Here is a 225,298-nt window from a genome sequence, read left to right on the forward strand (position 1 = left end):
GACGATCGCGCTGTACTTCACGGTGCGCGCCTGGGTGCTGCTGTCGGAGTTGGACAGGAAGCTGGCGAACAGGTTGGTGATGGTTCCGATCAGCCCCGGGATGATCACCTTGAAGCCGGCCACCGAACCCAGGACGATGCCGATCGCGGCCCAGCGCCGCTGCGGCTTCCAGCGGGGCACCATCACCAGGATCACGATGAAGACGCCGATGATGGACGTCCTGGACACGGTCAGCGGAAGGGCGCCCGCCATGATCGCCACCGGGGCCCAGCGGCGCAGTGCGCCGGCGTGCCGGCGCACCGGATCGAACGCCTGGTGGACGGCGAACGGAACCAGGATGGCCAGCATCCCCCCGAACTCCAGTGGATGGGCCGTGGTGGAGCGGGGCCGGGTGAACGAGCCGCGGTCCATGGCGCTGATCCCGGCGGTGCTCGACTGCAGGCCGGGGATGTGGATGGAGTCGGCGATGTTGGTCGCGGCGAAGAAGTCGTAGTAGCCGATCAGGGCGACCACCGTGCCCAGCACGACGAGCCGGCGCATCAGGGTCTCCAGCCGGCTGCGCTCCTGGATGCCGGCCGAGGCCAGCACCACCAGCGCCACCCACACCCCGAGCCCGATGAGCCCCCGGTCGGCCCCGAGGACCTCCTCGTGCGAGCTGTCGCGTGTCGCGTCCGCGAGGTACGACAGCAGCACCGCCGCGGCGAGCACGCACATCACCACGCGCGGCAGCCTGGTGCCCGGCGCCGGAAGGATGCGGCCGCCGAGCCAGGTGGCGAGGTACCAGAGCAGTCCGAGCAGGGCGAAGACGTTGGCCGGGGTGCCGACACCGCCCAGCGCGGGCAGGGTGAGGTTCGACGGGACGACGAAGGCCAGCACCAGATAGCCGGTGAGGATCGTCGTGGCGTCCAGCCTCCGCACCAGCAGGCCCCTGGGCGCCCGCTCGGAGGGCCGGGCGCGACGGCGCCGGGGAACGTATCCGGCCCGGGCACGTCCCCGGCGGCGGACCACCGCGACGCCCTCGGCCAGGATGGACAGCAGGAACGCGCCGACGAACCCGACGATGACGACCGCCGCGATGTCCTGGTACCGGCTCTTCGACTGCGAGACCGGTGTCTGCGGCAGAACGACCGGGGCGGTCTGCACCAGGTAGGTCGCCGGCACCTTGGAGGCGGCCTGCAGGACCTTGAGCTGCTCCCCGGCGAAGTTGGTGAGGGTGGCGGTCTCCCGGAGCACGTTCGCCCGGTCGGTTCCTGTGACGCTCAGGGTGAGCAGCGGGCTGTCGGCGTCCGGCGCGAAGCCGGCCGTGTACCGGTCCGTGACGCCGCGGGAGCGCAGTTCCTTCGCCGAGTCGCCGGACTGGAGGGTCCTGATCAGCACGTCGGCCGTGACGACCAGCGAACCGCCCGCGTTCGACAGGGGGTTGCCGAAGGTCGGCGCCAGCTCGGCGACCGCCCTGGAGTCGAGCAGCGTGACGGAACTCTGCGACTCGTAGGACACCGGGACGGTCCGGTACAGATACCCGCCCGCGAGCAGACTGAGCAGGGTGAGGGGCACCATGAAGTACCAGCGCCTGCGCATGATCGCCCAGATGTCGCCAAGGCTCATGAGAACTCCCCCCGGCCCGGTGCTCCGGGACCGGACGTCCGGGCTCGGGCCCAGCATATGTCGCGTGATCCGGTGGCGACGCGCCCCGGCGCCTGCGAGGATCGGTGCCGACGGAAGGAAACCCTGTGTCGCCTCGTGAGGTCGCCGAAGCGCTGCTCCGCCGCTGGTACGTTCTGTTTCTCGCGCTCCTGCTGACGGCCGCCGGAGCCTACCGGGTGCTGCACCCCGCTCCGCAGTACCTGAGTTCGGCGGTGGTCGTCCTCAAGCCGCCCGTGACGGGAAACCAGCCGAACCAGCTGACGAACCTTCAACCGCCGCTCGCCACGCTCTCGTACGGGGTCATCCAGCAACTCCAGTCGCCGGCCGGGCGCAAGGAGCTGGACGCCGCCGGCGTGCACGGCACGTACCAGCTGATCCCGCGCAACAGCGGCACCAGTGCGACGCCGCGCTATCTGATCCCCTCGGTTCAGGTGCAGGCGCAGCGCGGCGGCGCCGTCGAGGCCGACACGGCGGTCCAACGGGTCATCGACGTCTACACCAGGCATGTGACGGCGCTGCAGGAGGCCCAGGGGATCGCGCCCGGGGCGCGGATCAGCGCATCGGTCCTGGTCGCCCCGAGCGCCGCCCCGGTGCAGGGCACCCGGACCCGCGCACTGGCCGGTACAGCACTGCTGGGCGCGACCGCCGGGATCCTGGGCGCCCTGTGGTTCGACCAGTGCGCGCTGCGCCGCAGGACCAGGAAGAAGACCTCCGTGGACCCGCGCCACCGGGCCGACGGGATTCCGGTGGCGGGCTGAGTTCCTGCGGGACATCAGATACCGCGGCGCTTCCACGACTCCCACCACAGCCACTCCCGCCCGCGCTCGGCCACGGCCGACCACACCAGCGGCTGCAGATACGGCATCGCCTTCGGGCCGATCCGTCTGCGCAGGCGCAGCGCGCGGTACTCGGGCAGCGCCGCGTATCCCGGCAGGCACTCCTCGGCGAACGCCACGCATGCGTCGACCGGTACGACGCCTGTACGGCCCCGGTCGTAGGCCCGGTAGGCCCGGCGCAGGGCGTAGCGCGCAAGTCGGGTGTGGACCTGGTCGGCGAGGCGGTCGGCGTGCGGGAGCCGGTCGGCGCATTTGGCGAGCACCGAGTCGAAGGCCACGAGACGCTGGCGCAGGTCGTCGAGCTGGCCTCCGAAGTCGGTTGTGGACATGTTCTTGCCATGGACGCGGTAGAAGGCCTGGTCGGCGCCGCGTATGTAGCCGACGTCGGCGTGTGCGGCGAGCCGCATCCACATCTCGATGTCGCCGGCGTGCGGAAGCTTCGGGTCGTAGCCCCCGACCGCGCGCTGGAGGCTGGTGCGGACGACGACTTCGGGTGAGGTGATGCAGCCGGTGCCCTCGCGGAAGCGCCGCTCCAGCCACCACTGCCCGGGGTAGACGACCGATCCGGTGCTCTGCGTACGGGCCTTCGGCAGCGGGCCGCCGTGCTGGAAACGCAGGGGGCGGCCGTAGGCGAACCCCGCCTCGGGGTGGGCGTCCAGCAGCGCGGCGGCCCGGACCAGCGCCCCCGGGACCAGCCGGTCGTCGGCGGAGAGGAGGGCGACGTAGTCGCCGTCGGCCCATTCCAGGAGGCCCTCGTTGTAGGTGGCGATGTGACCCTTGTTGGTTTCGTGGACGCGGACCTCGATACGCGGGTCGGCGGCGGCCAGCTTGTGCGCGATGTCCGCCGAGTCGTCGGGCGAGGCGTCGTCGATGATGAGCACCCGGACGTCGACGCCGTTCTGCTCGTCCAGGACACTGCTGACGCAGTCGGCGAGGAAGTGGCCATACTTGTAGCAGGGGATGACAACACTGACGGTGCTCATCGGTGGGCAAGCCAATCCCCGGTGGTGGTCTCCGCCTTGGGCGGAGACCACCACCGGTGCGTTCGGGTCGGTCAGTTCTTCTTCTTGCGGACGGTCTTGCTGGTCAGGGTCCAGCTGTGGGACTTCACCGGGTGGCGGTGCTTGTCCCGGGCCGTGACCGTGACCGTGAACCGGGTGCCGTCCGGCAACGGGGCGGACAGGTGGACGGACACCTTGTGGGTGGCCCGGTCGTAGGAGGTGACGGCCGTGACGTGGAGCTTCCTGGCGGCGCCCGCCCGGGGCCCCGGCAGGACGGTCACGGTGGCCTTGACGGACGACGGTGCGGCCCGGTCCGGCAGGGCCATGACGAGGGCGCTCGTCACGTCGGCGGTGTGCGTCACCGAGGACCCGGTCACCTCCGAGGCGGTGGCCGTCGACAGGGACGCGCTCGGGTTGTCGGCGGTGAAGACGGGGCCCACCCAGTAGTTCGCGGATCCGTAGGAGCCGTTGGGGAAGGCCGGGTCGGTGCCGTACTTGTAGAGCCCGTTGTGGTGGGCGGTGGTGTCGGCCGTGGCGGTCAGCGGATAGGACTGGTGGGCTGCCGTGAAGTAGCCGCCGTCCACCGCGTAGTTGCCGTTCGGCGCGTGGTAGGAGACGACGTAGGCGGTTCCGGCGGTGACGGCCACCGGAGCGGCGAAGGTCAGCGTCTGCCAGCCGGAGGCCGTCTCGTTCGTGAAGGTGCCGCTGGCGAGCAGTGTGCCGCCGTCGGACCACAGGCTGCCGGTGTGGGTGCCCGTGTTGCCGGTGCCCTTGTAGAAGGTGACGCCGGTGACCCAGCCGTCCGCCGAGGAGGTGAACCGGGTGCCCAGCTCGACGGAGTTGGGGTCGCCGGTCATGTCGGTGGTGGCGGGTACCGTGCCGGGGTTCCACAGCGTGCAGGGGCAGGTCACCGCGGGCGGGCTGGAACTGGTGGTGAAGGACCACGTCACCGGGTCCGCCATGGCGTTGCCCCACAGGTCGGAGGCCTGTACGGAGGCGGTGTACGTGGTGTTCAGCGCCAGCTCCGTCGACGGGGTGAAGGTCGCCTTGTTGGACGCGGGGAGCGTCGTGGCCCCCGGCACGGTGCTGCCGTCCGGACCCTTCAGGGTGAACGTCAGGGTGTCGGCGTCGACGGCCGAGCTGAAGGTGGCCGACACCGGTGCCGTGATCGACACGCCCGTCGCCCCGGACGTCGGGGAGGTCGAGCTGACGGTGGGCGGGGTGGTGCTGGCCGTCGAGGTGTCCAGCACCACGTCGACCCAGTAGTTGCTGCCCGAGGACTGCGAGGACGGGAAGGCGCTGGTCGAGCCGTAGTGGTAGACGCCGTTGCCGCCGTCGGTGCCGGACTTCAGTCCGGTGAGCGGGGCGAGGCCCGCGTCGCCGTCGTTGAAGTAGCCGCCGTCGTAGGAGTATCCGCCGTTGGGGGCGAAGTAGGAGGCGACGTAGGTGGTGTTGGCCTTGACGGGCACCGGGCTGGCGAAGTTCAGCTGCTGCCAGCCGGAGGCCGTCTCGCCCGTGAAGGTGCCGGTGGCCAGGCGGGTACCGGAGGCGGTCCACAGGCTGCCGATGTGCGTCCCGGTGTTGACGGGGGACTTGTAGAAGCGGACGCCGGTGATCGAACCGGTCACCGTGGTACGGAACTTGACGCCGAGCTCCACCGAGCCGCCGTCGCCGCCGTTGACGGTGCCGGGAACGGCCGAGGCCGGCCAGATGGTGCACGGGCAGCTCTGGGGGCCGACGGTCAGCGGGACGGTGGTGACGGCGCCGATGTTGACGCTGTCGTCGACCGCGCGGACCTTGATCGATGCCGATCCCGGGGTCGTCGGAGTCCAACTGTAGCTCCAGGACGCGAGGCCGCCGGCGGCCTTCCAGGTGGTTCCGCCGTCCGTGGAGACCTCCACACGGGCCACCACGCCGCCGCCGGAGTCGGTGGCGGTGCCCTTGATGGTGACCGGCTTCAGCGCCGGGACGGTCACCCCCGAGGCCGGGCTCGTCACCGTGACGGCCGGGCCCGTGGTGTCGGTGGAGGCGGAGGCGGCGACGAGGTTGCTCTGCCGGGTCGCCGGCTGGATGCCCATGTCGGCGAGGATGCTCACCGTCGCCTGCTGCATACGGGAGTCCTCGGTGACCACCGTGTCGGCGGGGTCGCTCGTCGGGACGTTGGTCAGCCCCCACGACCACTGCACGGTCCCGGACCCGAACACCAGGGCTCCGGAGTCCTGGTCGCGGAACTCGACGAGATTGTGGGTCGCCGTGCCGTTGCCGTAGATGTTGCCCCAGTCCATACGGAGCTTGCCGTCGTTGATGTCCACCGTGGTGGAGGACACGTCGATCGCCCCGGCGGGTCTGGTGCTGTTGTCGAGGTCGCTGTCCCACTCGTAGCCGAGGGTGCCGGTCGGGAACGTGGCGGTCTGGCCGGCGGTGAGGTTGGCGATGGAGGTGTTGCGCCAGATCCGGTTCTTGCCGTACGAGCCGGGGACGGTGATGGCGTCGCCGCGGTAGCCGTTCACCTGGAACATCGAGCCGGTGAGGATGTTCGGCGGCTGGTAGGTCTGGCCGTACTGGGTGCTGGTCGGATCCATCCAGGTGCCGGTCCAGACGCCGCTGGGGTCGGCTACGCCGTTGTTCTGCGCCATCTTGGTCATCTTGTAGCAGACCAGGGTCCGGTCCGCCGTGTTCGTACCGTCGATGCTCGGGGCGAGCCGCGTCTTCCAGAAGACCTCGTTGCCGCTGAAGAAGCCCTCGCGGACGCCGGCCTTCCGGGCCGCCAGGACGTTGGAGTACTGGCTCTGCGTCCAGTACTCGTCATGGCCGGAGGACAGGTACACCTTGTGCTTCTTCAGCAGGGTGGCGCCGGCCGCCGAGGACACGTCCACGCCGGACAGATAGCTGACGTCGTAGCCGTTGCGCTCCAGCCAGGACAGCATCATGTACTCGGAGCCGTAGATGCCGTTGTCGCCGCCGATGTCCAGGGGCCGGTTGTAGCTGACCTCGTAGGCGCGGCCGTCCGGCGCGGGCCCCGCGCCGCCGTACAGGTCCTGGCCGCCGTAGTCGTTGTAGGCCTGCCAGGTCTGGTCGCTGGTCTGCACGACCATGTCGGAGGTGCTGGAGTCGTTGCGGACGACGAACGGGTACGGCATCAGGCCGTCGCCGTCCGTCTGGGTCAGGTTCGCGATGTACAGGCCGGACACCGCGGTGCTGGGCACGGTCCAGGTCGCGGTGACGGGCCAGTTGCCGCAGTCGACCAGCCCGGTGCTGCTCTTGGTGGTGCAACTGGCTGGCTTGGTGGTGTAGTTGGCCGGATAGGTCACCGCCGCCTGGGTCGCGGTGGACATCTCGCGCGCGCCGTCGCCGCCGTACCAGCCCAGCCGGTAGATCTCGATGTGGTACGAGATCGGCGACTGGACCTTGAACTGGACGGTGTCGCCGGCCTGGACGCTCTCCTTGGTGGTGAAGCCCTTGATGTCGCCGTAGGCGTTGGGGGCGAACCAGTCGGACATCGGGCTGCCCGGCTTGGAGTTCTCGCAGACGATCGGGTTCGAGCCCGTTCCGCACGGGTCGGAGGCCGCCTGGGCGGTCACGGCCTGCGGGAGCACCGCCCAAATCAATGCTGCTACGACGGCGAGGCGGGCGCCCCGGATCCGTCTGCTCCATCTGTTCATGTGTACCTCTCAGCGGTGCTGTGCAGGGCCGACCGGTGGGGCCGGGTGGAGCGTGGGGCTGATGACCGGTCAGCCGCGCAGGGCGTGGGCGAGCGTGTCCACGACGCGCTGCTGCTGGTCGGGGGTGATCTGCGGGTAGAGCGGAAGCGAGAGGATCCGGTCCGCCGCCTTCTCGGCGTGGGGGAAGTCGCCCGGTGCGTGACCGAGATGGCGGTAGGCCGGTGTGAGGTGGACCGGGGCCGGATAGTGCACTCCCGCGCCGATGCCCTCGGCGTTCAGCTTGCCGACGATGTCATCGCGGTCCGCCCCGGTGACCTGGACGACGTAGAGGTGCCATACGTGGACGTTGCCGGCCGCGGTCGTGGGGAGCACGATCCGGCCGGCGGCCGTGAGGTCGGCGAGCAGCGTGTCGTAGCGGGCCGCGGCCGCGCGCCGGGCGGCGTTGCCGTCCGCCAGCCGTGCCAGCTTCGCCCGCAGGACGACGGCCTGGAGTCCGTCCAGACGGCTGTTGAACCCGGGCACGTCGTGGCGGTACTTGGCGACGCCGCCGTGGTTGGCGAGCGCGCGCACCAGGCCGGCCAGTTCCTCGTCGTCGGTCAGCACCGCGCCCGCGTCGCCGTACGCACCCAGGTTCTTGCCCGGGTAGAAGCTGGTCGCCGCGATCCCGCCGCTGCCCGGCGTCCGGCCGTCGCGGGTGGCGCCCTGGCACTGCGCGGCGTCCTCGACGGCCTTTACCCGGTCGGGCAGTTGGCGGGTCAGCGCCGGCACGTCGGCCATCTGCCCGTAGAGGTGCACGGGTACGACCGCGCGGGTGGCCGGGCCGACCGCCTCCAGCGCGGCCTGGGGGTCGAGCAGGTAGGTGTCGGGCCGGCAGTCCGCGAGGACCGGTCGCGCGCCGGTCCTGGCCACCGCGCCGGCGGTGGCGATGAAGGTGTTGGCGGGTATCACGACCTCGTCGCCGGGCCCGATCCCCCAGGCGCGCAGGGCGAGTTCGACGGCATCGGTGCCGTTGGCGACGCCCACGCAGTGCGCGACACCGCCGAAGTCCGCGTATGCGCGCTCGAACCGGCGGACCTCGTCGCCTCCGATGAACGCGGTGCCGGCCAGGATCCGTTCGAATCCGGCCCGTACCTCGTCGGCGACTTCCTCGTGGGCCGCCTTGAGGTCCACCAGCGGAATCTGGTTCATCTGACGGGTCCCCCCATGGTTGTCGTCGCAAGTTCGTCAAGCGCCGGGGCATCCGCCTCGCGCAGCCGCCGGGCCGGGGTGCCCGCCCAGACCTCGCCCGGCGGCACATCGCCGAGCACAGTGCTGCCCATCCCGATCAGCGACCAGGCGCCGACCGTCGTGCCCTCCCGGACCAGGGCCCCGGAACCCACATAACTGCCCCTGGCCAGCCGGGCTCCCCCGCCCAGGCGGACTCCGGAGGCAAGCGTGACGTGGTCCTCGACCACGTCGTCATGGGTGAGGACGACCTGCGGCATCACCGCGACGTGCGCGCCCACCCGCACGGCGGCGGTCAGGACACAGTGCGCGAGCAGGACCGAGCCGGGGCCGACCTGCGAGGTCGCCGACACCACCGCCGTCGGGTGGATCACCGTGGCGTAGCGGTCCGCGGGCAGGTCGAGCCTGCGCACCAGGCGGGCGCGGGCGGCGTAGTCCCGGGGGTTGCCCACGCAGATCACCACCCGGGCGCCGGGCAGGTCGTGGACCAGTTCGCAGCCGCCGAGGACGGGCACGCCGTCCACCTTCGTGCCGTGCAGGGCGGCGTCGTCGTCGAGGTGCCCGAGCAGCTCGGCCTGGCCCGCGTCCCGCACGGCCTGCGCGGTCTCGCGGGCGAAGCCGCCGGCGCCGACGATCAGCAGGCCGGTCATGGCGCGGCCTGTTCGCGCAGTACCGCCACCACCCGGTCCTGCTGGGCCTCGGTCATGGTGTGGAACAGCGGCAGGATCAGCGAGTCGCGGGTGATCCGCTCGGTGACCGGCAGCGGCGCACGGGGATGGTCGGCGTAGGCGGGTTCGAGGTGCGCGGCCATGATCCCGCGCCGGGCGGAGACGCCGGCCTGGGCGAGCGCGGCGAGCAGGTCGTCCCGGCCGACGGGGAAGTCCCTCTCCAACAGCACCCAGTAGGACTGGAAGTTGCTCTGCCCGTGCGCGGGGTCGCGTACGGGGGTGAGGCCGGGGACGTCGTGCAGCAGCGCCGCGTAGCGGGCCGCCAGCTCGCGGCGGCGGGCGGTCATCGCGTCGAGCTTGCCGAGCTGGACCAGCCCGACGGCGGCCTGGACGTCCGTCATCCGGTAGTTGAAGCCGACCTCGAGGTAGCTCTCCAGGACGGGCTTGTCGCTCGCGTGGCGCTGCGCCGCCGAGGCGTTCATCCCATGCTCGCGCAGCCGGCGCAGGCGTGCCGCCCACTCGGCGTCGTCGGTGGTGATCATGCCGCCCTCGCCCGTGGTGACGAGCTTGCGGGGGTGGAAGGACCAGGCGGCGAGCAGCGCGCCGTGCCCGACGGGCTTGCCGCCGACGGTCGAGCCGATGGCGCAGGCCGCGTCCTCGACCAGCGGCAGGTCCCAGGCGGCGCACGCCGCGCGCAGGGCGTGCACGTCGGCCGGCACGCCGCCCTGGTGGACGACGAGGACGGCCTTGGTGCGCGGGGTGCGGACCGCGTCCACGGTGGCCGTGGTCAGGTTGCCGGTCGCCGGGTCGACGTCGGCGAAGACCGGCTCGGCGCCGACGTACCGTACGGCGTTGGCGGTGGCGATGAACGACAGCGAGGGCACCACGACCTCGTCGCCGGGTCCCATCCCGAGCGCGACCAGCGACAGGTGCAGGGCGGTGGTGCAGGAGCTGACGGCGATGCCGTGCTCGGCGCCCACCCGCTCCGCGAAGGCCCGCTCGAAGGCGGCGACCCGGGGGCCCTGGGCGACCCACCCGGACAGCACCGCGTCGGAGGCGGCCCGCGCCTCGTCCTCGCCGAGCCAGGGGATCATCACCGGGATGCGGTCGGTGCTCACTTGGCCGCCTCCCGCTCCGCACGCCACCACTCCACCAGGTCCCGCAGCCCCGTGCGGAGGTCGATGTGTGCCGTGAACCCGAGCCGCTCGGCGGCCCGCGAGGTGTCGGCAAGCCGCCGTACCACCGAGTTCACGCTGCGGGCGGGCCCGTGCACCGGCTCCAGGCCCTGCGCCCCCATCGCCTCCAGCAGGCCCTCGGCGAGCGCCTTCAGCGAGGTCTCCGTGCCGCTGGCGATGTTGAACACCTCGTCGGTGAGATCCGACTCGGCGGCCAGGACGTTGGCCCGGGCGATGTCGCGGACGTCGACGAAGTCCATGGTCTGTGTGCCGTCGCCGAGGATCAGCGGCGGCTCGCCCGCCTCGATGCGCTCCATCCAGCGGATGAGCACCTCGGTGTAGAGGCCGTGGATGTCCATCCGGGGGCCGTAGACGTTGAAGTAGCGCAGCGCCACGTAGTCCAGGCCGTACATGGCGTGGAAGCTGCGCAGCATGCCCTCGTTGAAGGCCTTGGCGGCGCCGTAGAAGGTGTCGTTGTTGTACGGGTGGTGGCGCTCGGTCGTCGGGAAGGTCTCGGCCATGCCGTAGACGGACGCCGAGGAGGAGGCGATCACCTTGGCGACCCCGGCCTCGGCGGCCGCCTCCAGGACGTTGAAGGTGCCGTCGACCAGGACCTCGTTGGCGAGCCGGGGCTCCTCCGCGCACTGGGTGATGCGGATCGCCGCGAGGTGGAACACCAGGTCGGCGCCCTCGGTGACCTTCCGTACGGTGGCGGCGTCCCGGACGTCGCCCTCGACGATCTCCACGACGCCGCTGGGCAGGGCCTGGGCGAGGTTGGCCCGCCGTCCGCGCACGAAGTTGTCCAACACCACGATCTCGCGGGCGCCGCCCTCGGCCAGGAGGTCGACGAGGTGGGAGCCGATGGTGCCCGCTCCCCCGGTGACCAGGATCTTCTTGCCTCGTACGCTGCTCAACTACCGTGCCCTCTCAGTGAAGTGGATCCGCTGAACCGATGCGCTCAACGTCCGGCGCGCAGGCCGACGACCGCGCCCCGGAATTCGAGACTCCGGGACGCCGCCTCGAGAATGTCGAGCACGCGCAGGCCCGCCCGGCCGTCGGTGAGCGGCGCCCGGCGCGTCCTGATCGCGTCGGCGAACTCGTCGACCATGCTGCGCAGCGCTTCCTTCTCACCGATCGCGGGCGCGACCATGTCTCCGGAGCGGTACGAGACCAGCATGTCCCGGCGCTCGTCCGCGCCGATCTCCTGCGGGGAGGCCAGGTCCACGCCCCGGTCGTAAACGGCCACCCTTTGCAGGGGGTTGAGGTCGTCCCAGATCAGGGTGCGTTTGGCGCCGCCCACCATGGTGGTGCGCACCTTGGTCGGGGACAGCCAGTTGACGTGCACGTGGGCGATGGCCCCGGTGTTGAGCGTGAGCGTCAGATAGGCCACGCAGGCCTGTCCCGCGCCGATCGGGTCGGCCCCGTGGGCGGCGACGGCGACCGGCTCGACGTTGTCGGGAAGGATGAAGTCCAGGATCGACAGGTCGTGCGGGGCCAGGTCCCACAGGACGTCGATGTCCTTCTGGACGAGCCCGAGGTTGATCCGCACCGAGTCCAGGAAGTGGATCTCGCCGAGTTCGCCGGAGCGGACCAGCTCCCGGATGCGGCCCGCGGCGGGCGTGTAGCAGTAGGTGTGGTCGCACATCAGGGTGAGACCGCGTTCCTCCGCCTCGGTCACCAGGCGCATCCCGTCGGCGTAGGTGGCCGCGAGCGGCTTCTCCACCAGGACGTGCTTGCCGGCGCGCAGGGCGGTCAGGGCGATGTCGAGGTGGGTTCCGGCGGGCGTGGCCACGGCGACGGCGTCCACGGACGGATCGGCGAGGACGGCCGCGTAGTCCGCCGTGGCCTCGACCGTCGAGTAGCCGCCGAGGACCCGTCGGGCCCGGTCCACGTCGAGGTCGCACAGCCAGCGCAGCCGGAACCGGTCGCTGGCCTGGAAGTTGCGGACGAGGTTGGGGCCCCAGTAGCCGGCCCCGACGACCGCGACACCCAACGGCTGCGTGGTCTGCGTCACTTGGTTCCTCTCCCCTTGGTCCATCGTGAGGCGGCCCATCAGTAGGCCCCCGTTCCCCGCACCACCGCGGACCCGGTGCGCACCAGGATCGACACGTCCAGGCCCATCGACCAGTTGTCCACGTATCCGAGATCGAGCCGGACCGCCTCCTCCCACGGCAGGTCGGAGCGGCCGCTGACCTGCCACAGTCCGGTGAGGCCCGGCTTGACGAGCAACCGGCGCTTGATGTCCGGCGTGTACTCCTCCACCTCTTCGGGCAGCGGCGGGCGGGGGCCGACGAGCGACATGTGACCCTTGACGACGTTGAGCAGCTGCGGCAGTTCGTCGAGCGAGCTGCGGCGCAGGAAGGAGCCGACCCGGGTGATCCGGGGGTCTTCCTTCACCTTGAACAGAAGGCCGTCGCTGTTCTGGTTCAGGTGCTCCAGTTCCGCCCGGAGGGCCTCCGAGTCCGCCCGCATCGTGCGGAACTTGAGCATGGTGAAGTGGTCGCCGTACCGGCCCACCCGCTGCTGCCTGAACAGCGCCGGCCCGGAACTGTCCAGCCGGACGATCAGGGCGATCAGCAGCATGGGCAGCGCGAGGAACAGCAGGAGCGCCGCAGCGAGCGTCCGGTCCAGCAGTTCCTTGGGCAGCCGGGACGTCCGGGAGAGGTTCGGCGCCTGGATGCGCAGCAGCGGGACCCCGTTGGTGGGCCGTACCGCCAGCCGGGAGGCCGAGACGTCGGCCAGCACGGGGGCCAGCAGGAATTCGACGCCCTGTGCGGCCGCCGTCCAGGCCATGCGGCGCAGCACGGCCGCGTCCAACTCGGGCGCCGGGAGCATCACCACGGTGGTGATGCCCAGGGCCCGGATGACGTCGTTCATGTCGCCGACGCCGCCGAGGACGGGGAGCCCCAGTTTGCGGATCTCCACGGCGTTCCGCGGATCGCTCAGACACACGCCGGCGACCTGCAGCTCCTGTACGCCGCCGCGCCGCAGCACGGCGACCAGCTCCGCGATGCCGGGTGACGGCCCGACCAGCAGGGTCGTGCTCCGGTCCCGGTCCCGTGCCCACAGCCGGTGCAGCCGGCGGCGCAGCGTGTACCGGACCGGCAGGGCGATCGCGACGGCCGGCACCGCGGACATGATCATGTCATGAAGCAGGCGCTCATCGTGCGTGAACAGCCCGTACGCGAGGGCCGCCAGCGCCGGCAGGGCGACGGCACCGCGCAGCACCCGCAGATACTCCTCGGTCCCCAGGCCGAGGGCGCTGCGGTCGTAGGAGCGGTGGGCCAGCATCACCACGATCCACGCCGGGGGCAGCGCCAGGGCCACCGCCCAGCGGCCGTACGCCCCGTGGATGACCAGGGCAGCGGCGACGGCTGCGAGGCCGTCCGCGACCAGCAGAGTTAACCGGTACTTCCGTTCCCAACGTCTTCGGCGACCTTCTGGACGTCTGTGTTCCACATCCAGGTGCTCATGCGTGACCTCAATGGTCATGCGCCCCCCACCACATGCGCGGCTCCCCCTGACCACACGCAACCGCACACGTGATCGCAAGTGCGCAGCCAGGGCTGAATCAGCACCGCATGTGTCTCCTCAGCACTGCGGCACTGGAAAACAAGGAAGCCTTCAGCGGTTCCCCAACCGCCTCATGCCCCCCAGCATGTTGGTTACTGCCTGTGTCGTATCCGGTTCATCACGCCGTGCAATGACATGCCGTCAATTGCAAGGCACCCTCCCAAACCGGTCCGGCGGTCATCAATCTAGACCACTGGACGCAGTCACGGGAACAGTTGGACGAAACACGCAGCGCAATGGCGACTTCGCCGCCATACTGCCCGGGTGACGAGCATCGTGATCCCGGCCCACAACGAGGCACGCGTCATCGGCCGGCTCCTCGATTCGCTGCTGGCCGACTCCCCCGAGGACGAGACCGACATCGTGGTCGTGTGCAACGGCTGTACCGACGACACCGCACGGATCGCCGCCGCTCGCGGCCCGCGCGTCCGGGTGGTCGAGACCCCCGTCCCTTCCAAGCACGCGGCCCTTCGCGCGGGTGACGACCACGCGCGCGGCTTCCCCCGGCTCTACGTGGATGCCGACGTCGTGATCACGGGCGCCGACGTACGGGCGCTGACCGAGCCCCTGACCGACGACGCCTCGGACATCCTCGCCACCGCCCCGGAACGGCAGATCCCGCTGGCCGCCTGCGCATGGCCGGTGCGTGCCTACTACCAGGTGTGGCAGCGGCTCCCCGCCGTACACGAGGGGCTGTTCGGCCGAGGCGTCATCGCGGTCTCCAAGGCCGGGCAGGCCCGGATCGCCGCTCTGCCCCCGCTCATGGCGGACGACCTGGCCGCGTCCCTGGCGTTCGCCCCTGAGGAGCGGCTCGTGGTCCGCGCAGCCAGTGTCGTCATCCAACCGCCGCGCACCTGGGGTGACTTGATCAAACGACGGGTCCGGGCCGCGGTGTCCACCGCCCAGGTCGAACAGCATCGGGGACCGGAACAGGCCTCGGCGCGCACGAGCAAGGCGGACCTCAAGGACCTGCTCCGCCGGGAGCCGAGGCTCTTCGCGGGTGTCGTGGTCTTCGTCGGCGCTGCGGTCGCCGCCCGGCGGAAGGCCCGAAAAGCCATCAGGGCACAGGACTTCGGCACCTGGCTACGGGACGAGAGCAGCCGGCAGAACTGATCGCACCGCACCTGGAGCCTTGTCTTGTATCTCACCGACCGCTCCGCGCCCGTCAAGGCGGGCACCGACCGGGACCGAAGACGCGGGCCGGGGGCCAAGGTCGCCCCGGTCGTGCTCGTGCTGGGCACGGTCAGCCTGATCACGGACGTCTCCTCGGAGATGGTCACGGCCGTCCTGCCGCTCTACCTCGTCACCACGCTCGGCTTCAGCCCGCTGGGGTTCGGCACCCTCGACGGCGTGTACAACGGCGTCAGCGCACTGGTCCAGCTCACCGGCGGCCACCTCGCCGACCGGGTGCGGGACCACAAGCTGCTGGCCGGTCTCGGCTACGGCCTGTCCGCGCTGTGCAAGCCGCTGCTCCTGCTCGCCGGCAGCCTCGGCACACTCGGCACGGTTCTGGCCCTGGAACGGACCGGCAAGGGCCTGCGCACCGCCCCGCGCGACGCGATGATCTCCCTGGCCACACCGGCCGGGAACCAGGGCCGGGCCTTCGGCGTACACCGGGCGATGGACACCACCGGCGCGATGCTCGGTCCCCTGACAGCCTTCCTCATCCTCCGCGCTGCGGCCGACGGTTACGACGCCGTGTTCGGCGTGAGCGCGTGCGTCGCCGTGCTCGGCGTGGTCGTGCTGGTGCTGTTCGTACCCGGCAGGCGGCAGGGTGCGGACGGAGGGCACGGCGCGCCGACGGACGCAACGGGTGCCCGGGACGCAGCGGGTGCGCGCGATGAAGCCGGTGGGACCGTGGAGGCCGGCGGCACGGCGGATGTGAGGGGCGGCAGACCGCCCGTCCGTGTGCGCGAGGCTCTGGCGCTGCTGCGCCTGCCGCGGCTGCGGGCGCTGGCCGGCTGTGCCGCCCTCCTCGGCCTGACCACCGTCAGCGACGCCTTCGTGTATCTGCTCCTGCAGCGGCGTGCGGGTGTCGGCGAGGAGTGGTTCACGCTGCTGCCGCTGGGCACGGCCGTCGTGTTCCTGCTGCTGGCCGTGCCCGTCGGGGCGCTGGCCGACCGGGTCGGGCGGCGCACCGTGTTCCTCTCCGGGCACACGGGTCTGCTCACCGCGTACGGCCTCCTGCTGTGGGCCCCGGACACACCGCTGCTCGTCCCCGCCGTACTCGCCCTGCACGGCACCTTCTACGCGGCCACCGACGGGGTGCTCCCGGCCGCTCTCGCCGGTCTCGTGCCCGAGCATCTGCGCGCCAGCGGCCTGGCCATCGTCGGCACCAGCCAGGCGCTGGCCCGGTTCTGCTGCTCACTGGCCTTCGGCGCCGCCTGGACGGCGTGGGGAGACGGCCCGGCGCTGGCCGGCTCGGCGGTCGGCCTCCTGTGCTGCGCGGCCGTCGCGGGCGTGGTGCTGCGGCCGACCGGCGAAACCCGATCACCATCACAGCCACAAGGATCCGGATGACAACGCTGCACCGCCGTCTGCTGATACTCGTCGCGGCGGTCCTGCTCCTGGCGGGCCTGGGCACCGGCGTGGTCCTGCACGCCGCCGCCCGCGCGGACCGGGCGAACCGGCCGCAGTCGGGCGATCCCGCCGTCCGGGCAGGCAAGTTGACACTCGACCAGAACGGCCGCCTGGCCTTTGTCAACGCGGCCCCCGGACCGCACCGCACCGCGGTCGCCTCGGTACCGTCCACGGACCCGAAGGACGGGCGGACCGCGTCGGCCCTGAAATGCGCGCGCTTCTACGCGGCCGCCGGCACGGGCATCTGCCTCCAGTCCAACCCCGGTGTCCTCAAGCAGAGCAACCGCGCGCTGCTGCTGGACGCCGACCTGCGCACCCGGCGCACCTTCGCGCTCGCGGGCACTCCGAGCCGGGCCCGGGTCTCACCCAGCGGGCGCTTCGCCGCCTGGACCGTCTTCGTCTCCGGCGAGTCCTATTCGTCCGCCTTCTTCTCCACCCGGACCTCGATCCTGGACACCCGGACCATGCGGCTGACTCCCAGCCTGGAGACGTTCTCCGTCGTCAAGGACGGCAGGCTCTACCATGCCTCGGACATCAACTTCTGGGGCGTCACCTTCGCCTCCGACGACGACACCTTCTACGCCACCCTCAACACCGCCGACAAGACCTACCTGGTCCGGGGTTCCATCGCCCGGCGCACGGTCACGACCCTGGTCGAGAACGTGGAGTGCCCGTCACTCTCCCCCGACGGGAAGCGCGTCGCCTTCAAGAAGCGGGTGTTGTCCCGCACCAACCTCTGGCACGAGTACGTCCTCGACCTGCGCACCCTGCACGAGACCGCGCTGGCCGAACGCCACAGTGTGGACGACCAGGCGACCTGGCTCGACAACCGCACCGTCGCCTACGCGCTCCCCACCGAGGGCAGGGTCGGCAGCAGCGACCTGTGGAGCGTGCCCGCGGACGGCTCCGGAACCCCCCGCCTGCTGATCGCGGGTGCTTCCTCCCCGGCACCGCTGTAGGGCCGCGATCACCGGGTTTCTCCGAGGATGCCCCGGTCTTCGGGCCAGGGAGGAATCGGGCTCCTGCGGAGCAGGGCAGGGATAGCAGGATGGCCGGCAGGGCGGTCCGGCGTCCACCCCGCTACGGCGGTGTTGTCGCCCACCGTGATCAAGAACTCTCAACTGTCGGTCCTCTCGGGTAGGTTCGGATGCATGACGACGGAGGCATCCGCGAAGGACACCGGGCATGCCCGGTACACCTTCCGTGTGCGCGTGTCGGCTGCCGCGCGGCGCGCGCTTGAAGCGGAGTGGGATCGCTGCCGCTGGATCTGGAACGAATGCGTGGCCAAGTCCCAGCAGGTCCACGCGCAGGGCCGGGCGACCGGCGAGGAGCTGACGTGTGGTCCGGCTCAGCTCGACAAGATGCTGACCGAGGCCCGCAGGGTGTCGCCATGGCTGGCTGAGGGCGCGAGCGTGCCGCAGCAGCAGGTGATTCGGGACTTCGCCAGGTCCCGTGCCAAGGCGCTGAAGGACATCAAGGACCGGTTGCCGCAGCAGCGCCGGGCTGGGATGCCCAGGTGGAAGAGGAAGCGTGAGGCGCGGCCCAGCCTGAACTACACGAAGCGCGGTTTCCGCCTCAGGGACGGCCGCCTGCACCTTGCCGGCGGGATCGTGCTGAGGGTGGTGTGGTCACGGGAGCTGCCGGCCGATCCGTCGAGTGTGCGGGTGTACCAGGACAGCCTCGGCCACTGGTATGCGTCCTTCGTCGTCCCTGCTCAGGTTGAGCCGCTCTGTGAGACCGGCCGCGTCCTGGGAGTGGACTGGGGTGTGAAGGAGACCGCCACCACCACCGACGACGCCTACGATCTGCCGCATGCCGAGCACGGCAGGCGGGCCGCGCAGCGGCTGGCGAGGTACCAGCGGATGATGGCCCGGCGCCGGCGTCCCAAGGGACGGCCCGCATCCGCGGGCTACCGCAAGGCGCAGGCACAGGCGGCGAAGCTGCACAAGAAGATCGCGAGGCAGCGGGAGGACACCGCCCGCAAGTGGGCCAAGTCCGTGATGCGCGGCCACGACGGGGTTGCGGTGGAGGACTTCAGGCCGAAGTTCCTGGCGAAGACGACCATGGCCCGCAAGGCGGCCGATGCCGCCATCGCCGCGACGAAGCGTGCCCTGGTCGAGATGGGCCGCAAGCACGGGCGGGACGTCCGTCTCGTGCACCCGGCGCACACCACGATGGACTGCGCGCAGTGCGGAGCGAGAACCAAGCACGCACTTCCTCTGTCGATGAGAACGTATGCCTGCACCGCGTGTGGAGCCGTGTCCCCCAGGGACAAGAACTCCGCCCGCGTGATGCTGGTCCGGGCAGGTTGGAACCCGGACGGTGCCGAGGGCGTAAGACCACCCGAGCCGCCGGCTCCGGTGGCGGCCTGAGCCGTAAATCCCCGCTCAACCCTGGAGGGTGAGGAGTCCCCTCCCTTCAGGGAGGGGAGCCTTCAATGGAAGTAGACGAGAATGCGTCCGGCGTTGCCCGTGTCGACCTCGCGCCGGACGTACAGCTTCCTGATGTGCTTCTGGTCCAGGAAGGCGAGCACGCGATCCCTGAGCCGCCCGGAGCCCTTGCCCGGAATGATCTCCGCAACGGGCTCGCCCGAGTGGTTCGCCCTGAAGAGGAACTGACGCAGCGTCAGTTCGATGTCGCGGTTGTTGCGGAAGATCGGGTGGAGATCGAGCGACAGCATACGGAACCTCCCAGTGATGCGGCACGGCTGCCCGGGCACCGATCCATCATCGCCTCGCTCCCACCCGCCCGCTCCGGCCGTACGGCAATGCCGCTATGTGGAAATACAATGCCACCAGGCGAAAAAGTGGGTAGGCTGGGATTGAGTATGCGGCGCCATGTGACGCTGAAGGCGCTCGGCCGGGGTCAGGGGTTCGTCCTCCGCGTGCTGCGCGGTCTCGCCCAGGTCATGTTCCTGGACAGCGCCTGGGCAGGCGCCGTCTTCGCCCTCGCCCTGTTCACCGCGGACTGGCGGTACGGCGCGTACGCACTGGGCGGTGCCGCCCTCGGAACCGGTGCGGCACACCTGCTGGGTGCTCCGCGTGACCGGGTGCGCGTGGGACTGGAGGGCTTCAACTCCTGCCTGATCGCCCTCTGCTGCGCCGTGTTCCTCGCGGCGCGGGCAGGCCGGCCGCGGTGCTGCTCGCCGCCTCCGCCTGCCTCGTGGTCACCGTCGTCACGGCGGCCATGACCCGGCTGCTACAGGTCTGGGATCTGCCGGCCCTGACCATGCCCTACTGCCTGCTGGCGGGCGCGGTCACCCTGGCCGCGCCCGCCTTCCGGCGGATCCGGCCGCACGGCCGGAGCATCGCCGTGCCACCCGGCGCCGGCTCCGGACCCACGGTCCTGCGATGGAACGACGTGGGGGAAGCGTTCTTCCACAACGTGTCCCAGGTCCTCTTCATCGAGCAGTGGTACGCGGGGGCCCTGGTGCTGGCCGCTCTCTTCCTGGCGAGCCGCGTCGCCGGGTGGCTGGCCTGCGCCGGCAGCGCGACGGGCATCCTGACGGCCTGGGCGCTCGGCACGCCGGCCGCACGGATCGCCGACGGCACGATGGGCTACAACGCCGTTCTCGTCGCGCTCGCCCTCTGCGGGGTGTTCCTGGCCGCCACTCCGACGACACTGCTGTACGCCCTGCTCGGCACCGCGACCGCGACCGCCCTCACCCCGGCCGTCGCCGCTCTCCTCGCCCCCTCCGGCGGCCATCCCTTGACGTGGCCGTTCGTGCTGACGACGCTCGGCTTCCTGGCGGCCGCCCGCTCCTTGCCGCACATCACCGGCCCCACCGCCCTCCGCACCGCGAACCGGCCGGCCGAGCCCCTCCAGGGCGACCAGGCCACTGACGCACCGGATCCCGGGATCAGGGCCCACCGGCCTGCCCCGGCCGGGTGGCCCACGCCGGCACCTGCCTCACCGGCTGTGCTGCGTCCGGGGTCTCCTAACGCCACTCCCCCTTGGTGAGCGGTTCCACCGGGTGCTTCTCACGCGACATGTGAAGGCGGCGGAAGATGTCGGCCCACTCGGGGTTCTCGGCCTCCGTGTCGAGTCGGACGTCCAGCTCCTCCTCGACGCCGTGGGCGGCGCCGATCAGTATGAACTCGGTGCCCTCCTGGTCGAGCAGCTGGGGCTCGGCGCCGGTGAAACGCCGCCCCTCGAACCGCTCCTGCTCGCGGCCGGGCAGGTCGGCCCGCTGCCGCGCGGGCAGACCGGCCCCGGCAGGCGCGCCCGCCCGGGGATTCTTCACCGCGAGGATGTAGCTCGCCTCGGGCTCGATGGTGAGCTCCTTCTGGACGGCGCCCGGCTGCGCGGGCATTTCGAGCTCGTACGTCAGGTGCGTGTGACTGCCGTGCCGGACGATCGCGTAGCGGCCTTCTCCCGCCGGCCTCGCCGCGGGTTGTGTCCGCTTGCCCTGCGTCCGTGTCTCGTACGTCCGCCGCTGCAGGTCCTCCGCGACGGGTTCCGGCCGACTGGCCACCTCGTCGACGAAGCCCCAGAACCGCTCGTGTTCGTCGGGCCGGGGCAAGTGCTTGCGCCCGATGACGAGGCGGCGGCTGCGGTCGCTGCCGGAAGGCTGGAGGATCACGAAGAGGCGCTGGACGTCCTCGATGTCGTGAGCCTGCTCCTGTTCGACTCGGGGCCGGTACACGAAATAGATGTCGCCTCGTTCGAGGATGTCGCTCGCCATCGCCGCTCACCGCCCCGCACAGCCGATGACCAGCGAGTACCCCGTGTGCCACAGGCGATGGCTCGGCAGGGCAGGGTGCCGTCGTGTCTCCTCGGGGGTACCCGGGCCCCGTGAAGCTCGCGTTCCTCGATCCCCTCTTCGGCGCATCCGGCCCGTGGGCCAGCGTCTATCTCGACACCTCGCGGGACACCGACGATCCCGACAGAGCCATCGACCTGCGCTGGCGGCACCAGCGGGACGCCCTGCTGGCCCAGGGAGCGGACCATGCCACCGTCTCCGCTCTCGCAGTGGCCGTGGGCACGGATCAGGCGCTGCCCGGACGGCACGGCCAGGCGCTGTTCGCGGCGCAGGGGCACCTCGCTCTGGTGGAGGAGCTGCCCGAGCCGCCCGTACGGGACACGGCCCGGCTTGACGCCCTACCCGACGCGGCGCCGCTGGCCGTACAGCATGCGCCGGACATTCCGTACCTGGCCGTCGCCCTCACCTGCGGCAACGAGTGGACCCCGGACGAGAGCACCGGCGACCGTGTCGCGGGCGAGTACGTGCTGATCGTCTCCGAGGCCGGGCGGTGGCCCACCGGGAGGGTCAAGCCGGAGCACCGGCTGAGTCACCAGATTCCGATCCAAGGATGGCGGCGCGCAGCCCGTGAGGTCGCCCGGGAACTCGGCGACCTCGCGCAGCGGCACCGCGCCGAGTCGATCGTGCTGTGCCGGGCCCGGGACGACGCCTGGGCGTCGGGCATGCTCGTGAACCGCTGGCCTCGCGCTCTGCGGGACCGTCTGACGGTGGTGGACGACGACTGCGTCACCGGCCCGGAGGCCGCCGCCGGCCCGACCCTGCTGGAGGAGCACACGGCTCGGGTGCTGGAAGGGCGCCTCAACGCGGCAGACCAGAGGCACCTGGACACGTTCCTGGCGCAACGCGCCCGCCACCCCGGGCAATCGGAGGGCGTCGGCGCGGCCGTGCGCGCCCTGCAGCAGGGACAGGCCCGAGCCCTGCTGCTCGACCGCCGCGCCCGGCTCGCCGAGCGGCTGTGGCTGGGCACGGAGCCGCCGCAGATCGCGCTGTCCGCTTCGGACCTGGAGACCTTCGGAGTGTCCGCGGTCCAGGAGGAACCGGCCGTCGCGGCCTTGCTCTACGCCGCCGTCCGCACCGGAGCCGAACTGATCGTGCTGCCGCCGGACCGCGTCGAGATGACCGACGGAGTGGGTGTCCTCCTGCGCTATCGGACCGTGCCGGCCGACGGTCCCCGGTAGGACCCCGGCGAGGAAGCCGCCCGGCAGCGGCGAGCCCCGCCGGCGTGGCCGCCGCCGGACGGCGGTTGGTGCCATACGGCGCGGGTACCCGGGCGCGCATGGAGTGGCAGCAGAGCGTCCCAGGTGACCTCCGTAGGCGCGTTCTCGCGGGCCACGGTGCTGTTCCACCGTCCTGATCTCGGCCTGGCGCTGATCAACCTGCCACTGGGAGCACCACTGGGGAGCGAATCATGACGTCCACCGAATTCCTCGCCACCGTGCGGGAGCACGGAGAGTACGCCGACCTCGACGAGGCAACCCGCGTCACCGAAGCCGTTCTCTGTACGTTCGGCGACCGGCTGCAACCCACCGCGGCGGATCACCTGGCGGATCAACTGCCGCTGGAGATCGGCGAATTCGTCACCGGTGTGGGCAACACCGGACGTACCTGGGGCGTGCAGGAGTTCGTCCGACAGGTGGCCCGGGCCGCCGCCGAGGACGAGGCGACCGCCCGGAGGGACGCGGAAGTGGTCCTCACCGCCGTGGGCGACACCGTCTCGGGCGGTGAGTTGCACAAACTGCTGAGCCTGCTGCCGAGCGGATACGCCGCGCTGTTCGGCCATCCCGAACTGACCTGACGGGGGACAGGGAGCGCCTGCAGCGCCCGAAGCACTGCGTGGCAGCTGATCACACGCCCGCAGGCCAGGTCTGCTCCTCCCGGCTGTCTTCCGCCACCGGGTGCAGCGGTGTGAGCGCGTGTGTGCGGTCGAGGTAGCAGAAGGCGTCGTAGCGCTGGGCCAGCACGGTGGGGACGTAGTTGCCGATGCGGTCGTACTGCGGCCGGTACACCACGCCGATCGCGCGGTGACCGTGCTCTTGGTGGAACCACTCGCCCCGGCCCGAAGGGGGCGGGTGTTGGAGCTGCACATGCGGGAAGACGAACAGCGCCCGTTCGCCGGGCAGCGCCCGGTGCAGCAGATCCTCCAGGCTGCCGGTGCGCGCGGCCGGCACGCCCATGACCCTGGGGACGTCGCCCCACGCGTCGGCGGCGATCACGGTGCCGGAGTGCGAGCCGAACCCGACCAGCACCACGCCCCTGCCCATGTGCCGCTCGCGCACCAGCTGGCCGACGTTGACCTCGCCGACGTCGGCCATGTCCGTGGCGCGCGCGTCGCCGATGTGGGTGTTGTGCTCCCACACCACCGCCTTGGCATCGGGGCCGTAATGCTCCATCAGCCGGTCCAGGGTGTCGGCCATATGGCGGTCTCGGATGTTCCACGACTCGGGCCCGCTATCGAGCATGACCCGGTAATAGGCCTCGGCCCCGGCCAGCACCTCGGCGTTCTGCCTGGCCGCGAACTCCGCGAGCGAGCCGTCCAGGGCGGCCGCCTGCGCGGCCCGCCGCCGCAGCTCGGTGAGCAGGGACACCACCTGGGGTTCACAGCCCTCCGGCAGGTATCGAGTGGACAGCGCGTACGCCTGCGGGTCCTGCGCATACGGCTCGAAACAGCGGAACGTCTCCAGGGCGTGCTCCACCCGGCCGGGATCGTGCTCGCGCAGATGGGACAGCACCGCCTGCAGCGACTCCCACATGCTGTAGACGTCCAGTCCGAAAAAGCCCACGCGCCGCTCGGGCGGCCGGGCCTCGTTGTGCCGGCGCAGCCACCGGGTGAAGGCGACCACGTCGGTGTTGCCCCACATCCACGTCGGCCAGCGGCTGAAGCCCGCCAGCACCTCGCCGGGATCCTCGGGCGCGTCCGGCGCGGCGACCACGCAGCAGTGCACGGCCTGGCAGTCCGGCCAGTCGCCCTCCACCGCGACGAAGGAGAAGCCCTTCTCCTCGATCAGCCGGCGCGTCACCGCGTCGCGCCACTGGTAGTAGTCCGCGGTGCCGTGGGAGGCCTCGCCGAGCAGGACGTAGTGGGCGTCGCCGATGCGCTCCATCAGCGGGTCCAGCGACGCCGGGTCGGTCAGCGGCAGGGCGTGACTGCGGATGCGGTCCAGGTCGGTGTCGGGCACGGCGTTCTCCCCTTTTCCGCGGATCCCGCACCGGGTTCCCGTGGCGCCGTGCCCGAAACGGCGTGCGGGCGGCCCCGCCCCGGCACCAGGAGACGTCCGCGCGCCGGGAGCGCACGTGTCCTGAGGCTGCGGCCCGGGTACCCGCCCTCGAAAGCGCCTCTGGGAGCACAGAGGAGAAGCGACAGGAGTCGGAGGCCGAAACGATGCCCCCCCGGCACGATCCGCTGTGGCGGACCCCCGAGAACGCCGCCGTGCCGCCGCCCGGTCCGCACGCCCGCGCACCCGGGTCCCGGAGGCCGGCGACGAGCCGGATCTGCTCGGCCAGTACCTGACCCAGATCGCCGCGACCCCGCTGCTCTAAGCCGCAGAGGAGGTCCGGCTGGCCCAGGCCATCGAGGCCGGTGTGCACGCCGCCCGGGAGCTGGAGCGGGCCGAGACCGGCGAGGCCTCCCTCTCACCACCGCGGCGCCGTGAACTGGAGGCGGCCGTTCGGGAGGGCACGCGCGCCAAGGACCACATGATCCGGGCCAACTTGCGGCTCGTGGTGTCGATCGCCAAACGGCACGCGCACCGGGGCGCGCCCCTGCTCGACCTGATCCAGGAGGGCAACCTCGGACTGATGCGGGCGGTGGAGAAGTTCGACCACACCAAGGGCTTCAAGTTCTCCACGTACGCCACCTGGTGGATCCGGCAGGCGGTCGAACGTGGCCTGGCCCAGCACGCTCGTACCGTACGGCTGCCGATGCACGTCGTGGAGCAGCTGCAGAAGCTCGCGAAAGCCCACGAGCCGACGGACGACGAGGTCGCCCGGGAGAGCGGGTTCGACGAGGAACGGGTCGCCTGGCTGCGCCGGGTCGGGCGGCAGGCGCTGAGCCTGGACACACCGGTGGACGACACCGGCGAGACCGTGGTCGGCGACCTCATCCCCGCCACCGACGTCCTCCAGGCCCCGCAGGTCGCCGAGTACCGGGCGCTCGCCGAGGAGCTCAGGGACGCCCTGGGTGTGCTGGCTCCCCGCGAGGCCATGATCCTGAGCCTGCGCTACGGTCTGCACGACGGGCATCCGCGCACGCTGCAACAGGTGGCCGAGCAGGTGGGACTCACCCTGGAACGCGTCCGCCAGCTGGAGAAGCAGTCCCTCAGCCGGCTGCGAGCACCCGAGACGGGCGAGCGCCTGCTGGACTGGGCGAGCTGACGGCCCACCGCTCGGACTGCTCGCGCCCGAACGCTGTTCAGGCCCTGGCGTCAGGGCCGCTCGTCCCGCCGAGCGTCGTGGGCCGCGTCCGGCGCGGCCGGGAGCCCCGGTGCCGGCCGGCGTGTGCCGCCCCACCCACCATGATCGCCAGGCCCGCGCAGAAGATGAGCGCCAGCGCGAGTCCGGAGCTGAACACGGCGAGGCCACTCATCGTGGCGACGTCGTGATCGAGGACGGACACCGTGTAATCGGGCCCGCCGGACAGGTTGCCCGCGATCGCGAGGGCCGTGAAGGCGCCCGCGCCCGCGAGAAGGAGCAGCCCGATGAACCGCATCGCAGTCATCTCCTCGTCTCCTCGTTTCCTCGTTGCCTGGCACCGCTGTGCCGGTCGGGCGGGTACCCCGCACCTCCCCGGTCATCCCGTGCGGTTCGGTCGTATGCCCGTGCCTGCCCGGGGTACTCCGGTCGCATGGCCGGTATCGAACTCAGAAGCGCAGCCTTCAGCGATCACACCATGATCCCGCGCCACCACGCCCATGACGCGGACAACGTCTCTCCACCGCTCACCTGGTCCGGAGTACCGGACGACGCGGCGGAACTGGCCCTGGTGTGCGAGGACCCGGACGCACCGTCCGGAACCTTCGTGCACTGGCTCGTCACCGGCATCGACCCCCACGTGGGGGGCCTGGACGCCGGCGAGACACCACAGGGCAGCCAGGCACATCGCAACGGCTTCGGGGAGCGCGGCTGGGGTGGCCCGCAGCCCCCGGTCGGCGACGAGGCCCACCGCTACTTCTTCCGGCTCTACGCCCTCCCCGCCCCGGTCTCGCTCCCGGACCGGGCCACCGCCGACGACGTACACGCCGTTCTCGACCGGCAGCAGCTGGCCAGCGGCACCATCGTCGGGCTGTATCAGCGCTGACGACGGCGGCAGGCATGCCCGTCACCCCCGTCGACGCCTGGTCGTGCCCGCCGCCCCCGCCGTACGTCCGGACGCGCCTGCCCCGAGGCGATGTACCCGATACCGCTTGCCGGGGCGTGATGTTCCGTGACGCCTCCGGACCGGAGCAGCCCGCCCTTCCCCGAGGAGATCGACATCGCCTTCCACGACGGCGTGCTGGGCCGCATGCGCAGTCGTGCCGTCGGACGGCCGCGGCCGGACATGCCCGAGGTCGTCCTCGTGCAGGGCATGGGCGTGGCCGACTACCTGCTGCCCGGGCTGGCCACCCTCGGCCGGTGGACCCGCGCGCATCTGCTGGAGCTGCCGGGCTTCGCGGGCAGCGGGGATCCGCCGCACGAACTCGACGTGCCGGAGTTCGGCCGCTCGGTCACGGACTGGCTGCGGTCGCGGGGCCCCGCCCGTACCGTGCTCATGGGTCACTCGAGCGGGACCCAGGTCGCCGCACGCGCGGCGACGGCCGCACCGAACGTCGTCGCGCTGGTGCTGGCGAGCCCCACCGTCGACCCCTTCGCGCGCACCCTGCCACGGCTGCTGCTGCGCTGGCGGCTGGACTCGCGGTACGAGCCCTCCGGACTGTCCGAGTCGCACCGTCCGGAGTGGAAGCGGGCCGGACTGCGGCGCATGGTGCACATCGCGCGGGTCCATGCCGAGGACGACCTGGAAGACGCCGTCGCCCGGCTGCGGGTGCCCCTGCTCGTGATCCGCGGCCGGGACGACCGGATCAGCACCCCCGAGTGGGGCAGGCGGCTCACCACACTGGTGCCGGACGGCACTTATCTGGAAGTGCCGGGTGCGCACACCTTCCCCTGGCCATTCCCGGATGCCTGGTCCGAGCCGGTACGGGAGCTGGCCGCAAGGGTCCGGTGAGCCGGCCGGGGCCGCGCGGCAATCGCTGATCAGCCTGCGGACCCGCCGCCGACCGCCGGCACCGCGTCGTCGATCCGCTCGGCGAGGTCGAGGTCGAGCGGGGTCACGGCCTGCACGGGACCGTCCGGCGTCCGCATGCTGCGGGGGCGATGACCGAGGTCGTCGGCGGCGAGCTCGACCTGGGTCAGCAGCAGCTGAACGCGGTCGGCCGGCAGCGCGACCGTACGGGACAGTTCACCGGCGTCACCGGACCAGCCGGGACGCTGCCGCAGCGCCGCGGCGATCTCCTCCTCGCCGAGCGGGGCCGGTGCTTACGTGGCGCGGCTGGACCGTTCCGGAAGCGGATCCGGCTCCGCGAACAGCATCCCGAACTCGTCCGGCAGGGCGCCTTGCAGTTCCGCCTCCAGGGCCGTGTCCTCGGCCGTGAGCCGGCAGACCACTGTCCGCGCCAGGAACAGTGCCTGCTCCAAAGTGGCGTCCACGGGCCGGGCCACATCGGCCAGCAGTTCGTCGAGCCGCATCGCGGAGTCGTCCGCCGCCTCGCCGCCGTACGTCAGCGCCCCGCGTTCATGGGCCGGCACGGCCTGGCGCAGATGCTCACGGCACGGCGCGTCCAACCGACTGCTCAGCGCCGCGAGAACCAGGTGCACGGCCGCGTCGGCGGCCTCCGTGTCGTCGAGCCGGGCCCGCGACGCCACCTCTTCCACCAGTTGCCGATGGCTGATCATGCTGCCTCCCGCTGGTGAGGACGGGGTCATGCCCAAGGGATCTGGGGCGGCCTTGAGGGCCGCGTTTCCACGGGTGCCCGTGGGACCGACGCGTACACGGGATGACGGGACCGCCGTACGCGGCCCACGCCGAAGTCTCCGCGACGCGCGGCACATATCGCGGTGAATCAGCCATCACGCTGACGAGCAACCGCCAGGTCCGCAGTCCTCACCTTCCCCGGCGGTCGATGGCGCAGTGGTCGTCGTTGCGGATTCCGGGTAGGGATCGATCATGCAACGGATCACGGCGGAGGTCTGCGGCCGGCCGATGGTGGCCTGCCGGATCGCCGGACGCAGGCCGCCGGTGGTGTGTGTCCACGGTGCCGGGGTCTCCAGCCGGGAGTTCCAGCCGTTCATCGAGGTCCTCGGCCATCGCCACGACGCCTGGACCGTCGACCTCCCCGGATTCGGCGCCAGCGCCGGCCCCCGCCACCCGCTGGGGTTGCGGGCGCTGGCCGACGCGCTCGCGGAGTGGCTGGCCGCCGTCGGCCTCGGCCAAGTGGTGCTCCTCGGCGGATCCTTCGGCTGTCAGGTGGCCGTCGATGCCGCCGTCCGGCATCCGGACCGCATCGCCGGACTGGTCCTTGTGGGACCGACCCTCGACCCGGCCGCCCGCGGTTTCCTCCGACAGCTGCTGCGCTGGCTGCGCAACGCGCCCCACGAGCGCGTCTCGATGGCACCGCTCAACCTCGCCGATTACCGTGACGCGGGCGGGCGCCGCATCGCCGGCGCGTTCACCGAGTCGCTGCGCGACCGGATCGAGGACAAGCTGCCCCACGTCGTCGTGCCGACGCTGGTGGTGCGCGGGGCGCAGGACCGGATGGTCCCCCAGGAGTGGGCGGAGGAGGTGACCCGGCTGCTGCCCGCGGGACGGCTGGCCATGGTGGAGAGGTCCGGCCACATGGTCCCCTACCGGCAGCCGCACTCGCTGGCCGCGCTCGTCACCGATTTCCTGGCCCACGAATGCGCGGCGGCCGGCGCGGGCGACCGGCCGGGGTCGCAGGAGCAGAGGTCGGCGACATGAAGGCGTCCAAGGCGGTCGCCTCGTTCGACTCGGCCACCGGCATGCTGCGTGCCTTGTCGCGTTTCCTCGCGGGGCGGGACACGCCGGCCCTCGGCACGCTCCCCGCCGCCTTCGAGCTGCCGCTGTCCGGCGTGCTCGGCGCCCTGAACCGGCTGCCGATCGCGGCCCGGGAACGGGTGTACGCGGCGAGCGGCTGGGCGGAGGCCATCCCGCGGCACCGCGTCGGCGACGTCCGTTCGGAGGCACTCGCCGAGTGGGTCACCGGCCACTACCCCCGGCGCCGCTACCCAGTGATCTTCATCGGATCCGCCAACGGCGCCCTGGTGCACCTGGCCGCCGCCCTCGATGCGGCCTGGCTGCCGCAGACGCTGCTGCTGCCGGTCCGCCGCCGCGGCGTCGCTCCGGACGATCCACGCGGCGACCTCGCCGCCGTCCACGAATCCGGCCGGGCGCTGCTCGCGGCCAACCCCGACCTCGTACTGCACCACATGCACGATCCCAACCAGGACCGCCTCATGATCGCCGGCATGACGTACTTCCGGGTCAAATGGCGCCGGATCCCCCTCGCCTACCGCCGGTTCATCCGCGACCGTCTGTCCCCCGGCGGCCTGCTCGTCATCGCCGACTGCACGCTGCGCTGGCCCACCACCAGGATCGACGACCGGTACGTGTTCCAGTTCGGCGCTCTCGGCGACGCCACCCCCGAGGAATACCATCAGGGCGGGCCCCGCGTCGCCGACCTGCTCGCCCGCTACGGCGCCCCGGCGCGCCGCTGGGACCCGCCCGCCGCCGACGGCGAGAGCCCGGAAGCCGAATGGGGCCTGGATCCGGCGCTGCTCGATGACATCCGTGCCTACGCCGGACAGCACCGGCTCGATACACATCTGCTGCGCTTCGACACACCACAACGGCTCAGCCCCGCCGTGGCCGACCTCCACCGAGCCTGGTACGCCGAGCGCGGCCTGCCCACCGGACGACTCCTGGTCGAGTCGTTCCTCCTGCTCGAACCCTGGTGGACCCTGCGCACCGGATCGGTGCCGTACTGGACCGTCTTCGGCACGGAGGCGTCCCGCGCGGGCCTCGACTCCTACCTGGACGCCTCCGCCCCCTACGACGAGATCCGGATCCTGCTGTTCAACCACGGCACCGACTCCATCGGCCTGGCCCACGCGCAGGACTGGCAGCGTACGGCCGCCCGCGCCCGCAAGATCGGCCTCCTGACCGGCGTGGATGCCGCCGCATACCCACGCGACTTCGCCGGCTTCGTCCGCTCGCACCGGGAACTGACCAAAATCCGCACCCGCTACCCACTGCCTCTACCGCTCGCCGCTGCCGACGCGGTCACGGCACTCACCGCCCGGGACGACATCGTCTGGCGTCCGGTGCGATGAATCGCCCAGCACGGCCTCATCATGCACTGTCACAGTGGCCGGCCGTGGCAGACGTCGAGACTGAGTAGGCCGTTGATGTCGTCCTGGTCGTGCCCAGGCAGCGCGCCGCTCTCCTCAAGGGCTGGATCACGCGCCCGCGGCGTGTCGGGCGTGCGCGTGTGCGTGCACATCGATGCGTGCAGGCGAAGTCGAGTGTGAGGACTCCTCGGCGGATGGCACATGAGGCGTCGCGACGTCGTTCGCCGGACCCTCCGTACCCGCTGTCGCGCCCCCGCTGGCGACGGGTCCCTTCGCCACGGGGGACGCACGGTGGCCGAACAGGACGGCTGCCAGTCCCAGCACGCTCCACAGGGCAAGGACAGCGATGTGGCCCGCGCTGTCATTGCCGTCGAAGTAGGCCGTACCGCGCACGAGGCTCGCGCCGGCGCCCGGCGGCAGCCACTGGCCGATGTCGTCAACCGCCTTGGGCAGCAGCTCTGGTGCGGATGTGCTGCCGGAAAACGGGTTGCCGACGAAGACCATGAGCACCGCGCTCAGCCCAAGCCCCACCGAACCCACCAGCGCGACTGCCCCGGCAGTGGTGGCGCTGATGGCGAAAATGGTGAGTGCCAAGGAAGCCCAGGTCGCCAGATGGTCGTGCGGCAGTGCGCCGAGGAAGCCCTGGGCAACCACGTAGACCCCGAGGGCCGCCGCTGCGCTCATCACGATCAAGGCCATGAGACGGGACACGGGTCGCAGCCGCAGTGACATCGCGATGACCAAGGCGATCATGATGCTGCAGATCGTCAGCGGCAGAAGCGCCGAGCTGAAGACGACGCCGCGGGGGTCATCTGCCGAGGTCTGAACGACATCCACGGTCCCCACTCGGATCCGCGCCGGCTTTTCGGCGCCGGCTTTGCCTCGCTTGGAGCGAGCGGACGTGCCGTGGGCAGCTGAGGCAGCACGGGCCGCGGCCGCCTTGGACGCATGGGCGGCCATTTGCCGCCCCGCCTTGCCCAGCAACTGGGCGACGGTCGGGCTCGCGGCGGTGGACTCCAGCACGGTGAGACTGCCGGAGGTGACGACGAAGGCACCGTAAACGTCCCGCTCCCTGATACCGGAGCGCGCCGACGCCTCGTCGGGGTAGAGACGGAAGTCAAAGCCGCCCGGCTCGCTGTGAGCCAGGCCCTCGACCGCGCCCTGGCTTGCCGTACTCGTGCCCACGATCCCCACTGGCAGGTCGCGCGGCGCAATGCGCGCCGCAGGCCACGCATAGGCCATCACTGCCAGTGAGATCACCAGCGGCAATGCCACTGCCATGATGGCCACACGGCGCCATGACTGGTTTCCCGCCAACGGGGTCTTCACGGTCTTGCCTCCAAAAAAGAATGATCGTTCTCCAGGAATCCAGTCTGCTAGGCTCGCCGACAGCGAGTCAAGACGAACATTCGTTTTTCTTTGGAGAGGATGCCCTCATGCCCAAGGTGTCCCAGGAGTACATGGACGCTCGCCGTACCCAGATTCTGGATGCGGCCCGACGATGCTTCCTGCGCGACGGATTCCACTCGACGTCGATGCAGGATCTGTTCGCAGAGTCCGGACTCTCGGCGGGCGCGGTTTACCGGCACTTCGCGAGCAAAGACGAGATGATCCTGGCTATCGCCGAAGAGAACATGCGTGAGGTCGTGACGCTGGTTCACACCGTCGCCACAACTCGGCCGAGGAGTTCCGTAGGGGCGGTCATCGCTGACCTCCTCGATCTCGTGTCAGCTCGATCCGCGGAACACGATGTCGCGAGGCTGGCGGTGCTGGCCTGGTCCGAGGCCCTGCGAAACCCCACGCTGGCAGGGCAGTTCAGCACGCTGCTGACCCAGATGCGCTCCGACCTCGCAGAGGTTGTGCGCGAGCACCAGGAAAATGGCGCCCTGCCCGAGGAGGTGACTGCCGAGTCGATCGCCGGCGCGCTGGTCTGCTTCCTACCCGGCTACATCCTCCAGACGGCCATGCTCGACCCCACGCTCGTGGAGGGGGTCGGCGACGCGGTACGGGCTCTGTGGCCGGATCCGGCCGCGCGCTGACCGCCTATGTCGTCGGACGAGCAAAACCGACCACCCGGCGACACCGATCAGTCCTGGGTTGAGGGTCCGGTACAGAAGATCAGCGGCCGTGGCGGCCGCCATCGGCATTCCGCCGTGATGCAGAGTCAGGACCAGAGCCGCGTCGAGAGGGCCAAGTCCCGCGGGCAGCAGGGGCAGAGCCGATACGGCCGTCATCGCGGCGACGTAGGCGAGCAGCACCTTGTCCGAGGCCGGGGCCGAGCCCACCGCATGGCACACGGCGAGCACACACACGAGATCGCCGGCCCAGTTGATCAGGGCAGCACCAAGCCCCAGAACCCAGAAGCGAGCTGGAGGCCGCATGGCGGCCAACTCCCCCAGCAGGCCATCGGCCGAGGTCTGCCCGCCCTTGCCGCGCCGCAGTCCCTGCCACACACGAAGCAGGGCGCTCACCGGCCGGCGCAGCACATGGGTGCGCCGGACGAGCGCGAGCGCGGCGACGGTGACGGCACAAGCCGCTGAAAGTTGAATGGCCGCCCCTGCCAGCTGGGCACTGTCCCCGGCCAGAGTCCCGCCGATTCCAGCAAGCAGGACAAGTGCGACCGCGCACAGAACACCGGTGACAGCATGGGTGAAGCCGATCAAAGGCACACTGGCACCCCAGGTACGCATACGCCGTGTCCGGTAGGTGATCGATACCAGGCTGCCGCCGGGCAGAGTCGCGCTGAGAGCGTTCCCGGCGAACACGGCGGAAACCGCAGCGCGCAGTCCCACTCGCAGCCCGCCCGTACTCAGCGCCAGACGCTGCAGCCGGGCGAAGGCCGCCATCGACACCATCTCCGCGGCGACGGCCAGCAGGAACCAGGCGGGTTGAGCGTGGGACAGCTGGTGTGCCGCACGACGCGCGTACGGCGCGACAAACACCAGCTCGGTACACAACAACACCACGACGGCGCCCATGGTGAGTACGACGCGTGGTCGAGAGCGTGACCGGGACGTGCATCCGTCGTCCGCGTCCACCTGTTCCGCCCCGGCCTTCGCCCTCGAAGCCGCGATCCGGTCGTGTCCACGCTCGCCCGGCTCGGTCTGGTGCGCGCTGCTCATCGCTGCACCGTGCCTGAGCGCTGCGCTGAGGTCGTTGCCGTGTTCCTCATCAGCACCTGGGGGCAGCCCGAAAGAATAGATCATGGTGAGTCACCTGGAGGGAGTCTGTGTGGCGCACACAGGCTGCCGCCACCCCCTTCCCGGAATGATCGTTCTCTTTTTCACCGCCCATCCTGCAGGCTCCGATGGGTCCCAGTCAAGACGAACATTCGTTTTCTTTGCGCGACCGACGACACGGCATCGGGGGTTGTAAAAAATAATCGTTCGTTTTACTTTCAGGAGGCGGGCGTCAGGGGACAGCCGCCCGCAGCCCGCCTTACTGAGCAAGGGAGGCGGGCGGCCCCGTCCCCGCGAGAGGCCGTAGCGGACATCGCGGGGCGGGGCCCTTTCATGCCGGCGCGGTCCCACAGCGGTGGGACCGACGGGTTCAGGAGAGCCAGTCCGTGTAGTGGGTGGGGGCGATGCGGGCGTTGTCCCCGGCGGTGAGGACGTCACCATGGACGACGGCGTACATGCCGGCGCTGTCATTGGTGATGACGGAGCGCCCGTCGCCTTTGGCCGCGAGGGTCAGCCGGCCGATTTCGTCGAGCGGGTAGACGTCGGGTCCGGCGATGTCGAGGACGCCGTTGAGCGGGGTGCCGGCGGCCACTTCGGCGACGACACGGGAGACGTCCGCGGCGGCGATCGGCTGGAGCGGCGTACGCGGCAGACGGACGGTCTCACCGTCGGTGGTCCAGGACAGGATCGCCTCCACGAACTCCATGAACTGCGTGGCGCGGACGATGGAGTACGGAATCGGGCCGGCCTTGAGGATGTCCTCCTGAAGCATCTTGGCCCGGTAGTAGTCCAGTTCGGGCACCTGGTCCACGCCGACGACCGAGAGGATGACGAAGTGTCCGACGCCGCCTTTCGCGCTCGCGGCAAGAAGGTTGTCCATCGACGTCCGGAAGAAGGCAGGCGAGGTTTCGCCGAAGGTCGGGGAGTTCGTCAGGTTGATGACGACATCGACGCCCGCCACGGCTTCCTCGACACCCTGGCCGGTCACGAGGTCCACGCCTGTGGCCGGGGAGTGCGGCACGGCCTGGTGGCCGGCCTCGTCGAGGATCTCCACGACCCGTGACCCGATCAGCCCGGTTCCGCCGATGACCGCGAATTTCATGGTGTCGTCCATCTCCCGATGGTTATGTCCAATATGTAACTTTATGCACCAAACATGCCCTCGCAAGGCGCGGAACCAGGCGCCGCGATCCTGCGTGACCACGGCACCGCTGAAGGCGAGCGGACGGCGTGGGCTTTCCGGGCACGGCACCCGACTCCAATTTCCAATTGGTTAGAATTCGGTCATACAGGAAGGTGGGCGATCTTGGACGTCTATGAGGCGGTCAGGAGCCGACGGGCGGTGCGCGGATTCACCGACCGGCATGTCCCGAGGGAGGTGCTGGAGCGCGTACTGTCCGCCGCGGCTTGGGCGCCGTCCGGATCGAACCTCCAGCCGTGGCGCGTGTACGTCCTGACCGGTGGGCCGCTGGCCGAGCTGAAGAAACTCGCCGGCGAGCGCGTGGCCGCAGGCGACCCCTGGGACGAGCGGGAGTACGAGATGTACCCGCCCGCACTCAAGTCCCCCTACCGCGAGCGCCGGACCGCCTTCGCCGAGCAGCGCTACGGCGCGCTCGGCATTTCGCGCGAGGACGGGGAGGCGCGCCAGAGAGCCGCCGCCGCGAACTGGGACTGTTTCGGTGCGCCCGCCGCCCTGTTCTGCTACATCGACCGCGACATGGGCCCGCCCCAATGGGCCGACGTCGGCATGTATCTGCAGACCGTGATGCTGCTGCTCCGTGCCGAAGGGCTGCACAGTTGCACGCAAATGGCGTGGTCGGTGTATCGCAAGACCGTCGCCCAGGTCCTGTCGCCCCCGGATGGGCTCATCCTCTACTGCGGCATGGCGATCGGGGTTCGAGGACGGCACGGTGGGCTACGCCCGTACGGGCCGGGCACCGCTCGAGGAGACGGTCACCTTCGTCCAGGGCTAGCCGGTCAGTGGAGTGAGCCGGGAGCACATGCAGACACGCGCCGTTCGGTGCAGGCTGACAGTGGAAGTGGCACCCGTGCAGGCTCCGGCAGGAAGGGAGCGCGATGGAGATCAAAGGATCAGTCGCCCTGGTCACGGGAGCCAACCGCGGCATCGGCCACGCCTTCGCTCGCGCGCTGATCGACCGCGGAGCGGCCAAGGTCTACGCCGCCGTCCGCGATCCCGAGAGCGTGACCGACGAGGACCTCATCCCCTTGCGTCTGGACGTCACCAAGGCCGATGAGATCGCCGCCGCGGCAGCCGTCGCGAGGGATGTCACCATCGTGATCAACAACGCCGGTGTTGGCGGCTTCACCACCAGGCTCCTGACGGGCTCCCTCGACGGCGCCCGCCTGGCGATGGAGATCAACTACTTCGGAACCTGGGCGGTTTCCCGGGCCTTTGCCCCCATCCTGGCCCGCAACGGCGGCGGCGCACTGGTGAACATGCTGTCGACCGCCTCCTGGGCCTCACGGCCGGACTACCCCGGCTACGCGGCCTCCAAAGCGGCCCAGTGGTCGTTGACGGGCGCGCTGCGGGAGGGCCTGCGCGAACAGGGGACGCTCGTGGTCGGCGTCCACGCCGGTTTCGTGGAAACCGACCTCAGCTCCTTCACGGACGCACCCAAGATCAGCGCCGCCGACGTCGCGGAGCAGACCATGGAAGCCCTGGCCGGCGACCGGGTCGAGGTCCTCGCCGACGAGCGGAGCAGGCAGGTCAAGCACTCTCTGTCGCAACCACTCGACCGCTGAGGCCGGCGGATGATCGGCTGACAGAACACCGCGAGCAGTCGCCGACCCCATCTCAACCTGTGCGCCGAGGAGATCAGGCGCGCGCGTGAGCAACTGGTCGGCCTCCTCCAGGGATTCAGGCCCCTTTCCCCCTCAGCTCCCCGGGGCGGTCGCCGTGCGAGCGTCCGGGTCTCCGCCCATGCTGGAGGTGAGGGGGGTGTGACAACGGAGGAAGTGGTCACGATGCGGACCGTTGTCGACCTCACGCGGTGCCAGGGGTATGCACAGTGCGTGTTCCTCGCGCCGGAGGTGTTCGAGCTGCACGGCGAGGAAGGGCTGCTGTACGCCACGGCCGTGCCCGACGATCAGGTCGAGCGGGTGCGCCAGGCCGCGGCGGCGTGTCCGGTGCAGGCGATCCTCCTCGGAGAAGAGGTGAGGGCCGGTGCCCGGTGATCTGAAAGACGGCCGCATCGTGATCGTCGGCGCGTCGCTGGCCGGGCTGCGAGCCGCGGAGGCATTGCGCGACGAGGGCTTCACCGGCTCACTGACCGTGGTCGGGGACGAACCCCGTGCGCCCTACGACCGGCCGCCGCTGTCCAAGCAGGTGCTGCTCGGGCAGGCGACGGCGGACACCACCGAGTTGCCGATGCGCCGCGACCCGGACGCCGAATGGCGGCTGGGCGTACGCGCCACCGGTGTGGATCTGCTCGCGAAGCGGGTGCAGTTGGCCGACGGCGAGTCGCTGCCGTACGACCGGCTGCTGATCACCACCGGCACCCGGGCACGGCCCTGGCCCAACGTGGAGGAAGCCGCCCTGGACGGGGTGTTCACCCTGCGCACGAGCGAGGACGCCGCGGGGCTGAGCGAACGGCTGGCCGCCGGGCCGGAGCGGGTACTGGTGATCGGCGGCGGTTTCACGGGCTCGGAGATCGCCTCCGCCTGCCGGGAACTGGGACTTCAGGTCACGGTCGCCGAACGCGGCCCCGCGCCCCTGGTGGGTGCGCTCGGCGCCACCCTGTCGAAGCTCGCCGCCGTCATGCAGCGCAACCACGGCGTGGACCTGCGCACCGGGGTGACGGTCACCGCCCTCGACGGAAACGGCGCCTTCACCGGCGCGCAGCTCTCCGACGGCAGCCGCGTCGGCGCGGACGTGTGCGTCGTGGCGCTCGGTGCGATCCGAAACGTCGAGTGGCTGGCCGACTCCGGGCTGGCGGCGGGCCCGCGCGGCATCGCCTGCGACGCCGGGTGCCGGGCCTTCAACATGTACGGGATCGTCACCGACGACGTCTTCGTGGCCGGTGACGTCTCCCGCTTCCCCCACCCGCTCTTCGGCTACCAGATGCTCTCCCTGGAGCACTGGGGCAACGCGGTCGAGCAGGCCGAGGTGGCGGCCCACAACATGGTCAACCCGGGGCCGCTGCAGCGCCCGCACCTGTCCATCCCGGTCTTCTGGTCGACCCAGTTCGGACTCAACATCAAGTCGGTGGGCGTCCCCACCTACTTCGACCACATCGTCATCGCACAGGGCTCCCTGGAGGCGCGCCGGCTGGCCATGGTCTACGGCTACCAGGGACGGGTCACCGCCGCCGTCACCGTCGACATGGCCAAGTCGCTCGACTACTACCGGCAACTGATCGAGACGGCCGCTCCGTTCCCGCCTCCGCCTGGCGCCGCCGACCGGGCGATCGCGGCCGACATCACGATCCCCTCCGAGGTGCCGGACCCGTCGGTGCTGTCCCACGGCCCGACCGTCGCACTCACCGGTCACCTTCCCGACCGCCGGCTGACGGTGGTGTGACCCACGTCCCGTACAACGACGAGGAGCCGTCATGGACTCCGAGACCTTGCTGGCACGGATCACCGACTACGCCAGCCGCCCCGACCCCTACCCGCTGTACGCGGAGCTCCGCGAGGCCGGCCCGGTGGTGTGGCAGGCGGGCGGCAACTGTCTGGTCGGCGACTACCACCAGATCGCCGCTCTGCTGCACGACCCACGGATGAGTGCCGACCCCCGCACCCGCGGGGAAGTGACCCACAAGCCGCCGTTCCTGCGGCTCGACGACCCCGAACACCACCGGCTGCGCACCCTGGCCATGCGCCCGTTCGGCCCGCCGCACAGCCCCGCCCGGGTCGACGGCATGCGCGGTGAGATCGACCGGATCACCAGGGAGCTGATGACGTCCTTCGAGGCGGGCCGGCGGATCGACATCGTCGACGACTTCGCCTACCCGCTGCCCGTCACCGTGATCTGCCGCCTGCTCGGCGTGCCCCGCGAGGACGAGCCGCTCTTCAGTGCCTGGTCCAACGCCCTGGTCGCGGCCGCCGACGTCAGGCCCGACGAGGACACCACCGAGACCGACAAGGCCGGCGACCAGGCGCGGATGGAGATGGGCGGCTACCTGGTGAACCTCGCCGAACAGCGCCGCGGCAGGCCGAGCGACGACCTGCTCTCCGCCTTCGTCAACGAGCCCGACCCGGCCCTGCGGCTCACCCAGGACGAACTCGCGCAAACCGCCGTACTGCTCCTCATCGCCGGACACGAGACCACGGTCAACCTCATCGCCAACGGCGTGCTCACCCTGATGCGCCAGCCCGACCGGCTCGACCTCCTGCGCCGCGAACCAGACCTGATGCCACGCGCGGTGGAGGAACTGCTGCGCTACGAACCACCGGTCCACATGCGCGAACGCATCCCCACCGCCGACATCGACCTCGGCGGCACCACCATCCCCCGGGGCACGTCCGTCATCCTGGCCCTCGCCTCGGGCAACCGCGACCCCAAGCGGTTCCGCGACCCCGACCGGTTCGACCCCACCCGCCCCGACAACCAGCACTTCGGCTTCGGCAGCGGCATCCACCTCTGCTACGGCGCACCCCTCGCCCGCCTCGAGGCCCAGGCCGCACTCGGCGCGCTGCTCCCTCACCTCGGCACAGCACAACTCGTGGAGGACCCACCCCCCTACCGCCAGAACGCCATGCTCCGTGGACCCCGCCACCTGCCCATCCAGCTGTGAGGCCGCGCGGCCCGGCTAGCCGGGAACGGCCTTGGCCCAGCCCTGGTTGACCGTCTTCCTGGCCTTCTCCAGTTGCTCGTCCGTCGGGAACTGCGGCGTTCCCTCGACCGACGGCAGTCGTGCGGCGGCGGCCTTGTCGAGGGTGCCGTTCTGCTTCATGACGTCCATGAGCACCGGGCGGGCGTAACCGACCAACCGGAGGTTCTGGCCCTCTGGGCTGAAGAGGTACTCCTGCCACAGGCGGGCAGCCGCCGGGTGCGGGGCGTTCTTGTTGATCGCCAGCGCGAAGTACTGGGCGAAGCTGCCGTCGAAGGGGATCGCGACCTGCCAGTCGACGCCCTTGTGGCGGAGCTGGTCGGCGTAGTGGAGGTTGATGTAGTCCCAGTTGATGCTGATGGGGGTCCGGCCGTCCTCGACCGTCGCCTTGGTGGAGTTGAGGCGGTTGAAGTTGCCGGTCTTGTTGAGCTCGGCGAAGAAGTCGAGGCCCGACTGGATGTTGTCGAACGACCCGTTGTTCGACAGCGCGGCGGCGTAGACGCTGTCGAAGGCGGTGGCCGACCGGGTCGGGTTTCCTTCGAGTGCGACCATGCCCTTGTAAGCGGGCTTCAGCAGGTCGGAGAAGGTCTCGGGACAGGTCTTCACCCGGTTGGCGTCGCAGCCGATGGAGATGTAGCCCCCGTAGTTGTTGGACCAGCGGGCTTTCGTGTCCTTCTGGTTCACGGGGATCGAGTCGTATTCGGTGACCTTGTACGGAGCGAGCAGGTTCTGCTGGGCCGCGCTCCGCGCGAACGTGTCGCCCACGTCGATCACGTCGAGGGCTGTGGGCCTGCTCCCCCTCCTCTTGACGGCGTCGATCTCGTCCTCGCTGTGGCCGTGCGGATCGTCGACCGTGACCTTGATCCCGTACTTCTTCTCGAAGCCGTCGATCAGGCCGCCGTAGTTGGCCCAGTCACGGGGCAGCGCCATCGCTCTGAGGCTGCCCTCCCCTTTGGCTGCGGCGATCAGTGCACGCATGCCGCCCGCGTTCGCGGCGGAGGTGGCCAGCGACGGCTTCTGGGGTCCGGTGCTCGGTGGGTGCTCGCAGGCGCCCAGGGCCAGCGCCACGAGAGCGGAGCAGCCGAGGGCGACCGCTGCTCGGGCACGGGGTGTGGTCACCACTGCTCCTGGGGTAGGGGGATTCGGTTGTCGCCGAGGCCCGTCGCGCCTCCTGCTTCCCTTGGTCGCCTGCGTCCGTCAAGTGGTCATCGAGGCCAGAGTACCCGGCCGCGACGATGCTGAAATCCGGCGCTGCATGCCTGCGATCAGCGTCTTTCCCCGGCGGAACGCGGCTTGCGCACTCCTGTGGCCGCACTCCGTACTCACCCTGCCGTGTCATCTCACAGCGCCGTGTCGTCCCACTGGTCGAGCAGGATGTCGCCGAGTCCTTCCACCTCCGGCGCGGCGCCGTCGTGGAGGAACTGTTCGGCCCAGATGACCTTGCCGGTGGGCGTGTAGCGGGTGCCCCAGCGTTCGGCGAACTGGGCGACCAGGAAGAGGCCGCGGCCGCCTTCGTCGGTGGCTTTCGCCCGGCGCAGCCGGGGCGAGGTGCTGCTGCCGTCGGCCACCTCGAGGATCAGGGTGCCCGCGGCCGGGCCGCTGACCGGCTCCGTGCGGAGCAGCCGGACGACGATGGGCTCGGCGCCGTAGCGGACGGCGTTGGTGATCAGCTCGCTGAGGATGAGTTCGGCGGTGAAGACGACCTGTTCCAGGCCCCACTCGGTCAGCCGGCGGGCGCAGGCGGAGCGCACCGGGCCCACCGCCGCCGGGTCCTGGGGCACGTCCCACGCGGCGACCTGCGCCGGCCCGAGCCGGCAGGTGCGGGCGACCAGGAGTGCGATGTCGTCCCGGGGCCGGTCGGACAGCATGGCCTCCATCACCGCCGCGCACGTGGCCTCCGGCGTGCGCTGCGGCCCTGCCAGAGCCTCGCGCAGGGCCTCCAGACCGGCGTCCACGTCTCGGGTGCGGTCCTCGATCAGTCCGTCGGTGAAGAGCACCAGCCGGGAACCCTCGGGGACGGCCAGTTCGGCGGTCTCGACAGGCAGGCCGGCACCGAGCCCCAGGGGTGGGGACACGGGCAGCTGGGGGAAGTCGACGGTCCCGTCGGGCCGGACGACCGCCGGCCCCGGATGGCCTGCGGTGGCCAGGTCCAGCCGCCCGGAGGTGGGGTCGTAGACGGCGTACTGGCAGGTCGCCCCGGTGATCATCCCCTGCCCGTCCTCCGCGGTGGCGATCTCCTCGGCGTCGATCTGGGCCACCAGCTCGTCCAGCCGGATCAGCAGCTCCTCCACGGGCAGGTCCAGGCCGGCGAAGTTGCGCACGGCGGTGCGCAGCCGGCCCATGGTCGCCGCCGCGTGCAGGCCGTGGCCGACGACGTCGCCCACCACCAGCGCCACCCGGGCGCCGGACAGCGGAATGACGTCGAACCAGTCCCCGCCCACCCCGGCCTGGGCCGGCAGGTAGCGGTACGCCACGTCGAGTGCGGACTGTTCGGGCAGGCCGCGGGGCAGCAGGCTGTGCTGCAGGGTGACGGCCATGGCGTGTTCGCGGGTGTAGCGGCGGGCGTTGTCGATGCACAGCGCCGCCCGGGCGGCCAGTTCCTCGGCGAAGGACACGTCGTCGTCCTCGAACGGCTGGGATCCCTCGCCGCGCCAGTAGTCCACCACGCCCAGCACCACGCCGCGGGCTCGCAGCGGCACCACGAGCATCGAGTGGATGCCCTGTTCGATGATCCGCCGGGCGCGTTCGGGATCCTGGGCCAGCCAGGCTTCGGAGGCGCTCAGGTCTCCCGCCAGGACCGGCCGGCCCTCCGCCATCGCCAGGGAGACGGGGTGACCCGGGACGAAACGGATCAGCTCGCCGTCGGGGTGGAGGAGATGGGCCGAGTCCAGGCCGGCGACGGCGCTGCGCCGCAGATGGGTCGTCCGGGCGGTCCCACCGGAGGGCTCCTCGCCGCGCAGGACCGGGTCCAGCAGTTCGACGGTGACGATGTCGGCGAACCGGGGCACCGCCACCTCGGCCAGTTCCTCGGCGGTCCGCTTCACGTCGAGCGTGGTGCCGATCCGCAGCCCGGCGTCGTAGAGCGACTTCAGCCGTTCGCGCGCCACCTCCGCCCGGCCGGAGAGAGCCTGCAGCTCTGTGGTGTCCCGGAGCGTCACCACGCTGCCGACCGAGCCGTGAGGTGCGGTGAGCCGCTTGTTGACCGCGAGCAGCCGGTCGCCCGCCCGGTACACCTTGTCGGTGGCGGCGCGGTCGGAGGCCAGCAGTTCGGCGAGGTCCTCCTCCAGCCCCAGATCGCAGACGTGCCGCCGCTCCGCGTCCGCCGGCAGGTCCAGCAGCCGCCGTGCCTCGTCGTTGGCCAGCAGCAGCCGGCCGTCACCGCCGACGATCAGCACGCCTTCCCGTACGGCGTGCAGAACCGCGTCGTGGTGCTCGTACATCCGGGTCATCTCCACCGGCCCCAGGCCATGGGTCTGCCGCCGCAGCCGGCGGCTCACCAGGGCCGACCCGCCCGCGGCGACGGCGAGGGCGACGGCGGCGCCCCCGAAGAGGACCGGCAGCTGCCGGTTCACCATGTGCTGCACCTTCTGGACCGTGACGGGCACGGAGACGATGGCGATGACCTGCCCGTCCGGTCCCTTGACGGGGACCGCCGAGATGACGGAGAGCCCGAGGGACCCCTGGAAGGTGCTGGTGAACGGCTTGCCGTTCGCCGCCTTCGCGTACGGCCCGATGACGCGTTTCCCGATCTGGTGCGGGTCGCTGTGGGCGAGGGTGACGCCGTTCAGCCCGTACACGATGATCGCGTCGACGCCCGCGGCCTTGCCGGCCGCCTTGGCGTACGGCTGCAGCGCCGCCGACGGGTGCGCGCTCTGCAGCGCCGCCACGATGCCCGGGGAGTGGGCGAAGGTCTGCGCGGTGGAGAGCGTTCGGGTCTTGGCGTCCGCCATGTTGTCGCGTCGAGCCTGTACCACGAGGGCCAGCAAGGTGGCGGCGACGAGGAGCACCACGACCGCCAGTTGCAGAAGGAAGACCTGGCCGGCGAGGCTGCGCACGCTCAGCAGCGACCGCCACGCCTCTCCCCTCCGGCGGGGCAGATCCGGCCCATCAGTGCTCGTGGACGCATCACGCGCACCGCGCCCGGATCGACCCGAAACTTCACCCATACCCCCTTTCTATCGTTTTCGGGTGCCCAACACCGAGGTGACCGGGTCGAGCCGGTCCGCGCAGGGCCGCCGACAACGTGCCCGCACTGCCGGGCCGAAGGGTCCGCGGTGGATGCTGTGCACACGGTCAGGCCTCTGCGCGCGGTGGGGCCGTCGTGCCTCTCACTTCGAGGAACGGGGTGGCGAGGTCGACCTCGCGCGGTCGGTGCGGCTCGTCGATCCGGTCCAGCAGCCGCTGCGCGGCGCGCCGACCCACGTCATGGCTGGCGTTGTCCACGGTGGTCAGCCACAGATGGCGCAGCCGGGAGAGGTAGGTGTTGTCGTAGCCGACCACGGAGAGGTCCCGTGGGACCTGGAGACCGGTCTCCTCGGCGGCGGAGAGCGCGCCGACGCAGGTCATGTCGTTGACCGCGAAGACGGCGGTCGGGCGCGGCGCGCGGCTCAGGAGCCGGACGGCCGCCCGGTAGCCGCCCTCCTCGGTGAGGTCGCCCTGTTCCACGACGGCCGTGTCGGCGAGGCCGTGCTCGCGCATGGTGGCCTCGAAGCTGCGCCGGCGCAGGTCGCCGACCGCGCCCTGACCGGCGATGTGGGCGATGTGCCGGTGGCCGAGGCCGATGAGGTGCTCGGTGGCCAGGCGGGCTCCGTGCTCGTCGTCGTTGGCGACGATGTCCACGCCGGGCAGCACCGGTTCACGGGTGCCGGCGACGACCGTGGGGACCAGGCGGGCGGCCGTGCGCAGGGCCTGGGGGTCCTGGAGCGTGCCGACTGCGATCAGGCCGTCGACACGGAGTTCGGTGAAGGTCCGGGTGAGGTCCTCGCCGAGGCGCCGGTTGAGGTGGCCGTCGGCCAGCAGCACGTGCAGGCCGCTGTCGTACAGCCGTGCGTTGAGGCCGTCGAGCAGTTCCACGAACCAGGGGTTGCGCATGTCGTTGAGCAGCACCCCCACCGTGCGGGTGCGCCGCTCGCTCAGACTGCGCGCGGCGGCGTTGGGCCGGTAGCCGAGCGCTTCGACCGCGGCGAGGACGGCCTCGCGCTTCTCCGGCCGGACACCCTCCGAGCCCCGCAGCACGAGCGACACCAGGGACTTGGACACGCCGGCCCGTTCGGCGACGTCACGGATGGTCGGAGTGCTCATGACTGGACCGTTCCATGACGGCCCTGCCCGTGTAAAGGCCCTTGACACCCGAGAGACGCAGGCCGCATGGTGAGCGCCCAGGCTCTGGAACGGTCCAAAGGAGGGCGCTCATGGTGAATACGCTCGGCGTCGCCGTCGTGGGATTCGGCTGGATGGGACGGGTGCACACCCAGGCGTACACGCGTCTGCCGCACCACTTCCCGCAGCTGTCCGTACGGCCCGAACTGCTCGCCGTCGCGGACGAGGTACCGGGCCGAGCGGAGGAGGCGGCCGGGCTGTACGGCTTCGCCGCCGCGACCCACGACTGGCGGGAGGTGGCCGCCGATCCGCGCGTCCAGGCCGTCAGCATCACCGCCCCGAACTTCCTGCACCGCGAGATCGGCGTGGCGATGGCCGAGGCCGGCAAGCACATCTGGATCGAGAAGCCGGTCGGGCTCACCGCCGACGACGCCCGGGCGGTGGCCGACGCGGTCGCCAAGAACGGCGTGCAGGGCACCGTCGGCTTCAACTACCGCAACGCGCCCGCCGTCGAGGCCGCCCGCGATCTGATCGCCTCCGGTGAGATCGGCACGGTCACCCACGCCCGCATCCGCCTCTTCAGCGACTACGCCGCCCACCCCCAGGGCGCCCTGACCTGGCGCTACGAGCGGGCCCGCGGCGGCAGCGGGGTGCTCGGCGACCTCGCGTCGCACGGCGCCGACCTGGCCCGGTTCCTGCTCGGCGACATCGCCTCGCTCACCGCCGACACCGCGGTCTTCCTCCCCGAACGCGCCCGGCCGACCGGCGCCACCGCCGGACACACCCTCGCCACCGGCGGCGAGCCCGGGCCGGTCGAGAACGAGGACTACGTCAACTGCCTGCTGCGCTTCGCCTCCGGCGCCCGCGGCGTCCTGGAGGCCTGCCGCGTCTCGGTCGGCGAACAGAACAACTACGGCTTCGAAGTACACGGCACCAAGGGGGCCGTCTTCTGGGACTTCCGCCGTATGGGCGAACTCGCCGTCAGCCGTGGTACGACCTACCAGGACCAGCCGGTCAGCACGGTGTACGTCGGCCCCGGCCACGGCGAATACGCCGCGTTCCAGCCAGGGGCGGCCACCAGCATGGGCTACGACGACCTCAAGGTCATCGAGGCCTACCGGTTCCTGCGCTCCATCACCGACGGCACCGCGGTCGGCGCCACTCTCGGCGATGCCGTGGCAAGCGCGGTGGCGCTGGAGGCGATGGAGCGCTCGGCCACGCAGGGCACGTGGGTGAGTCTGGCGTGAGCACCGTGCGCATCGGGGTCATCGGCGCGGGCAACATGGGCGCCGACCACGTGAACACCCTGCACCGCTGGGTGTCCGGCGCCGAGGTCGTGAGCGTCGCCGACGTCGACGGGGAACGGGCCCGGAGACCTCCTCCTCACCCGGCCGGCGGCGGCACACCCCTGGCCTACACCGAACCCCGTACGGCCCACGACGCCCTGCACTTCGAGGCCGCCGAGGCCGCCCGCTGCATCACCACGGGCCAACTCCAGTCGCCCCTCCGGACGTTGGCCGACTCGATCACGACACTCCGCGTCATGGACGACATCCGCGCACTGTGCGGCATCACCTTCCCTCCCCAGTGACCCGGCAGGTCCGCGCCCTCCCCTGTGAGGGCGAGGCCCGGACCCTGGCCGCGCTCCAAACCCGCACGCGGACGGCGTACTACACAGCGGGCCGCCTGCCGGCGAAGGAACCGGCCGGCGTGGAACATCACCGCCTGCTGGGGGCGCGGTGTGGGCAGCGTGCTGCACGAGGCGCTCGTCGGGCGGCTGCACGCGGACGGGTTCACCGACTGAGTACGGGAGTGCTGGGAGGCCAACGCCCGGGCGCAGGCGTTCTACGCCCGGCACGGCCGGCGCCCGGACGGCGGTGGCGAGCCGGGAGCCGGGGCCGTGCGGGGCGCGGCTCCACCCGATCGGGCGGTAGGCGAGACGGTGGAGGCGCCGGTCTCGCCGTCTAGGATCCGTAGCCGTGGCAGAGGTCCCCGATGAGTTGATCAAGCTGGAACGTACCGCCGAGCAGGAGCGCGCGAAACTCGCGGGCCTCGCCGGTGGCGAGTACGAGGCTCAGCTCCGCCGCTGGCGGGAGGCGTCCGACGCCGTACAGGCGGCCATCGCCGCGCATGCCGCAGCCACCGGGGCCGGCCCGCACGAGGTTGAGCAGGCCGTGCAGAAGGCTGTGCGACGCAGCCAGGAGGACCCGGCCGTCGAGTAGCCGACCACGTCATTTCCGTTGCCCCGCCCTGTCGAGCAGACAACGCGGGCTGGTTCGGCGATGCTGGACAAGGGTGGCATCCTCCATGCGACAAGGAGCACGGCATGCCCACAGATACGGTCGGACGATTCCTGGCAGCCCTGGATCCCGATCACCGGGACGCAGTCGGCGCCAAACCGCGCCAGGAGCAGGAACAACTCGCCGCGGCCTGGGAACGGGAACTGGAATTCGACGACGAGCTCGACACGCTCGACGAGCTGTCCCCGCCCGCCGCGGAAGCCGAGGCCGCCCGCCGCGTCATGAACCGCGGCACCGGCTAGGAACGAGGATCGCAGGCGTGTGCCCCCAGATGCCATGATCTTGCCTCATGGGTGACCGTTCGCTGTCGTCTGCCTGGCTGGCCGCGTGGGTGTGCAGGGTCTCCGAAGCCCTGAGAGCGATGACAGACGGCTTCGAGCGCAGGCAGGGGTATCCGCCGGGCATCAATCACGTCCGGCCGGCCGACCATGACGATCAGGCCACGGCTCACACGCTGGCCCGAGTGGACCTCGCTCCTGCCGACCTCGTCACCTTGTACACCGGCATCGGCGATGTCACCTGGGCGGACGTCGGCAACGGCTACTTCATCGACCCGGCTCGTGATGTGCTTCTTCGGCTCGAGGAGTACGGGGCTGTCGATCTCGGCGGACACCAGAAGGCCCGCGGATTGGTCATCGGCTCGAACGGTGGCGGACTGTCCTATGTCGCCGGCCCCGGCGGGGCTGTCCACCGAACGCGGACAGCATCACTGGACGAACCGGAACTCGACAAGGTGGCCGACGACCTGCGGCAGTTTCTGGAGTTGCTGGAGAAATCCCTGATGCGTTTCATCGCCAGCGGCGAGCCGGGATACCTGTAGATGCGGTATCCCGGCCTTCACCGTGTCACAAGGGCCCGCCTGATGCCCTCGTACCCACTCGACCGGGCGGGGAAGTCCCGCCTCTCCTCCGGCGCGGTACGACCGATTCCGCCCCTATGCTCTGCTCGTGGATGCGGCAACCTGGCTCAACGTACTGGCCATTGCGATCTCGGTCTGCGCACGTCTGCGGCCGGCTGAACCAAGAGCATTCCCCTGACGGCGGCCTGCGCGCCCTGCCACCGGGACCCCGTGAATGCGCCTACAACATTGCCTACTTCTTCCAGACCTTCGCGAGCCTGTACGCACTCGGGATCATCGACGAGGGTACAGCGATCGTGATGGTCCGAAGCCGCACCACGAAGGTCTGGGAGGCCCTGCGCCCCTACGTCGAACGCGAGCGCCGGTATCCGGAGACCATCGCACCCGTTGATCCCTGGTGTTGGGCGGCTCGCGTGTGGCGTCACCCGGCGTCACACGCGTGCCGTGCGACGGTGAACCGCTGTGAGGTTCGGGTCCCTATGTCACCGAGGTGACAACGGCGGAGACGATGACGGTCGTGACGAGGCTGCCGATCATGACGAGGCCCACGCCGATGACGAAGAGTCCGCTGGAGTCGTCCGACCAGTCGTAATAGGCGGCGAGGGTCAGCCCGACCGTGGGGCCCAGCACAGCGGCGGCGAGGTGGCGCCGGGATGCCGCCCAGCACACCGGCACGAGCAGAGTGAGCACCAGCCCGATCACCTGCCACGCCTCGTACGGGCCGGTCGTCGAGCCGTCGGGGTGCACGTCACGGTGCTGGTCCCAGCCCAGCCACACAGCCCACGCCGCGAGCGACAGCCCGGCGAGCACGAGGATCGGCACCAGGTGGGCGAGGGGTCTCATCAGTCCTTCTCTCATGGCCCGAGCGTGCCGGGCCGCGCCTGTGCCGGGCAGAGCACATGTACTCAGGTTCCGATGAGTACATGAGGACGGCGCACGGCGGTGGACCGCGCCGACGGCTGATGCCAGGACGACGGCCCTTGTGGGACCATGCGCCGATGCGCGAGCTGACGGTGCTGGGTACGTGTGGCGCCTGGCCGGAGGCCGGGCGGGCGGCGAGCGGCTTCCTCCTGGAGGCCGACGGGTTCCGGTTGGTCCTGGACCTCGGTTACGCGACGCTGCCCCGGCTGCTGGAGCGGTGCGCGCCGAGCGAACTCGACGCCGTGGTGATCACCCATGAACACCCCGATCACTGCGCGGATCTGAGCGCGCTGTGCCGAGCGCTGCTCTTCGGCGGGGAGCGCGCCGGGCGGGTGCCGTTGTACTGCCCGCCGGGAGTGCTCGGGCGGGTGCAGGCGATGGAACCGACCGAGGCACTGCGCGACGTCTTCGACCCATACGAGTTGCCGGCCAGTCATGAGGTCGGTCCCTACCGGCTGGACGGGCGGGTCCTTCCGCATCATGTGCCCCACGCGGGCGTGCGGTTGACGGCGCCCGGACTGACGGTGGCCTACAGCGGCGACGCCGGTCCCGACCACGCGCTGGGCGAACTCGCGGCCGGGGCCGACCTGCTGATCGCCGGCGCGACACTGCAGGGCCCGGCGACCGACCCGTACCTGCTCAGCGCGGCCCAGGCCGGCCAGTGGGCCGCCCGCGCGGGAGCGCAGCGCCTGCTGCTCACCCACTTCTGGCCCGGCGACGATCGCCGGCGGTCGGTGGCGGAGGCGAGTGCCGCGTACGACGGCGAGATCCTGGCCGCAGAGGAGGGGACGGTCCTCAGCCTTTGACGGAGACCCTCGGCATCACTCCACCGGCACCTCGTCCGGCAGGCCCAGCGCGGCCGAGACCTGGCGCCAGATGGCGGTGAGGGCCTGCTGGCCCCCTGGGTCTTCGGCGAAGAGTCCCCACCGGCCGCCTGAACGCCCGCCGCTCGGCAGGAGCCGGTCGCCGAGTTCGTGATGGGCGAGGCGGTGACACGGCGGCGAGTCCATGCGCCTCGGATGGGGGGCGCGTAGCGGACGGGGTCGGTGCTGAGCTCCTCCCGGGCGCGGGGGCGAGTTCGTCCTCGGGGTTGCCGTCGAGCCGGCGGCGGATGTTGAACCACTGGGCGGCGCGGTAGCGGTCCCAGCTGTCCTGGTCCGCGAGCACCATCTCGACCACGTCGTAGCCGAGTGAGCCGAACCGCTCGATCAGTCCGGCCAGCGGGAGGAAGTCCTCGCGACTGCCGGCATGGCAGGCTTCGACGGCCTCCTGGCTCGGCGGGTCACGCCGCCAGAACGGCTCGCCGACCAGGATCGTCCCGCCCGTGCGGAGGCTGCTCTGCAGCAGGCGGACCGTGCCGGGGACACCGCCGCCGATCCAGGTGGCCCCGATGCAGGTCGCGATGTCGACGGCGTCCTCGGCGACGTGACCTGAGGCATCGCCGTGGACGAAGGTGATCAGGTCGGCGACACCCGGTTCCAGGGCCCGGGCGCGAGCGCGGGCGGTGAACACCGTGCTGATGTCCGCCCCGGTCCCGGTGATCCCGTGGGGTCATTCGTTCGCGGCTTGCGGAGGTTCGCCGCATCCACCCGGACCCTCGTCCAACGCACCCCACTCACTCGCACGGCCCGTCGCTCGCTCCTGCCCCGCCTCGCTGATCTGACGGCGCAGGTCAGGCGTAGAACCGGGACAGGCTCTGGAGAACGGCGGCGGGCTTGGTGCCACCCTCCACCTCGATCGTGCCGTCGATGGTGATCTGCACGCCGCCGGGCGCCTCTTCGACCGAGCTGAGGCGGGCGGCGAGCCGGATGCGGGAGCCGGCCTTCACCGGCGCGGGGAAACGCACCTTGTTCAGGCCGTAGTTGACCTTGGTGGTCACGCCCTGCACGTCCAGCAGTTCGGTGAAGAGGGGTATGAAGAGGGACAGGGTGAGGTAGCCGTGCGCGATCGGCGCGCCGAAGGGGCCCTGGGCCGCCCGCTGCGGGTCGGTGTGGATCCACTGGTGGTCGCCGGTGGCGTCGGCGAAGGTGTCGATGCGCTCCTGCGTGACCTCGATCCACTCGCTGGTGCCGAGGTCGCTGCCGGCGAGCTTCTTCAGTTCGTCCAGGCCGTTGACGGTGATGCTCATAAGTAGCCCTTCGTTTCAGGGTGTTGGGGTGTTTGGGGTGCCGTAGCGGTGGCGTACCCGGGACTTGAGGAGTTTTCCGGAGGCGGTGCGCGGGAGTTCGTCCGTGACCACCACCGACTTGGGGATCTTGTACTTGGCGAGCCGCCCGGTCAGTGAGGCCAGCACCTCGTCCGGGTCGAGGTCGGCTCCCGGGGCGGGGACGACGACCGCGCGGGGCACCTCGCCCCACTTGTCGTCGGGGACACCGATCACCGCGCACTCGGCGATACCGGGGTGGGCGAGGAGGAGGTCCTCGATCTCGGCGGGGTAGACGTTCTCCCCGCCGGAGATGATCATGTCCTTGATCCGGTCGACGATGTGCACGTAACCGTCCTCGTCGACCCGGGCCGCGTCCCCGCTGCGGAACCAGCCGTCGGCGAAGGCGGCCTCGGTCTCCTCCGGCAGTCCCCAGTAGCCGGCCATGACATGTGGTCCGCGCACCACGACCTCGCCGGTCTCGCCGACGTCGACCGGGGTGAGGTCGGGCCGTACGACCCGTACGTCGCTGAAGAAGTGCGGTACGCCCGCCGAGCCCGCCTTCTCGACCGCGTGCTCCGCGTCGAGGAAGAGCGTGCCGGGCGCGGCCTCGGTCATGCCGTAGCCCTGGAGGAAGGTGAGCCCGCGCTGCTGGTAGGCGGCGATGAGCGGGGTCGGCACCGGTGATCCGCCGCAGGTCAGGATACGGAGGGACGACAGGTCGGCGTCCGCCCAGCGGGGGTGCCGGGCGACCTGGTCGAACATCGCCGGCACCCCGAACATGAAGGTGATCCGGTGCCGTTCGATCAGGTCGAGGGTGGTCTCCGGGTCGAAGGCCTCGACCAGGACGCAGGTGCCGCCCTTGAGCAGCACCGGCAGGGTCAGCATGTTGAGGCCCGCGGTGTGGAACAGCGGTGCGGAGACCAGGGCGCGTTCGTCGGCGATCAGGTCGTGGTCGACCAGGACGTTGACGGCGTTCCAGATGAGGTTGCCGTGGGTGAGCATCGCGCCCTTGGGACGGCCGGTCGTCCCCGAGGTGTACATGATGATGCAGGTGTCGTCGGGCGTGACCGGTTCGTCGATCGGCTCGTCCGACGCGGCTGCCAGAGCCTTTTCGTACGCGTCGCCGATCTCGATGCGGGTTTGTTCGTCCGTCTCACCCGGGAGTCCCGCGACGAGTCCGGCGTGTGCGGGGCCGTGGACGAGCACCTTGGCGCCGGAGTCGGCGAGTTGGTAGGCGATCTCGGGGCCGGCGAGGCGGGTGTTGAGGGGGACGAAGACCGCGCCGAGGGTGCCGGCGGCGAACAAGGTCTCCAGGTAGGCCGGGTGGTTGGGGCCGAGGTGGGCGATGCGGTCGCCGCGCCTGACGCCCCGGTCGCGCAGGGCGTGGGCGAGGCGGGTGACCCGTGTGTACAGGGTGCGGTAGTCGGTCGGCCGCCCGTCGTGGATCAGGGCCGTGCGGTGCGGGGTCTTGCGGGCCCGGCGTGCGGGCCACGACCCCAGTCCCTCGTTGCGCATCTGACACCCCTTACGGTTTCGTCAGCCCGAGCAACCGGGCCGCGTTCTCCTTGAGGATCTTCGGCCTGACCTCGTCCTTGATGGACAGCTTCGCGAAGTCGGCCAGCCACCGGTCCGGGGTGAGCACCGGGAAGTCGGAGCCGAACAGCACCTTGTCCTGCAGCAGCGTGTTGGCGTACTGCACCAGTTGCGGCGGGAAGTACTTCGGCGACCAGCCGGAGAGGTCGATGTGCACCCCGGGCTTGTGGGTCGCCACCGCCAGGGCCTCGTCCTGCCAGGGGAACGACGGATGCGCCAGGATGATCTTCAGATGGGGGAAGTCGGCGGCCACGTCGTCCACGTGCAGCGGGTTGGAGTACTTCAGCCGGATGCCGCCCCCGCCGGGAACGCCGGCGCCGATGCCGGTCTGGCCGGTGTGGAAGAGCGCGATGGTGCCGGTCTCCTCGATCACCTCGTACAGGCCGTACGCCACGGAGCGGTCGTTGGGGAAGAAGCCCTGGATGCTGGGGTGGAACTTGAAGCCCCGTACCCCGTACTCCTCGACCAGCCGTCGGGCCTGCCGCACGCCCGCCTTCCCGCGGAAGGGGTCGATGGAGGCGAACGGGATCAGCACGTCGGGGTGGGCGGCCGCGGCTTCGGCGACCTCCTCGTTGGGGACGGGCTCGGTGCCGGTCGCGGACTCGGCGTCCACCGTGAAGACGACGGCGGCCATCCGCCGCTCACGGTAGTACGCGGCGATCTCCTCCAAGGTGGGCTTCCGTTTGCCCTCGACCTTGAAGTAGGCGGAGGAGGCGTCGTGCAGGTCGTCGTCCAGGGAGGAGTGGCCCTTGGAGGACACCTCCGCGTGGGTGTGGACGTCGATCGCGACCAGTTCGTCCGGCCTCGGTGCGGATGTCATCACGCCTCCGGGATCTTCGGGGCGGGGATGCCCACGGTCTGCGGCTCGGCGCCGACCGAGGTGGGCCAGGCGTCGGCCAGGGAGTCGGGGGTCCAGCCGCCGTCGGCGTAGGCGGTCCGGATCTCCTGCGGATGTGACCACAGTGCCACCTTGTCGCCGCCGATGCCGATGCACTGACCGGTGATGCCGCGGGCGGCCCCGGAGGCCAGGAAGGGGACGAGGGCCGCGCAGTCCTCGGGGGTGCCGAAGCCCTCCCCCTTGCGCAGGAACGCCGGCAGCGGTGCACCGTTCCTCATCGCCTCGACGTACGGGGCGAAGGCGGGGATGGTCTCTGTCATAGCGGTCGCCGCGACCGGCACGATCGCGTTGACGGTGATGTTCGCGCGGGCCAGTTCCATGGACCAGGTGCGGGCCATCGCGGCGATCCCGGCCTTGGCGGCGGCGTAGTTGGTCTGCCCGAAGTTGCCGCGTTGCCCGGCCGGGGAGCCGACGAGGACGAGCGTGCCGCCGTCGCCCTGCTCGCGCATGCGGACGGCGGCGGCGCGGGCGCAGGTGAAGGTTCCCCGGAGATGGGTGGTGATCACCGCGTCGAAGTCGTCGTCGGTCATCTTCCACAGCACCTTGTCGCGCAGGATGCCCGCGTTGGTGACCAGGATGTCGAGCCGGCCGAACTCCTCGACGGCACGGTTCACCAGCCGGTCGGCGGCCTCGGAGGTGCCGACCGGGACCACCTCGGCGACGGCGGTGCCGCCGGCCTCGGTGATGGACTTGACGGCCTGCTCGGCCACGGCTTCGTCGATGTCGTTGACGACCACGGACGCGCCGTGGGCGGCGAGGGCGTGCGCATAGGCGAGGCCGAGGCCCCGGCCGCTTCCGGTGACGACGGCGGCCTGGCCGGTCAGATCGATGGTGGGCACGAGCGATCCCTTCGCATGGGGTGGTCGTGGGGAGATCGAAGCTAAGAGCAATAATTGTTGTCGTCAATAGTTGTTGCCGACCTTCTGGTGCGTCATGCTGGACTCCGCAGACGAGAAGCCATCCCCGGCCGCCGAGACCGGCGCCCCGGGGACCGAGACCCGGGAGCCCGCCATCGCCCGCCAGCACATCGACAACCCCTCCCCCATCGACGCCGACGAGCCGTGGATGCGGGCACTGCACGCGGACACGGGCTATCTGCTGTATCGGCTGGGCCTGCGCTCGGGTCAGTTGTTCAACACGTCCCTGCAGGAGTCGGGGCTGCGGCTGCGCCACTACGCCGTGCTGCGCTTCCTCGCCACCACCGAGGGCTCGTTGCAGCGCGAACTCAGCGCCCGGCTCGGCTACGACCCGAGCGCGATCGTCGGCCTGGTGGACGACCTGGAGAAGCTGGGCTTCGCCGAGCGCCGCCCCGCCCCGGAGGACCGTCGCAGCCGCATCGTCGTCCTCACCGAGGACGGCCGGGCCTTCCTCCGCGACACGGACCAGGCAGGCCAACGCGTGACCGACGAACTGCTCACCCCGCTCGACCCCGCCGAACGGGAGACGCTGCACGCCCTCCTGCTGCGCGTCGCCGGCAACGGGTTCGCCTGACCCTTCGGCCGTCGCGTGTATGCGGGGACGAGGCCTCGTAAGGTATCCGCGTGACCGGTCCCGTCCCCCGCCCGCAGTCCCTCCTGCTCAGCTTCCTCGGTGACGAGGTGCTGGGCCGCGGGGTGTGCGTCTACACAGGGAGCGTCATCGAGGTGTTCCGGCGCGCGGGCGTCGGCGAGCAGGCCACCCGGTCCACCCTCACGCGCATGGTCGGCCGCGGTCTGCTCAGCCGCCGGCGTGAGGGCCGGCGGACCTATGTCGGGCTCACCGACCGCTCGGAGGCGATCCTCCGTGACGGCGAGCGGCGCATCTGGAAGACGGGCGCGGTCAACCGGGACTGGGACGGCACCTGGACCCTGCTCGGCTTCTCACTGCCGGAGTCATGGCAGCGCCAACGGCACGACCTGCGCTCCCAGTTGGCCTGGGCGGGCTTCGGTGCGCTGTTCAGCGGGCTGTGGATCGCGCCCGGCGAGGTCGACGTCTCCGGGATCGTCGCCGAGTTGGGCCTGGAAGCGCATGTGAAGGTCTTCCGGGCGCATGCGGACGCCGGGATGGACATCGCCGAGATGATCGACGACACCTGGAACCTGGGTGAACTTGCCGCTCACTACCGGGAGTTCGTGGCGTCCTGGCGGCCGTACGCGTCCGGTGGCGCGGACCTGGCCGCCGAGGACGCCCTCGCGCTGCGCCTCCGGCTGACCGCCGAGTGGCTCCAGGTGATCCGCGGCGCCCCCCGGTTGCCCGTACGCCATCTGCCGGCGGACTGGCCGGCGGCCGCGGCGGAGAGGACGTTCCGCGCGGTCCACTCCCTGCTGGAAGCGCCCGCCCGGGACGCGGCGCGCCGGCTGATCGAGACGATTCCGGCGGTCTAGCACCGTACGTACCCGCCACACCTCCGCGCGTTCCTCGCACGAAGCGATGTTGTGCATTCTCTTGACCGCCGCAAGAAACCAGCCCTACATTCCTCCACACCCTCGTTCAGTGCACTGAGCATCTGCCGATCTCCCAGGGTCTTCGCTCCGCAGCCGCCCACAAGGAGCCTCCTCCATGCCTGCCAGCACCCGCCCCCGAACTCCCCGTACCCGTCTGCGCATCGCCCTGGCCGCCCTGGCCACGCTGGCGTCCGCGGCCCTCACGGCCGTCCCCGCGCCGGCCGCCCAAACGGACACGCCGACCACCGGCCACCTCACCGGCACCCTCCCCGACGGCGCGACCTGGATCGCGGACGTCCCCGCCCACTGGAACGGCACCCTGCTGCTGTTCAGCCACGGTTTCGGCCCCACCGTCGCCAAGGACGCGCCCTCCGACGCCGTACGCACCGAATTGCTCGCCGAGGGCTATGCGATGGCCGGGTCGTCGTACGACCCCCATGGCTCGATGTGGGCCCTGAACAGCGCCGAACGCGACCAGTTCGCCACGCTCGACGCCGTCACCGGCAAGATCGGCACCCCGCGCCGCACCCTCGCCGTCGGCCAGTCCATGGGCGGGCTCGTCAACGCGCAGATCGCCCGCGACGGCGCCGGCCGCGTGGACGGCGCACTCGGGCTGTGCGGCCTGGTCGCGGGCGGCACCGACCTGGACAACTACCAGCTCGACGCCGAGTACACCATCGCCCGGCTGCTCCTGCCCGGGCAGGACGTCGACCTGGTCCGCTTCGGCTCCGCCGACGCGGCGGCCGCCACCGCCGAGAAGCTGACCGACGCCGTCACCGCCGCACAGACCACCCCGCAGGGCCGCGCCCGGATCGCACTGGCCGCGGCCTTCCTCAACCTGCCCGCCTGGGCGCCCGGACAGGACCAGCCGGCACCGACGGACTGGGCGGGCCAGGAGGAGCAGCAGTACACGTGGTTCGCCCAGGGCATCCTGTCGTTCGTCGAGGGCGGCCGGTACGCCGTCGAGCAGTCCGTCGGCGGCGACAACTCCTGGAACCTGGGCGTCGATTACGCCCGGCTGCTCGCCGGTTCCGTCCACGCACCGCAGGTCCGCGCCCTGTACCGGGCGGCCGGACTCGACCTGGGCGCCGACCTGACATCCCTGACCCGGGGCGCCGCGATCACCGCCGACCCCGCAGCGGTCCGTACCGCGCAGCACACCTCCTCCGCCGGGCAGGGCCTCGGCGTACCGCTGCTGGACGTGCACACGATCGCCGACAACCTGGTCCCGGTCGAACAGGAACGGCAGTTCGGCGACCGGGTGCGGACGGCCGGGGACGGTGCGCTGCTGCGGCAGGCCTACGTCGAGCGGCAGGGCCACTGCACGTTCACCACCGCCGAGACCGTGGCCGCCCTGCACGCGCTCGAACACCGCGTCTCGTCGGGCCGCTGGGACGACGCCGCGTCCCCGGCCGCGCTCCAGCGGTCCGCCACCGCGCTCGGTCTGGACGGGGCGGCGTACATCCCCTACCGCCCGGCACACCTCACCGTCGGCCGGGACCGCCCGGCGCACCCCACCCACCACTGAGATCGGGACCCGCTCATGTCCGACACATCCGCCGCTCCACGCACATCCCTCCCCCTCGGCACACTCGTCGCCGGCTGTCTCGCCGTCTGCCTCGCGCAGATCGGACTCGCCATACCGGCCACCCTCAACGGCCTGTTCCAGGAACACCTCCACCCCGTCGGCTCCCAACTCACCTGGATCTCCGACGCGTTCCTGCTGCCCGTGGCCGTGCTCGAACTCTCCTTCGGCGTCCTCGGCGACCTCTTCGGCCGCAAACAGCTCCTCGTCGGCGGCGCCGCGCTGCTGTGCGCGGGCGAGGTCGTCGCCGCGAGCGCCACGGGCATCCATCAGCTGTGGGTGGGGCAGGCGCTGGCCGGTCTCGGCGCCGCCGCGCTCTTCCCCACCTCACTCGCCATGATCGCGGCCGGCACACACACCGGCCCGCAGCGCGCCCGCGCCATCGCCGTATGGGCCTCCAGCCTGTCCGCGGGCGGCTTCCTCGCCCCCCTGCTCGGCGGGATCACCGGCACCTACGGCTCGTGGCGCTCGGCGTTCGTGGTGGTCGCCGTGCTGGCCGCGATGAGCGCTCTGGTGAGTCTGTGGCTGGCCACCAACTCCCGTTCCCCGGAGGGCCGTTCACTCGACGTCGGCGGCCAGATCACCATCGGTGTCGGTCTGTTCGCCCTGCTGTACGCCGTCATCCAAGGGCCGACGGACGGCTGGGGATCGACTCCCGTGGTCGTGGCATTCGTCATCGCCGCGGTGTTCGTCGGCCTGTTCGTGGTGGCCGAGAGCCGGGCCCGCTCCCCTCTCCTGCGCCTGGACCTGTTCCGCAACCGTTCCTTCGCCATCGCATCGGTCGTCGCCGTCGTGGGCATGTTCAGCTTCCTCGGCACGGCGTACGCGGCCAGCATCCGGCTCGGCCCCATCCAGCACCAGAGCCCGATGCGCACCGCCTTCGCGTTCCTGCTGCTCAACGGCATCACGCCGGTCCTCACCCCGCTGACCTCCCGGCTGCTGCACCGGCTGCCCGCCCGGGCACTGCTCACCACCGGGCTCGCGCTGATCGCCGCGGGCGACTTCCTGGCCGCCGGGCTCGACGTCGGCAACCGGAACCTGGCCTCGCTCATCCTGCCGCTCGGACTGGTCGGCATCGGCTTCGCCTTCACGGTGTCGTCCATCACCGCGACCGCCGTCAACACGGTGCCCCTGCCGCTGGCCGGCATGGCGAGCGCGGCGACCAACCTGCTGCGCGACTTCGGCTTCACCCTCGGCCCCGCCGTCATCGGCGCGGTCGCGCTGAGCCAGGCGGCGTCCCGGGTGACCTCCTCGCTGGCCACCTCGTCGTCCCTGAACGCCGAGTCGAAGACCGCGGCCCACGCGGTGCTGCAGGAGGGCGGCCCCCTCGCCCTCAACTCCGTCCCCGCCACCTCCCCACCGGGCGCCGCCCGCACCTACGCCCTGGACGCCCTCGGCCACGGCTACGGCATCGGATTCGTGGTGTGCGGCTCGGCCGCCCTCTTCTCGGCCCTGCTGGTGGTGACGGCACTGCGCGGGCGTACGGCGCAGGAGAGCGCGTCGCCGGCCGAGAACGGCACGGAACGGACCGCCCTGACCACGGGGTGACACCCACTCGGCGGGCCCCGGGGCTGCTCGGCGCCCCGAGGCCCGCCCATGGCATGAGGACCGTACTGCCGACCGCGCCGATTTGATCGATATGCACGCCCGGACGAAGAGGCGCAGCCCGAGGGCTCTACGATCCGGCGACGCAGTCTGGGACCGTGACGAGCGGACCGGCGCAGGGACGCCGCAAGTCTCCGAGCGGCGCAGCTGCTGCGGTACCGCGTGCGCAGAACCCGAAGGTGAGCGCGAGCAGGAACGGCTCCAGTGTGCGCGGGAGACCCCGCATGGGGCAGTGGGGAACAGGCCGCACGGGCCCGGGCTTGCCTCACAACTTGCCCACCCCGTGCAGGCCTTCGTCTGTAACGACCAGGGCGCCTGCCATGATCGTCACCATGGGGATACAAATTGCACCGGCCGGGGTGGCCGACTTCCACCAGGTCCTGACTGATCACCCCCGCTACTGGGGCGAACGCGACCTTCGGTCGCTGCATCTTCTGGCACTGGTGCAGGAGTTCGGTTCCACCTGCTTGGTTGCCCGAGCCGAGGACGGAATCCGCGGGTACGTCTTCGGGTTCGTCACCCCGGACGGCACCGGATACGTGCATCTGATCGCCACGCGGGACGACGCCCGTGGCATCGGTCTCGGGCGTCGTCTGTACGCGGCGTTCGCTGAAACAGCGGAACGTCATGGTGCACGGCAGCTGAAGGCGATCACGTCCATCGAGAACACCGGCTCGATCGCCTTCCACCGCAGCCTCGGCTTCGACACGAAGATCGTCGACGACTACAACGGCCCCGGCAGGGCCATGGCCGTCTTCCACCGAGATCTGCCACTCGACATCTCACGGCCCTGACCAACCAACCGTGACCTGTGCTGGTGTCCGACCCTCGGGCCCACGGCCGGCTCATGCGCCGTCAACCTTTTCCGCTGTGTCCGCGTCGCGGTTGCTGATCGCCCCAAGTCCCCCGTAGGCACCTATCGTTGGCTCATGCGCGCACACCCTATTGACCGACCGGCCGATCTCGACGTCGTACGTGAGTCCTACGACCGGGTTGCCGACAACTACGCCCACATGGTCGTGACGACGGGAGTCGGCGACATCCGTAAGCATCCATGGCTCAAGGCGTCTATCGACGCCTTCGCCGACACCGTGCGCGGGCTCGGGCCTGTCCTCGACGTCGGTTGCGGGCCCGGAACGGTGACCGCCTACCTCGCCGAACGCGGACTCGATGTATCCGGGGTTGATCTCTCTCCTCGCATGATCGAGAACGCGCGCCGACTTCATCCGGAGTGCCGCTTCGCTGTCGCGTCCGCCACCGAGCTCGACCTCGATGAAGCGTCTCTGGGCGGCGTGCTCGGGTGGTGGTCACTGTTCAACCTCCCCCGGGACGTCCTTCCCCAGGTCCTCGCTATGTTCGCGCGCGCGTTGAAGCCAGGCGGACACTTCATCACCGGAACCCACGTCGGCGACGAGGACGCGGTGCGCACCGAGGCCTACGGGGGCGTACCCGTCCGTTGGACGACACACAAATGGCGGCCGGAACAACTCGTCGACCTGATCGAGCAGGCCGGCCTGGACCCGGTCGCCGAACTGCGACTCCCCCCGGAGGAGTACAGCGGGCCCGGCCTGGTCGTCATGGCCAAGCGCCCCGACTGACGATCATTAGGAATCGAAGCGGCACAGGGTCCCGAGCTGAATCCCGTCGGTAGGTCCTGGCCGGACAACGGTCCCCTCCGCCGGGCGGCGGCCGGCACCATGTCGGCCGCCGCCTGCGGCGTCAGGGCGCGCTCGAGCCGCCCTTGCCCAGCCCTTGCCCCGGACGGCCCTCGCGCGTCGTCAACGCACCGCTCACCCCGCAGCGGCCGCGGGCCGGTCCGGCCACGGGGCACGATCGTCCTGTGCACGGGCGAGATCCACCTGCTGCCCGCGCCCTGCATCCGCACGCCGGACCCGGAGGACACGGCATGGCTCTCCGGCATCACCGACAGGTGAGGCCGCAACCAGGTGGGACAAGGCGTCGCCAGGGATTCAGGTCGCGTGGGAGCGGGTCACCGGCCCGCCGCCGTCGTCTGGCGCGCGGCCGGGGCCGCGCCCGGACCGCCGTCGAGGCCGAGCACGCCCAGGATCTCCTCGACGCTCTGCTTGGCGTCACCGAAGAGCATGCTGCTGTTCTCGCGGAAGAAGAGCGGGTTCTGCACGCCCGCGTATCCGGAGGCCATGGAGCGTTTGAAGACGATGACCTGCTCCGCCTCCCAGACGCGCAGGACCGGCATCCCGGCGATCGGACTGCTCGGGTCCTCGGTCGCGGCCGGGTTGACGGTGTCGTTGGCGCCGATGACCAGCACGACGGAGGTGTCGGCGAAGTCGTCGTTGATCTCGTCCATCTCCAGGACGATGTCGTACGGCACCTTCGCCTCGGCCAGCAGCACGTTCATGTGCCCGGGCAGGCGCCCGGCGACGGGGTGGACGCCGAAGCGGACCTCGACGCCCCGGTCGCGCAGCCGGCGCGTCAGCTCGGCGACGGGGTGCTGGGCCTGGGCGACGGCCATGCCGTAACCGGGCGTGATGATCACCGAGCGGGCCTGCGCGAGCATCTCGGCCGCCTCCGCGGCCCGCACCTCGCGGTGCTCGCCCTGCTCCTCGCCCCCGCCCGTGAGAGCTTCGATGCCGAAACCGCCCGCGATGACGGAGAGGAAGGACCGGTTCATCGCCTTGCACATGATGTAGGACAGGTAGGCGCCGGAGGAGCCCACGAGCGCGCCCGTGACGATGAGCAGGTTGTTGTCGAGCAGGAAGCCTGCCGCGGCCGCCGCCCAGCCCGAGTAGCTGTTCAGCATGGAGACGACGACGGGCATGTCGCCGCCGCCGATCGAGGCGACCAGATGCCAGCCGAGGGCCAGCGCCAGCGCGGTGACCGCGATCATCAGCGGCAGGTTCGGGCTGATGGTGAACCAGACGGTGAGCACGGCGAACGCGGCGAGCGCGCCGACGTTGAGCGCGTTCTTGCCCGGCAGCATCAGCGGTCGGGACTTGATGCGCGCCGAGAGCTTCAGGAACGCGACGATCGAACCGGTGAAGGTGACCGCTCCGATGAAGATGCCGATGAACACCTCGGCGTGGTGGATACCCAGCAGGTCGGCGCCGATCCGGGTCTGCGCCGTGCCGTGCACCTCCACCTCCAGGTAGCTGTTCCAGCCCACGAGCACCGCGGCGAGTCCGACGAAACTGTGCAGCACCGCGATGAGTTCGGGCATCTGCGTCATCTCGACCCGGCGGGCCCGCCACAGGCCCATGGCCGCGCCGAGCGCCATCGCGAGCACGATCAGCGCGACCGCGCCCGCGGTGATGCTCTGCGCCGCCACCACGATGGTGGCGACCAGGGCGAGGGCCATGCCTGCGATGCCGTAGACGACGCCGGCGCGGGCGGTGCGGTGCTGGGACAGGCCGGCCAGGCTGAGGATGAACAACAGGGCGGCGACCAGGTCGGCAGCGTGGGAGGCCGTCAGGGAGGTCATCTGGGCTCAGCCTTTCGAGAACATGGACAGCATGCGGCGGGTGACGGCGAAGCCTCCGAAGATGTTGACACTCGTCAGCAGGATCGCCACGAAGGACAGCGCGGTGACGATCCGGCTCTCGTGCCCGATCTGCAGCAGGGCGCCGATCACGACGATCCCGGAGATCGCGTTGGTCACCGACATCAGCGGTGTGTGCAGCGCGTGGTGCACCTTGCCGATGACGTAGTAGCCGATCACCACCGCCAGCGCGAACACCGTGAAGTTCTCCGCGAGTTGCGCGGGGGCGAAGGCCACCAGCAGAAACATGCCGAGCATGCCGAGCCCGATCAGGCCCATGCGCCGCGCAGGCGTCAGCCTCGGTTGCAGGGGCGCAGGTTCGGCGGGCGCAGCGGCGGGCTGCGCGGCGGGCGCGGCCGATACCGCCACGGGTGGAGGCGGCCAGGTGACCTCGCCGTCGCGCACCACCGTCACGGCGCGCTGTACGACGTCGTCGAAGTCGATCGTCAGCCGCCCGTCCTTGCCGGGGGTGAGCAGCTTCAGCAGGTTCACCAGGTTGGTGCCGAACAGCTGCGAGGCCTGGGCGGGCAAGCGGGAGGCCAGGTCGGTGTAGCCGACGATGGTCACCCCGTTGTCGGTGACCACCGCGCGCCCCGGCACGGTGCCCTCGACGTTTCCGCCCTGGGCGGCGGCCATGTCCACGATGACGCTGCCCGGCTTCATGACGGCCACGTCCTCGGCGGACAGCAGACGCGGCGCCGGCCGGCCCGGGATCAGCGCGGTGGTGATCACGATGTCCACGTCCGCCGCCTGCTCGTGGTAGAGCTCGGCGGCGGCACGGTCGTAGTCGGCTGAAGTCGCCTTCGCGTAGCCGTCGGTGCTCGCCTCCTGGACGACGTTCACCGCGAGGTACTCGCCGCCGAGCGACTTCACCTGGTCCGCGACCTCGGGCCGCGGGTCGGTGGCCCGCACGATCGCGCCGAGGCTGCAGGCCGCGCCGATCGCCGCCAGACCGGCCACGCCCGCGCCGGCGACCAGCACCTTCGCCGGCGGCACCTTGCCCGCCGCGGTGACCTGGCCGGTGAAGAACCGGCCGAAGACGTGCGCGGCCTCGATCACCGCCCGGTACCCGGCGATGTTCGCCATGGACGACAGCACGTCCATCGACTGCGCGCGGGAGATGCGCGGCACCGCGTCCAGCGCCAGAGCGGTCACCCCGGCACCGGCGAGCGTCCGAAGCAGCTCGGGTCTTTGTGCCGGCGTCAGCAGGGCGACCAGAGTGGCGCCCGGCCGGAGCCGGGTGATCTCCGCGTCGGAGGGGGAGTTCACCTTCAGGACGACATCCGCGTCCCAGGCCTCGCCGATCTCGGCGCCGCTGTCGAGATAGGCCTGGTCGTTGAAGCCGGACGCCGCGCCGGCCTCGGACTCCACCACGACCTCGTAACCGAGGCCGAGCAGCTGACGCACGGTCGCCGGCGTCGCCGCGACGCGTGTCTCACCGGAGACGGACTCGGCCACCACGCCGACGCGCCGAGGGGTGGGGTGGGCAGGTTCTTGTGCAGACATTTCTCGTGTTCTCTCCCGGAAGGAGGGGTTGACGGACCATCCGCGATCACAGGACGTCCCCAGGGCTCCTCCCGGAGGACGTCGGCCGTGGGAACCTACCCGTCGAAGCCGCCCCTGCCTACGGGGTATGCCCGTGGTGTGTTTCACTCGGCGGTCGCTGTTCCCCCGTACGCGTCCGAACACCGCGCCCTGAAACGGGACGGTGCCGCGGCCCGCCCCCTCCCGAGGGCAGGCCGCGGCACGGTGTGGGTCAGCCGGCGGTTCGGGGCTCCGTTCCGGGCCCGTGCCCTGTCCCCTGTTCGAAGCGCGCGTGGAACCGCCGGGTGTGGTCCACGTGGCGTTCCGGCCCGGTCAGGGCGACTCTCGCCGTCAGGCGGACATCGGCGCTGGATGCCGACAGACGCAGGTGCAGTTCACCCGGTTCGACCACCCGTCGTCCGTTACGGCCGGTGAAGGAGGCGAGGTCGGCCGGCACGGTCACCCGCAGGCGGCGCTCCTCGCCCGGGGCGAGCGGGACCCGGGTGTAACCGACGAGGCGCTGCACGGGCTGGACGACGGAGGCGACGGGGTCGTGCAGGTAGAGCTGGACGACCTCGGTGCCGTGCCGCTCCCCGGTGTTGCGGACGGTGAAGGCCAGGGAGAACTCTCCTGCGGTGTCCGCCTCCGCCTGATCGACCGACAGGTCGTCCCAGTGGAAGGACGTGTAGGACATGCCGTGCCCGAAGGCGAAGGCCGCCGTCGGGTCGATGCTGGAGACGTCGCTGACTTGGGCGAGCCGGGCGCCGAGGTAGGTGGCGGGCTGAGCGCCGGAGCCGCGCGGCACGCTGACGGGCAGGCGGCCGGAGGGGTTGGTGCGGCCGCTCAGCACGCCGGCGATCGCGGTGGTCCCTTCGGCGCCGGGGAAGAAGGACTGCACGATCGCGGCCGCCTCGTCCACCGCGCGGCCGAGGGCGTACGGCCGTCCGGCGAGCAGCACCGCGACGACCGGCCTGCCGGTGTCGAGCAGGGCGTCCAGCAGGTGCTGCTGGGCTCCCGGCAGGGTCAGCGACTCGCTGTCGCAGCCTTCGCCGCTGGTTCCGCGGCCGAACAGGCCCGCGCGATCCCCGAGGGCGGCGACGACGACGTCGGCCTCGCGCGCCACGCGGACGGCCTCGGCGATGCCGGTCACGTCGCCGTCGTCGACGCCGGTGCCGCGTACGACGGTCAGCTCGGCGTCGGGGAACTCGTGCCGGAGGGCGTCGTGCAGCGTGGGCAGGTCGATGCCGGCCGGCGTCTGCGGGTGGTGCACTCCGACGTGCTGGGGGAAGGAGTAGCAGCCCAGCACGGCCGTGGCCTCGGCCGCGTTGGGGCCGACCAGGGCGATGCGGCGCGGCCGGTCCAGGGGCAGGGTGCCGTCGTTGGTCAGCAGGACGACCGCTTCCTCGGCGACGGTGCGGGCCAGTTCCCGGTTGGCCGGCGAGTCCAGGTCGATCGTGCCGCGCAGCGTGTCCGGGTCGTCCGGGTCGGCTCCGTCGAGCGCGGCCGGGACCGGGTTCCAGTCGCCGTCGAGCAGGCCGAGCCGGGCCTTCTGGGTGAGCACCCTGCGCAGCGCGCGGTCGATGAGCGACTCGGGCACCCGGCCCGCCCTGACGGCCTCCGCGAGGGGCGTGCCGAACGTCTTCACGGTGGGGAGTTCCACGTCGACGCCCGCGCGCAGGGCCGCACCCGCGGCCTCGGCCCAGTCGGCGGCGAGGCCGTGCAGGGTCTTGAGGAAGGCGATGCCGAAGTAGTCGGCGACGACCGTGCCGTCGAAGCCCCAGGTGTCGCGCAGCAGGCCGGTGAGAAGGTCTTCGTCGGCGGCGGAGGGCATTCCGTCGGTGTCGGTGTAGGCGTGCATGACGGAGCCCGCTCCGCCCTCGCGCACCGCCATCTCGAAGGGCGGCAGGATGATGTCCGCCCGCTCGCGCGGGCCCATGCCGACGGGTGCGAGGTTGCGGCCGGCGCGGGAGGCGGAGTAGCCGGCGAAGTGCTTGAGGGTGGCGACGACGCCGGTGGACTGCAGGCCCTGGACGTAGGCGGTGCCGATGCTGCCGACCAGGTAGGGGTCCTCTCCGATGGTCTCCTCGACGCGCCCCCAGCGTGCGTCGCGGACCACGTCGAGGACGGGCGCGAGGCCCTGGTGGACGCCGACGGACCGCATGTCGCGGCCGATGGCGGCGGCCATCCGGCGGATCAGGCCGGGGTCGAAGGTGGCGCCCCAGGACAGGGGCACGGGGTAGGCGGTGGCGCCCCAGGTGGCGAAGCCGGCCAGGCACTCCTCGTGTGCCAGGGCGGGGATGCCGAAACGGTTCGCCGAGGCGATCCGCTTCTGGGTGCGCGACAGGGACAGGGCGCCGAGCGCGGGGTCGACGGGTGCGGTGCCGAAGGGGCGGGTGAGCTGTCCCAGACCGGCGGGCAGGAGGGCGTCGAGGTCGACGGCCTCCTCCATGTCGTGCTGGTGGGGGGCGACTTCGCCGCCCTCGGCGGAGGCGCCGACCCACACGCCGTACAGTTGGCCGATCTTCTCCTCCAGGGTCATCGCGTCGATCAGTGCGGACACACGGACGGCGATGTCCTGGGTGGGGTCGTTCCACAGGGGGGCTTCGGGGGTGGTCTCTACGGCCACGTTGGTGGTCACTTTCCTCCCACGCCCATCAGACCCTGGACGAGGGCCCTGCGGGCGAACAGGTAGACGAGCAGGACGGGCACCATGGACAGCATCACGGCGCCCAGCAGGCCGGGGATGTCGATGCCGTGTTCGGTCTGGAAGTTGTACAGACCCAGGGTGATCACCTTGGTCGAGTCGGACTGGGTCAGGACCAGCGGGAACAGGAAGCCGTTCCAGGCCTGGAGGGCGGAGAACACCACGATGGTGGACAGGCCGCCACGCGAGAGCGGGACGACGAGCTGGAAGAACATCCGCCGCGGGGTCGCCCCGTCCACCGTCATGGCCTCGAACAGCTCCGGTGAGATGTCGCGCATGGCGCCGCTGAGGATCAGGGCCGACATCGGCAGGCAGAACGCGGCGGTGGGCAGGATGATGCCCAGGAGGTTGTCGTACAGGCCCGCTTCGCTGATCAGATAGAACATCGGGACGATGACCGCCTGGGCGGGGATGGCCAGGCCCAGCAGGAACAGCCGGAAGATCTGCGAGGTGACCCGGCCGCGGCTGCGGACGATGGCGTAGGCCAGCGGCGGTACGAGCAGGAGGACCACGCCGACGACGCAGACGGTGACGATGATGGTGTTGAGGAAATACCGGCCGAAGCCCGAGTCGAAGGCCGAGGTGTAGTTGTGCAGGGTGAAGTCGTGGGGGAAGGACAGCGGTCCGTTCTTGGCGTAGTCCTGCCGGGTGCGCAGGGTCGCCGCGAGCATCACGTACAGCGGAAGACCCACCAGGACGAGCCAGACGATCGAGCCCGCTCCTGCCAGGTAGTTGGGGCGTCGCCTCATGAGACACCCTCCATGTCGCTGCGCATCTTGTCGTAGCCGGAGACGCGGACGACGATCAGCGAGATGATCGTGGCCGCGATGACCAGGCACAGCGCGATGGCCGAGCCCGCGCCGAAGTCGAAGCCCTGAAAGGCCTTTTGGTACATGTAGTAGGCGCTGATCGTGGTGTCGCTGCCGGGGCCGCCCTGGGTCAGGATGAGCACCGTCTCGAACGTGGTGAGCCCGCCGACGACCATGAGGATCATCGAGGTGATCATCGAGTTGCGCAGCTGGGGCAGGGTGATGTGGAAGAACTGGCGGTAGCGTCCCGCGCCGTCGATCTCGGCCGCCTGGTAGAGCACTTGCGGTATGGCGCGGGCCGCACCCTGATAGATCAGCGTGTGGAACGGCGTGAACTGCCAGGTGCTGACGAAGGCGAGCACGCCGATGGCGGTGGCCTGCTTGCCGAACAGGTTGCCGTCGCCGAACAGCCAGGTCATCCGTGCGGGGATGCCGAAGTTGGGGTCGAGCAGCGCCCGCCAGAGCACCGACACCGCGGTGGAGGAGAGCAGCAGCGGGACGAAGTAGATCGCCGACAGCACCGCGCGGTTGCGCTGGTGCCCGGCGGCCCACACGCCGAGCACGATGCTCAGCGGTGTCTGCAGGACCACGCCCAGGGTGGTGAGCAGGAGCGTGAGCCAGATGCTTTTGATCATCACCGGGTCGTCGAGGATGCGGTGCCAGTTGTCCAGGCCGACGAACTGGGGGGACCCCAGGCCGCTCCAGCTCATGAAGGACAGCACCGCCACCGCGACGAGCGGGACGAGGGCGAAGAGGGCGAAGAAGACGGTCGCGGGCAGCGCCCAGAGGAAGGTCGGGCGCGTGCCACGGGCGGCGCGGGTGTCTTCCGGCCGGCGCCGGGCCCCCTTGGGGGCCGCGGCGGCGGGCGGAGCACTGGTGGTCTGTGTGCTCATGAGGGGTTTCACTTGGCAGGGAGGGCCTGCATGGCCTTGATGAAGCCGTCGGCGTCGATCTGTCCGTTGAAGAACTGCTGGACGGCCTGGTGGATGGGCGTGTTGGCGGCCGGCGGGTAGGCCTGGTCCCAGGAGAGCTGGAAGGACTTGGCCTTGGCGACGAGGTCGTACTGGAAGCGCGAGTACGCCGGGCTGGCCGACTGGTCCAGGAACTGCGGGGTGTTGGTCGTCGTCGGCAGGTTGCCGATGGACATCTGGGCCTTGACGAACTCGTCGGAGTACATGAGCTTCAGGAACTTGGCGACGGCGTCAGGGTGCTTGGTCCGCTTCAGCACGGAGTAGAAGTTGTTGGTGTTGCCGACCACGTCGGAGGTGTCGCCCTTGCCGCCCGGGATGGTCGGGAACGTGCTGTAGCCCAGCCCCTTGGCGGCGAAGTCCTTCGCGTCCTGCTGCTGCTGTGCGTAGTACCAGGACCCCATCAGCTCGAAGCCGGCCTTGCCGGAGGCGACGAGCGCCGGCGAGGCGCCGTTGGTGTACTTCACCGAGTCGTAGTTCTTGCCGAAGGCTCCGGTGTCGACCAGCTGCTTGAGCATGCCGAGCGCCTTCTTGCTGTCCGGGCTGGCCCACGCCTCCTTGTCGCCGTCGAGGGCCTTCTGGAACAGCTCGGGCCCGGCGACCCGGTCGTAGACGTACTCGAACCACATCAGGGTCGGCCACTGGTCGCCGCCGCCGAGGGCGATCGGCGTGACGCCCTTGGCCTTCAGCTTCGTCACCGCGTCGAGGAGCTGGTCCCAGGTCTGGGGCGGCTGCACGCCCGCCTTGTCGAGCACGTTCTTGTTGTTGAACAGCAGGACCGGCTGGGTGCCGCGCATGGGAACGCCGTAGGCCTTGCCGTCGACGACCGCGCTGTTGAAGACGGCGGGCAGGAACTTGTCCTTCAGCCCGGGGTCCTTCTTGATGAAGTCGTCCAGCGGCATCAGCAGACCGGCCTTGACGAACGGCTGGATGCTGCCGCCGCCCCAGTTGAAGAAGATGTCGGGCGCCTTGGGAGTGCTGATGATCGTCTGCAGTTTCTGCTGGTAGTCGGCGCCCGGGATGGTGTCGAGTACGGCCTTGACGTCCGAGGTCTTGTTGAAGGTGTCGACGATCTGCTTCTCGACCTTGTTGCTGGCGTCCCCATAGACCAGCACGTGGATCTTGCCGTCGTTCGCGGAACCTCCCCCGCTGCCGTTCCCGCAGGCCGCGAGACTCGCCGCCAGAGCGAGCGTCGTGGCGCAGACGAGCACCCGGGACATCCGTGTACGCATGATCATCCACCTTCCGAAAGTTTCGGCGCCTTCGCCGAAAGTACTAGCGGCTGGACAGTAGGCCCAGCGGGAAGAATCGGTCAACGGTCGTGCATCCACGCGGCCAAACCGTTATCGCGTGCCATGGCCTATGCTGCGCCCATGCGTGAAGAAGACCAGGTGGCCCGCCGAGTCACGCTGGCGACCGTGGCCACAGAAGCCGGCGTCTCGCTTCCGACAGTTTCGAAGGTGCTCAACGGTCGTTCGGATGTCTCACCCACGACCCGAGCCAAGATCGAGCACCTCCTGGAGGTCCACGGCTACCGCCGGCGCACACAGGGCCCGACGCCGACCCCCCTCATCGAGATCGTCTTCCACGAGCTGGAGAGCGTCTGGGCCATGGAGCTGATCCGCGGCGTGGAAAACGTCGCCAAGCAGCACAACGCGACCCTCGCGCTCACGGAGAGCGGGACCCGGCAGGCTCCCGGACCCGAGTGGATAGAGGGGGTGTTGCGCCGCCGGCCCTTGGGCGTGCTCCTGGTCTTCTCCACCCTGCCCGAGGACGTGAAGAGGCAACTCGCCTCGCGGGCCATTCCGTTCGTCATCGTGGACCCGGCCGGTGATCCGGATCCCGATGTCCCGTCCGTCGGCTCGGCCAACTGGGCCGGCGGGCTGGCCGCCACGCGCCATCTCACCGACCAGGGCCACCGCCGGGTGGCCATCATCACCGGCCCCGAGGACCTGATGTGCTCGCTGGCGCGCCTGGACGGCTACCGCTCGGCGATGGCGATGGCCGGTCTCGAGGCGGACCCTCGGCTGATACGTTTCGGTGACTTCCACGTCCAGGGCGGCTTCGAGCACGCACTCGACCTGCTGCAGCACCAGGACCGGCCCACGGCGATCTTCGCCGGCAGCGACCTGCAGGCTCTCGGAGTCCTGGAGGCAGCGCGCGTTCTGGGCCTCAGCGTGCCCGGGCAGCTGTCGGTGGTGGGGTACGACGACGTGCCGCCGGCCCAGTGGTCGAGCCCTCCGCTGACCACGGTCCAGCAGCCCCTCCAGCGCATGGCCGAGGAAGCGGCCCGCATGCTGCTGCAGCCCACGGACGCCAAGAAGTCCGCCTCGCGCATCGAGCTGGCCACGCACCTCGTGGTCCGGCAGAGCACCGCGCCGCCCGCACAAGGGTGAACAGCATCCTTGGAAAGTTTCGTCGCTTTCCAGCGAATGCATTCGAGAGGGAAAGGGTGCCGGATACCACGCGATAGGGAGCCCGGGAAGAGTCGTAAACGGTCACAAGGCGGAGACTGAACCCCAAGTCGAAACTTTCGCGGATATCCCCTGGGACAGCGAATGCAATTTCGCTGGAGTTTCGGAAACAAGGGCGTTGACCGCTGTTCCGAGCCGGGCGCATACTCTCAGGCGCTCGAACGCCCGCAGCGGCGCCACTCCGCCCGATCCATCACGCTGCCGGGCCTGCCCATCGGCCTTCGCCAGGAGGAAGCATGGACATGGACCACGCGCTCGACCACCCGATGAGCCGCAGAGGCTTCATCGGCCGTGCCGGTGCACTGGCACTGGCCACATCCGCGTCCGGGCTGCTGCTGCCCGGCACCGCGCACGCCGCCACGACCATCACCACCAACCAGACCGGCACGAACAACGGTTACTACTACTCGTTCTGGACCGACGGTGGCGGGTCGGTCTCCATGACCCTCGGCTCCGGCGGCAACTACAGCACCTCGTGGACGAACTGCGGGAACTTCGTCGCCGGCAAGGGCTGGAGCAACGGCGGACGCAGGAGTGTGCGGTACTCGGGCAGCTTCAACCCGTCCGGCAACGGCTATCTGTCCCTGTACGGATGGACCTCGAACCCGCTCGTCGAGTACTACATCGTCGACACCTGGGGTACCTACCGGCCCACCGGGACCTACAAGGGCACGGTCAGCTCCGACGGCGGCACCTACGACGTCTACCAGACGACGCGGTACAACGCCCCTTCCGTGGAGGGCACCAAGACCTTCAACCAGTACTGGAGCGTCCGGCAGTCGAAGCGGACGGGCGGCACCATCACCACCGGCAACCACTTCGACGCGTGGGCCCGCTACGGCATGCCGCTGGGCAGCTTCAGCTACTACATGATCCTCGCCACCGAGGGATACCAGAGCAGCGGGAACTCCAACATCACGGTGAGCGGGTGACGTTCCTGTCCCGAGCGTCCATCCCGGTGCGCTTGGTCGCCGGCGGTCGAGGCCGAGTACGGCCTGATGGTGCAGGCCGACGCCCGGCTCGGCAACGGCCGGATCATCCTCATGCACGAGTGGCCCTCAGGCGGGTCGCTGGAACGACCGGTCTTCGCGGCTGAGCACCCTTACGGCCGGTCCGGCCCGGTCCTGTACGGGACCGGGCCACCGGCTCGGTCGCGGGGACCGACGACGTCGTCGTGCGCGCGAGCGCGCACCCAGCCGAACAGCACCACCGAGCACAGCGCGGCGACAGCGCACCAGGTCGACACGAACTCCAGTCGCCAGAGCACCCAGCACACCGTCGCGCCAACGGCGACGAGCATCCCCAGCACGAGCAGCCGCCGGTCACCGGACAACAGCAGCGAGCCGACCGTGGCCAGCAAGTAGCCCGCGACGAGCAGCGGTGCGGGGGAGACATGCAGGACGTATCCGACGGTGTGGCCGCGGATCTCGGCCGTCACCGGCTCGGTGGCGAGGCCGCGGGCGAGCACCGCGGCGGTCATCGCTCCTGCGGCGAGCGGGACGAGCAGCCGGAACCGGGCACACGGCGGGGCCACACAGATCACTGCCGCCGGAACCCACATCGCCAGCAGCGGCAGGGCGATGACGGCCCATGCGACGGTCGCGGGTCCGCCTCCCCCGCCCGAGTGCCACACCACGGACTCGACGATCTGATGGGCTCCCAGCAGCAACGGCAGTGCCGCGAGCGGGAGTTCCCGTCCGCTGCGCACGAGCGCCACACAAGCCACCCCCACCGCGGCGACACCGCTGCCTGCCACGAGGTCCGCCGTCGCACTCCAGCACATCACGCCGCCAAGGGGTCGCCGCCGAGCGGTCCGTCACGGGCCTCCGCTTCTGCCGCCGACCACGCTACGTCCTTTGTCGCGGGGCCCGATGGTGATTAGCTTGCCCCGGCCTTCGCGCCATCATCCGCCCGGCAGTCAGGAGGAGTCCGCACCATGAGCAGTGGCTACGCGTACGAGTACAAGGTCGTCACTTTCCGGGAGTCGCTGATCGGCGACGCGTTGGACAGCGACAAGCTGGAGAAGGTCCTGAACAAGCACGCCGAGGACGGCTGGGGCCTGAAGGCCATCACCTCCGCCGACGTCAAGGGCCGCATAGGGCCCGGAGCCGTGGAAGGACTGCTGCTGACCTTCGAGCGCCCGCGGCAGTAACGCGCGGAGCCGCCCCGGCACGGCGCGGGACGGGGCGGAGGCACGCGTCCGGCCTTGTCCGGGCAGGTCACCGGCACCCCGCCGGGGGCCTGCTGCGCCGGGGGACGGCTGCGTGATCGTCTGTGGCCTGTGCATATGCCACGGCGGTCCGTCCGAGGACACACCCGGGTCCATGTGAGACCGTGGTGTGAGCAACCTCCTCTGCGGATGCGGCCGACACGATGGATCTCAGAGATCTGGCCGACAAGCCCGGGGGCGACCCGTTCGGCATCACATCTGCCGCCGTCGCCCTCGTGGACGTACACGGCCTGATCCGCTACTGGAGCCGCAGGGCGGAAGACATCCTCGGGTATCCGGCGTCCAGCGTGCTGGGGCGGCCCGTGACCTCCCTCCTCACCAGCGACCGCTCACCGGCGTCCCTGGTCGCCGCGGCGCAGCAGGTCGGGAAGGGCTGGGAGGGGATGATCACCGCGCGTCACCGGGCGGGCCACCCGGTCGAACTGGCTCTGCGGGTGTGTGCGCTGCATGCGGAGCAGAGTTCCGCCTGGCTCGCCGTGGCCTGCGAGGCCATCGACTCGCGCCGATGGGAACTCGATCAGGCCGTGGTGCGCGGCCTGCTGGAGGAGTCGCCGATCGGCATCGCCGTCCTCGACAGTGAGCTGCGCTGCCAATGGGTGAACCAGGCACTGGCCGCCATGGAGGGCCTGCCGGCCGACCCCACGGCCTCGCGCGCGTCCGCGCCCGTCGGTTTGGAACAGGTGCCCTCGGCCGTGGACTGGCAGGCGCGCCAGGCGCTGACATCGGGCCGGGTCACACCGACGGTGGAGCACGTCGCGCCCCGGCACGGCCTGTCACGCCGGAACTCGTACGGACGGCTCAGGCTCCGCTCGTCGTTCCCGCTGCGGGACACCGACGGCAAGACGCTCGGGGTGTGTCACACCGCCGTCGACTTCACCGCCGAGGACCGCGCACGTGAACGGCTCGCCCTGGTCAACGAGGCGGCCCAGCGCATCGGCACCACCCTGGACCTCGACCGCACGGTGCGGGAACTGGCCGAGGTCCTCGTGCCGCAGCTCGCCGACTTCGTGGCGATCGACCTCTTCCAGGGCGTCCTCGCGGCCAGGGACCTCAACCCGGGGCCGGTCACCGGCGGCACGCTCCAGCGGGCGGTGCACCTGTCGATCCACGAGGAGGTGCCGGAGGCGATCATTCCCATCGGGGAGCCCGCCGGGTACCCGCCGCAGTCCCCGCAACGGCGTTGTCTGACCACGAGCCGGCCGATCCTCGATCCGGTGCTGGACCCGACGACGTGGTGGCTGGCCGACGACCCGCAGCGCCAGGCCAAGATCGTCAGTCTCGGCGTGCACACCCACCTGGTGGTGCCGCTCCGGGCGCGGGGCGTGACCATGGGAGTGGTCACGCTGCTGCGCTGGGAGAACCCCAGCCCGTTGGACGAGGACGACCTGCTGCTCGTGGAGGAGCTGGTGGCGCGGGCCGCGGTCTGCGTGGACAACGCCCGGCGGTTCGTCCGCGAGCACAATGCGGCCCTCGCCCTGCAGACCAGTCTGCTGCCCCCGGACCTGCCCGATCACTGCGCCGTCGAGGTCGCCTACCGCTATCTGCCGGCCGACGCCGAGGCCGGCGTGGGCGGCGACTGGTTCGACGTCATCCCGCTCTCCGGCGCCCGCATCGCCCTGGTGGTGGGGGACGTGGTGGGCCATGGCATCCACGCCGCGGCCAGCATGGGCCGGCTGCGTGCGGCGGTACAGACACTGGCCGACATGGATCTGCCCCCCGACGAGCTCCTCGCCCACGTCGACGATCTCGTGCTGCGCCTGGCCGACGAGGCGGAAGCGTCCGAGCACGGGCCGGTGGTGATCGGCGCGACCTGTGTCTACGCGGTCTACGACCCGATCTCACGGAAACTCAGCGTGGCGCGCGCCGGACACCCCACCCCTGCCATCGCCCACCTGAGTGAGCCGGTCGAACTGCCCGACATCCCCGCCGGCCCCCCGCTGGGACTGGGCGGTCTGCCCTTCGAGTCGGCCGAGATCGAGCTGGAGGAGGGCAGCGTCGTCGCCCTGTACACCGACGGCCTGATCGAGGCCTCGGACCGTGACGTCGACGTCGGCTTCGAGCGGCTGTGCTTCGCCCTGGCCCACCCCGACCGGCCGCTGGAGGAGATCTGCGACACGATGGTCCGCATTCTCCTTCCGGACCGTCCGCAGGACGACGTCGCCTTCCTCATCGCCCGCACGCGCGCCCTCGCCCCCGACCGGGTGGCGTCCTGGGAGGTGCCCGCCGATCCCCGGGCGGTGCACGAAACGCGCGACAACACCGCCCGCTGCCTGGCCGCGTGGGGCCTTGAGGACCTCGCCTTCACCACCGAACTGATCGTGAGCGAGCTGATCACCAACGCCATCACGCATGCCTATGGACCGATCAACCTGCGTCTGATCCACGAGAAGACCCTCATCTGCGAGGTGTCGGACGCCAGCAACACCTCCCCCCATCTGCGCCGTGCCCGCACCACCGACGAGGGAGGGCGGGGTCTCTTCCTCATCGCGCAGGTCACTCAGCGCTGGGGCACGCGGTACACCGCCACGGGCAAGACCATCTGGGCGGAGCAACAGTTGCCGAACGCCCCGTCCTGCTGAGAACGGTCCGTCCGCCTGAAGGACGCTCAGCCGGACTGAAGACGCCGTCCACTCCACCGCCGGACGACGCCCCGGGAGCGACCCGCAGGCCGGATCGGTTTCCCTCGCTACCGCGTCCGTCGTGCCTGGACGTAGGACAGCCATGGCCGCAGGTCGCCGCGGCCGGTCAACTCGAAGCCCGCATCCGTGACAAGGGCGTCCAGCAGATCGACCCGGTGGTGCGCCATGGCGTCGCCGACCCCGCCGTGCACCAGGTGCCGGCCGATCCTGCTCTTCGGCGGCCGGAACTCCGCGACCAGCAGCCGGCCGCCGGGCCGCAGCACGCGGTACATCTCGCGCAGGGCCGTGGGCCGCAGCTCCTCCGGCAGATGGTGCAGCATCAGACTCGTGACGACGGTGTCGAAGGAGGCGTCCGGAAAGCCGAGGGCCTCGGCGACACCCTCACGGTAGTCACAGGGGGCACTGTCCGGGCGCCGGTTCCTGCCGCGGGCGTAGTCGAGGACCGGCGGGGAGGGATCCACACCGGTCACCGCGCCGCCCGGGCCGATCCGGGCCGCCATGTGCCGGGTCAGGTAGCCGGTGCCGCATCCCACGTCCAGGACGCGGTCGCCCGGTACGGCGCCGCTCAGCTCCGCGAGGCGCGCGAAGACGCGGCCGCGGCGGCCGGCGAAGCAGAGGGCGCCGAAGACTTCGTACGCCCGCGGGGTTGCGATGGTCACGCCGGGCGTGTCGGCGTGCGGCTTGCCCTGCATGAGGTGTCCGAGAGGCATGGCCCTCCTCCACAACTTAGTCATGACTAAGCTCGGTCCCAACTTAGTTCCGACTAAGAAGAACGGCAAGGGGGCATACGATGATCGTGTGACCGAGCCCCGATCCCGCACGCGTACCCGTCTCAGCGCGACAGAGCGCCGTGCCTCGATCCTCGCCGCGGCCACCCAGGTCTTCTCCGAGGCCGGCTACCAGCGCGGCAAGGTCTCCGACATCGCCCGGCGGGTCGGTGTCACCGAGCCCGTCGTGTTCCAGAACTTCGGCTCCAAGTCCGCGCTGTACCGGGCGGTCCTCGACCATGCCACCGGCGCGGTCTCGGCACTCCTGCACCAGGCGGCCGACGCGGGCCGGCCCGTCCCCGAGGTGCTCGCGGCCTTCCTGGACCCCGCCCACATGGACCCCTTCCACCGGCCGGGCTCCCATGGCTTCCTCTTCGCCGACGCCACCGCCCTGGCCCACGACCCGGATCTCGGCGAAGCCCTCCGCCAGGTCCACCAGCACCTCGCCGACGCGCTCGCCGACCTGCTCCGCCGCGGCCAGGCCGCCGGCGACGTCCGCTCCGACATCGAGCCCCACACCGCCGCCTGGTGGCTCGTCTCGCTCCTGGCCGGCCGCTCCTTCCGCGCGGCCGTCGTCCCGGACCGCGACACGGTCGAGGCGGAACTGACCCGGCTGGCCCTGCAATCACTCCTGCCGCGACCGCACGAGGCCCCGGCCGAGTCCTGACGGCCTCGCGGGGAGAGACCCCGCACAGCAGGAGCCCGCGACCGCTCGTCGTGGTTCTCCTGGCTTACGGCTTGACGACACCCAGGCGTGTGGGGAACCGTGCCCAAGGCCGGTCTCCCACACGCCTGTTCAGGTGCCGCGCCGTCGCACCTGCGTATGCAGTCGCCGTCGTCGCGCTCGAGTGCCCGTACCATGAAGCGCCCCAGGGGTGGTGTCAATAGGTTTGTCAGGACGTTCCGACAAACACGGATCCGCCCCGTACGGCACCGAGGGCACGCAGGACCACCACAGCCATCCATAGACGCCGCCGACCCATGGCTTTCATCGCGCACCCAACTCCTGTGTGTTGCCTGTGTTTTCCAGGCCAATCGCCACCAACTCACAGCGATACAAAGGAGCCTGCTTTATTCATTGACAGCAAAAAAGAACCTCTCTAAGTTTCCGGCCATGCGCTCGGCCCCCTCCCCCCAAGCGGCCCCGGACATGACGCCGGCCGCTTCCCTCGTCTTCACCACGCTGCTCTCCCACGGTCCGCTCACTCGCGCCGAGGTGGGACGGCGGACCCAGCTCTCTCCGGCCGCCGTCACCAAGGCGGTCCGTCCGCTCATGGAGCTCGGCTATCTGGTCGAGGGCGTGGACGAAGGGGCGCGGCCCGCGGTCGGGCGTCCGGCCAACCTGGTGTGGGTGGACGGAGGGAGGGCGCTGTTCATCGGGATCAAGGTGACGGGCGACGAGGTCATCGCCGTACTGGCCGACCTGTGTTGCCGTATCCGGCTGTCCCGGCACGTCCGGCTCACGGGACGCGAGCCGGAGGCGGTGCTGCCCGTCATCACCGCGCTGGTACAGGAGTTGCTCACGGAGGCCGACGGATTCGGTGTGCAGGTGCGGGGCCTGGGCATCGCGATCTCGGGGGACGTGGACCGCGCGGACGGGGTGGTCCGCTACTCGCCCTTCCTGGAGTGGCGGGACGTTCCCCTGGCCGAGATCGCCGGGACAGCAACAGGGCTGCCGGTCACGGTCGACAACGACGTGCGGGCGCTCACGGTGGCCGAGCACTGGTTCGGGGCCGGGGTCGGTCTCTCGGACTTCGCCCTGGTGACCGTGGGCGCCGGCATCGGATGCGGCCTGGTGGTGCACGGGCAGGTGGTCTCGGGCGCGCACGGCGTGGCCGGCGAGATCGGGCATCTGTCGCTCGACCCGCTGGGGCCACTCTGCCACTGCGGCAACCGCGGCTGTGTCGAGGCGATCGCGGCGGATCCGGCGATACTCCGCGCGGTGCGCGCGGCCACGGGCAAGCAGGTGACCGATGCCGCCGAGGCGCTGGAGCTGGCCCACGGCGAAGACCCCGGTGTGAGAGAGGTCTACGCACGAGCCGGCGAAGCCATCGGCAAGGCCATCGGTTTCCTGGTGAACATCCTCGGTCCCCAGCGGGTGGTCATCTCCGGCGAGGGTCTGGCCGCCTACGACCTGGTCGCCGAGGGCATCCGGGACGCGTTCGCCGCCTCCGCCTTCGGCACCGCCGCACAGTGCGACCTGGTGACACGACCCCTGCCCTTCGAGGAGTGGGCACGCGGGGCCGCGGCCACCGCCATCCAGTCCTTCATGGGATCGGGCATGTGAGAGCGAGAAGGAGTAGCGATGACGCCGCAGAGCCGCAGCCCCCACGAACGTCCCCATCCCGGCAGGGGTTTTTCCTGACCGCCCTCCCCACGCCCCTGACGCGCTGCACCGTGCAGCGCAGGTTCATCAGCGGGCTCCCCATCGGCTCGGGCAGCCGCCGGACCGATGTCTCCCCGAACGGCCGGCCGACCTCCTCGGCCCGGCTCCGGACCTGTTGACAGGCCCCCCGTCCGACCAGCAGCACGCCCGTCCCCCACCGGGTGCCACCGCACACTCCCCCTCACCTCACCTCAGGAGGCGACCCATGCGGTCATTCCCGTACCGAGTCCTGCGCGGAGCCGTCACCGGCTTCCCGCGCCGCACCCTCAGAGCGACGCTGGTCCTGGCCGTCACGGCCGGACTCGCCACGGTGGTCCCGGCAGCCGCCACCTCGGCCGCGACCACCGGCGACGCCGCCTCCGGCCTCGCGGCCAAGCCCTACATGGGCTGGTCCAGTTGGAGCATGCAGTCCTCCCAGTACCCGGGCCTGAACCCGGACGGCAACTACAGCTACCTCACCGAGGCGAACGTCCTGAAGCAGACGGACGCCCTGGCCGCCACCCTGAAGAAGTACGGCTACGACCATGTCAACATCGACGCCGGCTGGTGGATGGACAAGAACTGGACGTCCGAGTTCGACCAGTACGGCCGGCAGACACCCGACCCGGTCCGGTTCCCCCACGGCATGAAGTCGGTCGCCGACCACATCCACTCCCAGGGTCTCAAGGCAGGCATCTATCTGCCCGTCGGCCTGGAGAAGGGTGCGTACGGCGACGGCAAGGTGCCGATATGGAACGCCCCGGGCTGCACCACGGCGGACATCGTCTACCCGGATCTGCGCACCACCAATGGCTGGGACAGCGCCTACAAGCTCAACTTCGGCAACCCGTGCGCGCAGAAGTACATCGACTCGCAGGCACAGATGCTCGCGGACTGGGGCTACGACTTCCTCAAACTGGATGGCGTGGGACCCGGCTCGTTCAAGTCCGGTGACAACTACGACAACGTCCCGGACGTGGCCGCCTGGCACCAGGCCATCGCCGACACCGGGCGCCCGATCCATCTGGAGCTGTCCTGGTCGCTCGACATCGGCCACGCCGCCGACTGGAAGAAGTACTCCAACGGCTGGCGCATCGACACCGATGTGGAGTGCTACTGCAACACCCTGGTCACCTGGGAGAACTCGGTCAACGACCGGTGGAACGACGCCCCCGCATGGAGCCACAAGGCGGGCCCGGGCGGCTGGAACGACCTCGACGCGATCGACGTCGGCAACGGCGCGATGGACGGTCTGACCAACGCCGAGCGGCAGAGCTACATGACCCTGTGGGCCATCAACAAGTCGCCGCTGTTCACCGGTGACGACCTCACCAAGCTGGACAGCTACGGCCTCTCCCTGCTGACCAACCAGGAAGTCATCGCCGTCGACCAGAACGACTCCCCCGTGGCGCGTCCCGTCACGCCGCTGGGCGACCAGCAGGTCTGGGCAACCAAGAACCCCAACGGCACCTACACCGTCGCCCTGTTCAACCTCGGCGGCTCGTCGGCCTCCGTCACCGCCGACTGGGCGTCCTTCGGTTTCACCGGCGCGGCCTCCGTGCGCGACCTGTGGAACCACGAGAACCTCGGCACGTACAAGAACAAGATCACCGCGACGCTGCCCGCGCACGGCTCACGGCTGTTCACCGTCAAGCCCGCCGGCACCCCGCTGGCGACCACCCGCTACGAGGCCGAGTCCGCGAACAACACCCTCACCGGCAACGCCTCCGTCGCCGGATGCGACTCCTGTTCCGGCGGCAAGAAGGTCGGCAACCTCTATCTCGACAGCAAGCTGCAGTTCAACGACATCACGGTGAAGAAGGACGGCATCTACACCGTCAACGTCGCCTACGTCAGCGGTGACCCCCGCTCGGTCACCGTCTACTCCAACAGCGGCCATGGCACCAGCCTGAGGTTCCCCTCCACAGGCGACTGGGGCACGGTCGACACCGTCAGCGTCCAGCTGGCGCTGAAGGCAGGCTCCAACACCATCACGTTCGACAGCGGCTGGGACTACTCCCCCGACATCGACAGGATCGACGTACCCAAGTCCGCCTGACACCTCGCGCCGGGCTCGGGGGCGACATACCCCCGGGCCCCGCCGGGCCGCCATCCGGTTCCGCAGCGCCCGGGCACGCCCACGCCCGACCGCCCGTATTTCCGCCCGCATTTCCGCCCGCATGCGCCGTTCCCCCGACCTGGAGTGCACAACGTGGACACCGAGCACACCGAATCGCGCGACAACCACCCGAGCCGCAGGGGCTTTCTCGCTCTCGCCGCCACCGCCGGCGCGGCCGCCGCCCTCGGCGGTCTGCCTGCCTTCACCGCCTCGGCGGCCCCCGCCCGCCCCACCTCCTCGCCCCTGCTGTCCGCGGCCGCCGCCGCGAAGAACCAGCTGTGGTGGCAGGCTCCCGGCTCCGCCAACTCCATGATCCAGCAGGGCCTGCCAGTGGGAAACGGGCGCCTCGGAGCGCTCGCGGGCAACGACCCCGCCGGCGAACTGCTGACGATCACCGACGCCACCCTATGGACCGGCGGCCTCAACGACACCCTGCAGAGCGACGGCCAATTCCCCTACGGCCGGGACGACTTCGGCTCCCTTACCCTGCTGGCCGAGCTCACCGTCGACCTCCCCGGGCACGACCTGGGATCGGTCGACAACTACCGCCGCTCCCTCGACCTGGCGCAGGGCCTCGTCAGTGCCTCCTACGACCTGTCCGGCGTCACCTACCAGCGGCAGATCTTCGCCAGCCGCCCCGACGACGTCATCGTCGTGTACTTCTCCCAGCAGGGCGGCGGCACCTACACCGGTACCGTGACCCTCGCGGGCACGCACGGCGAGACCACCACGGCCGACAGCGCCGGGCGCTACGCCTCGTTCGGCGCCTCCCTCGCCAACGGGCTGAAGTACGGCGCCGCCGTCACGGCCCGCAGCAGCAGCGGCACGATCGCCGTCGACGGAACGTCGATCTCCTTCCGCGGCTGCAAGGACCTCACCGTCGTGGTCAGCGGCGGCACCAACTACGCACCCGACGCGGCCACCGGGTTCCGCGACCCGTCCCTGGACCCGGAGCGCCTGGCGCGGACCAAGGTCCAGGGGGCGGCCGGCCACTCCGCGAGCACCCTGCTGCACACCCATGTCGCCGACTTCCGCCCGGTCTTCGAGCAGCTGGACATCAACCTCGGCACGTCATCGGCCGCGCAGCGCGGGCTTGACACCTGGCAGCGGGTGCAGGCCCGCTATCGGGACGACGTTCCGGACCCCGAACTCGAGGCCTCCTACCTGCAGTTCGGCCGCTACCTGATGATCTCGGGATCGCGGGGCACCCTGCCGATGGGCCTGCAGGGTCCGTGGCTGGACGGCAACGACCCGGACTGGATGGGCGACTACCACACCGACATCAACATCCAGATGAACTACTGGATGGCCGACCGCGCCGGCCTGTCGGGGTGCTTCGACGCCTTCGCGGACTACTGCCTCGCGCAGCTGCCCTCCTGGACGGAGGTCACGCAGCGACTGTTCAACAGCACGACCAACAGATACCGCAACTCCAGCGGCAAGCTCGCCGGTTGGACCGTGGCCATCTCCACCAACCCCTACGGCGGTGGCGGCTGGTGGTGGCATCCGGCCGGCAACGCATGGCTCTGCCAGAGCCTGTTCGAGCACTACGAGTACACCCAGGACCGCGCCTACCTGCAGAAGATCTACCCCCTGCTCAAGGGCGCCGTGGAGTTCTGGGAGGCCCGTCTCATCACCACGACCGTCACCGACGCCTCCGGAGCCTCGCGCGAGGTCCTCATCGCCGACAGCGACTGGTCGCCCGAACAGGGGCCGTTGGACGCCAAGGGCATCACCTACGCCCAGGAACTGGTGTGGAACCTCTTCGGGAACTACCACACCGCGACCCAGGTGCTGGCCAGGGACACCTCCTACAGCGCGACCGTCGACGGTCTGCGCGGACGCCTGTACCTGCCCGTGGTCAGCCCCAAGACCGGCTGGCTGGAGGAGTGGATGTCCCCCGACAACCTCGGCGAGACCACGCACCGGCACCTCTCCCCGCTCATCGGCCTCTTCCCCGGCGACCGGATCCGCCCGGACGACTCCACACCGAAGGACATCCTCGCCGGCGCGACGGCCCTCCTGACCGCCCGCGGCATGAACAGCTACGGCTGGTCCAACGCCTGGCGCAGCCTGTGCTGGTCCCGGCTGAAGAACGCGAAGAACGCCTACCAACTCGTCGTCAACAACCTGAAGCCGTCGGTGAACGGCAGCAACGGCACCGCGCCGAACCTCTTCGACATCATGGACGTGGGGCAAGGCCGCGGCATCTTCCAGATCGACGCCAACTTCGGCACCCCCTCCGCGATGATCGAGATGCTCGTCTACTCGCGACCGGGTCACGTCGAGTTGCTGCCCGCGCTGCCGGCCGCCTGGGCGGCGTCCGGCTCGGTGTCCGGCGTCGGAGTCCGCGGCGGCTTCGTGGCCGACCTCGCCTGGAAGAACGGCAAGGTCACACAGGTGACGCTGCGGAGCGTCGGCGGCCGTGACACGACCGTGTCCGCGGGCGGCACCGCGCGAAGGATCAGCCTCAAGCCCGGTGAGTCCGTCACGCTGGGCAACTTCGGCTGACGGTGCGGACCACGAGAAGAGTGGAGAGATCGACGATGTCCCCGGAAAAGACAAGCACGACGGCGGGTCGCCGACCGCGTCGCAGAACCCTGCTGGCCGTGTTCGGCGCCCTGACCGGCTTGACCCTGACGGCAGTTCCGCTGAGCACCGCGCATGTCGCAAGCGCCGCCACGCCCGTGGCGCAGAGCAAGGGCACACGGGTCAGCGCCTGGTCGCCCAGCATGACGACCGGCGGCCCGTCCTTCACCGACCAGACGATCCGGATGGTGGTGCACAGCAGCGTCTCGGGCTCGGGCGCCCGCATCACCCTGTCCAACCGCTACAGCACCACCCCGCTCGATGTCGGCGCCGTGGACGTGGCCGTCCAGGAGAGCGGCGGCGAGGCGACGCGCGGCACCACGCGGAACATCACCTTCGGCGGATCCCGCCACGTCACGATCCCCGCCGGTGAGGAGGCCGTCAGCGACGTCGTCCCGATCTCGGTCAGCGCCGGGGAGAACCTGCTCGTCAGCCTCTACGTGCCCGGCACGACGGGGATGTCGACCTGGCACTCCGACGCGTTCGACACCACCTACCTGGCCTCCGGCAACCACAGCGGTGACGACGGTGCCGCCGCGTTCGGCACCACCACGACGTCCTGGTACTACCTGGCAGGGCTGGACGTCGTGTCGGCGACCGCGCGGGGCACCGTCGTCGCCTTCGGCGACTCCATCACGGACGGCTACCACTCCTCGACCGGCACCTACAGCCGGTGGCCCGACTTCCTCGGGCGCCGGCTGGGCGCCGGACCGGGTCTGCAGAAGCTGAGCGTCGTCGATGCCGGCATAGGCGGCAACCGGGTCCTCACGGACGTCCCCAACCTGTGGCAGGGGGTCAGCGCCCTGAAGCGGTTCGGGCATGACGCCCTCGGCCAGCCCGGCGTCAAGGACGTGATCCTCTTCGAGGGCATCAACGACATCGGCAACAACGCCGGCCCCGACGGCCGTCCGCTGACCGCCGAGGACCTCGTCAACGGCTACCGCACCCTGATCGACGAGGCACATGCCGCCCACGTCAACGTCATCGGCGCGACACTCATGCCCGACGAGGGCAACGGGTACTACACGCCTGCCGCCGAGGCGATCCGCCAGAGCGTCAACCAGTGGATCCGCGCCAGCGGAGCCTTCGACGGCGTCATCGACTTCGACCGGACCATGCGTGACCCCGCGAACCCGGCCGCCCTCAACCCGGCCTACGACGCGGGCGACCACATCCATCCCAACGACGAGGGCATGAAGGCCATGGCCGACGCGATAGACCTGCGGCTCCTGCGCACCTGACGCCCACCGCCGGGTGCGCGGCCCAGGAGAGTCACCGACGCCGTGACACCCCCAGTTCGATGAGATGGCGCTTGGTCACCCGGCCGCCGTACCGCCGGTCGATCAGTGCCGAGATGCACTGCAACAGCCCGCTTCTGGCGGCTTCGGGAAGAGCCCGGTGGCCGGAGTAGGTCCGCAGCAGTCGGAGATAGTCCGCCGTGGTGTAGGTGAGGTCCTGCTCGTAGCGGCGGAAGACGGTGGAAGCGAACCGGCCGCTGCGGGCCACCTCCTCGGCATGGTCCGAGCCGTCGACGTCGGCGGCCGCGGGAAGCCGCAGCCCGGGCGGCGTCTCGGGGTCGAAGCGCTCGTAGCAGCGCTGGACCTCCGCGAAGAACTCCTCGGTCCCGCCCCGCACATGCTGGGTGCGCACCACGGCGAGCGCGCCACCCGGGCGGAGCGCGTCAGCCGCTTTGGCGACCCGCACCGCCGGGTCGATCCAGTGGAACGCCGTGGCCGAGACGACCGCGTCGAACGGCTCGTCAGGCAGCGGCCACGTCTCGAACTCCGCCGTCACCACCTCCACCCTCCCGGCCCCGGCCACGTTGCGGCGGGCGAGCGCGGCCATGCTCGGCCCCGCCTCGACGGCCGTGATCCGACAGCCCCGCCGCGCCAGCGGCACGGTCGCCTGGCCTGTTCCGCAGCCCACCTCCAGTACCCGGCTGCCGGGGCGTGCGCCCGCGAGTTCCGCCAGGTCGTCGTACAGCTCCGGCGGATATCCCGGCCTGGCCCGGTCGTACAGCTCCGCGTCTTCGTCGAACGTCCGGCTCAGGCGCACCCGCCGGGACTCTTCGGGCCTGTCGTCGCGTCGTGCGTGCGTGATGTCGTCGGCCACGCGGAGCAGAGTAGCGAGGAGGCTCACCGGCCGGCACGAACCGCGCGCGAGGAACGGACGGGGCGCGTCCTCCTAGCCACATGCACATGTATGGGCGAGGGCCGGTCAGGCGGGGATGGAGCCGGGCCCCTAGCGCACCACGCGGACCTCGCTGCCGTCGAGGGTCGCGAGCACCTCGGCGCAGATGGCCAGTGCCGTCTCGGCCGGGGTGCGGGCGCCCAGGTCGAGGCCGATGGGGCCGTGGATGCGCCCGAGGAGTCCCTCGTCGAGGCCGGCCTTGACGAGATCCGCGGCACGGCGGGCCTGGGTGTGGCGTGAGCCCAGGGCGCCGACGTAGGGGATGCCGGTGTTCAGCGCGGCGGAAAGGACCGGGACGTCGACGTCCGGTTCATGGCTGAGGACGATCAAGCAGGCGGCGGCCGGGCGCCGGGCGAGCAGCCGGGCGGCGTCCTCGGCGGCGGACTCGACCGTGGCGTCCCAGTCCAGCAGGTGGGCCTGCGCGGCGAGCAGCTCGGCGAGTTCCCCTCCTCCCACGATGACCAGATGGGGTACGGCGGGGAACGTCTCGATGAGAACGAGTCCGTCGTCCGTGGAGCGCATGTCCCGGCCGGCCCGGCGGCGGTCGAGCAGTTCCCGAGCGCGTTCGACGGCCTCGGACGGCCCCTCACCGCGCTCCGGCGCGGATGTCGCGACGGCGCTGGTGCCCCGGGTCCGCGCGGCGTCCAGCCGGGTGATCAGCGCGGCGTCGGCACCCTCCGCCAGCAGATCCCACCAGCGGACGGGAACCGTGTCGAGGGACTGCAGCAGCACTTCGGCCTGGCCGCCGCAGGTCAGGCCCGCCCGCTTCACCTCGTCGTCGTGGACGGAGACCTCGCGCACGCCCGCGGTGTGATCCGCGGGCAGGGCAGCGGCCTCCGCCGCCAGGTACGCGTCGAAGGCACCGCGGTACAGCGTGCCGTGACAGTGACCGGCCTCGTCGATCAGGAGGGCGTCGGCGGGGCGCCGGGGACCGAAGCCCCGCTCGGTGAGGGGACGGGCGAGGACGCCGGTACGTCCTTGAGCCGCCCACTGCCGTGCCGTCTCGGCCAGTTCACGCATGATCGCGGCCCTCCTCGTGGTGGGATCGGCACCGGGAGCCGTATGGACATCGCCGGCACCGTGACCGGAATTCTCGCATGATCACGCATCTCGGCGCCGCCCCGGAGCGCGTGCCTGAGCGGCCGTCAGCGGGTGCGGACGCCGGTGAGGACGCTGGTGAGCACCAGTGCGGCGGCGAAACCCTTCGGGCGTCACGGTGCGTCCCCGTCCCAGTCGAAGTGGCGGGGGTCGCCGGGGCGTGGGGCGTACATCGCCCGGCCGTCGGCACCGAACTGCCCCAACTCGGTGGGCAGGGCCGCGCCGGTGCCGATCTCGGCCTGCGTCCAGCCGGTTATGTCGAGCAGGAGCCCGTCCAGCGGCCCGCCGACCAGTTCGGCGTACCGGCGTCCCGGCCGCGGGCCCGGATGGTCGTGGTCCTGACCGTAGACCCGACCGCGCAGCAGTTGCTCATCGTTCCTGTCCATACGGCCAGCCTCGCAGCCACCACTGACATCGCCGTGGGCCGAACTCGGAGGGGGAACGGCCGCCTCGGTCGGAGGGACTGCCGCACGATGACGCACAGCTTCCTCTGACCGTGCGGCGATGATGTGGGGATGTTCTACGAAGATCTCAGCGAGTACGACTACCTGGACGACGACTCGTTCACCGACAGGGAGTCGGGCTTCTACGGGCTCTGGTACCGCCCGGCCTACACCCGGCTGAACATCGGCTGGCTGGAAGCGGGCACGCCGTACCCGACGGGAACCGTCTCCGCGGCGTTCGTGGAGAAGCTGAAAGCCGTTCAGAAGGTCCAGTGGATGAACGACTGCCTGGGCGTGCACGAGTGCGACCTGTGTCCTGCGGGAGAGGCCCCGGAGGGCAACGGGGAGATACGGATCCCGGGCGAGCCCGGCATCGCCTACGCCGCCCCGTTCCTCATCTCCCACTACGTCACCGCCCACGGCTACCGGCCGCCGCAGGTCTTCGTCGACGCCGTCCTCGCCGTCGACCTCGAAGCATGGGCCACCGCACGATGGCCCGACGTGCCCTTTCCGTGGGTCCCGGAGGACGCGGAACGCTTGGTGGAGTAGGGGGCAGCCGGTGGCGGGCACAATGCCGGCGTGGATACGCGTAACCTGATCATCGTCGCGCTGGACTGCGACACCCGGGCCACCGCCCAGCGCATCGTCGACCAGCTGGGCGACGAGTGCCGTTTCTACAAGGTCGGCCTGGAACTGCTCACCGTAGCCGGCCCCGACTTCGTCGAGCACCTTGTCGCGCAGGGCAAGGAGGTCTTCCTGGACCTCAAGCTCTTCGAGATCCCCAACTCGGTCGCCGGAGCGGTCCGTGCCGCGGGCTCGCTGGGCGTCTCCATGGTGACGGTGCACGGCATGGGCGGCCTGGGCATCATGGCTGCCGCTGTCGACGCCGCCCGCGCCTTCCCCGGACTGCGGATTCTCGCGCTGACCGTGGTCACCAGCATGACCGACGAGGACCTCACGGACATCGGGATCGCGGGCTCGACCGAGGAGCAGGTGCTCAGACTGGCCCGGCTGGCGGGGAAGGCCGGCTGTCACGGTCTGATCGCCTCGCCTCGGGACGTCGCGGCCCTGCGGAACGCGCTGGGGCCCCATCCCCTGATCGTCACTCCGGGAGTCACCCTGCCCGGTGACTCTCCGGCCGAGCACGCTCGTCCCGGAACGCCACGCGCCGCCGTCGCCGCCGGCGCCTCGCACCTCGTCGTGGGGCGGACGGTCACACGTGCCGCGGACCCGGCGGCCGCGTTCCGTCTCGTCCGCAGCAGCCTCGTGCAGTGAGCAACAAACCGGCGGGCACAGCAGTCTGCTGTGGGCCGAGGTTGTCGCGTCCCGGACGGCGGGTGGGGCAGCATCGTCGCATGCAGCCGGTCTTCGTTCTCGTGCACAGTCCGTCCGTGGGCCCCTCGACCTGGCACCCCGTGGCCGAACGCCTGAGGGCGGAGGGGTACCAGGTACGGGTGCCGTCTCTGCTGCACATCGGCGCCGGCGCCCCGCCCTTCTGGCCCCGTATCGCCGACGCGGTCCGCGACGACCTCCGGCAGGTCCCGGCCGACAGCCCCGTGACCTTGGTGGTCCACAGCAACGCAGGCTTGTTCCTGCCCACCATCCGTTGCGGACTCGACCATCCGGTCACCGCCTCGGTCTTCGTCGACGCCGCGCTGCCGGCGCGCACCGGGACCACTCCCGTCGCCTCGCCCGAGATGCTGGACTTCCTCCGCCCGATGGCCGTGAACGGCAGGCTGCCGCGCTGGACCGACTGGTGGGACGAAGCCGACGTCGCACCCATGTTCTCCGATCCGACGATGCGCCGGACGGTCGTCGACGAGCAGCCCACCCTGCCCCTGTCCTACTACGAGCAGCGCGTCCCGGTCCCCGACGGCTGGGACGACCACCCCTGCTCCTACGTGCTGTTCGGCCCTCCGTACGACGACCTGGCCGCCGAGGCGGGCGCACGCGGCTGGCGTGTGGAACACCTGCCCGGCGAGCACCTCCACCAGGTCGTCGATCCCGCCGGCACGACCCGCTGCCTCCTCGAGCTCGCCGGTACCGCCTGATCCACCGCCGACCGGACGGGCCACCGTGAACCAGCGATCCGGTGCGGGGCGTGCCAAGCTGGGAATCCGGTCGACGCTGGGAACGGTGAGTACGGATGAGCCCGAGCTCCGCGAACGGTCCGGATCCCGGACCGACCGGTGCCGGCAACGGGCCTGCGGTCTCCCGCCGGGAGTTCGACGCGCTGTTCGAGGCGGTCCGCACATGGGGCCGCTGGACCCCGGCCGACCGCGGTGCCTGGAACCGGGTGACCGCGGAGCATGTGCGGCGGGCCACGGCCGCGGTGCGGTCCGGGCGGGTCGTCCCGCTGGCGCTGCCCTGGAACACCCTGCCCGGCCCCGACAACCCCAGGCCCGCTCTGCACCACATGACCGATCTCGGTGACGTCCAGAGCCCGGAACCCTCCACGCACAAGGACTTCATCGCCGCCGACTACCACGGCAAGGCCGTCACCCATCTCGACGCCCTGTCCCATGTCGCCTACCGGGGCCGGCTCTACGACGGCCGGACGGCGAAGGAGTTCGTCGGCGCGTCTGGTGCGCGTTTCGGAGCGGTGTCGGCGCTCGGCCCCCTCGTCACGAGGGGAGTTCTCCTCGACCTCCCGGCCGTCCTGGGGATCCGCTGGCTGGAGCCGGGGCAGGCGGTGCACGCACAGGACGTCCTCGCCGCGGAGAAGGCGCTCGGTGTGAGGATCGGCGAGGGCGACGCGGTGCTGTTGCGCTCCGGGCACGTCCGCCGCCGCCGGGAGCTCGGTGCCTGGGACGCCGACTCGGCGAGCGCGGGCTTCCACGTGGACGCCGTACCGCTGCTGGCCGAGCGCGGCATCGCGCTGCTCGGCGGCGACGGCGACAGCGACGTACGGCCCTCACCCGTCGACGGCGTGCACTCGCCCGTCCATGCGCTGGTCGTCGCCGCGATGGGGGCGCCGCTGCTGGACAACCTGGATCTGGAGGCGCTGGCGGCCGCGACGGCGGCGGGCCGGCATGAGTTCCTGCTCGTCGTGGCACCGCTGAACGTCCCGGGCGGGACGGGTTCGCCCGTCAATCCTGTCGCCGTTCTATGACTACACGCACCTGATGTCCGTATTCTCATCTATGTCATATTGTTTTGGAAAAACGGACTCTTGCAGCCGCGAGTGAGGCGAAGCATGGTTCGGCTCGGTGGGAAAGCGATATCGACAGCGCGTGCCACAGACGGCACGGGGCCAGCCCGTTCCCGTGAGCATTTCCTGGCGGGTGAGCCGGTCGAGGCCTGCGTGCGCACCTCCATCTCGAACTCGTGGCAGCGCTGCCGGGCGCTGGGGCTGTCGCCCGACCAGTCCAGCCCGCCCTTCCGGGCCGACTTCGAGCGTGATCCCCGTATCGTCCGGGCGGCCGTGCCGGTGCTCGACCGGCTGGAGGCCTGGTTCGCCGGCAGCAAGATGAACATCTCCGTCGCCGATGCGAGCGGGACGGTCCTCCTGCGCCGCTTCGGAGAGGCGTCCCTCACCAGAAGCCTCCCCGCGTTCCAGCGCGAGCCCGGATTCGTGTTCGCCGAGCAGTACGCCGGCACCAACGGAATCGGTCTCGCCCTGGCGGAGCGGCAGCTCGTCCAGGTCTACGGCGCCGAGCACTTCGCCGAGCGGTCCCAGGGAAACGCCTGCCGCGCGCTTCCCGTCCGCGACCCGGTCAGCGGCCGCATCGAGGGCGTCCTGTGCCTCGGCTATCCACGCAGCGCCGAGGACCCGGCGCTCGCCACCGTGATACGCAAAGCGGCCCGCGCCATCGAGAGGCGGCTGCTGGCACAGAGTTCCGAACGTGAGCGCGCCCTGCTGCGGGCGTACCTGGGCACCAGGGCCGAAACCGCGGCCGGCCCGCACCACAGCGTCGGGGTCGGCGATCTGGCCCTCGGGCTGCACCCCCCTGACCGGGCGGTCCTCATGGAAAAGGCCGCCGAGCTGATCTCCTGCGCGCAGCTGGCCGCCGTCCGCGTTCCCCTGTCCGACGGCCGGTGCGTGACACTGGTGAGCCATCCGATGAGTGCCACCGGGGTGGAGGGCTTCGCCATCGAGGCCATCCTGCCCGGCCCCTCACCGCACGAGCCCCTCATCGCACCGCGGTCGGCGGAGGAGCCACTGCGCCTCGCCGCCGAAACCGCAGCCCCGGCCACCGCCTCTGCTGTCTCCGCCGTCTCCGCCGTCCCTCCGTCGAGGGCCGCTCCCCGCGCCGCGGCACCCCGCCTCGTGGCCGGCCGGGCCGACACGACCGGCAGAGGCGCGGCAGGGGGCGGGCCCGCCGGCACGGCGCGCGGTCACCCCGGCGCCACCCCCCAGGCGAGAGGGCTCGTGCTGGTGGGCGAGCCGCACGTGGGGCGGTACGCCCTCGCCGCGCGCCGCCGCCTGGAGTTGCTGACCGACGCGAGCACCCGCATAGGCACCACCCTGGACGTGCGCCGTACCGCCCAGGAACTCGCCGACACAGCGGTGCCGCGACTGGCCGACTACGTCACGATCGACCTGCCCGAGGCGGTACTGAGGGGTGAAGAGGCCGCCGACCCCCTCACCAACCTGTGCCGGACGGTGGTCCACGGCATCCGCGACGACTGTCCGTTCCACCCGGTCGGCAAAAGCGTCGACTACGGCCCGACCGCTCCGCAACTGCGCTGTCTGACCAGCGGCCAGGCGGTGCTGGAACCGGACCTGAAGACCGCCGCGGGCTCGCTCGCCCACGACCCCGAGCACACCAAGGAGCTGCTGGCCCACGTCCACTCCCTCATCGCGGTCCCCCTGGTCGCCCGCGGCGTCGTCCTGGGCGTGGCCGCCTTCTACCGCGGGCGGGATCCCGCACCGTTCGGTGACGACGACCGTTCCCTCGCCCATGACCTTGCCACCCGCGCCGCGCTGTCCATCGACAACGCCCGGCGTTACACGCGCGAGCGCACCATGGTGCTGGCCCTGCAGCGCAGCCTGCTCCCACAGGGTCAGCCCGACCAGGACGCCGTCGAGGTGGCGCACCGCTACCTGCCCGCGGAGTCCGACGTGGGCGGGGACTGGTACGACGTCATCCCCCTCTCCGGCACCCGTGTCGGCCTCCTGGTGGGCGACGTCGTCGGCCACGGCATGCTCTCCGCCGCCACCATGGGCCGGCTGCGCACCGCCGCACGCAGCTTCGCCGAACTCGACTTCCCCCCGGACGAAGTCCTCACCCACCTCGACAACCTGGTAGGACGCCTCGACCGGGAGAACCCCGCCGCAGGAGAACCGGGCATCATCGGCGCGACCTGCCTCTACGCCGTGTACGACCCGACCGCACAGCAGTGCACCATGGCCCGCGCCGGTCATCCTCCCCCGGCCCTGGTCCGCCCCGACGGCACGGTGTCCTTCCCCGACCTGCCCGCGGGGCCCCCGCTGGGCCTGGGTGGCCTGCCGTTCGAAGCCGTCGAGATCGACCTCCCCGAGGGCAGCGGGCTGGTGCTCTACACCGACGGACTCATCGAGGACCGCAACCGCGACGTCGACGTGGTCCTCGACCGGCTGCGCGGCGCCCTGGCCCATCCGGAACGCACGCCCGAGGAGATCTGCGAGGCGGTCCTCGACACGGTGGCGCCGGCTCACCCCCGCGACGACATCGCCCTGCTCGTCGCCCGTACCCGCGCCCTGGACACCCACAGCATCGCCACCTGGGACCTGCCCGCCGGCCCTTCCCTCGTCAGCGAGGTCCGCGCCTCGGCGCTCCGGCAGCTGGCCGACTGGGGACTCGAGGAGGCCTCCTTCGCCGCGGAGCTGGTCCTGAGCGAGCTGGTCACCAACGCCATCCGCCATGGCTCCGGGCCCATCCGCGTACGTCTGCTGCGCGACCGCACCCTGATCTGCGAGGTCTCCGACACCAGCAACACCGCTCCGCACCTGCGCCGGGCAGCCACCACCGACGAGGGCGGCCGCGGACTGTTCCTCGTGGCCCAGCTGGCACAGAGCTGGGGTACGCGCTACATCCGGCAGGGCAAGGTCATCTGGGCCGAGTGGGAACTCGACGGCGCCGGAGGCCACCGGCGTGACTGACCCGTTGGTGTCACACAAGGCGGCAAATCCGGAATACCCGGATGTGCTCGACTAGCATCACTGGCGAAAGTCGGGAAGCAATCGCCATGCCGACCCCCGGAGATGTCCGTGCACGACCCTCCCGACACCTCTGCGAACGCGGTCAGGGCCTTTGAGGCCGACCCGCTGGTCCGCATCCGCGGGCTGGCCAAGCGGTTCGGCGGGACCCTCGCACTGGACGGCGTGGATCTCGACGTCCGGACCGGCAGCGTGCTCGCCCTGCTCGGCCCCAACGGAGCCGGGAAGTCCACGCTCATCAGGGTGCTGGCGGGCGTCCACCACGCCGATGCGGGCCGGATCACGGTGGACGGGCATCCGCTCGGCACGCGCGCCGCCTCCCGCAGCATGTCCTTCATCCACCAGGACCTCGGGCTCGTGGAGTGGATGACGATCGCCGAGAACTTCGCCCTGACCATCGGATACGCGCGCCGCGGCGGACTGATCTCCTGGCAGCGGACCCGGCAGCAGTGCGCCGACGCCCTGGGAACCGTCGCCGGGCACCTCGATCCCGACATGCCGGTCGCCCGGCTCGGCCCCGCGGAACGCTCGCTGGTCGCCATCGGCCGCGCCCTGGCCGCCCGCGCGAAGCTCGTCGTCCTCGACGAGCCGACCGCCCGTCTTCCCGCCCCGGACTGCGCCCGGCTCTTCCGCGTCCTGCATGACCTGCGCGACCGGGGGCACGGCATCCTCTACGTCACCCATCGCCTGGACGAGGTGTACAAGGTCGCGGACGCCTTCGCCGTCCTACGCGACGGCCGGCTCGTCAGTCACGGCCGGCTCGCGGGCCACAGCCCCGCCCGGCTGATGCACGACATCGTCGGCGAGGAACCGACCCGCCATCGCCCCGCTGCCGGCCTCGCGGGCGGCCCCGCCGTGCTTATCCTCGACGGGGCGCGGACCGTCGGCACGGGAGCGGTCAGCCTGGAGCTGAGGGCCGGGGAGGTCCTGGGCCTGGTGGGCCTCTCGGGCGCCGGGCACGTGGACCTGGGCCGCGCTCTCGCGGGAGCCCGGCCGTTCCTCGGCGGGCGGGTGCTCCTCGGCGGCAGGCCCTACAGCCCTCGCACGGTCGCCGACGCCGTCGCTCGCGGCGTCGGCTTCGTGCCCGGAGACAGACAGCGGGAGGGCTGCGCCGCGGGGCTGACCGTACGCGAGAACCTCATGGCCAATCCCGGTGCGGGTGGTCCGCCCGCACCGCGCTGGATCGGTCCCCGCCGTGAACGCGCCCGGGCCGCGCAGCTGATCGCACGGTGCGCGGTGCAGCCCCGCGACACCGAGGCCCCCCTCGCCACCCTGTCCGGCGGAAACCAGCAGAAGGTCCTGATCGGCCGGTGGCTGCGGGCGGACCTGCGTCTGCTGATCCTGGAGGAGCCGACCGCGAGCGTGGACATCGGGGCCAAGGCCGCGGTCTACCGCCTGCTCGACGAGGCGCTGGCCGCCGGCCTCGCGGTCCTGCTCGTCTCGACCGACTTCGAGGAGGTGGCGGACGTGTGCCGCCGCGCCCTGGTGTTCGTCCGCGGGTCCGTGACGGCCGAGCTGAGCGGTGCGGGCCTCACGGTCGCGGGGCTGACCCGGGCGGCCTCGGCCCTGCCGGCCTCCGGCACCGCCACGGACTCATGACCTCCCCGCCCTCGCCCTTCCCACGCCGTTCCCGGCCGCGCCGACGGGGCCCGGCCTGGCACCTCGTGAGCGCCTACGGCCTCCTGGTCCTCACCGCCCTGCTCTTCCTGGTCTTCTCCCTCACGCTGCCGCGTACCTTTCCCACACAGGACACCGTCGACTCGATCCTGTCCAACCAGTCGATCCCGGCCGTCCTCGCGCTCGCCGCCATGGTCCCCATCGTGACCGGCTCGTTCGACCTCTCCCTCGGCTACGGCCTCGGCCTGGCACACGTCATGGTGCTGCAACTCGTCGTCAACGACGGATGGCCCTGGCCCTGGGCCTGCCTCGTGGTGCTCGCCGGAGGCGCGGTCGTGGGCGTCCTCAACGGTGTCGTCGTCGAGTTCGGCCGGATCGACTCCTTCATCGCCACCCTCGGAACCGGCAGCATGCTGTACGCCGTGACCGGCTGGGTCACGGGCGGCGGCCGGATCGTCCCGGGCCCGCACGGCCTGCCGGCCGCCTTCACGGGCATCTACGACTCCAAGGTCCTCGGCATCCCGCTGCCCGCCCTGTACGTGCTCGTCCTCGCCGTCGCCCTCTGGGTGGTGCTGGAGCGGCTGCCGCTGGGCCGGTACCTGTACGTCATCGGCTCCAATCCGCGCGCCGCCGATCTGGCCGGCGTCCCGACCCGCCGGTACACCGTCTACGCGTTCGCCGCGTCGGGGCTGATCGTCGGCTGCGCGGGTGTGCTGCTGGCGGCCCAGCAGGAGATCGGCAATCCCAGCGTCGGCCTCGACTATCTCCTGCCCGCCTTCGTCGGCGCCCTCCTCGGCTCGACCGCGATCAAACCGGGCCGTCCCAACGCCCTGGGCACGGTCGTCGCCGTCGCCGTGCTCGCCGTCGGCCTCACCGGCATCGGACAGATGGGCGCCGACTTCTGGACGATCCCGCTGTTCTACGGCGGCACCCTGCTGCTCGCCGTCGGGCTGGCCGGCTACTCCGCCCGCCGGCTGCGCACCGGGGCCGACGCGGCCCGCGACGCGGCGGCCGCCGCGCAGCCGCCGCCGTCGGCACCCGGAGGCGGAACCGCCGGCATCGCTCCATGAGCTGCTCCAGGGCCGGACTCCGGCCTCCGGCCGCGCCCTGACGCTCGTCCCTCCGGGAGGAGTTCCCGTGCACCGAAACCGCAAGGCCGCCCCCCGTGCCGTCACGGCCCGGTCCGTCGCGATCGCGCTGCTGGTCGCGGCAACCGCCTTGACCGGCTGCGAGCGCGGCTCGTCGAACGGCCCCACGGCGTCCACCAACGGCCCGGGCGGCTGCCCCGCGGCCCAGGCCGGGGCCCGGGCCGCCGTCGCACGAGCGGAGCGGACCGGCACCGCCTGGAACGGTCCGACCAGCGGCCCTGCGGCGGTGTCCGGCAAGACGATCGTCTACGTCGCCCAGACCATGACCAACCCCGGAGTCGCAGGCGTCGCGAACGGAGTGCGGGACGCCACGAGAGTCATCGGCTGGAACGTACGCGTGATCGACGGCGGCGGCAGCCCCGCCGGCATCCAGGCGGCCATGAGCGAGGCCGTGGCTCTCAGACCCTCGGGCATCGTCATCGGCGGCTTCGACCCCGGTTCGACCTCGCGGCAGGTCGCTCAGGCCAACGCGGCCGGCATCCCGCTCGTCGGCTGGCACGCGGTCGCTTCCCCCGGCCCCAGCAGGCGGCCCGAGCTCTTCACCAACGTCACCACCCGGGTCGAGGACGTGGCGCGCATCAGCGCACAGTGGATCATTTCGCTCTCCAACGGCCGGGCCGGGGTCGTGCTCATCACCGACGCCTCGATTCCCTTCGCGAGGCAGAAGTCCGAGCTGATCCGGAAGGAACTCGCCACCTGTGCCGGCGTGCGGCTGCTCGCGTACGAGAACATCCCGATCCCGGACGCGAGCAGCCGCACCCCGCGTGAGATCTCCACCCTGCTCTCCCGCTTCCAGAGCAGGTGGACGTACTCCGTCGCCATCAACGACCTGTACTTCGCCGACGCCGCCCCCGCCTTCCGCGCGGCCGGCAAGCAGGGGGCGGGTCCGCCTTTCAACATCGGTGCCGGCGACGGTGACCCGTCCGCCTTCCAGCGCATCAACACCAGGCGGTACCAGGCCGCCACCGTTCCCGAGCCGCTGTCGCAGCAGGGCTGGCAGATCGTCGACGAGTTCAACCGCGCCTTCTCCGCTCGTCCCGCCAGCGGCTACGTCGCCCCCGTCCACGTCTCGACTGCCGCCAACAGCGCCGGAGCCACGACCTGGGACCCACCTGGCTACCGGGAGGCGTACCGCAGGGTCTGGGGCGGATGAACGTCCCCCGGAGTCTTTCGGCACGCCGCCCCTCGGCCGCCGTGGGTCAGTTGGGATTGTCACCGTTGGTGAGGGTCTCCCACGCCACGAACAGGTTGTTGGTGCCGGCCGGGCGGTTCTGCTCGGTCAGCGCCTGGGTGTTGGTCATGGCGATGCCCAGGCGGTTGTGCAGGGCGTTGTAGCCGACCTCGGTGACGGGACCGAGCCCCCGCTTCACGGATCCGCCGCACAACCAGCTCGGGACCGCGGCGCCGAGCTCGTACTTGGACTGGAAGCCGAGCGCCTGCCGCAGCCGTTCGCCGACGTCGGTGCCGTAGAGGTCCTGCCCCTGGATCCGGCTGGTCTCGGCGACGTGCGAGATGGCGGAGATGCCGTATCCGGTGTGCACGAAGTCGCGGCAGGTCTCCTGGGTGAGGCCGGTGACGAAGGTGGACTGGCCCTGCCAGTACGCGACGATCTTGTCCCGGGTGTTCAGGTTCTGGCTCGGTACGGTCTTGGGCAGGTCCCCGTCGGAGGAGAGGTAGACGTAGGCGGCCGTGCGGGTGCGGAAGCGCGCCATGGCCGAGTCGTAGGAGGCCTTGTCCTCCAGGAAGACGGAGATGCCGACCGCGGCCTCCGTCATCGTCAGTTCCCAGTTCCCGTTGGAATTGGAGCCGTTGATGACTTTGGGCAGGTAGACGTTGCGGAGCAGGGTGGCGAACCGGCCGGCGTCGGCCCAGGTGCCGGTGTAGGTGTACTTGATGAGCTCGGCGGCCTTGGCCCATGAGGCTCCCGCCCAGGCGGTCTGCAGTGGCGCGTTGCTGTTGGTGTGGTCCGTGAGCGTGGCGGACCAGGCGTCCATGAGCTCGATCGCCTTTCTCGCGTACCGCTCGTCGCGGGTGACGTACCAGGCGAGCGCGTCGGTGTGCGCCGCGATGGCGTCCTCACGTTCGTCCGTGCAGCCGTAGTTGGGGTCGGAGTACGGGCCGCACTCGACGACGGCGCGGGGTTTGGGGGTTCGGCCGAGGCTTGCGTACGGACTCGCCATCATCTGGTCGTACGCCGCCTTCCAGGGCTGAGCGCCCGCCAGGACCTTGCCGCGCGCGAAGTCGAGTTGGGCACGCGAGACGGTGACACCCGGGTGGACGAAGTCGGCGGGAGCGGCCTGCGCCCGCTGGGCGCCGGGCCAGGAGAGAAGTCCGGTGGTCAGCAGGGCGGCTGCTGCGGTGAGCGCGAGCGCGGAGCGGCGTGGGGACTTGCGACGACGTGGAGCGGGTGTTCCCTGCATAGGACACGTCCTCATATGTGAATGAAATGCGCCCCCTTGAATGAAGCGCTGACCGATGACCATAGGTACGGACCAATAGGTCGTCAAGCGCCCGAGAAGCATGGGGAGTTGGTGACGGTGCGGGTGGCACCTCGGAATGCGGACGGACACACGCGAACCGGGATCACCCGGGGCGATGTGCAGATATCCGACTACGGTGTGTGTTCGTGCGAGCTGGTCCGGCCCTCCCCCGAAGCAGCCGCTCCGTGCCGCGGGCCGCGCGGGCGGCGCCCGTCAGCTGCGAACAGCAGCGGGGTGACAGGCATCAGGAGACCACGGCAGGACAGAGCACCCCCGCGCACGACGACGACGCCCACCGCTGCGCCGTGGACGAGCCGACCGCACAGCCGCCGCGCCACCCCGGTCCGACCGGACCGCCCCTCCCTGACGTCCTGTGGTCCGAGCCTCCCGGGCCCGCACCGGCCATCCCACCGTCGGCACATCGCCACTCCCCACCGTCCCCGCCGCCTTCTCCGCGGGACACGCGCAGGCTCTCCTGGGCGTGTGGCGGACCTGATCGGCACCGCGCCGTGCCCGGCACCACTCGAGCGCACGGCGACCGATCGACTCCGCCCCCTTTCCCACCCATCGGCCGGCTGCCGGACACGGCGCCGGTCGCAGGAGAAGCACGCCATGAACCACCCCACCCGTACCGCCCGGTCGACGCCTGAGACCCATGCGCCGGCCGAGGCCACCCTTCCTCCGCACACCCCGGCCGGCCTCGTCGGCGACACCCCCGTCCTGTGGATCGGCGCACCCTTCACCGCCGCCGGCCGCGGCTTCCGGGCCAAACTCGAGGGCCACAACCCGGGCGGCGAGGCCGGCTCCGGACCGGTGCCCGCATCGTCGAGTCGACCTCGGGCACCCTCGGCCTCGGCCTGGCCCTGGCCCTGGCCCTGGCCGGTGCGACGTACGGCCATCCGGTCACCCTCGTCACCGACCCCGGCATCGAGCCGTTGATGACCGGCCTGCTCTCCGCGTACGGGGCAGAGGTCGACGTCGTCACCACGCCCCATCCGCAAGGCGGCTGGCAGCAGGCCCGCCGACAGCGCGTCGAGGAGCTGCTCGCCGTCCATCCGGACGCCTGGTGCCCGGACCAGTACGACAACCCGGACAACGTCGCCGCCTACGCCGCGCTCGCCCACGAACTGGTCGCCCAGCTCGGCGGCCTCTTCCCCCGCCTGCGGATCGTCGGGGTCGACGCCACCGGGTCGACGATCTTCGGCCAGCCCGCCGGATCCCGCCTCATGCGCGGCCTGGGCTCCAGCATCCACCCCCGCAACGTCGCCTACGACCTCTTCGACGAGGTGCACTGGGTCGCCGCCCCCGAAGCCGTGTGGGCCGCCCGGCGCCTGGCCCGCCACCACTACGCCAGCGGTGGCTGGAGCGTCGGCGCCGTCGCCCTCGTCGCACGCCGGCTGTCCCGCACCCTGCCCCCGGAGAACCGGATCGTCGCCGTCTTCCCCGACGGGCCGCAACGCTACGCGGGCACGGTCTTCGACGACGCCTACTGCCGCCGCCACGGTCTCCTCGGAGCCCGGCCGGCCGACGACCCCGACGAGATCGCCGACCCCCGGGAGCGCACCGTCACCCGCTGGACCCGCTGGACCCGCATCACCGACCCCCTCGCCGGTCCCGGACGGCACGACCTCGTGGGAGCCACCCGATGAACCAGGTGTGGCGGCAGACCCGCTCCTTCCCGCCCGCGGCGCCTCGCCGCCTGGGCCGTCGGCCTCGTACTCGGCGTCCGCACCTTCTCCCAGCAGGGCATGTTCCTCACGGCGGCACTCTCGCCGACCGCCTCGGCTACAAGGCCCCGATCATGGCGGGCTGCCTGCTGCGCACCCTGGGCTTCGGGCTGCTCGGCTGGGTCGGCAATCTCCCGGCACTCCTCGCGGCCTCCGCCGCGACGGGCTTCGCCGGTGCCCTGTTCAACCCAGCCGTGCGCGCCTACCTCGCCGCCGAGGCGGGCGAACGGCGCGTGGACGCCTTCGCCGTCTTCAACGTCCACTACCAGGCGGGCATGCCGCTCGGCCCGTTGGCCGGACTCGCCCTGCTGGCCGCCGACTTCCGGCTCGTGTGCACGGTCGCCGCCGCCGTCTTCGCCGTCCTCACCCTCCTGCAATGGCGCGCGCTGCCCGCACGTCATCACCGGCACACCGGGGGCGGCCGGCAGGACGGGGTCCTCGCGCAGTGGCGCTGCGTCGTGGCCAACCGGCCGTTCCTCCTCTTCTCCGCCGCGATGATCGGCTCGTGCGTCCTGACCTTCCAGGCCTACCTCGCGCTGCCGCTCGCCGCGTCCGACGCCCTCGGCGCCAAGGGGACCGCGGTCACCAGCGGGCTGTTCGTCGTCTCTGCCGCGGTCGCCGTCGTGGGCCAACTGCGGCCCACCGGCTGGGCCCAGGCCCGCTGGCAGCCCGGTCAGGCGCTGGTGCGCGGACTGACGGCCATGGGGCTCGCGTTCGTGCCGCTCGCCCTCAGCCCGCGCGGATCCTCGGTGGCCGTCCTCGTGTCCCTGGTCGTGACCGTGGTGCTGCTGGCGGCCGGATCCGCGATCGTCTACCCCTTCGAGATCGACACGGTCGTCGCCCTGTCCGGCGACCGCCTGGTCGCCACGCACTACGGTCTCTACAACACCGTCTCCGGACTCGGCATCACCCTGGGCAACCTCGGGACCGGGGCCCTGTGGGACTTCGCGGAGCGCCACGACGCCACCTGGCTGACCTGGGCGGCTCTCACGGCGACCGGCACGGCCTGCGCCGCGGCGGTCGCGACGCTCGCCCGAACGGGGCGCCTCACCGCACCACAACGTCAGCCCGTCGCGGCGTGAGACTCCCCTTCGCAGCTGCACCGACCGGAGAGCGTGCCGTCCGTCCGGCGGCACGCTCTCCCGGTGACGATGGCCCCGTACCCGGTCCCATGGCGCCGCAGCGGCCGCGGGGCCGGGAGACAATGGCCGCATGACCGACAAGAAGGCGTCGACGCTGTCACGCAAGACCTACGAGGCCGAACTGCTGCGGCTGCAGATCGAGTTGGTGAAGCTGCAGGAGTGGGTGCGAGCCGAGGGTGCCCGGCTGGTCGTCGTATTCGAAGGGCGGGACGCGGCCAGCAAGGGCGGCACCATCCAGCGGGTCACCCAGTATCTCAACCCCCGTGTCGCCCGGATCGTGGCGCTGCCCAAGCCGACGGAACGCGAGCGCACCCAGTGGTACTTCCAGCGCTACGTCGAGCACCTGCCGGCCGCCGGCGAGATCGTCCTCTTCGACCGGTCCTGGTACAACCGGGCCGGCGTCGAGCACGTGATGGGCTTCTGCACCAGGGAGGAGTACCAGCTGTTCCTGCGCCAGTGCCCGATCTTCGAGCGGATGCTGGTCGAGGACGGGATCCTGCTGCGCAAGTACTGGTTCTCGGTGAGCGACGCGGTGCAGCAGGAGCGGTTCCAGCACCGGCTGGAGGATCCGCTGCGGCGCTGGAAGCTGTCCCCGATGGACCTGGAGTCGATCACCCGCTGGGAGGCGTACTCCCGGGCGAAGGACGAGATGATGGTGCACACCGACATCGCCGAGGCGCCCTGGTACGTCGTGGAGAGCGACGACAAGCGGCGCGCCCGGCTGAACATGATGGCCCACCTGCTGTCGTCCGTCCCGTACCACGAGGTGCCGCCACCGGTGCTGGAGCTGCCGGAGCGGCCGCCGTCCACCGGCTACGAACGGCCGCCACGTGATCTGCAGACGTACGTCCCCGACCACACCGCGCAGCTGTGACACCCCCACCGTGCGCGGAGGACTCCACCTGCGACCCCGGGCCGCTCAGCCCTCCCACGACCAGTCGGCCACCTCGGGCATGTCCATGCCGTGCTCGCGGATCCAGTCGTGGTGGCGCTGCCGGGCGTCCGCCATGCGCTGGCGCAGGGCGGCCGACCGTACCGCCAGTCCGGGGACACGGTCGATGACGTCCATGACCAGGCGGTAGCGGTCCAGGTCGTTGCGCACGACCATGTCGAAGGGTGTGGTCGTGGTGCCGATCTCCTTGTAGCCGCGCACGTGCAGGTTCTTGTGGCCGGTACGCCGGTAGGCGAGGCGGTGGATCAGCCACGGGTAGCCGTGGTACGCGAAGATGACCGGCCTGTCGGTGGTGAAGAGGCCGTCGTACTCGAAGTCGGTCATACCGTGCGGATGCTCCTCGCTCGGCAGCAGGCGGGCGATGTCGACGACGTTCACCACGCGCACCGCCAGCTCGGGCAGTTCGCGGCGCAGCAGTTGGGCCGCCGCCAGCACCTCCTGTGTGGGCACGTCGCCGGCGCAGCCCAGTACGACATCGGGCTCACGGGTGCCGTCCTCGGTGCCGGCCCAGTCCCAGATTCCGGCGCCGCGCGCGCAGTGGGCCGTCGCCTGTTCCATCGACAGCCAGTCGAAGCAGGGCTGCTTGCCGGCCACGATCACGTTGACGTAGTCGCGGCTGCGCAGCACGTGGTCGGCCATCGACAGCAGGGTGTTGGTGTCCGGCGGGAAGTAGACCCGTACCGCCTCGGGGCTCTTGTTGAGGATGTGGTCGACGAAACCGGGGTCCTGGTGCGAGAAGCCGTTGTGGTCCTGGCGCCACACGTGGGAGGTGAGCAGGTAGTTGAGGGAGGCGATGGGCACGCGCCAGGGCAGGCGGCGGGTGGTGCGCAGCCACTTGATGTGCTGGTTGACCATGGAGTCGACGATGTGCGCGAACGCCTCGTAGCAGGAGAACAGGCCGTGCCGGCCGGTGAGGAGGTAGCCCTCCAGCCAGCCCTGGCAGGTGTGTTCGGAGAGGATCTCCATGACCCGGCCGTGCCGGTCGAGGTGTTCGTCGACGGGCAGGGTGGCGGCCTGCCAGGCCTTGCCGCTGGCGCCGTAGACGGCCTGCAGCCGGTTGGAGGCCGTCTCGTCGGGGCCGACCAGGCGGAAGTCACGGCGGTCGGCGGTGGCGGCCATGACGTCCTGGAGCATGTCGCCGAGGACACGCGTCGGTTCGTGCAGGGTGGCCCCGGGCTTGTCGACCGCCACGGCGTACCTCTCCAGTGGCGGCAGGGGCAGCTCGCGCAGCAGGAGTCCGCCGTTGGCGTGCGGCGTGGCCCCGAGCCTCCGGGATCCCTCGGGGATGCAGGCGAGGACGTCCGGGCGCGGGGCGCCGCGCTCGTCGAACAGCTCCTCGGGCCGGTAGGACCGCAGCCACTGCTCCAGTTGGCGCAGGTGCTCGGGGTTGTCCCGGACGGTGGCGAGCGGCACCTGGTGGGAGCGCCAGGTGCCCTCGACCGGCAGGCCGTCGACCTCGGCCGGGCCGGTCCAGCCCTTCGGCGTGCGCAGCACGATCACCGGCCAGTGGGGCCGGTCGGTGGCCCCGTCCTCGCGGGCGGCCCGCTGCAGGGCGGTGATGCGGTCGACGGCGATGTCCATGGCCTCGGCCATCGCGCGGTGTACGGCGGCCGGGTCGTCGCCCGTGACATGGATCGGATCGTGGCCGTAGCCCCTGAGCAGGTCGTCGAGTTCCGCCTCGGGGAGCCGGGACAGCACGGTCGGGTTGGCGATCTTGTAGCCGTTGAGGTGCAGGATCGGCAGGACGGCGCCGTCGTCGACCGGGTCGAGGAACTTGTTGGAGTGCCAGGAGGCGGCCAGCGGTCCGGTCTCCGCCTCGCCGTCGCCGATCACACAGGCGACCAGCAGATCCGGATTGTCCAGGGCGGCGCCGTAGGCATGGGCGAGGGAGTATCCCAGCTCGCCTCCTTCGTGGATCGAGCCCGGGGTCTCCGGCGCGACATGGCTGGGCACCCCGCCGGGGAAGGAGAACTGCTTGAACAGCCGGGCCATGCCCGCGGCGTCCCGGGTGATGTCCGGATAGGTCTCGGTGTACGACCCCTCCAGCCAGGAGTTGGCCAGGACGGCCGGGCCCCCGTGGCCCGGTCCCCAGATGCACAGGGCGTTCAGGCCGCGGGCCTTGATGAGGCGGTTGAGGTGGGTGTGCACGAGGTTGAGGCCGGGTGAGGTGCCCCAGTGACCCAGCAGGCGCGGCTTGATGTGCTCCGGGCGCAGCGGTTCGGTCAGCAGGGGGTTGGCCATGAGGTAGATCTGGCCCACGGAGAGGTAGTTCGCGGCGCGCCAGTGGGCGTCCAGCGTGGCGAGCTCCTCGTCCGTGAGCCCGGCGGGCGCCTGCTGCGTGTCGACGGACATCGGGATTCCTTCCGGATCGGACGGCGGTCGGGGCGTGACGCATGCCCGGGCGGGCACGGCACCCACCCTGCGGCGGACCGCCGGGTACCCGACAGGGCCGTTCGGTCCACGGCCGCCGGCAAGGCGGCCCCTTGGGGCCGGCTCAGGACTGAGGTCCACCCCGTTCAGCGTCCGTCCACCGCGGGGCGCCGGCCCGGTGACGAGCTCCGACTGGAGGTGCAGGACCACTCTTGGGGTACGGCGTCCACACCGTGCACCGGTACCCGACCGCCTCGCATTCTCAGTGCAGCGGCCCTCGCAGGGGTGCGCGGGGCGCCCGGCGCGGAGTCGTCCAGGTGTTGAGTTCGATCAGCCGGACGACCCGGTAGCGGTGGGGCCTGAAGGGCTCGTAGAACTCCTCGATCTCGTCGTCAGCCAGCGGCCGGCCGAGCAGGGCCATGCCGGTCATGCGGCCGAGGTGGTAGTCGCCCAGCGGCAGCGCATCGGCGTCGCCGAGAGCGCGGTGACCGACCTGGGCGGCCGTCCAGGTGCCGATCCCGGGCAGCTTCGCCATCAACTCGTACGCCCGGGCCGGGTCACCGGCGGCCCGGTCGAGCCGTGCGGCGTGGCGGGCGGTCTGGCTGACGGTGCGGGAGCGCTGCAGGTCGACGCCGGCCCGGCGCCATTCCCAGCTCGGGAGGTTCCGCCAGACCTCGGGTGAAGGCGGAACCCGCATGCCCACGGGCGCCGGACCGGGCGCCGGCTCTCCATGGGCCCGGACCAGGCGGGTGAAGGACGCGGCGGCGTCCAGGCCGATCACACGCTGTTCGATGATTGCCGGGACGATCGCTTCGAAGAGTCGCCCGGTGCACGGCACACGCAGGCCCGGCGTATGCCGGGAGGCGGCACGGAGCACCGGATGCCCGGGCCGGAACAGGTCGGGCCGGTCACCCGCGCCCAGCTCGGTACGGATGCCGTCGACGAGTTCGGCGGCCCCGGCTCCCCAGGCGTCGATGTCGAGATCGTCCAGGCGCCGCTGCCGGATGCGGTATGCCACCGGTCCGGAGCCGGTCAGCGCCGTGCGCCACAGGGTGCCGTCCGCCTCGACGCGGTGCGTGGGGTCGTCGGGTCCGCGGCGCAGACTCTCCAGGGTGAGCCGCGCGTCCACGGCGAAGCCGGGCTGCCAGTGCAGGGAGCGGTCGGGGGCTGGTGCATGTCCTGCCTGCGTGCGTGAGCGGGAGCCGGTCACGAAGACCATCCTGACGCCGACGGCGCGTCCGCTCGAATCGGCGTGTGCCGACACGCAGACCGATCACTTCGAGGAGGGGGTCGTGGCAGGCGCCGCTGGCACCGTGCGGTCGGGGGTCTCCCGCATCTGGAGGAAGCGGCCGTGCCAGGTGTGATACCAGACCGTGCCGGTGGTCGCGTTGACGGAGAGCATGCCGACGACGTGGTGATCGCGCAGGGTGTGCAGGGTGTAGTAGCCGGGGAACCGGTCCGCTTCGGCGGCGTGCAGACCGGTGTGGTGCCGGCTCAGCCACTGGTCGGCGATCCGTACCGCCTGGCCGGGCCCGACCGCCGGTGCGCCGGTCCGGTGGGGTGCGGGCATCATGCCGTAGACCGTGTTCCACATCATGGCCGGGCCGTACTCCGGGTGCACTGTGCCGCTGTGGGGGTTGATGAGGACTTCGGTGGCAGGCCGCCCGGCGCGGTCGAGGAGTTCGGCGTAGTAGCCGTTGCTGAACCGCATGACCTCACCGACGCGCAGGCCCCACCGGTCGGCGAAGCGCCCGGCGGCACGGTCCGCGTCGGCCATGCCGCGGACGGGGCCCGAGCGGGAGACGGCGCCCGTCATCACCCCCGGGCCCGGACGCCAGGGCCCGGAACCGACGCCCATGACCCACAAGAGCGAGGCGATGAGCGCGGCCACCGCGGCGACCAGCACCGCCAGGAAGACCCCCCGGCGCGCAGACCCGGTCATCGGGGCCCTGGCTTGTGAGCGGCGAGGCGTTGGCGGGCCTCGGTGTAGGTGTCCGCGTCGATCTCGCCCTTGGCGAAGCGCCGGTCGAGGATCTCCTCCGGCGTTTCTCGCGGTTCCGGAGCGCGGTGGGCGCTGTCGCCATGCGTGGCGGGGTGGTGCGCGAAGCGGATCCCCGCCCACACGGCGAGAGCGATCAGCGCGATCCACAGCAACGGCATGAAGGCCATCCACGCCCAGCCGCCATCCCAGTACATCATCGCAGCTCACCTGCCCAGGAGTCCTGCTCGGGTCCTGCTCCCACTGTCCCCCGGCGGCGGAGAACGGCGGCAGGGGCCCTTCGGCCTCATCGCAGGACCTGTCGGGCACCTCCGCACCCCGGGCTCAAATACCCCCGGGGGTACTCGTGCTACCGTCGACATATACCCCGGGGGGTAATCGCACCAGAAGGGAGTCCCCGTGTTCTTCGTCGACACGATCGAGGTGGCCGGGCTCGGCAACCGCAGCTATCTGGCGGGCGGCGAGCGGACGGCCGTGGTGGTCGACCCGCCCCGCGACATCGACCAGGTGATCGCCGCCGCCGCGCGGCGCGGGGTGCGGATCTCCCACGTCGTCGAGACACACCTCCACAACGACTACGTCACCGGCGGACTGGAGCTGGCCCGGGTCACGGGCGCCGGCTATCTGGTCCCCGCCGCGGCCCGGGTCTCGTACGAGCGCGTCCCGGTGCGCGACGGCGACCGCCACGAGATCGACGCCGGCGCCGGACTGGTGCTGCGCGCGATCGCGACGCCCGGCCACACCCCGCACCACACCTCGTACGCACTGGAGGAGGACGGCACGGCCGTCGCCGTGTTCACCGGCGGCTCACTGCTGATCGGCACCGTCGGCCGGCCCGACCTGGTCGAACCACGGCTGACGGAAGACCTCGCCCGGGCCCAGCACTCCTCCGCGCACCGTCTGGCCACCGAACTGCCGGACGACGCCACCGTGCTGCCCACGCACGGCTTCGGCAGCTTCTGCTCGGCCGGCCAGGCGGAGGGCACGTCCACCACGATCGGCAAGGAGAAGGCATCCAACGCGGCCCTGACCCGGGATGTGGACGGTTTCGTCGCCGAATTGCTCGCCGGTCTGGACGCCGTTCCCGCGTACTACGCCCACATGGGCCCGGCCAACGCCGCTGGACCCGCACCCCTCGACCTGACCCCGCCCGCCCTCGCGGACGCCGGCGAGATCGCCGGCCGGCTCGCCGCCGGGGAGTGGGTGGTAGACCTGCGCAACCGGGTCGCCTTCGCCGCAGGGCATGTCGCCGGCTCGCTCAACTTCGAGGCCGAGGGACAGCTCGCCACCTACCTGGCCTGGCTGATCCCGTGGGGCAAGCCGGTGACCCTGCTCGCCGAGTCCGCCGACCAACTCGCCGCCGCCCAGCGCGAGCTGGCCCGGGTCGGCATCGACCGCCCGGCCGCCGCGGCCACCGGAGACCCGGCGCGCTGGACACGGGAGGGCGAAGCCCTCGCCACCTTCCCGCGGGCCACGTTCGCCGACCTCGCGGAGCACCCCGGGGACGGCATCGTCGTCCTGGACGTCCGCCGGGACGCGGAGCGGGCGTCGGGCCATGTGCGGGGATCGGTCCACATCCCCGTCCACGCCCTGCACCGGCGCCTCGACGAGGTGCCCGCCGGGCAGGTGTGGGTGCACTGCGCCGGCGGCATGCGCGCCGCCATCGCCGCCTCCCTGCTGGACGCCGCGGGCCGTGACGTCGTCGCGGTCGACGACCGCTTCGACTCGGCCGAGCGGGCCGGGCTCACCGTCCGCACCCCGTGACGGCGTCCGCCGCACCACACCGCAGCCGAGAAGACGAACAGGAGCGAGAACCACGATGAGCCTCTTCGGACGCGGCCGGGGCGGCCCGGCGCGGGTGACCGCGCGGGAAGCCGCCGCCCGCACGGACCATCGGCAGACGGCCCGGACCAGCGGGGCCTCCGCCCTGTTGCTCGACGTGCGCGAAGCCGACGAGTGGCAGGCCGGCCACGCCCCCGGCGCCGTACACCTGCCCCTCACGGCGCTGGCCGCCGGAGCAGGGCTCCCGGCCGAGGCGCCGAAGCGGCCGGTCATCGTGATCTGCCGTTCGGGTCGCCGGTCCCTGAAGGCCGTCGAACTGCTGCAGGCCAGGGGTGTCGAGGCCGTCGACGTCATCGGCGGCATGCAGGAGTGGGCCGCGGCGGGCCTGCCGGTCGTGGACGCGCGGGGCGGGAACGGGACCGTCGCGTGAGCGCTGTGATACTCGCCCTGGTCGCCGGGGCCGTCATCGGCGTGGCGCTCGGCGCCCTGGGCGGCGGCGGCAGTGTGCTGTCCGTGCCCGCCCTGATCTACCTGCTCGGTTTCACCCCGGTCGCGGCCACCACGGCCAGTCTGGTGATCGTCACCGTCACCTCCGCCACCGCCCTGTCGGCGCACGCCCGCGACGGTCACGTCCGCTGGCGTACGGGGCTGCTGTTCGCGGCGGCCGGGATCGGCCCGGCCATGCTGGGCGGCGCGCTCGCCGGACGCGTGCCGGCGGCCGTGCTGACCGTGGCCTTCGCCGTGGTCGCGGCCGTCGCCGCGGTGCGCATGCTCAGGCCCCGCTCCGCATCGGACCACACGGTCCCTGTGCGGCCGGGCCGGGCGGCGGCCTCCGGTGCCGGACTGGGCGCGGTCACCGGCGTGCTCGGCGTGGGAGGCGGCTTCCTCGCCGTCCCCGCCCTGGTCGACGTCCTCGGCATGCGGATGCGAGCGGCCGTCGGCACCAGCCTGCTCGTCATCACCGTCAACTCGCTTGCGGCGCTGGCGATGCGCGCCGGCACGGCCGAGGGTCTGGACTGGTCCGTCATCGGGCCGTTCGCCGGAGCGGCGATCCTTGGCGCCTGGGACGGCAAGCGCCTGTCGGCGAAGCTGTCCGGGCACACCCTGCAACGCCTCTTCGCCCTCGTCCTACTGGCGGTGGCGGGCTTCATGCTGGTCGACGCGGTGGTGGCATGACCGCGCGACCGCGATCGCCCACGCCGGCGAGATCGCCTACGCCAGCGAGAGGAACAGCTTCTCCAGTCGCGCGCGCATCGCCTCGGTGTCCTCGCCGTTCTTGCGGCCCGACTCGATGTCGGCCACGCACTGCTGCAGGCCGGTGGCGATGATCGCGAAGCCGGCCCGGTCGAGGGCCCGCGAGGCGGCGGCCAGCTGCGTGATGACGTCCTCGCAGTCCCGCCCCTCCTCGATCATCCGGATCACGCCGGAGATCTGGCCCTGCGCACGCCGCAGCCGGTTCAGCACCGCCCTCAGGGACGCGCCCTCAAGCTCCAGTTCCACGATCACTCCTCGAAAAATACCCCTAGGGGTACTGTACGTCCCGGTTCGGGACGGCGGCGACCATCAAGGATCACATCTGCCATGACCACGACCCCCCTCACCCTCGACACCGACCAGGCTCACGCCCGGCTGGCCGAACTCACCGTCATCGACGTGCGCACCCCCGGCGAGTACGCCACCGGCCACCTGCCCGGTGCCCTCAACATCCCCCTGGACCGGATCCGGCGCGCGCTGCCCGAGATACGGCATGCCGCCGGGCGCGGCGTCATCCTCATGGTGTGTGCCTCGGGCGCCCGCTCGGAGAGCGCGGGCCGGCTCCTGGCCGCGGAGGGCATCCCCACGGCCACCCTCACCGGCGGCACCAGCGCCTGGGCCGACGCCGGACTCGACCTGCACCGGCCGGCCGCCTGCGACACCCGGGCCGGCTGGAGCATGGAGCGGCAGGTTCGCTTCACCGCGGGCACGGTCGTACTCCTGGGCCTGCTCCTCGGCCTGCTGGTGCATCCGGCCTTCCAGCTCCTCTCGGCCGGCATCGCGGGCGGCCTCGTCTTCTCGGCACTCACCGACACCTGCGGCATGGCCGTGGTGCTGGGCAAGCTGCCCCACAACCGCCCCCGCACGGCGGACCTCGCCGCGACCCTCGCCGCACTGCGCCGCGGCTGAGCGCCGGCGCCCCGGCAGAGGAAGGACGGCTCCCTCGTCAGGAACCGCTGTTCCGCGGCCGGGCACCGGCGGGCTGCTCGGCCGCACCGACCCGCTGAAGGAGCAGGCGGGCCAGACCGCGTGCCTCGTCCGGGGTGAGCGCCGCCCAGACTCCCGGTACGCCGCCCTGGTCCGCCCCCACGTCCAGGGCTATCCGGCTGACGGGCCGGTCCGGGTGTCCGAGGAGCAGGGACCGTACCTCGATCCTGCGTCCGCACCTCGTCACCAGAAGGATCTCCTCGCTACCGCTCTCCTCGGTACCGCAGAGCCGGTCCTCCGCTGCCGTCGCCATCGGTGTCACACTCCTCCGCCGCTCGCATCCGTCCCCAGCGGTCGCCACACCTGCGGCCGTTCATACCCGGTGGGGTATGAGGAACAGCGCTTCGCGCGCGGGAGTTGTTCCCGCTCGGTCCTCGGGCGTACGGCCCGCGGCGCCCGGACATCGGACCGTCGCGATGCCCCCACTGGTCGCGCGCGTCGACGGATCGGACCCGTGTCCGCTCGCGGTCCACGCGCCGCAGCCCGGGGCCTCCGTGGCCGTTCTCAGCCGAACAGACTGCGCACCCTGATCGTCTCCACGTGCCGCCACGAGCCGCCGGGCAGCAGCAGCCAGTCGCCCTTCGTCGACGAGGCCCGGCGTACGACGGCGGGCCGTGCCGCCCTGCGCGTCGGCAGCCGGGACCCACAGCCCTGTGCTCCGGCCTGCGGCCGGGCGAACGTCATCTTGCTCATGGCTCCTCCCGCGGCATGAAGCGCGGTACGTCACTCGCGTTCGCCTGCATGAGCACCCCCAAACATCTTCGTCCTTTTCTCAGCGGATCGCCCTCGGACGCGTTGCCCTGGCGAGATCGCGGGACCGCGTGCAGCGTGGAAACGAACGTGGCCGTTCGAAGGGGTGGGCCGTAGGAAGGTGGGACACATGGACAGGGATGCCTCCGAGCCCCGGGTGGTCGTCGGTGTCGACGGATCGCCGTCGTCGTACGACGCCCTGCGCTGGGCCGTCCGGTACGCGGGCCTGATCGGCGCCGTCGTGGACGCGGTCGCGGTGTGGGAGCTGCCAGGGCTCTACGGCTGGTCGGCGCCCGCCGTGGACAAGGACTTCGACCAGGACGAGGCCCGGCAGCGCGTGGAGAAGGAACTGACCGACGTGCTCGGCGCGGACGCGGCCGACTCGGTCCGCACCCATGTGGTGCACGGCAACCCCGCCGACGTGCTGCTGCGGGCCGCCGAGGGAGCCGAGGCCCTGGTCGTCGGCGGCCGGGGCAGGGGCGGGTTCGCCGCCGCCCTGCTCGGCTCGGTCAGCCGCCACGTGTCGCAGCACGCGAGCTGCCCGGTCGTGATCGTGCATCCCCACAAGCAGTGACCCGACGCCCGGCATCCGCCGCCCGGCCCGTTCAGGGCGCGTGCGAGGGCGGTCCCGGTGGTTCCCGCAGCACGCTCCAGGCGACCGGACCGAGCAGGTCGGCCAGCCGCCGGAAGACGTCCAGCAGGAGGTCGTCGATCGTCACCACACCCACCAGACGGTGTCCGTCCAGCACCGGCAGGCGGCGCACGCCGCTGCGGCGGAAGGTGCGATAGGCCGTCTGGACGTCGTCCGCGGCGTCCACGGTGACCACCTCCGCCGACATCACCGCGTCGACCGCTGCGGTCGGGGGCAGCCCGGCGCCCAGCCCGCGCACCGCTATGTCGCGGTCGGTGACGATGCCGCGCAGCGTCCCGTCCTCGACGACGAGGACGGAGCCCACGCCGGACCCGGACATCCTCCGGGTCACCTCGGTCAGGGTTTCGTGCGGTGGGACGGCCACCGCGGGAGCGGTCATCACCTCGGACACCTTCACGCGGCTTCTCCCTCGGGGGTGGCGCGGCGTCGCAGCCCGGGCCCGTCGCGCGCGGTTCGGGTACGCGGACGTTCAGGACCGCGTCGGCGGAACGACGAGGATGGGGCAGCGGGCGTAGTGCAGCACTCCCTGGCTGACCGAGCCCAGCAGCATCCCCGTGAAGCCACCGTGCCCTCGCGTGCCCACCACCAGGCCCAGTGCGTGGGAGGAGGCGTCGGTGAGCGCCTGCACCGGATGCCCGACGACCAGCTCGTGCCGCAGATCCACGTCGGGATAGCGGGCATGGCGGCCGGCCACGGTCTCCGAGAGCAGCCGCCGGCACTCCTGCTGGGCCCCGAACTCGTCGAAGATCCTCAGCAGTCCGGGCTGCCAGACATACAGTGCCCGCACCTCGGCGCCGCGCAGCGAAGCCTCCTCGAACGCCAGGTCCACGGCTGCGGCCGAGTGCTCGCTGCCGTCGACGCCCACGACGTAGAAGGCGGGTTCCTGGGAGACGTACTCGGCCGCTTCCGGGACGACGACCACCGGGCAGTGCGACCGGGCCATCAGCGGCAGGGCGACCGAGGCGGAGCCGAAGGCCTCCTGGGCCCGGCTGAGGTGCTGCGAGCCCAGCACGACGGCCGTGGCGGTGCGGCTCTCCTCGCCCAGCACCCACGCGGGGTCGCCTTCGGCGAGTACGGCGTCCACCTCGACCTCGGGATGCCGCATCGCGATGAAGTCCACGGCTTCGGCGAGGACCTGCTTGCCGCTCCGGTGCAGCCCCTCGTTCCACTCCTCCCAGGACGGCGGGACGTCCGGCCCGCGTTCCCCCCTGGTCGGCACGCCCTCGGCGCGGACCGGCCGCAGCGGCACCCGCCGGCGGGCCGCCTCGTCGGCCGCCCAGGCCAGCGCCGTCCGCCGGGCGGGATCGGTCTCCACACCGACCACGATCGGCCGGCGCTCACTCGGCACGGACATGATCGCCTCCAGCCGGGAAGTACGGGGTGACTCGTCCGCCGTCGGACCGGCGCTCGTCGTGGGCCACGTCGCCGGCCGTGGTGTCGCTTCGCTCGGGCGGTGCGGGCGTGGTCATGGTCCTCGCCTCCTTGCCGCGGTGGCGCGCTCTGTGCCGCCGCAGGCCCGTTCCGGGGTCCTGCCGCGGCGATCCCGTTCCATGCAAGTCGCGCACCGTGCGGGGTGCCAGGGGCCGTTGGTCCCTGCCTCGGGCGGGTCGGCCTCATCGGCGGCCGGAGTCCGCACCTCGGTGGCCCGGCCCCTCCAGCGCCCGTGATGCACCGCCCGGACCGGATCGCGGGGCCGTTTCCTCGCCGCCAGTGTGACCTCGCCCGGAACGGGCAAATAGGACTTTGAGACCCATGACATGGGCTGTTCGGCCTCAACACGGGAACGCCGGGCGCGGTGCACTGGAATCAGGCGAAGACCGAGGAGGTACGGCCATGGGCACACTCACCCGCATGCAGAGGATCCCCTTCCCGGACATGCCGGAGTGGTTCGAGACCATTCCGAGCAAGTTCGCGATGTCCTCTGTCCGCATCGAGGACTACACGGAGAACGACCGTTACGTCATGCGAGCCGAGCTTCCGGGCATGTCCCCCGAGAACATCGACGTCGTCATCGGCGACGGGGTGCTCACGGTGAAGGCCGAGCGCGCCGAACGGGACGTGGACAAGAACCACAGCGAGATCCGGTACGGCACGATGAGCCGCAGTGTGACGCTGCCGCCCGGCGCCGACGAGGACGACGTCACGGCCGACTACACCGACGGCATGCTGACGGTCAGCGTCGGTCTGAGCTCCGAGAAGGCCGAGGCCAGGCACGTCCAGGTCAGGCACGGCAGCTGATCCGTCCGTTCACGCACCGGCGGGCTCCTTGCGGGCACGCCGGTGCACGGCGCTGCGCGGGAATCTCAGCGGTCCGGGCCCTCCCCGGAGTTCCGCGGCTCCAGGTGGGACGCGAGGACCGCCGCCTGGACCCGGCGCTGGACTCCCAGCTTCGCCAGCATCCGCGAGATGTGGTTCTTGACGGTCTTCTCCGACAGGTACAGCCGCTTGCCGATCTCGCGGTTGGTGAGACCGTCGCCGATCAGGGCGAGGATGTCGCGCTCGCGCGGTGACAGGCTCGCCAGCTCGGCCGGCACCGACGAGGTCTGCGCCGGGTCGGTGCGCAGGGAGCGCATCAGGCGGGCCGTGGTCGCCGGGTCGAGCATGGACTGTCCCGAGGCGACGGTACGCACGGCGGAGACGAGATCGGAGCCCTTGATCTGCTTCAGCACATAGCCGGATGCTCCGGCCATGATGGCGTCCAGCAGGGCGTCCTCGTCGTCGAACGACGTCAGCATCAGACACGCCAGCTCCGGCATCCGGCTGCGCAGCTCCCGGCACACCGAGATGCCGTCCCCGTCCGGAAGCCGCACGTCGAGCACGGCGACGTGCGGACACAGCGCGGGCGCGCGGGTGAGCGCGTGCTCGGCGGTGTCCGCGTCACCGACCACGCGGATGTCCGGTTCGGCGTCGAGCAGGTCGGCCAGGCCGCGGCGTACGACCTCGTGGTCGTCCAGCAGGAACACCCGGATCGGATGGTGCTCCGTGAAGGTGTGTGTCTCGGTCATGACGACCTCTCGTTGCCCGGGGGAAAACCGAATGCGGGCCGCCCACGAGGCCGATCATCCGTCCGGCGGTGCCGTACGGACTAGGGCCGAGCGGCCCCAGTCACCCCGTGGTCGTCGTGTGCGAGGTCGAACCGCACGTCCACCACGCCTTCCACGGCCCGCACCAGGCGCGCGGCCACCGGGACCAGGGCGGTGTCGCGGATCCGGCCCGTCAGCGTGACGACCGCGTCGTGCACGTCCACCTGGATGGCCGAGCTCGGCGGCGGGAAGAGGTACGACACGATCTCGCGCCGGACCTCCTCGGCGATGTCCTCGTCGTCGCGCATGAAGACCTTGAGCAGGTCGGCGCGGCTGACGATGCCCGCCAGCAGTCCGGCCGCGTCCACCACGGGCAGCCTCTTGACGCCCTCGCGCGCCATGATGCGCGCGGCTTCGGCGAGGGTGGCGTTCGCCCGGACCGTGACGGCGGGCGACGACATGAGGTGCTCCGCGGTGAGGGCGCCCGCCTTCGCCAGGTCGACCGGCTGGCGCAACTGGAGGTAGCCGGCCTGCGGCTCGTCCCGCAGTTCCTCCGTGGGCAGCAGGTCTGCCTCGGAGACCACGCCGACCACCCGGCCCTCGCCCTCGATCACGGGCAGGGCGCTGACCTGCCAGTCCTGCAGCAGCCGCACGATCTCCTTGAAGGGGGCGTGGCGCCCCACGGCGGCGACCGTCTGGGTCATGACATCGCTGACGATGTGCGGGGTGCCGTCCATGGTGACCTCCCGTACGGCCGTGGCGGCCGGTCCGTTCCCAGCATGTGCCGGTGCCGGAGACCCGGCCAGGGGCCACCGGTCCCCGCGGTGGGCCGTTCGGCTCTCCGCCCGTCCGGATCCACGCTGTGGCGCCATGCTGGACAGTGGACGCGTCGTGCCGGGAGGTGGAAACGATGACCCGAACGGTCACGGTTGGTCTCGACGGGTCGCCCGAGAGCCGGGCCGCGGCCGAATGGGCGGCGCGCGAAGCAGCGTTGCGCGGCCTGCCGCTGAAGATCGTCCACGTCTGGCAGCCGGTGCCGCAGCCGGTGGCCCAGACCCCGCTGATCGGTGGCGAGACCCGGCAGCGCTGGACCGAGGAGGTCTCCCGTGAGGCCGCCGAAGGGCTGCGGCTGCGTCATCCCGGCGTCGGGGTCGTCACCGACCGGCTCACCGGGAGTCCGGTCGACGCCCTGACCGAGGCGGCCGACTCCGCCGAGCTGATGGTGCTGGGTTCACGCGGCTTCGGCGGGATCACCGGCTTCGTGGTCGGCTCGGTCAGCCTGGCCGTCCTCGCCCACGCCGAACGTCCTGTGGTGCTGGTCCGCGCCGGGGAGCAGGCCGCCGACGAGCACAAGGCGGACCCGGCGGGCGTACCGTCCGCCGCGGCCCCCTTCCGGCCCGTCGTCCTCGGCCTCGACCTCGGCACCCCCGACGAGACGCTGCTCGGGTTCGCCTTCGACGCCGCAGCCCGCCGCGGCGCGTCCCTCCGGGTCGTGCACGGCTGGAGCGGGCCGCCCACCTCCTTCCACCGCTTCCACGGTGACGCCGGGCTCCACGACGAGCTCGCCCGCGGGCAGGCCAAGGCCCTGACCGAACTACTGCGCTCCTGGCGGCAGAAGTTCCCGGACGTGGAAGTGATCGAGGCGAGCCGGTGCGGCAGCGCCGCGCAGGTTCTCGTGGACGCCTCCCGCGAGGCCTCCCTGGTCGTCGTGGGCCGGCGCGTCCGCACCAGCCCGCTCGGCGCCCACATCGGCCACGTCGCGCACGCCGTGCTGCACCATGTCGTGGCCCCGGTCGCCGTGGTTCCGCACGACTGATTCCCGAGGGAGCGGTGAGCACGATGGACCTTCCGATCGTCGTCGGCATCGACGGTTCCGGCCCGAGCCTGCGGGCCGTCGACTGGGCGGCCGACGAGGCCGCCCTGCGCGGGGCCCCGCTCCGGCTGGTGTACGCCTCCCTCTGGGATCGCTACGAAGGCGCCCTGCTCGCGCAGGAACTCGACAAGCCGCTGGAGGAGGTGATGGCCCGGGATGTCGTCGGTGCGGCCGAGGAGCGCGCCCGGCGACGCCGGCCGGAACTGCGGATCACCACCGATGTGCTGCCCGAGGACCCGGAGTACGGACTCGTACGGGAGAGCGGTACCGCCCTCGCCGTGGTGCTGGGGTGTCGTGGCCGCAGCGGCATGGCCGAGGCGCTGCTCGGTTCCGTCAGCCTCTCGGTCGCCGCGCACGCGCACTGCCCGGCGATCGTGCTGCGCGACGGCCCCGACGACCGGGCCCGCACCGGCATCCGGGGGCGGATCGCGCTGGGGGTGGGCCGCGACCCGGCCGGCTCGGCAGGCTCGGCCGCCGTACGGTTCGCCGTCGAGGAGGCGGCTTTGCACGGGGCCCGCCTGGAAGCCGTACGGGCCTGGCGGCGGCCGGGGCACGCGGGTCACCGTCCCCCTGACGTCGTCCAACCGGACGCCCAGCTCACAGGCGAGCCGGCACAGCAGCAGGCCGTCGAGGTGCTGGAGCAGGCCCTGCGGGACGCACCGGCCGAGCTGCGGGTGGACCGCCGCACCGTCGAGGGCCATGCCCGCGACGCCCTGGTCGCCGTCTCCCGCGAAGCCGACCTGCTCGTCGTCGGCGCCCGGCGCAGGCACGCTCACTTCGGCCTCCAACTCGGCCGCGTCGCCCACGGGGTGCTGCACCACGCGGCCTGCCCGGTGGCCGTCGTACCGGAACCCGCCTGACCTTCCCGGCCCGCACACCGCCGCCGGTCCGTGTCAGCCCGACCCGCGGCCCCAGCGGGGCTCCACCCGGTCCCACTCCCGGTCCCAGCGGGCCATGCGCCGCCGGTCGAGCCACGCGCGTCCGAGCGCTCCTGCCCCGTACACCGGGGCGGCGACGGCCAGGGCGGCCGCTGCGCCGAAGAGGCCGGCCTCGATCGCGCCCTCGGTGGGGTTCGTCGGCTTGGCGGGGGCGAGGCCGCCCCGGTCGTCCTGCCAGACCACCACCCGGGCGCCGGCCTTCAGACCGCTGTCGACGAGCGTGGCACCGGTACGGTCGATGCCGTCCGGTGCGGTCCAGCGCACCGTCGCCCGGACCAGGCCGTCCACCGGCCAGGCGGCCGTGCTGTCTTGTGGTGCGTCGGCGAGCAGTACGGCACGGACGGGATGCCGGTGGGCGCGCTGCGCCGCGAAGACGTCCCCGGCTGCGCGTGCGGTCAGCACCCCGGCAACGGTCCCGCCGACCACGACCACGATCCAGACGGCGAGGACGAGCCACGCCTCCACGGCGTCCTCGCGTCGCCACAGCGGATTGCCGCGCCGACGCCACAGCCCCGGCTTCGCGTTCATCACGCCGCTCAGCCCTGGGACCCCGGCAGCGGATGAGGGAGTCGGGTGTGCACCTCGAAGACGTTCCCCAGCCCGGTGACCAGCAGCATGCGCCGGAGGCTCGCACTCTCCGTGATCAGCCGCAGCCGGCCCTGGCGGGCCAGCGTCCGGTTGCGGGCGCGGCACAGGACCCCGAGTCCGGCGCAGTCGATGAACGTGACGGGCCGCAGGTCGAGTACGAGGTCGAGCTCGTGGCGGGTGGTGAGCGCGTCGAGCCGTAGCGACAGCGCGGGGGCGGTCAGCACGTCCATCACGCCGTGCAGGGACACGACGGTCGCTCCGCCGGCCACGCGGTGGGCCAGATGCACTTCCTGTGCGGTGTCGTGCTCTGCCACGTGCGCCGAGTCGTTCTCGGACATGACACGAGCGAACCCGGCGTTCCGGGCGGAGCGGTAGGGCCATCCGGCCCAGACTGCGGGTCCGTACGGGTCACTGCCCGGCTCGCTACGGCCGCGGACCCCGATGGGCACCGTCCGGCCGCGGGCGAGGGCCGGACGGCCCAAGCGGCACCGCTGCCTTGCCGAGGAAGCTGAAGGCGCGGGCCGTTCCGGCGCCGTGCCCCGGAAACGCGTTCCCGCGGCGGACCGACGACGAGGCGACGAGGAGCTGCCATGAAGGGCTTCGTGTTCCACGGTCCGGGGCAGGCGTCCTGGCAGGACGTCCCGGACCCCGCCGTCAAGGAACCCACCGACGTCATCGTGCAGGTCGGCGCCGTGACCATCTGCGGGACGGATCTGCACATCCTCAAGGGCGACGTGCCCGAGGTCCGCTCCGGCACGGTGCTCGGGCACGAGGCGGTCGGCGAGATCGTCGAGGTCGGCGGCGACGTGCGCACCGTACGCCCCGGGGACCGGGTGCTGATCTCCTGCATCACCTCGTGCGGCCGGTGCCGGTTCTGCCGGGACGGCTCGTACGGCCAGTGCAGGGGCGGCGGAGGCTGGGTCCTCGGCCACCTGATCGACGGCACGCAGGCCGAGTACGTCCGCGTGCCCTGCGCCGACCTCTCCGTGCATCCGCTGCCCGCCACCGTTGCCGACGAGGACGCCGTGCTGTTCGCGGACATCTTCCCGACCTCCTACGAGGTCGGCGTCCTCAACGGGCACGTGCGTCCCGGCGACACCGTAGCCATCGTCGGCGCCGGACCCATCGGACTCGCGGCCGTCGCCACGGCGCGCCTGGTCGCCCCGGAACGGATCATCTCGGTCGACCTGGCACCGGCCCGGCTGGAGGCCGCCCGGCGGCTCGGTGCCGACGCCGTCGCCGACGTCCGCGAGGAACCCGGCCAGCTGGTCGCCGATCTGACCGACGGGCTCGGCGCGGACGTGGTCATGGAGGCGGTGGGTGTCCCGGAGAGCTTCGAGCTGTGCACCCGCATGGTCCGCCCCGGCGGGCACGTGGCCAACATCGGGGTGCACGGCAAGCCCGTCACGCTGCACCTCGAAGACCTCTGGATCAAGAACGTGACCATCACGACCGGCCTGGTGGACACCTCCTCCACGCCCACCCTGCTGCGGATGGCCGCCGCCGGCCGGCTGCCGACCCGGCAACTGGTCACCCACACCTTCCCGCTGGACCACATGGAGGAGGCCTACGACGTCTTCTCCCAGGCCGCCGAGACCGGCGCGCTCAAGATCGTCCTCGGCGTCGAGCAGCACGCGGAAGTGGCCGTTCCCGCGGCCTGACGCAGAAGCGGCACGACGGCCACGGCCGAACGGACGACCGCGCACGCGTCGACCGGGGCACCGCCTGCCGATCCGGACCACCGCCTGGCCGCCCGGCGCACACCGCTCAGCGAGCAGGCGTGCAGCGCTCCTTGGGCGGGCGGAGCGCGTGCGGTGTGGGTGCGCAGCGAGCCCCGGACGGTGACGGGGCGTCGGATCACGGTCCGAGAGCGGCTGGGGGCCGCTGCGGCGGGTGGCGGTCAACCACGCACCGGCGCAGGCGAGTTCGGCCGGACCGGTGCCCGGGCGGGCGCAGCCGAGATGGCGTCTGCCCGGTACGCGTGCGTGGCTGTCTTCTCGGCGAGGGGCACGGTGTCGCGGTGCCTGCCCGAGCGCACGGACAGCAGCAGGGGATCGTCCGGCAGGCTCAGCCGGGCCGTCCAGGCCGGGTCGGTGCTCTTGCCGCCGAGCCCGGGCGGGCCGGTCGGCCGAGGCGCCGGTGCACGGCGTGGCCGGCGCGCGCCCGGCGATCGGTTGCCGGATCGCCTCTCCGCCCGGGCCTGGAGGGGATACCGTGTGAGAAACCCATCGGTTCGACGCCAGGTGCTGATGGGAACTGGAGGACCTGGTGGACGGTACGGAGGAACCCCGCGTACGCGTGCCGCAGCTGAAGCTCGACGAGCTGCTGGAGGAGCTGCAGGCCCGGATCAACGCGGTGCGTGGCACGCAGGACCGTGTGCACAGTCTGCTGGAGGCCGTCCTCTCCGTCGGCCGGGAGCTGGACGTGGAGCAGGTCCTGCACTCCATCGTGGAGGCCGCCGCGGTGCTCGTGGACGCCGCGTACGCAGCCCTCGGCGTCATCGGGCCGGACGGCACCACGTTGTCCGCCTTCCACACGGTGGGGTTCACCGAGGGGCAGATCGCGGCGATCGGGCCCTTCCCGGAGGGCCACGGCATCCTCGGCGAGCTGATCCGGCACCCGCAGCCGCTGCGGATCCCCGAGATCTCCCAGCACCACGCCTCGTACGGCTTTCCGCCGGGCCACCCGCCGATGAAGAGCTTTCTCGGGGTCCCGATCCGGGTCCGCGACCAGGTCTTCGGCAATCTCTACCTGACCGAGAAGCGCGGCGGCGTGGAGTTCGACGAGGAGGACGAGTCCGTGCTGTCCACGCTGGCCGTGGCCGCCGGCGTGGCCATCGACAACGCGCGCCTGTACGAGGACGCACGGTTGCGCGAGCGCTGGCAGCGGGCGAACGCGGAAATCAGCCACAGCCTGATGTCCGGCTCCGACCGGGCCGAGTCCCTGGGCCTGATCGCCGAGCGGGCCCGGGAGATCTCGGGCTCGGCCCTGGCGGCGGTCGCCATGCCCATGGAGGGCACGAAGTCGCTCACCGTGGAGATCGCCGTCGGCGTGGACGCGGAGGCACACCGGGGACTGGTGCTGCCCATGGGCGAAAGCCTCATGGGGCTGGCGTACACCGCGACCGCGCCGGTCACCAGCGGCGATGTCATCCACGACGCGCGGATCACCTCTGAGCCGCCGCGCTTCGAGGGGCTCGGCCCCGCCGTGGCCGTCCCGATCGGCACGGGTGAGAGCGGAGTGCGGGGCGTGGTCCTGGTGGCCCGCGAAGCCGACGGGCCGGTCTTCCTCCAGAAGGAGACCGAGTTGCTCCAGGGGTTCGCCGCCCAGGCCGCGATCGCGATGGAGCTGGCCGACCGCAGGCAGGACGCGCAGCAGATCGCGCTGCTGGAGGACCGCGACCGCATCGCCCGTGACCTGCACGACCTCGCCATCCAACGGCTGTTCGCCACCGGGATGACCCTGCAGAGCGCGGGCCGTTTCATCGAGCATCCCGAGGCCTCCGAGCGGGTGCTGCGGGCCGTGGACGACCTCGACGAGACCATCAAGATCATCAGGTCGACGATCTTCGGGCTGCGGGCCCGCACGGGCACCGCCGGGAGCGGTCTGCGGGCGAGGGTCGTCCGCGCGACCGGCGAGGCCACCCCCGTGCTGGGCTTCGCCCCCAGCGTGCGCATGGAAGGCCTGGTCGACACCGATGTGCCGCCCGAGACCGCCGAGCACGTCGTGGCCGTGCTGACCGAGGCCCTCATCAACATCGCCCGGCACGCGCACGCCGACCGGGCCCAGGTGGTCCTCACGGCCGACGGCCGCGAGGTGCGCCTGAGGGTCTCGGACAACGGCGTGGGCATCCCCTCCGGCGGCCGGCGCAGTGGACTGCTCAACATGGCCGACCGGGCGGAGGACCTCGGCGGAGGGTTCGAGGTGACCAGCCCGGAGGGAGGCGGCACCGCACTCGACTGGCACGTCCCGCTGCCCGACGCCGAGTAGGCCGCGTCCGTCCCCGGCACCCTCGCCGCGGCAAGCGCAGGGCCGACGGGGCACGCGATCGGGACCACTCGGCCCATGGCCCGCACGGATCCGCCGCCGCAGCCTGAAGGTGTCCGACGACGGCACCCACGCCTCTGGAGGAGGCCATGAACGGCACTCCGGCCCTCGTGAACGACGTGATGACGCACCGGGTCGTCGCCCTGCGCGCCGGGGCGACCTTCAAGGACATCGTGAAGGTCATGCGTGAGTGGCAGGTCAGCGCCCTGCCGGTGCTGGACGACGCCGGCCGTGTCGTCGGCGTGGTGTCCGAAGGCGATCTGCTGGCCAAGGAGGAGTACCAGGACGGTGACATCGGCCGGTACGGGCGGGTTCGCCATCCCGCCGAGGTCCGCAAGGCGGACGCCGTGACCGCGGCCGAGCTGATGACCTCCCCGGCCGTGACCGTGGCAGCCGACGCCACGCCGGCCGAGGCCGCGCGTGTCATGGCCCGCGCAAGGGTCAAGCGGCTGCCGGTCGTCGGCCGTGACGGCAGGCTCCGTGGCATCGTCAGCCGCTCCGACCTGCTGAAGGTCTTTCTGCGGGACGACGAGGACATCGCGGAGGAGGTCCGGCGCGAGGTCGTCGTGCGCCTCTTCGGCCCGCACACCACCACCGTCCGGGTCGAGGTGCGCGACGGTGTCGTCACCCTGGCCGGCGGGGTGCGTGAGACGGCCCTGATCCCGCTCGCGGCGCGGCTCGCGCGGGCCGTGGCGGGTGTGGTGGACGTGCGGTGCGCACTGGCCGGGCCGCCCCGCCGTCCGGACCTCGACCCCGACCTCCCCGAGCCCCACAGGGCGCACACGCCCTGACAGACGGCGTCGGGCGCACCAGGAACCTGAACGGAGGGCGGGGCTGAACCCGCCCAGTGAATACGGCCGTTGGCAGACGGCCGCATTCACTGGGCGCGTTCACTCGTCATTCACTGGGCGCGTTCACTCGTCATTCACTGGGCGCGTTCACTCGTCCTCGTCTCTCACCCGGCGCCCGCGGTCGTGAGCCGGCAGTCCACGCCCACGACGCCCTCCACGGCGCGCGTCATGCGTGCGGCGAGCGGTATCCGCGCGCCGTCCCGCACCCGCCCGGTCAGGGTCACGACGCCTTCGGCGACCATGACGTGCACCGGTTCGACCGGGGCCGGGAAGAGCGGGTCGACGACATCGCGCCGGATCTCGTCGGCGAGGTCGTTGTCCGTCCGCAGGAACACCTTCAGCAGGTCCCCGCGGCTGACCACGCCTTCCAGCACGCCCTCCGCGTTCACGACGGGCAGCCGCTTGACGTGCCGCAGCGCCATGATGCGTGCGGCCTCGGCCAGCGTGGCGTCGGCGTGCACCGTGACGGCCGGGGTGCTCATCAGCTCGTCGGCGCACACGGCCCCCGCCTTGGCGAGGTCCGGCAGCCGGCGCAGCTGCGTGAACCGGTCCGGATCGCTGTCCCGGAACTCCTCCTTGGGCAGCAGATCGGCCTCGGACACCACGCCGACCACCCGGCCGTCGCCCTCCAGCACGGGCAGGGCGCTGACCTGCCACTCTTCCATGCGCTCGACGACGTCCCTGAACAGAGCCTTGCGGCCCACGGCGACGACGGCTCGCGTCATCACGTCACTCACCCGGTGCGGGCTGCTGTCCATGGCGTTCTCCTCACCGGACCGGGGTCAGGCCAGAGCACCGCTGCCGTAGGGGGCGTAGAGGTCGAGCAGCCGGACCCGGGCGGCATGCAGCCGCTGGGCGGCCACGCGCCCGACCCAGACGGCGATCGCCCGGCCGAACTCGGCGTCGGCCGCGCACATCGCGAGCACCGCCTCGGCGTCGAGCTCCCAGGCACGCACCGGGCTGAGGGCCTCGGCGCCCAGGTGCCACAGGTACGGCGGGAAGTGCCAGGACCAGCCGACCAGTTCGCCGTGCCCGAGGGTCTCGATGACGGCGGCCCGGCGGCCCGGAATGTGCAGGTCGAGGGCGATGGTGCCGGTGCGCACGATCCAGAACCGGTCGGCGTGCCGGCCCTCCTCGAACAGACGGGACCCGGCCGCGAAGGAGACCTCGTGGGCCAGGCGCATCAGCCGTTCGCGGTCGACGGGCTCAAGAGCCGCGCTCATGGTGGTGGTGGAGGTCATCGCCCCGACTCCCTTCGTGGCTTCTGCTCCCAGCGTGCGCGCGCCGGGCCGAGGCCGCCACGGGCCACTCGGGCCGGGCCTGGGGTCCTTCGGCCCCGAGCGGGACCATCCACGGGCACCGGCCATGGCCGGAAGCCGTCCGGCCCCACCGGAGGCAGTCCTCTCGGCGGGGCCGGGCTCGGCGGACGGGCGCCGGATCAGTCGTCGTGGTCCTTCGGCCCCGTCGCCGTCTTCGAGTAGGCGTCGTGCCAGGCGGCCTTCGCTCCGGAGTCGCCGATCCGGTAGACGTCCACGACCGCTCCCACCGCGACGGCCAGCGAGAACACGCCGACGACGATCCGTACCGGCAGGGCGGACCAGCGCATTCCGCTGCCCTGCCCGGGCTGTGCCGGAGCGCGCCGCCCCGCCCACCACACGACCGCCGCCAGCACGAACAGGCCCAGGGCCCACGGCAGCAGTCCGTCGCCCAGCTCGGTGTGCCGGCGTACCAGGGCGTCGTCGTCCACGTGCCGTTCGAGCCACTCTCCGGCCTGCGTGGTCAACGGCACGCTGACCAGGGCGACGAAGGCGAGCACCGGGAGCAGGAGGCCCAGACGGCGGGCGGCGCGCGGCCAGAGCGCGGCCGTCACCAGGGCCAGTGCGGAGAGGGGTATCAGCACGACGACCACATGGACGAGCAGGACATGGGCGGGCAGACCGTTGATCAGAGTCATCCAGGGGCTCCTGAGGGGGGTGTGGGCGCGCGCCAGCCTGGCACAGCCACCTCTCAGTTGGCTCTCAGCCACTTGAGCCACAGGCGGTGTCTGCGCGGGGCGTTCACCTGTGGTGGCGGCGTTCGTGCAGCGCCGCCGCGTACACGTCCGCCGTCGTCGCTGCGGCGGTGTCCCAGCCGAAGCGACGGGCGTGCCGGGCGGCGGCCGCTCCCATCCGGGCGGAGAGTGACGGGTCGTCGGCGAAGGCGCACAGCGCCCGCGCGTAGTCCACCGGATCGTGCCCGCGTACGAGAACGCCGCTCACGCCGTTTCTCACCGCCACCGGAAGACCGCCCACCTCGGCGGCGATCACCGGCGTGCCGCAGGCCTGCGCCTCGACGGCGACGAGGCCGAAGGACTCGCTGTGGGACGGCATGACCAGAACGGACGCTGCCCGGTACCAGTCGGCGAGCTGGTCCTGGCCGACCGGCGGGCGGAACAGGACGACGTCGGAGATGCCGAGCCCGGCCGCCAGCTTCTGCAGTCCTTCCGGCTCGGCCAGGCCGCTGCCGCTCGGGCCGCCCACCACGGGCACCCTGATCCGCTCCCGTAGCAGCGGCCGGTCCGCGAGCAGCCTGGCCACCGAGCGCAGCAGGATGTCGGGCGCCTTCAGCGGCTGTACGCGGCCCGCGAAGAGTGGGATCAGGGCGTCCCGCGGGAGGCCGAGGCGGGCCCGCGCCGCGGCCCGGCCGAGCGCGATGCCGGACGCGTCGGGCCGGAACCGGTTCAGGTTGACGCCCGGGTGGACGACGGCGACCCGGCCGGTGTCGGCGTCGTAGTGGCGCCGGAGCTCCTCCGCTTCCCTCTCGGTGTTCGCTATCAACCGGTCGGCCGCCCGTACGACTTGTGTCTCGCCGGTCACGCGGTGCGCGGGCTCGGGGGTGTCCCCCTCGGCGAGGGCGGCGTTCTTGACCTTGGCCATGGTGTGCATGGCGTGCACCAGCGGCACGCCCCAGCGTTCGGCGGCGAGGCGGCCGACGTGGCCGGAGAGCCAGTAGTGCGAGTGGAGCAGGTCGTAGTGACCGGGGCGGTGGTCGGCCCAGGCCTGCGTCACTCCGTGCGTGAAGGCGCAGAGTTGGGCGGGCAGGTCCTCCTTGGCCAGACCTTCGTAGGGTCCGGCGGTCACGTGCCGTACCAGGACTCCGGGTGCCAGTTCGACGCTGGGCGGGAGTGCGGCCGAGGTGGCCCGCGTGAAGATCTCCACTTCGATGTCGATGGCGGCGAGGCGCTTGGCGAGTTCGACGATGTAGACGTTCATCCCGCCGGCGTCGCCGGTGCCCGGCTGGTGCAGCGGTGAAGTGTGCACGCTGAGCATCGCGACGCGCCGGGGGCGGCTGTGGGCGCCGGACGGCCGCGGCCCGGGCAGGTCGATGCGCGGCACGCCTCCTCGCTCGATGACCCGTACCATCGCCTCACTCCCGCTTCCGTAGCTGCTGGTTGCCGGACCCGTGACGTCCCGGGGCGTCACCCCGGCGCTCCGCGCGGATCGGACTCCGACCGCGCGGGAGGGCCTCCTCAGCACTCGATGACGTTGACGGCGAGTCCGCCGCGCGCGGTCTCCTTGTACTTGACCTTCATGTCGGCGCCGGTCTCCTTCATCGTCTTGATGACCTTGTCCAGGGAGACGTGGTGGCGGCCGTCGCCGCGCAGGGCCATGCGGGCGGCGGTCACGGCCTTGACCGCGGCCATGCCGTTGCGCTCGATGCACGGGATCTGGACCAGGCCGCCGACCGGGTCGCAGGTCAGGCCGAGGTTGTGCTCCATGCCGATCTCGGCGGCGTTCTCCACTTGTTCGGGGCTGCCGCCGAGGACCTCGGCGAGGCCGCCCGCGGCCATCGAGCAGGCGGAGCCGACCTCGCCCTGGCAGCCGACCTCGGCGCCGGAGATGGAGGCGTTCTCCTTGAAGAGCATGCCGATCGCGCCGGCGGCGAGGAGGAAGCGGACCACTCCTTCCTCGTCGGCGCCGGGGACGAAGTTCAGGTAGTAGTGCAGGACCGCCGGGATGATGCCGGCCGCGCCGTTCGTCGGGGCGGTCACCACCCGGCCGCCGGCCGCGTTCTCCTCGTTCACCGCCATCGCGTAGAGCGTCACCCACTCCATCGCCCGGCTCGCCGGGTCACCCTCGCTGCGCAGCGCCCGGGCCGCCGCGGCGGCCCGCCGGCGGACCTTCAGGCCGCCGGGGAGGATGCCCTCGCGGGACAGGCCGCGGGAGACGCAGCCTTCCATGACCCGCCAGATCTCCAGCAGACCCGCGCGGATCTCGTCCTCGGTGCGCCAGGCCTTCTCGTTCTCCAGCATCAGCGCGGAGATGGACAGGCCCGTGTCGCGGGCGCGTCGGAGCAGTGCGTCACCGGTGTGGAACGGGTGCGCCAACTCGGTGTCGTCGGGCTTGATCCGGTCCGCCCCCACGGCGTCCTCGTCGACCACGAAACCGCCGCCGACCGAGTAGTACGTCTTCTCCAGCAGCGGCAGTCCGTCGGCGTCGTACGCGAACAGCGTCATGCCGTTGGCGTGGTACGGCAGTGCGCGCCTGCGGTGCAGGACCAGCTGGGTCGAGGCGTCGAAGTCGATCTCGTGGGCGAAGCCGATCTCGGCACCGAGGAGGCGGATACGCCCGGTGCCGCGGATCCGCTCCACGTCCAGGTCGGCCTGGGTGACGTCGACCGTGTGCGGTTCGTTGCCCTCCAGGCCGAGCAGGACGGCCTTGGGGGTGCCGTGGCCGTGGCCGGTGGCGCCGAGGGAGCCGAACAGCTCCGCTCGTACCGCGGCGGTCTGGGCCAGTACGCCGTCCTTCTTCAGCCGGGCGGCGAACATGGCGGCGGCGCGCATCGGGCCGACGGTGTGCGAGCTGGACGGGCCGATGCCGATGGAGAACAGGTCGAAGACGCTGATTGCCACGCCATACTCCGTGGGGTGGGCGGGGTGTGCCGGGCATGGTCCCGGGCGCCCCGGTGGGAGGGTTGTCGGTTACAGGGCTGGGGAGCGGGGGTGCTTCGCGGCGCGGGCCGTCAGGGCCTCGCTGTCGCGCCGCGGAGGCCGGGGCAGCCCTCGGCGTACGTGTCGCGGGGTCATCGGCACTCTCCTCGAACGTGGGCGCAGTGGGCGGCGTACGCATCGGCGGACAGTTCGCCGGCGATGTTCTCGACCCGCAGCCTGAACAGCCACCCACGGCTGTAGGGCGCGGAGTTGACGACTCCGGGATCGTCGGCCAGCGCGGGGTTCACTTCCAGGACCCGGCCGGTGGCGGGGGCGTACAGGGCGCCCGCACCCGTCGACGAGGTGATCTCCCCGCAGGCCTCCCCGGCCTCGACCCAGGTGCCGACGTCGGGCAGCCGGAGGTGCACGACCTCGCCGAGGACCCCGGCGGCGAACGCGGTGATGCCGACGGTGGCGTTGCCCTCGTCCACGACGAGCCACTCGTGGTCCCAGGTGTACCGCAGGTGCCGCGGAATCCTCATGGCGGTCTCCGGGCTGGAGGGGCGGTTGACGCGCAGGGTCATGAGGTGACGGGCACGGCGGCGGGAGCGAGGGTGCGACGGAGCCGGTTGAACAGCTTCGGCTGGTTCAGGGAGAGCACCGCGACCGGCGTGTCCTCGCGGCGGTAGACGGCGGTGAAGGAACGGCTGTCGAGGTCACCGTCGACGACCTGGGGCTCGGCGCCGGGAGCGACGTGTCCGGCGAGCTGGATGCGCACCTGGTACTGGTCGGACCAGAAGTACGGCGCGGTGACCGGGGCAGGGGCCGACACGCCCGAGAGCAGCGTGCGGGCGGCGGTCCTCGCCTGCTCCGTGGCGTTGCTCCAGTGCTCGATGCGGGCGTGCCGCCCGGTGAAGGGGTTGGGGCAGCGAGCTACGTCTCCGACGGCGACCACGCCCGGGACGCTGGTGGCGCAGCCGGCGTCGCACACCACGCCGTCGTCCACGTGTACGCCGGAACCGGCGAGCCAGTCGGTGGCGGGCCGTACGCCCACCCCGACCACGACGACGTCGGCGGGCAGCACGCGCCCGTCCGTCAGCCGTACGCCGGTCACCCGGCCGTCGCCGGTGAGTCCCGCCACGCCGGTTCCGCGCAGCAGGCCGACCCCGTGATCGCTGTGCAGCGAGGAGCACACCAGCCCCATCTCGCGGCCCAGTTGGCGTTCCAGCGGCACGTTCAGCGCTTCGACCACGGTGACGTGGAGCCCGAGCCGGTGGGCGGTGGAGGCCACCTCGGCGCCGATGAATCCCGCGCCGATGACGACGACCCGGGGCAGACCGTTCAACAGCTCGGTGCGCAGGGCCTGGGCGTCGTCCAGGGTGCGCAGGGTGTGGACGCCGGCCAGTCCGTCCGCGCCGGGGAGCGTCCGGGGAGCGGCGCCGGTGGCGACGACGACGCCTTCGGTGCGCACATGCCGCCCGCCGGCCAGAGTGACGGTCCGGGCGGCGGGGTCGAGCGCCACCGCGCGCTCGCCGAGCAGCCACTGCACGTCCAGGTCCGCATATTCGTCCGCGTCGCCGAGCGCGAGGGCGTCGGCGTCGAGGTCGCCCTTGAGGAAGTCCTTGGACAGCGGCGGGCGGTCGTAGGGAGCGTGCCGCTCTTCGCCGACGACGACGATCTCGCCGTCGTAGCCCTCTGCGCGCAGCGCGCGGACCGTGCTCAGGCCGGCCAGCGACGCGCCGACGACGGTGATGCTCCTCATGCGGGCTCCCCGGGAAACTGTCTCGAATGGCACAACAACCTTCGCTATACGCAACATGCTTTCCGCCGCCTCGGACCACTGTCAAGGGGACGGCGTGCACCAGTCCCCCATGGCGAAGAAAATTGCGCGATGTGCAACAGAAGAGGGGCGCCGAAGCGGGCAGGGGCCCGATGTCAGAGGGCGGACTCGTCCCACTCGTCCAGTAGTGCCTCGCCCATGGCTTCCTCAGGCCCGCCCTCGGCGGTCTCCAGTGACTGCTCGCACCAGATGACCTTGCCGCGAGCGGTGTACCGCACTCCCCAGCGGCGGGCGAACTGGGCGACCAGGAACAGGCCTCGGCCGCCCTCGTCGGTGGTGGCCGCGCGGCGCATGTGCGGCGATGTGCTGCTGCCGTCGGCGACTTCGCAGATCAGACTGTCCCGGTCGAGCAGCAGACGGAGCCGGATGGGCTCGCCGCCGTAGCGGATGGCGTTGGTGACCAGTTCGCTCAGGATGAGTTCGGTCGTGTAGGAGATCTCGTCCAGACCCCAGGACTCCAGGCGGCGGGCGCAGGCGGCGCGCAGGGGAGCGATGGCGGCGGGGTCGGAGGGCACGTCCCAGTCGGCGACCCGGTCCGGGTCCGTGAGCCGGGTGCGGGCGACCAGCAGGGCGATGTCGTCGCTGGGGCGGTCGGGCACCAGGGCGTCGAACACGGCCTGACAGTCCTGTTCCGGTGTCCGGTCGGGCGCGGCCAGGGCGCCGGCGAGGAGCCGGAGGCCGGCGTCGAGGTCCCGGTCGCGGTTCTCGACCAGTCCGTCGGTGTAGAGGGCGAGCCGGGAGCCCTCGGCCAGGTGCAGTTCGGCGGTCTCGACGGGCATCCCGGCGCAGAGGCCCAGCGGCGGTGAGACGGGAACGTCGGGGAACGTGACCGTGCCGTCCGGGCTGACGAGGGCGGGTCCGGGGTGACCTGCCCGGGCGATGCAGCAGCGGCCGGAGACGGGATCGTAGACCGCGAACTGGCAGGTGGCACCGGTGATGCCGGCGCCGTCACCCTCGCCCTCGGCGGTCTCGGTCTCGTCGATCTGCGCGACCAGTTCGTCCAGGTGGCTCAGGAGTTCGTCGGGTGACAGGTCGAGGGCGCAGAAATTGTGGACCACGGTGCGCAGGCGGCCCATGGTCGCGGCGGCGTGCAGTCCGTAGCCGACGACATCGCCGACGACGAGGGCGACCCGGGTCCCGGGCAGAGGGATGACGTCGAACCAGTCCCCGCCCACCTTCGCCTGCGCCGGGAGGTAGCGGTAGGCCACGTCCAGGGCCGACTGCTCGGGCAGGGCGCGGGGCAGCAGGCTGCGCTGCAGGGTGGCCGCCATGGTGTGCTCACGGGTGTAGCGGCGGGCGTTGTCGATCGCGACCGCCGCACGGGCCGCCAGCTCCTCGGCGACGGCCAGATCCTCCTCGGTGAAGGCTTCCTGGTCCGAGCGCCAGAAGTCGGCCACTCCCAACGCGATGCCGCGGGCCTGCAGCGGCACGCTGACCAGCGAGCGGATACCGAAGTCCAGCATGCGCCGCGCCCGCTCGGGATCCTGCGCCCGCCAGCTTCGCGAGGCACGCAGATCGCGCTCCAGTACGGCGTGGCCCCGGCGCAGCCCCTGTGCCTGCGGCATCTCCGGCAGCCAGGTGATCATCTGATCCACGCGGTACAGCGGATGGTCGTCGCGGACGCCGCGAACCGCCGTACGGTGCATGGCGAGGCTCGTACCGTCCGGTTCCTCACCCTGGCGTACCGCCTCCAGCAGCGCGACGGTGGCGAAGTCCGCGAACCGGGGTACGGCGATCTCGGTCAGTTCCTCCGCCGTGCGCACCACGTCGAGTGTCGTGCCGATCCGCACCCCCGCGTCGTACAGCAGTTGCAGGCGTTCCCGCGCGATCCGGGCACGGCCGGCCAGCTCGCGCAGCTCGGTGGTGTCCCGCAGGGTCGCCACGCTGCCGCCCGACCCGCCGTGCGGGATGGTCGGACGCACGTTGACCGCCAGCAGCCGCTCGCCCGCCAGGACCACCTCGTCGCTCACGGCCCGGTCCGAGGCGAGCAGTGCCACGGCACGCGGGGACAGACCGAGCTCGGTGATCCGCTTCCCCGTCGCGTCCGCGGGCAGGTCCAGCAGGCGGCCGGCCTCGTCGTTGGCCAGCTGCAGCCGCTCCTCGCCGTCCAGGACGAGCACGCCTTCGCGGACCGAGTGCAGGACCGCGTCGTGGTGCTCGTACATCCGCGTCATCTCGGCCGGTTCCAGCCCGTGCGTCTGCCGGCGCAGTCGCCGGCTCACCAGGGCCGACCCGCCCGTGACCAGCACCAGCCCGGCGGCTGCGGATCCGAACAGCAGCGGCATCTGTCTCATCACCATGCGGTCCACCCTCTGGACCGAGATGCCGACGGAGACCAGTCCGACGACCTTGCCGTCGGCGTCGGTGACCGGGACCATCGTGTCCACGGCCCGGCCGACCCCGGGCGTGTTGTACGTGGCCTGATGCACCTTGCCCGCCAGCGCGTCGGCGTAGGAGCCGACGACACGCTTGCCGATGAGGTGCGGGTCGGGGTGGGTCCAGCGAATGCCGGTCGGGCTGAAGGCGATGACGTAGTTGACCCTGGCCAGCTTCCGGGCCTCCTCCGCACGCGGCTGCAGCACCGCGCTGGGCTCGGCGGATTTCATGGCGGCCACCGTCCCCGGGGCGTGCGCGAAGGTCTCGGCGCCCACGAGCGAGCGGGCCCGGGCCGCCTGGAGGCTGGAGTTGCGGGCCTGCAGCACCAGGGCCGCCACCGCGGCGACGACGAGCAGCAGGACGACGCCCACCTGGAGGATGAGGACCTGGCCGGCGATGCTGTGCACGTTCAGGACGGAGGGCAGCCGTGCCGGTGGCCGTCGCGAGGCCTGCCCCTCGTCACCGGGCCCCGCCGCCTGTGTGGGGCCTGGCCTTCGGGTCGCACGCCGTTGCCTGGCCATACCTCCAGTATGGGTGGCTGCCCGCAGGACCCGGCCGAGGCGGACTACGGACGGCGCGTCCACCTGCCGGAAGACCGAGCGGCAGGTGGACGCGCGGAACCCGGGTGGGCCGGGGTCAGCGGGCGGGGCGGACGTCGAGCCTGTCCAGCAGCCAGCTGTGGAAGGCGCCGATGTGGTGCTCGCTGGGCACCAGGACGCCGCCCTTGGCGTAGGCCCGTGAGCTCATGCCCGGCTGGGTGCGCTCACACGCGTCGAAGTCCTGCTGGTTGACGCGGTGGAACAGCTCCACCGAGCGGTCCACGTCCTTGCCGCCCTCCACCACGTGCGGCAGGTACAGCCAGTCGCACTCCACCACCGTGCGGTCGGCCGCCAACGGGTACATCCGGTGGAAGATCACATGGTCGGGCACGAGGTTGATGAACACCTGCGGCTTGACCGTGATCGCGTAGTAGCGGCGGTCCTGGTCGTCCGCGACGCCCGGGATACGGTCCAGGCCCTCGCTGCCGTCGACCGTGAAGCCCTTGACCTCCTCACCGAACTCCGCGCCGTGGCCGACGTAGTACTGCGCCGCGTACCCGTCGGCGAACTCCGGCAGGACCTCGGTCAGTTCGGGGTGGATGGTCGCGCAGTGGTAGCACTCCATGAAGTTCTCGATGATCAGCTTCCAGTTGGCCTTCACGTCGTACGTGATCCGCCGGCCGACCTGCAGGTCCTCGATGCCGTAGTTCTCGATCGACTCGGTGTCGCCGAGCCGCTCGACCACCGCGCCGATCACGTCCTGCTCGAAGGACGGCGGGGTGTCGGCCAGGCACACCCACACATAGCCGAGCCATTCGCGGACGTGCATGTTGATCAGGCCGTACTCGGTGCGGTCGATGTCCGGCATCGACGTCAGGTTCGGCGCCGCGACCAGCTTGCCGTCCAGGCCGTAGGTCCAGGCGTGGTACGGGCACTGGAACGCGCGCTTGACCTCACCGGACTCCTCCAGGCAGAGCTTCGCGCCCCGGTGCCGGCAGATGTTCAGGAACGCCTTGATCGAGCCGTCCCGGGAGCGGGAGACCAGCACGCTCTCGCGGCCCACCTGGCAGGTGCGGAACCGGCCCGGCTTCGCCAGGTCCGAGGCGCGGGCCACACAGAACCACATGGCCTCGAAGACCCGCTCCTGCTCCAGGGTGAAGACCTCGGGGTCGGTGTAGTACTCCCCGGTCAGCGTGGCGATCAGGCTGGGGGGAAGGCTGATCGTCGTCATCGTGATCACCTCGGAATGTGTTCAGACGCGCACGCGGCGCGGGTCGAAAAGGGCGATGGGGTGCTCGGTGGTGCCGTCGATGGCCAGGTCGGCGATGATCTCGCCGATCACGGGGACGAACTTGAACCCGTGACCCGAGAAACCGCAGGCCACGGTCACCTGCGGGTGGTCCGGGTGCCGGGCGAGGACGAAGTGCTCGTCCGGGGTGTTGCTGTACATGCAGGCCGCGCCCTTGAGGAAGCGGCCGGGCAGGGTGGGGATCCGCGGGCGCAGGTAGGCGGCCATGGCCTTGATCTCGTCCGCGTGGATCTCCCGGTCGAGGGCGTCGGGGTCGCTGGGGACGCCCTTGCGGAAGAAGGCGACCTTGGCGCCGCCGTCCGGGCCGTCGAGGGCGGGGAAACCGTAGATCTGGGTGCCGTCGGGGTCCTCCCAGATGTAGACGGGATGCCGGTCGGCGGTGAACGGGCCGGTTCCGCCCTCGGGCTGGAACCAGTACATGACCTGGCGCTCGACCGTGACCTTCACACCGAGGCCGGCGAGCAGCTTCGGCGCCCAGGCCCCGGGGGCGAAGACGAGCCGGTCGGCGGTGTAGCAGCCCCGGTCGGTCACCACCCAGGACTTGCCGCCGGGGCCGTCGGCCTCCCAGCCGAGGACCATCTCCGCGAAGCGCAGTTCGGCGCCGTGGGCCGCCGCCAGCTCCAGGTGAGCGGTGACGGTCGCCTCCGGACGGGCCACGCCGGCCCTGCGTTCGTAGAAGGCGACGTCCTCGGCCGCCGGGGTGAAGGTGGGAAATCGGCGGCGGAGGTCGGCGGCGGACAGCACCTCGTGGTCCAGGCCGAACTGCCGGGCGCTGCGCAGGGTACCGGCGAACGCCGCGCTGTCCTCGCGGCCGATCATCAGGCCGCCGGTCTCGGTGAAGACCTCGTGGCCGGAGTCGACGGCCAGCTTCTCCCACAGCTCGCGGGCCCTGAGCAGCAGCGGCACATAGGCCGGGTCCTCGAAGTAGGCCTGCCGGTAGATGCGGGATCCGCCGTGGCTGGAGCCGGAGCTGTGGGCCGGGCCGAAGCGCTCCAGGCCGAGCACGCGCTGACCGCGGGCGGCGAGGTGACAGGCGGCCGCGCTGCCCATCCCGCCCAGACCGACGACGATCACGTCGTACGTAGAGGCCATGTCCATCTCCTGGGAGTCGTGCCGTGGTGGATTGGTCGGGGCCGGGGCCGGTTCAGCGCCGGATGCGGGACATCTCCGGGTCGAACAGCGGCTCGGCGGCGGTGACGGCCGGGACCCGGGCGCCGAAGTACTCGATCTCCACCGGGGTTCCGGGGGCGCTGTGCCCGGCCGGCAGCCAGGCGTAGGCGATCGGCGCCCCGATCGTGTAGCCGTAGGCGGCGCTGGTGACGTAGCCGACCGGACGGCCGTCCACGTACACCGGTTCGTGGCCCATCACCACGGACTGCCGGTCCTGGACCACCAGCGGGACGAGCCTGCGGCCGACCGTCTCCTCGCTGATCCCGTCGAGCGCGGGTCGAAGTCGGAGTAGGAGCGGCCGGCGGCGCCGGGTCCGCCCTTGAAGAGGATGTCGCCGGCGAACAGCGCTCCCAGCTCCGGCGCGCACAGGCAGACCGCGCCGGGCGAGTGCCCGGGGGTGTGCAGCACGTGCAGAGGGGTGCCGGCCACGGTCGGCTCCTCGCCGTCGGCAAGTTCCCGGTAGCCGGGCTCCGACGGGGCGTGTGCCGCCTTCCACAGCACCGCGTCGGCCGGGTGCAGCAGGATGGGTGCCCCGGTGCGGGCGGCCGGCTCCGGTGCGGCGTTCACGTGGTCGTTGTGGGCGTGGGTGCAGTCGACGGCGACCAGGCGCCGCCCCGCGACGGCGGCGACGATGGCGTCGGCGTCGTGCGCGGCGTCGATGACGACGACCTCGTCGTCGTCGCCGATCAGCCAGACGTTGTTGTCCACCTCCCAGCTGCCTCCGTCCAGTTCGAAGGTCCCGGAGGTGACCAGGTGCTCGATCCGCGCGGTCACAGGACGACGACCGAGCGCAGGACCTCACCGCGGTGCATCGTGGCGAACGCCGCCTCCACCTCGTCCAGGGCGATCGTCTCGGTGACGAACTCCTGGAGGTCGAAGCGGCCTTGCAGGTAGAGGTCGATCAGGGCGGGGAAGTCGCGGGAGGGCAGGCAGTCGCCGTACCAGGAGGACTTCAGCGTCCCGCCGCGTCCGAAGACGTCCAGCAGGGGCAGCTCGACGGTCCGCTCCGGAGTGGGTACGCCGACCAGGACGGCGGTACCGGCGAGGTCACGGGCATAGAAGGCCTGCTTGTACGTCTCGGGGCGGCCCACCGCGTCCACGACGACGTCGGCGCCGAAGCCGCCGGTGAGGCTGCGGACGGCCTCGACGGCGTCGGTCTTGGAGGAGTCGACGGTGTCGGTGGCGCCGAACTTCTCGGCCCACTTCAGCTTCCGCGCGTCGACGTCCACGGCGATGATGCGGCCGGCGCCGGCCACCTTGGCGCCGGCGATGGCGGCCATGCCCACGCCGCCGCAGCCGATCACCGCGACGGAGTCACCGCGGCCGGCGCCGCCGGTGTGGACGGCGGCGCCGAACCCGGCCATCACGCCGCAGCCGAGCAGCCCGGCCGCCGCGGCCGAGGCGGTCGGGTCCACCTTGGTGCACTGGCCGGCGGCGACCAGGGTCTTCTCCGCGAAGGCGCCGATGCCCAGGGCCGGGGACAGCGGTGTGCCCCCAGTGAGCGTCATCGGCTGGGCGGCGTTGTGGGTGGCGAAGCAGTACCACGGCTTGCCCTTGCGGCAGGCACGGCACTTCCCGCACACGGCACGCCAGTTGAGGACGACGAAGTCGCCGGGCGCGACATCCGTGACGCCCTCGCCGACGGCCTCGACCACGCCGGCCGCCTCGTGACCGAGCAGGTACGGGAAGTCGTCGCCGATCCCGCCCTCGCGGTAGTGCAGGTCGGTGTGGCAGACGCCGCAGGCCTGCACCTGCACCAGCGCCTCTCCCGGGCCGGGGTCCGGCACCAGGACGGTCTCCACCGAGACCGGGGCGCCCTTCTTCAGGGCGACGACGGCGCGTACCTCGTGTGTCACTGCCGATCTCCTAGCTGAGGGGTGGCCGAGTGCGGGCTTCGGCCGGCGTTCTGGAGGGAGAAGAGATATCCGGATCGACGTGCCCGGAGCCTGGGGAAGGCCGAGAACGAGCCGCCGTAGACTGTTGCGTATTATGCGATGATATTCATCATGAGCAACAGTCACACTGTCATGCCCGTGAGTGACCGGTGTCAAGAGGCAGGCGCAGAACGCGTGCAGCCGGCCGCCCCGGGGGGCGGCCGGCTGCACGGTCGGGCCGTGCGGCGCGCGGGCGCCGTCAGGATCGTTCGAGGTCTCGGTCCCTTTCGGCCGTCGCGGGCCGGGAGGCTCCGGGCAGGGCACTTGTCTCTGCAAGGGTGCGGCCCCGGGTCTCCTCGGCCCATGCGAAGGACACCAGCCAGCCCACCAGGGTGATGCCGGCGCCGATCAGCATGGTGGTGCCGATGCCCAGCCTGTCGAGGGAGATGGGCAGCAGATAGGTGCCCGCTGCGGCCCCGATACGGCTGATCGAGGTGGCCACCCCTCCCGCGGTGGCCCTGATGCCGGTCGGGAACAGCTCGTTGGGATAGGTCCATTCCAACACCGTGGGGCCGCCGGAGAAGAGGGCGTAGGCGCAGAAGCACGCGACGACCACGGCGATGGGCAGTGCGGAGCCGCCGCCGAGCACCGCGAGCGGGACCACCATCAGGGCGAACGACCACACGATGACGGGACGGCGTCCCACCCGGTCCACCAGCCGCAGCGCGGGGATGCAGCCCAGGACGAACACGATGCTGATCAGCGCCGAGCCCAGGTTGCTGCCGTTGCCCTCACCGAGGCCGAAGGAGCCCAGGATGGCGGGGCCGAAGGTGTACAGGGCGAACATCGGCGTGATCTGACACATGTAGAACAGCCCGCAGAAGAGGGTCCGCCGCAGATAGGTGCCCTGGAAGAGATCGCGGAAGCGGCTGTGCTCCGCCGACTGCTCCTCGGCGGCGGCCGCGACCAGCTGCCGGATGGGGACGGTGCGGCCGAGGGCCTTCTCGATCGACTTCTGGGCATCGGCGGTGCGTCCCTTGTTCACCAGCCACAGGGGCGACTCGGGTGTGCCGATGCGCAGCAGCAGGATCACGGCGCTCAGTACGGCGCCCGAGGCGAGCATCCAGCGCCAGGTGCCGGCGCCGCCGATCTCGGCCAGCGCGTAGCCGACCACATAGGCGGCCGCGGCTCCGACGTACCAGGCCAGGATGAGCACACCGAGCAGCCGGCCTCGATGCCGGTTCGGCACCCATTCGGCGAGCAGGGACGTCGCGATCGGATAGTCGGCTCCGATGGCCATGCCGAGGACGAAGCGGAGTGCGACGAACTGCCAGGTCTCGGTGGCGAACACCGACAGGATGGATCCGCCGACCAGCACCGCCAGGTCGATGGTGTACATCGCCTCGCGGCCGAGCTTGTCGGTGACGGCGCCGAAGAAGAGGCCGCCGACGAAGATGCCGACCAGGGCGGCGGCACCGATGAGGCTCTCATCCCCCGTGGTCAGGTTGAGTTCGTTGCTCATGCCGACGAGGGCGACGCCGATGATGCTCAGCAGATAGCCGTCGAGGAAGGGGCCCCCGGCGCAGGCCCAGGTGAGCTTGCGATGGAATCTGCTGAGCGGCGCCTCGTCGATGGCACGGATCGACATCGGACCTCCTGGTCTTGGGGACTGGGACCGGGTTGCGCTGCGTAAAACGCGTCTCTGTATACGCAACCGAACATAGGCAGCGTTTCGACGTCAAGACACAGAGCCGAAGCTCTTGTAACTTCCCCGCACTTCCCTCCATCATGTTGCGTATTGCGAGTCTAGTTTCGAATTAAGAGACGTCATCGCTGTAAAAGAGGAGACGACCGGTAGCCCCATGAGCGACAGCGCCGACGGCCGCCCGAGCGAGCGGGCGGGCCTCTCGCATCCGCCGCCGTCCCCCGTTCAGTCGGTGGACCGGGCCGCGGGGATTCTGGAGTTCCTGGGTCGCCAGGAAGAGGCGGGCGTCACGGAGATCGCCGCCGAACTCGGCGTCCACAAGTCCACGGCGTCCCGGCTCGCTGCCGCCCTGGAGTTGCGCGGACTCATCGAGCAGTCGGAGGAGCGCGGCAAGTACCGCCTCGGCCTCGGCCTGATCCGCCTGGCCGGTGCCGCCTCCGTCCGGCTGGACCTCTCCCGGCAGAGCAGGCCGGTCTGCGAGCACCTGGCGGGACGGGTCGCGGAGACCATCAATCTCGCCATCCTCGACGGGAACGCCGCGATCAACATCGACCAGGTGCTCGGCCCCTCGGCCATCACCACGCACAACTGGCTGGGCCGGCGTACGCCGTTGCACGCCACCTCCAGCGGCAAGGTGCTGCTGGCGCATCTGCCCGAGCCCGAGCGGGAAAGACGGCTCTCGGCACCCCTGGAGCGCTACACGCCGCACACCGTCACCGATCCCTGCGCCCTGCGGACACAGTTGACGAACGTCCGCACGGCCGGCTTCGCCTACAGCGTGGAGGAGCTCGAACGGGGTCTGAACGCGGTGGCCGCACCGGTCGTCGCGTTCAACGGGCAGGTGGTGGCCGCGCTCAGCGCCTCGGGGCCGTCCTTCCGGCTGACCGTGCAGCGGCTGCGGGAGGTCGCCGCCCTGGTGCGGACCGCGGCCCAGGACATCTCCGGCCGGCTCGGCCACCTCGGCTGACCCCGGCGCCCGTTCGTTGCGCATGGCGCATCTTCTCGCGCCTTTGGGGACAAGCCTCTTGACCGGCCGCCGTTCGCACCGGACGATGTTGCGTATCACTCTTATCGTTGCGTATTACGCACTAATGGAGGATGTCATGACCCCTCGCCCGCAGCCCGGCCGCGAGTTCGTCCTCACCCTCTCGTGCCCCGACCGGGCCGGCCTCGTCCACGCCGTCACCAGCTTTCTCGTGAGCCACTCAGGCAACATCCTCGAGAGCCAGCAGTTCGACGACCGCCTGCAGGACCGCTTCTTCATGCGGGTGCACTTCGAGGTCTCGCATCCGGCCACGACCCTGGAGCAGCTGCGCACCGACTTCGGCCCGGTCGCCGAGGCCTACCGGATCACCTGGCAGCTGCACGACGCCTCGACCCCGACCCGCACGCTGATCATGGTGTCGAAGTTCGGCCACTGCCTGAACGACCTGCTGTTCCGCCAGTCCACGGGCTCGCTCAACATCGAGATCCCGGCGATCGTCTCCAATCACCGCGACTTCGAGCCGCTGGCCCGCAACTACGGCATCCCCTTCCACCACATCCCGGTGACCCGGGACACCAAGGACGAGGCCGAGGCCCGGCTGCTGGAGCTCGTCGGCGAACTCGGCATCGACCTGGTGGTGCTCGCCCGCTACATGCAGATCCTCTCCGACGACCTGTGCAAGCGGCTCGACGGCCGGGCCATCAACATCCACCACTCCTTCCTGCCGAGCTTCAAGGGCGCCCGGCCGTACGTGCAGGCGCACCAGCGCGGAGTCAAGCTCGTCGGAGCCACGGCGCACTACGTCACCCCCGACCTCGACGAGGGCCCGATCATCGAACAGGACGTCGTCCGTGTGAATCACTCCCACACCCCGGACCAGCTGGTCGCCATGGGCCGCGATGTCGAGGCCCGGGTCCTGTCGCGCGCCGTGCAGTGGCACAGCGAGAGCCGCGTGCTGGCCAACGGCAACTGCACGGTCGTCTTCCGCTGACACCGCGGTTCGCGCGGCCCGCGAGAACCACCGGCGACGACGGCTCCCCTGCCCGAGGAGCCGTCGTATACCCTCCCTCTGCGAGCCACGGGGCCCGGCGACCAACCAAGCGTATAGTTGCGCTATGAGCAACTACACCGCAGATGGCGAAACAACAGCTCCGGCGGTGAGCGGCGTGCAGTCCGTCGACCGCGCCGTCAGCGTCCTGGAGATCCTCGCCCAGCGCGGGGAGGCGGGGGTCAGCGAGGTCGCCGCCGAGATCGACGTCCACAAGTCGACCGCGTTCCGGCTGCTCGGGGCGCTGGAGGCGCGCGGTCTGGTCGAGCAGGCGACCGAGCGCGGCAAGTACCGGCTCGGCTTCGGGATCGTGCGCCTGGCCGGTGCGGTCACGGGGCGCCTCGACATCACCCAGCAGGGCCGGGAGGTGTGCGAGCGGCTCAGCGAGGAGATCGGCGAGACCGTCAACATCGCCGTCCTGCAGGAGCACTACGCCGTCAACCTCTACCAGGTGCGCGGCCCCGGCGCCGTCGGCACCCACAACTGGGTCGGACAGCTCACCCCCGTGCACGCCACCTCCAGCGGCAAGATCCTGCTCGCGCACCTGCCGGCGAAGGAGCGCGCCGAGGTGCTCGCCGCCTCCGGGCTGCAGAAGCTCACGCCGCACACCCTGACCGCGAGGACGAAGCTGGAGAAGAACCTCAACCAGGCGCGGGACCGCGGATACGCGGTGACCCTGGAAGAGCTCGAGATCGGGCTGCACGCCATGGCGGCTCCGATCCGCTCGCACCACGGCGAGGTCGTCGCCGCCCTCAGCGCCTCCGGGCCCGCGTACCGCTTCACCGAGGAGCGCATGCACGAGCTGGCGCCCCTGCTGCTCAAGGGCGCGGAGGAGATCAGCCACCGGATGGGGTACGTGGGCTGAGTCCCGCACAGGTCCGCGCCGAGGGCGTCACACGCCCAGGCGTTGTGGGGACAGCGGCGCCGTGGCCACCGCCTCGGCACCCCAGCGGGCCGTCACCCGCACCGCGTCGAGGGTGGAGCCCACGTCGTGCACACGCAGGCACCAGACGCCCTGCGCGGCGGCGAGGACGGACACGGCGGCGGTCGCGGCGTCCCGCGACGGCGCCGGGCGCGGCCGGCCCGTCGTCGGATCGGCCAGCACTTGCCCCAGGAACGACTTGCGGGACGCGCCCACGAGAACGGGACGGCCCAGCGCGCGCACCTCGCCCAGCCGGGCCAGCAGCTCCCAGTTGTGCCCGGACGTCTTGGCGAAGCCCAGCCCCGGGTCGACGATCAGGCAGCCGGGCTGGACTCCCGCCTCCAGCGCGGCGTCGATTCTCAGCCGCAGCTCGTCGACCACGTCGGTGACGACGTCGTCGTAGCGGGCGTTGGCCTGCATGCCGGCGGAGTGGCCACGCCAGTGCATCAGCACGTACGGCGTGTTCGCCCGGGCCATCAGCGGCAGCATCGCCGGGTCGGCGAGTCCGCCCGAGACGTCGTTGACCAACCGGGCACCGGCGTCGAGGGCGTGGGCGGCCACCTCGGCCCGCATGGTGTCGACGCTGACGGTCGCGCCCGCCGCCGCGAGTTCCCGGACGACGGGCAGGACGCGCCGCAGCTCCTCCTCGGCCGGCGGGCGCGCCGCGCCGGGGCGGGTCGACTCGCCGCCCACGTCCACGATGTCGGCTCCCTGTTCCAGCAGGGCGAGTCCGTGCGCGACGGCGGCCTGCGGGGCGAACGACCGCCCGCCGTCGGAGAACGAGTCCGGCGTGACGTTCACGACGCCCATGACCAGCGTCCGGCCGGGCCGCGGCAGTCCGTACGGATGAACGTCCGGGATGCCAGGACGGGTTGAGGTGGCGCAGGCCCCGGCGGCGGTCACGGGGACCCCGTCCTGCGCGCCGCCGCCCCGGCGAGCGCGGCGCCATGGACCGCCACGGTCCTCATGCGCCGCCTCCGGTGACCGCGGCGCCTCCGAGCCGGGCGGCGGCGCAGGTGGGCGGGAGGTTCGGCGGGGCGTCGGAGAGCTTGACGTAGATCATGCCGTCCTCGACAAGGACCTGGTGGGTGCGCACGGGGAGCCGGGCCGGCGGAGCGTCCACGCCGCCGGTGCGCAGGTCGAACTTCGAAGCGTGCAGCGGGCATTCGACCTCGCACCCCTCCAGCCAGCCGTCGGCCAGCGAGGCGTCCTGGTGGGTGCAGGTGTCGTCGATCGCGTAGACCTCGCCGTCCTCGGTGTGGAACACGGCGACGGGCGGGTCGTTCTCGAGCCGGAACGCCTCGCCTCGGGGCAGATCGGCGATGGGGCACACGGGAATCATCGGGACCACCTCGGTGCGTATTACGAAACTTAATGCGCTTAGCGCAACGTCAGTCTGAGGTCGGCCCCCATCCTTGTCAAGAAGTCGCCCGGGCTTTCACGGGAGTTCGCCGCCCGGCCCGCGACTGGAACGGCGGTGCCGGGCCGACCGTCCGGGTCGGCCCGGCACCGCCGGGTCATCTCTGCCGCCCTGCCGGGCCGGTCACCTGTATTCGACGGCCGCGTCCAGCAGCCAGTCCGCCAGGTAGCCGGCGAAGGAGGAGCGCACCAGGACCCAGAAACCGGCCCTGGGTTCGTCGCGGGCCACCAGGACGACCTGGGTGCGGGCCAGCGTCGTCTGGGCGCAGCGGCCGGGGCCGAAGGCACGCGGGTGCAGGTCCAGCGAGCAGCCGTGGGCCAGCAGGTCGCGCGCCCGGGGTCCGCCGACCAGGAGGGTGGTGCGCTGGGCGGAGACGTCCGTGACGGAGACCGGTTCGTCCCCCGCCGCCGAGCGGATCCGGCTCTCCAGATCCCGCTCGGTGCCGCGCAGGCCCACCACGAGCCATTCGTCGGGGCCGAGCCACACCGCGGTCACGTCCCCCGCGTGCACGGCGGTGTTGGGTTCCAGGGGCAGTTGGAGTCCCAGGGCCAGTCCGACGGCTTCCGCCGCCGGGCCCTTGGCGTCGAGGCGGACGTTCACCTGGGCCAGGAAGGGGAGTTCGGCCAGCCGGATCGCGCCCCGGGAGGAGCGGGTCGCGGCGGCCAGGCGGGGGGCGGCGTCGCCCAGGGGGCTGCGCTGCCGTGCGGTCAGGGCGGTGTCAGCCATCGCGGCGGGCTCCCTCGGGGTCGTAGAGGACGGGGCTTGCGACGGTCACCGGGACCAGCCGGTCGCCGACGGGTGCGAAGAGACGGTCACCGATCCGGTCCCGGCCGCCCTTGATCAGGGCGAGCGCGAAGGTCCGGCCGAGTGCCGCGCTGCGGTAGCTGGAGGTGACATGACCGAGCATCGGCACCGGTGGGGCGGGCAGTTCGCGGTCGGCGACCAGGTGCGTGCCCTCCGGGAGGAAGACGGCCGGGTCCTCGGTGAGGAGCCCGACGAGGTGCTTGCGGTCGGGGCGGACGGTGTCGGCGCGGGCGTAGGAGCGCTTGCCGATGAAGTCGGGCTTCTTCTTGGAGACCGCCCAGCCCATGCCGAGGTCCTGCGGGGTGACCGTGCCGTCGGTGTCCTGGCCGACGATCGGGTAGCCCTTCTCGGCACGCAGCACGTGCATGGTCTCGGTGCCGTAGGGGGTGATGCCGTACGGGGCGCCGGCCTCGTAGAGCGCCTCCCACAGGGCGAGGGCGTCCCACGGCGACACGTTGATCTCGTAGGCGAGTTCGCCGGAGAAGCTGATCCGGCACACGCGCGCGTCGATGCCGGCGACGGTCGACTCCCGCCACGCCATGAACGGGAAGTCCTCGTTGGACACGGCCAGTCGGGGTGCCAGCGAGCCGAGGACCTCGCGGGACTTCGGGCCGACGAGGGCCACCGTGGCCCACTGTTCGGTGACCGAGGTGCAGTGGACCCGCAGTTCCGGCCACTCGGTCTGCAGCCACTCCTCCATCCAGTCCAGGACGGCCGCCGCGTTGCCGGTCGTGGTGGTGACCAGGAACCGGTCCTGGGCGAGCCGGATGACCGTGCCGTCGTCGAAGACCATGCCGTCCAGGCGGCACATCACGCCGTAGCGGATCATGCCGACCTTCAGGGTGCTCATCATGTTGGTGTAGAGCCGGTCGAGGAAGAGCGCCGCGTCCGGGCCCTGCACATCGATCTTGCCGAGGGTGGAGGCGTCCATGAACGCCACGCCCTCGCGGGCGGCGCGGCACTCGCGCAGCACGGCGCTCTCCATGTCCTCGCCGTCCTGCGGGTAGTACCAGGGGCGCTTCCACTGGCCGACGTTCTCGAACAGCGCCCCGTGCGCCACGTGCCACGCGTGCAGGGCCGTCGTGCGGACCGGGTCGCTGAGCGCGCCGCGGTCGCGCCCGGCGAGGGCGGCGAAGGAGACCGGGGTGTACGGCGGCCGGAAGGTCGGCAGGCCGAGCGCCGAGATGTCCACGCCGAGCAGTTCGGCGACCACTCCGCTCGCCAGAACGCCGGCCGTCCTTCCCTGGTCGCCCCCGGTTCCGGCGGTCGTGTAGCGCTTGGTGTGCTCCACCGAGCGCAGACCCGCCCCCGTCGCCCGCGCCAGGTCGTCGACCGTCACGTCACGCTGGAGGTCGACGAACCGGGGGGCGCCGGTGTCGGTGGGGATGGTGAAGACCTGCATGGGCGGGGTGTACGGCTGTGCGGCCGTGGCCGGGAGGGCGGGCGCCTCGGCGGTGTACCCCTCCGCCTCGACCGCCCGGGCCCCGGCGGCCGCGCCCTGCGCGAGGACCGTGGCCAGGTCGAAGGCGCCGTTCGCGCTGCCCGCGACCTCCACCGCCTGCCGGCCGTGGTCGGGCACGAAGGTGCCGAGCACGTCGTCGTGGCGGAGCTTGCCGCCCGCCTGGCTGAACAGGTGCGCGACCGGGTTCCAGCCGCCGGAGACCAGCAGCAGGTCGGCGGCGAACTCCCGCTGTCCGGTGGTCTCCCGCTGTCCGGACGGCTCCCCGTACGGGGCGACCGTCACGGCGGTGAGCCGGTCCGTGCCCTGGGTGCCGGTGACCGCGTGTCCGGCGAGCACCTGGATCCCGGCGGACCGGGCGCGCTCGGCCCACTCCCCGGGCTCGGGCCGGGTGTCGACGATCGCGGCGATGTCCACGCCCGCCGCCACCAGGTCGAGCGCGGCGGCGTAGGCGCTGTCGTTGGTGGTGAACACGACGGCCTGCCGGCCGGGCCGCACGCCGTACCGGTGGAGGTACGTCCGGGCCGCGGAGGCCAGCATCACGCCGGGCCGGTCGTTGTCGCCGAACGCCAGCGAACGCTCGTGCGCGCCGGTCGCGAGGACCACGCGCCGGGCGCGGATCCGCCAGACACGCTCGCGGGAGACGTTCGCCGGGGCCTCGGCGCCGAGGTGGTTGGTGCGGCGCTGGACGGCGAGGAGGTGGTTGTCGTCGTAGTGGCCGAAGACGGTCGTGCGGCGCAGGACGCGCACCTCGGGCGCCGCTTCGAGCCGCGCGCGCGTCGCCTCGACCCAGTCGAGGTGCTCGCCGGTGCCGAGCAGGCTGCCGCCCGGTTCCGGCTGGTCGTCGGCGAGGATGACACGGGCGCCGGTGCTCGCCGCCGCCGCTGCCGCCGCGAGGCCGGCCGGGCCCGCGCCGACGATCAGCAGGTCGCAGTGGGCGTGTACGGCGTCGTAGCGGGCGGGGTCCGGTTCGGTGGCGAGGCGTCCCTGGCCCGGGAGGCTGCTCGCGACCAGGCCGTCGTACAGCTCGACGGTGGTGGCGGGGAGCATCGGCTCGGGGAAGGGTGCCTCGATCTGGACGACCGCGTTCGGTTCCTCCACCCCGGCCGAGAAGATGCCTCGGGGGCGGCCCAGCTTGATGCTGGTGGCAGCCTGGACGACGCCGTGGGCGAGGAGGGCGGAGGCCAGGGTGTCGCCCTGGTAACCTTGGTATTCGATGCCGTCGAAGGTGAAGGTGAGGGGGGTGTCGCGGGCGATGCGGCCGCCGGTGGGGGTGCGGAAGGGATGGTCGCCTCCGCCGCCCCTACCCGTCCCGTCCTCCAGGGGCTCTGTCCCTTCGACCCCGCCAGGGGGCTCCGCCCCCTGGACCCCCGTCGGCCCTGAACGGGCCTCGCCCGCGAACTCCCCCAGAGGGGGTACCCCCAGACAGGCTGGTTGCTCCGGACGGGGCTCCAGCGTCTCCGGGCGCGTCTCCCCCACCCGGTACACCGCGAGGATCTCGTTCGTCGCCGTGTTCCGCACCGCGTTGAACCACTTGCGGCAGCCCGCCGCATGGCTCCACCGCTCGGCGAACGGGCCCTTGGGGTTGTCGCGGAAGAACAGGTACCGCGCCCACTCCTCGTCGGTGAGGGCGGCGGGGTCCTCGGGGTAGGGCACGTGGGCCTGGCCACCGTAGTGGAACTCGGCCTCGTCACGGGGCCCGCACCACGGGCAGGGGATGAGCAGCATGGTTCGGCTCCCTAGTGGGCCACCGCGGCCGCGCCGTGCTCGTCGACGAGCGCGCCGGTGGTGAAACGGTCGAGCGAGAAGGGGGCGTTCAGGGCGTGCGGGGTGTCGTGGGCGATGGTGTGGGCGTAGACCCAGCCGACGCCCGGGGTGGCCTTGAAACCACCGGTCCCCCAGCCGCAGTTGAGGTAGAGGTTGTCGACCGGGCTGAGGCCGACGATGGGCGAGGCGTCCGGGCTGACGTCGACGATGCCGCCCCAGGTGCGCAGCACATGGGCGCGGGCGAAGACCGGGAAGAGTTCCAGGGCCGCCGACATCTGCTCCTCGATGATGTGGAACGCGCCGCGCTGGGTGTAGGAGTTGTAGGCGTCGATGCCCGCGCCCATCACCAGTTCGCCCTTGTGCGCCTGGCTGACGTACACGTGGACGGCGTTGGACATCACCACGGTCGGGTGCACCGGCTCCAGCAGTTCGGAGACCAGGGCCTGCAACGGGTGGCTCTGGACGGGCAGTTCGATGCCCGCCATGGCGGCGAGGACCGAGGTGTGGCCGGCCGAGCACAGGGCCACCTTGCCCGCGGCGATCGGGCCGAGCGTGGTCTGTACGCCGACCACCCGGCCGCCGACCACGTCCAGCCCGGTGACCTCGCAGTTCTGGATGATGTCGATGCCGGCGGCGTCCGCGGAACGGGCGAAGCCCCAGGCCACGTAGTCGTGCTTGGCGATGCCGGCGCGCGGCTGGTAGGTGCCGCCGAGGACCGGGTAGCGCACGTCGAGTGAGGTGTTGACGATCGGGCAGACCTCTTTGACCTGCCCGGCGTCGAGCCACTCGGCGTCGACGCCGTTGAGCCGGTTGGCCTCGACCCGGCGGACGCTGTCGCGGACGTCCTGCAGGCTGTGGGCGAGGTTCAGCACGCCGCGCTGGGAGAAGAGGATCGGGTAGTCGAGCTCCTCCTCCAGCCCCTCCCACAGCTTGAGCGCGTGCTCGTAGATCCCCGCGCTCTCGTCCCACAGGTAGTTGGAGCGGATGATCGTGGTGTTGCGGGCCATGTTGCCGCCCGCCAGCCAGCCCTTCTCCAGGACCGCGACGTTGGTGATGCCGTGGTTCTTCGCCAGGTAGTGGGCGGTGGCCAGGCCGTGGCCGCCGCCGCCCACGATCACCACGTCGTACGACCGCTTGGGCGCTGGGGTGCGCCAGAGCCAGTCCGGGTGGTCGGGCAGGTCGGCGCCGGGGGTGCGGGGGCTCATCGGGCGTCTCCGTCGTGCGAGAGGTACGGGTAGAGCGGGTGCCTTGCGGCCAGCGCCTCGGTGCGGACGCGCAGTGCGGCCACGTCCGGCTCGGGCTGGAGGGCGAGCGCGATCACGTCGGCGACTTCGGCGAAGTCCGCCTCGGTGAAGCCCCTGGTGGCGAGCGCCGGGGTGCCGATGCGCAGGCCGGAGGTGACCATGGGCGGGCGCGGGTCGAAGGGAACGGCGTTGCGGTTGACGGTGATGCCGATCTCGTGCAGCAGGTCCTCGGCGCGCTTGCCGTCGAGTTCGGAGTCCCGCAGGTCGACGAGGACGAGGTGGACGTCCGTGCCGCCCGTCAGCACCTTCACCCCGGCCGCTGCCGCGTCGGGCCGGGTGAGGCGTTCGGCGAGGATGCGGGCGCCGGCCAGGGTGCGGGCCTGGCGTTCGGCGAACTCGGGCGACGCGGCGACCTTGAAGGAGACCGCCTTGGCCGCGATGACGTGCTCCAGCGGGCCACCCTGCATGCCCGGGAAGACCGCCGAGTTGATCTTCTTGGCGAGGTCGGCGTCGTTGGTGAGGATCACCCCGCCGCGGGGACCGCCGAGCGTCTTGTGCGTGGTGGTGGTGACCACGTGCGCGTGCGGGACGGGGCTCGGGTGCAGTCCGGCGGCGACCAGACCCGCGAAGTGCGCCATGTCGACCATGAGGAGCGCACCGACCTCGTCGGCGATCCGGCGGAAGGCCGCGAAGTCCAGCTGCCTGGGGTACGCCGACCAGCCCGCGATGATCAACTTGGGGCGGTGCTCCTTGGCGAGCCGCTCCACCTCGTCCATGTCGACGAGGTTGTCCCCCTCGGAGACGTGGTAGGGCACGACATTGAGCATCTTGCCGCTGTAGTTGATGCGCATGCCGTGGGTGAGGTGGCCGCCGTGCGCGAGGTCCAGGCCGAGGACGGTGTCGCCGGGCTGGAGCAGGGCGAAGAACACGGCGGTGTTCGCCTGGGCGCCCGAGTGCGGCTGGACGTTGGCGTAGCCGGCGCCGAAGAGGGACTTGATGCGTTCGATCGCCAGCCGCTCGGTGACGTCGACGTGTTCGCAGCCGCCGTAGTAGCGGCGGCCGGGATAGCCCTCGGCGTACTTGTTGGTCGCGACCGAGCCCTGCGCCTCCATCACGGCGGTGGGCGCGAAGTTCTCGGAGGCGATCATCTCCAGGGTGGACTGCTGGCGGTGCAGCTCGGCGCGGAGGGCTTCGTGGACCTCGGGGTCCAGCTCCGCCAGGGGCGTGTTCAGCGCGTTCATACGGTGGTCGCGTTCCTCTCGGCGGCCTCGACGACGTTGGCGAGCAGCATGGCTCGGGTCATGGGTCCCACTCCCCCGGGCATCGGCGCGAGCCAACCGGCGACCTCGGCGGCCTCCGGGTGGACGTCTCCGACGAGCCCGTGCTCGGTGCGGGTGATGCCGACGTCCAGGACGGCCGCGCCTGGGCGCAGCATGTCCTTGGTGATCAGTCCGGGCGAGCCGGCCGCCGCGACGACGATGTCCGCCTCGCGTACGTGCCAGGCCAGGCCCTTGGTTCCGGTGTGGCACAGGGTGACGGTGGCGTTCTCGGACCTGCGGGTCAGCAGCAGTCCGATGGGCCGTCCCACCGTGATGCCCCGGCCGACGACGCACACCCGAGCTCCGGCGAGCGGGACGTCGTGGCGGCGGAGCAGTTCGACGATGCCGCGCGGGGTGCACGGCAGGGGCGCCTCGACGCCGAGGGTGAGCCGGCCGAGGTTGACCGGGTGCAGTCCGTCGGCGTCCTTGGCGGGGTCCATGCGCTCCAGGACGGCGTTGGCGTCCAGGTGGCGGGGCAGCGGGAGCTGCACGATGTAGCCGGTGCAGGCCGGATCGGCGTTGAGTTCGTCGATGACGTCCTCGACCTGCCGCTGGGTGGCGTCGGCGGGCAGCTCGCGGCGAAGGGAGGCGATGCCGACCTGCGCGCAGTCGCGGTGCTTGCCGGAGACGTAGGCGTGACTGCCCGGGTCGTCGCCGACGAGTACGGTGCCGAGGCCGGGCGGACGGCCGGTCAAGGCCGTCAACTTGGCGACGTGCTCGGCGAGTTCGCGGCGGATGGCGGCAGCGGTGGCCTTGCCGTCGAGAAGTTGTGCGGTCATGTGCGGTACTCCCCTCGAACGCTCAGCCGCGAAGGCGGGACATGGCCGGGTCGAACAACGGCTCCTCGGCGACGACCGCCTCGATCCGCTGGTCGAAGTAGCCGATGTGCACGGTCCTGCCGGGCTCGGCCAGTTCCGCCGGGAGCCAGGCGTAGGCGATCCCCTTGCCGATCGTGTAGCCGTACGCGGCGCTGGTGACGTAACCGACGGCCCGGTCGCCGTCGTACACCGGCTCCTTGCCCATGACGACCGCCCGCGGGTCGTCGATGGTGAGGCAGCTCAGCCTGCGCCGCACGTCGGTCTTGCGCCGCTCCAGCGCCGCCTTGCCGATGAAGTCGCCCTTGTCGAGCCTGACGGCGAAGCCGACGCCGGCCTCGTAGGGGTCGTGCTCGTAGGTCATGTCGGTGCCGAAGGAGCGGTAGCCCTTCTCCAGACGCAGGCTGTTGAAGGCGCCCCGGCCGGCGACGATGCCGCCCAGCGGCTGGGCCGCGGCCCACAGGGTGTCCCACAGTTTCAGGCCCTGGTCGGCGGTGGTGTACAGCTCCCAGCCCAGCTCGCCGACGTACGACAGCCGCATCGCCGTGACCGGCACCGAGCCGATGTAGGCGTGCTTGGCGCGGAAGTACTTGAGGCCCTCGTTGGAGAAGTCCTCGTCGGTGAGCGGCTGCAGCACCTCGCGGGCGAGCGGGCCCCACAGGCCGATGCAGCAGGTGCCGGCCGTGATGTCGCGGACCTGGACGCGGCCGTCGGCGGGCAGGTGGCGGGTGAACCAGTCGAGGTCCAGGTTGCCGTTGGCGCCGACCTGGAAGCGGTCGCGGGCGAGGCGGGCGACGGTGATGTCACTGCGGATGCCGCCGTCGTGGTCCAGGAGCAGCGTGTACGTCACCGAGCCGACGGACTTGGCGACCTTGCCGGTGACCAGGCCCTCCAGGAAGTCGGCGGCTCCGGGGCCGCTGACCTCCAGGCGCTTGAGGGCGGTCATGTCGTAGAGGGCGACCCTCTCGCGGGTGACCTGGGCCTCGGCGCCGACGATGGGCGACCAGTAGCGGGCGGCCCAGTCGTTGGGGGTGGGGATGTCGCGGCGCTCGACCAGCGAGGCGTTGGCCTCGTACCACTGGGGGCGCTCCCAGCCGTTCGCCTCCAGGAAGAACGCACCGTGTTCCTGCTGGCGGGCGTAGAAGGGGCTGGTGCGGATCGGGCGCGGCTTCCCGGCCGGCTGGAGGGGGTGGAGGATGTCGTAGACCTCGACGAAGTTCTGGCAGTCGCGGGCCAGGACGTACTCCGGGGAGAGCTGGTGCGGCTCGAAGCGGTTGACGTCGCACTCGTGCAGGTCGAAGGAGGAGCAGTAGCCGTCGACCAGCCACTCGGCGACGGCCCGGCCGACGCCCGCGGAGTGGGTGACCCACACGGCCTCGGCGACCCAGAAGCCCTTGACGTCCGGGGATTCGCCGAGCAGCGGGTAGCCGTCGGTGGTGAAGGAGAACAGGCCGTTGATGCCCTCCTCGACCTTCGCCTCCTTGGTCGCCGGGAGCAGGGCCTGGGTCTCGGTCCAGGCGTCCTCGAAGTCCTCCTCGGTGAACTTCAGCACCGAGGGCATCTCCTCGGCCTCGTCCACGGAGAGGATGTCGTCGGCGGAGACCGGCATCGGGCGGTGGCCGTAGTAGCCGATGCCGAGTCCGTCGAAGCGGTCGCGGTAGTAGAGGTCGGCGTCCTGGTGGCGCAGGATCGGACGGACCGCCTCCTCGGTCTGGCCGGCGAGAGCGGGGACCGGGCCGGTCCAGGCGAGCTGGTGGGCGAGCGGGGTGAGCGGCAGGTTCATGCCGACCATGCGGGCGATCTTCGGGCCCCAGATGCCGGCACAGCACACGACGATGTCGGCTTCGATCTCGCCCTGGTCGGTCACCACGCCGGTCACGCGGCCCTCGCTCTGCCTGACGTCGAGGACTTCGTGCCGGGCGAGGAAGCGCACGCCGCGCTCGGCGGCCCGGCGGATCTGCGCCTCGACGGCCAGGACGGCCTTGGCGAGGCCGTCGGTGGGGACCAGGAGGCCGCCGAGGACCTTGTCGCGGTCGACCAGCGGGTGCTTCTCCACGCACTCGTCCGGGGTCAGCAGGCGCGCCTCGATGCCCCAGGCGCTGATCCAGCCGTGCCGCCGCCGGAGTTCGGCGAGACGCTCCGGGCTGGTCGCCACCTCGAGGCCGCCGACCTGGAGGAAGCAGGGCTTGCCGTCCACCTCCAGGGAGCAGAACTTCTCGACCGTGTACCGGGCCAGCTCCGTCATGGTCTTCGAGGCGTTCGTCTGGAAGACCAGGCCCGGCGCGTGCGAGCTGGAGCCCCCGGTGGCCGGGAGGGGGCCCTGGTCGACGACGGTCACCTCGGTCCAGCCGCGTGCGGAGATCTCGTCCGCCAGGGCGGCTCCCACGACGCCCGCTCCGATGATGACCACTCGGGGTCCCGCCATCGCCCAACCTCCGAACTTGAGACCGGTTCAGTTGCTTGTTGCGCAACTTGATTCAGGTTGCGCAACTCAATGTGCCTGTCGCCATGGAGGGTGTCAAGGGGTCGGTGACGTCGGAAAACGGCCCGGAACACGGCGACGCCCGGCGGGCGGTGCGCACGGGTGCGCACCGCCCGCCGGGCGTCCTCGGCCGGCCTTTTCCGACGTGCTACTTCAGCCAGGCGTCGACCTTGTCGCGGTTGGCCTCGACCCACTTCTTGGCCGCCGCGTCGTCCGACATCTTGTCCACGGCGATGTACTTGGCCACGGTGTTCTGGTCGTCGTTCGTCCAGTGGAAGTTCTTCACCAGCTTGTACGCCGGGCTGCCCGACTTGGCGAACTGCGCACTGACGATCTTGTCCAGGTCGTAGACGGGATAGTCGCAGGCGATCTTCGCCGCGTCGGCGTCGCAGCCCTTGGTGTACGCGGGCAGGTTGACCTTCACCAGCGGCACTTCCGACAGGAACCACTGCGGTTCGTAGAAGTAGCCGATCATCCACTGCTTGTTCTTCTCGGCGGTGCGGAAGGCCTGGATGAGCGCGGTCTCGCTGCCCGCGTACACCACCTTGAAGTTCAGCTTCAGGTTCTTGACCAGGGCGGCGTCGTTGGTGACGTACGACGGGTCGCCGTCGAGCAGCTGGCCCTTGCCGCCCGACTCGGAGGTCTTGAACTTGTCGGCGTACTTGTTGAGGTTCTTCCAGTCGGTGATGTCCGGGTGGGCCTTGGCCAGCCACGGCGGCACGAACCAGCCGATGACGCCCTTGTTCCCGGTGGAGCCGGCCTCGGCGGCGGTCTTCTGCTCGGTGATGTACTTCTTCCTCAGATCGTCGTGGCCCCAGTTCTCCAGGACGGCGTCGACCTCACCGGTCCCGAAGCCCTGCCAGGCGATCTCCTCCTTCAGGTCCTTCTTGTTGACCGTGCAGCCGAGGTCGTGCTGCGCCACGTACGCGACGACCGCCGCGTCCGCCTCGTAGCCGACCCACGGGTTGACGGCCAGGTTGAAGGTGCCGCACTTGCCGCCCGAGGACTTCGAGCCGGCGGAGGTGCTGTCGCCGACCTTCGCCCCCGAGCAGGCCGTGAGGGTGAGACCGAGGACGGCCAGGCCGGCCGCGCCGGCTCGCCAGTGTCTTGCCATGGTGTCGTGCTCCTTATGCCCTGGTGCGTCGCGCCGCAGCCTGAGTGATCCGGTCGAACATGACTCCGAGCAGTACGATGGCGACTCCCGCCGCCAGCCCCTTTCCGTACAGCTCTCCCTGCGAGAATCCGGCCACGACGTCGTAGCCGAGGGCGCCTGCCCCTACCAGGCCGCCCACCACAACCATCGACAGCACGTAGATCAGGCCCTGGTTGGTCGCCAGAGTCAGGGCACTGCGTGCCATCGGCAGTTGGACCTTGGTGATGATCTGCCAGGTGTTGCACCCGGCGGAGGTGGCCGCCTCCACGGTGGACTCGGACACGTTCCGCACACCGTCCGCGATGATCTTGATCGCCACGGGCGCCGCGTAGACGACGGCCGCGACGATCGCGGTGAACCGGGTGGCGCCGAAGAGCGCCAGGAACGGCACCAGATAGACGAACGGCGGCATGACCTGCGCGGCGTCCAGGCTGGGCCGCACGATCCGGTCCACGAGCCCGCTGCGCCCCATCCACACCCCGAAGACGACGCCGAACAGCATCACCAGCACCGTGGCCACCGCGGTCGAGGCGAGGGTCGTCATGCTGTCCGACCACAGCCCGGTGCCGACGAGCAGCCCGACGCACACGGCGGCCGTCACAGCGGCGAGCCGGCCGCCGAGGACCGCGCCCAGCGCGACCAGGGTGATGCCGACGAGCCACCACGGGGAGTCCGTGAGCAGTGACTGGAACGGATTGAGCAGACCGTTGGTGATGACGTCCCGGATGCCGTTCGTCAGTCCCGAGAGGTGGTCCTGCAGCCAGGTGGTCGTCGCGTCGGCCGCGCTCGCGATGTGGCTGCCGGTGCTGCCGTTGCCGGGGAACTCGGCCGCCCAGACGTACGTGTGCGACAGATAGACCAGGACGGCGGCCGCGATCCCGCCCGCCACCAGCAGCGGACGGCGCCACTTCCGCAGGCGGTCGCCGCTGCGCCGGGCCGCGTCGGCGCGTGCGGCCGCCGCGGTGGTGACCCGGTCGAGCACGATGGCCATGACCACGATGGCCAGGCCGGCGTTGAAGGCCGTACCGACGTCGAGCGACTGCAGGGCCTGGACGACGGTCTTGCCGAGGCCGGGCGCGTCGATCAGGGCGGCGATGGTCACCATGGCCAGGGCGGCCATGATGGTCTGGTTGACGCCCATGACCACGGTGCGCTTCGACATCGGCAGCAGCACCTTCAGCAGTTGCTGCGACCGTGTGGTGCCGAGGGAGTCGGCGGCCTCGACGGTGGTCTCGGGCACCGAGCGGATGGCGTGTGCGGTGATGCGGATGGCGGGCGGTGCCGCGTAGATCACCGTGGTGATCACGGCGGAGGCCCCCCCGATGAGGAAGATCAGGGTCAGCGGGGCGAGGTAGACGAAGGTCGGCATCGTCTGCATGAAGTCCAGGAAGGGCGTCATGATCCGGTTGAACCGGTCGGAGAGACCGGCCCACACGCCCAGCGGGATGCCGATGAGCAGGGCCACGAGGACCGCCGACAGGGTCAGCGCGAGGGTGTCCATGCTCTCCTGCCACAGGCCCTGCAGCCCGAAGAAGGTGAAGCCCGCGACCGCCAGCAGCGCGACCCGCCAGTTGCCCACGGCCCAGGAGACGTAGCCGGTGAGTCCGACGACGCCGAGCCAGCCGATCTGCGGGACCGGGCGGCTGCCCGTGGGCTGGGAGATCAGGGACTGGACGAAGGTCACCAGGTTGTCGATGACCAGCCGGATCTCGTTGAAGAAGTACAGGAAGAGCGGGTTGGAGTTGCGGTTGGCCCCGATGCTGTCGTTGAGGTCGTTCAGCCGGCGGTGCAGACCGGTGAGGTCGGCCGCCGCGAGGGTCAGCGTCTGCCGGCCGCGCAGCACGGCGAAGAGCACCAGCCAGGCGAGCAGGATCGCCGCCACCACCATGGGGCGGCTGACCTTCTGACGTATCGTCGCGACCGGAGCGGTCGCATCGGCGGCTACGGCCATCACGCACCGCCTTCCTGACCGGCCGCCTGCCCGGCGACGACGGAGAGGATCTCCTCGTCGCCGACGATGCCGAGCAGCTTGCCGTTCTCGACGACCTTGACCGGCTTGTGGGCGGCCAGCACGGTGCGGGTGGCCTCGCGCACCACGACGTCCGGTCCCAACTCGGGCCCGTCGAGGGCGTCGTCGGGTTCGGCGGGGCGCATGATCCAGCGCAGGGTGAGGACGTCGCCGCGCGGCACGTCCTTGACGAAGTCGCGTACGTAGTCGTCGGCGGGGGCACCGACGAGTTCGTCCCCGGTGCCGCACTGGACCATCTTGCCGTCGCGCATGATCAGGATGCGGTCGCCGAGCTTCAGGGCCTCGGAGAGGTCGTGGGTGATGAACACCATGGTCTTGCCGACCTCGTGGTGCAGACGGATGACCTCGCTCTGCATGTCGCGGCGGATCAGCGGGTCGAGCGCGGAGAACGGCTCGTCGAAGAAGAGGACGTCGGGGTCGCCGGCGAGGGCGCGGGCCAGGCCGACGCGCTGCTGCATACCGCCGGAGAGCTGGTCGGGGTAGGAGTTCTCGTATCCGGCCAGGCCCACCAGTTCGACGACCTCCAGGGCCTTCCTGGTGCGCTCGGCCCTGCCCATGCCGCGGATCTCCAGGCCGAACGCCACGTTGTCGACGACCTTGCGGTGCGGCAGCAGCCCGAAGTGCTGGAAGACCATGGAGAACTTGCTGCGCCGCAGTTCGCGCAGCCGGCGGGCGTCGGCGCCCCGGATGTCCTCGCCCTCGAAGACGACTTCTCCGGCGGTGGGTTCGATCAGCCGGGTCAGACATCGCACCAGAGTGGACTTGCCGGAGCCGGACAGGCCCATGACGACGAAGACCTCGCCGGGCGACACCTCGAAGTCGACGTCGCGTACGGCGGCGGTGCATCCGGTGCGGTCCATGAGCTCGCGGCGGCTGAGTCCGCACAACTCCTCCGAACCCGGCACCTCGTCGGCCTTCGGCCCGAACACCTTCCACAGCCGGCGCACGGAGATGACCGGGGTACGGTCCTTGGGATCCTGGGACGTGTCGCGCCGCTGCGACACCTCGGTCTGTGCTGGGGTCATGATCGACCTCTTTCGGCGTTCAGCCGCGGAACCAGTGTTGCGGCCGGGGTTGGATGTTCTGCCAGACGTGCTTGGGCTCTCGGTACTCGTCGAGGCCGGTCGGTCCCAGCTCACGGCCCACGCCGGAGTGCCCGAAACCACCCCATTCCGCTTGCGGCACATAGGGGTGGTAGTCATTGATCCACACGGTGCCGTGGCGCAGCCCGCGGGCCACCCGCTGGGCCTTGCCCGCGTCCTGCGTCCAGACGGCTCCGGCGAGGCCGTACTCCGTGTCGTTGGCGATGCGGACGGCGTCGTCCTCGTCGTGGAAGCGCTCGACGGTGAGCACGGGCCCGAAGGACTCCTCGTGCACCACGCGCATGTCCTGCCGGCACTCGTCGAGGACGGTGGGCGGGTAGTAGAAGCCGTTCGCGAGCTCGGGGTCGTCGGGGCGTGCGCCGCCGCAGCGCAGTACGGCGCCCTCGGCGAGCCCCGCGGCGACGTACGCCTCGACCTTCTCGCGGTGCTGTGCGGAGATCAGCGGACCGGTCTCGGCGTCGGGGTCGAAGGGGCCGCCGAGGCGGATGAGCCGGGCCCGGCGTACGACCTCGTCGACGAAGGCGTCGTGGATCGAGTCCTCGACGATCAGCCGGGCGCCGGCCGAGCAGACCTGCCCGGAGTGCAGGAAGACGGCGGTGAGCGCGAAGTCGACGGCGGTGGCGAAGTCGGCGTCGGCGAAGACCACGTTCGGGTTCTTGCCGCCGAGTTCCAGCGCGACCTTCTTCACCGTCGCGGCGGCGGTGGCCATGATGTGCCGCCCGGTCTGCAGACCTCCGGTGAACGACACCATGTCCACGGCCGGGTGCTCGGCGAGCGGCGCGCCCGCCTCGGCTCCGGCGCCCAGCACCAGATTGGCGGCACCGGCCGGGAGTCCCGCCTCCTGAAGGGCCTTCATCAGCAGAACGGAGGTGGAGGGCGTCAGCTCGCTGGGCTTGAGGACGACGGTGTTGCCCGCGAGAAGGGCCGGGGCGACCTTCCAACTGGCCTGCAGCAGCGGGTAGTTCCAGGGGGTGATCAGTCCGCAGACGCCGACGGGCTCGTAGGTGACCCGGCTGAGGGCGTCGTCGCGGCCGGTGTCGACCACCCGTCCCGCGCTGGTGCCGGCGATCCCGCCGTAGTACCGGAAGCAGGAGACGACATCGGCGATGTCGTACTCGCTCTCGACCAGCCGCTTGCCGGTGTCGAGGGATTCGGCGCGGGCGAACTCCTTGGCGTCGCGCTCGATGACGTCGGCGGTACGCAGCAGCAGGGCGCCGCGCTCCCGTTCGGGGGTGCGGGGCCAGGGCCCCTCGTCGAAGGCGCGCCGGGCGGCGGCGATCGCCGCCTCGGTGTCGGGGCGGGTCGCCTCCGCGACCGCGGCGACCAGCGTGCCGTCCGCCGGACACCGGATCTCCCGGTGGCCGCCGGCCACCGCGCCGCGCCATTCTCCGTCCACATACAGATCTGCCACGGCCGCGCCCTTCGGATCAATTCGTTGCGCATCGTGCATTGAATTGCTTGTGGTGGAACACCCTGGCCGAATCGGCCGAGACCCGTCAAGGGGTCGGTGTATCTCGATTTGGCCGCCGCCGCGCCGCTCCCCGCGCGCGTCAGCCGCCCAGCCGGTCCAGTGCCGCACGGCGCCAGCGCTCCGTCTCGGCGATCTGGTTGAAGGTGAAGAGGTGCAGGCCGGCCACCGCGGCCGCGGGCCCGGAGAACGCCTCCGCCGAGCGGCTGAGCAGCCGCTCGGGGGCGTATCCGCCGGGTGCCGCGAACCGCAGGAACCAGGAGGGGTGCCGGGTGAGGAAACGTGTCGACTCCCCCACCCCGATCTTCGTCGCCATGGCCAGCAGCTTCGCCCGCTGCACGGGCCCGGCGACGCCCACGTGCACGGGCAGGGTGACGTCACGGCGCCGGATCCTGGCGATCCAGTCGCCGAGCACGCGCGCATCGAAGCACAGGTTGCTGACGATGTACGTCGCGTGCGTCCGCTTGTCCCACATCGACTGGATGGTGACGTCGTCGTGGATGAGCGGATGACTCTCCGGATAGCCCGTGATGCCCAGGTCGGCGAAGGGACTGCCCAGGTCGCTCAGCCCGCGCAGCACCGGCAGCGCGCCGTCGTACGGGCCGGCCGGCGGATCGGCGTCACCGGCCGGCACGAAGACGTCGTCGACGCCTGCCGCGCGCAGCCGCTCGGCCACGTCCTTCAGGTGGGCGTCGTCCCGCAGCAGCCGCGCGGGCACATGGGGGACGACGCGGTAACCGTGCGCCGCGAGCCGCTCGGTGAGGCCGAGCGTCGGCTCCAGCCCCTTGACCGGCGACGCCGTGACCGTGACCACGACGTCGCGGGGCACGTGGGCGAGGACCTTCTCCTCGGTCGCCCTCGCCGGCAGCACCTCGTAGCGGACGCGGCCGAGCAGCGCGCGCAGGGCCTCGGCGCCCATGGCTCACCCGGCCTGCTTCTGGGCGTCGCGGTGCCGGTAGTACGCGGCCTTGGAGGGCTCCAGCGGCTCCTTGCCGAGGATGAGGTCGGCCGCCTTCTCGGCGACCATCATCACCGGCGCGTAGATGTTGCCGTTGGTGACGTACGGCATCACAGAGGCGTCCACCACCCGCAGCCCGTCCAGCCCGTGCACCCGCATGGTCAGCGGGTCGACGACGGACATCTCGTCGGTGCCCATCTTGCAGGTGCACGAGGGGTGCAGCGCGGTCTCGCCCTCCTTGGCCACCCAGGCGAGGATCTCCTCGTCGGTCTCGACGGAGGGTCCGGGCGAGATCTCGCCGTCGTTGTAGGGGGCGAGGGCGGGCTGGTTGAGGATCCTGCGCGCGACGCGGATCGCCTCGACCCACTCGCGGCGATCCTGCTCGGTGGAGAGGTAGTTGAAGCGCAGCGCGGGCTTGACCCGCGGATCCCTGCTCTTGATCTTCACTGATCCGATGGCGTCCGAGTACATGGGCCCGACGTGCACCTGGTAACCGTGGCCGCCGGCCGGCGAGGAGCCGTCGTAGCGCACGGCGACCGGCAGGAAGTGGAACATCAGGTTGGGGTAGTCCACGCCCTCGTTGCTGCGGGCGAAGCCGCCCGCCTCGAAGTGGTTGGTGGCCGCGGGACCCTTGCGGAACAGCCACTGCAGGCCGATGAAGGGGGCGCGCCACTTCGCCATGTACGGCTGCATGGACACGGGCTGCTTGCAGCCGTACTGGACGTACACCTCCAGGTGGTCCTGCATGTTCTCGCCGACGCCCGGCAGGTCGTGGACGACGTCGATGCCGAGGGCGGAGAGCTCGGCGGCGTTGCCCACGCCGGAGAGCTGCAGCAGCTGCGGGGAGTTGATCGCGCCGCCGCACAGGATGACCTCACCGGCGCGGACCTGCTGGGGCGCCCCCTTGCCGCGCCGGTACTCCACACCGACGGCCCGCTTGCCCTCGAAGAGCACCCGGGTGACGAGGGCACGTGTCTTCACCGTGAGGTTCGGCCGCTTCATCGCGGGCTTGAGGTACGCCTTCGAGGCCGACAGCCGGCGCCCGCGGTGGACGTTGCGGTCGAACTTGGCGAATCCTTCCTGCCGGAAGCCGTTGACATCGTCCGTCGGCGCGTAGCCCGCCTCCTGCGTGGCCTTGAGGAAGGCGGTGAAGAGCGGGTTGGTCGCGGGACCGCGTTCGAGGACCAGGGGGCCGTCATGGCCGCGGAACTCGTCGTCCGGGTCGGCCGCGAGGCAGTTCTCCATCCGGCGGAAGTACGGCAGGCAGTGGGCGTAGTCCCAGGTCTCCATGCCGGGATCGGCCGCCCAGCGCTCGTAGTCCATGGGGTTGCCGCGCTGGAAGATCATGCCGTTGATGCTGCTGGAGCCGCCGAGCACCTTGCCGCGGGCGTGGTAGATGCGCCGGCCGCCCATGTGCGGCTCGGGCTCGGACTCGTACTTCCAGTCGTAGAAGCGGCTGCCGATGGGGTAGGTCAGCGCCGCGGGCATGTGGATGAAGACGTCCCAGGGGTAGTCGGAGCGGCCGGCCTCCAGGACGAGCACCCGGTTGCCGGGGTCGGCCGAGAGCCGGTTCGCCAGTGCGCTGCCGGCTGATCCACCGCCGACGATGACGAAGTCGTACTGCAAGGGAGCCATGGTGCCTCGTCTCGCTCGGGCCGTTGATGTGCGGGCATGCTAGTACGGGTATCGCTATACGCACTAGGTTGCGGACGGCGCAACTTGTAAGATCTTTGTTCACACTGCGTTGCTTGCATGTGTGTTGTTTACTGCGCGTATAGTTCCGCTATGAGCAACTACAGTCCGGATACCGAAACAAACGGATCACCACCCGGCGGGGTACAGTCCGTCGACCGCGCCATCAGCGTCCTGGAGATCCTCGCCCAGCGCGGCGAGGCGGGCGTGAGCGAGGTCGCCGCCGAGATCGACGTCCACAAGTCGACCGCGTTCCGGCTGCTCGGGGCGCTGGAGGCGCGTGGCCTGGTCGAGCAGGCGACCGAGCGCGGCAAGTACCGGCTCGGCTTCGGCATCGTACGCCTGGCGGGCGCCGTCACGGGACGCATCGACATCACCCAGCAGGGACGTCCGGTGTGCGAGCGCCTGGCCGAGGAGATCGGCGAGACGGTCAACATCGCCGTGATGCAGGAGCGCTACGCGATCAACCTCTACCAGGTGCGCGGCCAGTCCGCCGTCACCGCCCACAACTGGGTCGGCCAGCTGACCCCGCTGCACGCCACCTCCAGCGGCAAGATCATGCTGGCCCACCTGCCGGCCGGGGAACGCGCGGCGCTGCTGACCGAGACCGGCCTGAAGAAGCTGACCCCGCACACGATCTCCGCGAAGGCGAAGCTGGAGAAGAACCTCGCCGAGGCCCGGGAGCGCGGTTACGCCTGGACGCTGGAGGAGCTGGAGATCGGGCTGCACGCCATGGCCGCCCCGATCCGCGACCGGGAGGGCCATGTCATCGCGTCCATCAGCGCCTCCGGTCCCTCCTACCGGTTCACCGAGGAGCGCATGCACGAGCTGGCTCCGGTGCTGGTCAAGGGCGCTGAGGAGATCAGCCACCGGATGGGGTACCTCGGCTGAGCGCCCCGAGCACCACCGCCGTACGGCCCGCGTACGCCCCCCGCGCGGGCCACGGGCGCTCCTCCCGCACGGCACAACCGCCCCCGCGTCACTCCGGCCGCGGCGTGCCGAGACGCTCGTTCACCCAGTCGTGGAAGGCACCGATGTGGTGCTCGCTGGGCACCAGCACCCCGCCCTTGGCGTACAGCCGTGAGCTCATCCCCGGCTGGGTGCGTTCGCAGGCGTCGAAGTCCTGGCGGTTGACCCGGTCGAAGAGCTCCACGGACCGGCTGACGTCCTTGGCGCTCTCCACGACGTGCGGAAGGTAGAGCCAGTCGCACTCGACGACCGTGCGGTCGACGGCCACCGGGTACATCCGGTGGAAGATCACGTGGTCGGGCACGAGGTTGATGAACACCTGCGGCTTGACGGTGATCGCGTAGTACCGGCGGTCCTGCTCCTCGGACACCCCCGGAATGCGGTCCAGGCCCTCGGAACCGTCGACGGTGAAGCCCTGGACGTCCGCGCCGAACTCGGCGCCGTGGCCGACGTAGTACTGGGCGGCGTAACCGTCGGCGAACTCGGGCAGCACCTCGGTGAGTTCGGGGTGGATCGTGGCGCAGTGGTAGCACTCCATGAAGTTCTCGATGATGAGCTTCCAGTTCGCCTTGACGTCGTAGACGATCCGCCTGCCCACCGAGAGGCTCTCGATGCCGTAGCGCTCGATCGACTCCACGTCGCCGAGGCGTTCGACGGCCGCGCTGATCACGTCCTCCTCGAAGGAGGGCGGGTTCTCCGCAAGACAGACCCAGACATAGCCGAGCCACTCGCGCACGGCCACGCTCACCAGGCCGTACTCGGTGCGGCCGACATCGGGCATCTTGGTCAGGTTGGGTGCCGCGACGAGCTTGCCGTTCAGGTCGTAGGTCCAGGCGTGGTACGGGCACTGGAAGGCCCGCTTGACCTCGCCCGTCTCCTCGGTGCAGAGCTTGGCTCCGCGGTGCCGGCAGACGTTGAAGTAGGCGCGGATCGCGTTGTCCCGGGCCCGGGTGACGAGGATGCTCTCGCGGCCCACGTCCACGGTGCGGAAGGCGCCCGGCTTGGCCAGGTCGGAGGAGCGCGCGACGCAGAACCACATCGCCTCGAAGATGCGCTCCTGTTCCTGGGCGAAGATGCCGGGATCGGTGTAGGCGGAGCCGGGGAGAGTGGCGATCAGGCTGTCCGGCAGGCTGGTCGAGGTCACGGTGCACTCCTCGGGAGACGTCGTGGATCGGTAGGTCACGCGCCGGGAAGAGCAACTTCGGGCGGCGTTGTGTATGGAGCAACACTGCGTTTCATGTGCAACGCAGAATGAGTTGCCGCAGGGGTGGTGTCAAGATGCGGCGGACGCGAACTGCTTGCGCCGGCGGGTGAACAGCCGCGGCTGGTTCATGCCGAGCACGGCGACCGGCCGACCGCCCCTGCGGTAGACGGCCAGAAAACTGCGGTCGTCGGTCGAGCCCTCCTCGACCGTCACACTGTCGGCCCCGGCGGCGTGGCCGACGAACTGGATCTTCACGCCGTACTGATCGGACCAGAAGTACGGCGGCCGGGGCGCGGCCGGCTCGGTCGCACCGTGGGCGAGCAGCACGGCGACGGCGGCGTCCGGCCGTTCCAGCGCGCCGGTCCAGTGCTCGACCCTGCGGTGGGCCCCGGTGTCTGGGTCGTACCAGTTGGCGCAGTCGCCCACGGCGACCACCCCGGCGACACTCGTGCGGCCGTCGGCACCGCACTTCACACCGTTGTCGAGTGCGACGCCGGAGCCCTCCAGCCACTGGACGCAGGGGCGCGCCCCCACACCGACGACGACGGTGTCGGCGGGGATGCTGCGGCCGTCCTCCAGGAGCACCGCGTCGACCCGGCGCTCGCCGCTCAGCCCCTTGACCCCGACGCCGCACAGCAGCCGTACGCCGTGATCCGCGTGCAGGGCGGAGACGACCTTGCCCATGGCCTCGCCGAGCGGCCCGGCCAGCGGTGTCGCAGCCGCCTCGACGACGGTCACGTCGAGACCGAGGGCGTACGCCGTGGAGGCGACCTCGGCGCCGACGAACCCGCCGCCGATCACCACCAGCCGTCCGCCCCGGGCGAGGTCGTCCCTCAGGGCGCGGGCGTCGTCGAGCGTGCGCAGCACATGGACGCCGGCGAGGCCCTCGGTGCCGGGCAGGGTGCGGGCGGCGGCGCCGGTCGCGATGACCACGCCGTCGGCGCGTATCTCGCGGCCGTCGGCGAGCCGGATCGCCCGCTCGGTGCGGTCGAGTCCGGTGGCGCGGGCGCCGAGCACCCACTCCGCCCGGAGTTCCTCGTCGTCCCTCTCCAGTGCCAGTTCCGCTTCGCCGATGGCACCGGCCAGGAACTCCTTGGACAACGGCGGCCTGTCGTACGGGCGGTGGAGCTCGTCGCCGACGACGACCAGCCGGCCGTCGTACCCCCGCTTCCGCAGCGAGCGCGCGGCCGACAGTCCGGCCAGCGAGGCGCCCACCACGGCGACGGTCCTCACGCGGGGCCTCCGGCCAGGCGGGCGGCGACGCACGGCGGCAGGTTGGGCGCCTCGGTGGACAGCCGCACATAGACCACGCCGTCCTCGACGACGACCTCGTGGGTGCGGACCGGGAGCTTGGCCGGCGGTGCGTCCACGGCTCCGGTCCTCAGGTCGAACTTGGAGGCGTGCAGGGGACATTCCACCTCACAGCCCTCCAGCCAGCCGTCGGCGAGCGACGCGTCCTGGTGGGTGCAGGTGTCGTCGATGGCGAAGAGTTCGCCGTCATCGGTGTGGAACACCGAGACCGGCGGGTCGATGTCGAGCCGGTGGGCCTCGCCCCGCGGAAGATCCGCGAGTCGGCACGCGGGAATCATCATGACACCTCGGTGCGTATAGCGAAACGGATTGCGATTAGCGCAACGTCAGTCTGCGGGCCGCTCTGAAGCGTTGTCAAGGCGTCGCAAGGGCCCTTTGCGCGGTGTCCGGCGACCGGTTTCCGGGCATGCCGGAGCGACCTCGAAAGCGCAGGTCAGGAAGCAGAACAGGGGTGGTGGCACAGGTGCGACGACGGCCCTGCCGCCGGTGCCGTCCACGTCGGTCCGTCACCGGGGCAGGGCCGCTGTTCGCCGGGCGGTCAGAAGCCGCGCTCTATCCACTCCTGAAGATGCGGCGCCTCGGCGCCGATGGTCGTGGTGTCACCGTGGCCGGTGTGCACGACGGTGTCCTCCGGCAGAGCGAGGAGGCGTTCCCTGATCGACCGGATGATGGTCGGGAAGTCGCTGTACGACCGTCCCGTGGCCCCCGGCCCGCCGGCGAACAGCGTGTCGCCGCTGAACAGCGCCGACAGGCGCGGGGCGTACAGACAGACGGCGCCCGGGGCATGTCCCGGGGTGTGCAGCACGGCCAGCTCCACTCCGGCGACCGTGAGGCGCTGCCCGTCGGTCAGTTCGCCGTCGGGTGCCCGGTCGGGATGGGTCTGTTTCCACAGCGGCAGATCGTCGGCGTGCAGCAGGACCGGGGCGCCGGTCCGGGCGGCCAGGTCGGGTGCGGCGTCGATGTGGTCGTTGTGCGCGTGGGTGCACACGATCGCCCGCAGGGTGCGACCGCCGAGGGCCCGGGCGATGGCCTCGGCGTCGTGGGCGGCGTCGATCACGACCGCCTCGGTGTCGTCGCCCACGATCCACACGTTGTTGTCGACGTCCCAGGTGCCGCCGTCGAGTGAGAACGTCCCCGACGTGACGAGACGTTCGATGCGGGCGCCCGCCGTCACAGGAGCACCACCGAACGCAGCACGTCGCCGCCGTGCATCCGCTCGAAGGCCTTCTCGACCTCGTCCAGCGCGATGGTCTCGGTGACGAAGGCGTCCAGGTCGAGGCGGCCCTGCAGATAGAGGTCGATGAGCATCGGGAAGTCACGGGAGGGCAGGCAGTCGCCGTACCACGAGGACTTGAGGGCGCCGCCGCGGCCGAAGACGTCCAGCAGGGGCAGTTCGAGCTTCATCTCGGGCGTGGGGACGCCGACGAGGACGACGGTGCCGGCGAGGTCGCGGGCGTAGAAGGCCTGCCGGTACGTCTCCGGGCGGCCGACCGCCTCGATGACGACGTCGGCGCCGAAGCCGCCGGTCAGCTCGCGCACCGCGTCGACCGCGTCGGCTTCCCTGGAGTTGACCGTGTGGGTGGCGCCCAGCTTCCTCGCGGTGTCCAGCTTGCGGTCGTCGATGTCCACCGCGATGATCCTCGCCGCGCCCGCCAGCTTGGATCCGACGACCGCCGCGGCTCCCACACCGCCGCACCCGATCACGGCGACGGTGTCCCCGCGACCGACGTTGCCGGTGTTGATGGCCGCGCCGATGCCGGCCATCACGCCGCAGCCGAGCAGCCCGGCGGCGGCGGGCGAGGCGGCCCGGTCGACCTTGGTGCACTGGCCGGCCGCCACGAGCGTCTTCTCGGCGAACGCGCCGATACCCAGCGCCGGCGAGAGCTCCGTACCGTCGGTCAGGGTCATCTTCTGCTTCGCGTTGTGCGTGTTGAAGCAGTACCAGGGGCGGCCGCGCAGACAGGCCCGGCACTGGCCGCACACCGCACGCCAGTTGAGGATCACGAAGTCACCGGGCGCCACGTCCGTGACCCCCGCACCGACCGCCTCGACCACACCGGCGGCCTCATGCCCCAGCAGGAAGGGGAAGTCGTCGCTGATACCGCCCTCGCGGTAGTGCAGATCGGTGTGGCAGACCCCGCAGGCCTCGATCTTGACCAGCGCCTCGCCGGGGCCGGGGTCGGGAACGATGATGGTTTCCAGGCTGACGGGGGCGCCCTTGCTCCGCGCGACGACTCCACGGACCTGCTGAGACATGGCCACTCCTCGGCTCACAGAGGATCGAGGTGTTGCCTATTACGGCACACCTCTCACGTTTCGCAACACAGCATCGCGGAGGCCGAAGCAGCGGTCAAGGATTCGTCAGCCGTCAAAGGTTTCGCCGAGGACTCGGCCGGCCGACTCCTGGGACAGGAGCCGGCGTTCGCGGCCGAATCTCCGGCGACGGGGTGCTCGACTCTCTTGCGCGATCAGGCGGGGGCGTACACCCGGTGGACGAACTCCGCGAGCTGGTCGTCGGTGAGGTGCCGGGCGATGTCGGTCTCGCTGATCATCCCGACCATGCGCTTGTTCTCGACCACCGGGAGGCGCTTGATCTGGTGGCTCTCCATCTCCCGCAGAGCCTCCCTGATGTCAGCAGCGGCATCGATCCAGCGCGGCGTGCCCTCGCACAGGTCACCGCACGTCATCCGCGCCGGGTCGCGACCGGCGGCGATGCACTTCACCACGATGTCGCGGTCGGTGATGATGCCGCACATGCGGTCACCGTTGTCGGGGTCGCTGACCGGAAGTGCGCCCACCTCGTGGTCCCGCATCATCTGCGCGGCCCGGTCCAGCGTCTCGTGCCGGGGTATCCACTGGGCGCCCGGGCTCATGATGTCCTTGGCAGTCGTCATCGCTCGTCCCTTCACGGCGGTGCCCGTGCGAGCAGTCAGCCCGCCCGGGAGTCCTGGGTCGTCGGAGTGGAGCGACGCGACCGCCGGCCGACGGAGGCCGCCGCCCGTATCCGCCCGTTCCGCTCCCTCAGGTAGGTGACCAGGTCGGTGCACAGGTAGCGGCGGGCGGCGGCGGCCGCCTCCCGCGGGTTGCGCTCGCCCATCAGCACGCACAACGTGTAGCCCGAGTCCTCGAAGGCGGCACGCGACGCGAGATCGGCGGGTGCCGCGACAGTGGCGCGCTCGCACACCCGGTAGCGTCGCAGCAGGCGGCGTACTTCGGATTTCGCCGGTAGCAGCATGGTGGGTTCACCATCCCAGGGGCTCGGCGGACTTCCGGTAATGGCGCCGATGCCGCGGCGCACGACCACGTCCCTTGCCCGAACAAGGCCTTCAGCCATCGTGCCCGAGGCACGGGGCGCTGTCCTGTTGGCCTTTCAATCCGCGCCCGACGAGCCGCGGAAGGCTACGGAACCTCGGTGCGATCCGCAACCGTCCTCGAAAGCCTCGGTGCGGCCTGCGCAGAGGGCCAAGCAGCTTCGCTGCGCCATGCGCCGCACGATCCCCGGCAGTCAGGCCCGCGCCCCGGTCCCGTCGGCCCGGTCATCCCGCCCAGCGTGGCGTCCCGCGTCCTGCGCCCCCCACAGACCCCTGTGGCGGCGGTGGCGGTGCCGGCGGGTGCCGCCCGCGGTCGTCATCGCCAGACCCAGGCAGAAGACCAGCGCCAGCGCGAGGCCCGAGCCGAACAGCGCGAGGCCGTTCATCGTGGCGACGTGGTGGTCGAGAACGGAAACGGTGTACGCGGGCCCGCCGGACAGGTTGCCGACGATCGCCAGGGCCGTGAAGGCACCCGAGCCCGCGAGCAGGAGCAGTCCGAGGAACAGCATCCGGGTCATCTCCTCAGCAAACGTCTGCCCGCCTCGGGTACCCGCGACTCTCCGGCGGACCCTCACCGCACCGCGTGACGTGCGGCGCCCCGCGCATCACCGGTCCGTGCCCGCGAACCCCGCCACGACACTGAGCGTGCCGTCGGCCTCCATGGCGATGTGCAGGCCGTGGCAGATCCGGTCGAGGGTCGAGCGCAGCCACGCGCGGTCCCGGTCCTCGGCGGGCTCCAGCCGCATCCGCCGCGCCTGCCAGGGGACCATCCGCACGCCGGTCGGGCGCCCGGTGTCCGCCTCCACCGAGACGAAGTAGCCGAGCCGGAGGTCGTCGCGGTACTCCTCGTAGCCCGAGATGCCCTCGTAGTCGTCGATGAAGTCGCCGCAGCCGTAGAGGATCAACCGGTCGCGGTACACCTCGACGGGGCGGGGGTGGTGCGAGGAGTGCCCGTGGACGATGTCCACACCGCCGTCGACCAGGGCGCGGGCGAAACGGGTCTGCTCGCGGGGGACGAGATAGCCCCAGTTGGAGCCCCAGTGCACCGACACGACCACGATGTCACCCGGTCGCTTGTCCCGCCGCACCTGATGAACGGCCGCCTCGGCCACCGCCGCGGACGGCTCGCGGGCGTAGGCGACGCCGGAACGGTCCGTGGTCGCGGCCCAGTCGGGCGGAATGCCGCTGGACAGTGTCCCCAGGGCGAAGACCAGAATCCGGCGGCCGGGACCGACAGGGACCGCCGCGGGCGCGCAGGCCTCGTCGGCGTCGCGCCCCGCGCCCACGGCCCGCAGACCCGCACCGGCCAGCGAGTCCAGGGTTTCCTCCAGACCGGACCGGCCGAAGTCCAGCACGTGGTTGTTGGCCACGACGCACACATCGGGCCGGGCCACCGTCAGGGCCGGCAGGTTGGCCGGGTGCATCCGGTAGTGCACCGCCTTGTCCGGCGCGAACGCGTCGCTGCGCGTGACCGACGTCTCCAGGTTCACGATCCGCGCGTCCGGCCCGACCTCCTCCAGCAGCCGCAGCGCCTCGCCCCACGGCCAGGCGGGATCGACCGGTGCCGGGATCGGACCGCTGGCCGCCTCGACCAGTTCCACGTACGTCCGGGCATCCGTGACGTAGCCCTCGCGCAGCTCCGGGTTTCCGGGGTGCGGGAGGATCTGGTCGACGCCGCGTCCGAGCATCACGTCACCGCAGAGAAACAGCGTCACCACACCGCCGCTCATACACCCACCCTAGAAGGCTCATGAAGATCTTGGGGTTCTGGCCCCGCCGCGTGAGCGGCGGGGCCAGACTCGTTTCGTGGTGATGGGGGAATGGGCCGGGGAGACGGTCGGGCCGGATGTGTGGGAGACGTGCCGGGAGTTGATCCCGGCCGGGAGTGTGTTCGCGTTCCTGGCCGAGCACCGTGGCGCGCTGTTTCCGGCTGAGATGTTCGCGGACATGTACCCGTCGGCGAACGGGCGGCCGAGCATGCCGCCGCAGATCCTGGCCGCGGCGGTCACGCTGCAGGCCCTGCACGGGCTGTCGGACTTCGAGACGGTCCAGGAACTGCGGTGTGACCTGCGGTGGAAGGCCGCCTGCGGGCTGGGTCTGCACGACATGGCGTTCGATGCGTCGCTGCTGGCCTACTTCCGCCGCCGCCTTTCCCGCTCGGTTCGGCCGAACCGCGTGTTCGAAGCCGTGCGCGAGGTCGTGAAGGCCACCGGTGTCCTCAAGGGCAAGCAGCGGCGGGCGCTGGACTCCACCGTGCTGGACGACGCGGTCGCCACCCAGGACACCGTCACTCAGCTCATCGCCGCCGTCCGTGCGGTGATCCGCGAGGTCCCCGGGGCCGGCGAGGTGGCCGCGGTCCAGTGCACTGCGCATGACTACACCGATCCCGGCAAGCCCCGTATCGCCTGGAACGACGAACAGGCCCGCGCCGCCCTCGTCGACGCTCTGGTCACCGACGCACTCAGGCTGCTGGGCCACCTGCCCGAGCAGGAACTGGGCGAGAAAGCGGCCAACGCGGTCGGCCTGCTGGCCCTGGTCGCCGGGCAGGATGTCGAGCCCGCCGAGGACTCCGACGGCCGCGACGGACGCTGGCGCATCACCCAGGGGACCGCGCCGGACCGGATGGTCTCCACCGTCGACCCTGAGTCCCGGCACATCCACAAGACCCGAACCCACCAGCAGGACGGATACAAAGCCCACCTGGCCATCGAGCCCGAGACCGGCTTATACACCGCCGTGGCTCTGCGGCCCGGCGCCGGAGCCGAGCACCACGAGGCCACCGTCGGCCTGGACCTGCTGGCCGACGAGGAGAGCCCGGTGGACGCCTTCGGTGACACCGCCTACTCCGCCGGCGACACGCGCCAAGCCCTCCGCCAGGCGGGGCACCGGCTGTTCTTCAAGCCCGCCCCGCTACGGCCCGCCGTCCCCGGCGGCTTCACTCTGGACGACTTCGCCATCAACACCACCGCCGCCCTCGTGACCTGCCCCGCCGGGCACACGGTCCCCCTGTCGGACCCCGGCGGACAGCACCACCAGCGCAAGGCCGCCTTCAAGGACCTGTGCACCGGATGCCCGCTGCGTGAGCGGTGCACCAAGGCCAAGGCCGGCCGCATCCTGACCATCCGCCCCCACCACGACCTCCAGGCCGCAGCCCGCCACCAAGCCACCACCGATCCCGAATGGCAAGCCGACTACCGGCGCTGGCGACCACCGGTCGAACGAGCCGTCGCCTGGCTCGTCCAGCACGGCAACCGCCGCCTGCGCTACCGCGGAGCCATCGTCAACAACACCTGGCTCCACACCCGAGCCGCCGCCCTCAACCTCCGGCGACTGGTCAACCTCGGACTCACCCACACCGGCGGCAGCTGGCAACTCGCCCCGGCCACCGCATAGCGAACAGGGGCTGCCCGGCCTACGGCCGGACACCCCCCAACCAAGATCTTCATGAGCCTTCTAGGCGGCGTCTTACTGCCATGGGCCGCCCGGCATCCGTGTGAACAGGCAGCATCCGAACACCAGGCGCCGACCGGTGGGACTCGCTCCGCATGGGCCGAACTTGTCCAGACACCTTCTCTCCATGAGGCGATCGGACGAAGTTCCCCCGGCCATAGCGGCGAGCACTCTAGAGTCGCGCTGTCATGTACGCGACCGAACCGTACGGTCGCGGCCGAGGGACGACCCACTTCCCCAGGAGAGCGCATGGTCTCGCGTCGTACCGCTACCGCCCTCACCTCCGCGGCGGCAGCTCTGCTGCTCGGCTTCAGCGGCTACGCGGCGCCCACCGCGAACGCGGGCACCGGCACCGGCCTCTCGGTGTTCGCGTGGAACGTCGACCTCGGCACCGCGATCGTCGACAGCACCCAGAACGAGAGGGCCGCGCAGCGCACCCCGGCCATCGAGTCGATCATCCGCAAGCACAGCGCGGACGTGGTCGTGCTGGACGAGGACTTCAACAACAGCTCGACCGCCGACATCGTCGGCAAGCTCGCCGACCTCTACCCGTACCACACCCCCGTCGTCGGCCGGAGCTGTTCCGGCGGCGGCTGGACGGGCATCAGCGGTGACTGTTCCGACTCTTGGTTCGTCATCAACGGCGGCACCATGATCCTCTCCAAGTATCCGATCACCGCCCAGTACGCCCACGTCTTCGCCAACTCCACCTACGGCACCTGGGACTACCACGCCAACAAGGGCGCGGCACTGGTGCGGATCGAGAAGGACGGTGTGCGGAGCTGGGTGGTCGGCACCCACCTGCAGGCCGACGAGTCCGGCACCTCCACGGACACCACGCAGTCCACCCGGCTCGCGCAGCTCGGCGAGATCCGCACCTGGGTGGACGGCATCGTCGGCTCGACGGCGCCGGTGCTGATCGGCGGAGACCTGAACGTGGAGTACTACGGCGGCCGGTCGCGGGGTGACTACGCAGGCGCCCGGACCGCGGTGAACGGCGTGCTCGGCACCCCGGCCGCCGACCCCGGCCAGACCCTGAGGACCACGGACTGCCCGGTCTCCGCCTGGTGCCAGTACATGTCCGGCATCGAGTCCTTCCCGAAGGACTACCGGGACGACCTCGACTACATCGGCTATCTCGACGCGCCGGGCCGCCCGTCGCCGGCCGCGATGTCCACCGTCAAGGTCGACTTCGACCCGCAGCCCGGCTGGACCACGGGCCAGATCGACACCGACGCTCCCAGCGACCACTACCCGGTCGAGGCGACGTTCCAGCTCGGGTGACACCACGCGAAACGGACCGTCCGGACCGCGCAGAACTCCCGGGACACCATGCCCCGGGGGTTCTCGCCCGGCCGACCCCACGGCACTGTCCGCCGGGGAGTAACCCGAACTCACAGGCGAAAGGCGAGCGTTCGGACGTAGGTTGTGCGGTGAGTGATCCACGCCTTGACACGCCCTCACGAAAGACGGACACGACTCATGACCGACCCCGCGACGACGCCCGAGACGGCGATGGGCCAGAAGATCGACACGTCGGTGCCGCATTCCGCCCGTATCTGGAACTACTGGCTCGGCGGCAAGGACAACTACCCCGTCGACGAGCAGGCCGGCGACGCGTACACCGCGGTCTTCCCCGGCATCGTCACCATCGCCCGCAGCAGCCGTGCCTTCCTGCGCCGCAACATCACCTATCTGGTCCATGAGGCGGGCATCCGGCAGTTCCTGGACGTCGGCACCGGCCTGCCGACCGCCGAGAACACCCATGAGGTCGCCCAACGGCTCGCCCCCGAGGCGCGGATCGTCTACGTCGACAACGACCCGATGGTCCTGGCGCACGCCCGCGCCCTGCTCTACTCCTCGGCCGAGGGCGCGACCGCCTACATCGATGCGAACGTGACCGCTCCGGAACGGATCCTCGAGGCCGCCGCGGAGACACTGGACTTCGACCGCCCCGTCGCGCTGATCCTCAGCAACATCCTGGGCCACGTCGCCGACTACGACCAGGCCCGCTCCATCGCCGAGCGGCTGATGGCCGCCCTGCCGTCGGGCAGTTACCTCTCCGTCAACGACGGCTCACGCGGCATCGACCCGGTCTTCGAGCAGGCCCAGGACGCCTACAACGACAGTGGCGCCGTCCCGTACAACCTGCGCACGGTCGACCAGATCACCGCGTTCTTCGACGGCCTGGAGCTCATCGAGCCCGGCGTCGTCTCGGTCACGCAGTGGCGTCCGGAGCCCGGCTCGCCCACCCCGGAGATCGTCGCCGAGCACGGCGGGCTCGCCCGGAAGCCGTAGCGAAACAACGGGCGGCCGTCAGAGCCTTGTCGGACAGTCCGCGGCCTGCCAGGCCACGGGCTGTCCAAGGGGGCGCCGAGTCGCTCGCTGCGGGCTCCCGCAGCGGATCTCCCTGCGCGCTCGGTTACGCCCGCACCGAACGGCTCGCCCCCGCTGAACGCGCCGCGATCGCCATGACCGTCCTGTGCGCCGGCGGCCCCCTCGGCACGGCCGCCGGAAACGCCGCGTCGGAGGCCTCGCGGAGGCTCACGGCGTGACGGGACCCCTCGCGCCTCGGGCAAGGCGACGATGAAGACGGTTCGAGGGAGGGTCTTGCGGCGGGGGCGGGGCGGCCGTTCAGAACTGCGGCGGGCCCGCCTCGATGCGGCGCAGCACCGGTGCCAGACGGTCCAGGTCGGGGCCCGTCTGCACCTGTCGCTCGTCCCACCAGGTGGCGCCGGCGTCGTACAGCGGACCGATGACGTCCCTGGCCTTGGCCGGTTCCGGGGGTGTGGCACCGCCGAGCACGAACTCGAAGGGCTGCTCGGGTCCGGCCGTACGCTGCTCGCGCACATAGCCGACCAGCTCCCGTACCTCCGCCGCATCCGGTACGTGCCCGTGCCGGGCCGTCTCGAAGAGCGGCACCGCGCCGTCCCACCGCGCCGCCCGGCGCATGGGCGGGCGGCGCGGCCAGAACCCGCCGATCCACACCGGCGGACCGGGCCGCTGCACGGTGGCGGGCACCAGCGCCACGTCCCGCACCTCGTAGTGCGGGCCGTGGTGGTCCACCGGCTCGCCGGACCAGAACCGCCGCAACAGCCGCAGTCCCTCGTCCAGCCGCTCGGCAAGGAGGCGCGGATCGGTGGAATCGCCGAAGCTGCCGTACTCGTCCTCGATCGGGCCTCCCAGGCCCGCGGCGAAGATCACCCGGCCGCCGCTGAGGTGATCCAGGGTGGCGACCTGGCGGGCGAGTTGCTGCGGACGGTAACGCGGGACCGGCGTCAGCAGGGTGCCCAGCCGGATCCGGGAGGTCGCCAGCGCTGCGGCGGTCAGCAGCATCCAGGGGTCCCCGAAGGGACGGCCCTGGTGCTGTCGGTGCAGTACGTGATCCCAGACGAACAGCCCGTCCCAGCCCGCCTCTTCGGCGGCGGCGGCCACGATCGCGACGTTACGGGGATCGGCGAAGTCGCCGAAGTTCGGGATGTTGACGGAAAAGCGCATCCCAGCAGGATGCGCACCCGGCGGCGGAGGGGCAATCGCATTTACGCCCGGGGCACTTGGGGGCCGGCATGTACGGATGCTCAGAGGTGGGGGACGGTGGAGCCGCCGCCCGCCTTGACCGCTTCCACGGCGGCCTGGTGCAGTTGCCGGCTCAGCACCTCGGAACGGCAGGGCACGGGGCTTCCGGAGAGGGTGAACCACTCGGAGGTGCCCGTGTACTGGACCGCCACGTCGGCCTCGTTGCCGTCCCAGGTGGTGTGGACGGTCAGGTCGCCGACGACGATTCCCGCCTCGTTGGTTCGTGCGCCACCCCGGCCGGTGAAGACTCCGGGGGTGGTCCATGATGCCCAGACCATGACGTCAGCCTTCCTTTCTGAGTGAGCGGCCGCTTGAACGGCCCGGTGAGCGGAACGGCTACGGAATGGGGATGCCGCGCGCCTGTGGTGCGTGGCGGGGCGGCAGCCCGTCCAGGGTGGCCCGTTCGGGACTCCGGCTGACCGTCTCGGCGGGGGTGCGCAGGCCTGCGGCGGCGGCCACGTAGTCCCGGGCCGTGAGCAGGCCGACCAGCCGTCCGCGCGGATCCGTGACCGGCAGGGCGTCGAGGTGTTCCTCGGTCATCACGGCTGCCGCCCGGAGCATCGACTCCTCGGGGTGGACCGTGACGGTCCGGCGGGCGTGCACGAGCTCGCGCACGGTGCGGCGGGACAGCGTCACGGCCGCGGCGGCGCAGGCCACGGCGAGTTCGGCGCGGTCCAGGACCCCGGCGCAGCAGCCGTCCCCGCGGACCACCGGGAGCTGACGCTGCTCGGACCTCTCCATGACCTCCCAGGCCATCAGCACGCTCTCGTCCTCACCGATCGAGTACGGAGCGGCATCCATCAGGCTCCGTACCGCGATTCGCTCGTCCACGGTTGCCTCCTCGTACCGGGCGTCCGGTCCCGGTCATGCCTCTCGGGCGGCGCCGGTGTGGCGCCCCTGTCAGGGGGCCGCATGGCCCTTGCCGGGGCCACTGGCCGGATCAGCTGTGTGGGACGACCGCGACGGGGGCCGTCACGTGATGGATGGCGGCGTGCGTGACATGCCCGATCCGGTCGCCGAACAAGCCGGTGCGGATGCGCCGGCCGACGACGGCCAGCGAGGCGTCGCGGGAGTCCTCTACGACATTCTGCGCGGCACTGCCGCACCGGCTCGACTCGATCACCTCGACGTCCGGGAACTTCTGCCGCCAGGGCCGCAGCACCTTGCTCAGCAGCTCGGCCTGTCCGCGCGCGAGCGAGTCGTAGAGCTCGGCGTCGCCGGCGAAGCGGTAGAAGGAAGTCGGTGGCTCGGGCCAGCTGTGGACGGCCCGCAGGGGGGCCTTCCGGCGTACGGCGGCCTCGAAGGCGAACTCCAGCAGGGTGTCGTCCGGATCGTCGATGTCGAGACCGAGCACGACGGGCCGGAAGGGCGTCGCGGCGGACGGCACGCCCGCGGGATCCGTCCTGTGCTCGTCCGCAGCCCGCTCGTCCGCCCGCACCAGCACCACCGGGCGCTCGGCGCGGGCCACGACGGCCAGACTCACCGAGCCGGCCAGGAATCCACCGATCCCGCCGAGGCCCCGTGAGCCCAGCACCAGCAGTTCGGCGGGCCCCGCCGCCTCGCAGAGGATGTCGGCCACGGTTCCGGTGAGCTGCTCGGTGACCACCGTGAGGCCGGGGTGACGCAGCCGGATGCCTTCCGCGGCTTCCTGCACCGTCTGCTCGGCCCAGTGCCGGTAGGCCTCGGGGTCCAGCAGGGGGTTCTGGGCCAGGCGCCTGGGCACCGGCTCCCTGACGTACACGATCTTCAGCTGCAGGCGGCGCAGCAGCGCCTCGCGCGCCGCCCACTCGGCCGCGGCCCGGCTCTCGGGCGAGCCGTCGATGCCTGCCGTGACGGTTCCGGACATGGTCTCCGCCTCTCGTGACCGGCCTTTCAGCCCCACGGTCGCAGCATCTCCGGTGCGGCCGCGCGCCGACAGAGCCATGCGGCCGGTCACGCCGGGCCGATCGGTCCCTTGGCCGCAGCCGGGCGGACGCTGCGGATCCGGAGCCGCCATGGCGGGCGGATCCATGGCGATCAGCGCGTGCGGTGGGCTGTGGACAGGACGTACGTACGGCCCTCACGGCCCCACTCTCCGTGCTCGGGGGTCAGACCGGCGTCCATGGCCCGGAGGCAGGGGCGGCCGATGTGCGCGTAGACCAGGCGTCCGACCCGGTTCCGGGCCGCTTCGGCGCCCACGTCCCGCGCGGGGGCGTGCCCGCCCACCCCGCCGCGGAAGCGGATGGGGCGGTTCCAGGACGAGGCTTCGGCGAACATCAGGTCCGCGTCCGCGGCCCAGGCCGGGAAGGCCCAGAACTCCGGTGCCCACACCACCGCCCCAGGCTCTCCCTCGATGCGGTAACCGCAGGTGGGATGCGAGGTGTGCGCGACCGGCAGCGCGCGGATGCGCAGCTCGCCGAAGTCCGCGTCCGCCATGCGCGGCACCAGGCCGCGCTCGGCGGCGAGACGCCGCAGGGCGGAACGCAGTTCGGCGTGCTCGTCGGTCACGAGCCAGGCGTCCAGCCGGCCCTCGGGCGGCTCCGCGCCGGGCCCGCCGTCGAACGCGACGCGCCGGCGGCCGTAGGCGAGCAGCAGTCCGGCCGGGGCGAAACGCGGGGACGCCATGGCGCCCACGCCCAGCAGCGTGAGCCGGAACCGAGGCGGCATACCCGTCACCTCCCGGGAAACCCGCCCGTTCATCGTCTCAGACAGGTGCCGACTGTGAACCGGGCCGCGCAGACGGCCCGAGCGGGCGTCCGGTCGGTCTCCCCGGGGCCGGACGCCGGTCCCCCAGGGACGTTCGGCCCTGGGCCCTGAGGCCGCCACCGACCGACGGTGGGAGGGAGCGGGGAATCCGACCAGCGGCTCGCCGGGACGAGGAGGAACGTCATGTCGCACACGACGCAGTGGCAGGTCCGTCTCCACCTCTTCGAGGACGACGACGGAACGACGAAGGCAGATGCGGTGCTGGAGGCCGGCGGCACCGCCCTCTCCGCCCACGGAAGAGCGCGCTGCCATCCGGCGGACGCGAACGTGCCGGAGATCGGCGACGAACTGGCGGCGGGCCGGGCCATGGTCGACCTCGCCCATCAGCTGCTCAGCGCCGCCGAACGCGACATGCGGGCGGTGGAGGCGCCCGGGCAGAGCAGCCGTCAGCCCTCTGCACGGCCCGTGTGAACCTGTGCCGCGCCAGGGTTCGCGCCCCCGATGCGGCGCTGTGTCCCGCGTGGCACGTTGGAGAGAGCACGATTCTGCGGAGAGGGCGGCGATCATGCGAGCTCACCTCGGCGACCAGCTCATCGTGGAAAGTCCGGCGACCGGTGCCGCCCGGCGCGACGGCGAGATCGTCGGGCTCCACCACCAGGACGGGACGCCTCCCTACGAGGTGCGCTGGTCGGACACGGACGAAGTGACCCTGGTGTTCCCGGGACCCGACGCGCACATCCGTCCGCTGCACCACGAGCAGGCCGCGGCCCCGCACGAGCCACGGCAGGTCACGGGTGAAGCGACCGCCGTGTCCCCCGCCGTCCCACCGCGAGGGGCGGCCAACCCCGGCGACATCGGCCGGCGCGTGGCCCTCGAACGCGAGAGGCAGGGCCTCAGCCGCGAGGAGACGGCCGGCCGCGCCAGGATGTCGCCCGACTATCTGGCGTACCTCGAGGAACGGCCCGCCGACCCGACCCTGACGACGCTCGTCAGACTGGCCGACGCGCTCGGCACCACGGTCGCCGCCCTGCGCGGCGGAGGCATCGATCTGCCACCTGGTCAGGGCTACGCCCTGCTCCATCCCGAGCTGCGCGACCTCTCCCCGGAGGAATGCCGCACGCTGATCTCCGCGTACGGCGTGGGCCGCGTCTCGGTGACGACGTCCGACGGCCGCCCGGCGGTCATACCGGTCAACTACGACGTCGTCGACGACGCCATCGTCTACCGGACGGCGCCCGATTCCGTGGCCGCCGCGGCCGCCGAACGGGAGGTCGCCTTCGAGGTCGATCACCTGGACGAGGCTCTGGGCCAGGGGTGGAGTGTCCTCGCCGTCGGCCCGGCGACCGTCGTGACGGACCCGGACACCGTCCGCAGCCTCGCGCGGCAGGCCCACACCCCGCCCTTCGCCGGCGGTGAGCGCGAGATGTGGGTGTCGATCCGGCCCACGAGCCTCACGGGCCGTCAGATCGTCCCGGCCAAGCGGTAGACGCCCTGACCCGGCGCGGACACCGAGGCCGCGGGCGAGCGGCAGAGGACCGCGGCGCAGGCGTAGCGGCGTTCAGTCCAGGTGGGCCGGCCCCGGACGCGCCGGGAGTGCCTCGCTCACGTCGGCTCCGCCGCGTCCACGGGCATGTCGGCCAGGCGCCATTCGAGCATGCCGTCGTTGAGTCGGATGGCCCGTCGTCCGCGGTCGGTGAGGAGGCGGACCGCGTCGTAGGCGAGGACGCAGTACTCGCCACGGCAGTACACGACGATCTCGGTGTCCTCGGGCAACTCGCTGATGCGGTCGGCCAGTTCGCCGACCGGGATGGAGATCGCGCCGGGGATGTGCCCGGCGCGGTACTCCTCCACCGGTCGCACGTCGAGCACCACCACGTCCCCCGCCGCGACGCGGGCGTGGAGTTCCTCGCGGCCGACCTCCACGGCACCGTCGTCGCCGAGGTAGGCGTCGCGGGCGGCCGGCACGGCGGCCTGGTGTTTCTCGGCGACCTTGCGCAGCAGCGCGAACAGCCGGGCCACGTCGTCGCCGGCCAGCCGGTAGTGGATGCGCACGCCCTCCCGGCGGGTGGCGACGAATCCGGCCTGCTTTAGCGTCTGCAGGTGCGCCGACGCGGTCGTCAGGTTGAGCCCGGCCGCCTTCGCGAGGGCGTCGACGGTCCGCTCGCCCTGGGCCAGCAGATCGAGCAGTTCCAGACGTTTTCCGCTGGCCAGCGCCTTGCCGCTGGCCGCGAACGCGTCGTACAGCTCCGCCTTGGAGCCGGTTGCCGTGGTCTCCGCCATGCACATCCTCCATATATCCATGGAATATCGTAGAGGATGCGGGGTGACAGGGGAGTACCGAATGTCGGAGGAACGGCCATGGGTTTCGCTGAGGACCATCTGATTCCGCTCGTGGACGAGGGACTGGGCAACAGCGCCTACCTCGTCGACCTGGGCGACGGCCGTGCCCTGGCCGTCGACGCGAGCCGCGATCTGCGCGCCCTGCGCGCCGCCGCCGACCGGCGCGGGCTGCGCGTGGCGTTCGCGGCCGACACCCATCTGCACGCCGACTTCCTCTCCGGTGCCGTCCAGCTCGGTCACGACCACGGCGCCGCCGTGCTCGCTTCCGCAGCCGGCCGTCGCGTCTTCCCGCACCAGGGCCTCGCGGACGGCGACGAGGTCGACCTGGGCGGGCTGACGCTGCGGGCCCTGGCCACCCCCGGGCACACCGACGAACACCTGTCCTTCCTGCTGCTGGACGGCGCCCGCCCGCTCGGGGTGTTCACCGGCGGCTCGCTGATCGTGAACTCGGCCGCGCGCACCGACCTGCTCGGCGCCTCACGCACCGAGGAGCTGGCCCGTGCGCAGTACCGCTCCCTGCGGCGGCTGACCCGGCTGCCGGACGAGACCGCGGTGTGGCCCACCCACGGAGCCGGCTCGTTCTGCTCGGCTCCGCCCGGCGCCGAACGCACCACCACCATCGGCACCGAGAAGCGGGCCAACCCGCTGCTCGCCGCGCCCGACGAGAACACCTTCGTGTCCCGGCTGATCGCGAGCCTCGGCAGCTATCCCGCCTACTTCGACCGGCTCGCCGCACTCAACCGGCGCGGCCCCGCCGTCCTGACCGCCACACCGACGCTGCCCGCCCTGGACACCGAGCGGGTGCGCGCGCTGCTCGCCGACGGCGGCCATGTGGTCGACGTCCGTCCCGCCGCCCGCTTCGCCGCCGCCCACATACCGGGGTCGATCTCCATCCCGCTGCGCGGCACGTTCGCCACCTGGCTGGGCTGGCTGCTGCCCGCCGGGGATCCCATCGCCTTCGTCACCGAAGAGGACCAGGATCTCTCGGAGATCGTGTGGCAGGCGTACAAGATCTGTTACGAGCGGCTCGCCGGCCGTCTCTTCGGAGGCATGACCGCCTGGCAGGAGGCCGGCCTTCCCACCTCGGCCACCGCGTTCGTCACCCCGGACCAGGCGCCGGCCGCCCCGTACCTCGACGTCCGGCAGACGGCCGAGTACACCGCCGGACACGTCCCGGGCGCCGTCCACCTCGAACTCGGCGCCCTCGCCGCCCACACCGCCGAGGTCCCCGGGGGTGCGGTGGTGGCCTGCGGGCACGGGGAGCGGGCCATGACCGCCGCCAGTGTGCTGGAGCGCGCCGGCCGCACCGACCTGACCGTGCTGAACGGCAGCCCCGGCGACTACGCCGCCGCCCACGGCCGCCGGCTCACCATGGGCGCCGCCCGGTGAGCACGACCGTCGACTCCGAGGCCGCGCCCGTTCGGCTGGGGCTGCGCGAGAACTGGGTGCAGTTCACGCTGCTCGTCGTCGTGAACGTCTGCGTGGGCGGCCTCGTCGGCCTGGAACGCACGACCGTCCCGCTCATCGGCGCCCGCACCTTCGGCCTGACCAATGACCTGGCCGTCTTCTCCTTCATCATCGCCTTCGGCCTGACCAAGGCCCTCACCAACCTCGCCGCGGGCGCGCTGACGGCCCGCTTCCGCCGCAAGCAGCTGCTGGTGACGGGCTGGCTCATCGGCGTCCCCGTGCCGTTCGCCCTCGCCTGGGCGCCGTCCTGGGGGTGGATCGTCGCCGCGAACGTACTGCTCGGCCTCAACCAGGGCCTGACCTGGTCGATGACGGTCAACATGAAGATCGACCTGGTCGGCCCCGCCCGGCGCGGACTGGCCACCGGCCTGAACGAGGCGGCCGGCTACACCGCCGTCGGCACCACCGCCCTGGTCACCGGCTATCTCGCCACCGCCTACGGCCTGCGCCCGGTCCCGGAACTCATCGGAGTGGTCTTCGTCGCCGCCGGGCTCGGCCTCGCTCTGGTCGTGCGGGACACCGCCGCGCACGTCGCCCTCGAACTCGCCCAGCACCCCAGGCCCCTGCCGTCCGGCGAGAGCGCCGCCCTGGCCGCCACCTTCGCCCGGACCTCCTGGCACCACCGTTCCCTGCGCGGCGCCAGCCAGGCCGGCCTGGTCAACAACCTCAACGACGGCCTGACCTGGGGCGTCTTCCCGCTGCTCTTCACCGACCACGGTCTCGGCCTCGCCGCCGTCGGCCTGGTCAAGGGCCTGTACCCCATCCTCTGGGGCCTCGGCCAGATCCCCACCGGCCACCTCTCCGACCGGATCGGGCGCAAACCGCTCATCGTCGTCGGCATGCTGACCCAGGCCGCCGGATTCGTCCTGGCCCTCGCCCTGCTGGACACCCCGCTCCTGGCGGGCGTCCTCTCGGCCGTCACGCTCGGACTCGGCACCGCCATGGTCTACCCGGCCCTGATCGCCTCGGTCTCCGACCACGCGCACCCGGCCTGGCGGGCGGGCGCGCTGGGCACCTACCGCTTCTGGCGCGACATCGGCTACGCCGTGGGTGCCCTCGTCGCGGGCGTCCTGGCCGACGCCCTCGGCCTGAACGCCACCGTCGTCGCCGCCGCCGCGCTCACCGCCGGCTCCGGCCTGCTCGCCGCCCGCTGGATCGGCGAACACGACACCGGCCGCTGACGCGGCTCAGTCCGGCGCCGGCGGGATGTTCTGGTTGGCGTGGAACAGGTTGTCCGGGTCGTAGGCGCGCTTGACCGCGGCCAGGCGGTCGTAGTGGCCGCGGTAGGTGGTGCGGACCCGTTCCTGGCTCTCCCCGGGGCCGATGAAGTTGACGTAGGAGCCGCCCATGGAGTGCGGGTGCAGGTCGGTCCAGTAGTCGACGCACCACTGCCGTATCGCCTCGGCGTTGCCGGGGTCCGGGTCGATGCCGGCGACGATGCCGGACCAGACGGCGTCCCGGTAGGCCCAGGCCGTGCCGTCCGCGTCATCGACCTGGTGGGCCGCCCCGTCCACCGGGTACAGGTGCATGGTCGACAGGCCGGTCGGAATGTTCTCGCCGTACTTGTGGTGCACCTCGATCGCGGCGTCGGAGACGGTCTCGAAGAAGTCGCCGCGCCAGTACCACTGCAGTCCCTCGGGAAGCAGTCCGTCGAACATGCTCTGCAAGGCGGGGTAGGGCATCGGAGCGGCGAAGTGGAAGGCCGGCGGCGCCGGCTCGTTCACCACGGCGAAGGTCTCCGCCAGGCGCTCCTCGGAGAGGTCGCCCGTGTAGCACCAGACCACGGCGCACATCTTCTGACCGTGGATCGGTTCGGGGAAGGGCGGGCCGGGCGGTACGACGAGGAGGGCGAAGAACCCGTAGAGCTCGTCCGGCGCGGCAGGCAGGAACTCCCGGTACCAGCGCAGCACTTCGGGCGTGCGGTCGACCGGCCACACCGTCACGGCGACCCCGACCGTGGACGCCGGGTGCAGCCCGAAGGTGAACGACGTCACCACGCCGAAGTTGCCGCCTCCGCCGCGCAGCGCCCAGAACAGGTCCGGGTGGTTGTCCGCCGACGCGGTGACGTAGCTGCCGTCGGCGAGGACGACGTCGGCCGACAGCAGGCTGTCGATCGTCAGGCCGTACCTGCGGGTGAGATAGCCGTGGCCGCCGCCCAGGGTCAGACCGCCGACGCCCGTGGTCGACACGATCCCGGCCGGTACGGCGCGTCCGAAGGCGTGTGTCGCGTGGTCGAGGTCGCCGAGCTGGCTGCCGCCGCCCACCTGGACGGTGTCCGTCTCCGGGTCTACCCTCACCCAGCGCATCGGCCTCAGGTCGAGGACGAGTCCGTCGTCGACCAGGCACAGCCCCGGGCCGCTGTGGCCGCCGCCGAGCACGGCGAGCTCGGCTCCGGTGCCCCGGGCGAAGGAGATCACCGTCTGCACGTCGGCCACGTCCACGCACTGGGCGAAGGCGGCCGGCCGCCGGTCGATCATGGCGTTGTAGATGCTGCGGGCCGCGTCGTAGCCGGGGTCCTGCGGTGTGATCAGGGATCCCCGCAGTGCCTCGCGCAGACCGCCGGCAGCCGTTTCGTCGATGGAGTTCATGGCCGAGTGCCTTTTCCGAGGTACGAGTCGTGCAGCTGGTCAGCGCCTGGTCGCCACGTAGTAGACGTTGATCGGGTCGCCCTCCACGGACTTGATGTCTACGGTCCTGAACCCCGCCTCCCCGAGCATCCGCACGGCCGTCTCCTGGCCCCACGCCGTGCCCAGGCCTGCTCCGCCGGTGCTGAGCGAGGTCGTCATGCAGTAGAAGACGGAGAATCCGTAGAGCGCGGGGGCGAAGGGACGGCCGATGTTCCGCTCCAGCCTGCTGGAGGCGGCGATGTCGCCCATGAGGAACGTGCCCGCCGGGCGCAGGGCGCGGGCGATCGCCTCGAGCGTCTCGGCCGGCCGGGCCAGGTCGTGGATGACGTCGAAGGCGGTGATGAGGTCGTATTCGCTGGTGATCCGGGTCGCGTCGGCGACGGTGTACGTCAGGTTGTGCAGACCGGCGACGGCCGCCTCGGCCCGGGCGGTCGCGATGGCGGCCTCCGACTGGTCCAGCCCGTGGAAGCGGCTCGCGGGAAACGCCTTCGCCAGCACGAGCGGGGCATGGCCCTGCCCGGTGCCCACGTCGAGAACCTCGATGCCGGCCCGCAGCCGCTCGGGCAGCCCCGGCACCAGCGGCACGATCACATCCACCAGCGCGAGGTCGTAGATCCGGGCGGTCTCCTCGGCCCGCAGCGCCTGGAAGCGGGGATACGCCGAGTACGGCACTCCGCCGCCCCTGCGGAAGCACCGCACGACCTGTTGCTCGACCTCGCCCATGAGCGCGACGTACGGCATCATGGCCGCCACGTTGTCCGGGCCCGCCGCCGTGGTCAGCGATGCGGCGTGCTCCGCCGGCAGCGCGTACGTGTCCCGCGCCGGGTCGTACTCGACGAGTCCGCCGACGACCATGCCGCCCAGCCACTCCCGCACATACCGTTCGTCGAGGTCCGCCGCCTCGGCGATGCCGGCGCTGGACGACGGGGGCAGGCCGGCCAGGGTGTCGAACAGGCCGCACTGGTGGCCGACGCTGGTGAGCAGGGCCAGTGCCGCCTTGTTGAGGACGTCGACCATCTCGGCGGCGAACGCTTGCTGCCTGGCGGGATCCGGTGGTGCCTGCCGCTCCTGGGAAACCGACATGTTTCCTCCCTCGCCGGTGAGCTGCGGCGAGCTTCACCGGGGGTGCTGGGACACGACCGGCGAAACCACCCATGTGCCAGGCTATGCCCGATCGGGATCTCCGCACCTCACGAACGTGGAACGGCTGCCGAAGCTACGGCCGGGTGACGGCGGCGGCGATGCCGGACGCCCGCGGGCCGCGAGCCAGTAGCTCCATCTCCGGGAGGGTTCCGGAGCAGTCGCCGCTCAGCACCCGGCCCAGCAGAACCCTGGCGCTCACCAGATCGACGCCGAGTTCCGCGCGCAGCACCCGCATGATCACCGCGTTCTTCGCCGACGGTCCGCTCACGCGCAGCGTCGCCGGACCGTGCTCGGCGAGCAGCTGATCCCGCCGTTCGCTCGGCAGATCCCCACCGCACACGGCGACCGCGAACCCGCAGGCGGAACATGCCGACTCGACATCCCACCGCAGACGACCGTCCACGAGGGCCTGTACGCCACGGCACTCCAACTCCGCACCGCAGTCCCGGCACATCTCGCAGTACCTGACGGATTCGTACACATACCGCTCCATGCCCACCCCCGACAGCGACGAGGCCACCCAGCAAGGCCCGATCAACGCCCTTGCCATGGCGCTAGGTTGACGCCATGAGGATCCTTCACCTGTCCGACACACACCTCGACCGCGCCGGCGACCCGGACGCCGACGGTGCCGACGGTACCGCGGCACTGGTCCGCATCCTGGCAGGCCTGGACCATCTGCGGGACCTGGACGCCGTCGTGGTCACCGGGGACGTCGCGGACGACGGTTCCCGCGAGGCGTATGTGCGGGCCCGCGACCTTCTGGGCGGCTTCGCGCGCGAGCGTGGCGCGGCCGTCTTCTACACGACCGGCAACCACGACGAGCGCGGCGCCTTCGGCGATGTGCTCGGCAGCGGTCACGAAGACCCGGACACCGTGTACGAAGGGCCGGAAGGCGAGCGGGCCGCCGCGAGCACGCTCGGCGGATGGCGGCTGGTCACCCTGGACACCTTGGTGCCGGGCAAGGGCTACGGCCTGCTGGGCCGGGCTCAACTGCGCTGGCTGCGCGACGTACTGGCCACCCCCGCCGCACAGGGCACGATCCTGGCCTTTCACCACCCGCCCGTCGCCCTGGACGTCGACGTGCAGCAGGCGCTCGGGCTGCACAACGCCCCGGAACTGGCGGCGACGATCCGCGGAACCGATGTGCGGCTGGTCCTCTGCGGCCACTTCCACCTCCAGCTGCTCGGCCGTCTGGAGCAGGCCACCGTCTGGGTCACGCCCGGCGTCGTCAGCCGTGTCGACCTGACCGCCCGCCCCGGCACCGAACGCGCCGTACACGGCCCCTCCGCGTCTCTCGTCCGGCTCGGCACGCCGCACGGCCCTCTCATCCACACCCTCCACGCCCGGGACCCCCGCATGGGCGAGACCGTCTACGAAGCCGACGCGGACGAGATGCGCGAGGTCATCGAGAGGCTCGGGCCGGCTCGGGAACCGGCGCGGGATCCCTCGCGTGGGGCGTGACACGCCGGAACGCCGAGGACCCCTGACAGGCGTGCGGCCGGCCAGGGGTCCTCGACGAATCAGCCTGCGTCAGCCGTCGGACTCCGACGACGGGATGTAGGCGCCGGGCACGTCGTTCGGTGCGTAGATCTTCTTCTCACCGGGGTACGGCGTGCTCCAGTTGTGCGTCTGATACCACGTGAAGTGGTTCATCTGCGCGGGGTTGGCGAAGTCGGGCACCGCGTGCGGCCCGGTCAGCCGCTGCTTCGACTTCCAGCTGTCCCACTCGGCGGCGAGCTTCTGCATGTCCGCCGGGACCTTGGCCGCCGGGACGGCCGCCGCCTTCGGGTCCTGCGCCGCCGGGGTGTCGACACCGCAGGAGGGCGGGGTCTTCAGGCCGTCGGTGAGCGAGGTCCGGTTGGGCACCGCCTTGAACGGCGTGTAGTCCGGGCGCTGGGTGAACGCCCCGCGCATCGGCGTCGCCGCGCTGTCCTTCTGGTTCATCGGGTGGATCCCGAGGATCTGCTCGATGGTGCGGATCATCGTGATCTGCGAGTAGTAGTGGCTGTCGACGGTGCCGTGCTGGGCCCAGGGGCTGATGACCTGGATCGGGGCACGGTGGCCGTCGACGTGGTCGAGACCGGCCTGGGAGTCGTCCTCGACGACGAAGATCGCCGAGTCCTTCCAGTACTTGCTGTGGGAGATCTCGTCGACCATCTTGCCGACCGCGAGGTCGTTGTCCGCCACCTGAGCCGCCGCGCTCGCCGGACCACCGGTGTGGTCGTTGGAGAGCCAGAACATGTTCAGGTTCGCCGGACCGTTCTTCTCGAAGTCCTGCTTCCAGATCTGGTACTTGTAGACGTCCGGGACGTCGAGGTCGAACATGGGGAAGCCGGGCACCGACACCGAGTTGAGCGACGGGATCGCCGAGCCCGTCTGTATCGGGTAGGCGGTCGGCTGGCCCGTCGCGTCCATGTTCTTGGCGTCGCAGTACAGGTTCTGCCAGGTCGCGCCGGCCGGCTTGCTCTCGATCGACTGGAACTCGCCGAAGTCCCGCACGGTCTTCCCGGCCGCCTGCGCACCGCTCCAGATGAAGCCGGTCTTCTGGTGGCCGAGAGCGTCGTTCTCGGTGTCGTAGCTGCGCTGGTACTCACCGGCGGAGGACTCGGTGTACTCCGGGTCGTCGGCCTGCATCAGCCAGTTGTGGCCCTCGGCGGAGTTCGTGCCGATGTCGTAGGTGTTGTCGTACAGGCCGAACTGCTTGGCCAGCGCGTGCTGGTTCGGCGTGACGTTCTCGCCGAACTGCGTCACCGACGGGTCGCCGTTGCCCTGCGGCATGTCGCCGAAGACCTGGTCGTAGGTCCGGTTCTCCTTGACGATCAGGAAGACGTGCTTGATCGTCGAGGGGTCGCCGAGCCGCTGCGGGACCGGCACCGGCCGCGCCTTGCTCCCGTCCTTGGCCATCGAGACGGAGCCGGGGGTCCAGCCGTTCTGCTGGAAGACCTTGGCCGTCTCGGACCGGATGACGCTGTCGTCCGGCAGAGTGAAGCGCTGCAGGCTGGACGTGGTGTCGTGGGTGCCGTGCCCGGCGGGGTTGTTCGGGCGGCGGGCGTCGATACCACGGGTGTTGGACACCAGTACCTGGTCGCCGACGGTCGTGATCTCCGCGGGGAAGTAGTCCGTCGGGAGCAGGCCGACGTAACTCACCGGCTCCAGCGGGCTCTTGTACCGGTAGACGGCGACCGCGTTGGCGCGGCCGAGCGTAACCAGCAGGCGGCCGTCGTCGGTGAGCGTCACCGCGTTGGGCTCGTAGCCCACCGACGCCTCCGGCCACGGCTGGGTGTTGATGGTCTGCACGACCTTGTTCTTGCCGGTGTCGATGACCGACACGTTGTTGCTGGCCGTGTTGGTGACGAAGAGCGCCTTGCCCTTGGCGTACAGGGCGGTCGGGTGCAGACCGACGTCGATGCTCGACGGGTCCGCGCTCGGGTTCGCCAGGTCGATGACGCTGACGGTGCCGGTGGTGGTGGCGCCGGTCTTCGGGTCGGCCGGCACCTGGGTGCCGTACGAGTTGATGGTGGTGTCGCCGGCCTTGGCCGGACGGCCGCCTTCGTTGCTGACGTAGAGCTTGTCGCCGACCTGGACCATGTCACGCGGCGCGTTGCCCACGTTCCAGCTCTGCTTGATGGCGCCGGTGGCCGCGTCGATGGCGACCACCCGGTTCTGGCCGTTGACCGCGGAGTACACGGTGGAGCCGTCGGCCGAGAAGACGGCCTCGCCGACCAGGGCGTGCTTGGACCCGTCCGCCGGGATCTTGATGGAGGTCGGGTTGGCGACCGTGCCGTCCGGGTTGACCGTGAACTTCGTGTAGCCGTCGGTCTGACCCAGCCACAGCTGCTTGCCGTCGGGCGAGTACGTGGGGCCTTCCTGGCCCACGGAGTTGCTGCTCAGGCGCGGGGTCGACGAGGCGGCGGTGCCGACGACCTGCTGCACCTTCCAGTTCTTCACGTCGACGATGGCCAGCGCGCTGCCGCCGTCGGTGACGGAGGCCGCGATGTGGGTGCCGTCCGGGCTGGGCGAGGACGACATGATCTTGCCGTTGTTGATGACCAGGCGGTCGCCGTAGGGGGCGATGTACTGGTCGCTGGAGATCACCTGGCCGCGGTCGGTCGTCTGGCCGACCTGGTCGGTGCCGAACTGGTGCGTCTGGGCGTAGCCGACGCCGGCGGTGACGGCCAGGACCACCGCGGTGGCGCCTGCCGTGAGGGCGCTGCGGCGCCCGGTTCGTCTACCGCGGAACTCCGTCTCCACAGGCCTGCGATGGCGTGTTACCTGCACTGGAGTCATCCCTTCGTGGTGCTGAGAAGTTCGACGTTGCCGTCGAACTGCCAAAGTGGGTTCGGTGCGTCGCCGGTCGGGGTCCGCACCAGGAAGTAGCCGTTCACTTCCTTCGGTCCGTCTCCGTCGGCGACGAACCGCCCGTCTGAGGTGACGTCGAGTTGGTAGATGGCCGTCCCGGTGGCCTCGACGTCGGGGAGATGCCAGGACACGACGCAGCGCCAGTCGTTGCCGGGTCCCTCGGCGGCGACCCTGACGCTGCCCTTGTCGCACGTCGCCGTGGCCTTCAGCTGCGCTTCGGTGACGTCGGGACGGTTGAGCTGCTTGGTCTGCATGCGGTAGAGGTGGGCGAACTCCGTGGCGAGGGAGCGCTGCACCTTGTCCTGCGTGATGCCGGAGCCCGTGGCCCCGGTCGCCGTGGCGACGACGGCGACGGTCGCGCCGGCCAGTGCGACGAGCGGCAGGAGACCGACGGCGACCGCGCGGCGCCCCGATCCGTCGGCGGTGAGATTGGTGAAGTCGCGCCGCAGGAACAGCAGGTATGCCAACGTTGTCGCGAGCAGGGCCCACACCAGGCTGACCACGACGCCGATCAGGAGCGGGGCGAGCTGTGCCGGGCTGGTGAACAGGCCGTTCCAGGCGATGAAGGCGTAGCCGGGCAGCGCGAGGCGTACGGCGACCGGGAGCGGCAGCATCTGGGCGAGTTGCATCGCGAGCGCGACGAGCGCGGGCAGCAGCAGCCCCATCGGGGACCGCCCCAGCACGACGGAGCCGAGGAGTCCGATCGCGGCGAGGGCCAGGGTCGGGGCGAGTGCGCACGCCCAGGCCAGGGCGACCTGGCCGGCCGCGTCCGATGGCGTCAGCTGGTGGCCGTCGAGGCCGACCAGTGGCCGGTTGCCGACGGTCACGAGGCCGCCGACCGCGCTGGAGCAGGCCAGTCCGGCCACGAGGAGCAGGATGACGGTGAGGCTGGCCAGCGCCTTCGCCGCGAAGATCCGCCGCGGCGAGCGGACCGCCACCAGCAGGTGCCGCCAGGTGCCGAGCCGGTCCTCGGAGGCGAACACGTCGCCGGCGACCACCGAGGTCAGCAGCGGCAGCGCCCAGGTGCCCGCGAAGCCGAGCATCACCAGCGGTCCGGCCCACCCGGTGGCGAGCATCCAGCGGCCGAAGAGGGTGTCGGAGGGGAGTGTGCTCTGCTGGCTCACCGCCGCGACGAACAGCGCCGGGGCGATCCAGCAGGCGAGCACCAGCAGGCGGATCCGCCATTGCGAGACGAGCTTGACCAGTTCGAAGCGGTAGCCGCGGGCCACCGAGACGCGGCCGGTGCCGGTGGACCGGTCGGGGGCGAGGGCGGTCGCGGTGGCGGTCATCGGCCGGCCTCCTGCTGCTCGGCGTGGGTGTCCTGCGGCTTGGCGGCGGCTTGCAGTTGCCGCTCGGCGCCGGCTTCCTGCTGCTCGACGGCGGACTCCGGCCGCTCGGCGCCGGACTCCTTCCCTTCGCTCTCCGCCTCCTGATGTTCGGTCAGGGCGAGGAAGGCGGCCTCCAGCGGCGAGACCACGGGGGCGAGTTCACGCAAGGCGGTGCCCGACTGCACGAGCCGCACCACGAGTTCGTCGAGCGCCGGCACGAGGGCGCGTATGACGAGCACCTCGTCGCCGCCGGGACGTCCGTCGTCGACGAGGTGGATCCCGGGCGTGTCGGCAGCGATCCGGCGGGCGGTCCGCGGACCGGAGGCGATCAGCCGGTAGTCCAGTTCACGGTTCTCGGCGGCCAGCTTGCGCAGCGGGCCGGAGAAGACGACCCGTCCGGTGGCGAGGATGGTGACCTCGGAACACAGTGCCTCGAGGTCGTCCATGCGGTGGCTCGACAGCACGACGCTGGTTCCCTCCGCCGCGAGCCGGGCGAGGACGCCGTGGACGTGCTTCTTGCCGGCCGGGTCGAGGCCGTTGGACGGCTCGTCCAGCACGAGGAGCCGGGGCTTGGTGAGCAAGGCGGCGGCGAGCCCGAGCCGTTGCCGCATGCCCAGGGAGAAGCCGCGGATCCGGTCGTCGGCGACATCGGTGAGTCCGACTTGGCCGATGACGTCGTCGATGCCGGCCGTGCGCGCGTCCTGGCCGCGCAGAGCGGCGAGCGCGGCGAGGTTCTGCCTGGCGGTGAGCGACGGGTAGAGGCCGGGACCGTCCACGAACCCGGCGACACCGTCGGGAGCGGCGAACGTCCTGCCCACCGGGGAACCGAGGATCTCCAGACTGCCGCTGTCGGCCACGGCCAGCCCGAGCAGGAGCCCGAGGAGCGTCGTCTTGCCGGCGCCGTTCGGACCGACCAGTCCGTGGATCTGTCCCTGCGCCACATCGAGGTCGATGCCGTCGAGCGCGACGACATCGCCGAAACACTTGGTGATCCCGCGAGCCCGGATCGCGAGGAGTGAGTCCATGAGCCCCTTCTTTCGAAAGCCTCATGGACCCTAGGGAGGGCACACCGTACGCACAGGAATCGCCAGTTAAACGCTCAAGGAACGGAAGCCGACAGCCGTTCGCCGCGTCCACAGCCGGAGGAGGGCGCCTGCGCCCTTGAACTTCCGCGGTAGCTGACGTTGCGTCAGTGACACGTGTCAGAACACCGCGCGCACCTCCCCCACCGTCTCCCCCCGCCCCAGCACCGGCGTACGGCCGATGCGGTCCACGACCGGCGCCGTGACCCCCGCCAGGCGCAACGCACGGGCCAGGACCGGGCCGAGGGCCCTGACACCACCGTCCTCGATCTTGAGGGCCAGGGCACGGCCGTCGGGCAGGGCGAGGGCCTGTACGGCTTCCGCGCCCACCTTCGACAGGACGCCCGGCATCTCCCTCATGAGCCAGGTGTCGTGGCGGTGGGTGCCGGCGACGTACTCGGGGTGGGCGCGCATGGCGTCGGCGACCCGCCGTTCGGGGGTGCCGGGTGCGGCGAGGACGAAGGAGCGGAAGGCACGGGCGAGGCCGGTCAGACTGATCGCCATCAGCGGCGCCCCGCAGCCGTCCACGCCGACGGCGGCCACCGGTTCACCGGCCGCCTCCTCCACGACCGTACGGATGAGGCGCTGAAGCGGATGGTCCGGGTCGAGGTAGGACTCCAGCGGCCAGTCCCGGAGCGCGGCGGCGGCCAGCATCGCCGTGTGCTTGCCGGAGCAGTTCATGGCCACACGGTCGCGCCGTCCGCCGGCCGCCAGATAGGCCTCCTGCTCCTCCTGGTCCAGCGGGAGGGCGGGCGGGCACTGGAGGTGCTCCGGGGTCAGCCCGTGCTCGTCGAGCATCGCTCGCACCAGGTCGCGGTGGAACGGCTCGCCGGAGTGGCTCGCGGCTGCCAGGGCCAGCCGCTCTCCCCGCAGATCGAGGCCGGCCCGCAGCATGCCCGCCGCCTGCATCGGCTTGTTCGAGGAACGCGGAAACACGGGGAAGGCCACCTCACCGATCGACCACTCCACCGAGCCGTCCGCGGCCAGCAGCACCACGCTGCCCCGGTGCCGCCCTTCGACGAATCCGGAGCGGACGACCTCGGCGAGGACCGGGGCACTCGGCGCGCTCGCGACGGGCGTGGTGAGGGCGGGCTGGGACATCGGCGGTCACCTTCCGGATGGGGATCGGGTCCGACCCGCCCGGCCGTCCCCGGGATCTCCGGGTACGCCGGCCGGATGAACGGGTCGCTCCGCACCGTACCCAGGCCGGAGGTGTGCTCCGCAGGCAGGCCTGGCGTTCACCAGTGTTCACGTTCATGAACATCACACATGTGGGTGTACGCGAAGCGCACTGCCGTGCCAGACTCCCTCAACGCCCCTGCTCCATTGCCTACTTGGAGGCCCGTCCATGAGCATGTCCCGGCGCACCGTGCTCGCCGTGGCAGCCGGAGCCACGGCAACCGCCGTCTCACCCGCCGACGCCGCGGAGGCGTCCGGCGACCAGAGCCCGGCATCGGCTGTACGAGCGCTCCGCGCGGCGGCCGACTACGCGGTGGAGAAACTGCACGCCGTCGCGCCCGGAGTGACCGGCTTTCCCGTCGGCACGAAGTTCGAGAAGTGGACCTACTCCCAGAACGGTGACTGGGTCGGCGGGTTCTGGCCGGGGACGCTGTGGATGGCGTATCTCCACAGCGGAGACGACGCGTTCCGCACGCTGGCGCTCGACACCGCCCGCAAACTCGCTCCGCGCCGGCACGACACCACCACCCATGACCTCGGCTTCCTCTTCTATCCGTCCTGGGTCACCGCCTGGCGACTGACCGGCGACGACAGTTGGCGCACGGGCGCGATCGAGGCGGCCGACTCGCTCATCCAGCGCTACAACCCGCGCGGCCGCTTCATCCGGGCCTGGGGAGCGCTGAACGACCCGAACAACGCGGGCCGGGTCATCATGGACACGATCATGAACCTCGACCTGCTGGCCTTCGCCAGTCGGCAGACGGGCGACGACACATACCTGAACATCGCCGTGGAGCACGCCCAGACGGCACAACGGGTCTTTCCCCGCCCGGACGGCTCCACCCCCCACGTGTTCGACTTCGACCCCGAAACCGGCGCTCCGATCGGCCCGAACACCGTCCAGGGCTACAGCCCGTCCTCCTGCTGGTCCCGCGGGCAGGCCTGGGGCGTCTACGGGTTCACCACGATGTATCGCCGCACCGGAGACCAGGGGTTTCTTTCCACGGCACGCAAACTCGCCGGCTTCGCCGTGGGAGCGCTGAGTCCGGATCACGTTCCGGTGTGGGACTACAAGGCGCCGCAGGCGCCGTACGACATCAAGGACGCCTCGGCCGGCGCGGTCATGGCGTGCGGACTGCTCGACCTGTCCGCCGCGACCGGCCGGCGCGAGTACCGGCAGGCCGCCCTGCGGATCCTCATCGCGCTGTCGGAGACCTGCCTGACGCGGAACTCGGCCCGTGCGGAGGCGATAGTCGCCCGCTGCACCCGCAACCGGCCGGCCGAGGACGGAATCGAGGTCTCCCTTCCCTACGCCGACTACTACCTGCTCGAAGGCATCCTGCGCGTGCTGCGGCCGAGGGACGTCGACCGGGCCGTCGACCTGTCGACCGTCTGAAGCGATGGCGCAGGTCGCACCCTCGCTCGTACGGCCAGGCCATAGGTTGGGGCCATGAGTGACGACTGGCGCACGGACCGGATCGGGGCTGCTCTGCGGGGTGAGAACCCGACGGTGCTACGGCGGCTCCAGGCGGGATTCGCGGTGATCGGCGACGTGCAGTTCCTACCGGGCTACTCGGTCCTCCTGGTGGACGAGCCGGGTGTTCAGCGGCTGTCCGAGCTGCCGAGGGCCAAACGGCTGGCGTTCCTGTCCGACATGGACCGGCTCGGAGAAGCGGTGGAACGGGCCTGCCGGCGGCTGGATCCCGCCTTCCGCAGGGTGAACCTGGAGATCCTCGGCAACACGGACCCGTTCCTGCACGCCCACGTCTGGCCCCGGTTCGAGTGGGAGCGGCCCGAGGTGGTGGGGAAGCCCGTATGGCTGTATCCGCCGGACCGGTGGCGGGACGAGCGGTTCCGTCTCGGTCCGCGGCACGACGCGCTGCGGGAAGCGATCGGGAGTGAGTTGGACGCTATGTTACGACCCTGTGACACCGAGCTGACACTTCCAAGATCAGGCCCTGTCAAGCTCGGCTTCACCGAATGACCTGACCCGTACATTCTGGGGGAAACCGAGCCATGACCACCCGTACCCGCACCATGGCGGCCGCCATCGCCGTGGCCGCAGCCGTCACCGGCACGGCACTGCTGGGCGTCTCCGGCGCCTCGGCCGCCGCCGGCGCCTCGCACGGCACCCTGACCATCAGCAACGGCACCAAGTACGTGCTGATCAACGGCCACAAGGTGAACTTCGGGGTGCCCGTGAGGGACCTAGCCTGGTCCCCGGACGGCGCCAAGGCGGCCTTCGTCGACGGCTCCGGCAACCTTGACATCGCCAACCCCGACGGCAGCGGGCGTGTGGTCGTGGCCAAGAACCCCGGCAACCAGAACTGGTCCCACCCGACCTGGCAGGTGACCGCGAAGGACACCCGGTACAACATCCCCGCCAAGGACAACCTCGTCTTCGCGGCGCGCGCGGGCGGTGTGTCCCGGCTGAAGTACATCTCCGCCAAGGCGGTCCACGGCACGCCCAAGACGTTGTCCCTGAACGCCGATCCGGGGGCGCTGCCGCAGACCGGCAACGTCTGGCCGAACGCGGCCGGCCACTACGGCACCTCGGTCTACGCCAACGTCGGCAACGGCGCCGTGTACATCCGTGACGACTACCTGCGCCAGCAGGGCGGCAAGCTCACCCAGGGCTCCCAGCCGGCGCTGTCCCCGAACGAAGAAGAGGTCGTCTTCGTGCGCTCGGTCGCCGGTCACGACCACGTGCTCGTCGAGGACTTCACGCACGGCAACCACATCAAGGACCTCACCCCGCACGCCACGACCGACTACACCGAGCCGGCCTGGTCCCCCGACGGCAAGACCCTCGCGGTGCGCACCCCGTCCGGCACGATGACCCTGCCGGCCGACGGCACGGGTCATCCGGTCAAGGTCACCTCGACGGTCGGCCTGGCGGCGTACCGCCCCTGACGTCGTACGAGTCGTACAAGGCGACGGGCCGGGCGCGCCCAGGGCGCGAAGTGCGGGTCACTTCGCGATCCGGGCGAGCTCGGCCCGCAGTTCGTCCAGGTGCGCGTCGGCGGTGTCGTGCGGCAGGAACTCGACGACGTCGAGGAACCGGAAGAGCACCCGGCTGCCGGTGACGGCGTACTCGTACTCGGCGAACCCCACCACCGCGCCCATGGCGCCCCGGACGGCGCCCCGCACCACATGGGCGGTCATGTCGTCCGGCTCCGCCGCCGACATGCCGCGCCGGGCGTTGGGCCGGGCGAGATAGGGGCACACCATCGAGGCGTACAGCATGCACGCACGGTGGCCCGGTCCTTCGAGGGTCGGCGCGAGATTGCGGTAGGGCCGTCCGGCGGCCAGTGCCTCCCCGATCGCCGCGCTCTCCACGGCCCCCACCACACGCCACACCGGTCCCTGCGGCATGCCCTGGTTGCACACCGAGCACAGACGCTTCCGCGCGCATGCGGCGCTGCGTTCGTAGTCGGTCAGCGCGAACTGCGGCTCCTCACCTTCCCAGGGAGTGATCGCCGGCACCGGATACCCACGGGCGTCACGGGGCCGTGCCTCGACCGCGGCCGGCATGGGAACACTCTCGAATCGCACAGGCCATGCCTACCAGGGCCGACGGCTTTCGGCCAAGGCCGCCCAGGTGGCCGCCTGTCGCAGGTAAGACCGGCAAGGATCGGTGCATGAACGAGATCGTGCTGATGTCGGATCCAAGGGTCGCGGCCGTCCCCGTGACCGACTGCGGTGAACCGCTCGTCGACGTCCGGCCGCGGGGTTCCCTCGCCGTGGACGCGCGCCGGGCCGAACCGTCGGGGGCGTTCGCGCATCTGCGGGAAGGGGTGCTGATCCGTCTACTCAGGGCTCAGCAACTGCTCCCGGACGGCCTGCGTCTGCTGTTCGTCGAGGGATACCGGCCGCCCGCGCTGCAGCGGCGGTACTTCGAGCAGTACTCCGGCACGCTGCGGGCCGCGCACCCGGACTGGCCGGCGGAGCGGGTGCGTGAGGCCGCGAGCCGGTATGTGTCGCCGCCGGAGATAGCGCCGCACAGCGCCGGTGCCGCGGTGGACCTCACGCTCGTCGACGCCGAGGGCCGGGAGCTGGACATGGGGACGCGGGTGAACGCCAACCCGGAGGAGAGCGACGGCGCTTGTTACACGGACGCCGCCACGATCGGCCCCGAAGCGCGGGCCAACCGGCGTGTGCTCGGTGCCGCGCTCAGTTCCGTCGGCCTGGTCAACTACCCCACGGAATGGTGGCATTGGTCCTTCGGCGACCGGTACTGGGCGCTGTCCACCGAAGCCGGCAGTGCGCTGTACGGGCCACGGGAACTCGGATGAGCCATGGCGGGGCCCGCCCCGACGGCCCGTGCCCGGCGGGTGACGGACCGCGCCGCGTGGACGCCGGTGACGCCATGCGCTGCGAGCCGGGCCCTGTCTCGACGGCTGGGGGCGCGCCACCGCTCGCTCCCCAACTGGCGCTCGCGCCAGCGGGTTTGGGGCCTGACATGAGGGAGCCGTTCACCCCGGGGAAGCTGGCGGCCCGGCAGGCGCGGGATGCTGCCGGGCGCCCCAGGCCGACGGTGGCCGATCTCCGGGCCGGCGGCCGCTTCGACGTGGCGGAGCTGCGGGTGCCGGGGCCGCCGGACGGGCCGGACGCCACGCTGGTCAGCGCACGGCCCGCGTAGATCGCCGGGCCCGTGCCCCTGCTGCACTACATGCACGGCGCGGAATGATCACGGGCAACGCGTGGCCCGTGCTGCCGCGGATCCTTCGCGAATGGGACACCACCCTGGAGTTGGCGGTCGTCTCCGTCGAGTACCGGCTCGCGCCCGAGGCCCGGTATCCCTCAGCGGTGGAGGACTGTTACGCGGGGCTCGTCTGGGTGGCCGCGCACGCGGCGGAGCTGGGGGATCGACGCCGGCCGTGTCGTCGTCGGGGGGAAGAGCGCCGGCGGTGGACTCGCCGCTGCGCTCGCCCTGCTCACCCGTGACCGGGGCGGGCCCTGCCCGGTCGGACAACTGCTCCTGTGCCCGATGCTCGACGACCGCAACGACACGTTCTCCAGCCGTCAGATGGCCGGCATCGACACCTGGGACCGGACCTCCAACGCGACCGCGTGGCAGGCGCTGCTGGGCAACCGGTACGGTGCCGCCGACCTGCCGCCCTACGCGGCTCCCGCCCGCGCGACCGATCTCTCCGGGCTGCCCCGGCCTATGTCGACGCCGGGTCGGCCGAGACCTTGCGGGACGAGGCCGTGGCCTACGCGCAGGCGCTCTGCCGGGCCGGTGGCCAGGCGGAACTGCACGTCTGGCCGGCGGCTGCCACGGCTTCGACACCTTCGCACCACGGGCGCCGCTCAGCCAGGACACCCGCGAAGCCCCTACCCGCCGGCTGCGGCCCGCCCTCACGCCGACGCGACGACCATAGGCGAGGTGCGGGCTCGCGTCCGAGGCCCAGTGGACGGGCGACCAGGTGCGCGGGTCGCTCTGCCGGGCCGGTGGCCAGGCGGAACTCCACGTCTGGCCCGGCGGCCGCCACGGCTACGACACCTTCGCACCACGGGCGCCGCTCAGCCAGGACACCCGCGAAGCCCCTACCCGCCGGCTGCGGCCCCCCTCACGCCGACGCGAGGACCCCGTAGGTGACCAGGCCGTAGGCGAGGTGCGGGATCGCGTCCGAGGCCCAGTCGGCGGGCGACCAGGTGCGCGGATCGCTGATGTCCAGGCCGGCTATGGGCACGTCGGCCAGCGCCATCCCCAGGGCTCCGGTCAGCACGGCGCCGAGCCAGGCGTGCGGCCGCAGGCCGGCGCGGTGGAGCAGTGCCACGAGGACGCCCGTGCCGACTCCCACGGCGGTGCCCGACAGCGCCCCCAGTGCGGAGAGCCGGTTGTCCCGTCCCTCCCCGTCGGGGACCGGGTGTCCCGCCTTGGTGGTGATCTTCTCCACGACGGCCTCGGGGATGCTGCTCGAAGGCCGGCCGCGCAACGCCATGTCCAGATAGCTCACGGCGTTCAACGCGGTGGTGCCGGCAGCCCCGGCGGCACAGCCACGCGCCATGGTTCGGAACATGTCGCTCCGTGTCCCCCGCCCTGACATGGGCCAAACGGCGCCGCCCCCGGCCACGTCCGGGTCCGGCGGCGCGGTCACCGCGCGGGTGGGCCCGGTACGGGCTCCGCGCCGCCATGTGCGATCCGGGTCAGGTCGGTCATCAGCGAGTCGAGCCACGACACGGTCGCGTAGTACAGGCGGGGCGCGCCGGGCGGCTCGGTGACAGAACCCCCGAGCGCCGGATCGATCAGCGGGAACCGCCCGGTCGGGGTGTCCGCTCCGGGATCCAGGGCGGCCGAGACCAGCAGCATTCGTGCGGCCACCCGGTCCCCCAGCCCGCTGACGGACTCGGCCGCCACGGAGCCGAGGCCCGTCGGCGGCGGCGCCAACAGCCGTTCGGAGCCCCACAGGGTGTGATGCCCGGCCATCAGCGTGGCCTGCCAGTCCACGGTGCGCGGGGCGGGCCTGCGCGCCGCGCCGCCGAAGGGTGTCGGCTCGCTCTGGAACTGCGCATACGCGGACTCGGCGAGGACGACCGCGCTCTGCAACGACCGGTGTCCGGACGCCCCGGACGGTACGGCCACCGCACCGCCGCCCGCCACCGAGGCGCCGGTCGCCACCACGATCTCGGCGGCCCGGCGCAGGAGTTCCGCCGCCGCGTAGCGCAGTTCGTCATGGGCGCCGCGCGGCCAGGCCAGCAGTCCGAAGACGGCGCCGATCGCGCTGCCGACCAGCACGTCCAGCACCCTCACCTCCGCCAGCCGCCAGGTCGGCGGGGCCAGCTGGGCGAAGACCAGGGCCACCAGCACGGTGAACAGGCCCTGTGCCCAGCCGACACCCTTGACCGGTCCCACCGTGAAGGCGAACAGCATCCACGCCGGCAGGACGACGGCGTAGACGGTGGTGTCGGTCCCGGCCAGGGTCAGCACCCCGGCGGTGACGAGGGCACCGGCCAGGGTGCCCGTGAGCGCCAGACGGATGGTGTGCCAGGTCTCGTCCATGGTGGTCCGGGTGAGGGTGAGCGTCGCCAGCATGGCCCAGAAGCCATGGGGCAGCGTGTCCACCCCGGCCACGAGCCGGGCCGCCGTCAGCGCCAGCGCGATACGGACCGCGTTCTGGAAGCACACCGACCGGCGCCCGGCGTGGCCGCGCAGCCGGTGCCACCACAGGATCGGCGCCCACGTCCCGGCGTACCAGAAGCGGCCGTGCCCGGTCTCCACCGCCGCATGTCTTCCGCGTACGGCGAGATCGGCCGCCGGGGCCATGGCGAGCGCGGCGTCGGCGATCTCCAACACGGCGGCGTGCCGGCGCAGTACCGCGGGCGGGAAGTCCGGCGCGCGAGCGGTCGCGGGCGCCGGATCCCCGGCGGGGGCCGGGCCCGCGGACACGGCCGACAGGTGCGCGCGTGCCCTGACCAGGTCCTCGTACGGGGCGACCGGTGACGGCCCGGTCCCCAGGCAGTCCGCGGTCGCTGTGGCCAGCCGGGCGACGGCCCGCAGTACGGCACTCACCTCGGGTCCGGGCCGCCCGCCCGGCGGTCCGGGCAGTTGCGCCAGGCGGCTGAGGAGGGTGCGCGTGGCCAGACCGGTGTGGGCGAGGGCGCGGTCGCGCAGGCCCGCCCCGGCCGGGCGTTCCGCCTCCGGCACGGTCAGGGACCGCAGCGACCGGCTGGCCTCCCAGGCAGCCCGGATGTCGGGTTCGGTCAGGGCGTACGGCGGTGCGGCGAGGACGGTCGCGTCGTGGGCTGCGATCCGCACGGCGTCGGCGGCCCGTTCCCGGTACGACGGCGGGCCGGGCTCGGGAAAGACCAGCGCCTCGACGACGACGAAGAGGATCAGTCCGGTGCTGGTCCCGGTCAGGCGCTCGCCGAGCGTGCCGGGGTCGTACGGGGGGAACGACGGGAGGATGTAGAGGAGTTGCAGGCCTGGCGCCGCCCCTGCCGGGCGTGGACCGCCCACGGCGGCGAAGGCCAGCGCGAAGCCGACCGCCAGCATGCCGACGACGGCGCTCCAGGTCCGTACGGACAGATACGTGCCGACGGCGACCAGCAGCCAGCACACCGGAAGGAGGCGGAGCACCGTCGCGGCCCGCTGCCGGCCGGTGCCCGGGATCTTGGCGAGTCCGCCCAGTGCCACGGCCGCGAACAGGGCGTAGGTGGCCGCCACGGGACGGCCGAGGCCGTAGCGGAAGAGGTAGAAACCGGCCGCGGCGACCAGCGTCACGCGTACCGCCCGGCGGCCCGAGACGGCGTAGTCCGCCCTGATCCGGCGGGCTGGGACACCACCCACCCCTACAGGATCACCCACCCCCGAGGGCCCGGCACTCCGGTCAGCCCAGGGTGAAGCGGATCGGCGTACCGGCCGCGGCCTGCGCGGCAGCCGCCAGGGCGGCCTCGGTGACGACGCCGATCACCGGGTAGCCGCCGGTGGTCGGATGATCGTGCAGGAACACCACCGGGCGCCCGTCCGGGGGCACCTGCACGGCGCCGAGGACCATGCCCTCGCTCGGCAGCTCACCGTTCGACAGGCGCTCCAGCGCCGGTCCTTCGGTGCGCAGGCCGATCCGGTTGCTGTGCTGCGACACGCGGAACGTCGCCGAGGTGAGGGTGCGCAGCGCGCCGGGGGTGAACCAGTCGGCGCGGGGGCCGAGCCGCAGCGGCAGGGTCAGTTCGGTCGGCGGCGCCGGCCAGGGGGCGCTGTCGGGGAGCGCCGGCTGCGGGGCGGGGGCGCCCAGCAGGAGGACGTCCCCGGCCCGCACCGGCGCCGGGCCGAGTCCGGAGAGCAGGTCCGTGGAACGGCTGCCGAGGACGGGCTCGACGGCGATGCCGCCGGCGACGGCGACGTACGAGCGCACGCCCGCGGTCACCCCGCCCACGTCGAGTACGGCGCCGGCGGGCACCCGTACCGGCACGCCCCAGGCCACCGGCCGGCCGTCGACGGTCACCGGGCACGGCGCTCCGCCGACCACGACACTCACGCCCCGGTCGGGGCGCAGGGCGCAGCCGGTCAGGGTGGTCTCCAGGACGGCGGCTCCGGGGGCGTTGCCGAGCAGCAGATTGGCCAGCCTCATGGCGGCGGCGTCGAGCGCGCCGGAGCGGGGAACGCCCAGGTGGGCGTGGCCGTGACGGCCGCTGTCCTGGACCGTGGTCAGGGCGCCGGAGCGCACGACGGTGAGCTCGACGGTCATGGCGTGCCTTCCGCCGCCACGAACCGCACCCGCGTCCCCGGGGTGAGCAGTGCGGGTTCCTCCCGGCCGAGGTCCCACAGCGGGGTCGGGTCCGGCATCGTTCCGATCAGCTGCCAGCCGCCGGGGGTGGCGCGCGGGTACACCGCGCTGTAGGGGCCGGCGAGCGCGACCGCGCCGGCCGGGACCCGGGTGCGGGGGGTGTCGCGGCGCGGCACGTGCAGTTCGGCGGGCAGGCCGGTGAGGTAGCCGAAGCCGGGGGCGAAGCCGCAGAAGGCGACGCGGAAGGTGCAGGAGGAATGGCGGGCGGCGACCTCGTGCGTGGCGACGCCCCACAGGGCGGCCACATGGGCCAGGTCGGGTCCGTCGTAGCGTACGGGGATCTCCACGACTCCCCTGTCGTCGGCGGCCCGGGCCGGCACGTCCCAGTGGGAGATGTGGCGGGCCAGCTCCTCCGGGTGGGTGACGCCGTCCAGGAGCACGGTCCGCGCGCCCGGCACGATCTCCGCGACGGGCGGCAGGGTACCCGCCGCGCGCCGCCGCAGGAGCTCGGCGTGGAAGGCTCCGGTGTGCTCGGCGTCCGGCAGCTCGACGAGCACCGCGTGCCGCCCGGCGAGGCGCACCTTCGGGGACCGGCTCTCCGTCATGCGAACGCCCCGACCTCGATCCCGGCCGCCTCCAGGGCCGCGCGCACCCGCGCCGCGATCCGGGCGGCGCCCGGGGTGTCGCCGTGGACGCACAGGGAGCGGGCGGTGACGACGACCGTCGTACCGTCCACGGCCTCGACCGCGCCGTCCACCGCGAACGCCAGCGCGCGCCGGACCACCGCCTCCTCGTCGGTCACGACGGCGTTCGTCTCGCGCCGCGACACGAGCGTGCCCGAGGAGGTGTAGGCGCGGTCCGCGAAGGCCTCCGGTACGGCGGTGAGACCCGCCTGCTCGGCCGCGGCGAGCAGCTCCGACCCCGGCAGGCCGAGGACCGACAGGGCGCCGCCGGCCAGTTTCACGCCCTCGACCACGGCCGCGGCCTGCTCGGCGTCGTGCACGGTGCGGTTGTAGAGCGCGCCGTGCGGCTTGACGTAGGCCACCTCGGCTCCGGCGGCCTGCGCGAAGACCCGCAGTGCCCCGATCTGGTACGCCGTCTCGGCCGCCAGTTCGTCGGCCGGTACGTCCATGGCCCGGCGGCCGAAGCCGGCCAGGTCCCGGTAGGACACCTGTGCGCCGATCCTGACGCCGCGTTCGGCGGCGAGGTCGCAGACGCGGCGCATCACCGCGGGGTCGCCCGCGTGAAAGCTGCAGGCGACGTTGGCGCTGGTCACGACGGAGAGCAGGGCGTCGTCGTCGGTGAGGGTCCAGCGGCCGAAGCCTTCACCGAGGTCCGCGTTGAGGTCGATCACGGTCAGAACGTAATCGATTGTTGAACGATCCGACAAGGGATGGATTCACCGGCGGCCTGGCCCCCTCATCGCCACCGAATTCCCGCACCCGCGCACTGCGCACCCTGCTGACGGCGGGCGGCGACGCGCTCCACGACCGGTCGCCACGACTCCAGCGCAGCCACCGCCAGTCCGACGACCTTGCCCGCGTCGTCGGCGCGGCGCAGCGCGATCGCCGCCGGGAAGTCGGGGTCCGCCTCGAAGGCAGCCGCCTCCGCCGGGGTCATGGGACCGCCCTGGCAGCCGAGTGTGCGGGCACTCTCCGGCGACAGCGCCAACCGCGGGTCGGCGGCCGCGAGGTAGCGTTTGGCCGGGATGTGCGCGGCGACCAGGCGGGCGACCCGCGCCCCCAGCAGGTCTTCGACCGCGGCCGCGGCGTGCCCGCCGTGTCCCGCTTCGTCGGCGGGCACGAGGTAGTGGCCGATGTCGTGGACCAGCCCGGCCACCTGCAGTTCCTCGTCGTCCGGGTGGCTCACGGCGAGCAGGGCGGCGACCTGGAGCCCGTGGTCCAGGATGTCCACCGGGTCGCCGGAGCGGTCCGGGGTGTCCCAGACGTCCGCGCAGTCGGCCAGCAGAGCCATGAGCTCGGCCACGGACGGCAGGGGGTCGTACGTCATGGGCCCAAGCTGCCGCGCCGAGGCGTACGGCGGATGTCGGCAGGGTGTACGCCGCCGGGCCGGGGCGTCCGCACCGACACCGAGCGTCCGAGTCCTCGCGCGCATCCGTCGGTGCGTTCAGGCACGTGGTGGCCGGCCGCCGGGTGCGGCGGCCGGCCGGAACCCGCGCTCAGCCCAGTTCGGTGTCCAGCCAGCGCAGGACTTCGGGGGTCACGGGGTCGGTGATGTCCGCGAACTCCTCGTGCTTGTTCAGGAACTTGGCCACGTACGGGCAGACGGGCACGATCCGCTTGCCGGCCTCGCGCACGTCGGTGAGCGCCTCCTGGACCAGCCGGGAGGCCAGGCCCTGTCCGGCGAAGGCCTCGTCGACCTCGGTGTGGAAGAAGACGCGCTGCTCGCCGCGGTCGCGGTAGGCGGTCAGTCCGGCGCGCTTGCCGTCGACCAGGATCTCGTACCGGTGCTTGACCTCGTTGCGCTCGACGGTCGGAGCGGCGGAGGGCTGGCTCATGGGATGCCTTTCGGATGGGGTTCGGTGCACGCGGTGGAACGGGTCAGTGGCGCGGCGGATTCCTGCGGGGCGTGATGACGGCGTTCGGCAGGGCGGGGGCGAGCAGACGGTCTCCCGGATACCCCTCGACGGCGCCGAAGCGATCCGAGGAGTTCTGCCAGTCCTCCCGGGCCTTGGCGATGTCCTCGTGGCTGCGCCCGATGAAATTCCACCACATGACGATCTCCTCATCGAAGGGGGTGCCGCCCAGCAGCACGGTCCGCGCGATGTCGTCCGACTCGTTCGTCAGCGTCAACACCTCGGCGCCCGGCGGGACGTAGCCCAGCTCCGAAGGTTCCACCAGGGTGTCGAGCAGGCGCACTTCCCCCTGGTCGACCAGGAGGCCGTGCTCGAAGGCGGCGTCCACGGCGAGCGTGAGGGTCGCGCGGGGCCGGATGACGATCTCGGCGCCGAGCAGGGGCGTGAAGGTCGGCACCGGGGAGACCCGGCCTGCGAGGGAGCCCAGGAAGACCCTGATCTCGGCTTCGCCGGTCAGCAGCGGCTCGGGTGCGTAGTGCTGGAAGTCCCGTTCGGTGTGGCGGTGTTCCTCCGGCAGCGCGACCCACAGCTGTACGCCGTGCAGGACGGTGGTCCGCGGGGTGGAGACCTCCGAGTGGCTGATGCCGTGCCCGCCCGTCATGAGGTTGAGCTCGCCGGGCCGTACGTGGGCGTGGTTGCCCATGCTGTCCCGGTGCTCGATCTCCCCGGTGAACAGCCAGCTCACCGTCTGCAGCCCGGTGTGGGGGTGCGGGGCGACGTCCATGCCGCCCGTGACCGAGACGTCGTCGGGGCCGTAGTGGTCGGCGAAGCACCAGGCGCCGATCAGGGTCCGGGCCCGCTGCGGCAGCGTGCGGCGTACGGTCATCGCCCGGGGACCGCCGAGGGGCACGTCGCGCGGGGTCAGTACGTCGACCCGTGCGGCCTGGATGGACCGCTCGGCGTCCACCGTGCCACCGCACCGCAGTTCCGTGGGTTTCGTTTCGACGTTGCTCACCGTGGACCGCCTCCCGGATGGGTAGTTCTATATTCAACTATAGTGCCATGATCATAGTCGCCCGGCACGGGATGCCCATCCATGCCGGCTCCCGGCCGGGCCCGCCGCTCGTCATGCTGACCAAATTACGCGTTTAGGCAGAAATCATCCGATGCGTACTCCGTGAACGGGAGAGCTTACCCACCGGTCATCTCCATTGGAGATGACCGATATCCCGAACCATCGCGATCAAGAGGGAAGCGGACGGGGGCGGCTCGGCGCTTGTGACTGTGCGAGCAGCGAGGAAGCTGCCCGATCGTCGCCAGGCATCCCGCCGAGCCGGCCTCACCGGCTCCCGGCCCAGAAGAAGGTCACCGTGCCCCAGTCCCCCGACCTCCGGACCCCACGTCAGGGTGCGACCAGCGCCGAGCCCGCACCCGGTGTGCCGGGCCGGCTGATCGCGCTGCTGGCCGTCGCCGCCGGCATGACGGTCGCCAACCTGTACTACGCCCAGCCCCTGCTCTCCTCGCTGCGCGAGGTCTTCCACACCAGTACGGCGGCGGCCGGCTGGCTGATCACGCTCACCCAGGTCGGCTATGTGATCGGCATGCTGTTCCTGGTGCCGCTCGGCGACCGGCTGGAGAAGCGGGGCCTGATCACGGCTCTGCTGACGGTCACCACGGTCGCCCTGGTGACGGCGGGGCTGGCCCCGAACTTCCCCGTGCTGCTGATCGCGTCCCTGGTCAGCGGCGCCACCTCGGTCGTCGCTCAGGTCCTGGTCCCGTTCGCCGCGAGCCTCGCACCCGACCACTCCCGCGGCCGGATCGTGGGCCGGGTGATGAGCGGCCTGCTCACCGGCATTCTGCTCTCGCGCACCCTGAGCAGCCTGGTCTCCGACGTCGCCGGCTGGCGCGTGGTCTACCTGGGCTCCGCCGTCCTGATGGCCGTCCTCGCCGTCACCCTGCGCTCCGCCCTCCCCCGGCACGCGCCCACCACGACGATCCCGTACGTCCGCGTGCTGCACTCCACCCTGCAACTGGTCCGCACCCACCCCGCACTGCTGCGCCGCGGCCTGTACCAGGCGGCGATGTTCGGCGCCTTCAGCGCCTTCTGGACCACCGTCTCCTACCTTCTGACCGGCCCCGGGTTCCACTACTCCGCCATCGGCGTCGGCGTTTTCGCCCTGGTCGGAGCGGCCGGCGCGGGCGTGGCTCCGCTGGCCGGACGGTGGGCCGACCGCAAGCTGACCCGGCCCATGACGGGCGCCGCGTTCGTCCTCGCCGCGCTGGCCTTCGCCGTCGCCGGGTTCGGCCGGCACCACATCGTCCTGATAGCCCTCGCCGCCATCCTGCTCGACATGGCGGTCCAGGCCACGCTGATCCTCGGCCAGCACACCATCTACCAGCTCGACCCCCACGCCCGGGCCCGCCTCAACAGCGCCTTCATCGCCACCTTCTTCCTCGGCGGCGCCCTCGGCTCGCAGCTCGGCTCGCTGACCTACCACTCCGGTGGCTGGACGGCGGTGACGGCCCTCGGCGCCGGCCTCCCCGTCCTCGCCCTCCTGTACTGGCTCACCGAGCACCGGAAGAAGCACCGGAGTCATGCCCCGGACGCCGCATGAGGGTTCCCGCCAAGGTCCAGGCCCCGGCGAACGGCGTCCGCCCGCCGGGCGCCCGCATACCATGCAACGAAGATCCATGATGCCCAAGGCACGGGCACTGCGTCCTGACGGGAGCGGATGATGGACCTGCGGCAGATGGAAGCCGTCGTCGCGGTGGCGGACGCGGGCGGGTTCACGGCCGCGGCGAGGCGGCTGCACGTGGTCCAGTCCGCCGTCTCCGGCACGGTCCGCGCCCTCGAACGCGAGCTGGGCACCCCGCTGTTCACCCGGACCACCCACCGGGTGGCGCTCACCCCGGCCGGGGAGGCCTTCGTACCCGCCGCACGAGCGGCCCTGCGCGCCGCCGAACTGGCGCGCGAGGCGGTCGACGCGACCAAGGGGGAACTGCGTGGGCGGGTGACCGTCGGCATCATGCAGGGCGTCTGGGCGGGACTGCACCACGCCCTGGCCGCACTGCGGTCGGAGCACCCGGGAGTGGTGGTCCGGCTGCGGCAGGCGGCGGTGACCGACATCCGGCAGGCCCTGCGCGAGGGCACGGTGGACCTGGCGGTGGTGGCACTGGACCGCCAGCAGCAGCGGGGGCTCGTGACCCGGCTGCTGTCCCGCGAGGAGATGGTCCTGGTCGTGGCCCCCGGCCGGGACCTCGCGGAGGGCGCTCCCGAGGGCACCGTCGAACCGGACACGGTCGCGCGGTTGCCCCTGGTGGACTTCACCCCGGGCTGGGCGATCCGCCACGCCGTCGACCGGGCCTTCCGCGCCGCCGGCGTCGAGCGCACCACGACCTTCGAGGTGAACGACATCGTGGCCGCGTCCGAACTGGTCCGCAACGACCTGGGTGTCTGCGTCATGCCCCGGTCCATCGCCGACCGCTTCCCCGACCTGACGACGTATCGGTTCACCCGGCATGCACCGAGCTGGAAGGTGATGGTGGTACGGCCGCACGGTGAGCCTCCCGCGGCGGTCGCGGCGCTGCTGCGGCACATCACCTGAACATACGGCGGGCCCGGCGGCACTTGACCGGCGGCGAGCGGTCCAGACGTCAGCCGGTGGAGGTGAGGTCCGTACGCAGGACGGCCCGCCGTCCGTGCAGTTCGCCCTTGTCCATCCGGGCGTGCACCTCCGCGGCCGCTCCGAGGGGGAAGACCTCGATGCTGCGCGCGCGCAGAGCACCCCGGGCGAGCAGGTCGTTGATGTACGTGGCGGCTTCGGCGAGTTCGTCGGGTGTCGCGTGGGAGATCACGAACCCCACGATGGAACGGTCGTTCATGTACAGCGCCCCGGCAGGTAGCACGAGCCGGGTCCGGGCGCCGGCCAGCAGCACCACGCGGCCCCTGCGGGCGAGCAGGTCGACCGTGGTCCGCAAGTCGTTGACGCCGGCGGTGTCGAGGTAGAGGTCGAGCCCCGACGGCGCCGCGCCGCGGATCTTCTCGGTCAGTGCCGGATCCCGATAGTCGAACACCTCGGCCGCGCCCAGCTCGGCGCAGTACCGCGCGTCCCGGGCGCCGGCCGTGGCGATGACGCGGGCACCGGCCCGCACCGCCATCGTCACCAGGGCACTGCCGACATTGCCCGCGGCGCCGCCGACCAGCACCGTCTCCCCCACCCGGAGCCGCCCGTGGATGAACAGAGCCAGATAGGCGGTCGCCGCCGGATGGAACGCCGCCACCGCCGCGTACGGATCGACTCCCGCGGGCAGGTGGTACAGCCGGTCGGCCGCCACCACCGCCTGCTCCGCCGCCGCACCCTGCCTCCCGCCGTGCCCGAGGCTGTTGCACCACACCCGGTCCCCCGCGCGGAACCCGGTGACACCGGGGCCCGTCTCCGCGACCGTGCCGACCAGGTCACGGCCGACGACGAAGGGAAAGTCGACCTGCGTGGGGTAGAGCCCGGACCGCACGAACGTGTCCACCGGATTGACCGTGGTGGCCAGGACGTCCACCAGTACGTCGGTGGGCCCGGGCCGGGGCGCGGGAATCTCGCCGTACCGGATGACGTCGGCGGAACCCAGCTCCTCGATGTACGCAGCGCGCATGGGACCACATGTTTCCACTCCACATCGTGTCCGCCGGCGGCTTCCCGCATGGCGCTGCTCTGAGCGGATGGTGCGAAACCCTCGATCGGGAGCTGTCGAATACGCCGCGCCCCGTTCGACGTGAGGGTGAAGGCAGCACATCCCAGGAAGTTCAGGAGCACCTCATCGTGACCGTAACCGCGGATATGGCCATCTCCCTAGACGGCTACGTCGCCGGCACCGACGTCAGCGTCGACAACCCGGGCGGCGACGGGGCCGAGCCGGTCTTCGAGTGGATCCACAACCTGGCCAGTTGGAGGGAACGCCAGGGCATGACCGGCGGGGAGGACAACCGCGACTCCGAGTTGATGCGTGAGTGGTTCGACGCCACCGGAGCCGTGGTCATGGGCCGGATGATGTACGACACGGGCGAGGAGTTCTGGGGCGACAATCCGCCGTTCCGTACCCCGGTCTTCGTGCTCACCCACCGCCCCCGGCCGACCCTGGTGAAGGAGGGCGGCACGACCTTCACCTTCGTCACCGACGGCGTCCACAGCGCCCTCGACCAGGCGAAGGCCGCCGCGGGCGGCAAGAACGTCGACATCGCGGGTGGGGCGAGCACGGTGCAGCAGTACCTCGGGGAAGGGCTCATCGACGAGTTGCAGCTCCACGTGGTGCCCGCGCTCCTCGGGGACGGCCTGCGGCTGTTCGAGGGCGTCGGTACCGGGCAGCGGAGCGTCGAGCAGGTCAGGGTGGCCGAAACGCCCCTGGCCACCCACCTGAAGTACCCCTTCGTGAGGTGACGGACCCGGCTGCCCGACGGCGGCGCCCGGTACCGTTCGCGCCGTGGCGGCGAGGTCAGTGCCTCGGCTGCGCGCTCTCCACGCCGAGTGCCCAGGCCCCGTAGGCCGTCCCGGTGGTTTCGAAGGAGAAGATGATGTGGGAGGCGGCGGTGTTGACGTCGCGCCAGAACCGCTGGACCGGGTCGGAGTCGAAATGGCCCGTCGTCCCGGTGCCCCGGAAGAGCCGTTCGACGGCCGACACCGACAACTCGACCGCCAGCGCGAAGTCCCGCGGTCCGCGGACCGCCGCCTCGCCCTGCTGGGTCTCCTCGGTGCCGTCGGCGACCCGGGCGGCCCGCTGGACGAGGAGTTCCGCGGCGTCCACCTCCGCGGCCGAGCGTGCCAGGTCGATCTGGACCGACGGCTTCTCGCGCACCGGGGCGCCCCGCCGGTCGACCCGCCGGAGGTTCTGCTCGGCGGCGGCCCGCACCGCGCCCCGCGCGGCACCCACCACGGGCACGGCGAGCGGCAGCGCGTTCACCTCGTTCACCGGGACCGTGTGGCAGCGGGCCGCGGAGGCCGTCGCCCGGCCCGCGTTGATGTCGAACCTCGACAGGGTCAGATAGTCGGGCACGAAGACGTCGTCCAGGACCATGGTGTCGCTGCCGGTCCCGCGCATGCCCAGTGTGAACCAGGTGTCCTTCACGGTGACGTCCGCCTGTGGCACCGCGAAGAACCGCACCTCGCCGCGCCCGTCGGGGCCCACCTCGCCGGGTACGGCGGAGCAGGCGAAGACCCAGTCGGCGAAGCGCACCCCGCTGATGTACTTCCACTCGCCGCTGAGCCGCCAGCCACCGGAGACGGGCTCGGCCTTCCCGGCCGGCATGAGGGCGCCCGCCATGAGGGCGTCCGGCCCGTCGGCCCAGATCACCGCCTGTCCCTCCGGGGGCAGGTACGCGCCGTACCGGGCCGCGTAGGCGGACAGCGAGGCGGCCCACGCGGCCGAGGCGCAGCCCTCGCCGACCAGGGTCACCGCCAAGGTCATGTCCACGAACCGGCCTTCCGTGCCGCCGAAGGCCACGGGCACGAAGTGCCGGGCGAACCCGGCCTCCCGGACCGCCTCGACCACCTCGGGCGCGAGGCGCCGGGCGGCCTCCGTCTCGTCGCTGCACCGCGCCGCGATCTGCGCCACGCGCGCAGCACCGGCGACGACCGCCGCCACGCTCGGCCTCTCGTCAAGGATCGTCGCCGTGCTGTCGCTGAGCATATGTTTCGCCACCTCCGTTGGGATGGCCGCAGTCTCTCCGGCCGAGCCCGCGACAGGCCGCACCCGAGCCGAGACCGGCCCGCCAATCACCCGACCGGCTTCGCCTCGGCCCGCCGCGCAGCGCTCGGCCGGCCGGTGCGGCGCATGCGGGGCTCGCCGGTGTGGAAGGCGGTGACGATACCGTCGCGGTCGGCGAGATCGTCTCGGCCCATGCCAGGCCACCGGCGGCCGTGGCGCGGCGGTGGGACGGGGTCCGGTGCGGCTCCAGTGCCTCCCGCAACTACGGGACGAGGCGCAGGAGCCGGTCGTTGCCGTGACGGTCGTTCCTCGGGCCGCAGCCGGGCCGTCGCGTTCGTCTCCGCCTCGGCCTCCAGGGAGTTCGGCCGAGTTGCGGGGACGTGGGTGACGATCCCCTCTGCGGACAGGGTCTCGAGTGCTCCCGGACCGGATGGCGCTCGGTCCCGGCTCTTGTGCGGCCGCCGCCCGCTGTCCGCCGGATCGGGGTGCCGGGCGCCGGATCGCCGCGTGACGATCGTGTCCCGCCTCCGCTTCCTCGCGGCCCGAGACCACCCGAAAACCTACAATGACGACATCACCCGTGTCCGTCGGCCGTCCCGGAGGCGGCCGCGCTGGACGGCAGGGGTGCAGCTCGCTGTGATGGCCTGCGACGACAGTGGAGGCCGCCGTGCAATTGGAAGAATTCCTGGACCAGGTCCGCGACCGGGGCGAGTACCGCAGCCGCGAGGAGACCGAGCACGTCTGTGAGGCGGTCCTGTGGGTGCTGGCGACCCGGATCGCCCCGGAAGAGGCCGACGAACTGGCGGCTCGGTTGCCCGCCCCGCTGGACGAGGCCCTGCATCTGGACCGTGGGCGTCCCGAGGCGTTCGACTGTGACGAGTTCCTCCGGCGGGTGTCCGTGCAGACCGGCGCCCGGCCCCGTACGGCTGAGTGGGACGCGGACGCCGTACTGTCGACGGTGGCCGACGCGGTGCCCGCCGGGCAGATCGACCACCTCCTGTCCGGGCTGCCGGCCCGCTACGCGGAGTTCTTCGGGAGGCCCGACCTGAGCTGACGGAAACCGCGCCGGCGGGGGACTTCGCGGACCGCCTCGCGCCGGTGGGTGCCGGCGCGAGCGGTCACTTGTCCTGTTGGGCGGTCTCCCTGGTCAGTCGGTCGTCCTGGTCAGTCGCTCGTCGCACCACTGCCTGGCCACCTCGGCGACCTGTTCCAGGGCTCCGGGCTCGCCGAACAAGTGGGTCGCGCCCGGAACGATGTGCAGGCTGTGCGGCACACGCAAGTACCGGGCCGCTTCCTCGTTCAGCTCCTGGACCTGCTGGTCCTGGCCGCCGACGATGAGCAGCACCGGGGCCTGTACCCGTCCGAGGGCGTCACCCGCAAGATCGGGCCGGCCGCCTCGCGAGACCACGGTCAGCACCCGGTCGGGGCGTTCGGCCGCGGCCACCAGCGCTGCGGCGGCGCCCGTGCTGGCGCCGAACAGGACGACCGGGAGGCCGCGGGTGTCGGGTTGTGTGTCCATCCAGTCGATCGCTGCGACGAGCCGTCGGCCGAGGAGCGGGATGTCGAAGCGGTGCTCGCCGGTCAGCGCGTCGTGCCGCTCCTCCCGTTCGCTCAGCAGGTCCATCAACAGCGTGCCGAACCCGGCGGTGCGCAGTTCGGCGGCCACCATCCGGTTGCGCGGACTGTGCCGGGAACTGCCGCTGCCGTGCGCGAAGAGCACCACGGCCCGCGCCGCCGTCGGGACCACGAGGTCCCCGGAGAGCGTGGCGTCGCTGGTGGGCACCAGAACCATGTCGGAGATCATCGGCATCACTTCTTCCACGCTGCCGAACCAGCGGATCGCGGACATCCTGGCGTATCACCGCGTACCCACCATATCCGCGCGAAAAGCCGCCTGCCGGGTCGGCCACCCCTCGCGGCCGTCCGGGGGTGAGGTAGCTTCGCCGCATGCGGCACGTAACGACATCGGCCCTGGTGAGGCGATGAGCGGCTGGTGGTCCTCGCTGGAGGAACAGACCCGTCGGGAGATCGACTCTGAGGTGCTGCACGACCGCCGGCTCATGGCGGTCAAAGCCGCCTGGGACGCGCTGCGTCCGCTCGGGGGCGGCCTGCGCGAGGCGGAGGAGGTTGTCCACGCCCGCTACGACGCCCTCGGCGACCGGGTGCGACGCAGGCAGCCCGATCCGCTGGACGTCTCCTCACTCGCGGCCCGCGCGGCCGCGCACCCGGGCCGGGTGGCCGCGATCGAGGCGGTCTGGGAGGGCGACACCGTCCATGACTGGTTCGTGTGCCTGGTCGCGGTCCTGGAGGAGCCGGACGGGGAAGGACATCTGGCGACCGTCCACCAGCGCGCCGTCGGCCCTCCGCCGGCCACTGCCGCCTCCGAGGCGGGACAGACCCTGGCCGACCATCTCGGGGTGCCGTTCCACTTCGCTTCGCCGGACGTCCCCGACGACGAGGCCCCGCGCCGGCGGCAGGTCCAGCGGCGAGGGGCCTCCGACGTGCCGTAACCGCACGGGCGGGACTCGCCCCGGGCCGGTCTTGCACAGCAGCACCATGACCCCCGCCAGGCTCATCCAGCCCCGTCGAGCTCCCGAAGTGCCGGAACCGATGTGCGCGCCGCCGGAACCCACTTGATGTGTAGTACACGTATCTGCATAATGAGCTTATGCATAAGCAGGTTATGGACCCTGTCGGCCCGGTGGACGCATCGGCCGAGCGCCTGATGCTCGCCGTGGAGGACATCGTCCGGTACGTGCGCCGGAGCGCCACGGCCGGCGGCCTGAGCACCGTGGCCTCGTCAGCGCTCGGCCGGCTGGGGCGCGAAGGACCCCAGCGGCTGACCGAACTGGCCCGCGCCGAGAACGCCTCCCAGCCCAACATGACCCAGCTCGTCACCCGCCTGGAACGCGCGGGGCTGGTGCGCCGCACCGCCGACCGCACCGACGGCCGTGGGGTGCTGGTGGAGGCGACCGACACCGGCCTGGAGGTGTTCCGGCGACGGCGGGCCGAGCGCGCCGATGCCCTGGGGGAGCTCATGGAGGAGCTGACCGGGCCGGAGCGGCACGCCGTGGCGATCGCGCTCCCCGCGCTGGCCCGCGTGATCCAGGACCGCCAGGCGCGTTCCTGAACCTGCCCGTCCCCTCGCAAGCTCCCCGGAGAGAACTGGAGATGAAGCGTTCATGAGCGCACCGCACGGAAGGACCGCCAGCCCGTTCCGGCAACCCAGGGCCGTCTGGGCCGTGGCGTTCGCCTGCGTGATCTCGTTCATGGGCATCGGCCTGGTCGACCCGATCCTGCCCGCCCTCGCCGAGAGCCTGCACGCCTCGCCCAGCCAGGTCTCGCTCCTGTTCAGCAGCTATCTGATCGTCACCGCGGTGGCCATGCTGGTCGTCGGCTGGTTCTCCAGCCGGTTCGGCGCCAAGCGCACTCTGGTCATCGGCCTTGCCGTCATCGTGGTCTTCGCCGCGCTGGCCGGCTCCTCGGGCTCCATCAACGGCATCGTCGGCTTCCGCGCCGGCTGGGGCCTGGGCAACGCCCTGTTCATCGCCACCTCGCTCGCGGTCATCGTCGCCTCGGCCAGCGGCGGCTTCGGCGGCGCGATCATCCTCTACGAGACCGCACTCGGCCTCGGTATCGCGGTAGGGCCGCTGCTGGGCGGCGAGTTGGGCGCCATCAGCTGGCGCGGCCCGTTCTTCGGCGTCGCCGTCCTCATGGCCATAGCCCTCGTTGCCACCCTCGCCTTCGTACCGTCCCTGCCCAAGCCCGCCCGGCGCACCTCCCCCATGGCGCCGCTCAAGGCGTTGCGCCACCGTGGTCTGCTGACCATGGGCATCATGGCCCTGCTCTACAACTGGGGCTTCTTCACCATGCTCGGCTACGCCCCCTATCCGATGAAGCTGAGCGCCCACGAGCTGGGTCTGGTCTTCACCGCCTGGGGCCTGCTGGTGGCCCTGTTCAGCGTGTTCGTCGCCCCGCGTCTGCAGGCCCGCTTCGGCACCGCTCCGGTGCTCTACGCCAACCTCGTCGCTCTCGCCGTCGTGATGGCCGTCATCGCCGCCGGCGTGCAGACGCCGGCCGTGGTCATCGTCGCGGTCATCGTCAGCGGGGCCTTCATCGGCATCAACAACACCCTCACCACGCAGGCCGTCATGCTCGTCTCGCCGGTGGAGCGCCCGGTGGCCTCCTCCGCGTACGGCTTCCTGCGCTTCATCGGCGGCGGCCTGGCGCCCTACGTCGCCGGCAAGCTCGCCGACGCGACCGACCTGAGCGTGCCCTTCTACCTCGGCGCCGGCACCTTCGTCCTGGCCGTCCCCGTCCTGGCCAGCGGGCACGGCCTGCTCCGCCGGGCCGAGACGGACACCGGTGAGAGCGAACCGATGGCGCCCGCGCTGACTCCCGTCGGCGCCCCGGCCGCCACGGACACCCCGCCGGTCATCGTCGCCGTCGGCGCGCACGACCGGGCCGCCGCCATCGTGGACGCGGCGGCCCGCCTCGCACGGGACACCGGCAGCCCGCTGGAGGTCGTCCATGTCCAGCAGACGGCGGTGGTCGAGGAGCAGGCCGTCGAGACCGAGACCACCGAACAGGCCCGGGCCGCCGTGGTCGCCCACCTGGACCGCCTCGCGGGCCAGGGCGTCGCCGCCACCGGTCAGATCCTCGGCAGCGTCGGCGATCACGCGGCCGCGGGCCGTGCGCTGGCCCAGCACGCGGCACGCGTGGGCGCCCGCGCGGTCGCCGTCGGCCGCTCTCCGCGTGGCCCGCTCGCCCAGTTCGCCGACGGCAGTCTCACCACGGCGCTCACGCACAGCGCCCCCTGCACGGTCGTCCTGCTCGACGCCGGCGACAGCCACCGGCACCTGACACCGGACACCCTGGCGGAACTGCGCGACGCCGCGGCCTGAGGTCGAGAGGAAGAGTCCCGCCGTCAGAGCCGTTTCAGCCTTTCGGACGGCCTCCGGATCTCATGCCATGTCACGGGAGTGCCTTGCCGTCGGGGCACTCCCGTGACACCTACGGCGCCACTCCGCCGACCCGCCCGGGTGTTGTTGAACGGCTTGCCGTACGCGGGCCTTCCATACGGGTGTGTTCCGGATTGCGCTCGGGTTTGCGGCCGCTCATGGTCGGAGGGTGAGCATGCCACCCGCGCTGCGGTCGCCCGACAGCCCTCGTGAGACCGGCCGTGGCCGGGTGGAGGGTGCCCCGGGCGTTCTCCTGGCCCTCGCCGTCTTCGGGGCCGTCCGGCTCGCCGGGGTCGTTCTGCTGATCATGGTCGACGCGGTGGCCGGCCGCCCGTTCGGGAAGAGCCTGGTCCATGCGTGGGACTCGGTCTGGTACCTGCACATCGCCGAGCACGGCTACGGCACCCAGCTGCGCATCACCAGCACGGGCGCGGTCCAGACCGACTGGGCGTTCTTTCCGCTGTATCCGGGGCTCATCCGAGCCCTGTGCGGATTGGTCCCCCTGACCGCCGGGCAGGCCGGACTGCTGATCGCCTGGGGCTTCGCGGCGCTCGCCGTGTACGGCATCTACACGATCACCCATCATCTCTACGGGCGGACGGTCGCCACCGCCGTCGTGGCCCTGTGGGCCGTACTGCCGCAGTCGGTCGCCCTCACCCTGGCCTACACCGAACCGCTGTTCACCGCATGTGCCGCCTGGTCCCTGTACGCCGTGCTGCACCGCCGCTGGCTGACCGCGGGCTCACTGGCGCTGCTGGCGGGCCTCGCCCGGCCGAACGGTGTCGCGGTCGCCGCGGCAGTGGCCGCCGCGGCCGCGCACGAGGTCGTACGGCAGCGCGGGCGCGCCTCCCCGGGGCTCCTGGCCGGCGCGGTCCTCGGTCCATTGGGCTGGGTGGGTTATGTGCTGTGGGTGGGACGGCGGACCGGTGACCTGTGGCACGGCTACCAGCAGGTGCAGAGCGCCTGGAACTCCCGCCTGGACCTCGCGGTCGGGCCGCTGCGGTTCCTGGAGTCGATGCCGCTGCAGGGCAGTTGGGTGACCTATCCGGTGTCCGTGGCCCTCGTCGTGGCGGGCATCGTGTCGTTCTGCGTGCTGTGTCTGGAGCGCGCCCCGCTGCCGCTGGTGGTCTTCGCGGGCATGCTGCTGCTGTCGGCGGTCGCGGTGTCCGGACCCTTCTCGTCCAAGCCGCGCTTCCTCCTCCCGGCGTTCCCCCTGCTCATCCCGCCGGCCCGCGCCCTCGTGCGGGCGTGGCGCGCAAACCCGTCGGCCCGGTCCCGCCTGGTGTGCGCCGGCCTCACGGCCGTGTCCCTGCTCTACGGCACCTACCTGGCGGCCCTCGCCAGCCAGCCGCTGTGAGGGCTCACAGATCCTCACGCAGGAGGACACACATGGGCTCGTGCCGGACCGGCGCCGTCGGTCTTTCAAGGTGTCTGTAGTGTCCAGCGGTTGAGCGTCCCGGTGCCGGCGTCGTAGGTGAGCCAGGTGCCGTCGCCGAGCGGACGCACGTCGGGGCCGGCGGGCCCCTGGGGATAGGTCACCGTGCCACGTATCTCCAGGGTGTGGGCGTCGAGGATCCAGTGGCTGTTGTTCTCTTCGTCCTCCTCGGAGTCGACCGTCGAGCCGATGACGGTGCCGTCGTCGACGAAGCCGCAGAAGTAGTTCCAGGAGTGCGGGTCCTCCTCGTCGGAGGGCTCCGCCTCTCTCTCGGCGAGCACGGTGCCGTCGAGGGCGTGCAGGCGCAGGTCCGCGCCGTAGTGCTCGGCCGTCAGGAAGCCCTCGTGTCCCGCGTGGACGTCCATCAGGATGCGGTCCATGGTCTCGTTCAGATCCCAGCCGGTCAGCTCCTTGCCGTCCCAGCGTGCCCAGTGCAGCAGGATGCCGTCCTGACCCATGCCGATGCACAGGCCCATGTGAACGCCGTCCGGGTGGGAGAGGTGGTGCGATCCGGCGGCGGCGCTGTCCAGCGGCAGCGCGGCCAGCTCGCGTCCGTCGAGGGCGTCCAGCACCACCCAGCGTTCCTCCCAGTGGTCCTCCTCCGGCTGGGTCACGATGTGCGCCCACACCAGTCTGCCGTCGTCCGAGACCCGGCAGGAGCCATGCTCGAGCCCCGCGCACACCTCCTGCTCGTCCCCGGTGTGCGGGTGGCCCAGTTCCGGTCCCCAGCAGCTGTGCCGGTACTCCCACAGGGTCTCACCGCTCGTACTCACGGCCCGCACCGCGCGCTGTCCCGAGAACACGGCGAACGTGCCGTCGGGACTCACCGAGTGGACACCGCGGTCCCAACCCGTCCAGGGCAGCGGGAAGACTGCACTGGGCGCCCGCTCTCCGGCGAACACCTCGTCCAGGTCGTACACCTCCAGCTCATGGCCGTTGAGGAGGAGGGCGCGGCGCGAGTCCGTCCCGCGGCTCTCGAAGGCGAAGCCGTTGACCAGGGCGTGTCCGCCAGGCAGGCGGACCGAGCCCCGCAGGTGGGCAGTGATCGACATGGGTCCGAAGATAACGGAGCCCACTGACAGCGGGCCGGTGAGGAGCGTGACAGCGTGGGCGGGGGCTAGCCCTCGATGTCCAGGGCCGTCCCGTACAGCCGGTCCACCCGCAGCCGGATCACGACCCTGCGCTCTGCCACCTGCTGGGCGAGGAAGGCGTCCTCGTCCTCGGGCCTGGCGGCCGGCGGGAGCATCGCGAGCAGTTCCCGCCCGACCGCGTCACCGGGCACCGTGGTGATCTCGGAGACCTCGGCGGATCCCTCGGCGACGGCGAACGACCACACGTCGCCGCCCTGCACATGCAGCGCCGCCCGTGGATCGCGCCGCAGTTGCTTCGCCTTCACACGGTCGGCCGTCGTGGACAGCCGCACGACGCGGGCCTCGGGATCCCAGGCGTAGAGCATGGTGGTGAGGTGGGGGTGACCACTCCGCCCGACCGTGGCGAGCGTGCCGAACCGCTGCCTGGCGAGCAGATCGGAGAGGGCTTCGTCGGACAGGGGCCGGGGTGCGGGTCCTTGAGTCATGTGATGATCAACTCCCGTCCGCGAGGCGGTATTCCGGGTGGCCTGCCCCCAGCTGGCGCCCGTCAGTTCGTGTACACCTCCGCGCGGTCCACGCTCACGAACGCGGCCTGCGACTGGGCGTTGTGCTCGCCCGTCACGCGGATCCGCAGTGTGTGACGGCCGTACGGCAGCCGGGGACTCACGTACTGGAGGGTCTCGCCGGTGCGGATCGCCCCGTAGAAGTCGACGCGTTGCTCCGCCGCTCCGTCGACGCCGACGGCGGCGATGCCGTTGCCGGTGTCGCGGACGGACAGCAGGGCGATGCGGGTGCCGGTGAAGGTGAAGGTGGCGGTGTTGCCGGTCTGGTCGCTCCAGTGGTCGTCGCCCCAGAAGCACTGGGTGGCGCAGCCGGTGCCGGAGTTCCAGGTGCCGGTGTAGGCGACGGTTCCGGCGCCGCCGGCGCGGCCGTCGTCGTTGATCCAGTAGGTGCCGGAACCGGGGTCGCCGGAGGGCAGGTCCTGGGTCGCGCCGAGGGCAAGCGGCCGGCCCAGGCCGGGGCTGCCGTCCGCGTTCCAGGTGATCTTCTGGGCGCGCGTGGTGCGGTCGGTGTAGGTGTACGCCGACGTGGTCTTGGCGTGGTAGACGATCCAGTCCTCGGTGCCGTCGGGCGAGCGGAAGAAGGCGTGGTGGCCGGGGCCGTAGACACCGTGGTCGTCGGCGCGGGAGAAGACCGGGCCGGAGTGCTGGGTCCAGTTGGCGGGCACCAGCGGGTCGGCGCCGTTCGGCAGGGACATCATCCAGAGCTGGTAGTCGGGCTTGCCGGTGTCGCAGGTCGAATACGTCATCCAGGTACGGCCGTTGCGGTTGAGGAATTCGGGTCCCTCGCGGACCTCGGGGCAGCCGCCGGCGGCGTCGATGGCGACCGCGTCGCCGGAGACGGTGTACGGGGTGGACATCGGCGCGATGTTGAGGCCGTTGTGCTGGTAGGGGTTGATGCCGCTGTAGGCGAGGTAGAGGCGGCCGTCGTGCTGGAAGACGCTGGGGTCGATCGCGAAGTCCGAGGCGTGGTTGGGCGGTGCGAGCTTGGCCTTGAAGTGGTACGGGCCCGCGGGGTCGTCCCGGTCGGACTCCAGGACGTAGACACGGTGGTGGTCGTCGACGCCGTCGTCGGCGGTGTAGTACAGGTACCAGCGGTCACCGAAGCGGTGGAACTCCGGTGCCCAGATGTCGCGGTCGCGGGACGAGTCGGTGTCGGTCCAGACGGTGACGGGGTCGGCGGTGAGCAGGGTGCCCAGGGACGGTGAGCGCCACATGCGGATGCTGTCGCCCTGGGTGGTGGTGAGGTAGTAGGCGCCCTTCCAGTAGGTCATGTAGGGGTCGGGTCCGGGGTTGAGCGGGTTGCGGAAGGTTCCGTTGCTCGCCTTCACCGCGGGCGCGTGCGGTGGTGTGGCCGCGCTGGCCGCGGGGACGGTGGCGAGGCCCAGCAGTAAGGCCAGGAGGAGGGCGAGGAGTGGAGTGCGGGGGCCTGTGCGCATGAGCGGCTCCTTGGGTGGATGTCGTCGGGCGGAACAGGGGTCGGGCCGGCTCACTGGCCGCCGAGGCCGGTCGTCGCCACGGACTTCACGATGTGCCGCTGGAAGAACATGAAGACCACGACGAGCGGCAGCGCGGCCAGCACGGCCGAGGCCATCGACTGGGCGTACTGGATGCCGTAGGCGTCCTTCACCGAGGTGATGCCGACCGGCAGGGTCATCAGGTCCGGGTCGGACGTCGACACGAACGGCCACAGGAAGTTGTTCCACGCCCCGATGAACACGAAGATCGCCACGGCGGCGAGCATCGGCCGGGACAGCGGCAGCAGCACCGACCAGAAGATCCGCCAGTGGCCGGCGCCGTCGATACGGGCCGCCTCCTCCAGCTCGTGGGGCAGCGAGTCGAAGTGCTTCTTCAGGATGAAGACCATCACGGGTGCCACGGTCTGCGGCAGGATCACCGCCGCGTAGGTGTCGAGCAGGTGCAGGCTCAGCATCTGCTGGAACCAGGGGACGATGAGCAGTTGGGGCGGGACGACCACGGCGGCCACGGTGAGCGCGAAGAGTCCGCGGCGGCCGGCGAACAGGGTGCGGGAGAAGGCGTAACCGGCCATCGCGGAGACCAGGACCGTGATCACGGTGACGGCGGCGGCGATGAGGAAGCTGTTGAGCATCCACAGCGGCAGGTCCCCGCGTTCCCAGACGGTGCTGAAGCCGTGGAAGGTGAGGCCGTGCCGGGGCCAGAACCAGTGCACTGGATCGCTGGCGTCCTGCTCGGACTTGAAGGCCGTCAGCAGCGCCCAGGCCACGGGCAGCAGCCACACCAGCGCCATGGCCGTGAGGGCGGTCAGGGCGAGGATGCGCGTGGTCCGGCCCTCGCCCAGGGAGAGGTGTGCGGCACGGCGCCTGGCCGCCACCTCCCGGACGGCCGGCGGTACTCGGGGCGCGGGGGCGGTGCGGACGGGCAGGTCGGTGGAGGCCATGTCACTTCTCCCGGCGGCGGAGGGCGGTGTACTGGGCGGCGGAGGCGAGGACGACGAGGGCGAAGAAGATGTAGCTGATCGCCGATGCGTAGCCGAGCCGGTAGCCGGTGAAGCCGACGTCGTAGACGTACTCGACGACCGGACGCGTGCTGTTGTCCGGGCCGCCCTTCGTCAGCAGGTACACCTGGTCGAAGACCTTCAGCGAGGCCAGGATCTGCAGCACCGTGATGACGGCGGTGATCCGGCGAAGCTGGGGCAGGGTGATCGACCACAGCCGCCGCCACGCGCCGGCGCCGTCGATGGCCGCCGCCTCGTACAGGTGGTCCGGGATGGACTGCAACGCGGCGAGGTAGAGCAGGAAGTTGAAGCCGACGGTCCACCACAGCGTGGTCAGGACGATCGCCCACATGGCGACCGACTGGTCGCTGAGCCAGGCCACCTGGCCGAGGCCGAGCGCATCGAGGAGGTGGTTGTAGAGGCCCAGGTCGGGCTGGTAGAGCCAGAGCCACAGCAGGCTGACGACGCCCACGGGCAACAGATAGGGAGCGAAGAAGGCCAGCCGCCACACCCACTGTCCGGGCAGGCCCGTGTGGACGAGCAGGGCCATGCCGAGGGCGACCACGACGAGCGGCACGGTCGACAGGGCGGTGAACCACACGGTGTGGCCCAGGGCCCGCCACATCTCGGCGTCCTTCAGGGCCTCGGTGAAGTTGTCGAGGCCGATGAAGGACGGGGCGTGGGCCGACAGGGAGGTGTCGGTGAGGCTCATCCACAGTCCCTGGACCAGGGGCCAGAGCATGAAGACGGCGAACAGCACGAGGAAGGGGAGCGCGAAGAGCAGGCCGGGTGGGAGCAGTCGGCGCGCCGGCAGTGCGCCGTTGCGGGGTGAGGACATCGTTGTGCCTCCTGCGCGGATCGTTCGCAGCCGGTCAGGCCGGGCTGGGCTTGGAGAGGAAGGTGTTCAGGCGCCGCACCATGGCGCGCGCCGCGCGGTCGGGGGCGAGCCCGTCGAGGAGGGCCTGCTGGAGGACCTGGGACATGGCGTTCTGGAAGTCGGATCCGGCGCCGGCGAACCAGACCGCGGGGTCGAGCACGACGTGGCTCGCTGCCTGCGCGTAGTGGGACTGCGGCTGCAGCTTCTGGTAGGCGTTCGTACGGGTCACCGGGCGGTAGGCGGGGATGTGCCCGGCGGTGGCCCAGATCTGGCCGGCCTTGAGCAGGGCGGCGACCGCGCGGTGGGCACGGCGGCGGTGCTCGGTGTCCGGGTGCGGGTGGTGCGGCAGGACGAAGGAGTGCGAGTCGGCGTACACGGCGGGCGTGCCGAACACGGTGGGGAACGGCGCCGCTCCCACGTTCTTGTCGGCGGCCCGGAAGGTGCCGAGCTCCCATTCCCCCGACAGGATCATCGCCGTCTGCCGGTTGGCGAACGCGGCGATGGCCGCCGAGTAGTCGAGCTGCCTGGGGTTGACCCGGCCGTCGACCAGCTTGGCCATGAACGCGATGACCTCCGCCATGCGGTCCACGTCGACCTCGGCGGGTCCGCCCGCGGGGAGCCGGAAGGCGCCGCCGGTCTGCCGGTACAGGCCGTAGAACAGGCGCCAGCCTTGGGCGGTGTCGGTGACATAGCCGAAGGCGATGCCCTGCTTGCCCGAGGCCTTGGCCAGTTCCCGGCCGGCGGCGAGGAACTTGTCGGGCGAGCTGAACGCCTCCGCGTCCAGGGTGCCGTCCTTCGTCAGCAGGCCGGCCTTGGCTGCGGGTTCGGGATGGAAGAAGACGATGAACGGGTGGGTGTCCAGCGGGACCGCGTACGTCCGGCCCTCGAACTGGGTACGGGACCACACCGCGTCGGCGAAGTCCTCGCGCCGGATGCCGTACTCGGCCAGGGTGTCCAGGTCCCACGGGTCGAGCAGACCGGTGGGCGCGTATCCGGCGAGGCGGGACATGTGCGCGACCGCCACGTCCGGGCCCCGGCCGCCGGCGGAGGCCATGGCGAGCTTGGTGTAGTACGGGGTGCCCCACTCCAGGACGGTGCGCTCGATGCGCGTACCCG

Annotated in this window: 204 protein-coding genes and 6 pseudogenes (2 of these 210 cut by a window edge); 88 read left to right on the forward strand and 122 right to left on the reverse strand. The window is 71.5% G+C overall.

Annotated features, from left to right (window positions below):
* Positions 1 to 1,605, reverse strand: the 5' portion of a protein-coding gene (locus tag ACQPXS_RS04505) for an O-antigen ligase family protein (protein WP_433447132.1). The gene continues 423 nt to the left of window position 1, outside the view; the window shows 1,605 of its 2,028 coding nt (coding positions 1-1,605); the start codon lies at positions 1,603 to 1,605; the stop codon falls past the left edge of the window.
* Positions 1,606 to 1,730: 125 nt separating this feature from the next.
* Between ACQPXS_RS04505 and ACQPXS_RS04510 the strand changes: the two genes are divergently transcribed.
* Positions 1,731 to 2,402, forward strand: a complete 672-nt coding sequence (locus tag ACQPXS_RS04510; RefSeq protein ID WP_433447134.1) for a hypothetical protein — start codon at positions 1,731 to 1,733, stop codon at positions 2,400 to 2,402.
* A gap of 14 nt (positions 2,403 to 2,416) precedes the next feature.
* Here the strand turns inward: ACQPXS_RS04510 and ACQPXS_RS04515 are convergent, their stop codons facing one another.
* The 8 genes from ACQPXS_RS04515 to ACQPXS_RS04550 all read right to left on the reverse strand — a co-directional run bounded on the left by ACQPXS_RS04515 (position 2,417) and on the right by ACQPXS_RS04550 (position 13,702).
* On the reverse strand, positions 2,417 to 3,463 hold the full coding sequence (locus ACQPXS_RS04515) for a glycosyltransferase (protein WP_351810017.1): 1,047 nt from the start codon (positions 3,461 to 3,463) through the stop codon (positions 2,417 to 2,419).
* A gap of 71 nt (positions 3,464 to 3,534) precedes the next feature.
* Entirely contained in the window at positions 3,535 to 7,077 is a 3,543-nt protein-coding gene (locus ACQPXS_RS04520; protein WP_433447136.1) for a DUF4082 domain-containing protein, read from the reverse strand.
* Between the two features lie 135 nt (positions 7,078 to 7,212).
* Positions 7,213 to 8,331, reverse strand: a complete 1,119-nt coding sequence (locus tag ACQPXS_RS04525; protein WP_433447138.1) for a DegT/DnrJ/EryC1/StrS family aminotransferase — start codon at positions 8,329 to 8,331, stop codon at positions 7,213 to 7,215.
* Positions 8,328 to 9,017, reverse strand: a complete 690-nt coding sequence (locus tag ACQPXS_RS04530) for an acetyltransferase (RefSeq protein WP_433447140.1) — start codon at positions 9,015 to 9,017, stop codon at positions 8,328 to 8,330. The genes ACQPXS_RS04525 and ACQPXS_RS04530 overlap by 4 nt, the downstream gene beginning before the upstream one ends.
* Positions 9,014 to 10,153 carry a DegT/DnrJ/EryC1/StrS family aminotransferase gene (locus ACQPXS_RS04535; protein ID WP_433447142.1) on the reverse strand — a complete coding sequence of 380 codons (1,140 nt, stop codon included), beginning with the start codon at positions 10,151 to 10,153 and terminating at the stop codon, positions 9,014 to 9,016. The genes ACQPXS_RS04530 and ACQPXS_RS04535 overlap by 4 nt, the downstream gene beginning before the upstream one ends.
* A complete protein-coding gene (locus ACQPXS_RS04540) occupies positions 10,150 to 11,124 on the reverse strand; it encodes an SDR family NAD(P)-dependent oxidoreductase (protein ID WP_433447144.1) in 975 nt (324 codons plus the stop codon). The genes ACQPXS_RS04535 and ACQPXS_RS04540 overlap by 4 nt, the downstream gene beginning before the upstream one ends.
* A gap of 44 nt (positions 11,125 to 11,168) precedes the next feature.
* Positions 11,169 to 12,224: a Gfo/Idh/MocA family protein gene (locus tag ACQPXS_RS04545; protein ID WP_433447146.1), complete on the reverse strand. Its 1,056-nt coding sequence runs from the start codon at positions 12,222 to 12,224 to the stop codon at positions 11,169 to 11,171.
* 38 nt (positions 12,225 to 12,262) lie between these two features.
* Positions 12,263 to 13,702 carry a sugar transferase gene (locus ACQPXS_RS04550; protein WP_433447148.1) on the reverse strand — a complete coding sequence of 480 codons (1,440 nt, stop codon included), beginning with the start codon at positions 13,700 to 13,702 and terminating at the stop codon, positions 12,263 to 12,265.
* Positions 13,703 to 14,047: 345 nt separating this feature from the next.
* Between ACQPXS_RS04550 and ACQPXS_RS04555 the strand changes: the two genes are divergently transcribed.
* The 4 genes from ACQPXS_RS04555 (at position 14,048) to ACQPXS_RS04570 (ending at position 18,735) form a co-directional block, all read left to right on the forward strand.
* Positions 14,048 to 14,896, forward strand: a complete 849-nt coding sequence (locus ACQPXS_RS04555) for a glycosyltransferase (protein WP_433447150.1) — start codon at positions 14,048 to 14,050, stop codon at positions 14,894 to 14,896.
* A 24-nt stretch (positions 14,897 to 14,920) separates the two neighbouring features.
* Positions 14,921 to 16,303: an MFS transporter gene (locus tag ACQPXS_RS04560; protein ID WP_433447152.1), complete on the forward strand. Its 1,383-nt coding sequence runs from the start codon at positions 14,921 to 14,923 to the stop codon at positions 16,301 to 16,303.
* On the forward strand, positions 16,300 to 17,322 hold the full coding sequence (locus ACQPXS_RS04565) for a TolB family protein (protein ID WP_433447154.1): 1,023 nt from the start codon (positions 16,300 to 16,302) through the stop codon (positions 17,320 to 17,322). The genes ACQPXS_RS04560 and ACQPXS_RS04565 overlap by 4 nt, the downstream gene beginning before the upstream one ends.
* A gap of 192 nt (positions 17,323 to 17,514) precedes the next feature.
* Positions 17,515 to 18,735 carry an RNA-guided endonuclease InsQ/TnpB family protein gene (locus ACQPXS_RS04570; RefSeq protein ID WP_433447156.1) on the forward strand — a complete coding sequence of 407 codons (1,221 nt, stop codon included), beginning with the start codon at positions 17,515 to 17,517 and terminating at the stop codon, positions 18,733 to 18,735.
* A gap of 62 nt (positions 18,736 to 18,797) precedes the next feature.
* On the opposite strand, the gene ACQPXS_RS04575 is transcribed toward ACQPXS_RS04570, so the two are convergent.
* Entirely contained in the window at positions 18,798 to 19,043 is a 246-nt protein-coding gene (locus tag ACQPXS_RS04575) for a Smr/MutS family protein (RefSeq protein WP_399177262.1), read from the reverse strand.
* A 147-nt stretch (positions 19,044 to 19,190) separates the two neighbouring features.
* Here ACQPXS_RS04575 and ACQPXS_RS04580 point away from each other — a divergent pair, with 147 nt between their 5' ends.
* Together ACQPXS_RS04580 and ACQPXS_RS04585 are read left to right on the forward strand one after the other, a co-directional pair.
* Positions 19,191 to 19,553 (forward strand): urea transporter, encoded by a 363-nt coding sequence (locus ACQPXS_RS04580; RefSeq protein WP_433447159.1) that lies wholly within the window; start codon positions 19,191 to 19,193, stop codon positions 19,551 to 19,553.
* A complete protein-coding gene (locus ACQPXS_RS04585) occupies positions 19,499 to 20,323 on the forward strand; it encodes an urea transporter (RefSeq protein ID WP_433447161.1) in 825 nt (274 codons plus the stop codon). The genes ACQPXS_RS04580 and ACQPXS_RS04585 overlap by 55 nt, the downstream gene beginning before the upstream one ends.
* On the opposite strand, the gene ACQPXS_RS04590 is transcribed toward ACQPXS_RS04585, so the two are convergent.
* On the reverse strand, positions 20,301 to 21,047 hold the full coding sequence (locus ACQPXS_RS04590) for a hypothetical protein (RefSeq protein WP_433447163.1): 747 nt from the start codon (positions 21,045 to 21,047) through the stop codon (positions 20,301 to 20,303). The genes ACQPXS_RS04585 and ACQPXS_RS04590 overlap by 23 nt on opposite strands.
* A gap of 110 nt (positions 21,048 to 21,157) precedes the next feature.
* Between ACQPXS_RS04590 and ACQPXS_RS04595 the strand changes: the two genes are divergently transcribed.
* Together ACQPXS_RS04595 and ACQPXS_RS04600 are read left to right on the forward strand one after the other, a co-directional pair.
* The gene (locus ACQPXS_RS04595) at positions 21,158 to 22,303 is read left to right on the forward strand and encodes a hypothetical protein (RefSeq protein ID WP_433447165.1); all 1,146 of its coding nucleotides are present in this window, start codon (positions 21,158 to 21,160) and stop codon (positions 22,301 to 22,303) included.
* Positions 22,304 to 22,533: 230 nt separating this feature from the next.
* Positions 22,534 to 22,920, forward strand: a complete 387-nt coding sequence (locus ACQPXS_RS04600; protein ID WP_366488361.1) for a DUF2267 domain-containing protein — start codon at positions 22,534 to 22,536, stop codon at positions 22,918 to 22,920.
* Positions 22,921 to 22,969: 49 nt separating this feature from the next.
* Here ACQPXS_RS04600 and ACQPXS_RS04605 read toward each other — a convergent pair whose 3' ends face one another.
* Entirely contained in the window at positions 22,970 to 24,301 is a 1,332-nt protein-coding gene (locus ACQPXS_RS04605) for an erythromycin esterase family protein (protein WP_433447167.1), read from the reverse strand.
* A gap of 226 nt (positions 24,302 to 24,527) precedes the next feature.
* On the opposite strand from ACQPXS_RS04605, the pseudogene ACQPXS_RS04610 reads away from it, so the two are divergent.
* Positions 24,528 to 25,496 (forward strand): annotated as a pseudogene (locus ACQPXS_RS04610) (sigma-70 family RNA polymerase sigma factor).
* Between the two features lie 37 nt (positions 25,497 to 25,533).
* Here the strand turns inward: ACQPXS_RS04610 and ACQPXS_RS04615 are convergent.
* The gene (locus tag ACQPXS_RS04615; protein WP_356308577.1) at positions 25,534 to 25,839 is read right to left on the reverse strand and encodes a hypothetical protein; all 306 of its coding nucleotides are present in this window, start codon (positions 25,837 to 25,839) and stop codon (positions 25,534 to 25,536) included.
* Positions 25,840 to 25,965: 126 nt separating this feature from the next.
* Here ACQPXS_RS04615 and ACQPXS_RS04620 point away from each other — a divergent pair, with 126 nt between their 5' ends.
* Positions 25,966 to 26,418 carry a YbhB/YbcL family Raf kinase inhibitor-like protein gene (locus ACQPXS_RS04620; protein WP_351812869.1) on the forward strand — a complete coding sequence of 151 codons (453 nt, stop codon included), beginning with the start codon at positions 25,966 to 25,968 and terminating at the stop codon, positions 26,416 to 26,418.
* Positions 26,419 to 26,544: 126 nt separating this feature from the next.
* Positions 26,545 to 27,324 carry an alpha/beta fold hydrolase gene (locus ACQPXS_RS04625; protein WP_433447170.1) on the forward strand — a complete coding sequence of 260 codons (780 nt, stop codon included), beginning with the start codon at positions 26,545 to 26,547 and terminating at the stop codon, positions 27,322 to 27,324.
* 311 nt (positions 27,325 to 27,635) lie between these two features.
* Here the strand turns inward: ACQPXS_RS04625 and ACQPXS_RS04630 are convergent, their stop codons facing one another.
* A complete protein-coding gene (locus ACQPXS_RS04630; protein ID WP_433447172.1) occupies positions 27,636 to 28,052 on the reverse strand; it encodes a DUF2267 domain-containing protein in 417 nt (138 codons plus the stop codon).
* Positions 28,053 to 28,323: 271 nt separating this feature from the next.
* Here ACQPXS_RS04630 and ACQPXS_RS04635 point away from each other — a divergent pair, with 271 nt between their 5' ends.
* The gene (locus tag ACQPXS_RS04635) at positions 28,324 to 29,115 is read left to right on the forward strand and encodes an alpha/beta fold hydrolase (RefSeq protein WP_433447174.1); all 792 of its coding nucleotides are present in this window, start codon (positions 28,324 to 28,326) and stop codon (positions 29,113 to 29,115) included.
* Positions 29,112 to 30,506 (forward strand): hypothetical protein, encoded by a 1,395-nt coding sequence (locus ACQPXS_RS04640; RefSeq protein ID WP_433447176.1) that lies wholly within the window; start codon positions 29,112 to 29,114, stop codon positions 30,504 to 30,506. The genes ACQPXS_RS04635 and ACQPXS_RS04640 overlap by 4 nt, the downstream gene beginning before the upstream one ends.
* Before the next feature lie 126 nt (positions 30,507 to 30,632).
* Here ACQPXS_RS04640 and ACQPXS_RS04645 read toward each other — a convergent pair whose 3' ends face one another.
* A complete protein-coding gene (locus ACQPXS_RS04645; protein WP_433447178.1) occupies positions 30,633 to 31,853 on the reverse strand; it encodes an ABC transporter permease in 1,221 nt (406 codons plus the stop codon).
* A gap of 107 nt (positions 31,854 to 31,960) precedes the next feature.
* Between ACQPXS_RS04645 and ACQPXS_RS04650 the strand changes: the two genes are divergently transcribed.
* Entirely contained in the window at positions 31,961 to 32,563 is a 603-nt protein-coding gene (locus tag ACQPXS_RS04650; protein WP_433447180.1) for a TetR/AcrR family transcriptional regulator, read from the forward strand.
* Here ACQPXS_RS04650 and ACQPXS_RS04655 read toward each other — a convergent pair.
* Positions 32,462 to 33,730, reverse strand: a complete 1,269-nt coding sequence (locus ACQPXS_RS04655; protein WP_433447182.1) for a lysylphosphatidylglycerol synthase transmembrane domain-containing protein — start codon at positions 33,728 to 33,730, stop codon at positions 32,462 to 32,464. The genes ACQPXS_RS04650 and ACQPXS_RS04655 overlap by 102 nt on opposite strands.
* 343 nt (positions 33,731 to 34,073) lie before the next feature.
* Positions 34,074 to 34,805 (reverse strand): SDR family oxidoreductase, encoded by a 732-nt coding sequence (locus ACQPXS_RS04660; RefSeq protein WP_433455708.1) that lies wholly within the window; start codon positions 34,803 to 34,805, stop codon positions 34,074 to 34,076.
* 204 nt (positions 34,806 to 35,009) lie between these two features.
* Here ACQPXS_RS04660 and ACQPXS_RS04665 point away from each other — a divergent pair.
* The 5 genes and pseudogenes from ACQPXS_RS04665 (at position 35,010) to ACQPXS_RS04685 (ending at position 39,459) form a co-directional block, all read left to right on the forward strand.
* A pseudogene (locus tag ACQPXS_RS04665) lies at positions 35,010 to 35,676 on the forward strand (nitroreductase).
* 103 nt (positions 35,677 to 35,779) lie between these two features.
* Positions 35,780 to 36,466 carry an SDR family oxidoreductase gene (locus ACQPXS_RS04670; protein WP_433447184.1) on the forward strand — a complete coding sequence of 229 codons (687 nt, stop codon included), beginning with the start codon at positions 35,780 to 35,782 and terminating at the stop codon, positions 36,464 to 36,466.
* A gap of 222 nt (positions 36,467 to 36,688) precedes the next feature.
* Entirely contained in the window at positions 36,689 to 36,898 is a 210-nt protein-coding gene (locus ACQPXS_RS04675; RefSeq protein ID WP_351801883.1) for a ferredoxin, read from the forward strand.
* Positions 36,888 to 38,243 carry an NAD(P)/FAD-dependent oxidoreductase gene (locus tag ACQPXS_RS04680; protein WP_433447186.1) on the forward strand — a complete coding sequence of 452 codons (1,356 nt, stop codon included), beginning with the start codon at positions 36,888 to 36,890 and terminating at the stop codon, positions 38,241 to 38,243. Before ACQPXS_RS04675 ends, ACQPXS_RS04680 begins: the two co-directional genes overlap by 11 nt.
* A gap of 31 nt (positions 38,244 to 38,274) precedes the next feature.
* A complete protein-coding gene (locus ACQPXS_RS04685; RefSeq protein WP_433447188.1) occupies positions 38,275 to 39,459 on the forward strand; it encodes a cytochrome P450 in 1,185 nt (394 codons plus the stop codon).
* Positions 39,460 to 39,474: 15 nt separating this feature from the next.
* Here ACQPXS_RS04685 and ACQPXS_RS04690 read toward each other — a convergent pair whose 3' ends face one another.
* The 3 genes from ACQPXS_RS04690 to ACQPXS_RS04700 all read right to left on the reverse strand — a co-directional run bounded on the left by ACQPXS_RS04690 (position 39,475) and on the right by ACQPXS_RS04700 (position 44,796).
* Positions 39,475 to 40,614, reverse strand: a complete 1,140-nt coding sequence (locus ACQPXS_RS04690) for an ABC transporter substrate-binding protein (RefSeq protein ID WP_433447190.1) — start codon at positions 40,612 to 40,614, stop codon at positions 39,475 to 39,477.
* A gap of 221 nt (positions 40,615 to 40,835) precedes the next feature.
* On the reverse strand, positions 40,836 to 43,661 hold the full coding sequence (locus tag ACQPXS_RS04695) for a SpoIIE family protein phosphatase (protein WP_433447192.1): 2,826 nt from the start codon (positions 43,659 to 43,661) through the stop codon (positions 40,836 to 40,838).
* A gap of 127 nt (positions 43,662 to 43,788) precedes the next feature.
* Positions 43,789 to 44,796 (reverse strand): LacI family DNA-binding transcriptional regulator, encoded by a 1,008-nt coding sequence (locus tag ACQPXS_RS04700; RefSeq protein ID WP_433447194.1) that lies wholly within the window; start codon positions 44,794 to 44,796, stop codon positions 43,789 to 43,791.
* 110 nt (positions 44,797 to 44,906) lie between these two features.
* Between ACQPXS_RS04700 and ACQPXS_RS04705 the strand changes: the two genes are divergently transcribed.
* The 5 genes from ACQPXS_RS04705 (at position 44,907) to ACQPXS_RS04725 (ending at position 47,934) form a co-directional block, all read left to right on the forward strand.
* The gene (locus ACQPXS_RS04705; RefSeq protein ID WP_433447196.1) at positions 44,907 to 46,061 is read left to right on the forward strand and encodes a Gfo/Idh/MocA family protein; all 1,155 of its coding nucleotides are present in this window, start codon (positions 44,907 to 44,909) and stop codon (positions 46,059 to 46,061) included.
* Positions 46,058 to 46,405 (forward strand): Gfo/Idh/MocA family oxidoreductase, encoded by a 348-nt coding sequence (locus tag ACQPXS_RS04710; RefSeq protein ID WP_433447198.1) that lies wholly within the window; start codon positions 46,058 to 46,060, stop codon positions 46,403 to 46,405. Before ACQPXS_RS04705 ends, ACQPXS_RS04710 begins: the two co-directional genes overlap by 4 nt.
* A gap of 388 nt (positions 46,406 to 46,793) precedes the next feature.
* Positions 46,794 to 47,036, forward strand: a complete 243-nt coding sequence (locus tag ACQPXS_RS04715; RefSeq protein WP_351801182.1) for a hypothetical protein — start codon at positions 46,794 to 46,796, stop codon at positions 47,034 to 47,036.
* A gap of 104 nt (positions 47,037 to 47,140) precedes the next feature.
* Positions 47,141 to 47,356: a hypothetical protein gene (locus ACQPXS_RS04720; RefSeq protein ID WP_356308299.1), complete on the forward strand. Its 216-nt coding sequence runs from the start codon at positions 47,141 to 47,143 to the stop codon at positions 47,354 to 47,356.
* 47 nt (positions 47,357 to 47,403) lie between these two features.
* Positions 47,404 to 47,934, forward strand: a complete 531-nt coding sequence (locus ACQPXS_RS04725; RefSeq protein WP_433447201.1) for an SMI1/KNR4 family protein — start codon at positions 47,404 to 47,406, stop codon at positions 47,932 to 47,934.
* 516 nt (positions 47,935 to 48,450) lie between these two features.
* Here ACQPXS_RS04725 and ACQPXS_RS04730 read toward each other — a convergent pair.
* On the reverse strand, positions 48,451 to 48,831 hold the full coding sequence (locus ACQPXS_RS04730; RefSeq protein ID WP_433447203.1) for a hypothetical protein: 381 nt from the start codon (positions 48,829 to 48,831) through the stop codon (positions 48,451 to 48,453).
* 140 nt (positions 48,832 to 48,971) lie between these two features.
* On the opposite strand from ACQPXS_RS04730, the gene ACQPXS_RS04735 reads away from it, so the two are divergent.
* On the forward strand, positions 48,972 to 49,700 hold the full coding sequence (locus tag ACQPXS_RS04735) for an MBL fold metallo-hydrolase (RefSeq protein ID WP_433447205.1): 729 nt from the start codon (positions 48,972 to 48,974) through the stop codon (positions 49,698 to 49,700).
* A 15-nt stretch (positions 49,701 to 49,715) separates the two neighbouring features.
* Here the strand turns inward: ACQPXS_RS04735 and ACQPXS_RS04740 are convergent, their stop codons facing one another.
* From ACQPXS_RS04740 to ACQPXS_RS04765, 6 genes and pseudogenes are all read right to left on the reverse strand, one after another.
* Positions 49,716 to 49,904: a hypothetical protein gene (locus tag ACQPXS_RS04740; RefSeq protein ID WP_433447207.1), complete on the reverse strand. Its 189-nt coding sequence runs from the start codon at positions 49,902 to 49,904 to the stop codon at positions 49,716 to 49,718.
* A 17-nt stretch (positions 49,905 to 49,921) separates the two neighbouring features.
* A pseudogene (locus ACQPXS_RS04745) lies at positions 49,922 to 50,442 on the reverse strand (SAM-dependent methyltransferase); the annotation flags it as partial.
* A 124-nt stretch (positions 50,443 to 50,566) separates the two neighbouring features.
* The gene (locus tag ACQPXS_RS04750; protein ID WP_433447209.1) at positions 50,567 to 51,022 is read right to left on the reverse strand and encodes a MaoC family dehydratase; all 456 of its coding nucleotides are present in this window, start codon (positions 51,020 to 51,022) and stop codon (positions 50,567 to 50,569) included.
* Between the two features lie 15 nt (positions 51,023 to 51,037).
* A complete protein-coding gene (locus ACQPXS_RS04755; RefSeq protein ID WP_433447211.1) occupies positions 51,038 to 52,555 on the reverse strand; it encodes an acyl-CoA synthetase in 1,518 nt (505 codons plus the stop codon).
* 10 nt (positions 52,556 to 52,565) lie between these two features.
* Positions 52,566 to 53,453, reverse strand: coding sequence for an amidohydrolase family protein (locus tag ACQPXS_RS04760; RefSeq protein ID WP_433447213.1), 888 nt, complete (start codon positions 53,451 to 53,453; stop codon positions 52,566 to 52,568).
* The gene (locus ACQPXS_RS04765; protein ID WP_351801232.1) at positions 53,453 to 54,370 is read right to left on the reverse strand and encodes an SDR family NAD(P)-dependent oxidoreductase; all 918 of its coding nucleotides are present in this window, start codon (positions 54,368 to 54,370) and stop codon (positions 53,453 to 53,455) included. The genes ACQPXS_RS04760 and ACQPXS_RS04765 overlap by 1 nt, the downstream gene beginning before the upstream one ends.
* A gap of 94 nt (positions 54,371 to 54,464) precedes the next feature.
* On the opposite strand from ACQPXS_RS04765, the gene ACQPXS_RS04770 reads away from it, so the two are divergent.
* The 6 genes from ACQPXS_RS04770 (at position 54,465) to ACQPXS_RS04795 (ending at position 60,742) form a co-directional block, all read left to right on the forward strand.
* On the forward strand, positions 54,465 to 55,022 hold the full coding sequence (locus ACQPXS_RS04770) for a MarR family winged helix-turn-helix transcriptional regulator (RefSeq protein WP_433447215.1): 558 nt from the start codon (positions 54,465 to 54,467) through the stop codon (positions 55,020 to 55,022).
* Positions 55,023 to 55,066: 44 nt separating this feature from the next.
* Positions 55,067 to 55,894, forward strand: a complete 828-nt coding sequence (locus tag ACQPXS_RS04775) for a PaaX family transcriptional regulator (RefSeq protein WP_433455710.1) — start codon at positions 55,067 to 55,069, stop codon at positions 55,892 to 55,894.
* 175 nt (positions 55,895 to 56,069) lie between these two features.
* Positions 56,070 to 57,482: an alpha/beta hydrolase gene (locus tag ACQPXS_RS04780; RefSeq protein ID WP_433447217.1), complete on the forward strand. Its 1,413-nt coding sequence runs from the start codon at positions 56,070 to 56,072 to the stop codon at positions 57,480 to 57,482.
* A gap of 15 nt (positions 57,483 to 57,497) precedes the next feature.
* A complete protein-coding gene (locus tag ACQPXS_RS04785; RefSeq protein WP_433447219.1) occupies positions 57,498 to 59,087 on the forward strand; it encodes an MFS transporter in 1,590 nt (529 codons plus the stop codon).
* 377 nt (positions 59,088 to 59,464) lie between these two features.
* Entirely contained in the window at positions 59,465 to 59,938 is a 474-nt protein-coding gene (locus tag ACQPXS_RS04790) for an N-acetyltransferase family protein (RefSeq protein ID WP_433447221.1), read from the forward strand.
* 135 nt (positions 59,939 to 60,073) lie between these two features.
* A complete protein-coding gene (locus tag ACQPXS_RS04795; protein WP_433447223.1) occupies positions 60,074 to 60,742 on the forward strand; it encodes a class I SAM-dependent methyltransferase in 669 nt (222 codons plus the stop codon).
* 392 nt (positions 60,743 to 61,134) lie between these two features.
* On the opposite strand, the gene pntB is transcribed toward ACQPXS_RS04795, so the two are convergent.
* The 6 genes from pntB to ACQPXS_RS04825 form a co-directional block, all read right to left on the reverse strand.
* Entirely contained in the window at positions 61,135 to 62,601 is a 1,467-nt protein-coding gene (gene pntB / locus ACQPXS_RS04800; RefSeq protein ID WP_433447225.1) for a Re/Si-specific NAD(P)(+) transhydrogenase subunit beta, read from the reverse strand.
* 6 nt (positions 62,602 to 62,607) lie between these two features.
* Positions 62,608 to 64,164 (reverse strand): Re/Si-specific NAD(P)(+) transhydrogenase subunit alpha, encoded by a 1,557-nt coding sequence (locus ACQPXS_RS04805; protein ID WP_433447227.1) that lies wholly within the window; start codon positions 64,162 to 64,164, stop codon positions 62,608 to 62,610.
* Between the two features lie 250 nt (positions 64,165 to 64,414).
* Entirely contained in the window at positions 64,415 to 66,820 is a 2,406-nt protein-coding gene (locus tag ACQPXS_RS04810; protein WP_433447229.1) for a glycoside hydrolase family 3 N-terminal domain-containing protein, read from the reverse strand.
* Complete coding sequence (locus ACQPXS_RS04815; RefSeq protein WP_433447231.1) at positions 66,817 to 67,635, reverse strand: carbohydrate ABC transporter permease; 819 nt, start codon at positions 67,633 to 67,635, stop codon at positions 66,817 to 66,819. Before ACQPXS_RS04815 ends, ACQPXS_RS04810 begins: the two co-directional genes overlap by 4 nt.
* Complete coding sequence (locus ACQPXS_RS04820) at positions 67,632 to 68,588, reverse strand: carbohydrate ABC transporter permease (protein ID WP_351801250.1); 957 nt, start codon at positions 68,586 to 68,588, stop codon at positions 67,632 to 67,634. The genes ACQPXS_RS04815 and ACQPXS_RS04820 overlap by 4 nt, the downstream gene beginning before the upstream one ends.
* An 8-nt stretch (positions 68,589 to 68,596) precedes the next feature.
* The gene (locus ACQPXS_RS04825) at positions 68,597 to 69,901 is read right to left on the reverse strand and encodes an ABC transporter substrate-binding protein (RefSeq protein ID WP_433447234.1); all 1,305 of its coding nucleotides are present in this window, start codon (positions 69,899 to 69,901) and stop codon (positions 68,597 to 68,599) included.
* A 135-nt stretch (positions 69,902 to 70,036) separates the two neighbouring features.
* Here ACQPXS_RS04825 and ACQPXS_RS04830 point away from each other — a divergent pair, with 135 nt between their 5' ends.
* Positions 70,037 to 71,059, forward strand: coding sequence for a LacI family DNA-binding transcriptional regulator (locus ACQPXS_RS04830; protein WP_433447236.1), 1,023 nt, complete (start codon positions 70,037 to 70,039; stop codon positions 71,057 to 71,059).
* A gap of 314 nt (positions 71,060 to 71,373) precedes the next feature.
* Entirely contained in the window at positions 71,374 to 72,069 is a 696-nt protein-coding gene (locus tag ACQPXS_RS04835) for a glycoside hydrolase family 11 protein (protein ID WP_433447238.1), read from the forward strand.
* A gap of 170 nt (positions 72,070 to 72,239) precedes the next feature.
* Here ACQPXS_RS04835 and ACQPXS_RS04840 read toward each other — a convergent pair whose 3' ends face one another.
* On the reverse strand, positions 72,240 to 72,920 hold the full coding sequence (locus ACQPXS_RS04840; RefSeq protein WP_433455712.1) for a DUF6629 family protein: 681 nt from the start codon (positions 72,918 to 72,920) through the stop codon (positions 72,240 to 72,242).
* Positions 72,921 to 73,073: 153 nt separating this feature from the next.
* On the opposite strand from ACQPXS_RS04840, the gene ACQPXS_RS04845 reads away from it, so the two are divergent.
* Both ACQPXS_RS04845 and ACQPXS_RS04850 read left to right on the forward strand, forming a co-directional pair.
* Positions 73,074 to 73,289, forward strand: a complete 216-nt coding sequence (locus ACQPXS_RS04845; protein ID WP_055703870.1) for a DUF4177 domain-containing protein — start codon at positions 73,074 to 73,076, stop codon at positions 73,287 to 73,289.
* Between the two features lie 221 nt (positions 73,290 to 73,510).
* Positions 73,511 to 75,946 carry a SpoIIE family protein phosphatase gene (locus ACQPXS_RS04850; RefSeq protein ID WP_433447240.1) on the forward strand — a complete coding sequence of 812 codons (2,436 nt, stop codon included), beginning with the start codon at positions 73,511 to 73,513 and terminating at the stop codon, positions 75,944 to 75,946.
* A 107-nt stretch (positions 75,947 to 76,053) separates the two neighbouring features.
* Here ACQPXS_RS04850 and ACQPXS_RS04855 read toward each other — a convergent pair whose 3' ends face one another.
* Positions 76,054 to 76,716, reverse strand: coding sequence for a class I SAM-dependent methyltransferase (locus tag ACQPXS_RS04855; RefSeq protein WP_433447242.1), 663 nt, complete (start codon positions 76,714 to 76,716; stop codon positions 76,054 to 76,056).
* Between the two features lie 88 nt (positions 76,717 to 76,804).
* On the opposite strand from ACQPXS_RS04855, the gene ACQPXS_RS04860 reads away from it, so the two are divergent.
* The 5 genes from ACQPXS_RS04860 (at position 76,805) to ACQPXS_RS04880 (ending at position 85,087) form a co-directional block, all read left to right on the forward strand.
* Complete coding sequence (locus ACQPXS_RS04860) at positions 76,805 to 77,440, forward strand: TetR/AcrR family transcriptional regulator (RefSeq protein WP_433447244.1); 636 nt, start codon at positions 76,805 to 76,807, stop codon at positions 77,438 to 77,440.
* A 447-nt stretch (positions 77,441 to 77,887) separates the two neighbouring features.
* Positions 77,888 to 79,060 carry an ROK family protein gene (locus ACQPXS_RS04865; protein WP_433447246.1) on the forward strand — a complete coding sequence of 391 codons (1,173 nt, stop codon included), beginning with the start codon at positions 77,888 to 77,890 and terminating at the stop codon, positions 79,058 to 79,060.
* Between the two features lie 304 nt (positions 79,061 to 79,364).
* A complete protein-coding gene (locus ACQPXS_RS04870) occupies positions 79,365 to 81,197 on the forward strand; it encodes an alpha-galactosidase D (RefSeq protein ID WP_433447248.1) in 1,833 nt (610 codons plus the stop codon).
* Positions 81,198 to 81,350: 153 nt separating this feature from the next.
* The gene (locus ACQPXS_RS04875; protein ID WP_433447250.1) at positions 81,351 to 83,768 is read left to right on the forward strand and encodes a glycosyl hydrolase family 95 catalytic domain-containing protein; all 2,418 of its coding nucleotides are present in this window, start codon (positions 81,351 to 81,353) and stop codon (positions 83,766 to 83,768) included.
* 98 nt (positions 83,769 to 83,866) lie between these two features.
* On the forward strand, positions 83,867 to 85,087 hold the full coding sequence (locus tag ACQPXS_RS04880; RefSeq protein ID WP_433447252.1) for an SGNH/GDSL hydrolase family protein: 1,221 nt from the start codon (positions 83,867 to 83,869) through the stop codon (positions 85,085 to 85,087).
* Positions 85,088 to 85,118: 31 nt separating this feature from the next.
* Here ACQPXS_RS04880 and ACQPXS_RS04885 read toward each other — a convergent pair whose 3' ends face one another.
* From ACQPXS_RS04885 to ACQPXS_RS04895, 3 genes are all read right to left on the reverse strand, one after another.
* On the reverse strand, positions 85,119 to 85,958 hold the full coding sequence (locus ACQPXS_RS04885; protein ID WP_433447254.1) for a class I SAM-dependent methyltransferase: 840 nt from the start codon (positions 85,956 to 85,958) through the stop codon (positions 85,119 to 85,121).
* Between the two features lie 129 nt (positions 85,959 to 86,087).
* Complete coding sequence (locus tag ACQPXS_RS04890) at positions 86,088 to 87,056, reverse strand: XdhC family protein (protein WP_433447256.1); 969 nt, start codon at positions 87,054 to 87,056, stop codon at positions 86,088 to 86,090.
* A gap of 191 nt (positions 87,057 to 87,247) precedes the next feature.
* Positions 87,248 to 87,520, reverse strand: a complete 273-nt coding sequence (locus tag ACQPXS_RS04895; RefSeq protein WP_433447258.1) for a hypothetical protein — start codon at positions 87,518 to 87,520, stop codon at positions 87,248 to 87,250.
* Positions 87,521 to 87,649: 129 nt separating this feature from the next.
* Here ACQPXS_RS04895 and ACQPXS_RS04900 point away from each other — a divergent pair, with 129 nt between their 5' ends.
* From ACQPXS_RS04900 to ACQPXS_RS04935, 8 genes are all read left to right on the forward strand, one after another.
* Positions 87,650 to 88,126, forward strand: coding sequence for a hypothetical protein (locus ACQPXS_RS04900; RefSeq protein WP_433447260.1), 477 nt, complete (start codon positions 87,650 to 87,652; stop codon positions 88,124 to 88,126).
* A 30-nt stretch (positions 88,127 to 88,156) separates the two neighbouring features.
* Positions 88,157 to 88,852 (forward strand): orotidine-5'-phosphate decarboxylase, encoded by a 696-nt coding sequence (pyrF, locus tag ACQPXS_RS04905; protein ID WP_433447262.1) that lies wholly within the window; start codon positions 88,157 to 88,159, stop codon positions 88,850 to 88,852.
* Positions 88,853 to 88,932: 80 nt separating this feature from the next.
* Positions 88,933 to 89,628, forward strand: coding sequence for an alpha/beta hydrolase (locus ACQPXS_RS04910; protein WP_433447264.1), 696 nt, complete (start codon positions 88,933 to 88,935; stop codon positions 89,626 to 89,628).
* 95 nt (positions 89,629 to 89,723) lie between these two features.
* Positions 89,724 to 90,689, forward strand: a complete 966-nt coding sequence (locus ACQPXS_RS04915; protein ID WP_433447266.1) for a cyclase family protein — start codon at positions 89,724 to 89,726, stop codon at positions 90,687 to 90,689.
* A gap of 84 nt (positions 90,690 to 90,773) precedes the next feature.
* On the forward strand, positions 90,774 to 93,662 hold the full coding sequence (locus ACQPXS_RS04920) for a SpoIIE family protein phosphatase (protein ID WP_433447268.1): 2,889 nt from the start codon (positions 90,774 to 90,776) through the stop codon (positions 93,660 to 93,662).
* A 108-nt stretch (positions 93,663 to 93,770) separates the two neighbouring features.
* Complete coding sequence (locus ACQPXS_RS04925) at positions 93,771 to 95,318, forward strand: sugar ABC transporter ATP-binding protein (RefSeq protein WP_433447270.1); 1,548 nt, start codon at positions 93,771 to 93,773, stop codon at positions 95,316 to 95,318.
* A complete protein-coding gene (locus ACQPXS_RS04930) occupies positions 95,315 to 96,406 on the forward strand; it encodes an ABC transporter permease (protein WP_433447272.1) in 1,092 nt (363 codons plus the stop codon). Before ACQPXS_RS04925 ends, ACQPXS_RS04930 begins: the two co-directional genes overlap by 4 nt.
* A gap of 67 nt (positions 96,407 to 96,473) precedes the next feature.
* A complete protein-coding gene (locus ACQPXS_RS04935) occupies positions 96,474 to 97,637 on the forward strand; it encodes a substrate-binding domain-containing protein (RefSeq protein WP_433447274.1) in 1,164 nt (387 codons plus the stop codon).
* 46 nt (positions 97,638 to 97,683) lie between these two features.
* Here the strand turns inward: ACQPXS_RS04935 and ACQPXS_RS04940 are convergent, their stop codons facing one another.
* Positions 97,684 to 98,904: an alginate lyase family protein gene (locus tag ACQPXS_RS04940; protein WP_433447276.1), complete on the reverse strand. Its 1,221-nt coding sequence runs from the start codon at positions 98,902 to 98,904 to the stop codon at positions 97,684 to 97,686.
* Positions 98,905 to 99,576: 672 nt separating this feature from the next.
* On the opposite strand from ACQPXS_RS04940, the pseudogene ACQPXS_RS04945 reads away from it, so the two are divergent.
* From ACQPXS_RS04945 to ppk2, 3 genes and pseudogenes are all read left to right on the forward strand, one after another.
* Positions 99,577 to 100,613: pseudogene (locus tag ACQPXS_RS04945) on the forward strand (PLP-dependent cysteine synthase family protein).
* A pseudogene (locus ACQPXS_RS04950) lies at positions 100,610 to 101,773 on the forward strand (MFS transporter). Before ACQPXS_RS04945 ends, ACQPXS_RS04950 begins: the two co-directional pseudogenes overlap by 4 nt.
* A gap of 130 nt (positions 101,774 to 101,903) precedes the next feature.
* Positions 101,904 to 102,707: a polyphosphate kinase 2 gene (ppk2, locus tag ACQPXS_RS04955; protein WP_433447278.1), complete on the forward strand. Its 804-nt coding sequence runs from the start codon at positions 101,904 to 101,906 to the stop codon at positions 102,705 to 102,707.
* Between the two features lie 45 nt (positions 102,708 to 102,752).
* Here the strand turns inward: ppk2 and ACQPXS_RS04960 are convergent, their stop codons facing one another.
* The 4 genes from ACQPXS_RS04960 to ACQPXS_RS04975 form a co-directional block, all read right to left on the reverse strand.
* Complete coding sequence (locus tag ACQPXS_RS04960; RefSeq protein WP_433447280.1) at positions 102,753 to 105,137, reverse strand: phosphoketolase family protein; 2,385 nt, start codon at positions 105,135 to 105,137, stop codon at positions 102,753 to 102,755.
* A 280-nt stretch (positions 105,138 to 105,417) separates the two neighbouring features.
* A complete protein-coding gene (locus tag ACQPXS_RS04965; protein WP_433447282.1) occupies positions 105,418 to 106,365 on the reverse strand; it encodes a DNA-3-methyladenine glycosylase family protein in 948 nt (315 codons plus the stop codon).
* Between the two features lie 63 nt (positions 106,366 to 106,428).
* Positions 106,429 to 107,097 (reverse strand): hypothetical protein, encoded by a 669-nt coding sequence (locus tag ACQPXS_RS04970; protein WP_433447284.1) that lies wholly within the window; start codon positions 107,095 to 107,097, stop codon positions 106,429 to 106,431.
* Positions 107,094 to 107,354 carry an SHOCT domain-containing protein gene (locus ACQPXS_RS04975; protein ID WP_433447286.1) on the reverse strand — a complete coding sequence of 87 codons (261 nt, stop codon included), beginning with the start codon at positions 107,352 to 107,354 and terminating at the stop codon, positions 107,094 to 107,096. The genes ACQPXS_RS04970 and ACQPXS_RS04975 overlap by 4 nt, the downstream gene beginning before the upstream one ends.
* Before the next feature lie 199 nt (positions 107,355 to 107,553).
* Between ACQPXS_RS04975 and ACQPXS_RS04980 the strand changes: the two genes are divergently transcribed.
* From ACQPXS_RS04980 to ACQPXS_RS04990, 3 genes are read left to right on the forward strand one after another with little or no spacing between them, the layout of a single operon-like run.
* Positions 107,554 to 108,918 (forward strand): rhodanese-like domain-containing protein, encoded by a 1,365-nt coding sequence (locus tag ACQPXS_RS04980; RefSeq protein WP_433447288.1) that lies wholly within the window; start codon positions 107,554 to 107,556, stop codon positions 108,916 to 108,918.
* Positions 108,919 to 108,973: 55 nt separating this feature from the next.
* Positions 108,974 to 109,366 (forward strand): rhodanese-like domain-containing protein, encoded by a 393-nt coding sequence (locus ACQPXS_RS04985; protein ID WP_433447290.1) that lies wholly within the window; start codon positions 108,974 to 108,976, stop codon positions 109,364 to 109,366.
* The gene (locus ACQPXS_RS04990) at positions 109,363 to 110,112 is read left to right on the forward strand and encodes a sulfite exporter TauE/SafE family protein (protein WP_433447292.1); all 750 of its coding nucleotides are present in this window, start codon (positions 109,363 to 109,365) and stop codon (positions 110,110 to 110,112) included. The genes ACQPXS_RS04985 and ACQPXS_RS04990 overlap by 4 nt, the downstream gene beginning before the upstream one ends.
* Positions 110,113 to 110,148: 36 nt before the next feature.
* Here the strand turns inward: ACQPXS_RS04990 and ACQPXS_RS04995 are convergent, their stop codons facing one another.
* The gene (locus tag ACQPXS_RS04995) at positions 110,149 to 110,436 is read right to left on the reverse strand and encodes a metal-sensitive transcriptional regulator (RefSeq protein ID WP_323376122.1); all 288 of its coding nucleotides are present in this window, start codon (positions 110,434 to 110,436) and stop codon (positions 110,149 to 110,151) included.
* A gap of 81 nt (positions 110,437 to 110,517) precedes the next feature.
* On the opposite strand from ACQPXS_RS04995, the gene ACQPXS_RS05000 reads away from it, so the two are divergent.
* The gene (locus ACQPXS_RS05000; protein ID WP_433447294.1) at positions 110,518 to 111,099 is read left to right on the forward strand and encodes a rhodanese-like domain-containing protein; all 582 of its coding nucleotides are present in this window, start codon (positions 110,518 to 110,520) and stop codon (positions 111,097 to 111,099) included.
* Positions 111,100 to 111,136: 37 nt separating this feature from the next.
* On the opposite strand, the gene ACQPXS_RS05005 is transcribed toward ACQPXS_RS05000, so the two are convergent.
* On the reverse strand, positions 111,137 to 111,430 hold the full coding sequence (locus ACQPXS_RS05005) for a hypothetical protein (protein WP_433447296.1): 294 nt from the start codon (positions 111,428 to 111,430) through the stop codon (positions 111,137 to 111,139).
* A 251-nt stretch (positions 111,431 to 111,681) separates the two neighbouring features.
* Positions 111,682 to 111,870 (reverse strand): hypothetical protein, encoded by a 189-nt coding sequence (locus ACQPXS_RS05010; RefSeq protein WP_351801325.1) that lies wholly within the window; start codon positions 111,868 to 111,870, stop codon positions 111,682 to 111,684.
* A 187-nt stretch (positions 111,871 to 112,057) separates the two neighbouring features.
* On the opposite strand from ACQPXS_RS05010, the gene ACQPXS_RS05015 reads away from it, so the two are divergent.
* A complete protein-coding gene (locus ACQPXS_RS05015; protein WP_433447298.1) occupies positions 112,058 to 112,501 on the forward strand; it encodes a universal stress protein in 444 nt (147 codons plus the stop codon).
* A 31-nt stretch (positions 112,502 to 112,532) separates the two neighbouring features.
* On the opposite strand, the gene ACQPXS_RS05020 is transcribed toward ACQPXS_RS05015, so the two are convergent.
* From ACQPXS_RS05020 to ACQPXS_RS05030, 3 genes are all read right to left on the reverse strand, one after another.
* Positions 112,533 to 112,976 carry a CBS domain-containing protein gene (locus tag ACQPXS_RS05020; protein WP_433447300.1) on the reverse strand — a complete coding sequence of 148 codons (444 nt, stop codon included), beginning with the start codon at positions 112,974 to 112,976 and terminating at the stop codon, positions 112,533 to 112,535.
* A 72-nt stretch (positions 112,977 to 113,048) separates the two neighbouring features.
* The gene (locus ACQPXS_RS05025; RefSeq protein ID WP_351801329.1) at positions 113,049 to 113,933 is read right to left on the reverse strand and encodes a universal stress protein; all 885 of its coding nucleotides are present in this window, start codon (positions 113,931 to 113,933) and stop codon (positions 113,049 to 113,051) included.
* The gene (locus ACQPXS_RS05030; RefSeq protein WP_356316134.1) at positions 113,917 to 114,048 is read right to left on the reverse strand and encodes a hypothetical protein; all 132 of its coding nucleotides are present in this window, start codon (positions 114,046 to 114,048) and stop codon (positions 113,917 to 113,919) included. Before ACQPXS_RS05030 ends, ACQPXS_RS05025 begins: the two co-directional genes overlap by 17 nt.
* Before the next feature lie 364 nt (positions 114,049 to 114,412).
* Here ACQPXS_RS05030 and ACQPXS_RS05035 point away from each other — a divergent pair, with 364 nt between their 5' ends.
* Positions 114,413 to 114,817 carry an Hsp20/alpha crystallin family protein gene (locus ACQPXS_RS05035; RefSeq protein WP_433447303.1) on the forward strand — a complete coding sequence of 135 codons (405 nt, stop codon included), beginning with the start codon at positions 114,413 to 114,415 and terminating at the stop codon, positions 114,815 to 114,817.
* Between the two features lie 65 nt (positions 114,818 to 114,882).
* Here the strand turns inward: ACQPXS_RS05035 and ACQPXS_RS05040 are convergent, their stop codons facing one another.
* A complete protein-coding gene (locus ACQPXS_RS05040; protein WP_433447305.1) occupies positions 114,883 to 115,584 on the reverse strand; it encodes a response regulator in 702 nt (233 codons plus the stop codon).
* A gap of 80 nt (positions 115,585 to 115,664) precedes the next feature.
* Positions 115,665 to 116,339, reverse strand: a complete 675-nt coding sequence (locus ACQPXS_RS05045) for a CBS domain-containing protein (protein WP_356316128.1) — start codon at positions 116,337 to 116,339, stop codon at positions 115,665 to 115,667.
* Positions 116,340 to 116,512: 173 nt separating this feature from the next.
* Here ACQPXS_RS05045 and ACQPXS_RS05050 point away from each other — a divergent pair, with 173 nt between their 5' ends.
* Together ACQPXS_RS05050 and ACQPXS_RS05055 are read left to right on the forward strand one after the other, a co-directional pair.
* Positions 116,513 to 117,418, forward strand: a complete 906-nt coding sequence (locus ACQPXS_RS05050; protein WP_433447307.1) for a universal stress protein — start codon at positions 116,513 to 116,515, stop codon at positions 117,416 to 117,418.
* Between the two features lie 23 nt (positions 117,419 to 117,441).
* Positions 117,442 to 118,335 (forward strand): universal stress protein, encoded by an 894-nt coding sequence (locus ACQPXS_RS05055; RefSeq protein ID WP_433447309.1) that lies wholly within the window; start codon positions 117,442 to 117,444, stop codon positions 118,333 to 118,335.
* A gap of 33 nt (positions 118,336 to 118,368) precedes the next feature.
* Here ACQPXS_RS05055 and ACQPXS_RS05060 read toward each other — a convergent pair whose 3' ends face one another.
* The gene (locus tag ACQPXS_RS05060; protein WP_433447311.1) at positions 118,369 to 118,941 is read right to left on the reverse strand and encodes an Rv1733c family protein; all 573 of its coding nucleotides are present in this window, start codon (positions 118,939 to 118,941) and stop codon (positions 118,369 to 118,371) included.
* 8 nt (positions 118,942 to 118,949) lie between these two features.
* Positions 118,950 to 119,339, reverse strand: coding sequence for an STAS domain-containing protein (locus ACQPXS_RS05065; protein ID WP_433447313.1), 390 nt, complete (start codon positions 119,337 to 119,339; stop codon positions 118,950 to 118,952).
* Positions 119,340 to 119,591: 252 nt separating this feature from the next.
* Here ACQPXS_RS05065 and ACQPXS_RS05070 point away from each other — a divergent pair, with 252 nt between their 5' ends.
* The 3 genes from ACQPXS_RS05070 (at position 119,592) to ACQPXS_RS05080 (ending at position 123,839) form a co-directional block, all read left to right on the forward strand.
* The gene (locus ACQPXS_RS05070; protein WP_433447315.1) at positions 119,592 to 120,662 is read left to right on the forward strand and encodes a zinc-dependent alcohol dehydrogenase family protein; all 1,071 of its coding nucleotides are present in this window, start codon (positions 119,592 to 119,594) and stop codon (positions 120,660 to 120,662) included.
* Between the two features lie 607 nt (positions 120,663 to 121,269).
* Positions 121,270 to 122,991 (forward strand): sensor histidine kinase, encoded by a 1,722-nt coding sequence (locus tag ACQPXS_RS05075; protein WP_433447317.1) that lies wholly within the window; start codon positions 121,270 to 121,272, stop codon positions 122,989 to 122,991.
* 146 nt (positions 122,992 to 123,137) lie between these two features.
* Complete coding sequence (locus ACQPXS_RS05080) at positions 123,138 to 123,839, forward strand: CBS domain-containing protein (protein ID WP_433447319.1); 702 nt, start codon at positions 123,138 to 123,140, stop codon at positions 123,837 to 123,839.
* A 164-nt stretch (positions 123,840 to 124,003) separates the two neighbouring features.
* Here the strand turns inward: ACQPXS_RS05080 and ACQPXS_RS05085 are convergent, their stop codons facing one another.
* From ACQPXS_RS05085 to ACQPXS_RS05150, 14 genes are all read right to left on the reverse strand, one after another.
* Complete coding sequence (locus ACQPXS_RS05085) at positions 124,004 to 124,657, reverse strand: CBS domain-containing protein (RefSeq protein WP_351801353.1); 654 nt, start codon at positions 124,655 to 124,657, stop codon at positions 124,004 to 124,006.
* Positions 124,658 to 124,681: 24 nt separating this feature from the next.
* Positions 124,682 to 125,140 carry a Crp/Fnr family transcriptional regulator gene (locus tag ACQPXS_RS05090; RefSeq protein ID WP_433447321.1) on the reverse strand — a complete coding sequence of 153 codons (459 nt, stop codon included), beginning with the start codon at positions 125,138 to 125,140 and terminating at the stop codon, positions 124,682 to 124,684.
* A 197-nt stretch (positions 125,141 to 125,337) separates the two neighbouring features.
* Entirely contained in the window at positions 125,338 to 125,853 is a 516-nt protein-coding gene (locus ACQPXS_RS05095; RefSeq protein WP_433447323.1) for a DUF2231 domain-containing protein, read from the reverse strand.
* A gap of 103 nt (positions 125,854 to 125,956) precedes the next feature.
* Positions 125,957 to 127,300: a D-inositol-3-phosphate glycosyltransferase gene (mshA, locus tag ACQPXS_RS05100; protein ID WP_433447325.1), complete on the reverse strand. Its 1,344-nt coding sequence runs from the start codon at positions 127,298 to 127,300 to the stop codon at positions 125,957 to 125,959.
* A 107-nt stretch (positions 127,301 to 127,407) separates the two neighbouring features.
* Positions 127,408 to 128,790 (reverse strand): L-serine ammonia-lyase, encoded by a 1,383-nt coding sequence (locus ACQPXS_RS05105; RefSeq protein ID WP_433447328.1) that lies wholly within the window; start codon positions 128,788 to 128,790, stop codon positions 127,408 to 127,410.
* A 170-nt stretch (positions 128,791 to 128,960) separates the two neighbouring features.
* Entirely contained in the window at positions 128,961 to 129,392 is a 432-nt protein-coding gene (locus ACQPXS_RS05110; protein ID WP_433447330.1) for a glycine cleavage system protein H, read from the reverse strand.
* Positions 129,389 to 130,570: an NAD(P)/FAD-dependent oxidoreductase gene (locus ACQPXS_RS05115; protein WP_433447332.1), complete on the reverse strand. Its 1,182-nt coding sequence runs from the start codon at positions 130,568 to 130,570 to the stop codon at positions 129,389 to 129,391. Before ACQPXS_RS05115 ends, ACQPXS_RS05110 begins: the two co-directional genes overlap by 4 nt.
* Positions 130,571 to 130,743: 173 nt before the next feature.
* Entirely contained in the window at positions 130,744 to 133,545 is a 2,802-nt protein-coding gene (locus tag ACQPXS_RS05120) for a SpoIIE family protein phosphatase (RefSeq protein ID WP_433447334.1), read from the reverse strand.
* A 115-nt stretch (positions 133,546 to 133,660) separates the two neighbouring features.
* Positions 133,661 to 134,794 (reverse strand): aromatic ring-hydroxylating oxygenase subunit alpha, encoded by a 1,134-nt coding sequence (locus tag ACQPXS_RS05125; protein ID WP_433447336.1) that lies wholly within the window; start codon positions 134,792 to 134,794, stop codon positions 133,661 to 133,663.
* A 21-nt stretch (positions 134,795 to 134,815) separates the two neighbouring features.
* Positions 134,816 to 135,964 (reverse strand): N-methyl-L-tryptophan oxidase, encoded by a 1,149-nt coding sequence (gene solA, locus ACQPXS_RS05130; protein WP_433447338.1) that lies wholly within the window; start codon positions 135,962 to 135,964, stop codon positions 134,816 to 134,818.
* A 52-nt stretch (positions 135,965 to 136,016) separates the two neighbouring features.
* Positions 136,017 to 136,238: a glycine cleavage T C-terminal barrel domain-containing protein gene (locus ACQPXS_RS05135; RefSeq protein ID WP_433455714.1), complete on the reverse strand. Its 222-nt coding sequence runs from the start codon at positions 136,236 to 136,238 to the stop codon at positions 136,017 to 136,019.
* Positions 136,238 to 136,816, reverse strand: a complete 579-nt coding sequence (locus ACQPXS_RS05140; protein WP_433447340.1) for an MBL fold metallo-hydrolase — start codon at positions 136,814 to 136,816, stop codon at positions 136,238 to 136,240. The genes ACQPXS_RS05135 and ACQPXS_RS05140 overlap by 1 nt, the downstream gene beginning before the upstream one ends.
* Positions 136,813 to 137,898, reverse strand: coding sequence for an S-(hydroxymethyl)mycothiol dehydrogenase (locus ACQPXS_RS05145; RefSeq protein ID WP_433447342.1), 1,086 nt, complete (start codon positions 137,896 to 137,898; stop codon positions 136,813 to 136,815). Before ACQPXS_RS05145 ends, ACQPXS_RS05140 begins: the two co-directional genes overlap by 4 nt.
* 277 nt (positions 137,899 to 138,175) lie before the next feature.
* Positions 138,176 to 139,564, reverse strand: a complete 1,389-nt coding sequence (locus tag ACQPXS_RS05150) for an MFS transporter (protein WP_433447344.1) — start codon at positions 139,562 to 139,564, stop codon at positions 138,176 to 138,178.
* 214 nt (positions 139,565 to 139,778) lie between these two features.
* On the opposite strand from ACQPXS_RS05150, the gene ACQPXS_RS05155 reads away from it, so the two are divergent.
* The 3 genes from ACQPXS_RS05155 (at position 139,779) to ACQPXS_RS05165 (ending at position 142,519) form a co-directional block, all read left to right on the forward strand.
* Positions 139,779 to 140,588: an IclR family transcriptional regulator gene (locus tag ACQPXS_RS05155; RefSeq protein WP_433447346.1), complete on the forward strand. Its 810-nt coding sequence runs from the start codon at positions 139,779 to 139,781 to the stop codon at positions 140,586 to 140,588.
* Between the two features lie 136 nt (positions 140,589 to 140,724).
* A complete protein-coding gene (gene purU / locus ACQPXS_RS05160) occupies positions 140,725 to 141,597 on the forward strand; it encodes a formyltetrahydrofolate deformylase (RefSeq protein WP_351801383.1) in 873 nt (290 codons plus the stop codon).
* A gap of 124 nt (positions 141,598 to 141,721) precedes the next feature.
* Positions 141,722 to 142,519, forward strand: a complete 798-nt coding sequence (locus tag ACQPXS_RS05165; RefSeq protein WP_351801385.1) for an IclR family transcriptional regulator — start codon at positions 141,722 to 141,724, stop codon at positions 142,517 to 142,519.
* A 27-nt stretch (positions 142,520 to 142,546) separates the two neighbouring features.
* Here the strand turns inward: ACQPXS_RS05165 and folP are convergent, their stop codons facing one another.
* The 14 genes from folP to betA form a co-directional block, all read right to left on the reverse strand.
* Positions 142,547 to 143,386: a dihydropteroate synthase gene (folP, locus tag ACQPXS_RS05170; RefSeq protein ID WP_433455716.1), complete on the reverse strand. Its 840-nt coding sequence runs from the start codon at positions 143,384 to 143,386 to the stop codon at positions 142,547 to 142,549.
* A 154-nt stretch (positions 143,387 to 143,540) separates the two neighbouring features.
* Positions 143,541 to 143,918, reverse strand: coding sequence for a bifunctional 3-phenylpropionate/cinnamic acid dioxygenase ferredoxin subunit (locus ACQPXS_RS05175; protein WP_433447349.1), 378 nt, complete (start codon positions 143,916 to 143,918; stop codon positions 143,541 to 143,543).
* Between the two features lie 201 nt (positions 143,919 to 144,119).
* Positions 144,120 to 144,722: a sarcosine oxidase subunit gamma gene (locus ACQPXS_RS05180; protein ID WP_433447351.1), complete on the reverse strand. Its 603-nt coding sequence runs from the start codon at positions 144,720 to 144,722 to the stop codon at positions 144,120 to 144,122.
* Complete coding sequence (locus ACQPXS_RS05185; RefSeq protein ID WP_433447353.1) at positions 144,715 to 147,987, reverse strand: sarcosine oxidase subunit alpha family protein; 3,273 nt, start codon at positions 147,985 to 147,987, stop codon at positions 144,715 to 144,717. Before ACQPXS_RS05185 ends, ACQPXS_RS05180 begins: the two co-directional genes overlap by 8 nt.
* 11 nt (positions 147,988 to 147,998) lie before the next feature.
* Positions 147,999 to 149,231: a sarcosine oxidase subunit beta family protein gene (locus ACQPXS_RS05190; RefSeq protein WP_433447355.1), complete on the reverse strand. Its 1,233-nt coding sequence runs from the start codon at positions 149,229 to 149,231 to the stop codon at positions 147,999 to 148,001.
* A complete protein-coding gene (glyA, locus tag ACQPXS_RS05195; protein ID WP_433447357.1) occupies positions 149,228 to 150,511 on the reverse strand; it encodes a serine hydroxymethyltransferase in 1,284 nt (427 codons plus the stop codon). Before glyA ends, ACQPXS_RS05190 begins: the two co-directional genes overlap by 4 nt.
* Complete coding sequence (locus tag ACQPXS_RS05200) at positions 150,508 to 151,368, reverse strand: bifunctional methylenetetrahydrofolate dehydrogenase/methenyltetrahydrofolate cyclohydrolase (protein WP_433447359.1); 861 nt, start codon at positions 151,366 to 151,368, stop codon at positions 150,508 to 150,510. Before ACQPXS_RS05200 ends, glyA begins: the two co-directional genes overlap by 4 nt.
* 22 nt (positions 151,369 to 151,390) lie before the next feature.
* Positions 151,391 to 153,829, reverse strand: coding sequence for a GcvT family protein (locus tag ACQPXS_RS05205; RefSeq protein ID WP_433447361.1), 2,439 nt, complete (start codon positions 153,827 to 153,829; stop codon positions 151,391 to 151,393).
* 205 nt (positions 153,830 to 154,034) lie between these two features.
* Positions 154,035 to 155,000 carry an ABC transporter substrate-binding protein gene (locus tag ACQPXS_RS05210; protein WP_433447363.1) on the reverse strand — a complete coding sequence of 322 codons (966 nt, stop codon included), beginning with the start codon at positions 154,998 to 155,000 and terminating at the stop codon, positions 154,035 to 154,037.
* A gap of 13 nt (positions 155,001 to 155,013) precedes the next feature.
* Positions 155,014 to 156,990 (reverse strand): ABC transporter permease, encoded by a 1,977-nt coding sequence (locus tag ACQPXS_RS05215; RefSeq protein ID WP_433447365.1) that lies wholly within the window; start codon positions 156,988 to 156,990, stop codon positions 155,014 to 155,016.
* Positions 156,990 to 158,093: a quaternary amine ABC transporter ATP-binding protein gene (locus ACQPXS_RS05220; RefSeq protein WP_433447367.1), complete on the reverse strand. Its 1,104-nt coding sequence runs from the start codon at positions 158,091 to 158,093 to the stop codon at positions 156,990 to 156,992. The genes ACQPXS_RS05215 and ACQPXS_RS05220 overlap by 1 nt, the downstream gene beginning before the upstream one ends.
* Before the next feature lie 19 nt (positions 158,094 to 158,112).
* A complete protein-coding gene (locus ACQPXS_RS05225) occupies positions 158,113 to 159,582 on the reverse strand; it encodes an aldehyde dehydrogenase family protein (RefSeq protein ID WP_433447369.1) in 1,470 nt (489 codons plus the stop codon).
* Positions 159,583 to 159,721: 139 nt separating this feature from the next.
* Positions 159,722 to 160,558 (reverse strand): 5,10-methylenetetrahydrofolate reductase, encoded by an 837-nt coding sequence (locus ACQPXS_RS05230; RefSeq protein WP_433447371.1) that lies wholly within the window; start codon positions 160,556 to 160,558, stop codon positions 159,722 to 159,724.
* Between the two features lie 3 nt (positions 160,559 to 160,561).
* On the reverse strand, positions 160,562 to 162,232 hold the full coding sequence (betA, locus tag ACQPXS_RS05235; RefSeq protein WP_433447373.1) for a choline dehydrogenase: 1,671 nt from the start codon (positions 162,230 to 162,232) through the stop codon (positions 160,562 to 160,564).
* A gap of 150 nt (positions 162,233 to 162,382) precedes the next feature.
* Between betA and ACQPXS_RS05240 the strand changes: the two genes are divergently transcribed.
* Positions 162,383 to 163,180 carry an IclR family transcriptional regulator gene (locus ACQPXS_RS05240; RefSeq protein ID WP_433447375.1) on the forward strand — a complete coding sequence of 266 codons (798 nt, stop codon included), beginning with the start codon at positions 162,383 to 162,385 and terminating at the stop codon, positions 163,178 to 163,180.
* Between the two features lie 88 nt (positions 163,181 to 163,268).
* On the opposite strand, the gene ACQPXS_RS05245 is transcribed toward ACQPXS_RS05240, so the two are convergent.
* The 9 genes from ACQPXS_RS05245 to ACQPXS_RS05285 all read right to left on the reverse strand — a co-directional run bounded on the left by ACQPXS_RS05245 (position 163,269) and on the right by ACQPXS_RS05285 (position 170,814).
* A complete protein-coding gene (locus ACQPXS_RS05245; protein ID WP_433447377.1) occupies positions 163,269 to 164,402 on the reverse strand; it encodes an aromatic ring-hydroxylating oxygenase subunit alpha in 1,134 nt (377 codons plus the stop codon).
* 129 nt (positions 164,403 to 164,531) lie between these two features.
* Positions 164,532 to 165,695: an NAD(P)/FAD-dependent oxidoreductase gene (locus ACQPXS_RS05250; protein ID WP_433447379.1), complete on the reverse strand. Its 1,164-nt coding sequence runs from the start codon at positions 165,693 to 165,695 to the stop codon at positions 164,532 to 164,534.
* Complete coding sequence (locus ACQPXS_RS05255; RefSeq protein WP_433447381.1) at positions 165,692 to 166,054, reverse strand: bifunctional 3-phenylpropionate/cinnamic acid dioxygenase ferredoxin subunit; 363 nt, start codon at positions 166,052 to 166,054, stop codon at positions 165,692 to 165,694. The genes ACQPXS_RS05250 and ACQPXS_RS05255 overlap by 4 nt, the downstream gene beginning before the upstream one ends.
* Positions 166,055 to 166,311: 257 nt before the next feature.
* Positions 166,312 to 166,947: an MBL fold metallo-hydrolase gene (locus ACQPXS_RS05260; protein ID WP_433447383.1), complete on the reverse strand. Its 636-nt coding sequence runs from the start codon at positions 166,945 to 166,947 to the stop codon at positions 166,312 to 166,314.
* A complete protein-coding gene (locus tag ACQPXS_RS05265; protein WP_433447384.1) occupies positions 166,944 to 168,029 on the reverse strand; it encodes an S-(hydroxymethyl)mycothiol dehydrogenase in 1,086 nt (361 codons plus the stop codon). The genes ACQPXS_RS05260 and ACQPXS_RS05265 overlap by 4 nt, the downstream gene beginning before the upstream one ends.
* 212 nt (positions 168,030 to 168,241) lie before the next feature.
* Positions 168,242 to 168,667 (reverse strand): CBS domain-containing protein, encoded by a 426-nt coding sequence (locus ACQPXS_RS05270; protein ID WP_365328029.1) that lies wholly within the window; start codon positions 168,665 to 168,667, stop codon positions 168,242 to 168,244.
* A 35-nt stretch (positions 168,668 to 168,702) separates the two neighbouring features.
* Positions 168,703 to 169,008 (reverse strand): DUF5133 domain-containing protein, encoded by a 306-nt coding sequence (locus tag ACQPXS_RS05275; RefSeq protein WP_433447386.1) that lies wholly within the window; start codon positions 169,006 to 169,008, stop codon positions 168,703 to 168,705.
* 270 nt (positions 169,009 to 169,278) lie between these two features.
* Entirely contained in the window at positions 169,279 to 169,602 is a 324-nt protein-coding gene (locus ACQPXS_RS05280; protein ID WP_433447388.1) for a hypothetical protein, read from the reverse strand.
* An 87-nt stretch (positions 169,603 to 169,689) separates the two neighbouring features.
* Positions 169,690 to 170,814 carry a CapA family protein gene (locus tag ACQPXS_RS05285; RefSeq protein WP_433447390.1) on the reverse strand — a complete coding sequence of 375 codons (1,125 nt, stop codon included), beginning with the start codon at positions 170,812 to 170,814 and terminating at the stop codon, positions 169,690 to 169,692.
* A gap of 82 nt (positions 170,815 to 170,896) precedes the next feature.
* Here ACQPXS_RS05285 and ACQPXS_RS05290 point away from each other — a divergent pair, with 82 nt between their 5' ends.
* The 3 genes from ACQPXS_RS05290 (at position 170,897) to ACQPXS_RS05300 (ending at position 174,832) form a co-directional block, all read left to right on the forward strand.
* Positions 170,897 to 172,477 (forward strand): IS1182 family transposase, encoded by a 1,581-nt coding sequence (locus ACQPXS_RS05290; RefSeq protein ID WP_433455642.1) that lies wholly within the window; start codon positions 170,897 to 170,899, stop codon positions 172,475 to 172,477.
* 306 nt (positions 172,478 to 172,783) lie between these two features.
* On the forward strand, positions 172,784 to 173,818 hold the full coding sequence (locus tag ACQPXS_RS05295; RefSeq protein ID WP_433447392.1) for a sphingomyelin phosphodiesterase: 1,035 nt from the start codon (positions 172,784 to 172,786) through the stop codon (positions 173,816 to 173,818).
* Between the two features lie 198 nt (positions 173,819 to 174,016).
* Positions 174,017 to 174,832: an SAM-dependent methyltransferase gene (locus ACQPXS_RS05300; protein ID WP_433447394.1), complete on the forward strand. Its 816-nt coding sequence runs from the start codon at positions 174,017 to 174,019 to the stop codon at positions 174,830 to 174,832.
* Positions 174,833 to 175,168: 336 nt separating this feature from the next.
* On the opposite strand, the gene ACQPXS_RS05305 is transcribed toward ACQPXS_RS05300, so the two are convergent.
* The 5 genes from ACQPXS_RS05305 to ACQPXS_RS05325 all read right to left on the reverse strand — a co-directional run bounded on the left by ACQPXS_RS05305 (position 175,169) and on the right by ACQPXS_RS05325 (position 178,756).
* Complete coding sequence (locus tag ACQPXS_RS05305) at positions 175,169 to 176,032, reverse strand: LLM class flavin-dependent oxidoreductase (RefSeq protein ID WP_433447396.1); 864 nt, start codon at positions 176,030 to 176,032, stop codon at positions 175,169 to 175,171.
* An 80-nt stretch (positions 176,033 to 176,112) separates the two neighbouring features.
* Positions 176,113 to 176,388 (reverse strand): hypothetical protein, encoded by a 276-nt coding sequence (locus tag ACQPXS_RS05310; RefSeq protein WP_351801441.1) that lies wholly within the window; start codon positions 176,386 to 176,388, stop codon positions 176,113 to 176,115.
* 58 nt (positions 176,389 to 176,446) lie between these two features.
* A complete protein-coding gene (locus ACQPXS_RS05315; RefSeq protein WP_351801443.1) occupies positions 176,447 to 176,941 on the reverse strand; it encodes a CBS domain-containing protein in 495 nt (164 codons plus the stop codon).
* Between the two features lie 109 nt (positions 176,942 to 177,050).
* Entirely contained in the window at positions 177,051 to 177,956 is a 906-nt protein-coding gene (locus tag ACQPXS_RS05320) for a universal stress protein (protein WP_433447399.1), read from the reverse strand.
* A 170-nt stretch (positions 177,957 to 178,126) separates the two neighbouring features.
* Positions 178,127 to 178,756 (reverse strand): hypothetical protein, encoded by a 630-nt coding sequence (locus ACQPXS_RS05325; RefSeq protein ID WP_433447401.1) that lies wholly within the window; start codon positions 178,754 to 178,756, stop codon positions 178,127 to 178,129.
* A 222-nt stretch (positions 178,757 to 178,978) separates the two neighbouring features.
* Between ACQPXS_RS05325 and ACQPXS_RS05330 the strand changes: the two genes are divergently transcribed.
* Together ACQPXS_RS05330 and ACQPXS_RS05335 are read left to right on the forward strand one after the other, a co-directional pair.
* Positions 178,979 to 179,266: a DUF1876 domain-containing protein gene (locus ACQPXS_RS05330; protein WP_433447403.1), complete on the forward strand. Its 288-nt coding sequence runs from the start codon at positions 178,979 to 178,981 to the stop codon at positions 179,264 to 179,266.
* A 94-nt stretch (positions 179,267 to 179,360) separates the two neighbouring features.
* Positions 179,361 to 180,281, forward strand: a complete 921-nt coding sequence (locus tag ACQPXS_RS05335; protein ID WP_433447405.1) for a DUF1918 domain-containing protein — start codon at positions 179,361 to 179,363, stop codon at positions 180,279 to 180,281.
* A gap of 116 nt (positions 180,282 to 180,397) precedes the next feature.
* Here ACQPXS_RS05335 and ACQPXS_RS05340 read toward each other — a convergent pair whose 3' ends face one another.
* Positions 180,398 to 181,075, reverse strand: coding sequence for an ArsR/SmtB family transcription factor (locus ACQPXS_RS05340; RefSeq protein WP_351801453.1), 678 nt, complete (start codon positions 181,073 to 181,075; stop codon positions 180,398 to 180,400).
* A gap of 78 nt (positions 181,076 to 181,153) precedes the next feature.
* Here ACQPXS_RS05340 and ACQPXS_RS05345 point away from each other — a divergent pair, with 78 nt between their 5' ends.
* On the forward strand, positions 181,154 to 182,524 hold the full coding sequence (locus tag ACQPXS_RS05345; protein WP_433447407.1) for an MBL fold metallo-hydrolase: 1,371 nt from the start codon (positions 181,154 to 181,156) through the stop codon (positions 182,522 to 182,524).
* Positions 182,521 to 183,783 carry an MFS transporter gene (locus ACQPXS_RS05350; protein WP_433447409.1) on the forward strand — a complete coding sequence of 421 codons (1,263 nt, stop codon included), beginning with the start codon at positions 182,521 to 182,523 and terminating at the stop codon, positions 183,781 to 183,783. Before ACQPXS_RS05345 ends, ACQPXS_RS05350 begins: the two co-directional genes overlap by 4 nt.
* A 6-nt stretch (positions 183,784 to 183,789) precedes the next feature.
* On the opposite strand, the gene ACQPXS_RS05355 is transcribed toward ACQPXS_RS05350, so the two are convergent.
* The 3 genes from ACQPXS_RS05355 to ACQPXS_RS05365 all read right to left on the reverse strand — a co-directional run bounded on the left by ACQPXS_RS05355 (position 183,790) and on the right by ACQPXS_RS05365 (position 186,853).
* Positions 183,790 to 185,190 (reverse strand): FAD-binding oxidoreductase, encoded by a 1,401-nt coding sequence (locus ACQPXS_RS05355; RefSeq protein ID WP_433447411.1) that lies wholly within the window; start codon positions 185,188 to 185,190, stop codon positions 183,790 to 183,792.
* Between the two features lie 39 nt (positions 185,191 to 185,229).
* Entirely contained in the window at positions 185,230 to 186,312 is a 1,083-nt protein-coding gene (locus tag ACQPXS_RS05360) for a class I SAM-dependent methyltransferase (protein ID WP_433447413.1), read from the reverse strand.
* A gap of 133 nt (positions 186,313 to 186,445) precedes the next feature.
* A complete protein-coding gene (locus ACQPXS_RS05365; protein ID WP_433447415.1) occupies positions 186,446 to 186,853 on the reverse strand; it encodes a hypothetical protein in 408 nt (135 codons plus the stop codon).
* 86 nt (positions 186,854 to 186,939) lie between these two features.
* Between ACQPXS_RS05365 and ACQPXS_RS05370 the strand changes: the two genes are divergently transcribed.
* The gene (locus ACQPXS_RS05370) at positions 186,940 to 187,836 is read left to right on the forward strand and encodes a metallophosphoesterase family protein (RefSeq protein ID WP_433447417.1); all 897 of its coding nucleotides are present in this window, start codon (positions 186,940 to 186,942) and stop codon (positions 187,834 to 187,836) included.
* Between the two features lie 69 nt (positions 187,837 to 187,905).
* On the opposite strand, the gene ACQPXS_RS05375 is transcribed toward ACQPXS_RS05370, so the two are convergent.
* From ACQPXS_RS05375 to ACQPXS_RS05390, 4 genes are all read right to left on the reverse strand, one after another.
* The gene (locus ACQPXS_RS05375) at positions 187,906 to 190,653 is read right to left on the reverse strand and encodes an alkaline phosphatase family protein (RefSeq protein ID WP_433447419.1); all 2,748 of its coding nucleotides are present in this window, start codon (positions 190,651 to 190,653) and stop codon (positions 187,906 to 187,908) included.
* A 5-nt stretch (positions 190,654 to 190,658) separates the two neighbouring features.
* Positions 190,659 to 192,023 carry an ABC transporter permease gene (locus ACQPXS_RS05380; protein ID WP_433447421.1) on the reverse strand — a complete coding sequence of 455 codons (1,365 nt, stop codon included), beginning with the start codon at positions 192,021 to 192,023 and terminating at the stop codon, positions 190,659 to 190,661.
* Complete coding sequence (locus tag ACQPXS_RS05385; RefSeq protein WP_433447423.1) at positions 192,020 to 193,087, reverse strand: ABC transporter ATP-binding protein; 1,068 nt, start codon at positions 193,085 to 193,087, stop codon at positions 192,020 to 192,022. The genes ACQPXS_RS05380 and ACQPXS_RS05385 overlap by 4 nt, the downstream gene beginning before the upstream one ends.
* A 177-nt stretch (positions 193,088 to 193,264) precedes the next feature.
* Entirely contained in the window at positions 193,265 to 194,245 is a 981-nt protein-coding gene (locus ACQPXS_RS05390) for an asparaginase (RefSeq protein ID WP_433447425.1), read from the reverse strand.
* Between the two features lie 247 nt (positions 194,246 to 194,492).
* Between ACQPXS_RS05390 and ACQPXS_RS05395 the strand changes: the two genes are divergently transcribed.
* The 3 genes from ACQPXS_RS05395 to ACQPXS_RS05405 are packed head-to-tail and all read left to right on the forward strand — an operon-like array spanning position 194,493 to position 197,236.
* On the forward strand, positions 194,493 to 195,719 hold the full coding sequence (locus ACQPXS_RS05395; protein WP_433447427.1) for a glycoside hydrolase family 88 protein: 1,227 nt from the start codon (positions 194,493 to 194,495) through the stop codon (positions 195,717 to 195,719).
* Positions 195,720 to 195,773: 54 nt separating this feature from the next.
* Positions 195,774 to 196,307 carry a diadenosine tetraphosphate hydrolase gene (locus ACQPXS_RS05400; RefSeq protein ID WP_433447429.1) on the forward strand — a complete coding sequence of 178 codons (534 nt, stop codon included), beginning with the start codon at positions 195,774 to 195,776 and terminating at the stop codon, positions 196,305 to 196,307.
* Between the two features lie 32 nt (positions 196,308 to 196,339).
* The gene (locus ACQPXS_RS05405) at positions 196,340 to 197,236 is read left to right on the forward strand and encodes a hypothetical protein (protein WP_433447431.1); all 897 of its coding nucleotides are present in this window, start codon (positions 196,340 to 196,342) and stop codon (positions 197,234 to 197,236) included.
* A 57-nt stretch (positions 197,237 to 197,293) separates the two neighbouring features.
* On the opposite strand, the gene ACQPXS_RS05410 is transcribed toward ACQPXS_RS05405, so the two are convergent.
* The gene (locus ACQPXS_RS05410; RefSeq protein ID WP_433447433.1) at positions 197,294 to 197,857 is read right to left on the reverse strand and encodes a hypothetical protein; all 564 of its coding nucleotides are present in this window, start codon (positions 197,855 to 197,857) and stop codon (positions 197,294 to 197,296) included.
* A 107-nt stretch (positions 197,858 to 197,964) separates the two neighbouring features.
* Here ACQPXS_RS05410 and ACQPXS_RS05415 point away from each other — a divergent pair, with 107 nt between their 5' ends.
* Entirely contained in the window at positions 197,965 to 198,618 is a 654-nt protein-coding gene (locus ACQPXS_RS05415; RefSeq protein ID WP_433447435.1) for a M15 family metallopeptidase, read from the forward strand.
* 74 nt (positions 198,619 to 198,692) lie between these two features.
* Positions 198,693 to 199,707 (forward strand): annotated as a pseudogene (locus tag ACQPXS_RS05420) (alpha/beta hydrolase fold domain-containing protein).
* A 189-nt stretch (positions 199,708 to 199,896) separates the two neighbouring features.
* Here the strand turns inward: ACQPXS_RS05420 and ACQPXS_RS05425 are convergent.
* From ACQPXS_RS05425 to ACQPXS_RS05460, 8 genes are all read right to left on the reverse strand, one after another.
* Positions 199,897 to 200,349, reverse strand: coding sequence for a hypothetical protein (locus ACQPXS_RS05425; RefSeq protein ID WP_433447437.1), 453 nt, complete (start codon positions 200,347 to 200,349; stop codon positions 199,897 to 199,899).
* 74 nt (positions 200,350 to 200,423) lie between these two features.
* A complete protein-coding gene (locus ACQPXS_RS05430; protein ID WP_433447439.1) occupies positions 200,424 to 202,616 on the reverse strand; it encodes an FUSC family protein in 2,193 nt (730 codons plus the stop codon).
* A gap of 40 nt (positions 202,617 to 202,656) precedes the next feature.
* Positions 202,657 to 203,514, reverse strand: a complete 858-nt coding sequence (locus ACQPXS_RS05435; RefSeq protein ID WP_433447441.1) for a biotin-dependent carboxyltransferase family protein — start codon at positions 203,512 to 203,514, stop codon at positions 202,657 to 202,659.
* A complete protein-coding gene (locus tag ACQPXS_RS05440; RefSeq protein ID WP_433447443.1) occupies positions 203,511 to 204,158 on the reverse strand; it encodes a 5-oxoprolinase subunit B family protein in 648 nt (215 codons plus the stop codon). The genes ACQPXS_RS05435 and ACQPXS_RS05440 overlap by 4 nt, the downstream gene beginning before the upstream one ends.
* The gene (locus ACQPXS_RS05445) at positions 204,155 to 204,907 is read right to left on the reverse strand and encodes a LamB/YcsF family protein (protein WP_356306384.1); all 753 of its coding nucleotides are present in this window, start codon (positions 204,905 to 204,907) and stop codon (positions 204,155 to 204,157) included. The genes ACQPXS_RS05440 and ACQPXS_RS05445 overlap by 4 nt, the downstream gene beginning before the upstream one ends.
* Before the next feature lie 65 nt (positions 204,908 to 204,972).
* Complete coding sequence (locus ACQPXS_RS05450) at positions 204,973 to 205,563, reverse strand: HD domain-containing protein (RefSeq protein WP_433447445.1); 591 nt, start codon at positions 205,561 to 205,563, stop codon at positions 204,973 to 204,975.
* A 169-nt stretch (positions 205,564 to 205,732) separates the two neighbouring features.
* Positions 205,733 to 206,071 carry a GNAT family N-acetyltransferase gene (locus ACQPXS_RS05455; protein ID WP_433447447.1) on the reverse strand — a complete coding sequence of 113 codons (339 nt, stop codon included), beginning with the start codon at positions 206,069 to 206,071 and terminating at the stop codon, positions 205,733 to 205,735.
* A gap of 43 nt (positions 206,072 to 206,114) precedes the next feature.
* Positions 206,115 to 207,104 (reverse strand): pirin family protein, encoded by a 990-nt coding sequence (locus ACQPXS_RS05460; RefSeq protein WP_433447449.1) that lies wholly within the window; start codon positions 207,102 to 207,104, stop codon positions 206,115 to 206,117.
* 355 nt (positions 207,105 to 207,459) lie between these two features.
* Between ACQPXS_RS05460 and ACQPXS_RS05465 the strand changes: the two genes are divergently transcribed.
* Both ACQPXS_RS05465 and ACQPXS_RS05470 read left to right on the forward strand, forming a co-directional pair.
* Entirely contained in the window at positions 207,460 to 208,704 is a 1,245-nt protein-coding gene (locus ACQPXS_RS05465; RefSeq protein ID WP_433447451.1) for an MFS transporter, read from the forward strand.
* A gap of 117 nt (positions 208,705 to 208,821) precedes the next feature.
* On the forward strand, positions 208,822 to 209,694 hold the full coding sequence (locus ACQPXS_RS05470) for a LysR family transcriptional regulator (RefSeq protein ID WP_433447453.1): 873 nt from the start codon (positions 208,822 to 208,824) through the stop codon (positions 209,692 to 209,694).
* A gap of 49 nt (positions 209,695 to 209,743) precedes the next feature.
* Here the strand turns inward: ACQPXS_RS05470 and ACQPXS_RS05475 are convergent, their stop codons facing one another.
* Positions 209,744 to 210,736 (reverse strand): NADPH:quinone reductase, encoded by a 993-nt coding sequence (locus ACQPXS_RS05475; protein ID WP_433447455.1) that lies wholly within the window; start codon positions 210,734 to 210,736, stop codon positions 209,744 to 209,746.
* Positions 210,737 to 210,903: 167 nt separating this feature from the next.
* On the opposite strand from ACQPXS_RS05475, the gene ACQPXS_RS05480 reads away from it, so the two are divergent.
* Positions 210,904 to 211,518 carry a dihydrofolate reductase family protein gene (locus ACQPXS_RS05480; RefSeq protein WP_433447457.1) on the forward strand — a complete coding sequence of 205 codons (615 nt, stop codon included), beginning with the start codon at positions 210,904 to 210,906 and terminating at the stop codon, positions 211,516 to 211,518.
* Between the two features lie 55 nt (positions 211,519 to 211,573).
* On the opposite strand, the gene ACQPXS_RS05485 is transcribed toward ACQPXS_RS05480, so the two are convergent.
* Both ACQPXS_RS05485 and ACQPXS_RS05490 read right to left on the reverse strand, forming a co-directional pair.
* Entirely contained in the window at positions 211,574 to 212,764 is a 1,191-nt protein-coding gene (locus ACQPXS_RS05485) for an acyl-CoA dehydrogenase family protein (protein WP_433447459.1), read from the reverse strand.
* 86 nt (positions 212,765 to 212,850) lie between these two features.
* On the reverse strand, positions 212,851 to 212,976 hold the full coding sequence (locus tag ACQPXS_RS05490) for a hypothetical protein (protein WP_433447461.1): 126 nt from the start codon (positions 212,974 to 212,976) through the stop codon (positions 212,851 to 212,853).
* A 473-nt stretch (positions 212,977 to 213,449) separates the two neighbouring features.
* On the opposite strand from ACQPXS_RS05490, the gene ACQPXS_RS05495 reads away from it, so the two are divergent.
* The gene (locus ACQPXS_RS05495; protein WP_433447463.1) at positions 213,450 to 213,836 is read left to right on the forward strand and encodes a DUF2267 domain-containing protein; all 387 of its coding nucleotides are present in this window, start codon (positions 213,450 to 213,452) and stop codon (positions 213,834 to 213,836) included.
* Positions 213,837 to 213,929: 93 nt separating this feature from the next.
* Here the strand turns inward: ACQPXS_RS05495 and ACQPXS_RS05500 are convergent, their stop codons facing one another.
* The gene (locus ACQPXS_RS05500; RefSeq protein WP_351801897.1) at positions 213,930 to 214,586 is read right to left on the reverse strand and encodes a dienelactone hydrolase family protein; all 657 of its coding nucleotides are present in this window, start codon (positions 214,584 to 214,586) and stop codon (positions 213,930 to 213,932) included.
* Between the two features lie 178 nt (positions 214,587 to 214,764).
* Here ACQPXS_RS05500 and ACQPXS_RS05505 point away from each other — a divergent pair, with 178 nt between their 5' ends.
* The 4 genes from ACQPXS_RS05505 to ACQPXS_RS05520 all read left to right on the forward strand — a co-directional run bounded on the left by ACQPXS_RS05505 (position 214,765) and on the right by ACQPXS_RS05520 (position 219,100).
* On the forward strand, positions 214,765 to 215,292 hold the full coding sequence (locus ACQPXS_RS05505) for a hypothetical protein (protein ID WP_433447465.1): 528 nt from the start codon (positions 214,765 to 214,767) through the stop codon (positions 215,290 to 215,292).
* A gap of 158 nt (positions 215,293 to 215,450) precedes the next feature.
* A complete protein-coding gene (locus ACQPXS_RS05510; RefSeq protein ID WP_433447467.1) occupies positions 215,451 to 215,912 on the forward strand; it encodes a MarR family winged helix-turn-helix transcriptional regulator in 462 nt (153 codons plus the stop codon).
* Between the two features lie 52 nt (positions 215,913 to 215,964).
* Positions 215,965 to 217,686 (forward strand): MFS transporter, encoded by a 1,722-nt coding sequence (locus tag ACQPXS_RS05515; RefSeq protein ID WP_433447469.1) that lies wholly within the window; start codon positions 215,965 to 215,967, stop codon positions 217,684 to 217,686.
* A gap of 232 nt (positions 217,687 to 217,918) precedes the next feature.
* Complete coding sequence (locus tag ACQPXS_RS05520) at positions 217,919 to 219,100, forward strand: hypothetical protein (RefSeq protein WP_433455719.1); 1,182 nt, start codon at positions 217,919 to 217,921, stop codon at positions 219,098 to 219,100.
* Between the two features lie 65 nt (positions 219,101 to 219,165).
* On the opposite strand, the gene ACQPXS_RS05525 is transcribed toward ACQPXS_RS05520, so the two are convergent.
* From ACQPXS_RS05525 to ACQPXS_RS05550, 6 genes are all read right to left on the reverse strand, one after another.
* Positions 219,166 to 220,230 (reverse strand): hypothetical protein, encoded by a 1,065-nt coding sequence (locus ACQPXS_RS05525; RefSeq protein WP_433447471.1) that lies wholly within the window; start codon positions 220,228 to 220,230, stop codon positions 219,166 to 219,168.
* A 65-nt stretch (positions 220,231 to 220,295) separates the two neighbouring features.
* The gene (locus ACQPXS_RS05530; protein ID WP_433447473.1) at positions 220,296 to 220,754 is read right to left on the reverse strand and encodes a PPOX class F420-dependent oxidoreductase; all 459 of its coding nucleotides are present in this window, start codon (positions 220,752 to 220,754) and stop codon (positions 220,296 to 220,298) included.
* A 62-nt stretch (positions 220,755 to 220,816) separates the two neighbouring features.
* Positions 220,817 to 222,268: a glycoside hydrolase family 43 protein gene (locus ACQPXS_RS05535; RefSeq protein WP_433447475.1), complete on the reverse strand. Its 1,452-nt coding sequence runs from the start codon at positions 222,266 to 222,268 to the stop codon at positions 220,817 to 220,819.
* Positions 222,269 to 222,318: 50 nt separating this feature from the next.
* On the reverse strand, positions 222,319 to 223,248 hold the full coding sequence (locus tag ACQPXS_RS05540) for a carbohydrate ABC transporter permease (protein WP_433447477.1): 930 nt from the start codon (positions 223,246 to 223,248) through the stop codon (positions 222,319 to 222,321).
* A gap of 1 nt (position 223,249) precedes the next feature.
* Complete coding sequence (locus ACQPXS_RS05545) at positions 223,250 to 224,143, reverse strand: carbohydrate ABC transporter permease (RefSeq protein ID WP_351801523.1); 894 nt, start codon at positions 224,141 to 224,143, stop codon at positions 223,250 to 223,252.
* 34 nt (positions 224,144 to 224,177) lie between these two features.
* On the reverse strand, positions 224,178 to 225,298 hold the 3' portion of the coding sequence (locus ACQPXS_RS05550) for an ABC transporter substrate-binding protein (RefSeq protein WP_433447480.1). The gene runs 223 nt beyond the window's last position; the window shows 1,121 of its 1,344 coding nt (coding positions 224-1,344); the start codon falls outside the window, past its right edge; its stop codon occupies positions 224,178 to 224,180.

The organism is Streptomyces sp. CA-142005 (assembly GCF_050942335.1).
Taxonomy (GTDB): domain Bacteria; phylum Actinomycetota; class Actinomycetes; order Streptomycetales; family Streptomycetaceae; genus Streptomyces.

Bases quoted from the DNA above. Each gene is read 5' to 3' on its own strand.
- ACQPXS_RS04515 (WP_351810017.1), bottom strand. From the start codon at position 3,463: ATGAGCACCGTCAGTGTTGTCATCCCCTGCTACAAGTATGGCCACTTC.
- ACQPXS_RS04525 (WP_433447138.1), bottom strand. From the start codon at position 8,331: ATGAACCAGATTCCGCTGGTGGACCTCAAGGCGGCCCACGAGGAAGTC.
- ACQPXS_RS04530 (WP_433447140.1), bottom strand. From the start codon at position 9,017: ATGACCGGCCTGCTGATCGTCGGCGCCGGCGGCTTCGCCCGCGAGACC.
- ACQPXS_RS04550 (WP_433447148.1), bottom strand. From the start codon at position 13,702: ATGACCATTGAGGTCACGCATGAGCACCTGGATGTGGAACACAGACGT.
- ACQPXS_RS04565 (WP_433447154.1), top strand. From the start codon at position 16,300: ATGACAACGCTGCACCGCCGTCTGCTGATACTCGTCGCGGCGGTCCTG.
- ACQPXS_RS04570 (WP_433447156.1), top strand. From the start codon at position 17,515: ATGACGACGGAGGCATCCGCGAAGGACACCGGGCATGCCCGGTACACC.
- ACQPXS_RS04575 (WP_399177262.1), bottom strand. From the start codon at position 19,043: ATGCTGTCGCTCGATCTCCACCCGATCTTCCGCAACAACCGCGACATC.
- ACQPXS_RS04580 (WP_433447159.1), top strand. From the start codon at position 19,191: ATGCGGCGCCATGTGACGCTGAAGGCGCTCGGCCGGGGTCAGGGGTTC.
- ACQPXS_RS04590 (WP_433447163.1), bottom strand. From the start codon at position 21,047: ATGGCGAGCGACATCCTCGAACGAGGCGACATCTATTTCGTGTACCGG.
- ACQPXS_RS04600 (WP_366488361.1), top strand. From the start codon at position 22,534: ATGACGTCCACCGAATTCCTCGCCACCGTGCGGGAGCACGGAGAGTAC.
- ACQPXS_RS04615 (WP_356308577.1), bottom strand. From the start codon at position 25,839: ATGACTGCGATGCGGTTCATCGGGCTGCTCCTTCTCGCGGGCGCGGGC.
- ACQPXS_RS04620 (WP_351812869.1), top strand. From the start codon at position 25,966: ATGGCCGGTATCGAACTCAGAAGCGCAGCCTTCAGCGATCACACCATG.
- ACQPXS_RS04630 (WP_433447172.1), bottom strand. From the start codon at position 28,052: ATGATCAGCCATCGGCAACTGGTGGAAGAGGTGGCGTCGCGGGCCCGG.
- ACQPXS_RS04635 (WP_433447174.1), top strand. From the start codon at position 28,324: ATGCAACGGATCACGGCGGAGGTCTGCGGCCGGCCGATGGTGGCCTGC.
- ACQPXS_RS04640 (WP_433447176.1), top strand. From the start codon at position 29,112: ATGAAGGCGTCCAAGGCGGTCGCCTCGTTCGACTCGGCCACCGGCATG.
- ACQPXS_RS04650 (WP_433447180.1), top strand. From the start codon at position 31,961: ATGCCCAAGGTGTCCCAGGAGTACATGGACGCTCGCCGTACCCAGATT.
- ACQPXS_RS04655 (WP_433447182.1), bottom strand. From the start codon at position 33,730: ATGATCTATTCTTTCGGGCTGCCCCCAGGTGCTGATGAGGAACACGGC.
- ACQPXS_RS04660 (WP_433455708.1), bottom strand. From the start codon at position 34,805: ATGAAATTCGCGGTCATCGGCGGAACCGGGCTGATCGGGTCACGGGTC.
- ACQPXS_RS04670 (WP_433447184.1), top strand. From the start codon at position 35,780: ATGGAGATCAAAGGATCAGTCGCCCTGGTCACGGGAGCCAACCGCGGC.
- ACQPXS_RS04675 (WP_351801883.1), top strand. From the start codon at position 36,689: ATGCGGACCGTTGTCGACCTCACGCGGTGCCAGGGGTATGCACAGTGC.
- ACQPXS_RS04685 (WP_433447188.1), top strand. From the start codon at position 38,275: ATGGACTCCGAGACCTTGCTGGCACGGATCACCGACTACGCCAGCCGC.
- ACQPXS_RS04695 (WP_433447192.1), bottom strand. From the start codon at position 43,661: ATGGGTGAAGTTTCGGGTCGATCCGGGCGCGGTGCGCGTGATGCGTCC.
- ACQPXS_RS04700 (WP_433447194.1), bottom strand. From the start codon at position 44,796: ATGAGCACTCCGACCATCCGTGACGTCGCCGAACGGGCCGGCGTGTCC.
- ACQPXS_RS04705 (WP_433447196.1), top strand. From the start codon at position 44,907: ATGGTGAATACGCTCGGCGTCGCCGTCGTGGGATTCGGCTGGATGGGA.
- ACQPXS_RS04720 (WP_356308299.1), top strand. From the start codon at position 47,141: ATGCCCACAGATACGGTCGGACGATTCCTGGCAGCCCTGGATCCCGAT.
- ACQPXS_RS04725 (WP_433447201.1), top strand. From the start codon at position 47,404: ATGGGTGACCGTTCGCTGTCGTCTGCCTGGCTGGCCGCGTGGGTGTGC.
- ACQPXS_RS04730 (WP_433447203.1), bottom strand. From the start codon at position 48,831: ATGAGAGAAGGACTGATGAGACCCCTCGCCCACCTGGTGCCGATCCTC.
- ACQPXS_RS04735 (WP_433447205.1), top strand. From the start codon at position 48,972: ATGCGCGAGCTGACGGTGCTGGGTACGTGTGGCGCCTGGCCGGAGGCC.
- ACQPXS_RS04740 (WP_433447207.1), bottom strand. From the start codon at position 49,904: ATGGACTCGCCGCCGTGTCACCGCCTCGCCCATCACGAACTCGGCGAC.
- ACQPXS_RS04750 (WP_433447209.1), bottom strand. From the start codon at position 51,022: ATGAGCATCACCGTCAACGGCCTGGACGAACTGAAGAAGCTCGCCGGC.
- ACQPXS_RS04755 (WP_433447211.1), bottom strand. From the start codon at position 52,555: ATGCGCAACGAGGGACTGGGGTCGTGGCCCGCACGCCGGGCCCGCAAG.
- ACQPXS_RS04760 (WP_433447213.1), bottom strand. From the start codon at position 53,453: ATGACATCCGCACCGAGGCCGGACGAACTGGTCGCGATCGACGTCCAC.
- ACQPXS_RS04770 (WP_433447215.1), top strand. From the start codon at position 54,465: ATGCTGGACTCCGCAGACGAGAAGCCATCCCCGGCCGCCGAGACCGGC.
- ACQPXS_RS04780 (WP_433447217.1), top strand. From the start codon at position 56,070: ATGCCTGCCAGCACCCGCCCCCGAACTCCCCGTACCCGTCTGCGCATC.
- ACQPXS_RS04785 (WP_433447219.1), top strand. From the start codon at position 57,498: ATGTCCGACACATCCGCCGCTCCACGCACATCCCTCCCCCTCGGCACA.
- ACQPXS_RS04790 (WP_433447221.1), top strand. From the start codon at position 59,465: ATGATCGTCACCATGGGGATACAAATTGCACCGGCCGGGGTGGCCGAC.
- ACQPXS_RS04795 (WP_433447223.1), top strand. From the start codon at position 60,074: ATGCGCGCACACCCTATTGACCGACCGGCCGATCTCGACGTCGTACGT.
- pntB (WP_433447225.1), bottom strand. From the start codon at position 62,601: ATGACCTCCCTGACGGCCTCCCACGCTGCCGACCTGGTCGCCGCCCTG.
- ACQPXS_RS04805 (WP_433447227.1), bottom strand. From the start codon at position 64,164: ATGTCTGCACAAGAACCTGCCCACCCCACCCCTCGGCGCGTCGGCGTG.
- ACQPXS_RS04815 (WP_433447231.1), bottom strand. From the start codon at position 67,635: ATGAGGCGACGCCCCAACTACCTGGCAGGAGCGGGCTCGATCGTCTGG.
- ACQPXS_RS04820 (WP_351801250.1), bottom strand. From the start codon at position 68,588: ATGAGCACACAGACCACCAGTGCTCCGCCCGCCGCCGCGGCCCCCAAG.
- ACQPXS_RS04825 (WP_433447234.1), bottom strand. From the start codon at position 69,901: ATGATCATGCGTACACGGATGTCCCGGGTGCTCGTCTGCGCCACGACG.
- ACQPXS_RS04830 (WP_433447236.1), top strand. From the start codon at position 70,037: ATGCGTGAAGAAGACCAGGTGGCCCGCCGAGTCACGCTGGCGACCGTG.
- ACQPXS_RS04835 (WP_433447238.1), top strand. From the start codon at position 71,374: ATGGACATGGACCACGCGCTCGACCACCCGATGAGCCGCAGAGGCTTC.
- ACQPXS_RS04840 (WP_433455712.1), bottom strand. From the start codon at position 72,920: ATGTGCTGGAGTGCGACGGCGGACCTCGTGGCAGGCAGCGGTGTCGCC.
- ACQPXS_RS04845 (WP_055703870.1), top strand. From the start codon at position 73,074: ATGAGCAGTGGCTACGCGTACGAGTACAAGGTCGTCACTTTCCGGGAG.
- ACQPXS_RS04850 (WP_433447240.1), top strand. From the start codon at position 73,511: ATGGATCTCAGAGATCTGGCCGACAAGCCCGGGGGCGACCCGTTCGGC.
- ACQPXS_RS04855 (WP_433447242.1), bottom strand. From the start codon at position 76,716: ATGCCTCTCGGACACCTCATGCAGGGCAAGCCGCACGCCGACACGCCC.
- ACQPXS_RS04865 (WP_433447246.1), top strand. From the start codon at position 77,888: ATGCGCTCGGCCCCCTCCCCCCAAGCGGCCCCGGACATGACGCCGGCC.
- ACQPXS_RS04870 (WP_433447248.1), top strand. From the start codon at position 79,365: ATGCGGTCATTCCCGTACCGAGTCCTGCGCGGAGCCGTCACCGGCTTC.
- ACQPXS_RS04890 (WP_433447256.1), bottom strand. From the start codon at position 87,056: ATGCGTGAACTGGCCGAGACGGCACGGCAGTGGGCGGCTCAAGGACGT.
- ACQPXS_RS04895 (WP_433447258.1), bottom strand. From the start codon at position 87,520: ATGGACAGGAACGATGAGCAACTGCTGCGCGGTCGGGTCTACGGTCAG.
- ACQPXS_RS04900 (WP_433447260.1), top strand. From the start codon at position 87,650: ATGTTCTACGAAGATCTCAGCGAGTACGACTACCTGGACGACGACTCG.
- ACQPXS_RS04910 (WP_433447264.1), top strand. From the start codon at position 88,933: ATGCAGCCGGTCTTCGTTCTCGTGCACAGTCCGTCCGTGGGCCCCTCG.
- ACQPXS_RS04915 (WP_433447266.1), top strand. From the start codon at position 89,724: ATGAGCCCGAGCTCCGCGAACGGTCCGGATCCCGGACCGACCGGTGCC.
- ACQPXS_RS04920 (WP_433447268.1), top strand. From the start codon at position 90,774: ATGGTTCGGCTCGGTGGGAAAGCGATATCGACAGCGCGTGCCACAGAC.
- ACQPXS_RS04930 (WP_433447272.1), top strand. From the start codon at position 95,315: ATGACCTCCCCGCCCTCGCCCTTCCCACGCCGTTCCCGGCCGCGCCGA.
- ACQPXS_RS04940 (WP_433447276.1), bottom strand. From the start codon at position 98,904: ATGCAGGGAACACCCGCTCCACGTCGTCGCAAGTCCCCACGCCGCTCC.
- ppk2 (WP_433447278.1), top strand. From the start codon at position 101,904: ATGACCGACAAGAAGGCGTCGACGCTGTCACGCAAGACCTACGAGGCC.
- ACQPXS_RS04960 (WP_433447280.1), bottom strand. From the start codon at position 105,137: ATGTCCGTCGACACGCAGCAGGCGCCCGCCGGGCTCACGGACGAGGAG.
- ACQPXS_RS04970 (WP_433447284.1), bottom strand. From the start codon at position 107,097: ATGACCGGGTCTGCGCGCCGGGGGGTCTTCCTGGCGGTGCTGGTCGCC.
- ACQPXS_RS04975 (WP_433447286.1), bottom strand. From the start codon at position 107,354: ATGATGTACTGGGATGGCGGCTGGGCGTGGATGGCCTTCATGCCGTTG.
- ACQPXS_RS04985 (WP_433447290.1), top strand. From the start codon at position 108,974: ATGAGCCTCTTCGGACGCGGCCGGGGCGGCCCGGCGCGGGTGACCGCG.
- ACQPXS_RS05000 (WP_433447294.1), top strand. From the start codon at position 110,518: ATGACCACGACCCCCCTCACCCTCGACACCGACCAGGCTCACGCCCGG.
- ACQPXS_RS05005 (WP_433447296.1), bottom strand. From the start codon at position 111,430: ATGGCGACGGCAGCGGAGGACCGGCTCTGCGGTACCGAGGAGAGCGGT.
- ACQPXS_RS05010 (WP_351801325.1), bottom strand. From the start codon at position 111,870: ATGAGCAAGATGACGTTCGCCCGGCCGCAGGCCGGAGCACAGGGCTGT.
- ACQPXS_RS05015 (WP_433447298.1), top strand. From the start codon at position 112,058: ATGGACAGGGATGCCTCCGAGCCCCGGGTGGTCGTCGGTGTCGACGGA.
- ACQPXS_RS05025 (WP_351801329.1), bottom strand. From the start codon at position 113,933: ATGTCCGTGCCGAGTGAGCGCCGGCCGATCGTGGTCGGTGTGGAGACC.
- ACQPXS_RS05030 (WP_356316134.1), bottom strand. From the start codon at position 114,048: ATGACCACGCCCGCACCGCCCGAGCGAAGCGACACCACGGCCGGCGAC.
- ACQPXS_RS05035 (WP_433447303.1), top strand. From the start codon at position 114,413: ATGGGCACACTCACCCGCATGCAGAGGATCCCCTTCCCGGACATGCCG.
- ACQPXS_RS05040 (WP_433447305.1), bottom strand. From the start codon at position 115,584: ATGACCGAGACACACACCTTCACGGAGCACCATCCGATCCGGGTGTTC.
- ACQPXS_RS05045 (WP_356316128.1), bottom strand. From the start codon at position 116,339: ATGGACGGCACCCCGCACATCGTCAGCGATGTCATGACCCAGACGGTC.
- ACQPXS_RS05050 (WP_433447307.1), top strand. From the start codon at position 116,513: ATGACCCGAACGGTCACGGTTGGTCTCGACGGGTCGCCCGAGAGCCGG.
- ACQPXS_RS05055 (WP_433447309.1), top strand. From the start codon at position 117,442: ATGGACCTTCCGATCGTCGTCGGCATCGACGGTTCCGGCCCGAGCCTG.
- ACQPXS_RS05060 (WP_433447311.1), bottom strand. From the start codon at position 118,941: ATGAACGCGAAGCCGGGGCTGTGGCGTCGGCGCGGCAATCCGCTGTGG.
- ACQPXS_RS05065 (WP_433447313.1), bottom strand. From the start codon at position 119,339: ATGTCCGAGAACGACTCGGCGCACGTGGCAGAGCACGACACCGCACAG.
- ACQPXS_RS05070 (WP_433447315.1), top strand. From the start codon at position 119,592: ATGAAGGGCTTCGTGTTCCACGGTCCGGGGCAGGCGTCCTGGCAGGAC.
- ACQPXS_RS05080 (WP_433447319.1), top strand. From the start codon at position 123,138: ATGAACGGCACTCCGGCCCTCGTGAACGACGTGATGACGCACCGGGTC.
- ACQPXS_RS05085 (WP_351801353.1), bottom strand. From the start codon at position 124,657: ATGGACAGCAGCCCGCACCGGGTGAGTGACGTGATGACGCGAGCCGTC.
- ACQPXS_RS05090 (WP_433447321.1), bottom strand. From the start codon at position 125,140: ATGACCTCCACCACCACCATGAGCGCGGCTCTTGAGCCCGTCGACCGC.
- ACQPXS_RS05095 (WP_433447323.1), bottom strand. From the start codon at position 125,853: ATGACTCTGATCAACGGTCTGCCCGCCCATGTCCTGCTCGTCCATGTG.
- mshA (WP_433447325.1), bottom strand. From the start codon at position 127,300: ATGGTACGGGTCATCGAGCGAGGAGGCGTGCCGCGCATCGACCTGCCC.
- ACQPXS_RS05110 (WP_433447330.1), bottom strand. From the start codon at position 129,392: ATGACCCTGCGCGTCAACCGCCCCTCCAGCCCGGAGACCGCCATGAGG.
- ACQPXS_RS05115 (WP_433447332.1), bottom strand. From the start codon at position 130,570: ATGAGGAGCATCACCGTCGTCGGCGCGTCGCTGGCCGGCCTGAGCACG.
- ACQPXS_RS05120 (WP_433447334.1), bottom strand. From the start codon at position 133,545: ATGGCCAGGCAACGGCGTGCGACCCGAAGGCCAGGCCCCACACAGGCG.
- ACQPXS_RS05125 (WP_433447336.1), bottom strand. From the start codon at position 134,794: ATGACGACGATCAGCCTTCCCCCCAGCCTGATCGCCACGCTGACCGGG.
- solA (WP_433447338.1), bottom strand. From the start codon at position 135,964: ATGGCCTCTACGTACGACGTGATCGTCGTCGGTCTGGGCGGGATGGGC.
- ACQPXS_RS05135 (WP_433455714.1), bottom strand. From the start codon at position 136,238: ATGGGCCACGAACCGGTGTACGTGGACGGCCGTCCGGTCGGCTACGTC.
- ACQPXS_RS05150 (WP_433447344.1), bottom strand. From the start codon at position 139,564: ATGTCGATCCGTGCCATCGACGAGGCGCCGCTCAGCAGATTCCATCGC.
- ACQPXS_RS05155 (WP_433447346.1), top strand. From the start codon at position 139,779: ATGAGCGACAGCGCCGACGGCCGCCCGAGCGAGCGGGCGGGCCTCTCG.
- purU (WP_351801383.1), top strand. From the start codon at position 140,725: ATGACCCCTCGCCCGCAGCCCGGCCGCGAGTTCGTCCTCACCCTCTCG.
- ACQPXS_RS05165 (WP_351801385.1), top strand. From the start codon at position 141,722: ATGAGCAACTACACCGCAGATGGCGAAACAACAGCTCCGGCGGTGAGC.
- folP (WP_433455716.1), bottom strand. From the start codon at position 143,386: ATGGGCGTCGTGAACGTCACGCCGGACTCGTTCTCCGACGGCGGGCGG.
- ACQPXS_RS05175 (WP_433447349.1), bottom strand. From the start codon at position 143,918: ATGATTCCCGTGTGCCCCATCGCCGATCTGCCCCGAGGCGAGGCGTTC.
- ACQPXS_RS05180 (WP_433447351.1), bottom strand. From the start codon at position 144,722: ATGGCTGACACCGCCCTGACCGCACGGCAGCGCAGCCCCCTGGGCGAC.
- ACQPXS_RS05185 (WP_433447353.1), bottom strand. From the start codon at position 147,987: ATGCTGCTCATCCCCTGCCCGTGGTGCGGGCCCCGTGACGAGGCCGAG.
- ACQPXS_RS05190 (WP_433447355.1), bottom strand. From the start codon at position 149,231: ATGAGCCCCCGCACCCCCGGCGCCGACCTGCCCGACCACCCGGACTGG.
- glyA (WP_433447357.1), bottom strand. From the start codon at position 150,511: ATGAACGCGCTGAACACGCCCCTGGCGGAGCTGGACCCCGAGGTCCAC.
- ACQPXS_RS05200 (WP_433447359.1), bottom strand. From the start codon at position 151,368: ATGACCGCACAACTTCTCGACGGCAAGGCCACCGCTGCCGCCATCCGC.
- ACQPXS_RS05205 (WP_433447361.1), bottom strand. From the start codon at position 153,829: ATGGCGGGACCCCGAGTGGTCATCATCGGAGCGGGCGTCGTGGGAGCC.
- ACQPXS_RS05210 (WP_433447363.1), bottom strand. From the start codon at position 155,000: ATGGCAAGACACTGGCGAGCCGGCGCGGCCGGCCTGGCCGTCCTCGGT.
- ACQPXS_RS05215 (WP_433447365.1), bottom strand. From the start codon at position 156,990: ATGGCCGTAGCCGCCGATGCGACCGCTCCGGTCGCGACGATACGTCAG.
- ACQPXS_RS05220 (WP_433447367.1), bottom strand. From the start codon at position 158,093: ATGACCCCAGCACAGACCGAGGTGTCGCAGCGGCGCGACACGTCCCAG.
- ACQPXS_RS05230 (WP_433447371.1), bottom strand. From the start codon at position 160,558: ATGGGCGCCGAGGCCCTGCGCGCGCTGCTCGGCCGCGTCCGCTACGAG.
- betA (WP_433447373.1), bottom strand. From the start codon at position 162,232: ATGGCTCCCTTGCAGTACGACTTCGTCATCGTCGGCGGTGGATCAGCC.
- ACQPXS_RS05240 (WP_433447375.1), top strand. From the start codon at position 162,383: ATGAGCAACTACAGTCCGGATACCGAAACAAACGGATCACCACCCGGC.
- ACQPXS_RS05255 (WP_433447381.1), bottom strand. From the start codon at position 166,054: ATGATGATTCCCGCGTGCCGACTCGCGGATCTTCCGCGGGGCGAGGCC.
- ACQPXS_RS05265 (WP_433447384.1), bottom strand. From the start codon at position 168,029: ATGTCTCAGCAGGTCCGTGGAGTCGTCGCGCGGAGCAAGGGCGCCCCC.
- ACQPXS_RS05270 (WP_365328029.1), bottom strand. From the start codon at position 168,667: ATGACGACTGCCAAGGACATCATGAGCCCGGGCGCCCAGTGGATACCC.
- ACQPXS_RS05275 (WP_433447386.1), bottom strand. From the start codon at position 169,008: ATGCTGCTACCGGCGAAATCCGAAGTACGCCGCCTGCTGCGACGCTAC.
- ACQPXS_RS05280 (WP_433447388.1), bottom strand. From the start codon at position 169,602: ATGACCCGGATGCTGTTCCTCGGACTGCTCCTGCTCGCGGGCTCGGGT.
- ACQPXS_RS05285 (WP_433447390.1), bottom strand. From the start codon at position 170,814: ATGAGCGGCGGTGTGGTGACGCTGTTTCTCTGCGGTGACGTGATGCTC.
- ACQPXS_RS05290 (WP_433455642.1), top strand. From the start codon at position 170,897: ATGGGGGAATGGGCCGGGGAGACGGTCGGGCCGGATGTGTGGGAGACG.
- ACQPXS_RS05295 (WP_433447392.1), top strand. From the start codon at position 172,784: ATGGTCTCGCGTCGTACCGCTACCGCCCTCACCTCCGCGGCGGCAGCT.
- ACQPXS_RS05300 (WP_433447394.1), top strand. From the start codon at position 174,017: ATGACCGACCCCGCGACGACGCCCGAGACGGCGATGGGCCAGAAGATC.
- ACQPXS_RS05305 (WP_433447396.1), bottom strand. From the start codon at position 176,032: ATGCGCTTTTCCGTCAACATCCCGAACTTCGGCGACTTCGCCGATCCC.
- ACQPXS_RS05310 (WP_351801441.1), bottom strand. From the start codon at position 176,388: ATGGTCTGGGCATCATGGACCACCCCCGGAGTCTTCACCGGCCGGGGT.
- ACQPXS_RS05320 (WP_433447399.1), bottom strand. From the start codon at position 177,956: ATGTCCGGAACCGTCACGGCAGGCATCGACGGCTCGCCCGAGAGCCGG.
- ACQPXS_RS05325 (WP_433447401.1), bottom strand. From the start codon at position 178,756: ATGCCGCCTCGGTTCCGGCTCACGCTGCTGGGCGTGGGCGCCATGGCG.
- ACQPXS_RS05330 (WP_433447403.1), top strand. From the start codon at position 178,979: ATGTCGCACACGACGCAGTGGCAGGTCCGTCTCCACCTCTTCGAGGAC.
- ACQPXS_RS05335 (WP_433447405.1), top strand. From the start codon at position 179,361: ATGCGAGCTCACCTCGGCGACCAGCTCATCGTGGAAAGTCCGGCGACC.
- ACQPXS_RS05340 (WP_351801453.1), bottom strand. From the start codon at position 181,075: ATGGCGGAGACCACGGCAACCGGCTCCAAGGCGGAGCTGTACGACGCG.
- ACQPXS_RS05345 (WP_433447407.1), top strand. From the start codon at position 181,154: ATGGGTTTCGCTGAGGACCATCTGATTCCGCTCGTGGACGAGGGACTG.
- ACQPXS_RS05355 (WP_433447411.1), bottom strand. From the start codon at position 185,190: ATGAACTCCATCGACGAAACGGCTGCCGGCGGTCTGCGCGAGGCACTG.
- ACQPXS_RS05360 (WP_433447413.1), bottom strand. From the start codon at position 186,312: ATGTCGGTTTCCCAGGAGCGGCAGGCACCACCGGATCCCGCCAGGCAG.
- ACQPXS_RS05370 (WP_433447417.1), top strand. From the start codon at position 186,940: ATGAGGATCCTTCACCTGTCCGACACACACCTCGACCGCGCCGGCGAC.
- ACQPXS_RS05380 (WP_433447421.1), bottom strand. From the start codon at position 192,023: ATGACCGCCACCGCGACCGCCCTCGCCCCCGACCGGTCCACCGGCACC.
- ACQPXS_RS05385 (WP_433447423.1), bottom strand. From the start codon at position 193,087: ATGGACTCACTCCTCGCGATCCGGGCTCGCGGGATCACCAAGTGTTTC.
- ACQPXS_RS05390 (WP_433447425.1), bottom strand. From the start codon at position 194,245: ATGTCCCAGCCCGCCCTCACCACGCCCGTCGCGAGCGCGCCGAGTGCC.
- ACQPXS_RS05395 (WP_433447427.1), top strand. From the start codon at position 194,493: ATGAGCATGTCCCGGCGCACCGTGCTCGCCGTGGCAGCCGGAGCCACG.
- ACQPXS_RS05400 (WP_433447429.1), top strand. From the start codon at position 195,774: ATGAGTGACGACTGGCGCACGGACCGGATCGGGGCTGCTCTGCGGGGT.
- ACQPXS_RS05405 (WP_433447431.1), top strand. From the start codon at position 196,340: ATGACCACCCGTACCCGCACCATGGCGGCCGCCATCGCCGTGGCCGCA.
- ACQPXS_RS05410 (WP_433447433.1), bottom strand. From the start codon at position 197,857: ATGCCGGCCGCGGTCGAGGCACGGCCCCGTGACGCCCGTGGGTATCCG.
- ACQPXS_RS05415 (WP_433447435.1), top strand. From the start codon at position 197,965: ATGAACGAGATCGTGCTGATGTCGGATCCAAGGGTCGCGGCCGTCCCC.
- ACQPXS_RS05425 (WP_433447437.1), bottom strand. From the start codon at position 200,349: ATGTTCCGAACCATGGCGCGTGGCTGTGCCGCCGGGGCTGCCGGCACC.
- ACQPXS_RS05435 (WP_433447441.1), bottom strand. From the start codon at position 203,514: ATGACCGTCGAGCTCACCGTCGTGCGCTCCGGCGCCCTGACCACGGTC.
- ACQPXS_RS05440 (WP_433447443.1), bottom strand. From the start codon at position 204,158: ATGACGGAGAGCCGGTCCCCGAAGGTGCGCCTCGCCGGGCGGCACGCG.
- ACQPXS_RS05450 (WP_433447445.1), bottom strand. From the start codon at position 205,563: ATGACGTACGACCCCCTGCCGTCCGTGGCCGAGCTCATGGCTCTGCTG.
- ACQPXS_RS05455 (WP_433447447.1), bottom strand. From the start codon at position 206,071: ATGAGCCAGCCCTCCGCCGCTCCGACCGTCGAGCGCAACGAGGTCAAG.
- ACQPXS_RS05470 (WP_433447453.1), top strand. From the start codon at position 208,822: ATGATGGACCTGCGGCAGATGGAAGCCGTCGTCGCGGTGGCGGACGCG.
- ACQPXS_RS05475 (WP_433447455.1), bottom strand. From the start codon at position 210,736: ATGCGCGCTGCGTACATCGAGGAGCTGGGTTCCGCCGACGTCATCCGG.
- ACQPXS_RS05485 (WP_433447459.1), bottom strand. From the start codon at position 212,764: ATGCTCAGCGACAGCACGGCGACGATCCTTGACGAGAGGCCGAGCGTG.
- ACQPXS_RS05490 (WP_433447461.1), bottom strand. From the start codon at position 212,976: ATGGGCCGAGACGATCTCGCCGACCGCGACGGTATCGTCACCGCCTTC.
- ACQPXS_RS05500 (WP_351801897.1), bottom strand. From the start codon at position 214,586: ATGATCTCCGACATGGTTCTGGTGCCCACCAGCGACGCCACGCTCTCC.
- ACQPXS_RS05505 (WP_433447465.1), top strand. From the start codon at position 214,765: ATGAGCGGCTGGTGGTCCTCGCTGGAGGAACAGACCCGTCGGGAGATC.
- ACQPXS_RS05510 (WP_433447467.1), top strand. From the start codon at position 215,451: ATGCATAAGCAGGTTATGGACCCTGTCGGCCCGGTGGACGCATCGGCC.
- ACQPXS_RS05515 (WP_433447469.1), top strand. From the start codon at position 215,965: ATGAGCGCACCGCACGGAAGGACCGCCAGCCCGTTCCGGCAACCCAGG.
- ACQPXS_RS05520 (WP_433455719.1), top strand. From the start codon at position 217,919: ATGCCACCCGCGCTGCGGTCGCCCGACAGCCCTCGTGAGACCGGCCGT.
- ACQPXS_RS05525 (WP_433447471.1), bottom strand. From the start codon at position 220,230: ATGTCGATCACTGCCCACCTGCGGGGCTCGGTCCGCCTGCCTGGCGGA.
- ACQPXS_RS05530 (WP_433447473.1), bottom strand. From the start codon at position 220,754: ATGACTCAAGGACCCGCACCCCGGCCCCTGTCCGACGAAGCCCTCTCC.
- ACQPXS_RS05535 (WP_433447475.1), bottom strand. From the start codon at position 222,268: ATGCGCACAGGCCCCCGCACTCCACTCCTCGCCCTCCTCCTGGCCTTA.
- ACQPXS_RS05540 (WP_433447477.1), bottom strand. From the start codon at position 223,248: ATGGCCTCCACCGACCTGCCCGTCCGCACCGCCCCCGCGCCCCGAGTA.
- ACQPXS_RS05545 (WP_351801523.1), bottom strand. From the start codon at position 224,143: ATGTCCTCACCCCGCAACGGCGCACTGCCGGCGCGCCGACTGCTCCCA.